The following is a 230,686-nucleotide window of genomic DNA, read 5'->3' as shown; positions in this document are numbered from 1 at the left end:
CCATCGAGCTCTCCTCGCTGGGAGCTGCTCGCGGAGTCCGCCTGGAGCGGCTCGACGGACGTCACCGCGCCGGAGTCACCGCCTCGCTACCACTGGGGATCCCATCGCCATGACCAATCTCTTCGTTGTCCAGCAGGCGGTTCAGCCGTCGGAGTTCTACGAGGAACCCCTCGGCCAGGACGGCCAGCCGAGCTTGTCCGCGCTTCTGGACCGGGCGCGCGAACAGGTGATCGTCATGAGCACGCTGAGCTTGTCCAGCACGTTCTTCCGGCAGTTCGACCCCAGTCAGCTACGCGGGGGGATCTCGTACCGCGCGGTCTTCCCCGACAGGGCACGCACAGCGACGGGCCTGGGCTCGTACTTGGGCCGGCTCTCGTCCGCCGGTGCGAAGATCCGGACGGTCGACCTGCCCCCCATGGACGCTGTCGTCATCGACGGGTCTCTCGCCGTTCTGCCCGCCGACCGGAAGGCCGCTTCGGTCATCGTGATGCGCCTGCCGAGTGTCGTCACCGCGACGATCGCCCTGTTCGACCGGGTGTGGGCCACCGCCGTTCCGTTCACCGACGTCGAGCTGCCCGACGACGCGGACATCACCGATCGCGAACGTGCATTGCTCATTCACCTGTCGAACGGTGGGACCGACGACACCGCGGCAGCTCAGCTCGGCATCTCGGTTCGGACCGTTCGCCGCACGGTCGCCGACATCATGAACCGGCTCGGAGCGCGGAGTCGCTTCCAGGCCGGGGTCAAGGCCGCGGACAAGGGTTGGCTGATGGAGAGGGCTGGATGATGCCGAGCGACGACCGCAGACTTCTCGTGGCCGAGCGGATGCGTGGCGCGTATCCGACGATCGGAGCGGCGTTGCTCGACTGCCCGGACGATGCTGTGGTGGAGATCGCGGATGGCGTCTACGCGGAGACGTTCGAGTTCGTCGAACGTCGACTCACTCTCGCCGCGCTTCCGGGAGCCACTGTGGTGATCGACGGAGCTCTGGCCGACAGGCCCGTTTTGCACAGCAGGGATGGCGATCTGACGCTGCGCGGTCTGCAGGTCCGCGCCGGTGACGGTTCCGGTGTGATCGTCGAAGGCGGGTCGTTCACGATGTCCAACTGCGTGATCCAGGGTGGCGCGGAGGCGACCGTTCTCGTCCGGAGCAGCTTGATGGTGGCGATCGAGCGTTGTCAGATCCTTGGCGAGATCACCGGCCTCGTCTTGGAGGGCGTGTCGGGAACGGTCAGCGAGACCACGGTGAAGGACGTACTCGGCGACGGCATCGTGATGGCGTTCGGCAGCGATATCGTCCTCCGGGACTGCGTGGTCGACGGCTGTGGGGGACGCGGCATCTACGTCTATCAGTACGGACGCCCAGAGCTCGAGCGCTGCGCGATCTCGCGCGTCGGCCTGGAGGGGATCGAGGTCGCCCATCGAAGCGCGCCGCGGCTGATCGATTGCTCCGTCCGCGACACGCGAGGTCCGGCCATCCGCTTCGGCAAGGACTGCGCCGGCTCGATCGCGGGCATCGCCTTGGCCAACAACGCTCAACCAGCGATCGTGATCCCGCCGGGAGCGTCGACCGAGGTTGCGGAGGGTGGTCCTCCTCCCGCGGCCACCCGCGGCGTCGTCGACGACCTGCTTGGTGGACTCGATACGATGGTCGGCCTCGCGGCCGTGAAGTCCGAGGTCCGCGCGATGGTCGACGAGATCCAGGTCAACGAATGGCGTCGCGAGGCCGGACTGAACGTCGGTTCGGTCAGCCATCACCTGATCTTCGCTGGCGCGCCCGGCACGGGAAAGACGACCGTCGCGCGGATGTACGGAAAGCTCCTGAAGGCACTCGGCGTCCTCCCACACGGCGACTTTCGCGAAGTGTCGCGGCGCGATCTCGTCGGCCAGTACATCGGGCACACGGCGGAGAAGACGTCGGTGGTGTTCGAGAAGGCCAAAGGAGGCGTGCTGTTTATCGACGAGGCGTACACGCTCTCGCGTTCCGCCGGTAGCGGCGCGGACTTCGGGCAGGAGGCTATCGACACGCTCGTCAAGCTGATGGAAGACCATCGCGACAAGATCGCGATCATCGTGGCCGGATACACCAGCGAGATGAGGCAGTTCCTCGACGCGAACCCGGGTCTCGCCTCACGCTTCACGAAGACCATCGAGTTCGAGAACTACAGCCCAGACGAGCTCCTGCTCATCACCGATCGCATGGTGAAGGCGGGCGACTACCAGCTCGACCCAGCCGCCGGCACGACGCTGACCGAGTACTTCGCCCGGATGTCCGACGACCCCAACTTCGGCAACGCCCGCGAAGCCCGCCGCCTCTTCGAAGCCGCACGCAAGTCCCAGTCCCGACGCCTGCGGACCCTCGAACGCATGCCCACTTCCGACGAGCTCCGCGTACTCAGCGACACGGACTTCACCGAGGCCGCTGGCTTCTGACCGCGGGCCTTAGGACCTGCGGTAGATCACGCTGTAGTGCTTGATGATCTGCGACCACAGGTGGTCGAGTCCCAGAGCCTTGGATCGTGCCGCGGCGGCCCGTTCCCGCTCGCGACTGGATCGGTCAGGGCGGCGTGAACGGCGCTGGCGAGCGCGTCCGGGTTGCCGCGGGGGATGCGTAGCGCCAGGTCGTCGCTCTCGGCGAACTCGGACGACGTCGTGAGAACCATGAGAAGTCCCGCCGCGGCGAACTCGACGGCGGTCGGGTCGGAGGCTTCGGAGAGGCTCGGTAGGAGACCTAGGTCGGCGACACCGGCGAGCCTGGACGCCTGCTCCGGTGGAAGGAATCCGGGGAACAGGACGTTGCCGGTGGCGAGCGGCCTGATCGGTTCGTCGCCAACGAAGACGAGTTTGACCCGTCCGTCTCCGCCATCGGACATCAACGCCGCCCGTACGCTCTCTTGGATCTGCGGCAAGGCCTCGAGCGCGTCCTCGGATCCGTTGGCCACCGCGATGTGGCGCGACGCCGCGACCATGACAATCTTGTCGCCATCGGTGATCCCGTGGTCAGTTCTGAGAACGTCGTCCAGCACGGGGCAGCCCAGCGTCCGCCAACCCACAACGCTCAAAGCCAGTCAGCGAACCCAAACTCATCCTCCGGCCGCTGCGCAGACACGACTCACCGTTCCCCGACTTTGGCTGGTATCCGCGCGAGCTAAGGCGCGTCCTTCTCGGGGACGGATCTCGGCTCATTCCAAGCACGTAAGCCGAGAATGCATGGACGCCCATTCGGGTTCCAGCCATCTTTCGGGTCTTATCTGAACGTTCGCCTGCCGGAAACAACCCGCACGAACGCCCGCAACCAAGAATGTCTCACAATATCGCCTCGAATTCATGCATTAATGAGGCGCACGGCAAACCCGGCGCTTGCCCGCCGAGGTCGACCGCCAGGAACCTAGGCTCCCTAGGATTCCGCCTTCGGCGGCGGGAAGAGGAAGAGTTGGTCGGGTGGTTCGTCCTTGTCTCGTTGGGCGGACGGCTCGACAGCTCGCGACGCGACCCACTGTTGCCGCCGGCCGCGGCGGATAACGACGCTGGCGACCAGGACGAGGGTGGCGAGGAGGAGAACGATGGAGATCGATACGAAGGCGGTGGAGATTCGCTTTTCCTGGAATGCGATTCGCGCTTGTTCGACCGGATCCGGAGTCGGGCGGACCATCGGCCGCAATGGAACGGGTGGTGCGGCGTCGAGGTCTTCGGTCACCGCTCGGTAGGGGTCCACGACGCCGGCGCCGTACTCGAGCTCGTCACTGCCCCCTCGCGCCGGGCTCGCGGTGGCGACGAGCCTGCGGGCGACCTGATCCGCGGTGAGTCCTGGGTATGCCGCACGCACGAGCGCCGCCGTTCCGGCGACGAACGGGGTAGCGAAGCTCGTCCCGCTGAAGTAGGTGTGGCCGGCCCGTCTCGTCGCTCCGACGACCGCGCCACCGGGCGCGCTGAGGTCGACGTAGGTGCCGAGCTGAGAGCTGGACACCCTGACGCCGCTGGCGTCGATCGCGCCAACGCCGAGAACTCCCTTGTAGGCAGCGGGATACGAGCGCAGGGGAGTGCTGCGGTCGTCCTGGTCGTTGCCAACCGACGCCACGATGACGACGTCCTGGGACTGGGCGTAAACGATTGCCTCGCGGATAACGGTGTGGTCCCGGTGGCTGGACAGCGACAGGTTGATCACCGACGCCCCTTGTTCGGTGGCGTAGCGGATCGCCGTAGCGACGGTGGTCGGCTCGATCTGCTCGGCCTGGCCGTCGACGACCGCGCGCTCGGCGATGCGGACGGGCAGGACGACGGCGTCCGGAGCGACGCCGCGGAACCCCACACCCTTGGTCGCGCGGGCGGCGACGATGCTCGCCACCGCTGTGCCGTGCGAGTCACAGTCGAACGTGGCGGGGAGGTCGCCAGGCTCGACGAGGTTCCTTCCAGGCATGATCTTTCCGCCCGCGCGCAGCTGGGGATGGTCGGAGTCGACACCGCTGTCGATGACCGCCACCACGACACCGGCACCGGTGCTGTGTCGCCACGTCCGCGGCAGGTCGAGCGTTTGCTGCGCCCACGGGAGCTGACGGACGACCGGTCGTGCTGGGTCGGCGTTCTGGCAGAGACCGGCCGGTGGTGCCCCGTAGGCGGACGTGACCACACATGCCACGGCCGCGGCCACAGTTCCTGCGATGGTGGCCACTCGAAGGACGGTCATCCTTCTATGGTGCGGATACGCCTCCGTAGGGCGGCGGCCGATGGCCGGAAGATGTCAACAACGGTGCACGTCCTCAGTTCGTCAGAAACTGCCGCCATGGACGTCGACGAGATCATGACCCAGCTTCGTTCAGCGCAGGCCGCGATCCAGCAGATCGAGGGTCAGGCGGAGTCGGACGACGGCTGGGTACGGGTCTCAGTCGGCCTCGGCGGTGAGCTGAAGGGGCTGGAGCTGGATCCCCGGATCTACCGCACCCAGGATGCGCGGGCGTTGGCCAAGTCGATCGTCGAGACAGCTGGCCGGGCACTTCAGGACGCCGAACGGCAGGGCTTCGTCGCGGTGAAGCCGTTCCTGAACGAGGACGCCGAGCTCGAGACGACCGATGTTGCGTTCGATCCGGCGCTCACGCAGCTCTCGAAGACGTTGGGGGAGTGATGCCGTGGGCATCAACATCGGTGGCGGCCGGCTCGAGATGGACACCCACGTCGTTGGCGCCGCGATGACCGAGCTGAGGTCGGCCGGTGAGGCGTTCAAGTCCGCCTGGGCGACCGCCGACGCCGCGATCCGCGCCAACGAGTGGGGGCTGGGATCCGACGACCTCGCCCAGCAGTTCGTGCCGAACTACCAGGCGAGCGCGGAAGCGCTGCGGCCCTGTGCTGAGGGAATCGAGCCGACCTGTACCGCGTACGCCGATGGCGGCGACTTGGCGGTCAAGGACTACTGCGACGTCAATGAGCGGCTCGCCGCCCAGATCCGCGGCGCGGGTGTCGTCTAGTCGTGTCTGCGCAGCGGCCGGAGGATGAGTGGGAGTTCGCTGATCGGCTTTTGAGCATTGTGGGTTGGCCGGACGCGGAGGACGCGACGGTGCGTGCGTTGGCTGATTGTTGGGATCGGGGCGCGGATTGTGTGGCGGCGACCCGTGACCAGGGTGGTGGTGTGAACGGCCGGGTCGCCGAGGGGTGGCCGGACTATGCGGGTGGTGCGTTCGCGACGCAGTTCGCGCGGTTGTTGGACGGTGCGCCGGGGAACATGGGCGAGCTGGAACAGTCGATGCGGGACCAGGCGACCAGTGTGCGGGCGTATGCCGACATGGTCGAGTACGCCAAGGCGCAGATCGTGATGGAGTGGGCGGTGAACCTGGCCGCGTTCGCGGCGACGTTCTTCCTGCCCGCCGGTATCGGGCTGGTGGTGGGTCCGTGGCTTCGCGGGAAGATCGTGGGGATGGTGTCGAAGCGTCTTCTCGCCATGCTCGCCTTGGTGGGTGGACGGGTGGGGAGTATGGCGCTGCCGCGGATCGTGGGGTTGTTGGCGCAGAAGCCGTTGGCGAAGTTCGTTCTGGGTGGTGGGGTGCTCTCCCCGGTGGGGGAGCATGTCAAAGAGCAGATGGAGGAGCTGTTCATCACCGCTGGCGCGTTGACGAAGTCGGGTCGGTGGGGCGACGACGAGTTCGCCGAGCAGCAGTTGGAACACACGGCGTTGGCGACCGGGATCGGGACGGCGGCGAACCCGACGGTGCGCAACACGATGGGCCGGTTCTTCGGTGGTGCGGTGGACTGGTTGGGGTCGAGGCTGCATGTTCCCGACGGTGTCCGTAAGCATTTGGTGATCGCGGCGACGTCGGGTTCGACGAACGGTGTGACCTCACCGATCGGCTCCTACTACGCCAGCACGATCCTGACACCGGAGCAGGTGTATGACCGCAGCCTGGCGTCGGCGATCGGCGACGGGTTCGTCGATTCCGCGATCGGTGCGGTATCGCGGAGCAACCCCCAGGTCGCCGCCGGCGACGCCGGTTCCGCTCTGCGACGCCTCACCACCACACCACCTACACCACCCCACATCCCACCCCCCACACCACAAGCACCACCCGCCCCGGCACCCGCGCCACCCGCACCCGCGCCCGCGCCCACACCAGACGGCCGGGCACCATCGACACCCCCACCAGGACGCGCACCAACACCCACCCCGGGCACACCCATCCCCGGAAGCCCACCGGCACCCGCGCCAGCACCCACACCCGGCCCCGCGCCCACACCGGCACCCACACCGGCACCCACACCGGCACCCACACCGGCACCCACACCGGCACCCGCGCCCACACCGGCACCCGACGGACGCGCCCCCACCAACCCCACACCAGGACGCACCCCCACCCCCACACCAGACAGCGAAACCGCCCCGGCCCCACGCCACACCCCCACACCGGACGGCGAAACAGCGCCCGCCCCCGGCGACACCACAACACCAGCACCAAACGACCAGACCGCGCCCACACCAGACCACGCACCTACCCCGCCACCAGCCCCAGACGGCGACACCACACCCACCCCCACACCGGCCGACGGCAGCCTCGCCCCATCCGACGGCCAACCCACACCCGAGCAGCAGCCGGCTCCGGCCGAGGCCGCGGTCGAACCGATCGTCGCGGAAGGGGGCGGCGCCTCCGGCGAAACGGACGTCGTCGACCAACCAGTAGTCGATGCGGAGAACGAGACGGGCGCCGACACGGCCCCGGTGGGCGGGACTGAGACGGCGGCGAAGGGAGCGCAGACCGCCGACACGTCGACGCCGGCCACCGCGCACCAGACCACCTCCGAGACCACCTCCGAGACGGGCGCGACTGGGGATCCCACGGCCGAGACCACCACCCGAACGACCGTCATGCCCTCCGCGGCCACCGGCTCGGGTCACACGACCGTTGCGGCCACCCCGACCCCGACCCCGAACACCGGCACCACCGTCCCGGCCTCAGGCACTCCAGACGCCGGTGCCGTTCCCGCCGCAGCCTCGGGCAAGCAGCCGGCCTCGGAGGAGACCACCGACGAGAACACTGACGAGGCTGAAGGGATGGCTGCCGCCACCATCCTTGGTGCCACCGTCGACTTCGTTCCCGACACGTCGACGTCGCAGGACAAGCGGCTCGGCAGCCCATCCAGCAACGGTTTGGTGGAGGTCAACCCGCTCAACGGTGGCCTCTACCTCAGCGATCAGGCCGAGATCGCCGCGACCGTCCGCCAGAACGCCCCGGAGCTGGGCGGCCTGCTCGGCCAGTGCGCGATACTCCCGCTGACTCCGGAGCTCCTCGGCCAGGTCGACCCAGACGACTATCTTCAGCTCCAAGCGGTCCTCGACGACCCCACTGTCGCGGCCGGGTACGTGCCGTCGCTGGGCGTCGTGGTCCGTCCTGGCCGCGCACTCGCCGAAGTCGTTCCCGCCGTCACCGCAGCACTCACCCTGGCGACCGACTCCCATGGGAGAACCGATGCAACCAACGCCGACACCGACACCCACGAGGTTTCTGGTCACGCAGGTATTCGACCTGGAGGGGCGGAGGGGCCTGCTGGCGAGCGGCAAGACCCTGGAAGGGAAGGTCCGAGCGGGCATGGTCCTGCAGGACGAAGCGGGTCGTCGGGTACAGATCCTGGCGCTCGAGTTCCTATCCCCGCGGGACGTGGCGACCGGCGAGGTGACGATCCTGCTGGAGCGAACGAACCCGAGCCCAGTGCGTCCCGACGTGGTGCTGGAGTCGGTGGATCCCGCGAGCTAGCACCCGTCCTGCCGTACCGGCGGGAGGGCAGGGCGGAACGGACGAACGCCGAGGTGCTTGCCCGGCCCGGCAACACACGGGTTCCAGCGACTCCACAGGTCGCGCAAAGGCTCGCTACGTACCTGCTACTGCACGTCGATCTGCAGGGAACTGTGCTGGCTGACATGACTCCGGCCCACATCGCCGACGTGGAATGGATCATCGTCACCGATCCCGCGGAGCTCGCGGTCTTCGACGCGGAAGGCCGTTCGGCGGTCACCACCATCACCGATGATGGCAGGATCCAGGTCCGGCTCGGGCCGGCCGCGTTCGACAACCTCGCCCTGTTGGCCAGGATCGTGCTCCACGAGCTCGCTCGCGGCCATCAGATCCGCGTCTGGCCCGCTGACGAGCTCGACCCCCACAGCCCTGATCTGCTCGTCCAGGCCGAGGCCGCCCGCCGCACGGCCGGCACCGTCAACTGGGACAGCCACACCATCACCGCTGACGGCACCATCACCAACTGGCGGGCACCAGGCGGCGACCAGGTCGTGGCCGAGGTGGAAGAACGGGTGGGTGCTCCGTTCCAAACTCTCGCGGATCACCGAGCAGCCGATCTGCCGCGGCTGGTCGCGGCAAAGGAGGCGGCCGACCAGGAGTTCGCACGAGCGTTCGAGGCGAGAGCTGGCCAGGCAACACTCGAACACCTGCGGGACCTGGCGATCATCGCCGAGGGTGACCTGAACGCCGCACTGACCCAAGCCAACGCCGCGTGCGACGCCCAAGTCCGCGCGGTCGCGGATGTTGTCGCCAATACGGCTGCGATCGACGCGGCTCAACAGGCGCTCAATGCGGCGAGAGAACAGTTTGACGAGGCAGCACGGCAGGCTCGCGAGGCCCGAGTCGCTGGGGATCGGCCGCCCGCCGAGGTCGCCGCGGCAAAAGCTGCCGTACGCAACGCCAAAGCGCAGCTCGCGGCAGCCGACAAACACCTCGCCGACGCGGTTCGAGCCGCGGACGGGCGCCAGGCGACGTTGATCTTGACCGGCGCCGACGGCATCAGCCGCATGGTGAGCATCTCCAACCTCAGCGGCACCCTCATGTCTCTTGATGCAGCTCCCGAAAGCGTTCGGGAAAGCCCGATCGTTGCCGTGCAGGCGGTTGTCGTCAGCCGAGACGGAACCTGGGTGCCGTTCACAGGACGGCCGTTGGGCCTGCATAGCAGCTGCCACGACGTTGGCGCCCTGTCACCCGAACACCTGGCGCAGCTGCCCGAACAGCAGCAGGCCGAGATCCGCGACCGGCTCGTCTTGGAACGTCCCGCGCCGCGCACCCCGGGCGATGCCGGTATGCGTCAGATCCAGGAGAACCTCGAGGAGATCCGCCGCGACCTGCCACCGGGCACGGCGATCGAGGCCGTGGGCAACTCCTGGTACCTCATCACCACACCGGGCGGATCGCAGGTGCTGCTGGGCGCGCAGCGCGGCGAACTGAACGGTGACAGCGCGGGCACCGCGCCGATGCTGGACAGCGCGGGCACAGCGCTGACCGCGGCGGGAGGCCGCCCCTGCCTCACGACCACGATGACGCGGGCATCGGGCAGCGCGGTGATCGACGAGTTCTTCGACGGACCCGCGAACGCGAGACTCGCGGCCGACCGTGACGAAGCGCTGTTCGCCGGTCAGGTCGCCGGCCTGGTCGTCCGCATCGACGAAGGCGTTGCAGCGGCCGGTGAGCCGCTGGGGCGCGCCTTCGGTGTCGAGGACGTGCTGGCGATCGAGGGCCATGTCGCCGCGACCGAGGTGCGGGTCAAAATCCGACAGCTCCTGAAGTGGCGAGCAGCCCGCGACGACGCGGAGGTCAGCCCGTGGACGTGGTGGCGAGCGGAGCTGGCCATGCAGCGGTGGCTCAAGGAACGCGCCCGTGAGCTCGGGCTATCGAGCAAGAAGCGCGCCGGTGAGTTCGGGCTGACGAGCGACGCGCCGGGGTTGGTCGCTCGCCGAGAGCTGCTGACGCGGTACGGCTACGGCGACGTGGCCACCATCGCTGACACGTTCGGGGCGACGTGGGCAGCGAGACCACGGTTGCCGATGACGGCGGACCGGTTCTGGGTCGCCGAGACCCTGCCGCGCCTGGCCGTTGGGGCGGGCGCGAGGTCGATCGAACATGTCAGCGACGACCTGTTCATCGTGCACCTCCGGGACGGCAGGACACGCACGATGGCGGTCGCAATCAACGGAAAGGTGAGCCTGGCCGGCAGGACTGCTGACGTCGTGATGCGTTACCCCTCGGCGATCGAGGTGTCGGAGGGTGAACGGATCCTGTCCGCCCAGACCTCGCGACTAGTGGCAATGGACGCGCTGGCGCTGCGGACCGGGCTCACCCTGCAAGAGACGGCCGAGCAGGCCATGGCCGGCCGGTTCGGTCCCGACCTCCTGGTGATGCACGCGCTGAGCGAGCAGGTGACCGACAACTCGCAGCCGTCCCCGAACGACTACGACTCGGTCGGCTGGTGGTCTGCGCATCGTCAGCAATACGCCCGAGCCTCATGGCGCGAGAAGCTGCTCTTGCGCAGGCGCGCGAGGGAGCGCGCGCACGACGAGGGGCTGCTTCGGGCAGCCTGGCGGATGGCCGGCAGTCCGGACTACGACACGAAGATGATGGCGTTCTTCTACGTCACCGACGAGCTCGGCTGTTCAGACCTGGTCGAGTATGTCGAACGGATGAATGGCGCACGACGGAGCGTCCGGCCGCTCGCTGAGGTCGGTGCCGATCGGCGACGGCTGTACCAGCCGCGCTTCGATGCGGCTGCCACACGGAATCTGGAGCAATGGCTGGACCCGCTGCTGAGACCGCTCGGTCTGGGCGTCATCTTCGACGGCACGCAGCTCAGTGTGATCAACCTGAGCGGTGGCAGTCGCAGCACCCTGCTGTCGATGACGATCGAACAGGCAGAGCTGGAAGGCCTACACTGGGAGCTGTTGCATGGGCGCGGACCCAGCGAGTACGTCACAGCGATCCAAGACGGCCTCGACTACTGGCGCGGGAAACAGGCGCTGTTGACGGCCGTCTGTGTCGCGATCGAGCAACACACTCCCCCCAGGGCTGATCCGGTGCCAATGCGCGTAATGCTCGCGTTGGCGCTATGGCAGCACCACGTGGGTGAGGCGCAGGGACCGGACTCCATTGTGCTGAGGTCGGACCTGCGCGCGTTCCTGCGCGAGCTGGTCGACGACCCCAACATCGACCTGACCGCGTTGCCAGCCGAGGTCACGCAGTTCCTCAACGAGGCGACCAGAACGCGCGGGGGTCCCAAGCACAGCGTGTCGATCGGCGCCCAAGAGCAGGAGTTCCTGGCGAACATCCGGGACGCTCGGCCCGTTCCCTCCCGTATCCCCTCGTTGCGACGTTACGGGATCTCGGAGGGCTTGCAGTGGATTCCGATCTCGTTCGTCATGGGTACGCTCGGCGTGGCTGCCTTCGATGTCGCTGTGTGGCAAGCCCTGCTCGGTATCGCCTTGTCACTGCCGCTCGCCTACGCGCAGATGATCCAGAAGTACCGCACGGACCTGGGATTCGAGATCGAGCACCTCGAGACGATCGAAGCCAAGTCCGCGGACGAGGTACGAGCGAGCAGGCAGCACGCGGACGCGGTCGGCCGCCAGATCGAGGCCGAGCTGCTCCCGATCCTCCAGGCGCTCGACGTCACCCTGCCGGAGGCCGCGCAGAGCCGGCGCACCGACACCGACTTGTGGGTGCGCCGGGCCGCCGACCCGCCGACCGGAAAGACGTCGTTCAAGTACCAGCTGATCAAGACCAACATTCCGTTGCTGTTCTGGGGTTCCTTCCAGGCACTCATCAATGCTGGCTTGGCCGCCGGTCAGTGGACATTGGCGGCCGCGATGGTCCTGATGTTCGTGTTGCAGTTCCTGACTCTGGCGAAGGCCGAGTCGGCACGCGGCGGTTTCACCATCGCGCGCTGGAACCGGCAGCTCGCCTTCAAGGCCTACCTCCGCAAGGAGCGTCTCGCCGCCGTTACGACCGCGTTCCGCCTGCGAGCCAGTGTCGCCGCGGTGTGCGAGTCGTTCGGCGTGGACGTACCGGCCGCACGGTTTGCCCCCGGTCGCCGCCCGGTCGACTACTTCGTCAGCAGGCCGAGGCACCCACACAACCTGTCCCGTACCACGACCTTCGTCAACAAGGTCATCAACCGAGGGCTGGGCTGGGGCGTACCGAACATGCTGTCGGCGGGAGCGTTCGCTCCGTTCGACGCCCCGGTGGCGTTCGCCACGCTCTGCGCCGGCGTCGGCAACGCCCTCGTGTGGCCGATCCTCGAGGTGGACATCGAGCGCAACACCGAACACCAGATGGTCCTGCTCGCCAACCAGCAGACTGGACATGCGGAGGCTGGCAGCAGACAGGCGACCGACGAACAGCTCCAGCGACTCGCCGCGGTGTTCCAGACGCTGCTGACGACGCTTCGGCCGCAGTCGGACGCCGCCGGCGACCAGACCTCGCGTATCCCTGGCACGAGAGTCGTTCCGGGTGGCATCTCACCCGAGCAGCTGGTCCCGTACCTGCCGCCACTCCTGCGGGTGATGGCGTCAGGAGCCGGGCCGGGCTTCGCCGAGGCCGGGATGATGTCCGCCGGCCTGCTCACCTCGCTCGCCGCGACTCGCGAGGGCGCGCAAGCGATCATCAGCGCCGCCGTCTACACGGTCCTCACCAGCGGTGTCGGCGTCGCCGCGAGCCTTGGGTACCTGATGCAAGGTCCCGAAGGATCACAGGCGCTGACCGCCGCACAGGCTTTGTATCTCCACCTGCGCGAGCTCGCGCGAGGCAATGCGGCCTTCGAGAGCTACGTCGAGGAGTTCATCGGCCGGCTCGAGCGCGGATTCGCTGCCGCGGCCGATGCTTCTTCGGGCCCGGCGTTGCCGTACGTGCTGGGGCCTGGGGAACTGTCGAACGCTGAGGCGGCCGTGGCGTTCTGGGCCACGGGTGAGCATGTACCGGCGTTGGGATTGGGCACCGTGGGCGCGGTCGCTGGCGGTGCGGTGGGTGTGCGCGCCTTGTGCGGGCAGATGTTTGCGGGGGGTTTGACGGGGGTCGATCTGAGTGATCCGGCGTTTGCGAACGTGCGGATCGTGGTGAACGGCAAGCCGGATCAGCTGACCTACCTCGACGCGAAGGGGCGGTTGGCGGAGACCACGGTGATCAATGGTTGTCCGACGATTGTCTTGGGCTTGGGTGCGTTCGCGACACCGCGGCGGTTGATGCGGGTGCTGGCGCATGAGTTGGAACGGGTCAACCAGGTGATGTGGTTGCAGCAGAATCCTGGTCTTCAGGTCGATGAGCATGATGAGGGTCTCTTGGCATGCGCGGTTGCGGCGGAATCTCCGGTTGGGCAGTTGGACGCTGTCGAGCAGCGACTGACCGGCCGTGATCTTGCCGAGATCGCCGCCAGCGACGACTGGCAGGCCGTGACGCTTGGCGACGACGGTGTTGTGCGGGTGGTGGACCCGGACACGGGAGATGTGACCGCGACGTTGGTGCGGTCGATGATGGGACGCGACTGGTCGGCCGATCCGGGCGCTCTGGAGCAAGCCGTCGGCGCCGGCCGGTGGCAAGAGCTGCTCGACCTTTCCAAGGGTCGGGTCGCCAGCGAGGAACAGGCTGCTGGGGTGTGGGAGGCGGTCGAAGCCGGAGTGCGCGCCGCGGGAGAGGGCGCGACAGCCTGTGTAGCGGTACGGACGGCCAACGGCGGTGCGCAGACGGTGGCCGTGGAGTTCGACAACGGCGTCATGCGATATGCGCAGCCGCAGCGGAGTGCGATCGAGCACCTCCTCGCGGACGGGCAGGTCACCGCGGTGGACGTCATGGTGATGAACCGAGCTGGTGAGCCGGTGCCGCTACCCGGGGTACGGCGTCGCGGCGTGTTCAGTACGGAACAGATGTCCGACCCGTATCTCGCGGCGCTGAAGGTGGCGTTGCGGGCGGCGCAAGTGGCGGCGGGGCAGAGGACAGGGCAAGACCGAGCCGGCGACGACGTGCTGAACCTCACGGTGTGCTCGTGGGAAAACGAGAAGGTGGGCGTGCACGTCGGAGGATTGAGCGGGGTCGTCATCAGGCATCTCGAAGGGTTCGCCAAGGACGGTCACAACGTGGTGGGAGTCACCCGGCACGAGTTCTCCGAGCCGGGTGTCCCGCAGCCGCCGACCAGGGTGGTGCAGGTGGAGGTGGAGCACGAGGAGGGGGAGCAGGTCGGTACGGTGCGGGTTGTCCAGGTTGCCATGCCGCCGGGATTCACGACGTGGGACGATCTCCACCGCGGCAGTGAGACCTGGGCCTTGACGGTCGGTGAGTCCTTCGTCAACCCGTTCTTCGACTTCATGGTCGAGCACGGCTATCTGCCGGACGCGGTGATGACCCACGACCAGGTCAACACCAATGGTCTGGCCAGGGTGGCGAAGGCGATGGGTGTGCCGCTGGTGGCGGAGACCCATTTCCCGGAGTTCGTCGAGACCAAGGGCAAGGTCGGAGTCTGGCAGTTCGTCTCGGAGTCCTTTGCGACGCGGGTCGCGGATGCTCGGATCGCGGTCTCGGAGATCGTCGGGAAATCGTTGACATTCGTTCACAACCTTGCTGCCGGCGCGATCCACGTGATCGGCAACGGTGCCAACCTCGCGGCGTGGGACCGCGACAACGTCGACACCCGTCCCGAGACGATCGAGCAGGTCCGGGCGGGGATTCCCGCCAGCGCGGCCGGCGCCCCGGTGGCTTATCTGCACCAGCGACTCGGACCAGCGGAGCAGGCCGTCGCGGCACTGGGCATCACGACCGGGGATCCGGCTGGCGCCGACTCCACGATCGTCGCGGTGGCGGAGCGAGCCGAGCAGGTCCTGGCCGCTCTGGGCGCGTTCACGGCGCGCGACGACGTCGACAGCGACGCCGTACGTGCGGCCACCTCCCTGTGGAGGCACGTGGCGGTGGCGGCGGACCAGGCGTCACAGGCCCAGGCGGTTGCGGTGGACGGACTGCCTGAAGACGCCGAGCTGATCTTCTTCATCGGGCGGCTGGAAGAGCGCAAGGGTCTGCATGATCTGTTCACAGCGTTGTGCGCTCTCCATACCGAGCGCCCGAACGCCCACGTGGTCCTCATCGGTGAGGGTACCTATAAACCCACCCTGGTGGACCTAAAGCACCACCTGGAGACCACTGGCGATGAGCAAGGTCGTCGGCTGCGGCCCGGACAGGTGCACTGGCTCGGGAAGAAGTCCCCTGAGGAGGCCGCGCAGATAGCGGTCGCGTGCGACGTCGCGGCCACGCCCAGTTCCGCCGAGGGGGACCCCTTGGTGGTCAAGGAGTACGCTGCCGCCGGCTTGGCTCAGGTAGCCACCGCGGACGTCGTCCCGTTCGTCGTGGACCGCGTGACCGGCCTGTCAGTGCCAGTCGGAGCGCCCCCCGCGCTCGCTGTCGCGCTCGGCACGCTGCTGCGGGACAGAACGTTGGCCGCCCTGGTCGCGGCGAACGCCCGTGCTGAGCTTCTCGCGAGGCACACCTGGCCCGCCATCGTCGAGCAGATCATCCAGATCCTGCGGGACGCGATCCGCCTAGGCCCCACCCACACCCCGGTCACCCCGTATGTGCCGGCCACCCGCAACGTCACCGACGTCGCCCGGATCCACATCGCCACTACCGACCCGACCGGCTGGACCCTGAACTCGCCCGACGGCGAAGGGCTGGCTCCTCGCATCTCCGACCGTGGCATCTATTGGAACCTCCCGCTCGCTCCCGGCACCACCGATGTGGGCTACATGCTTTACCACCATGGCCAGCCGGTCACGATCAACGGCACCTCCCGCCAGACCCTCGCTGTCACCACGGGCACTGGCACTCCCGGCCACGAGGTCCACTACACCCTCACCGCGGATCCGCACACGCTCACGAAGACACGACCCGCGTTGCCGTACGTAAGGGAGGACGGCGAGCTCTCCAACCAGGAGGTCTTCGATCGTCGCAACGACCCGACCGTCGATTCCAGTGAGCAGGTCGTGCTGGACGAAGACGGACTCCGCAACCTCGCGCGGCAAGCCTACGAACACGGGCTCACCACGTTCGACATCGACGACCCCGCGAACGCCGATGTCGACTTCGTCATGGCCATCACGCCGGAAGCCTTCGCCTACCTCGACGCACAGGGGCGGCTGGCCGAGAGCACCACCTCGGTAACCCCCGGCCGGCGAACGGTCGTCTTCGGCATTGGTGCCTGCCAGGATCCCCGGCTTGCGCTCAAGGTCATGCTGCATGAGCTCAAACGTCTCGACCAACTCGCGGTGCTTCACCAAGAGCACGAGAATCTGGCCGACCTCGACGAGCACGACCTTGCTCTCTACGCCGAAGCCGTCGTGGCCCACAACCGCGTCGACGAGCTGGACTGGGACTCCACCGCCTTCACCGTCAGGATCAACTCCGAAGGCATCATCATCACCAGCTGGACACCCGCGGTTCCGCTTGCGGACCTCGAGTACGACGCCGTCAAGTTGAGCGACGACGTGGTGGCGGTGGCGGCGGACGCCGCGGCGTGGCTGAGACCGGGCGACCCTCCTCCTAGCGTTCCGAACCAGCTCGTCGACACGGGACACCTGGAGCGGACGATCGGCACCGGGGACGCACGGTTCCAGACAGTGAAGAAGCGGGACGACATCGCCACCGTCTACAGCGCGATCGAGGAGAAGGTGCGTCACGGGTCGTACGCCGTCATCGCCGTGCGGTCAACCGACGGGACCCTCGGGGTGACGGCCATGACGCGCAACGGCTCCGCTGTCGAACACTTCGACCCGCGTACCGGGACGACGGTGCTGGAGCCGATCGTGCCCGTCGAGGACATCGAGCAGGTGGGGTTCCTCGTCGTCGACGGCGAGGGCGAGCCGGTGCCGTTCGCCGACTTGCCACGCGAGAGGACGTTCAGCACCGAGCCGATGACTGCGCCATACTTCGCGGCTCTGCCTGGTCGGGCGAGTCTCGACTCTGTCCTGCAGGTCGCCTGGGAGTACGTAGCGATCGAAGGCGGCCTCGGCATCGTCTTGAAGAATCTCCTGCCGAAGCTCGCCAGTCGCGGATGCAAGGTGACGATCTTGACCCGGCAACCCGTGGTCGAAGAGACCGGGCGGCCTGCTCCTGGGACGGAGGAGCGGACGGTCGATGGAGTACATGCCATCGCGACCGGGCTGCGGAAGGGATCCCAATACCGAGAGGACTATCTCCGCGATGACGTGATCTGGTGCGCGTCCACCGAGGACGAGATGGTCAACGCCTTGTACGACTACATGCAACGGACGGGAAAACGTTTCGCGTTGGTGCAGGGCCATGACTGGGTCACCACTCGGGCCGCACAGGTGCTCAAGGAGGCCTTCGGCGATGCCATCCGGTTCGTGCTCCACATTCACGACGTAGTGGTGGCGCGGTGGTTGGGTTCGGTGCGCAACCCGCTCGTGGCGCTGAAGTACCCGTTGGAGTGGATACGCGCGCGATTCGCCGATGCCGTCATCGTCAACTCCCCCCACAACAAGGCGATGGCGGGGTGGGTCGACGAGATCCCACTCGACAGGATCAAGGTCATCCCCAACGGTGTCGATATCAGCAAGCAGGTCGTCGACCGCGGCAGCATGAATCACGCCCAGGCTCTCGCCGACCTCGGATACCCCCCGGAAACGATCCTGATGTTCGCCTGGGGACGGATGATGGCGATCGATCCGCCGCTGTCGGGGCACCTGCCTGTGTACGACCCGAAGGGCTACACGTACCTCATCGAGGCGATGCCGGCGATCAAGATCGCCGTCGACCACGTTCGACTGCTGCAATCGGGCGCTGACTTCGGTGGAGAGCGGGACCTGCGGGATCAGGTCGACCAGCTCGTCCGTGACGGACGGCTGGCCGAGGACGACGTGCGCCTTGCCGGTTTTCTCTCCAACGAGAATCGGGACAATGCGAAGGGCGTGGCCGATCTTGTCGTCGCGGCTTCCCCCTACGAGGGCTTCGGGCTCACCCTCCTCGAGGCGGGGGCCGCCCGCGCGCCGGTGGTCGGCACCGCAGTATTCGCCTCGATGGAGGACAAGGTGACCGGGCGGGTCGTGCCGGCGATGGATCCGGTGGCCCTGGCCATCCATGTGATCGCCGCGCTCCTCAACCCGGACGTGACCGCGCGGTGGGCCGAGAACGCGTTCGCGCAGGCGATCAGCGACAGGTTCGACTGGAACACCATCGCGCAGCGAACGGTCGAGGAGGTCTACATTCCCACCCTGGCGGCCGATTCCCGACCCATCAGGGTCGGCACTCCACCTGCGATCCCAAGCAACGGCAACGTCTTCGACGTCGCCGAGGTGTCCCTTAACGTCCCCGACGGCGACGCCGCAGGTTGGACGCTCAGCAACGCCGCTGGCTCGGATGAACCCTCGCTGGAGGGCCGCCCACCCGACCGCATCGAAGACGGGGTCGCCTACTGGAGGGTGCCACTCGCCGGCGGCGCGACTGAACTGCACTACCGCCTCCACCACGGCGAGGAAACGCTCGTCGTCCATGGGCGAACGGATCTCGTGCTCGAGGTCGACACTGGCAGAGGCACGCCTGGGCATAAGGTGCGGCACGACACGGCCGACCCTGATACCACGACCACGACCGAACAGCAGGAGCCGCTACCGACCGAACAGCGGGCGACGGCGACACGGCGGGCGCTCACCGATGCCGAGATCGCCGCCAAGGGCATAGCGATGGCGCAGTTGCTCAGGCTCCTCCCCGTGCCGTTGCCAGCGGGCATGAGACCCAACGCGGCGCTCCTGTTCGCGATCGAGACCGCCGCGCGAGCCACGTACGGTCTCCCGCCAGACTTGACGAGGCTCGCCGAGCTCGCTCGCGAGACTGCCGTCGAGGGCCAGCTGTGGCCGAGCCTTGCCGGTGGGGAACGGTTTACCGCCGCGTTCTACCCCACCAGCTCGACCGAGCTGAACGTGAGCGGGGGGCGCGCTGGCACCCGCCTGACCATGGAGCAGCTGCAGGAACGCGGTCAGGACTGCGTCACGACCGCAAAGGACGTCATCCGGGACATCTATGCGGTGGAGGCGAACCACGAGGCGACTGTCGTCGTACGGACGACGACGTACGACCCGCTCACCGACTCGTTCGCCACGAACGATTGGCCGGTCCGCAGCGGCCACCGCGGCATGATTTGCTACCTCGACGTTCATCCTGCCGTGCAGGCCGCCGAGCCCGAGTGGCTCTATAAGCCGGGCTGGGAACCTGGCGAGGCCGGCGTGGTCGACGTCCACTTGTGCGCAGTCGCACCCGACCCGACGAACCCCGACGCGATCCGCGCGGTGCCAGTGCTGCCGTACGTACGGGAAAGCGCGGATGAGCGCACGAACGTCGCTGTGCTTGCGCGTCCCAGCGACACGGCAGTTCCACCTACGACGCAGGTCGCCGCGGGACTGGCGGCGTACCTGCTTGAGCACCTCGCCCTACGTGGGACGGTGCTGGAGGGTATGACACCGGCCGATCTCGCCAACGTGGATTGGGTCGTGGTCGCCGATCCCGACGAGCTCGCAGCCCTCGACGCCGAGGGCCGTTCGGCGGTCACCACCACGAACGAGCGTGGCCAGATCCAGGTACGGATGGGACCGGCCGCGTTCGACAGCGGCTCCTTGCTGGCCAAGATCACGCTCCATGAGCTCGCTCGGGTCCGCCAGTTCCAGACGCGGCCGGCGGACGAGCTCGACCCCCACAGCAAGCAGCTGCTCGCCGAAGCTGTCACAGCCCGCCAACGAGCCACTAGCGTCGACTGGGGCCGCCGCACCATCAACGCCGACGGCACGATCACCTCGCCTGCCGAGGCGATGATGAGAGTGGTGACGGAGCACACGACACAGGTCGCTCGTGCCAACGACGTCATGCTCAACTGGACAGCACCGCAGACACTCCGAATGGTCGGAGGCGCACCGGAGAAGTGCTGGGAGATTCGGATCGTCATCGGCGATCCGCCCGACTCGATCGGGCGACGCGAGACGCCGGGAACTATGCAGCGGCAGTACATCCAGCCGACGGTGGGCGCGCCCTACGTCCAGATCACGCTCGACGAGACCTTGCCGCCGGAGATCGCAGCCATCATGTTCTGGGGACAGATCATCCTTCTGGCTCGTGGGATCGATCTGCCCGGAGAACCTCGTCGGCGGGGTGGTGACGCGCTCATCGACGCGGTGACGGCCGAGATCGACCGGCAGGTGGAGCTCATGCTGGTCGTCCGCGAGTCCGCGCCCGAGATCGCCGATCGCCTCTTCGGATTCGAGGTGCTGAGGGATCTCCTGGAGACGATCCGCCGGTCCGTCGACGCGCTCCGGAGGGAGGCTTCCGGATGGGTCGGGATCCGCCCGCTGATGGTGTTGGTCGGACAGTTCGACGGGATCTTGCGCGGCCTTCAGCGCTACGACGCTGAACACCTCTTGCCTGCTGAGGTCGATGGACAGCAGGCAGGCTGGGGGGTCATCGCCGACTTCCAGCTCCTCGACCCCGGAGCGATGACCGACGTCGCGGCAACGACCGAACCGATCGCCTTCTGGGAGCTCCATCCGCTCGACCTGGCGATAGTGACGAGGACGGTCGAGGATGTTCTAGGGCGCGAGCTCGTGGACAGCATCCTCGGTGAGGTGTCGCTTCAGATCTTGCTGGACACCCTGGTGATGAATGACTCGACCACCGGCGCCAAGGTCACGACGCCGGTCGGTCGATCCCTGGCCGGTCTTGCCGTCGCGCTGGTCTATGGATGCCGTTACATCCATGCGCAGCGTGGGGTGGCCTTCGACTTCCTCCGGCTGGGGGAGGATCATGCAACGTTCGCACGCATCAACCACGGCGAGCTGCATCGAATGCTCGCGCTGGCATCGACCCGCGAGATGCTGGTGGAACTGTTCGGGGCTCCTGGTGATCCAGCTGCCGGTGCGGTGCCAGTTGGTGACGTGCCCTGGGATTGGTTGTTGAGTCCGGACGCCGGAGACATCGCGGTCGAACGGTGCCGGAGAACCAGAGGGCTTCTCGGGAACCGTGGCGCCCAGGTCCCCGAGGCGTACTCGACGTCGTGGTTGGGTGACCGTGCTGTGGCTGTCGAAGGGTCCCGGTACTTGACCGAGAGCTGGCATACCCTCGACCGAGCCTGGCGCAGGCCGTACCCCGCTGACACCTCGGTCGAGACGAGGTTCGCGCGGTGGGAAGCACTATCAGGAGTCTTCCAGAAGCAGTACGAGATTCATCTGCTGATGGTCGACCTAACAGCTGATCCCACCGTCGATCCCCTCGACAACAGCGGGGCCTTCGCGTCGCTCGTGACCGCGATCGGGCAGCTGCACGACCTCGTAGTTGCGTTCAACGCCGTGCACGATCCCTCGGGCGAGGATCTACGCGGTATCGACCTCCTCGGCTTCGCGGAACTGCAGCGGCTCGAAGGACTGTCCGATCACCGGCACCTGATCGACATCCTGCACCACGCCGCGATCGTGAAGCTTATGCAGATCGCGTTGCAACAGGCCGCCGCCGACGGCGTCCTCGGTCAGTCGGACCTGGGAGCAGGGGACATCGAGACGTTGACGGCGCCCGCGCTCAGGTATCGCCACCTGGTGTTGGACCTCACCCGCGAAGCATTGGCCGACCATCTCAACGACGAGGAGGTCCTCGGTCGGCTCGATCTGGCCCAGCTGCTCCGCGGCGACGGTCTCTACGTGGACATCCGGCCACCGGGGGAGTCCAATCCGCTCCTGCGGGGAGGGGCGGCGTTCGTCAAGTGTGGACCGTTCGTGACGATGGCGGCGGCGATGGCCCATGAGCTCGTCCACCTGATGCAGGCGCCCTGGTGGGCTGAGCTGGAACGGATGGAAGCCCAAGATCCGGATGCAAGTCCCGACGAACAGCGTGGGGCGCTCGTCCGACTGCGCGCGGACCAGGCGTCTCGGTATCAGTGGGTCTTCCTGCAAGGCTTGGTCCGGCACTACTTCGGTCTTCCCAGCGGCGAGCGGACGAACCCGATGGACGTCGTTCCGCCGCATCTTCGACCCCTGGTAGGCACCTGGCCCAACGCCGAACGGTACCTCGCTACCAGCATGCGGACCTATGTCGAGATCCTGGCAGACGGCACCGTGTGGGTAGAGGGTGAGTTGGCGTCGACCAGCCCGCCGGACGACTCGCCGATCCTCCAAGCGCTGCGCGCGTCCGGGCCGTCGCCGTCAGGCCCGAGCACCCCGGCCACCCAGTCGGGACTGGCCGATCCGTCCGCGATCGCCGACTACGCCGCGGCCATGCGGGCGCTGGAAGGCGACTGGCCAAGCCAGCCTGTGGCGGTTCGGGTCCAGCGGGTCGAAGAGGCGCTCAACGTGCAACTGGCCAAGAGCGGCGTCCCGCCGGTTCGGCTTCTGCCCCGGAAACTGCCTCGGAAGGTCGACGGGCGGTTCAACGCCGCTACCTGGACGGTCAAGATCGACGAATCGATGATCCAGGCAGATGATCCCACATGGTTCGCCGGGCTGGTCCAGTGCGTTTACCACGAGGGACGGCATGCGGAGCAGGCATATCTGATGGCTCGCCTGCTGGCCGCCCGAGGCGCCAGCATCGGGACGATCCTCAAGACGTTGTTCATCACGAACACCGACGTGTTGGCAACGGCGGTGGACAATCCGCTGGTCGCCGGCTCCGCCGAACTCGAAGCGGCCAAGAGCTGGCTGACGAGTGTCGTCGGTGAAGGTCTCGAGGCCACGAACAGGCTTGTGGGGAAGGAGCTCCCGGCTGCCAGCAAGAAGTACGCCCGGGCGAAGGAGAGATACCTGAAGAAGAGGGCGGACAAGTCCATCGACTATGCGGACCGGATGAGCCTCTACCAGGATGTGCTCGACGCCAAACAGGAGTTCGAGGACCTCTACGAGCAATATCGCCGGCTTCCAGAGGAGGCAGACGGTTGGGCCGTCGGAGAAGCGGCGTCGCGTGCCTTTGGCCGTCCTGTTGTGCCGCCGCCCGTCGACGTCCCGCCTCCTCCTGTCCCGTGAACGTTGCGGAGCGCGCCCAGGCTTGGGCACAAGCAGTGGCTCAGCTGTCCGACCGCACCGTGGCGGCGGTTGCTGAGGCGCTCGACATCGACCCCGCGACGCTGGTCGACTGCGGATACCAGCTCGAGACCTCCACGCTGCCGCCGGGGGTTGAGGACGTGGTGTTCGTCCCGGCACGAACGCCTGGGGAGATCGCCTACGTCGAGCTCGCCGTGGATCTGAGCATCGACGAGCTGGCCGGGGCGTTCGGTCCGGCCGAGCAACTCCCCGCCAGGTTGCATGGCGGAGGTCAGGTGGCGTTCGACGGCATCCCTGGGCTCGCCGTCGTCGCGGACACCGACGAGGACCGCGTGCGGTCCCTCACGTTCATCCTGCTGGGCGCCGGCACATAGGACCGGCGCCGCGCGGCATTGGGACGGCATCGAGACGGCATTGGGGGCAATCACACTGATTGCCGGCGCGCACGAACGTTCCGTTGTAGGGAGATCCACCATGACATACGAGGCGACATCGGATGCCGCTAGCGAGGGGGGTGCGACAGCCAACTGGTCGGAGCACCAACTTGCCGGAAGCCCAGTCGTCCAGCTAGCTGTGCGCAAGGTGCGGCCGGCTCGTTCGCCGCGCGCGGGTGGCGAGAACGAGGAGCACATCCGCGTCCTGGCCGAGTCGGTCGGCCACCTTCCTCCGATCACCGTGCACAGTCCGTCCATGCGGGTCATCGACGGCATGCATCGCCTGCGCGCCGCCATTATGCGTGGGCAGACGACGATCGCCGCGCGGATGTTCGAGGGGAGTGACAGCGATGCGTTCGTCCTTGCTGTGCAGTCGAATGTCGCCCATGGGTTGCCGTTGTCGTTGGCGGACCGGACGTCCGCGGCGCGACGCATCGTACGGTCACATCCGCAGTGGTCGGACCGGATGATCGGCGCGGTTGCCGGCGTCGCGCCGGGGACGGTACGAAAAGTCCGTACCCGGCTGAGCCAACCAGCGGATCTGCCGGACGCACGTGTGGGACGCGACGGGCGAGTCCGTCCCATCAACGGAGCGACTGGCCGTCAGATCGCGAGCGAGCTCATGCGCGACGACCCGACCGCGTCCCTGCGCGACATCGCCCGGGCCGCAGGGGTATCCGCGTCGACTGCCCACGACGTTCGCCGGCGACTGCTGGCCGGTCTCGACCCCGTTCGGCCGACCCAGCGCACCGCCACGACGGAAGGCAAGGCGGAGGAGGTGCGGTCCAGTTCCGCGCCCGCCGTCCAGGCGGGTCTGACCGCGGTCCCCGCGCAGCGACGGCCGGTCGCCATGGCGGACAGCAGGGCAGGCGTCCTCCAGGCATTGCACCGCGATCCGAGCCTCCGCTACACCGACTCCGGACGGATCCTGCTGCGCTGGCTCACCTCGGAGATCTCCGATCGTACGGAGCGCAACAGGGTCCTCGACGCGGTGCCCGAACACCTTGTCGGCAGGGTGATAGCGCTCGCCGAGATCGAGTCGGAGGCCTGGCAAGCCGCTGTTGACAGGCTGCGCCAGCACAGACCGGCCGTCGCCTCCGGGTAGCTCAACCGGTCGACGTCCGGAACCGGACACGACGAGTACCATGGCAGGGCAACTCCTACTGTGCCTATCGGTCAGTAGACGCCGTGCTAGGGGTGGTCGTGACGGAGCTCCACTTTCGTGTCCTCGGTCCGCTGGAAGTAGCCGTCAACGGGGTACCAGTGGAGATTGGCGCGGGCAAGCAACGCGTCCTCCTCGCCGCCTTGCTACTGCATCGCAACAGGGTGGTATCGGTCGAGAAGCTGATCGACCTGCTCTGGGACGAGTCGATGCCTGCCGATGCGTCCGCTGTGGTGCAGAAGTACGTGATGCGGTTGCGGCGGCTGCTTCCGGGTCAGGTGATCGTCACCGACGGCGGTGGCTATCGCCTCGTCGCGCCCCCCGGCAGCGTCGACCTCGACCGCTTCGAGAAGTCGGTGCGGCTGGCCGCCGAGGCGGCCAGCTCGGGCCAGCTCGAGGTCCAGGCGGACGACCTTCGGGCCGGACTGGAACTGTGGCGCGGCGTCCCAGCGTTGTCGAACATCCCTTCCGACATGTTGCAGCGCAACGAAGTGTCGAAGCTCAACGAGAAGTATCTCGACGCCCTGGAACGTCGAATCGATGCCGATCTCGCGCTCGCCAAGCACGACGACCTGGTGAGCGAACTGACCGCTCTCGTGCACGAACACCCGCTGCGCGAACGGTTCTGGGTGTTACTGATGTCCGCGTTGCTCGCCGCGGGCCGGCGGAGCGAGGCGCTCGCCGCGTACCAGCAGGTCACGGCGGTGCTGTCGGACGAGCTCGGCATCGCGCCAGGTCCGGACCTGCGAGAGATCCACGACGAGGCCCTGCATAGCGACGAGGCTGGCCGTTTCGCTAAGCCCGCTTCGGATTCGCTCGCTAGGCAACGGATCCCTCGTCAACTTCCCATTGCGCACGCCGCCTTCGTCGGCCGGGTAGCCGAGCTGGAGTGGATGACCGAAGCGCTCCAGGCCGCCGCTGATGGCCGGGCTGCCCCGGTCGTCCTGCTGACGGGAATCGCTGGCATCGGAAAGACCGCTTTGGCCTTGCAGGGCGCGCATCGTGCGGCCGAACGGTTCCCAGACGGGCAGGTCTATGTCGATCTGCAGGCCTACTCCGACTCGACCCCGCTGCGGGTAGAAGAGGTACTCGGGCAGTTCGTCCGGGCGCTCGGTCAGCCGTCGGAGACGATGCCGCTGCTGCGCGGCGAGCTGATCGAGACGTTCCGTACTCTCGTTGCTGGCAAGCGGATCCTCGTCGTGCTCGACAACGTCGGCACCGAGTCGCAGGTCCGTGATCTGCTTCCCGGCACACCGGGCTGCGCGGTCGTGGTCACCAGCCGCAACGAGCTCGCGGGGCTCGTCGTGTCGCCTGGCGTGAAGCGCATCGACGTGCCCACGCTGTCCGCGCCGGAGTCGTTCGAGTTGCTGAACGAAACCTTGGGCGACGCTCGTGCGGCTGCCGACGAGGAAGCGATGGACGCGCTGATAGCGCGCTGCGGTGGGCTCGCGTTGGCGTTGCGGGTGGCGGCGGCGCACCTGTCCATCCGGCCGCAGCTGCCCGTTCGGCAGTACGTCGATCACCTGCGGAGCAAGGGCGCGATCGTGGCGCTCGGCGTCGAGGGGGACGAGCAGGCGAGCCTCTCCGCCGCGTTCGACCGGTCGTATCGTTGGCTGTCCGGCGATCAGCAACGGCTGTTTCGCCTGCTCTGCTTCGTTCCTGGGCTCGACTTCAGCGCTGGGGCGGCCGCCGCGATGACTGGCACGCCCGCGTCGGTCGTGGACGACCGGCTCGAGGGGCTGGCCTCCGCGAGCCTGTTGTTGCGGATGACTCCAGGGCGCTACCAGCTGCACGATCTCATCCGCGCGTACGGGCGGGCCCGCGGCATGGAGGAGGAGAGTCCGGAGAGCCGGCTTGCCGCGCGTACGCGGCTGTTCGAGTACTACACGGCGCTCGCGGACGCCGCGGCAGGCTCGACGATCAATCTGAGCAGGATGCATCGACCAGAGTCGGCCTACGCCGTCGAAGTGGCGAACGCGACCCTCGCGGACCTGGACGACGAACGTTCGGCGATCGTCGCCGCGGTTCGCGACGCAGCAGAGGAGGGGCCGGTCGAGGCGGCCTTCCATCTCGCGGATGCCTTCCGGGCGTACCTGATGCTTCGCAGGCACGCGGTCGACTGGAAGATCACGGTCGAAGCAGGGCTCGCCGCGGCGCAACGAGCTGGGTCCGACGAAGCGATCGCCGCGATGCTGAACAGTCGCGGCGCCTTGCACTATCTGGTGGGCGACCTGCGGCGCGGGTACGACGACTGGAGGGCTGCGCTGGACCGGTGCGAGCGATCCGGTACCGGCCCGGTCGGCACGATCCAGGCCAACCTCGGGATCGCCGCGCTAACGTTGGGAGATCGCGAGGCCTCGTTCGTTCACCTTCGCGCCGGGATGGACGAGCACCTCCGCGCTGGCAACCTGACGCTGGTCGAGACCACGAGGGAGAACCTCCTGGTGGCGTTGGTCAGATTCGGAGACCTCGAGGAAGCGGTACGCCAGTCCGACGTTCTGCGCAAGGCGATGGCGGGTTCGCCGAACTGGTACCGCGCGAACGGGTTGGCCGCGTACGTCCTCACCTACGCGGGCAACCTGCGCGACGCGGCGGGCGGCCTCGCCGACGCAGCCGAGGCAGCACGGGATACCGGCGATCCCCGGACGGAGCTGACACTCCGGCAGGATCTCGCGGCGTGCTTTCTCGAGCTCGGCATGGTGAGCACGGGGTTCGACTATGCGCAGTCGAACGTGAGCCGGGCCGAGAGCGGCGGCTTTCGCGAACTACTGAAGGCGGAAGACGTCATCGCGATCGCATTGGTCCGAAGAGGCGACTTGCGCGGTGCTCGGGCGCACTACCTCAAGGCATTGCAGATTGCCCGTGCCATCAGCGATCGATACCGCGAATGCAGCGTGCTGGTTGGCCTCTCCGATCTCGAGATGGCCGACAGCGAGGTGGACGCCGCCGCACGGTGGGCGCGGCAGGCGGTCGACCTCGCGCGTGGGTCCGACTTCAGGCTGCGCATCGTCGACTCGTTGAGCGCGCTGTCTCGTTGTCTGGCAAGGCAAGGCCAGCATGGAACCGCCCGCTCCCATGCTGAGGAAGCGATCGCGATCGCGCGGGAATGCGCGTATCCGTTGGGCGAAGCGCACGGTGTCGCCGCGCTCGCGGGCGCGATCGAGGCGGCCGAAGGCTTCGAGGCAGCAAGGTCTGTCTGGCTGCGATCCCGGCACGCATATAAGGCGATCGAGTCGTTCCGAGCTGGGGAGGTCGCCCGCCACCTCGCCAAGGCCGCCGCACCTCACCACGACATCGGCGCATAGCGGCGTCGCCGCGAACGCGCCCCGGCGGGAACGCGCGATCCGACAGGATCCGATCCGAGAACCGGTCAATCGGATCGCGACGTCGTTCAAGCCCCTTTGATGCGGTGCGGCCACGCTTCGCCTAATCCGTCAGAGCTTGGACTGGACGATCTTGGCGAACGGCACCTCCAACTCGTCGCGCAACCGGCGCTTCGACGCCATGTAGTCGTCCTCGCCGGCGATGCTGCCCGAAGCGCCGAGTTGGAAGGTGCCGCCGACGGATCCGTTGCCCACGTAGACCTGGGAGCTCGAGCCGGTCCAGTAGGAGTCCTTGCCGAGATCCATCCACTGGTCTGGGTACTTTGTGCCGGCCTTCTTCTGGCTAGCCTTGCTGCTGTCGAATCGATCTCTGGCTTCGTCGCGGGAGAGGAAGCCAGAGAACGAAACGAACAGTCGCAGAGGTTGATCGTCGTAGGCCTGCAGGTCGCTGGTGATCTCGTAGTAGCAGCTGACGTTGCGCGGGGTCTGCTTGCCACTGTTCGGGCCGAAGAGGAACTTGCCCTTCTGACATTCGGTCACGTTCACGTCAGTGGTGGACGGGATGACGGAGGTGATCTCGGCTTCGCTGAATACCTCGCCGGCGTCGGGCCACGTCTTCGGATCGGTGTTGGCGCCATCGCTGGCGAGGTTGATCTTCCATCGGTTGCCATCGGGTTTCGGGTTGCCGACCGGCGCCTTCCCAGCACTCTCGGTGAGCGCTGGCGCACTGGGGGTCGGCTGTTCGGCGCTCGGACTCTCAGCCGGCGAGCTCGGTGCGTTCGACCTCGGTGCGTCCGAGCTCTCGCTGTCCGAACGGGTGGGCTCGATGGCGCCACCACACCCGGTGAGCGACGCCGCGGCGATCAGGGCGATGCCGGTGAGAAGGAGTTGTCGGATCGGAGGCATGGTGAGGTTCAGCCCTCTCAGTTTCGGATGGCTGCGAACGGATTCCGCAGATCCGCCAGGATTCAAGACCGGCCGCCGGTAATCGGCGGGATGTCCTGAAGATGCCAAGCGCGAGCTAGCTCGCGCTGACGAACTCTTCGCGCGCTTCGTCGAGGTAGATCGCACCGTTCGCGATGAGCGTTTGGGCCGCACGCAGGCAGCGGGCGAGGACGCGTTCGGGATCGCTCTGATCCGGATCGGCTGGGACGACGCGTCGGCCGGCTTGGGCGAAGATCTCACTCACGTGCCACAGGCTGTCGCAGGTATGTCCCCATCGCCAAAGCTCGTACGTGAAGAGTGGCACGTTCACGACCGCCTGAGCTCCGGGTAGCCCGATGCCGTAGCGCGACGGTTCGTCGCGGGTGTTGCCGATGCCGCTCAACAGAGACCTGGTCCGGACCACCTTGGCGAACTCCAATGCCCCAGCGGTGCCGGGTGTGACCTCGACGACCAGGTCCTTGCCGATCAGCTCGTCGAGCACCCGCGTGGCGTCCGGAATCCCGCCCATCCGGGCGGCGCCACCGACTGCCTGCAACGTCCATGGCGCCGTGTCGTGCTCCCCGGGCAGGCCGTGCGCCAGTGCCCAGATACCGAGCTGGTCGTTGCCGCCGAGCGGGTAGATCTCCCACCCGATGCGGAGCAGGTGGGACTCCAACTCGGCTCCGGCGAAGGGGTAGTTCGCGCCGACGTAGTGGCCGATCGGGAAGACCAGCGGCTCTTGGTTGCCGTTGCTGGCTGCAGCCATGGCGTCAGTCCTCACGACCATCGTCAAGGGATTGGGCTGCACCGATTCGGAAGCCGATGTCGAGACAAGCGGCCTTGCCGAGGAGCAGGGCATGGATCGACCCGAGGAAGCCGGTGAAGAGCTTGGTTGGGTCCGTACTCTCCGGGTCCGTCGACTTGGCGCGAGAGGCGACATCGACCGCGCTCAGGCAGGTCGCCCAGAGCGTGTCGTCCATCGACGACCACTGCCAGACGTCATAGATCGGATGGGTGACCTGAAGGATCGGTTGCCCGAGGAAGCCGATGCCGAACAACCACGGCTCGTCCGCGGTGTTGCCGAGGCCGAGCATGAGCGGTACGACACGGTGGGCCTTGGCGAAGGCGAGCGCCTCGTCCGTCGCCGGCCTGACCTCGACCAGCAAACCTGTCTCCATCAACTTGTCGACGACCTCGTAGACCGCTGTGAGACCCGCGACCCTGGCGAGTTCTTCGACCGCCTGTCGCGTCCATGGCACCTCATTCTTCACCGCCTCGGGCGAGCCGTGGGCGAGGGTCCAGACGGCGTACTCCTGGCTGGTCAGATCGTGGAACGTCGCGCCTCGGCGTACCTGTTCCACGACCTCGTCGGACTCGACGCGGTGCTGCGCGCCTACGTGGTGACCGACAGGGAAGAGCAGTCGTTCGCCGCCCTCGCCTCCGCTGGCGTGGGGCGCCGGCTGGACCGCCTGCCGCGGTCGGTCAGCTGTCTCGGTGGCCACCTTGTGAGGCTAACCACGAGGAGGTCGGCTGCCCGTTCACGTCCCCTTCCTGCCATGGCGGGGACAGGTCGACGTTGCCGTCTACATTCACGCTATGTCGTGGACCGAAGCGGGAGGACGGGGATGATCACCCGAGATGAGGCTGGGCTGATCGCCGAGAAGTGGGTGGCTGACAGTGCGCCGCCCGATGTGCGGCTGATCCCGATGGTGCACGAGTTCGACCTTGGGTACGTCGTCTGGGGAGGGCATCCACCCGGCACTCCTCCGTTGGTCGGGGCGGGGCGGGGGATCATCGACAAGGAGACCGGGGACCTGTCGGTCTGGCCCTCCTTGCCGGTGGAGTTGGTGATCGGGCAGTTTCGGGAGCGACGAACCGATCAACCTCGGGCGCCCCGGACCAGTGACCCGGCCGACCAGGTCCGCCGCGATCTGCGACGATTGGCCACACCGGCGAAGGTCACCCACCTGACGCTTGCCGACCGGGTGCTGGTGGTGCGGAGTGTGAAGGGCGATGCCGAACCCCAGCACCATCGCCTGGTGCGGGAGTTCTACGCCGGCGGGATGGGGCCGGAGTATCGGGAGCGGGGGTACGACCGTTGCTCGGAGGCGGCCGCGTTCTCCGACGCGCTCCACGCGGAAGACGCTCGTCGGACCGTCGCGGACGCCCCGGCGATCACGGTGAAGCAAGCCCGCGAGGAGCTCTTCGCCGGTGCCCGGATGTCGACCTATCTGGTGCGCGAGGGTGGGGATGCGGTGGCAGGTCAGGTCGCGCTGCCCTGCTTCTCCTGCGTGCTCCTGGGCCGGTCCTTTGGGTTCGAGTTGAACCCACCACGGAGCCCGAGCCTGTCCGAGGTACCGCTTTCCGCCGAAGCCGCTGAGATGCTCGGCGCCCCGGGTTGGTCGCGGGTACGAGGCACCGACGAGCAGACCGCGCGAACGGTCCGCCTGATCTGTGACCAGGTCGGGCGGCATGGTGCCCGCATCGAGTCCTTCGAGGCGGCCAACGCGGTCCTGACCGCGTTCGGTGGCATGTCCGTCGCCCAGCACGGCCCCGGACGCGACCTACGGCGCCGCCCGTTCACCCTAGACCCCCTCCTGGCCGCCGCCACCGCGGAGACGCTCGCCGACTTCGGCGGTCTGCTCGGCACCAGGCTGTTCCCGCTCGGGATGGAGGGCGACCACGACGCGATGCTCGCCATCGACGAGTCCGGCAGGATCTTCGCGCTCGACCACGCCGGCGAGTGGTTCCTGGGCGACTCGATCGAGCCTGCACTCGCCGTACTGATGAGCGGCACTCAACCGCTTCGCATCGACGACCACGGCCACTGGTGAACGAGAGAACGAGTGGCGGGCTCTCACGAAGCGTTACCTACGAAACTGTGACCTGCGGGCATGGCTCTTGCGCTTGGCGCGCAAGCCGGCCCTCGGCGACATGCAGCCAGGCTAGACCGCGCAGCGACAGGCTGCGGGCGCCGGCGAGCTCGGCCGCCTCGCCAGCGAGCGCGATGCCCTTGGTCGGGTCGACATCGGCGCACTGGACGGCAATGATCGGGATGGCGAGCAGGTCAGCGTTCGAGTTCCTCCCTGGTCCGTTTGACCGGGTAACACCTAGGGATGCGCTGATCAAAGCGCCATCCTCGGCGTGCCCGGCCCCGGTCGACCGTGAGGGGCGGTCGCAGCGCCGTGGAGTCCGCTTTACCCCGCCTGCTGGGCCCCGGTTCGTGCCCTGCTGGGTGGTTTCGGGCAGGCTGCCGCCGGGCCGTCACCGCGCGAGGGTGACGGCTCTGGCGTGCATCAGCCAGTTCGCCGATGCGAACAGCACGTGGAGGTGGTTGAGGTTCTTCGCGATCCCGCGCAAGCGGGTCTTGGTGAACCCGAAGTCGCGTTTGACGATCAGAAACGGATGCTCGACCTTGGCCCGCACCGACGCCTTGCGGGTCTCGATCGCCCGGTCGTGCTCGGTCATGGTCTTCAACACGCCCTTGCGCGCCGCAACTCGCCACTCGACCTTCGACAGATGCTCATCGGCAACGATCTCGGGTCGCTTCTCCACGCCCTGATATCCGGCGTCTGTGCAGACGAACTCGTCATCGTCACGCACCAGGTTGGCCGTCTCGTCCAGGTCATGGACGTTCGCAGCTGTCGCAGTCAACGAGTGGACATACCCGGTGCCCGCGTCCGAGCCGATGTGGGCCTTCATCCCGAAGTACCACTGGTTGCCCTTCTTCGTCTGGTGCATCTCCGGATCCCGCTGCCCGGTGGCGTTCTTCGTCGACGACGGCGCGACGACGGCGCGGCGATGATCGTGGCGTCCACGATGCTGCCCCCACGCATGATCCAGCCCTGCTCATCGAAGATCTGGTTCTGGGACTCAAACAGCTTCTCACCCAACCGGTGCTCTTCGAGCAGGCGGCGGAAGTGCAGCAGCGTGGTCGCGTCGGGAACCTGCTCCACAGCGAAGTCCAGGCCCATGAACCTGCGCATCGCATAGGAGTCGTAGATCGCCTCCTCCACGCCCTCATCAGAAAGCGAGAACCACACCTGCAGCAGGTACATCCGCAGCATCGTCTCGATCGGCTTGGCCTTACGACCGCGCTTCCCCGGCCTGTCGGAGTAGTAGTAGGGCTCGATCAACTCCACCCACCACACCCACGGGATCGCGGCGTTCATCGTCTCCAAGAACTGCTCCCGGCGGGAGACCCGTCGCCGGTTGCCGTACTCGATGTCGGTGAAGCTGGGCTGCTCGATGTCCACACCCCAAGCATTTCGTGGTCCCACGCCGACGAGCCACACACCGCACCGGACTACCGAGAAAATCAGCGCATCCCTAGGCTCGCTGCGTGATCCCGCTCGCCGATGGTCCAGCCGGACCGGCGTCCGTGCCGGGGGTGGTGTTGGCCTCCTGGGGACGCCGCGCCGGCGCGCTACTCATTGACTCCCTCATCTTCGCTGTGCTCCTCACGATCGGCATCACGTTCGTCGCGCTCGGCGCCATCCGTGATGACCAGACCAGCGGAGCGGACGGCCTGGCAACGATCCTGGCCGTGGTAGGCCTCGTGCTGTGCCTGGCCGCGCTGGGGTTCCATCTCTGGCAGCTAGGCTGGCGGCAGGGCGCCTGCGGTCAGTCCTTCGGCAAGCAGGTGGTCGGAATCCGGCTGGTCCGGGTCGCCGACGGCCGCCCGCTGGGTGGCGGCACCGGTCTCGGCCGGCTCCTGCTGCGCGCCCTCCTTGGCGGCGTCACCAGTGGGATCTACACGATCCTGACCTACCTATGGCCGCTCTGGGACGATCATCGGCAGACCCTCGACGACAAGATTTTCTCCACCGTGGTGATCCGCTCCTGATCCGGCTCAGAGGCGAACCAACAGCGCGGGAGCACCGCGCGCCGCAAGCCCGGTCTGGGGTGCGCCGCTGCTAGAGGGGAAGGGGATCAACGGGGTAGAGGTTCCGTTCTCCGCATCGGCGGCTGAGCATCATCGGGTCGGCTTCGCGAAAGGTCGGAGGAAGTTGTCTCATCGTGGGAACCCACTCACGTGCTCAGCTGGGACGATCGGTCCTCGGACGTTAGGCCGGGCTGACGTGGCGGTGTTGTCGCCAATCTGTCGCCGTTCTGTCACGCCCCAGCACGCTCGACGTGGGTAGACGTCAATCGTCGGGAATCGACTCCTTGTACGGTGATGCATATGACCGGCTTCGAGCGGCTCGCACCAGATTCGCGGTGGGAACTCGCCCTGCTTGGTCCGTTGGAGGTACGGCGGGACGAGCAGACGGTCGCGGTGCCACCCGGTAGGCCTTCAGTCCTGCTGGCCGCCTTGGCGATGTCGGCCGGAAGCGCCGTCGACGGCGCGGTCTTGGTGCGCTGTCTCTGGCCGGAAGACGAAAGCCTGCCGGAGAATCCCCGCGGCGCGGTCCACACCTACGTCGGCCGCCTGAGGGCGATCTTGGGCAAACATGCGATCACCTCTTCCGGCGGCAGCTACCGCCTCGAGGTCGACGCCGAGGCCGTAGACCTTCACCGCTTTCGCAAGCTCACCGCCGACCGCGACTCGGGTGACCCGATCGCCGAGCTTGCGAACCTGCAACGAGCGTTGACCTTGTGGCGAGGTAAGCCCTTCAGTGGTCTGGTGCCAGATGCGTTGGCGCGCGAGTACGGACCCGGGTTGACCGACGAGTTACTCGCGGCGTTGGAACGCGCGAACGAGCTGCGACTCGGGGCCGGACTCGTCGGCGCGGACATGGTGTCGTCGTTGCGTCGGCTGGTCCAGGAGTACCCGGCGCGGGAACGGTTGTGGATGCAGCTGATGGAGGCGCTGCATCGTCAGGACCGTCGCGCCGAGGCGCTCGATACGTTCCGCGAGCTCACCGACGCGCTGCGGGAGGGTTTCGGTCTCGACCCCGGACCAGCCGCCGTCGCGTTGCATCGTCGTCTGCTGGCGCTCGACGACACGGCCGACGGCCCGTGGCAAGACTCGATGCCCGCTGAACCATCGGACAGCCGGCCGCCAGCACAGCTGCCCTCGGTGTCGACGGTCCTGGTCGGGAGAAACAGAGCGCTCGACCAGGTCGTCGGCTCGATTCTCGGCACCAGGACACCACGGCCGGCGGGGGTGGTACCGGTGGTGGTGATCAACGGGTTGGCTGGCGCCGGGAAGACCTCGCTGGCGCTGCTTGCCGCGCACCAGATGACGGAACGGTTCGGCGATGGCCAGCTCTTCGCCGATCTTCGTGGTCACTCCGCGTCGGCGCCAGAGAGCGTCGAGCGCGTTCTAGGCAAGTTCCTCCGGGGCCTGGGCATGACGCCGGCGATGGTCCCTGCGGAGCTGGACGACCTCGCCGCGGCCTTCCGATCGCTCGTCGCCGGGCGACGCATTCTGGTGGTCCTGGACAACGTCAGCAACGAGGAGCAGGTCCGCCACCTGCTGCCCGGATCCACCACCTGCGCGGTCCTGGTGACCAGCAGGCACGACCTGGCCGGCTTGGAGGTGTCGCCAGGTGCGCGGCGGATCTCCGTTGGCACGCTCGACGTGGCGCAGTCATACGAGTTGCTGACCGGCTTGCTGGGTGCGGAACGAACCGCGGTCGAAGCCGATGCAGTGGCGGAGCTGGCCCACATCTGTGGGGGCCTGCCCCTGGCGTTGCGCGTCGCCGCAGCCCACCTTACGTTGAGTCCCCGTCTGGGGGTGGCCGACTACGTTCGTCAGCTACTCGCCCGGGGTACGGTCTCGGGGCTGCGGGTGGTCGGCGACGAGCAAGCAAACCTGTCCGCGGCTTTCGATTGGTCGTACCGGACGCTTCCCCCCACGCAGCAGCGGCTGTTGCGGTTGTGCGGTCTCATCCCGGGCACGGACTTCGCTGCGGTGAACGCGGCTGCCGCGGCCGGGCTGGACCTCCCAACCGCGGCTGGCTGGCTGGAGGAACTGGCCTCGGCGGGACTGGTCGAACGTCGAGAGGACGAACGCTTCGGGCTGCACGATCTGATCAGGGCGTACGCGGTGCAACGCTCACGTACCGAAGACTCCGAGAACGAACGCACCGAGGCCCGGCGTCGCCTGATGCAGGCGTACATCCGCCAAGCTGATCGCGTGCTCGTCCCGAGAATCGGGCTTCGCCGGCTCGTTCGTCCCACGTCCGTTGACGATCTGGGGCTTCAGGAGATCCGGGCTGGGAGCTCATTGTCCGGCGGGGACGATCCGGATGAGGAGCTGGCCGAGCTCGATCGCGACTGCGCGGCGATGGTGGAGGCGGTCATCGATGCGGCAGACAACGGCCCGTACGACGCCGCGTACCATCTGGCGGACGCGTTGCGTGGTTATCCCATTTTGCGAGGCTACGCGGGCAACTGGCTCGCCTGCGTCGACGCTGGGCTCCGCGCCGCCGAACGGGACAGGTCGGATGAGGCCATCGCCGCCATGCTCAACAGCAGAGGCTTGCTGTGGTGGCACCTGGCGGACGACAAGCCGCGCGCCTTCGCCGACCTGACGGCCGCTCTCGAGCTCTGTGAGCGGATCAGATCCGACACCGCGTACGCGATCCGCGCCAACCTAGGCAACCTGGCGCTGTTCAGCGGTCAGCCGTGGTTGGCTCTCGAGCACAACCAAGCAGCGCTCGAGGGCTATGGCTCAGCCGCGAGTGCGCCCCTGCGGACGATCGCCCGTCGCAACCTGATCATGTCCCTGATATCTCTGGGTGAGCTCGAACGGGCGCGGACGGAGCTCCACCTCCTGGTGGCCACGGTCGCCTCACTGACCTACCGCGACTATGGGCTCGTCGCTTTGATGGCCGCTACGACGGGGGACCTGACCGAAGCCATCGCGCAGTATCAGGTCGCGGTCGACGACGCGGTGCGCCGCGGCGACCGGCGCGGCGAGCTCGCCTCGCACATCGACCTGGTGGTGTGCCAGCTGGAACGAGACGACGACATCGCTGCCGCCGAACGCACCGCTGAACGGATCGCCGAACGAGTCCAGCGTGAAGAACCCCGCCTCATGGCGGAGACCGACCTGATGCTGGCCCACGTGGCGTACCGCGCCGGCCGGCTGACCGAAGCGCGACTTCGGTTCACCCGGGCCTCCGAAGCCACCGAGCTCGGACAAGAGCAGCAATGCGCTGCGCTCATCGGCCACGCAGAGCTGGAGCTCGCCGAGGCCAACGTCGCGGCAGGCATCGAGCTGGCCGAGAGAGCGACCGAGCTCGCCCGTCGAGCGTCGTTCCAAATCCGACTCGTCCACTCGCTCTCGGTCTTGGGCGCAGGATGCCGGCTCAACGCGGACCTGCGGACGGCGCGGAAGTACGTCGAGCAAGCCCGCTCCATCGCGACCTCCAGCGGGTATCGCTTGGGGCTCGGCGTCGCGCTCACCGAGCTCGCGGACATCGAGCAGGCCGATGGACGCCCAGCTGCCGCCCTGGACCTCCGGCGAGAAGCCCACGAGCTGCTCCGACTGGTTCACTCCCGCCGAGCCCCCGTGCTGGCAGCGATGATCGCCCAACTCCCGTAGCGTCGACGGGCTCTGCTGACGGCGGCGGCGATGTTGGTGAGGTCCTATCGACGGCCGAAGCGAGAGGTCGCAATCTCCAGCCCACGTTCGACTGAGAACTCTCCATCAGTCGAACACGAGACTCATGCCCAGATCAGGGTCACGAAGGTGCCTGGACACGGACGAGGCTGCCGCGATGCGGTACTTCGCGATCTGCGGTGGCGCGTACGCGGGAGCCTGGTTCGGAAACCCGTGGTGGCGCGCGGCGATCAATGCCTGGGCGGAGGAGACTCCTCCGCCGCCGGCCGAGCACCTGGACCTGGCACTCGACGCCCCGAACCTGTTGGACGAGGATGGCATCGACTGGCTGATGGAGGCGAACTACGCCCAGCCCTTCAGCGCGGCGATCCGTCGATGGCAGCTCGAACACGGCGCCGAAGAAGGCCATCTCGGCGGCGGCCTCTGGTTTCCCCCTGGCGTTCCCGAGCTTCCGCGACGCCTTCGCTAGTCAGCGCCTCGACATCTCCGAAGGGGCTCGATTCTCTGAGCAGTCCCAAGCACACACCCCCTTGGAGGCGCTCAGCTTGCGAGAAGCCATCGAGGTATGGAGAGTGAGCAGACCCGTTCAGGCGATCGAACGATGACCCGCCCGCGGACTGACGTTGGTCGCATCGCCGAGGAAGCTGTCTAGCGTGTCACGTCGGCCGGCCAGATGATCGTGACGGGGAGCCCGAGGTCCTGAGCTAGGTGGACGACGTCGGCGGTTGCGCCGTAGCCGCGGGCGGGTTCTCCGTCCCATACGGCGATGAGTTGGTCGGCGCGTTCGAGCATGGCGCGGCTAGCGTCCATGTGGGATTCGGAGGTCGATTCTTGATGGTCGAGCGTGACCACTTCGGCCGCGTTGGCGAGGAGTTCGTCGTAGGTGGCGCGGCTGTCCTCGGGTAGTGCGTCTCGATACTGGGCTGCCGGGACGATGACGTTGAGGTGGCCGCCGGCGTCGATCACTGCTCGCGCGAAGATCTGGTCTGCGCCGTCGGCGAGGCAGCTGATCCCGACGAGGTGGGCAGGGGTCAGCTGGACGAAGTACGAACGGATCGCGTTGTTGACGTACTGTTCCACGTCGCGTCTGAGGCCACGGTGTCCACTGATCGCAATGCGCATCACGCGTCAGTGTAGGAGGTCATCAGCCGATCATCGAGCGCGGCAGCGGCCGGTATAGAGACCGCCCCGAGTTGGGCTCGGAGGTCGCGGACCGCTACCCGGACACGCTCGGAACCGAACTTGCGGCCCGTGTCATAGGCCGTTGCTGCGACCTCGCAGGCCTGTTCGAGGTCGCCACCGGCAGCGAGCGCCCGGGCGTACTCGACGGAAGTCAGCGCGGCCTGTTTGGGGCTGGTCGGACTCGCTGCGCGGTCGAACGCCGCCGACGCAACGGCAGGGAGACCAAGACGGGACGCGATCACTGCGCGGTGGGCGGCGACCTTGGAGGCGTCGAACCGGAAGACCCATGGCCATGCGGGCTCCTGGTGCGCACCGGCGTCTAGATGGCGCTCGGCGTGATCGACGAGTGCGAGCGCGGTCCGGTCGCCAAGGTGAGCGAGGGCGACGCCCTCCAAGCATGCGAGCCAGGCACGTGCGATCGCCGGTGCGCTGCGCGGCAGCCTCGCGTCGGCGTCACGGATGAGGCGGAGGCCCTGCGCTGGGTCACCTGCGGAGAAGGCGTATTGACCGAGGCTTCCTTGCATGTAGGACGCGAGAAGGGGATGCCCGGCTGTGCGGCTTGCCCGTACGGCCATTTGGTAGTGGCTGCGGGCGCCAGGGGCGTCGTTTCGGTCGGCGCAGAGCCAGCCCGCCAACCCGGCGATCTCGGCTAGAGCTGCCAGCAGCCGCGTTCGCTGGCCACCCGTAGCGGGTTCCAGCATCGAACGGGCGAGAGCGAGATGCGCGGTGACGACGGCGAGCAGGGACGCGCTCGGAGTGTGTTGCTCCAAACGTCGGTAGGTGAGAGTACTGACGCGCAGCAGTTCTTCATCGCCGATCTGGCCGCGGGCAGGCAGTGCAGCGGCGCTGGCAGTGCCCAGGGCGCCGGCAAGAAACTGTCTGCGGTACGTGTTGTCCTCCGACCTATCGTCATCGGCTAGACCGACGATGTGCCGCGGGATACCCAGTCCGGCTGCGAGCGCGCCAACCGTGCGCATCCCCGGTTCGCGGTTCTGGCCGTTGACTAGCCGCGAGACCTGCGATTGAGATATCCCGGCGAGAGCAGCGATCTGGGTCTGGCTCAGCCCGGCGTCGAAGAACCGCGCGGAGTGGCACAACCCAGTCCCCAGTGCCGAGTGCGCGCCGCACCTCTGGACGCGTCCACACCTCGCTGACGTCGGGCAATCCGTGCGTCATAGGTGCCTCTCATCGACCGTACCGGGCCTATGCAACGACGCAAGTCTTCGCATGAGCCTATGCGTGCGCGGGTATCCACGTCGACTACCCGTCGTCAGGATCTGGATACGGCGCGGCGGCCGGATGCCGCAGGAACTCCTTCCCGGCCGCCGCCCGGACCAAAACGGCCACCCCCGGATGCCACCGCTCGAGCGGGCGGCCTGGGCGGGTGGTCCTGGCGGCGGGGAATGAGGATGCATGGACGAGTACGAGGAAGCCGAGCTGAGGCGGAAGAAGCTTCTGGCGACGCCGTGCGGTTTCTGTGGTCAGACTGCAGGCGTCTGGTGTGTTGACGCGGGTGGTCGGGCGGTCCGCAACGTGAATCGGCAGCACGGCATCCGTTACAGCCAGTCCGGAGTCAGGAGGGGTCTGCTGCGTGCCCTGTGGGTGAAGGCGCGGCTGGTCTAGGTGTCGCGTCCCTTTCCTGCCCTCCGCGCGCCGGTCACCCAGGCCGGTCGTGGAGGGAACCCCTTACCGGCCTCTTCCTTTCATTGGAGGTCGGGGACGCGATTCGGGCGGCCCTCCATCCATCAGTATGGGAAGGCCTGGGGGGATGGAGGGCATTCGCCCTGCCGCCGCGCATGCGGCCATTCGGCGGCTCGTGTTCGTCACTGTCTGCACGAAAGGACGGGTGATGGACCGTCTGCGTTTGGAGGTGCGGCAGCGGTTGTTCAGCGCGGATGGCACGAGGGAGGTCCTGGCAGTGCGGCCTGTGGGAACTGAGGCGGAGACGACTCGGTTGAAGAGCCTGGATCTGGACCTGAGCCTCCTACTGCGGTACGCGGAGCCTTTGCAGAGGCAGGCCGCTGCGGCCGCTGGAGCTGTGCTCGTCGTGCCTGAGACGAGGCTGTCTGGCGAGGACATGGAAGCGGGGATGGAGGCGGTGCGGAACCACCGCTCGGACCCTGAGCTTTCAGCGTCTCTGGCTTCACTGGCGTCAAGGCTGGATAGGGAAGCGTTCGCCCTGCGGGAGCGATGCGAACACGAGACAGCTAGCAGATCGGACGACGGGCCAGCCGACCAGGGTCGCTGCCGACGGGAGCGCGCGAGCAGCCTGGCGATCCTGCTGCGGTTGGCGATCGCCGGCCTCATGGCGACCGACGGCAGCGGTGTGCCGGTGGTCCTCGACGACGCGCTGGGCTGGTCCGACCAGAGCCGGCTGAAGGCGATGGGCACGTTGCCCGCGAAGGTGGGCGAGACGGTCGCAGGTCCTGCCGCTGACCTCGCTGCCCGTCTGGTTGACGTCGGGCGTGCGCGAGCTTGTCCGAGTGTTCAATCTGCGTTCTCGAACGCGGCGGGCGCCCCGCTGGACCGCGACAGCTCAGGCTGCCGCTTGCTGGTCGAACGTCGCCGTCGCCTCAACGTAGTCGACGATGCTGGCATGGCGGACGAACAGCTCCTGGTCGGAGTGCAGGCGAAGCCCTGGAAGGAGCCGGAGGGCCATCGTCACGGCCGCGGGAACGACCACCCGAGCGAGCGGAGCGCCTGTGCAGTAGTGGATTCCGTGGCCGAAGGCGAGGTGCGGATTGGGCGAACGCGTGGCGACGAACCGGTCAGGCTCATCGAACACAGCGGGGTCACGATTGGCCGCCGCGTAGCAGGTCATCACGAGGCTGGAAGGAGGGATCCGGGTGCCGTCGGGCATCGTCACCTCCTGAACGGCGACCGTCGGACCCTGGCTGAACGACGGCATGTACCGCATCACTTCTTCTATTTCCCTTTCAATCCACTCCTGATCGTCGATTTTGGCGCGTGTCTCGTCGAGCAGGTCGAATTGATCCAGGAGAGCGATCGTGTTGACGATCGTCGTCCCGGTGTCGTTGTAGGCCGTGAGGATCATCCAGATATAGCCTTGGAGCTCCTCCTCGGTGATCTGTTCGTCGCGCCATGCCGTCACCAGCGTGTCAAGAACGTCCGTTCCCGGTCTGTCGAGTCGACGACGCGCGACGTCACGTATATATGAACGCAGCTCGGGGGATTCCGGCGTGTTGTCCCAGCGGTCGAACGTCTCCCTGATGGCCGCCCGCAATGCAGTCTCGTTCTCGTCAGGAAAACCCAAGAAGGAACACATGATCCTGAACGTGAGCGAGTACGCCATTTCTGCCAGGTCGAACGTGTCGTCGCCCTTTCTGACGACGTCACCGATGAGCCCGGCGAGATGCCGCTCGGCGACCTGAGCCATGCCGTCGACGGCACGCTTTCGGAAGGCCGGCGCGGTGATGCGGTGCAGGTGAGCGTGGCGACCAGGGCTGCCGTCCGCCCGCAAGCTCTCGGTCAGCCAATATCCCTTGGCGACGCTGTGGATGTCCTGACCAGGCTCGAACAAGTACGAGTAGTCCTTGGAGAAAAGGCTACCGGCGTTCAACTCGACGAACTGCACGTCCCGGTACTCACGCACGTACCACCCCGGCGTGATCGACACGGCCTGGCGGTCACACCACGCCTGGTCCACGAGAAGAGGTGGACCGGCCGTCTGCAGGTCCTGTGGCCACGCGAAGTCGGACGGCTTCATGTCGTCGCCTCCCTTGGCGAGCTGACAAAGGAATGTCTCGAATAGCTTCGCAAAACCCGTGTCCCCGAGGGTCGCTTGTCGGGATGGTTTCCCACCCCGCGGTGCGTGTCAAGAGTGAAATGATCGGCCGTTCGCGCACTCGATTGTGTGGCGCGATCCGCGTCAAGGCCGTATTAGTGGAGGGCGGTATGGCCGAAGAGGTTCCACGGCGAACGGAGGCGCGAGCATGGAGACAGCAGGACGTCGCCGTCCGGGTCCGACCGGTCAGTCGTTGAGCTTCGAACGGGTCGGTATCGACCGCATCAAGGAGGAATCCAGGACGAGTACACCCTGGACCTTCTTCGTCATCATCGTTGGTAACAGCGCGACCTTGGCCAGCATGATCTACGGCTGGATCCCGATCACGTTCGGCCTCGATGTGTGGGGAGCCGTGAGCTCGATCGTCGTCGGGACCACGGTGGGGATCGCCGCGCTGCTTCCATTGATCCTCATGGGCTCGCGGACCGCGACCAACAACGCGACGTCGAGCGGGGCGCACTTCGGGGTGCGTGGCCGTATCATCGGCTCCACCGTCGGTCTGGTCATCACGGCCGTCTCGACCGCAGTGGTGATCTGGACCAGTGGCAGCGCGACCGTCGGCTTATCGAGCCGCCTCCTCGACACGGCGACCACGGATGCGGCGCTCGCGGTCACGTACGGCCTCATCGCGTTGCTGACCGCGCTAGTTGCCATCTACGGGTACCACCTCCTGGTGCGGGTGGCGTGGGTCCTGATGATCGCCGGCGGACTCGTCGTCCTCGCGATGCCCATCGCGTTCTCGGGCGACATCGACCTCGGCTACCAGGGTGGCGACTATCTGCTCGGCAGATACGGAAGCACGTGGCTACTGGCGGCGATCACCGTCGGTGTGTCGGGAGTGTTGCAAATCGGCACCTTGGTCGGAGACTGGACCCGCTACATCTCGGCGCAGCGCCATTCCACCGCGAAGCTGGCATCGGTCGCCTCGCTCGGCGTCTTCGTCGGGTACGTCGTCCCCATGTCGATCGGGGCGGTGGTCGCGACCGCGTTCGTCGATCCGACTGCGTCGTTCCCCGAGAATCTCGCGGGCAACGCCCCGATCTGGTACGCGATGATGCTGCTGCCATTCGCCCTGCTCGGCGGGCTCGCCTGGGCGGCGTCCGGTATGTACAGCAGCGGACTCGATCTGGAGAGCCTGGTCCCTCGACTTTCCCGTGCTGGAGCAACCATTCTTGCCGGCACCGTCTCGGTGGGGCTGGTCTTCCTCGGATCCCTCGTCTGGGACGCCGCGGACTCGATCGCGACGGCGTCGCTGGTCGTGCTGGCGGTGATCGCGCCCTGGGCGGCGATCATGGCGATCGGCTTCCTGCGCCAGCGAGGCACGTACCTGCCGGACGATCTCCAGATGTTCAACCGCGGGCAACGCGGTGGGGCCTACTGGTTCAGCGGAGGCTGGAACTGGCGCGCGGTCGCCGCGTGGTGCGGCGGCTCTCTGTTCGGCCTCCTGGCCCTGCAGACCGCCCACTACGTCGGACCGTTGGCGAACCTGGCCGGCGGCGTCGACGTGAGCTTCGTCGGCTCGTACCTGATCGCCGGGATTCTCTTCCTGGTCTTCGACGTCCTCGCTCCCGCTCCGGCCGGCGCACTGGCCAGAGCCGTCGAAGGCGCGTCGTCCTCGCCGACTCAGGGCGCCACGCGCTCGGGGTGGGAGTAGAGGACGAAGCGCTCGTCGCAGACGAAGCCGGCAAGCGTCATGCCGAAGCGCTTAGCGAGGTCGACCACCGTTCGCCGCTGCCGCCGAGCTGCTCGCCGCCGCTGACGACTGGAACGCCCTGCGCGACCTCGATCGTCTTGCGAACAACGAGGGTCCCATCGTCGCCGCCGTCTATGTCGAGGATGTGTACGCCGCGTCACAGCAACAGCAGGACACGCTCGCGCAGCTCGGCAACGCCCAGGTAGACGACGAACGAGCACGAGCACGGCGTCCGCGATCGGCTCGTACTCTCCCGCCTGATGGATATGGCAGCCGGCCGCTACTAGGCCGGACGGACGCCGCACTATGCGCACAACAGCTAGGTCTTGGTGGTTTCCAGGGTCTGAACGGGCCGCCATCGACCACGGTCCAGACGAGCCGGCGATGGGTCTCGCTCAAGCCCACCTGACGTTCGCGGACTACCAGGTCGTTGAAGAACGCGAGGACGCGGTCGGCGCCGTCCATCCGTACGTCGACGACGAATCCTGGTACGAGGCGCTCGCGCAGCCCGCTCCAGTCGCTGAGCGCAGCCCAGGCCACTGCTGGTTCGACGTCGATCGATCGTTGCTCGCGGAGGGATACCACGCTCAGGTCGCCTTCTTGACGAGAAGATCGAACTCGTTGCCCTCGAGATCGGCGAGCGTCGTCCACTTCTCACCGTCCTCGTCGAAGTCGTCCAGTCGCTTTGCGCCCAATGCGACCAGCCGGTCGAGCTCCGCGGCGTCGGACGACATCAGGTCGACATGGATGCGGTTCTTTCCCGATTTCGGCACAGGCACTCTGACGAACATCCAGCGTGGCGATTACGACTCGTCGTCACCGAGTCCGATGCTGGCGAACTCCACGTGGCTCACCGTCCATCCGCCGTCCGAGAACGGTTGCCCAGAACGCAGCTACCCGCGCCGCGTCGGCGCAGTCGATGACGACGGAATGAAGTGCGATAGTCATGAGTGCGGCTCCTTGGGGAGATGGCGGATGGGCCAGCAGAATTCGATTTTGATCGACGGCTCATCTCCGCCGACCACGTGATCGTTCTCGCGGATCGGACCTGGCGAGCCGAGAACGCGTTCGGTCACGAAGGTCCCGAGCGCGGCGTATGCCTGGTCTACTTCGGCGAACGGTCCCTTGTGTACGGCTACCGCGATCGGGGCCGCGGGGATCTCGATCTCGGCACGTCCCGCGGGGTCGCGCTTCTTGTGATCGGAAGGAACGCGACGACCTGTCCCGCGTGTGGGCCTCGAAGAACTCCGGGCTGTACAGGGCAGCGTCAGCACCACCGACGACCGGAGGATCGACGTCGTCCACAAGTGGTGAAGCTCGCCGAACGCGGACTCCAGCCATCTCTCGATGTCGTCCCACTCGACGTTTCCGGTGATGGCGAGCGCCGAGACGGCTTCGACTCGGCGACACTCGACAGACAGAGCAGCTGAGCGTCCTTCGAGCAATGACTTCAAGGACTCCACCGCCGCCTGAGTGTGTTCCAGCGTCTGCTGCATGCGCTGGAGGTGACGGACGATCACCTCGTTCCTGCTGTCGATGTCCGGTGCGTCGAGAACCAGCTGAATCTGGTCAAGCGACATGTCGAGCTCTCGAAACCGGCGGATCACTTGAGCGGCGGGCACTTGGGCGCTGGAGTACCGCCGGCGCCCCCACCATGGATCGACGTTCGCGGGTTTCAGCTGTCCGATCTCGTCGTAGTGCCGCAACGCCTTCACGCTCACGTGGGACACCCGCGCGAACTCGCCAATGCTCAACAACGCCGTCATTGCCCCACCTCCTCGCCCCTTCATAGCCCGGCTACCAGGTCGCGTGGTTGGCAGCGAGCATTCATCCTCCCCCTACGTTGGTGAGAGGCCCGTCGGCCGTCGAACACCTCGGCCATGAGTGCGGTGATCTGGACTCGGGCGGGGCGCTCCAGTCGGTCAGGTTGGTGACGAGCTGGCCGGATGAGACCGGGCGGTTATGCCGTTCCGGAGTGTTCCAGCGGCACGAGCAGAGTGCGTAGCCCGTCGGCGACGGCGGTGCGGGAGGCAGCGTCCATGGGCGCGAGCACTGACTCGTCGGCGTCGAGGACTGCGGCCAGTGCGCGGGTGGCGAGCGCTTCCCCGTCGGCGGTCAGGCTCACCTGGACTGCCCGTCGGTCGCCGTCGTCGCCTGTGCGGGTTATGAGCCCGCGGTTCTGTAGCCGGCCCATCCGGGCTGTCATCGCGCCGCTGGAGATAAGGGCGGCGCGGGCAAGCGCGCTGGGACGGACTGGCCCTCCGCCCTCGCGCCGCAGGGTGTTGAGGACGTCGAAGTCCTCGAAGCTCAGCCCGAGCGGTGTCAGACCGCGCGCGATGGCGATGTCGAGGAACCGCGCCAGTCGTAGGATCCGCCCCGCGACCGCAAGCGGTTCTGTCGCAAGCTGCGGGTCACGGTCGGTCCATGCCTGCAGCATTCGATCGACGTGGTCGCGTTCCATGCCAGCAATCTAGCTTGTCGCGGAATAGTTCCATGGCAAGCTATGTTGGCGTCGACATGACTATAGAGAGCAAGTTCACCGCTGTTATCTACGAGGGAACCCCCGGGGTCCGCGTCGTCCGCGACCACCTGCGGATCGTAGGGACCGGCCGTGAGGAACTCGTCGATGTCGTCCTGGCGCAGGTGGAGCAGGGCGCTGGACGGATCGAGCTCTGCGGCGGGCTTGGCGCCGAGGAGGCCGCGAGCGTCCGGGCGGCCGTAGCCCTCGACGTCCGGATCGGCCTCAACCGGTACGCCTTCGAGTCGCTGGAGCGGATCGCCGACTACAAGCGCGCCGCCATCGGGGGCGTACTGAGGCCCGCTGCGTTCCTCTACCTCGCGCCCGGACTCGACCCGGATCGTGACCGCGACACCCATGCCGACGCCGTCTTCGTCCCGGTGCCGGACGCGGCCGCCGTGGAGGCGGTCGTCGCGTCCCTGGCGGGCCTCGACCTAGGTCTGGTCGAGCTGTACGGCGGGCTTGGAGTCGACGCCGCGGCCGCCGCTGTGCGCGGGAGCGGCGGGAGGATCCCCGTCGGGTTCGTTGGGTACGACGACTGACAAACGGCAACCGTCCCGGCTGCTGCGTCGCAGCGCGGTGGGAGCGGTGGGTTCGCCACACCAATCACAGCGCTCGCGCTGCACCCACGCGGTCAGGGCTGTAGAGGGCCCGGTAGTTCGTCTCGATCGCCAGGTGCCGGCCATGCACGACGGCCAGCTCGCGCGCGATCTGTTCAGCGCTCCACCGCTGGCCGAGCCGACCCTGCACGATCTCGCGCAGCTTTGCATCCTTGGTCAGGATCCGCGGGGTCGAGATCGGCCCAGCTCCGCGGCGATCGCCCGAGCGGACTTCCCCGCCAGGGGTGACCGCAGTGACCAGACGTTGCTGCCGTCGCGCCGGCGGATCGGGCAGTCAGGCGGCTGGTCACGACGTGGCCGTGGTGCAGAGGCCGGTCGAGGGTGGTCAGACCTAGGTCGATCGATCCAGTTCCCGGCCGTCGGCGGCCAAGGGCGGTGTGGTTGACCGCGGTCGTTCGACGAAGAAACCAACGGCTGGCTGAGACTCGATCTCACCCTCTGCGCCTGCCTTGATGGTAGGGACACCGAAGTGGCCTTCGACGCCGCCGAGGAGCGACTGGACGCGGAAGCCGAGCAACTCGCGCAGCCTAGGGCTGGCCGCGGCGAGTGCTTCCGGTGAGACTTGCAGGGAGAAGTTCTCGACCTGGCGCACGAAGTACGGCACGTAGGTGGCGCCGATCACGCGACGAGGCCGGTCGGTCCGGTTGGCCCCGGCACCGTGGAGGAGTCGCGAATCCATGACCAGAACGCTCCCCGCTGGTCCGATCGCCGGGATCGTTTCAAGGGCTCCCCGACGCGCGAGGTCGTCCTCGTTCCATTCATGGCTTCCCGAGATCAGCCGCGTTGCGCCGTTTTGCTCGGTGAAGTCGTCCAGCATCCACAGGAGCGTCAAACACCAGCACCGATCCGCCATCGACTCGGGCAAGTAGCGCTGATCATTGTGGATCGCCTGCGCGGAACGTTCCGTTCGGGAGATGTTCGCGCCGAGGAACGAGAGAAGGTACGGCGACCCGATCATGGCGGGTGCGATGCTGTCGACGAACGGGTGTGAAGCGAGCTCACGGAAGACCGCACCCTTGTTGACGAGGTTGCTGACCCGCTGATCGTCGGTCCCTCCGATTTCGAAGCCGGTGCCGTCGACCTCGACGATGCTGCCGTCCAGGGTGAACTCGGGCACCAGCCGATCGGGATCTGCGTGCGGCGGCTCCACGCGCCGGATCTGCTCGCCTGCGGCCTGCTCGTCCAGCCGGCGTCCCAAGGCAGCCACCTGTTGATCGGAAAGCACGTTCCGGACGAGGCAGTAGCCATCTGCGTTGAGGGCCGCGAGGATGTCGGAGTTTTCCATGGGTTTCCCGTCTCGTGTGGTGGGTGATTTCACCAGGTGTCAATCCGGCCAGGCCGGGATGGTCGAGGATGCGCGCACGAGCCGGCGGGTCACCTCGTGTCGAGGTGAGCGGAGCACCGTGAGGACTGGGCCGAGTTCGACCGCCCGCCCCCGTGAGAGGACGAGGACGTGGTCGGCGTAACGGGCAGCGACACCGAGATCGTGGGTGATCAGCAGGACCGTGAGACCGCGTTGTCGGCGTAGTTCGGAGAGCAGGTCAAGCACTGCGGTGGCGGTGTCTTCGTCGAGTCCCGAGGTGATCTCGTCACACACGAGCAGCTCCGGGTCAGCCGCCAGCGCCCGCGCAATGCTGATCCGCTGCCGTTCACCGCCGGACAACGATCCCGGCAGCCGCTCGCTGAGCACGGACTCGAGCTGCACCTGAGCCAGCAGGGCAGCCGTATGTGCGGCCGCGTCCAGATCGTTCAGGTCGCGCATGGGTCTGCGCAACGCCGTGCCTACCCGCTCCTTGGGGTTGAGCGCCCCGAGAGGGTCTTGGGTGACCAGAGCGGTGGAGCGGCGTTGTGCGTGGCTGCGCGCGCGAAGTGACGGGGCGAGGTCCTGGCCTGCCAGTCGGATCGAGCCCACGGTCGAACGGTGCAGGCCGACCAGACAGCGCGCGGTCGTCGTCTTGCCTGATCCCGACGGCCCGACCAGGGCGAGGCATCCACCTACCGGAATGGTGAAGCTGACGCCGTCGACCACTGTGCGGCGTGCGTAGGTGGCGGTCAGCCCCTCGACAACGAGCTGCGGCAATCTTGCCGGTCGCGAGTCGATGCTCGGCACGGCGAGCGGCGGTCGCTCTGCCAGGACTGTCCGGGACGTACCTGGTTCCGCGATGTGCCCAGCCTCAAGTCGTACCGAGCGGTGTGCCAGCTCGGCCACCAGGCGCGCGTCGTGACTGATCAGCAGTGCCGCGGATCCTGTGGCTGCGAGCGCCCGAGCCAGTACGGCTCGCACCTCGGCGGCCACGATCGTGTCGAGGCCGCTCGTCGGCTCGTCCAGGACGAGGAGCCTCGGCGATCCGGCCAACGCCAGGGCCAGAGCAACGCGCTGTGCCTGACCGCCGGAGACCTGCCAGGGACGGCGGCGCAGGAACTCCCGGCCGGTGGGAAGGTCGACCGCAGCGAGCAGTCGCGTCGCGTCGGCCGTACTCGAGGCGCGCAGTCGAAGCATCTCGGCGAGCAGCGCGCCGACCCGTCGAGCCGGGTTCAGCGCGGACATCGGGTCCTGCGCGAGATAGGACAGCGTGTGTCGCCAAGCCCTCGATCCGCGACCGAACGGGTCTGCGCCTGCGACCCGCACACGTCCCGTGCGCATGGTCAAGCCGGGCCGCACCCGGCCGAAGAGGCTGAGTGCTGTCGTCGTCTTCCCAGATCCAGACCGCCCGACCACACCCACCACCTCGCCTTCGTCGACGGACAGGCTCACGTGGTCGACAACGGGTGCACCAGTTCCGTCATCCGGGACGATCACCAGGTCGGTGATCTCGGCGAGGGCGGTCATGCCAGCCGTCCGATCCGGGAGGCGAGCTCGTCGGCGAGCAGATTGACCACCAGCACGAAGAGCACGAGGACCAGGGCAGGTGCCAGGACCGGCAACACAGCCAGCTCGGAGCCGGGGAGGTTCTCGGCGACCATCCGGCCCCAGTTTGGCGCGCCGGACCGGCTGCCCAAGCCCAGGAACCCGGCGGTGGCGGTCAGCGACACAGCGCCTGCGAAGCGGACCCCGGCGTCGGCGAACACCACGCCAGCGATGTTGGGGGCGATATCGCGCCGGACGACGTGCCACGTCGAGTCGCCGCGCGCACGAGCGGTCTCTGTGTAGCTCTGCACGATCACTCGTCTGGCTGCTGAGCGCACCACCCGTGCCGAGAAAGGCACCGTGGTCACCGTCACGGCGGCCAGCACGGCTAGATCGCTGCCCGGAAAGCTCGCGGCGAGCAGCAGGACGACCAGCAGGGCGGGCAGCACGGCAACCGTATCGGTCATGCGGGTCGCCAGCTCGCCCATCCATTTGGCAGACAGCGCGACGAGCACACCGAAAGCCGCGCTCAACGCCGTCGCCAGCAAGGTCGCACCGACGGCGACACCGACAACGAGCCTGCCGCCGTGCAGCAGCCGGGCCAGCACGTCCCGGCCCAGTACGTCGGTGCCGAGTGGATACGCGGACGTCGACGCGCTGAAGGGTGTCCCGACGGTGGCGGAGGGCAGACGGTCGGTCAGCCCTGGTCCCAGGACAGCGGTCAACACGATCATGGCCGCGACGGTCGCCGCTGTGGCGATCATAATCCGTCTCATGGCGTCAGGCTCTCGACGATCGGGGATCGATCAACAGGGCGACGAGATCCCCGACCAAGAGGGCGAGTAGCGCAACGGCGGCCAGGGTCAACGCGATTCCCTGCACCAGGGGGAGATCATGGACGGAGACGGCGCGGACCAGCTCGGTGCCGATGCCTGGGTAGCTGAAGACGGTCTCGGCGACGATCGCGGCCCCAACGATGTAGCCTCCCGCGGCACCCAGCGCCTGGACGGCTGGGCCCGCAGCGTTCGGGAGGACATGCGCCACAACCAGTCGCACCCCGCGGATGCCGTTCAACCGCGCCGCTTCGATGTAGGGCGAGCCCGCCGCGTCGGCGACCGCCGCGCGTAGCAGGCGCACGGCGAAGGCGGACAGGACGATGGCCAAGGTCGCGGTGGGGAGCACGAGCACCTCAGGCACGTCGAGCGGCGAAGCCCCGACGGGCACAAGTGAGACGCGCGGCACGACGCCGAGAACGATCGCGAGCACGACGAGCAGCAGCGTCGCCGTGAGAAACTCGGGCACCGCGACACCGCCGACCGCGCAGGCCGAGATCACCCGGTCGGCGAACCGCGGTAGCCGCCGCCTGCTGATCGAACCGAGGCCTGCCACCGCCCCGAGCAGCGCGCCCAGCGGCAGCACGACGGCGTAGACAAGCCCGGCCAGCAGTACGCTGCTGGGCATTCGCTCGATGATGATCTCCGCGACCGGACGGCCACCGACGTAGGCCGACCCGAGATCGCCGCGCAGGGCGCCGCCGAGCCAGTCCGCGTACCGCTCCACCGCGGGGCGATCGAGTTCCAACTCCGCCCGGACGCGGTCCCGTTGCTCGGCGGTCGCCGCCGGTCCGGCTATCACGCCGGCGGCGTCGCCGGGGAGCACCTCCGTGGCGACGAAGATCACCAATGACAGCACGGGGAGCGTCAGCGCCCCGGCTGCCAAGCGACGACCAAGAAGGGCCAGCCAGGTCACCGCAGCGACGCTTCCAGGAAGCTGGGGTGCGTCTCGAACAGCCCGTCCTTGATCCCGGTAAGACCCGGCACCTGCCCGGACAGCACGGGCTTGAACAGAGGAACGATGAGATTGCCGCTCTCCCACAGCTCCCGCTGTGCGCTGACGAGTGCCCGGCGAGCCTCGTCGCTGGAGCGCGATGCGCGGCCCCGCGCCACCACACTGTCCACGTCCGGGCGGTTCCAGCCCTTGGCGAACGGGTTGCCTGCGGCGAAGACAGCCAGGTAGAGGACCACGAGCGGGATCCCGGGAAAGACCCCGCCAACAATCGGCGCCGCCGCATAGGCCTCGAAGTCCGCGAGCAGCTGGCCGCGCGGCTTCTGCTCAACGGTGACAATGATGCCGACCGCCCGCATCTGCTCAGCGAACAGCTGCGCGATCTCGATCATGCCCGCGCTCTCCGGACCGGTCAGAAGCGTCGTCGCGAAGCCCTCCACTCCCGCTTCCCGCAGGAGAGCGCGCGCACGGCCCGGGTCGTAGGGACGTTGCTCGATCTCGCTGGCATACTCGCGAAAGCCGACGCACAGCATGTCGTTCCCGATCATGCCGCGGCCGTACAGCACCGTCTCGAGCATCGCCTCACGGTCGATCGCCAACTTGATGGCCTGCCTGACGCGCACGTCGGTGAACGGCGGCATCGCCATGTTGAGCTGGAAGTAGAGTCCGTACACGTCAGGAGGGACGGTGTGCGCGATCCGCAGCCGAGGATCGCCCTCCAGAGTCCGTGCCCCGACCGGGCTCAGGTCGTGAGCAAAGTCGACCTGGCCGCCCCGAAGCGCGTTGAGTCGGGCGTCAGGATCGGTGATCCAGTTGATTTCAACGCCGTCCAGGTACGGGCCACCGTTGCCTGCGGCCGTCCCGAACCCGTCGTGCGCGACCAGCTGTGCGCCCCGCCCGGGTTCGAAGGCAATGAGCCGGAACGGACCGCAGCTCGGCGTCCGCACCGTGAACTCCTTGGTGCCGTCCTTCACGATGAAGGCCGTCCCCGAGCAGAGCAGTGCACGGCCGTCGGAAAACGGCTGCTTGGTGGGGATCACCAAGGTGCGGTCGCCGTCCACCCGCGCGTTGGCAAGGTCGAACCCGCCGAACAGCTCGGCGTACGTGGGGTTCTTTGCTAGTGCGCGCGGCAGCGAATAGGCGACATCTTGCGCCGTGACCGGTGAGCCGTCAGTGAACCGCTCGCCGGCGCGGAGCCGAATGGTGTAGCTCGACAGATCGGGCGCCAACTCGATCGTCTCCGCCAGTCGGTATCGCACTCCGTCCGGCGCGTTCGGATCGATGTCACCCAGCGTGCCGTGCGCGGCTCGAGCGAGGACGAAGTTCGTCGGCACCTGATGGACGTCGAGTGACCCAGCACCCAGATCGACAAGTGCTGCCCGTAGCGTCCCACCACGTCCAGCCCTACTCGTTGCGCCTTCGCCACCGGTCCGGCGGCCGAAACCGCACCCACTCAGGGCGGCCGCGACGCTCGCCGTCGCGCCGGCCTGAAGCAACTGCCGACGGTCCATAGATCGCACTGAGCGCCTCCTCGCAGGTCGAGTGGCCTCGCCCCGGGATCGTAGGTGAAGGAGGCACACGCCACAACGTCGAACGCTCTCGTAAGCTGGCGAAACGTTTGGCCGACGATGCAGCGGTTCAGCCTCGTCCGAAGCTGAGTGCATCTGCACTCGCCGCCATCAGCCAGGAACAAGCTGCCGAGTCGATCTCTCAGGCGTGTCGGGACTTCACGTTGCCAGCGCTTTTACGGCAGGTGGCTTCCAACTCGCCCAGCCCGCGTGCAGGCACCTTCGTGACCGTGATCTGGGCATGAGTCTCGTGTTCGACTGATGGAGAGTTCTCAGTCGAACGTAGGCTGGAGATTGCGGCCTCTCGCTTCGGCAGTCGATGGCGGCTGCATCCTGACGAGCAGCCGGCATTCGTCCGGTGGGCAGTCGCGTCGCTCGGCCCTCGGGGGTTCGGCGCGGCCCGTTCGTACCCCTGGAGTTCGCTCACCCGCGTCCACGCGATCCTGATCCAGCGCTCGGGGGCCCGATGCGGCGGACGTTTCCCTTCGGCGACGGGTATTGCCGGTGCTCATACTCACAACCGTTTGGCCGCAAGTCAGGCAAACGGCGTGCCAACCCGCGAGCGGAAGCCGATCGGGCGACCGCAGCCGTGCCGGGACCAGGACAGGCGCAGTCGTGAAGGATCCTCGTCGAGGTCGTAATGCCTGCCAACCGCGGAACCCCTTACGTCCCGCATTGTGGGTTCTTGTCCAGACTCTTCTCACCGACCGTGCCTCGTGGTAAAACCACTTCGCAGGTGCTTCGGATGCCTTGCAGCCCAACCCGGCCCGTCACCGCGACGGAGCAGGGTACCAAGGACGGTGGCTGTCACTGGTGGGTACTCTCCCCACCCTCCCGCCCGCCATCCTGTTCGGCGCAAACCTGGGCGCCGTCGGTTGAACGGCACGGCCAATGGCCCGGAGGTGGGAAGGAGCCGACGCATGGATGCAGCCAAACGTGCTTCTGACGGGGCGGCACCATCATCTGAGGACTGGGTTCGCTCGGTGGTTCGACGCGCTATCGCGATCCGCCTGTTTCCGACCGGAAAGGTGAACTGGTTAGCTGTCGATGCTGCCATCCTGACCGTGGAGGCTGCATTCTTCGACCGCGCCGCCATCAATCCAGTCGTGGTGCGGGTTGTCCTGGACTCCGACCACAACGCCATCGCCGCCGAGCGGTCCTTACTGGCTGCTGGGACGCAGGTCACCCGAGATCCGGAGCATCGTCTATATCAGTCCGATCTCCGCGGTGTTCGACTCATCGTTCAACCGGCAGCCGACAGCAACGGTATCTGGGAACGGGATCTGTGAACATCTTCGGACCCAACCCAAAGGCAGTCATAGGTCTCGCGGACAGGTTGCTAGAGGTTGCCTAGGTCGGCTTGATGGCGTCGGCGATGGTGTGACACCCGTCAGTACGCCCCGCGACTGCCAGGAAGGCGAGTGAGAGGACGAGAAGTCGGCTATCACGATCGAGATCCTTGAGCGCGGCGGCGAAATGCCAGCCCCTCCCAAGCGGACTTGAAGGTCGGACCTGCCTGCGGTACGAGGCCGCCCTGCGTATCGGCCTTGTTCTTGGTCTCTTCTGCGACTTTGCCGATCGCCGCCTTAGCGTCGCATCTGGCTGCGCCCGGACGGGCTTGCCTCGGGTGCATTGGCCAGTACGATCCGGGGCTCGTACAAGCGGAGCGGACGGGCCCGCTCGACAACCCGTCCTACCGCCTAGACATCACCAGTCGGCACGTGATCGCCGGACGAGCACGGGCCGATCGTCGACGGGCCGGGAAACCGTGCGGCGTCACAAGTAGGCAGGTGGGCGGACAACCTGTTGTGGAAGCTCCTGTCGACTCAACCGAATCACCAACGCCAGCCCCCTGACCGTGTCATGGAGTCAAGGTCGTCCGACCCCGCCCGCGGCGTGACGGCTTGGAGGACACGTGTGGCAGCCCGCATGAGGATCCGTACGGCATCGATGAGATCGACGGCGCGCGATCCTTTGCAAATCGCGACAACGGGCCGCAGGAGACTTCCCGCGGAAGATTCGTCGCTTTATGTCTCAGCGCGCCCCCGCGTAGTCGTTTGACACGGTCACTCGAGTCCTGGCCAACGTCCTGGACGTGAAAGTGCGGGCCGCGTTACCGTAAGCGAAGTTGGTTGATGTGATCTTTGAGCTCGTCGATGCGTACCGCGATCTTGGCGCCCTCGCCAGCGGCGGATGCGGACCTGGACGTCCAGCACTGCCCATGCCCGGATCTCGGTCAGGACTGAAATGTACGGACCGTTCGACGACCCCGCCATTTGTGACCAACTAAGAGAACGTTTGGCATATGCCTGCCACTTCAATCAGGAGCTATCCAGAGGATGTGACCATACGTACTCCGGTGCGAAAATCATCCCAAGCGAGAGGGCTCCAGAGTGGCAATCGCTTTAGCTATCAGGCGGTTCTCGCCGTCCTACTGCTCGCATTCTCCGTGGTCGCAGTTGGCGCAGGAGTCGCGACTGCGAAGCCCGTGGCTTCAAACCGAAGGCTGAGAAGTTCGCCGCTCAGGCATCGCGGGTGGGCCTGAATGCGGTGCAGGCAAAGGTGCTTCAAGCGCAGGTCGACAAGGAGGTCGCCAAGCGCGGTGGGACGCAGATCTCGGCGAACGAGGTGCTCTGCGCCAGAGTGGGTCCAGCGTTGCAGCAGGAACGAATCCATGGTGGTGTGCCGCACTCTTGAGCAAGATGCGGCCTGCGTGGCGCCCTGTTCCCGCGGCCCGCGGGAGCTTCGGTGCGCACGAGCGGCATGTCCCACCCGAACGTCCCTATTCCCTGGTCGAGGGTTTCGGCCGGGCGGCATCGGCCGCGCCACCAAGCGGTCCGGCAAGTTTCCCATGATGAAAAGGAGCACACCAATGTCGATCCTTCGATCGAAGACCGGCATCGTCGGCGCGGTGACGGTCGCACTCGTAGGGGCGGTGGTCCTCGGCTCGATGCTCGGACCGAGCCCCTCGGTCGCCTCGATCTCGCAATCGGACACCGCGGCGGCGGTGATGACGCTGAGCATGGCCGAGGCGCAGAGCAAGGCGATCGACGTTGCGCCCGGCGGGATCAGCGTCGCCGACCGTTACATCGCCTCCGGGGACCTGAAGCGATCCGGCATCCGGGTCGGGAACTACCTCGGTGAGTGCTACGTCGCGCACGCCACCGCCGCCAAAACAACCAACTGGTGCGAGATCACCGCCCGCCTCAGCGGCGGTTCGCTGGTGATGGCCGGCGGGGTGGACCAGGCCACGGGCCGCCTCGCCAGCGGCCGGCTCGCCGTCGTCGGCGGCACCGGTTTCTACCAGAAGGCCCGCGGTACCGGTGTCATATCCCAGACCAGCGGCGGCGGCGGACGCCTCGCCATCACCACGACCAGCTGAGCCCGTTTCCTCTCAGGCGTATATCAAGGGGTGTTGCGGGCGTGCAGCGCTCCGCTGCGTCCGCCTGACCGGTAACGGACGGAGGCCGCGCGAGCTGACAACTAACAGTGTCGACGATCAGAGATAGTTCCCCGCCGCGTTGGTTTGGCAGTCAGGTAATTTCCCGGGGCCGCGATCGCGGCCCCGGGAAATTACCTGATCGCTCCACATACAGGCGTAACTCCGGCGACGATCGCGCCCGCCGCCCCGGCCAGGGCACCGGCGGCAGCCGTCCTCGACGCGCTCACCCCAACTAGGTCGCAACAACAGGTTCCCAGAGGTGGAGATCCAACGGCAGGCGCTACGGCAATCAGGATGATCTGGTTGACGTCCTAGACGGCCGATGTTCACTCCCATCGGGCGCGGATACGCGACTCAACCGCCGACCGCTTGGTTGGCGTTGGATCCCAGAGGATGGTCTCATCGCGTGACTACACGACCTGCTCACGGCAGGGCGATCCAATGAAGCAGGCCCGAGGGATCAGTTCGATGACCTCCTCTCCACGATCGGGAACGCGGCCCGGCAGCCCTCGCACTCGAAGTCCAGGAACTCCACGAACGCGACCTTGCCGCCGGCCGGGCGACGGGCTGCTTGTCACCGTGGTTCGCCACGGCGATGGCGATGATCCCGTCACCACTACCCGAGCCCGACCAGCAGCACGGCGGACAGGTCCACACACAGCAGTGTCTGTTTGGAGTCGGCGACCGCGCTGGCGGAGCCGAGCTGGCTCCCGGCCCGAGCATGACCGCCAGCGAGAGCGCCGCCAGCGCCAGGTCCACGGTGGAGTGCTCCGCATCGACGATGACGGCCACTGGTGACTTCACTGTGCGACGATGATCTGTCTCGCGAGGCGAGCGACCGGCTCGGCACCAGGCGGCTCGTAGTTGCAGAGCACGACGACGGTCCAGCCACCGTCCGGGAAGACCTCGAGGCTGGTCGAGGCTCCTAGCGTGCTCCCACCACCATGGCCGTGCACCCACTGCCCGCCTTCCAACGCCGACACCGCGCCGTAGCCGACGAACGCCGCCCCGCTCAGCGGGACCTTCGCGCCCAGCATGAGCGCCGCGTACGGCGGCGTCAGCAGCTTGCCACTCATCAAGGCGTGGACGAACCGCTCGAGGTCGGCGCAGGTGGCGAACGCGTCGCCGGCCGGAAGGCCGACGTAGAGGTGCTCGTCGAGGTTGTCGGTGCGCTCCGACACACCAGGCAACCTGGCGTACGGGCGAGCGATCCGTGAGTCGGATCGCCAACGTGGCTTGGTGAAGAAGCCGCTGTCTCGCATGCCGGCTGCGTCGAAGACAGACTCGGCGACGTAGTCGTAGTACGACCGACCCGACGCGGCCGCGACGATCGCACCCAGGAGGCAATAGCCGGAGTTGCTGTAGAGGTTGCCCGTTCCGGGCGCGAACGCCAGCTCGGACCGCCGGATGAACCCCACGGTGCCGTCTAGCACCTCCGCATGGCTCGACCAGTGCCTGGAAGCCTCGCGAAAGCCTGGCAGCAAGCGGAAGTCGCCGAGCCCTGAGGTGTGCGTGAGCAGGTGGTGGATCGTCACCATCTCGGTGATGGGCGCCGGGAAGCCGTCGAGGTGGGCGCCGATCCGGTCGCCATACCTCAGCCTGCCTCGCTGGGCCAGGTGGTGGATCGCCACCGCGGTGAACAGCTTCGTGACCGACGCCAAGCCGAAGCTCGTCCGCGGACCATTGCGTACGCCGGTCTGCCTGTTCGCCATCCCGTACGAACGACGCAGCACCGTCCACCCCCGCCGGATCACCGCCATGGAGCCAGAGAACTGGTCCTTGGCCGCCAGTTCGGCGGCGAGCCTGTCGAGAGCACCACCCGGTCGAAGATCCTCGGGAACCTGCCGGGCTGTCTCGCCCCCGAACGCCGGTGAGGTGGAGGTCGTCGCCATCGCCACCGCGCCAACGGCGCCGAAGAGCCTGAGAGCAGAACGCCGCGATGAAGTCGTCATGGGCGAATCAAACGCCAGAGCCGGTTTCAGCACGGTTTCGCTGCCCCGACCCGCTGGTCAGGGCGGAGGTTGGCGCAACGCGGAGGACGGGATGCCGGTCCGTCTGCGGATCAGCTGGCCCAACGTTCTGCCGCTTTCGTAGCCGACTCGGTGAGCGATGCTGTAGAGGGACTGGTCCGTGGTACGGAGCAGATGCATGGCCTGTTCGACTCGGACGGCTTGAACGAAACGCACCGGCGACGTGCCCAACGTTCGGCGGAGCACACGTTGCAGGGTGCGTTCGCTGACGCCGATGTCGCGGACGGCGTTGGTCAGCTCGAGTGGCTGGTCCAGGTGCTTTCGGACCCAGGTTTCGAACGCCGAGACGGTCGGGTCGCTCTCGGCGAGCGCGCTGGAGATGATGTAGGCGGCTTCTGAGGGCCGATGATCGACAACGAGGTAACGGGAAACCAGCTCGGCGAATGCCGGACTGGTCTGGCGGACTATCGCCAACGCGAGGTCGACGTGGCCGAACGCGGCGCCGGCAGTGGTCACCGATTCCGACCGGACGACCATCTTCGACATGTCCACCCGCACGGAGGGGTAGCGGCGGCGGAACAGCGGCGCGAGCCACCAGCTGGTGGTGGCGTGGCGACAATCCAGCACGCCGGATTCGGCGAGGAGGAACGTACCTGTGCAGGCGGAGGCGATGGCCTTCTCGCGTTGGCCGGCCGCGGCGATCAGCCTGCGCGCGGAGGCGCAGCCCGCGCCGGAGATGCGCTCGAGGAGCCTCTCTGGGCGACGCTCGGCGAGCGCGGGGACGACGAGAAGGTCGGCATCCCCGGCACCGGATGCCGGCTCGGCGGCGACAAGATGGCCCGCACCGGTGCGTACCCGCTGGAACGCAAGCCGCAGCAGCTGTCCGGTGGCGAACGCCAACGAGTGGCGCTGTCCCGCGCAATGGTGCGGGACGCCGAGCTCTACCTGTACGACGAACCGCTATCCAACCTCGACGCGCAACTTCGGCACCAAGCCCGGGAAGATATCCTCACGTTGCATCGGGAGAAGCGGAAGCCGACCGTCTACGTCACGCACGACCAGTCCGAGGCGATGGCGCTCGGTGACAGGATCGCGGTCATGCAGGCAGGTCGGATCCAGCAGATCGGCACCGAGCTCTACGAGCAGCTGGTGAGCGAGTTCGTCGCTTACTTCATCGGAACGCCGAGCATGAACCTGTTCGACGTCGTGCTGCGCGAAGACTCCGGCCAGCTGGTCGCCGAGCATGACGGTCTGACCTTGGTCATCGTCCCCCGCATGTCTGCGGTCGCGAGTGCGCAGCTCGGTCGCGTGGTTCGGTTGGGGATCCGGCCGGAACATCTGCACGTGCCGCGGATGGCAACGTTCCCGGTCTCTGACGAGAACACGATCCGCGGTGTGGTCACGCTGATCGAGCCGACTTCGTCGGGAAGCACGGTCTACCTCACCATCACCGACAGGTCCGAGACGGACTTCGTCGCGACGTTCAATGTGCGGGTACCCGCAAGCTACCTCGACCAAGAGAATCCCGTCGGCCGCTGATATGGACAAGGTGAACCTGTTCGACGCGTCGACCGGCGTCTCACTTTCCCAGCGGAGCTGACATGCCGTTCCTGCAGGACCTCAGCCCGACGGACGAGGCGCGCTCGCCGCTGTGGGCTTCGTTCGCGACGCTGGCCGATCAGGTGGAGCGGCTGGTGCTCGTCAACGTGGGCTGGGCACTGCAGCTCATGCCTGGACTGGTGGCGCTCGCGTTTCCTGAGCTGCCTACCTGGCTCCGCGTCGCCCTTGCCCTGTATAGCGCCACCGCACTTCCCATCGCGACAGCGGTGTTGTACGCGCTCGCCGCTGAAGCCTGTCGCGGCCAGCACGTCGACCTCGGCTTAGCGATGGAGCTGTGCCGCTCATTCGCCGCACCAGCCTTACGTGTGCTGGCGCCCCTGTACGGCACCTTCGGCGTACTCGTGTGGCTGCTCGTCGTTGTTCGCGGGATCACACCCCTTACAACGGCCTTGACGCTCGCCTTGCTGCTGTGATCCGTGTGCGCCACCTGGTGGACGGCGACGTTCGTCACGACGCCGAGCACGTCGCTCACCGGCCTGCTGCGCGAGTCCACCCGTCGCGCCTGGCAACAGCCAGAACGCACCCTCCTGACATGGCTGCTGACACTCCTCGCCGCATTGGTAGGCGCGATCTCGATCGGCGGGCTGATCCTGATTGTCCCCGTCTTCATTGCGATCCTGCACACCCATCAGGTCCACGCCTGCGGGCGTCCTTAGCCGACTCACGCCTACGCTGCTTTGACTCCCGTCGCCCCATCGACCCTCTAAACTGCAACCTCCTCAACAGATACGCGGCAGCTGTTCGCCGATGGGTGTGTCGACCACCCGCGTCCCGCCCAGTCCTGTGCGCGTCACGACCATGCCCGCGTGCGCCTCCACGCACGTTCCGATCGCAACGGCCTCGGCTCCGTATGGATGGGTGCGCATCGCGGCGAGCGTGGCGTCCGCGTCGGACGGTGCGACGATCGCCACGAGCTTGCCCTCGTTCGCCACGTACAGCGGGTCGAGGCCGAGCACGGAGCACCCGTTCGCCACCGCTTCTGGGACGGGCAGCAAACGCTCGGTCAGCTCGATTCCTACCCCCGATGCCTGCGCTATCTCGTTCAACGAGGTCGCCAAACCGCCTCGCGTCGGGTCGCGCAGGACGTGGACATCTGGCGCCACGGCAAGCATGGTCTGGACGAGACCGTTGAGTGGCGCGCAGTCGCTCTGGATCTCGATCCCGAACTCCAAACCTTCCCGCACGCTCATGATTGCGATCCCGTGCACCGCGATCGCGCCGCTCACGATCACCACGTCGCCCGGTTGCGCTCGCTGCGGGCGGATGTCGATGCCGTCGGGGATGAGGCCGATCCCCGCGGTGTTGACGAACACTCCGTCGCCGTGGCCGGCGTCGACGACCTTGGTGTCACCGGTCAGGACGCTCACGCCGGCTCGCTTGGCCGCGCGGCCGAGGCGTTGGGCGATCTCGCCGACCACCTGAAGCTCGGTGCCCTCTTCGAGGATGAAGCCGCACGACAGGTACGCCGCCTGCGCGCCGCTCATCGCGAGGTCGTTCACCGTTCCGTTGACCGCGAGGTCTCCGATGCTCCCACCAGGGAAGAACAACGGCCGCACGACGAACGAGTCCGTCGAGAACGCCAGTTTCGCACCACCGAGCGACACCACCGCCGAGTCCGCGAGCCCGGAGAGCACAGTGTTGGCGAACGCCGGAACGAAGATGTGCTCGACGAGCTCCGCCGACATCTGTCCGCCGCCACCGTGGCCCATCACCACCGTGGGCGAGTCGCGCAGCGGCAACGGGAGGTCCAGGCTTCGAAGTCCAATGCCGCGGCAGGGTTAGCGGCTACGTCAACCAACGGAGCTCACCTCCCGCTTCGCCGGCGCATCCAGCCGACGGTAGAGGTAGTACGCCGCGCACGCGCCCTCGCTCGACACCATCGTCGCGCCCAACGGGTTGCGTGGCGTGCAAAGGGTCCCGAACGCCGAACAGTCGTGGGGCTTGATCAAACCTTGCAAGACCTCACCGCTCCGGCACACCGTCGACTCCTGTGTCGTGATGTCCGCGACGTCGAAACGGTGCTCCGCGTCGTACTCGCGATACCGCTCCGACAGCCGCCAACCGCTCTGCGGGATCATCCCGATGCCCCGCCACGAACGGTCCGTCACCTCGAAGACGTCGGCCAACATCGCCTTGGCCGCCGGGTTGCCCTCCGCCGGAACCGCCCGCTGGTAGGCGTTCTCGACTCGATGTTCGCCCTTCTCCAGTTGGTGAACGGTCAGTCTGATTCCCTCCAGGATGTCCAGCGGCTCGAAGCCCGTCACCACGATCGGCACCTTGAACGCCTCCGCCAACGCGGGGTACTCCTCGGTGCCCATCACGCTGCACACGTGCCCCGCCGCGAGGAAGCCCTGCACCCGGCACGTCGGCGACTGCATGATCGCCTCGATCGCCGGTGGCACCCGCACATGCGATACCAGCAGGCTGAAGTTGTCGATGCCGAGCTTCTGCGCCTGGTACACCGTCATCGCGTTCGGCGGTGCCGTCGTCTCGAAGCCGATGCCGAAGAACACTACCTGCCGATCGGGGTTCTCCCTTGCCAGCTTGAGCGCATCGAGCGGTGAGTACACCACTCGCACGTCGCCACCGGCACTCTTGATACGGAACAGGTCCTTGTCGCTGCCGGGAACGCGCAGCATGTCGCCGAACGAGCAGAACGTCACGTCCGGCCGGGACGCGATCTCCATTGCCTTGTCGATGATCTCCAACGGGGTCACACAGACCGGGCAACCTGGGCCGTGGATCATCTCGATCTCGTCCGGCAGGAGCTGATCTATCCCGTGCCGGATGATCGAGTGCGTCTGCCCGCCGCAGACCTCCATCATCGCCCACGGTCGGGTGACCGTCGCGCGGATCTCTTCGACCAGCCGGCGGGCGAGGTCGGGGTCGCTGAATTCGTCGAGATACTTCATGTGGACTTCTCCTCACCGTTCGTGGTGCCAGCTGGACGTGGCATGCCCGCCTCGGCCGCGGCACGACCCCAGGCGTCGCCGAACTCCAGCTCGAGCTCGCCCATCGCGCGGAAGTTCGCCAACGTCTGCTGGGCGGACTCCTCGTCGAGCCGCTGCAACGCGAAGCCCACATGGACGATCGTGTAGTCACCGACCTCGATGTCTGGTACGTACTGCAGGCACACGTCCTTCAGCACCCCGCCGAAGTCGACCGTGGCCATCAAGGTCTCGTCCTGCTCCCTGATGTCGAGCACCCTTCCCGGTACGGCCAGGCACATGCGACCCTCACCTCTCCTTCTGTCGAGCGGCGATGAGGAGTTGGCCGAGAGCCAGTCCCGCGTCGCTCGGTGGCACCTTGCATGGACGTAGCACTGTGAAGCCTTCAGCTGCGAGCCGGTTCGCGCACAGCGAGACGAGCAGTCGGTTGAGGAACACCCCGCCGGACATCGCGACCGTGTCCAACCCCGTGCGTTCGCGTAGGAGCAAGGCAACATTGACAACGGCGTCGACGATCGCGCGATGGAACCTCGCACCGATCACGCCGGCCAGTACACCCGCGCGTACGTCGCGGACCACGGTGTGGAGCATTGGCGCTGGGTCGAGGACGAGCGGGCTGCCGCTGACGATGCCCAGCTCGTACGCGTCGCCGCATGTCTCTACGTGGTCGACCGATCGCCCTTCCAGTTCGATCGCCGCCTGCGCCTCGTAGCCGACTCGATGGCATACTCCTGCGAGTGAGGCGACCGAGTCGAACAGCCGACCCATGCTCGAGGTCGGGACGCACGCGATGCCTCGCTCTAGTTGACGATCGAGCAGGCCGAGCTCGGTCGGTGTGCACGCTGCCACGCTCGGCAGGTCCGCTGTCCACCCGATGCCGGCCGAGCGCAGGTGGGACAACGCCATCCGGCACGGGTTGCGTACGCCGGCATCCCCGCCGGGCAGCGCGACGTAGCTCAAGTGGGCCGCGCGGGTGAATCCGTCGTAGTCCGCGAGCAGCACTTCACCACCCCAGACCGCGCCGTCGTCGCCGTATCCCGTTCCGTCGAAAGCGAAACCGATGACCTGGTCGCTACCGAGGTGCTCGTGCTCGGCCATCACCGAGGCGATATGCGCATGGTGGTGCTGCACGCGGACCACCTCGCGGCCGCGGGCTACGCGCGTCGCCCACTGCCCGCAGCGGTACCGCGGGTGCCGGTCGGTGACGATGAGCTCCGGACGAACGCCCGTTAACTCCGCCGCATGGCTGGTCGCCCGATCGAACGCCTCGATCGTCGCGAGATCGTCCATGTCGCCGATATGCGCGGACAGCCATGCGTAGCGCTCTTCGCCTATGCAGAAGGTGTTCTTCAGGTCGCCACCCGTCGCCAGTGCTGGCCGCACGGTGAGCGGCAGCGAGATCGGGAACGGCGCGTACCCACGCGACCGACGGATTGGCAGCTCGATCCCGTCGACGACCCGGACCACCGAGTCGTCGCACGGTACGTGGATTGGCCGATCGTGTCCGAGCCAACCATCGACCAACGGGGCAAGGCGAATCGCCGCCTCGGCATCGTCGATGACGATCGGCTCGCCAGATACGTTGCCGCTTGTCATCACCAACGCCTCGAGCCCGGGGGCATCGGACGGCAGCCCCAGCAGCAGCCGGTGCAACGGCGTGTACGGCAGCATGATGCCTACGTCCGGACTTCCTGGCGCGACCAAATCCGCAAGCCCAATTGACGATTCGAGCCGTCTCATGAGGACGATTGGCCGCCGAGGACCAGACAGTAGTTCGCGCTCAGCCGCGTCGATCGCGACATAGCGCCGGGCAGCGTCGAGGTCGGTAACCATTAGCGCGAGCGGCTTGTCGCCACGGTCCTTGCGTTTACGCAGCGTCGTCACCGCGTCGGTGTTCGTTGCGTCACATGCGAGGTGGTAGCCGCCGAGGCCCTTGACCGCCACGATCCCACCTGCCGCGAGCAGCTCCCGCGCTTCGGACAATGCCACCGCACCGGTCAGCTCGGGTCGTTCGAGCTGCCGCCACCACAGCCGCGGACCGCAACGGGGGCACGCGATCGGCTGGGCGTGGAAGCGCCGGTCGGCCGGGTCTGCATACTCCCGCGCACAGTTCTCACACATCGGAAAGCCGGTCATCGTGGTCGTCGCGCGGTCGTGGGGGAGACCGGTGATGATCGTGAACCGCGGACCGCAGTTCACGCAGCTGATGAACGGGTGCCGATAGCGCCGGTCGCTGGGATCGGCCAGCTCACGCAGGCAGTCGGTGCATGTCGCGACGTCTGGTGACACGAGCGTACGTCCGGAGCCCGCCGACGAGCCGTGGATGACGAACTCGGTGCCACCGCGAACCGCCACCTTGTTGCTCAGCACCGACTCGACGACCGCGAGCGGTGGCGCGTCTGCGGCGATTCGCACGCAGAACGCCGCGACCGCCGCAGGCTCGCCCTCGACCTCAACGTGCACTCCCGAGGCGTCGTTGCCGACCCAGCCACTCAGACCGTGCTCGCGGGCGAGCGCATAAACGAACGGGCGAAACCCGACACCCTGGACGACTCCGGACACGAGCACACGACGACGTTCGCGACTGGCGGCGCCAGCAGCCGACGCGCCCATGAGGCTCACCCCCAGGACTACGCGGTGGCCAGTCGGCAGCACCGCCAATGTCCGATTCGGGTACTCGCAGACTACCCCTCACACAGCCGCGGAATCTCTCTTCTGCGGCGGTAAAAGTCCAGGATTCCGGGATGTAGGAAAGGCTTGCGTCATTGACGCATAACTACACTGTGAACATGCGCGATGAGGTGCCCGGACCGGTGCTGTTCGCGCGTGTTTTGCCTACCCTCCCAACCAGCTCGGCTACTGCGGTCCCGCGGATGATGGGTCGGTCTTCGACTACGGCGTCAACGGCACCGATCTTGCGTCACTCGCTAAGAGCTTTACCGGTGCATGGCCGTACCTTGAGCTGATCGCCGAGGCCACGGGCCGCGACCCGCTCAGCCGTGAGGTCGTCGAGGCCTACTGGGTTGGGGATTCGCTGCTCGAGGCGGCGAGCGTTCGAGCGCTTGGCGGCTCGTTGGACGACCGCCTCCGCCGGCTCGTCGTCGGCCAGCTCGGCATCGCCGCGCGGGGCGCTGGGCTCGGTGGCGTTCCCCATCACAGCTTCCACGTGTTCTGTGTGTATCCCTGGGCGAGCCTCCTTCCGCCGGCTTCCGGCCTGGGCCAGGCGCTGACCGTGCTTGACCGCTGCCGGATCCGCTGGGGGCGGGTGCTGTCGGAGACGAACGGGAGGGTCCAGGTCGAAGGCCAGCGGCTGACCTGGGACGGCCGGAAGCTTGCGCTCGGCGAGCCGGCGGCCGAGCCTGCCACCTGCGCCGTCGGCGGGCGTGGGTTCCGTACCGACGTGAGACCGGGAGAGTGGGTCGCGCTGCACTGGGATTGGGTCTGCGAGCGCCTGTCAGAGGCGCAGCTGGACGCGTTGCGTGACTACAGCGCGCGCGGCCTGGCGATCGTCAACGTGACGCTGACAGAGGCCGCCGATACGCGCTAGCGTCCGGGGATGAAGTTCCTCGTGCTCTGGCAGATCGAGCTCGGCCTGCTCTCACCGGAGATGGCACGGGCCGTCGGCGGGATGCCGGCGTATGGAAAACGGATGGAAGAGCAGGGCAAGGTGCTCGCCCGCTACCACGTGGTCGGCTCGCACGGCGGTGCCTGGATCTACCAGGTCGACTCGCACGAGGAGTTCGAACGTCTGCTTGCAATGGCGCCGGTTTTCAACTTCGCGCATTACACGATTCACGCACTCGCGGAGATGACCCCTCCGAGCGATTGACGTGCCGCCGGTGGCGCGGGATCGTGGTACGGGCTGGAGGTGACCATGTTCAGCAACGGCGGCGACCCGGTGCCGACCGGCACCTCATTGTGACCCAGCGGCTGCGCGACCGGCGGCACCAGCTAGGGATGCGCTGATTTTCTCGGTAGTCCGGTGCGGTGTGTGGCTCGTCGGCGTGGGACCACGAAATGCTTGGGGTGTGGACATCGAGCAGCCCAGCTTCACCGACATCGAGTACGGCAACCGGCGACGGGTCTCCCGCCGGGAGCAGTTCTTGGAGACGATGAACGCCGCGATCCCGTGGGTGTGGTGGGTGGAGTTGATCGAGCCCTACTACTACTCCGACAGGCCGGGGAAGCGCGGTCGTAAGGCCAAGCCGATCGAGACGATGCTGCGGATGTACCTGCTGCAGGTGTGGTTCTCGCTTTCTGATGAGGGCGTGGAGGAGGCGATCTACGACTCCTATGCGATGCGCAGGTTCATGGGCCTGGACTTCGCTGTGGAGCAGGTTCCCGACGCGACCACGCTGCTGCACTTCCGCCGCCTGCTCGAAGAGCACCGGTTGGGTGAGAAGCTGTTTGAGTCCCAGAACCAGATCTTCGATGAGCAGGGCTGGATCATGCGTGGGGGCAGCATCGTGGACGCCACGATCATCGCCGCGCCGTCGTCGCGCCGTCGTCGACGAAGAACGCCACCGGGCAGCGGGATCCGGAGATGCACCAGACGAAGAAGGGCAACCAGTGGTACTTCGGGATGAAGGCCCACATCGGCTCGGACGCGGGCACCGGGTATGTCCACTCGTTGACTGCGACAGCTGCGAACGTCCATGACCTGGACGAGACGGCCAACCTGGTGCGTGACGATGACGAGTTCGTCTGCACAGACGCCGGATATCAGGGCGTGGAGAAGCGACCCGAGATCGTTGCCGATGAGCATCTGTCGAAGGTCGAGTGGCGAGTTGCGGCGCGCAAGGGCGTGTTGAAGACCATGACCGAGCACGACCGGGCGATCGAGACCCGCAAGGCGTCGGTGCGGGCCAAGGTCGAGCATCCGTTTCTGATCGTCAAACGCGACTTCGGGTTCACCAAGACCCGCTTGCGCGGGATCGCGAAGAACCTCAACCACCTCCACGTGCTGTTCGCATCGGCGAACTGGCTGATGCACGCCAGAGCCGTCACCCTCGCGCGGTGACGGCCCGGCGGCAGCCTGCCCGAAACCACCCAGCAGGGCACGAACCGGGGCCCAGCAGGCGGGGTAAAGCGGACTCCACGGCGCTGCGACCGCCCCTCACGGTCGACCGGGGCCGGGCACGCCGAGGATGGCGCTTTGATCAGCGCATCCCTAGGGCTCACGCAGAAGCAAGTGGTCACGCGACTCGCTCGCCACGGGGTGCAGACCACCAACAAGACGCTCTCCAGCTTTGAGCACGGTGCCGGTGTGGACGTCGTTCGCCTGCCGGAGCTCGCGGCCGCGCTCGACTGCACGGTCACGTACCTGCTGGGTCTGACCTCGGACCCGGCCAGCTGGGAACCCGCACGGCAAACCCAACCTGTACCGCCCGTGCCTGCGCGCGCGGTACGTTCCGAGCTCACCGACTCCGTGGGCCAACCAGCTCAGGCAGATCGCGAGACCTGGATCCTCGGCCCCGACGTGCCCGAGCGGAGAGTCCGCCACCAGTAGGCATCTGGAGGTCGGCATGCGCGAACGACTCCTCGTACCTGTGCTAGCGGTGTCCCTGTTGGCGGTCGGCTGCGCCAGCTCGCCGGAAGCCGATCGGGTTGGGCTGGCTGTGCTCTGCTTGCCACGTTCCTGGTGACGATGGATTTCTCCGTGCTGTATCTGGCCGTTCCGCACTTGACCGCCGACCTGACGGCGAGCGGCGTCCAGCAGCTGTGGATCGTGGACATCTACGGATTCCTGATCGCGGGGTTCCTGGTCACCATGGGCACCATCGGTGACCGGATCGGCCGGAAGAAGGTGCTGCTCCTCGGGGCCGCGCTGTTCGGTATCGCCTCGGTGTTGGCGGCGTTGTCCACCAGCCCGGCGATGCTCATCGCCAGCCGTGCGCTGCTCGGCGTGGCGGGTGCCGCGGTGATGCCGTCGGTGCTGGCGCTGGTCACCGGCATGTTCCCCGACCAGAGCAACGCGGACGCGCCCTCGCGATCTATCTACCTGCTTCATGGCCGGGCTGACGCTGGGCCCGCTGGTCGGTGGCGCGCTGCTGGAGTATTTCTGGTGGGGTTCGGTGTTCTTGGTGTCAGTGCCGGGGATCGTGCTGCTGCTGGTGTTCGGTCCCTCTCTGCGCGCCGACCAGAAGGCACCTCGGCCGGGCAAGCTCGACCCGGTCAGCGTCGTGCTGTCCCTCGCGACGATCCTGCCGTTCGTCTACGGACTCAAGGAACTGGCCCGCTACGGCTTCGAGTGGTTCCCGGCTGTCGCGCCGGTGTTCGGCCTCGCGGCGGGGGTGGCGTTCGTCCAGCGGCAGCGGCACCTGACCCACCCGCTGCTCGACCTGCGCATGTTCGGCAACCGCACGTTCAGCTCCGCGCTGACGTTGATGTTCCTAGCCAGCGTGGTCGGCACCGGCACCGCCCTGCTCGTCAACCTGTACCCTGCAGAACGTCACCGGCCTCACCCCGCTGGCCGCCGGCATGCTCCTGCTGGTGCCCAACGTGGTGATGATCATCGGCAACCTGTCCACCCCACCACTGGCGAACCACATCCGTCAGGCGTACGTGATCGCTGGCGGGCTGTTCGTCGCGGCCCTCGGGTACACGATCTACACGTGGGCCGACTCGACATCCGGCCCCGAGACGATCTTCGTCGCGATGTGTGTCGTCATGCTCGGCACCGGACCGCTGGCCGCGCTCTGCAACCACCTCGCGATGGGGGGGCGGTGCCACCGGACAAGGCCGGCTCCGGGGCGTCGATCGTGCAGACGACCAACGAGTTCGGGCTCGGGCTCGGCGTTGCCACCCTCGGCACGCTCGGCACTGCTGTGTACCGGATCAACGTGGAAAGAGCGCTCGGCGCCGTACCAGCCGATGCGGCGACCGCCGCCCGCGAGAGCATCGATCGCGCAGTCGCCGCGGCCGCTCAGCTGCCCGCCGGGCAGGGCGCCGACCTGCTGGCCGCGGCCCGCGACGCGTTCACCTCAGGTCTGCACAAGGTGGGCATCGTCAGCGCCATCTTCTACACCGGCTCGGCAGTCCTCGCCGTGTGGGCGTTCAAACACGTGCGGAACTCACACGGCGGCGACGACACCACCAAGGACGACACCATGACGAAGGACCAAGCAGCCGACCCGGAACCCGAGGCCACGCCAGCCTGAGTCTGTCAACACGGGAGGGCCCGAAAGAAGTCCGGGAGGCGGTGTCGGATCGGAACAGAGGTGTTCGTAGCAAGGGTGAGCGGCCGCCCACTAGGGGCGGCGCTGCCCGAAGATTCGTTCAATAGACAGGAGTGTCGGTGTCCAAGGTGTGGTTCGTGACGGGAAGTTCGCGCGGCCTGGGTCGCGCGCTCGTCAAGGTCGCGCTCGAAGCGGGTGATCGCGTGGCGGCGACGGCGCGTAACCCTGAGCGGTTGCGGGACCTCCTCGACAAGTACGGCGACGCGGTGCTTGCCCTGCGGCTGGACGTGACCGACTACGCCGCGGCTGCGCACGTGGTTGCTCAGGCCGCGGAGACGTTCGGGCGCATCGATGTCGTCGTCAACAACGCCGGATATGGTGACCTGGGATCGTTTGAGGACACGACGATCGCCTCGTTCCGGGCGCAGATCGATACCGACTTCTACGGTGTCGTGAACGTTTCGAAGGCGGTTGTGCCCATCCTGCGCGAGCAGGGCAGTGGTCACATTTTCCAGGTCGCCTCGCTCATTGTCCGCTTGTCCGGCGCGGGTCTGACCGCCTATCAGGCGGCGAAGTGGGCCGTCACCGGGTTCTCCCTCGGCCTGGCCCAGGAGATCGCGCCGTTCGGGGTGAAGGTCACCGTTCTTGAGCCGGGCGCCATACGCACCGACTGGGGTGGCTCGTCGATGACGATCCCGCAGCCAAGCGCGCTGTACCAGCCGACGATCGGAGCGTTCGCCGAGGCGCTGCGCGCCTTCTCTGGTCACGAGCCGGGGGACACGCGTCGTGTCGCCCAAGTGGTGCGAGACCTCGCCGGCCGGGACGACGCACCCGTGCGTCTGCTGCTCGGCACCGATGCTGTGCCGCTGGCGCAGGAGGCGGAGCAGAAACTCGCCGCCAGCGACGAGGCCTGGCGAGAAGTCAGTCTGAGCGTCTCCTACGAGACGCCTCTGACTGCCGATGCCCCGAAGAACCAGGGCACTAGCAACAACGCGTAGCAACCTCCCACCCCTGGGGGCTCCCGACCGCATTGCGGCACGCGGTCACAGGGCTAGGCCCGAAGCGCTCCCACCCGTACCGGCCAAGAAGGAGATCGCATGGCGAAGTCCGTCCTGTACATGTCGATGTCGCTCGACGGGTTCATCACCGGCCTGGACGACGGGCCGGGCAACGGGCTCGGGACCGGCGGCAATCGGCTGCATGAGTGGCTCGGCGAGCCCACCTCCGAGCTGCCGCACTTTGACCCGCCGGGGCTGAGCGGGCAGGTGTTCGCCGAGGGGATGGCTACGGGTGCGGTCGTCGTCGGCCGCAAGACCTTCGACTACGCCAATCACTGGGGTGGCGACCACCACGGCGTGCCGATCTTCGTGCCCACGCGCGGTAACCCGCCGCCGGCGCCGCAGAGCGGCTGGGTCCACTATGTGCCTGACGTCGCGACCGCGATGCGCGAGGCCAAGGCGGCCGCCGGCGAAAAGGACGTGATGGTGCACGGCGCGAGCCTCGCGCAGTCGCTTCTGCGCGAGGCCTGCTCGACGAGCTGGAGATCCACCTGATCCCGGTCGTGCTCGGCGACGGGCGGCGGCTGTTCGGCGCGGACCGCATCGAGGTCGAGCTGACGCGCGTGCTCGACGCGCCCGGCGTCACGCACCTGCGCTACCGGGTGGGAGGCTGAGGCCGACCGCGAGCCGGCGTGCATCGGTTATCGGCCCACTCTCGTTCGACGCCCGCGCACGAAACGCCCGAAGGAACCGTCGCTGGTCGATGCCATTGCGATACGTCCTCGCCTGCGCTTGGTCGGATGGTGCTCGCCGTCACGCCGCCGTTCGTTCGGATCTGCTGCTGTGGGCCTGGATCGGCCGGCTCGAGCGGCTCGTACGCGTCCGGTGCCGGAAGCTTCGCAGTGTCGACGACCTTGAACCACTGCCGAGTCTTCTCCATCACCGAATCTCCTTCTAGCGTGGCGATTTCGGTGCGAGGTCAAGACGCGCGGTGGCGGCGGGCCAGGTGACGCCGCCCACGGCGAGGGTGATCCACGTCGGCAGGTCGTCCGGGCGCACGATGAAGGCGACGACCGGCAGCGCGGCCGCGATGATCACGCGGACGAGCAGCCAGAGCGGCCGCCCGTACCGGAGGCGGACCCAGCCTCGCCGAAGCACATTCGGGCGCCGAACGACTCCCGGCCGCGCGCCTGAACGCTCGGCACGTTCCCACACGGCGCCCGGATCGACACCGGCCACCGTGCCCCGCTCGATGATGGGCGCGTAGCTGCGTTAGACGGTGCTGCGCACCTATCTCGACGAGCGCCGCCGACCGTGGCGCCGGGAGTCCCCGGTCGGAGCTACCCGAACGAGAGGAGGAGCGCAGTGGACTGCCGTTCGAGGACCTCGACGAGCTCCGCGAGGCCGTTCGTAGCCTGCCTGGGCGGCAGCGGGCAGCGGTCGTCCTCCGGTACTGGTGGGGCCTGTCACTCGAGGAAACCGCCACTGACCTGGGCATTTCCGTGGGAGGAGTCAAGAGCCAGACGGCTCGTGCTGTCCACAGGCTGCGCCGCGGCCTGGCCGACGTCACAAGAACGGAACGCACACCATGACCATGCTCCCAGACCACAGCCCCGGCGACGGGGACATCCGCCAGCTTCTCGAGCACACCGTGACAGGCGAACCGGGCACCTCACCACCGGTGCAGGACGATCTGGCCCGCGGCCGCAGGGCTCTCCGCCGGCGCAATGGGGCCGTCATCGCCGGAGCGGTCGCCGGGATCGGCCTCGTGGCGGCCGGGATCGCGTACGTGCCCAACCTGGTCGGCCTCGCCTCCGGTCCCGGCATCGCCGGCAACCCGACGGCGACCATGTATGTCGAGCCCACCCCGCCGCCGAGCCCCACCAGCACCAGCCCGACCGATGCTCCCGACGCGGGCGACGGCTGTTTGGACGAGCCCTGTAGCTCGTTCGGCGACGTGCTCATCGATCGTCTCGGCACCGCGCACTTCAAGGAGGTCAGCGTCATGGGTGGTATCGGCGGCGAAGCCGCGTGGCAGGAGGTGGCCTGGAGTACCTGGACCGCCGGAAAGGCCAAGGGCACGGTCGTCGCCGCGGTGGACGAATTTAAGGACACCGAGGCGTACATCGACGACGGTCCTGACGGCAAGCCCTGCGCGGTGCGGTCGGTGAACGTCGCCCACGACCCCGCCTTCGGGTGGACGACTTGCAGCACCGAGCGGCTCCCCGACGGCGGCACGCTTCGGGTTGCGGAGGGCGGGGACGCATACGCGCCGGCGCGAGCGGCAACGCTGATCACCAAGGGCGGAACGGTCGTCTCGATCGCGGTCAGTACGGCCTACTTCGACCGGGACTCGGGCAACAGCGAGCCGAGCGACCCGGACTTCCCGCCCAAGCTCAGCGAGCTCCCGCTCACCGCCGAGCAGCTAGAAGCGTCGTCACCGACCCGAGGATGCTCGAGGTCGACTAGTGTCCTGTCAGGGCGAAGAGTCGTCTATTTGTTGATGGTGCGGCAATAGTTGGTGAGGCGGTCGAGGATTTGGTCGGCGCTCTTGTGCCAGGTGAAGGGTCGAGGGTTGTCGTTCCAGGTCGCCCAGAACACGCGAGGCATCCGTTCCCGGCCCAGGCTCGCAGACTGTCGACTTTGTCGGTGCTCGAGCGCTGTCGTTGCTGGATGATCGCCGGGGAGCGTGTTCAGCTATTGCCGTTGGGTTCCTGCTCGAGCGCGATGATGTTGCCGTCGGGATCGCGCATCCAGGCGACCTTGAAGCCGCTCGGCGCGGTGTACACGCCGTCGACCGTGGCCAGTTCCGGAGTGTTGTACCCGTCGAACGTGACGCCCTTGGTCCGGAGTTCGGCGACGATTGCGGCGAGGTCGTCGACCACGAACAGCGCCAGCGTGTGATCTGGGGATGGTGAGCTGGCGTTCGTCGGTAGACGTTTACTTGGGTGCCGTCGGCGGCCTCGAACAGAACGCCGCCGAGCGGTACTCGCCAACCGGCCGGGTCGTCGCTAGGGCCGTGGGCGCGCAGCCCCAAGATCCCGCCGTAGAACTTCTGCGCTCGAGCAAGGTCGGAGGTCGGGATACTCGCGCATAGGTGGGCGCCGCCAAGTCCTTGGGGTCTGTTGCTCATCCGACGATCTTCGCGGCCGGTGCCGCCCCAGGTTTCGGTGGTCGGAGCACTGGACGAGAACTATTGTTGGCCGGCAGGTTGCTGCGGCGCCGTCCGTCCCGTTCCCGTCCGTCCCGTTCACTTGACCGCGGGGCCGGCAACACCGATCTGTTGGCCCGTCCCTCGGGGGCTAACTTGGCTGTTGACGGGTCGCTTGAGCGGCCTGCTCGAGCATCTTGGCCACCTCGACCAGTGACCGACCCGCGTCCACCGCAGCGACATACCTCGGATCGACAAGACGATCGTCTGGCTGAGGTTCCCCGCTGCCAGTAGGCGTCGCGAGGTCAGCAGACTCCAAACCTCGCTCTACTTCGGCCAGAACCGCATCTGCCCACAACGACCAGGCGTACGGGGCGACCTCCACGGCTTGTTGTGCCTTCAGCAGCTGGCTCGCGTACTCCTCCCGAACTCGCTCCACTGCCAGCGCTCGTCTGCGCCGCTCGGCCTCGACATGCTCCGAACCAGTCACGGGATCCATCATCGGCGACCACTCGGCGAAGGCTCGAGAGGTTCCTCGGTTGGCTCCGGCGATGGCGTCGATTCGCTGGGCGCCGGAGCCGGCGGGGATGTCTCGGGATTCGGGCCGCTGGGTTCCGGTTCGGAAGGCTCGGTGCTCGGCGTCGGCGTCGCGGGATCGGTGTCGTTGGGTGTGGGGGACGGGTTCGTCGGGACTGGCTTGGGTTCTCTCGGTGTCGGTGCCACTGTCGGTGCTGGCGGGGATGTCTTGGGATTCGGGCCGCTGGGCTCTGGGCTTGGTTCGTCGGGGGGATCGGACGGGCCAGGGTTCGGCTGCCGCTGTACGTCGACGTCCTTGTCATCAACCCTGGCGCCAACCTCGGCTGCCGGCGATGTGTCGGCGCCAGCGTTGTCGCGCTGAAGGGGAGGTCTCGTGTCACCGATCTGTCCGGGCACCGATTCCCCTGGCACCGTTCCTGGTCCCTGCGGCGGGCCTAGTCCCGGCCAGTTGAGGAGCAGGAACGTTCCGCCGGCAAGGGCCAGTGCGGCGGCGGCCGCTGCGACGGCTGCTGTGACGGGGTTGGTCGGTGCCTGCGCTCGGCGCCCGGGCTCGACCGCCGCGACGGTGCCTGCCGTATCAACGGCCTCCATTGACTCCAGGGCCTCTGGTGGCTCCATGGCCGGCAGATCGTGGAGCGCGGACTCGATGTCGGCCCGCATCTGCGCCGCCGTCTGATACCGCTCGGCGGGATCTTTGGCCAATGCACGAAGAACGATCGCCGCGTACAGCTCAGGTACCCTCGGATCGATCGCCTGCGGCGACAGCGCCTCCTCTTGAACGTGCTGGTATGCCACCCCGATGGTGGAGTCGCCGACGAAGGGTGGCCGAGCGGTGAGGAGCTCGTACAGCAGGCACCCGGTCGAGTACACATCGCTCCGGCCATCGACAGGAATGCCGAGAGCCTGTTCCGGCGAGAGATAGCGCGCAGTTCCGAGCACCTGATCGGTCTTGGTCAGATCCGCCGAGTCCGACATCGCCAAGGCGATGCCGAAGTCCATGACCTTCACCAGACCCTCGCTGGTGAGCATCACGTTGCCAGGCTTCACATCGCGATGCACGATGCCGGCCTCGTGGCTGTACTCCAACGCGTCGAGGATCCTCGCGGCGATCTCCATCGCGCGGTCTGGCGTGAGACGCTGACCGTCGCGAAGCAGTTCGCTCAGAGTCTCGCTGAGTGTGCGGCCGGTCACGTACTCCATCACGAGATACGGCAGCTCGGCTCCGTCGAGCGTGTCGACGCCAGCATCGTAGACGTCGACGATGTGGGGGTGGTTCAGCCGTGCGACCGAGCGAGCCTCTCGACGAAGCCGTTCGGGAAAGGTCGGATCCGAGGCGAGGTCCGCGCGCAGCACCTTCACAGCGACGACGCGACCGAGTCGCCGGTCGTGTGCCCGCCACACATCGGCCATCCCGCCATGGCCGACGAGCTTCTCGAGGTCGTACCGCCCACTCAGCCGCCTATGTGCCACGTCGCTAGAGTTCCATGTCCGAGTACCTCAAAACCCTTTCCCACATGAGAAACTTGCCTCGGCGGCAGCGCCAGGTCGAACTCCCCGGTGGAGGCATAGTCGTGCACGGTCGTCCTTCTCGATGAACGCAGCGTGTGGGCATCGTCTTCGGCGATCAGGATCCGGCTCATTGGATGCCGCCTCTTCGGACGCGGTCGGACGAATGTGACCGCCGTTTTCTGGATCATGGCGGGATCATGGCGGGACGCACTGTCGCGTAGCTGCGGGAAAACCAGATGAGACCCCGATGAGAACATCCTCATCTTGTTTCCGGGCGAACCAGCTACAAGTGCAGTACCTGAGCTGGGTCGTCTGTTGGGTCGTCTGTTGGGTCTGGCGCGGCGATCATTGGGAGGACAAGGGTGAAGGTCGCGCCGTGCCCGGGGCTGGAGGCCAGGTCGACACGTCCTCCATGTGCTTGGGTGATGGCGGCCACGATGGACAGACCGAGGCCGGAGCCTTCGAAGCGGCGGCTGCCGGCGCCGCGCTGGAATCGGTGGAAAATGCGTTCGGTGTCTTCGGGGTGGACTCCGGGACCGGTGTCGCGCACCCATAGCCGGATTGTCCCAGCGCTGATGTCGATGCTGGAGCCGAACGCGATGGTGTCGATCCCGACGGTCTGCTTAACGGCATTGGTGGCGAGTTGTAGCAGGGCCTGGGTGAGCCGCTGCGCGTCGAGGAAGACTACGACGTCGGCGCGAGCGTCGATCTGCCACGTTCGGGTTCCTAGCGGCCTCGCCTTGTCCAGGATCTCGTCGACCAGGATTCCCACCTGTACAGGGCGGGGTTGGATGAAATCCGGCCGGTCGGCTTTGGCCAAGGTGGTGAGGTCCCCGACTAGCCGGTTCATCCGGTCCAGCTCGTCCAGCACGATTGCCTTGGTGTCTGCCACCTCGGCGGCGTCGTCGTCGTTGAGCAGTTCAAGATGCCCGCGGACGATGGTGATCGGCGTCCGTAGTTCGTGCCCGGCGTCGTCGAGGAACTGCTGCTGGGTGATGAACGCGGCCTTGAGCCGGTCCAGCATGGCATTGAAGGTGCGGGCGAGCTCGGAGACGTCGTCGTCGCCGGTGACTTCGATCCGTTGCGTCAGATCGGTCTCGGAGATCTGTTGCGCTGCGCGACGGACATGCCGGACCGGTCGGAGCAGCCGCCCGGCGGCGAACCAGGCAACCGCCCCGACCAGGACAAGCCCGACTGCGGCCACTAACGCGTAGGTGTGGATGACGTCGTTGAACTCCGCCTTGACCCGCCCCACTTCATGGGTGACCACCCACCCGTCGGTCTGCACACCGGTGCGCTGGTCGTTTTGCCGGTCGCCTGCCCGGTCGTGGTCGATGGGAAGCACCGCGAACCGCACCACACGGTCGGGGGAGTCGAGGTCACCGTACGCCGGCGCTCCCCGTTCCAAGACTGCCGAGACGCCGCGCAGAAATCGTGGATCGTCATGGAGACGATCGGCATTCTCACTCTGCGAGAAGTAGCGAACCCGCCCGTTCACGAGGCCGAACATCGCCTCATAACGATCCGGGACGTTTCGCTCCAGAGCCACGAACATCAGGCGATCAACCGTCGCGAAGCGGCGCCCGGTCACCGGATCGATTCCCTGCGCAACCAATGCCCGGAACTCTTCGATCTCCTGTGCCAGCGACTGATCGATCCGGGCCCGCTCGACCAGAAGGACGGCAGCGCCAGCGAACAACATGCCTAGAGCAGTCAACACGACCACCCAGGCAAGGATCCGCGTTCTCACCGAACGGAGCGCCTCAGCCACACCAGCAGCCACGCCGCCAGCCCGACCAGCAGCCCAAACCCAGGCCAGACCGAACCTACTACTCGTCGGCGCCACAGCTGGACTCAGTCATCGTCGTCACCGTCATCGTCGTCGTCGGAGTCGTCGTCACCGTCGTCACCGCCGTCGGAGTCGTCGTCGGGATCGCCGCCTTCGTTGCCTGGTCGCCCATCGTCGCTCGGCCGGCCACTGTCGTCATCCTCATCGGCTCGCTGCGGCGCCGGAGCCACTGGTACCGCTTCGCGTGAAGTAGGTGGGACCGAAGGCGCCGCCGGCGGCTCATCGGTGGGCTGCAACGCAGCGGGCGGCGACCCTGCGGGCGGCGACACCGCGGGTGCGACGGTCGGTACCTCAAACCGCACAGGGCCGCCCAGGTCAGGTGTTCGGTCACCCCCTCCCAGCAACATCCCAGTGACGAGCCAGAGCAGCCCGACAGCGCCTAGGACCGCCGCCAACGCGGACACAACCGTCGATCGGATCAGCATGACGTCGATCCTCCACTCGTAGCCAGACCCCAGAATGAGAGCCAGATGAGAATGCCGTGGGCCACTCGCATGAAAGCAGAACGCGTTCGGCTCGGAACCTCCGTACGGCGGCCTAAGGTCGGCAACCATCCGAGGATGCACGTCATGGCCTTGTGCACCCTGACGGGCCAGATCCCACACACACGAGGTCTCGGGCTCGGCGACGCCAGAGCGTGACATGACCGAATGAGACCATACTCACCTCGCTCTCATAGCTGTCTCATATCCGTTCCCGAGCCTTTCTTGTGGGGCAAGGAGGCCGTTCGGCAGACCGACCCCCCACCACGTCTGCCGAGCCCTTCTCCGGAAGGGCGCTAGGCACACCCCCGTTGTTCTGCCTAGCGCCCTTCTCCGGCTTTGTCTCGCCATGCAATGCCAGACCAAGGGTCGCGGCGTTGCGCCACGGTTGTCCGACCGCAGTCACCCCGACCGGTTGGAGGGAACGGAGCTTTCGCTGCCGCGAGACCTCGGCCACGGCCTCGCTCACAGCGCCTCAGCGCGGAGAGCCGTGAAGTGACCGAACTGCCGCGGGGCAGCCAGCACGATCGAAGGGAGTGCGTTCAGGTGGTTCGGTTCCTTGCCTCTCCAATTCCGCCCCGACGGACGCCTCGACGGCCACTTGAGCGGCCTCGTCATATCGGTCGCCGAGCGGGCAGGCGAGCATCAAGGTGGTGGCAATGGCAGCGGGCCCGTTGACTGTCGCCAGCGGCCGGCCTGTTTCGCATGAAGACGACCGAGCAAGGCGCTGCGAGCTCAGTGTTCCTGGCCACCTCCCGGCGGGTAGCGTGCATCGGCGGCCGCTACTTCGAGGACTGCCACGAGGCCGAGCTCGTCGATGAGCTGCGCGGTGGCATCTTCGGCGTGCTGCCCCATGCCTTCGACCTCATGCCCCGCGGCGGCTGCGGCACGTATCCGATCAGCTGCTCGCCGCGGCGCGCAGCTGACGGCCAGCCCTCCACAACGAAGGCACGCTCAGTTGAGGTGCTGTGCCGGCGTGTGGTCGGGGTTGGACGTTCGAACGGCGGGTGAGGGTTGGTCACCCACCCGGCGGGTAGGCAGCCTGCGCAGCACTCCCAGCTGCTGACACAGAGGTGGTGTTCGTGATGACGAACAGCATGTTCGACCCGTGGAGCTACCGACCAGAGTCTGGCTACACCGAAGGCGCCGACCTGGTTGGGTACAAGATCGCCGCTACCGACGGCGACATCGGCAAAGTCGACGGGGCCACCCACGACCCCGGTGCCGCCGGGCTCGTCGTGGACACCGGGCCGTGGATTTTCGGCCGCAAGGTGCTGCTCCCCGCCGGGGTGATCGACCGGATCGACCCCGACGAGCAGAAGGTCTACGTCGATCGCACCAAAGACCAGATCAAGGACTCCCCACCGTACGATCCCGATCCCGAACGCGGCGTCGATGATGACTACCGCACCCGGCTCGGCGACTACTACGACACCACCTACCGCGGACCCGGCGGACCCGGCGGTCCCGGCGGCACCATGTAACCCCGCACCACCCGTCACTGGCCCGCTACGGCACGTGCGGACTACTACGGTTGACGGCGGCGCCCTCGACCTGACCCCATTCCTGACCGGGTCGAGGGCGTCGCGCATTTGCTCTCAGGCAGCGCGGCTGGGTGTGCCGGAACGAAGTCGCTTCGCGGCCTACTCCGAGGACAGCTTTCTCTCCGGGTGAGGCTTCACCACCCGCGTCGGCGATCTTGCCAGCGCCGACAGCCTGGTTGAGGTTGCCGTCGAACGAGGTCGCGTTGCCGTGTCGTCAAGGATTCGCCGAGACGTCATATCGATTTCGCCGGGAGGCTGAGGGGTCGTTCCGTCGTCGTCGCAGCGTCTACGAGAAGTAGGCACCGTCTGGTGGTGGCTGCCAGATGCAGCTCCGAGGCACCGCTATGGGCACGAGCTTCTGGATTTGGGATAATCCGCCGCGATCATCTTTTCCGCAACCGCTGCGGGCGTCTGGTTCGTCTGGCGTAGCACCAACCGCCGGCGCGGGTCGTGAGCGACCACTTCGCCGACAGGTGTGAAGGCGGCCCCACCGACCGGATGGTCGTGCCGGCTGGCGTTCATCGCGATGCGGTACGCGGCGTCGAACTGTCCGGCGCAGTTGCAGAATCCAGCCAGTGCCGGGGATGGCGAGCTATGTCACAGGTACGACTCTCGCTAGAGGATTCCGACGCTGGCCGGTTCCCCAGACTGGGTGGAGATGCGCAAGAACGAGGTCATGTCGGCCGTGATGCACGTGAACTGGATGAGGCGGCACGTGGCCGGGCCTTGTGACTTTGTCGGCGAACGCTGACAGGTCTTTCCCCGAATTCGAACGGCAGTTTGGGCTGGGCTGCAGTACGTGTCTGAAAATTTGACGCCAGTTGCCGCCATCACCGGTCACCAGCGCGTGGAGACAACGTGTCGGCTTTGGGCTGGTGGGTTGTCGTTGAGGCAGGTGCGCAGGCGGCGGAGGCCGTCGCGGATGCGGGTTTTGATCGTGGAGGGGTGGGTGTCGAGCAGTCTGGCTACCTCGGCGTAGGTGTGGCCGTGGTAGTAGGCGAGCACTATCGCCTGCCGCTGCAGGATGGTGAGGCGGGTCAGGATGCAGCGGCGTAGCCGGGCCGCGTCGGCGGCAATCTGGGCGTGGTCGCCGACGGGATCCCAGGCGTCGGCCTCGAAGCGGTCGATCGGGCTCGAGGCCGCGGCTTCGTGGGAGCGTCGTGTCCGGACGGCGCGGACCTTGTCCACGGCCCGTCGATGGGTGATGGTCATGACCCAACTGTGCACGCTCCCGCGTGCCGGGTCGTAACGTGGCGCGGTTTGCCACAGCTGGACGAAGACTTCTTGGGCGATGTCTTCGGCGTCCGTGTCGTCACCGACCACCCGTCGGGCCAGCCCGTATACCCGGTCCGCCAACACCTCATAAAGCTCCGCGAACGCCTTCTCGTCCCCGGTGCCGACACCGCTCAGCAGCTGTTCCGGGCTCGACCGCATCCACGTCACCGCACCGGCCCTTGGTTGTGGCTCCACCGGAGTTCAACGCCGAGCGCACTGGCAGGTCACGGGTGGCCAGCTAGTTGTACTGACTACGATCGTTGTTGACGCGGTCGATGGGGCGTTGGCCTGCGATGGCGAGGTGGGGTCGTTCTAGGTTGTAGTAGTTGAGCCAGGTGGGCAAGAGCCGGGAGCGTTGGTCGTTGGTGGTGAAGGGCTGGGAGTAGGCCCATTTGGTGGCGAGGGTGCGGTTGAGTCTTCACAGGCTTTGCCGTTGGTCCAGGGGCAGTGGGGTCGGATCGCCTTCAGCGTGATGCCCAGCTGGTCGGCGGTGGTGAGGAAGGCGTGGGAGCGGCGGTAGTTCTTGGCGTTGTCGGTCAGGACGCGCTGCACGCGGATGCCGACCGAGGCGTAGAACGCGGCCGCGCGGGACAGGAACGCGGCGCAGGTCGGGCCTTTCTCGTCGTCGTGGATCTCGGCGTAGGCGAGTCGGGAGTGGTCGGTCGATCGCGGTGTGGACATGGCGGTGTGTGCGTAGTCGTAGTCGAGTCCGCGTTTGTGGCTGGGACGTGTGGCTGGGACGTGCGGCGCGGCCGTGGGCCTTCCACCCGCCACCGGGCGGGATCCGGCGAAGTTTCTTCACGTCGAGGTGGATCAGCGAGCCTGGGGTGTCGTGTTCGTAGCGGTTGGCCGAGCGAGGTGTGGCGCGGATCGGCGTGCCGGTGATCGGATCGCATTCACGCAGCAGCGGGACACCGTGCCGGGTGAGAACCCTGCCGACCGTGGACGCTGCGATGCCGAGCTGGTGTCCGAGGAACACCGGGCCTCGCCGGGTCAGCAGCCGAGCGATCCGGACCTTTGTCTCCACACACGCAGGTGCGACGTGGATGGGACCGCGCGACGCTGGGCCGATCAACCAGCCCCGCTACGCCCTCGACCTGGAACCGGCGCCACCACCGCCACGCCGTGGTCCGGGACACCCCCATCTCCGCCGCCACATGGGCGACCGCACGACCCGCGGCGATCCGCTTCACCATGATCAACCTGCCGGCCGGCGTCAACCGAGCGTTACCGTGAGACACAAGAGACCTCCGAGCCTCGAGCGGAAGACCTAGACAGCTCCCACTCGACCCCCGGAGGTCTCTCTCACGTCAACAACGGTCCTGGTCAGTACAGTTAGTCGAAGGCCGGGCGCGCGGACATTGTCTGACGTCAGGGCCTGCGAAGAGGGCGGGTACGCGAAATGGGCACCCGGTCGGAGGTCCAGGTGCCCATCTGCACGGTGCCGTTGGCACCGGTGATGCTAGTGATGCAGGTGGTGTCAGTCGTTGTGCTGCTCGGAGAACTGCTCGCAGTTGTTGACCAGGATCGCCTTGTTGCCGTCGCTGCCGATGACCTTGAGGATGGTGATGTGGTCGTTCTCGTACCAGCCGGTCGGCAGCAGCATGCCCTGGTTGGCCGCGCGGACGCCGCCGCGATCAGCAGACTCATGGGTCATCCTGGGCGTGACCTGTGCCGCCAGCCGACGTTAAGTTGCCGTGGAGTGGGGAGGTGCGCTATGGGTTGGGCGCCGCCCGCCGGGAATCAGCCTGGCGAGCACCCGAGTGAACATGGCGATGAGTCGCGGCCGGTGGAATGGGTGCGGTCGCTGGTGCGGCATGCGTTGGCGGCCCGGCTGTATCCGGTCGGCTCACCCAACTGGGAGATCGTCGACGCCGCCATCATGACGATAGAGCCGATCGTCACCTACCTCACCATCAACCCCGACACCGGCGCACCACTCACGGTGACCTATGCCGCAGAGCCGAGTGAGGCGACCGCGGTCCGGCTACTGGTGGATTCCGACCACAACGCTGTCACCGCCGAACGGGCCCTCGAAGCCGCCGGAACCCGCGTGATCCGCGACCCCAGCTACAACCCCTACGCACCCGGCAACCACGGCATCCGCCTCATCGTGCAACCCGCACCCGACAGCCACGGCAGATGGGAACGCGACCTCTGAGCCCCGCCCCGGACGCGCGCGCCGGACGCAGGCAAGAGCGGTCGCCGGGGCGGGAGTGGTTTTGGGTTTCGGGCCGGTCAAGACGGGGGTGGTGGCGGCTCCGGGCCCGCCGTTTCGTCCCGCATGGCGTCGCCGAGGCTTGGCTGACCGCTCGGTGGCCGGGCTCCGCGTTGAGCGTTACCGGTTCACGAACACCCGGGGTGTGAACCGAACATCCGACGGGCGAAGTGCTAACCCGAAGCGTGCCCGCGACGTTCTCCGTGCGTCACCTTTGTTCCGAACGGATGCCCTGGGACCCCCCCGTTGCCCAGGCGCCAGCTTGCGTTCGTGCGAATCCACGACTACAGGATAATGACTGGTATCGGCTCCGGCTCCGTACCGCATTTCGCCTTTGTCTACAGGGCTTTCTAGCTCGGGCATGGCGCGTGGGACGTTGCTCGGCGTCGTCCACGTCCGCGACATCCGCAACCACCTCGCACTCATCGACCACAACCAACAGCTTCTGGGGATCCTCACCCTGCAAGACCTTGTCAACCAGCTCCTGCCCGCGGCAGCGACATCAGCCGGCACGTACAACTGACTGCGAATTCCACAGGGGTTGGCCCAGCATGGACTTGCCCGACGAGCGGGGGCGTCCGACGCTGAAGACGCCATCCGCGGCGAGTGGAACCTACGTCGAGCCGACGATCGGCCGAGGCAGCCAGACCACCCGCGGCCGCGCAGAAGCAGCCTGAGCGGGTCTTGACAATCGCGCTCACCAGCCTTTTCCTATCTTCATAGGAAGACAGATATGGAGGCGCTGATGTTCGCGTTCCGTCTAGACAGCCGCTCCGGGGTGCCGCCGTACCTGCAGCTCGTTCACCAGGTCAGACAGGCGCTGCTCCTGGGCTATCTGCAGCAGGGTGATCAGCTGCCGTTGATTCGCGAGGCGGTCGAGCAGCTCGCCATCAATCCGAACACCGTCTCCAAGGCGTACCGGCAACTGGAGCAGGACGGCCTGGTCGGCTCTCGGCCGGGCGTCGGCACCTTCGTGACCGGTGCGCCGGCGGTGACCGTGGCGCCCGCGACGTACACCACGCTGCGTCGGGCACTGGAGAAGTGGCTGCGCGGGGCGTACGCGGCGGGGTTGGACGAGGAGGCGATCACCGCTCTTTTTGCGGTCGCCAACCGCGAGCTGGTTCAGGAGGGCGTGGCATGAGCGGCAATGTGCTCGAGACATCGGGCCTGGGCAAACGGTACGGATCGAAGTGGGCTCTTCGCGACTGCGATCTCGCTGTGCCTGCCGGCCGGGTCATCGCTCTGGTCGGACCGAACGGCGCGGGCAAGACAACTCTCCTGCGGCTGACTACCGGGCTGCTGCGGCCAACCGAAGGAACCGTGACAGTTTTCGGATCACCCGCAAGGACCGATTCTCCGGAGTCCCTCGCCCAGATCGGCTTTGTCGCCCAGGACCATCCGCTCTATAGACGGTTTCGGGTACGTGACCTACTGCGGATGGGAAGGGCCCTCAACCTCCACTGGGATCAGGACCTCGCCGAACAGCGGCTCGCAAGCCTCGACATTCCACTCGGTCAACGCACTGGGTCACTTTCCGGCGGACAGAACGCCCAGGTCGCGCTGACCATAGCGCTAGCGAAGCGACCGAAGCTGCTGGTCCTCGATGAACCGGTCGCCGATCTCGATCCCCTTGCACGACGCACGTTCCTCCAGACCCTTATGGCAGCCGTCGCCGACGACGACCTCACGGTTCTGCTCTCATCGCACATCCTCGCCGAGTTGGAACGCGTCTGTGACTACCTCATCGTGCTCACTGGCGGTCACATCCAGATCGCGGGCGAGATCGACGACCTGTTGTCCGCGCATCGGCAACTGACCGGACCTGCAGACGGACCCATGGAGGGAGCACCGGGTGTGATCCACGTGAGGCGGGGCGATCGGCACGCCGACGCCATCGTGCGTACCGACGGAGGTCCGGTCATGGCCGGCTGGGAATCCCGACCTATCGGCCTGGAAGAACTCGTCCTGGCCTACCTCCACCGGGCCACTCCCACCTCGAACACCCACTCACGGCAGGAGACATTGACATGATCTGGCTCACCTGGCATCAGCATCGAAGCGAAGCAATCGGTCTCGCCGCCTTGTTGACGGTCCTCGGTGTCCTCGCGTTGATAGCCGGGCTTCCGATGTACGCCGCATACCAAGGCGATGGTGTGGCAGCGTGCCACGAAGCCGCGACCGAAACTGCGGCCTGTTCGCAGATCGTCGATTCCTTCCGCGACACGTTCGGAGGACTCCCGATGTTGGCCGCGGGCCAGCTGAATCTGCTGCCTCTGATCATCGGGGTTCTGATCGGCGCACCTCTGCTCGCCCGAGAATACGAGCAAGGAACCTGGCAGCTGGCGTGGACGCAGGCCGTGCCCCGTACCCGCTGGATCATCACCAAGCTCGCCCTCGTACTGACGGCCGTAGCCTCGGTCGCGATAGCGCTCAGCGCCATGCTGAGCTGGTGGTTGAGCCCTTTCGTCAGGTCGCCGTTCAGCGTGGAGAGGTTCAACTACGGGGTGCTGGTACTGCCGGGCTACTTCCTGCTGGCGGTCGCCATCGGCATCCTCGCGGGCGCGGTCATCAAGCGCGCCATTCCCGCGATGGTCGCGACCCTCGCCGTGTTCCTTCCCATCCGGATCCTGGTCGAGTTCTGGTTACGTCCCCGGTTCATGACACCCGTCACCACGGTCGACCCCGTGCCCGGCAGCAGTGCTCTTACCCACCAGCTAACGTCCGGCAAGAACTGGGTGCTCGAGACGTTCCTTGTCGGCCCCTCAGGCGACCGGCTCACCGATTCGCAGGAATACCACCTCCTCGGTGGTGGCCAAGTCGACCAGGCGACCCTCGCCGAGCACGGACTCAAAGAGGGGGTCATCTACCATCCGGCCTCCCGCTTCTGGGAATTCCAGCTCATCGAGAGCGCGATCTACGGCGGACTGGCGCTCGTCGTCCTGCTCCTCGCGGTGTGGCGCATCCGCCGGTGGTGACACCAGCTGAGGAACGGCCTCCGAGAAAGTTTCGTTCACGCCAAGCAACCGCCGCCGCGTGTTGGCCAGTGGCCCACACGCGGCGGTACGTCGCTCCCTGAGCGACCTCTTGTTGAGCTACTTCTTGTTGTCGCGGTCGAGGGCGTTCTTGACCGCGTCCTTGGCCTTGTCGGTGGCGTCGCCGATTTTGTCGCCGCCCTGTTGGATCTTGGACTTGGCCTTCTCACCGCGTCCCTCGGCCTCGAGGTCTTCGTCATCGGTGGCCCTGCCGAGAGTCTCCTTGGCTTGGCCCACCACTTGGTCCTTCTTGTGATCGAACTTGTCGCTGCCGCTCATTGCGCCACTCCTGTTCAGCCGGGGCGCCGGCACCATCGGAGCTGCCTGCCTACCGGTGGTCGCGCCCGAACTGTCGACAGTCGTCGACGACCGACTCCTACCCAGTCCGGGCCCCGCCACCCGTCACAAGTTCAGAGGTCTCGCTCCCATGCTCGGTGGCTGTCGGCGGCGGGTTGCACGATGAGCCGTACTCCGCGGTTTCCGGGCTGATGTGGGTCGTAGCTGGCGTCCCGTCTGACGTGGGTGCCGGCGGCCATCAGCGCCCGTTCGGCGGTCAGGGCGTTGTGGTCGGAGTCCACGAGCAGCCGGACCGTGGTCGCCGTGGTCGCCGTGGTCGCCGTGGTCGCCTCTGCGGGGTCGGTAGCGGGCTCGGCAGCCGTGGTGGCTTCACCGGTGGTGGTCGGTTCGGTGGTGATGTAGTCAGGCCGGTTGGGTACAGCCGGACTGCCAAGGGCCGGACCAGCGACAGCACCCACTCCTCTGGCTGCCCGGCCGGTGCGTGGTCCCTTGATGGCTTCGCCCAACTCATGGCGTCACCTCCCCCTCCCGCAGGGAACAACGCCCGTGATCGCGTTGGGTCAAGTCGCGCTGCCGCCGGCTGGGGCACGAGCTCGTTGGTGCGGGTGGCAGTCAGGCGATGCAGCTCTCAGGCGGACCGGATGGCTGTTCCATCGTGATCGGGACAAGGTGGAGGTTGTCCGCGCGAGCGATCCGACGTGCAACCCGCAGCGCCTGTGCGCGGTCCGTGCAGACCTGGCGGATCTGGTCGGTGCCGGGATCGGTGCCGGCGCGGCGGACCACCCACCCTCCCGTGCGGGCCGGTTCGACCCAGATCCGGTCGACCGGTGCCGACGGCGACCGCTGCGGCCGTGATTGCCGGGACTTCCGGTTGGGTCGTTGTGTACTGGGTGGTTGTGCGCCGCTGCTGTTCTTCATCTCCGCCACCTCCCGGTGGTCGGTACTCCTTGATGAGAGGACAGTTCTACACCCGGTGAGCGATGTGTCACCAGCGAGCAAGGGCGAGGTTGAGGAGCCACAGCGTCGGGGCAAGGGGCCGGCGGACAGCGGATCCGGCCTGGTGGGGGTGTTCGTAGATACTGGTAACCCTGTTGCCGGCTGGTTGGTCTCGCTCTCGGTGAGAGGATCATGGATTCGCCCCGAACTACCGGCAGCGCCCTGCTCGGGTGCTGCGCTCCTTGCGATGACCTGCCCTCACCAGCCGCGGCGGCGGTGTCATAGTGGTTGGGTGGAGCGTTCTGCTGGGTGTCGTCGTGGTGCTGGCGCTGACCGCGTTGACCGGGTAATTCGTGGCCCAGGAGTTCGGCTACATCACGGTGGACCGGTCCCGGTTGAAGGCGGCCGCGGCCACAGGTGACGCCGGCGCGGTCCGTGCACTGGGCATCACTGGCCGGACCTCGTTCATGTTGTTCGGTGCCCAGCTCGGGATCACGGTTACGGGGCTGCTGGTCGGCTATGTGGCTGAACCGTTGATCGGCGCCGGTCTCGGCGAGTTGCTCGGCGGGGTCGGCATCCCGCAGGCGTCCAGTGTGGCCATTGGCACGATCGTGGCGTTGCTGTTCGCCACCGTGGTGCAGATGGTGCTCGGGGAGCTATTCCCGAAGAACCTGGCCATCGCCCGCCCGGAGCCGGTCGCCCGCGCGCTGGCCGGGTCCACTGCCCCTGAAGGGGGTTGGGCTGGCTGATCTGGTTGTTCGACCAGGCCGCCAACCTGTTGCTGCGGCTGGTCCGGATCGAACCCGTCCACGACGTCGAGCACGGCTGCCACCCCCGCGACTTGGAACACATCATCGACGAGTCCCGGGGGTCGGGGGACCTGCCCGCCGACCCATCGAGTCTGTTGGACCGGGTGCTCGACTTTCACGACAGCACCGCCGAACACGCAATGATCGCCCGGCCCCACGTGACCACAATCGCCGGACACGAACCGGCCCGCCAGGCGCTGGAGGGGATGGCGGGCGGTCACTCCTGGCTCCCGGTGACCGGCGAAAGCGTCGACGGCCTGGTCGGCGTGCTCAGCCTGCACGACGTGCTGACCGCCGAACAGGCCCGCGACCTGGCCGCCGGTTCGGCTCGTGAGCTGGCACGCCCGGCGGTGCTGGTGCCGGAGACCAGTCCGCTGCCAGGAGTGTTGGCCCGGTTGAGCCAGTCCCGGGTGGAGTTCGCCTGTGTCATAGACGAATTCGGCGGCCTGGCCGGAGTGCTCACCGTCGAAGACATCGCCGAGGAACTCGTCGGAGAGATCGTCGACGAACACGAACCCGCCGGTGACAACCAGGTACAGACCGGGAACAACCGCGAGTTGACGGTGCCCGGCACGCTGCACATCGACGAGGCCGAACGGCTACTCGGACACGACCTCCCGGCCGGGGACTACCTAAGTGGGCTGATCATCACCCGGCTGCAACGGCTGCCCGAACCCGGCGACAGCCTCACCCTGACACTCCCGGCCGGCTCCGCCCACCAGGTCTGCGACAGCGCCCACGGCGACCGGCCGCCCGTCAGCTCATCCTGACCGTCCTCACCATCGCTCGACACGTCCGGTGAGGCTTGAGCTCACCGACCCAGCAAGCGATCCTGCACACTCCGCCGCTGGTCCGGCCGCTGACCCGGGGGCTGCACGAACGGCTGAGCAGGATGCCGACAAGAACGTGGACAAGAACGCTGACAGGAACGGCGATGCCGGAACGGGGCCGGTTCGATGAGTGGGATCTCCGGCTGGGCGGCGCTTTTGATATCGGCAGGGATCATCGGGTTGAGCTCGTTCTTCGTCGCAATCGAGTTCGCCCTGGTCGCGGCGCGGCGGCACCGGCTGGCCGAGGCCGCCAACACTAGTGTCGCGGCGCGGGCCGCGGTGAAAAGTGCACGGGAGCTGTCGCTACTGCTGGCCGGGTCTCAGCTCGGCATCACGATGTGCACGCTGGCACTCGGCGCGATCGCCAAGCCTGCGGTGCACCATCTGATGACACCAGTGATGGAGGGATGGGGGCTGCCCGATACCACCGCTGATGTGGTCGCGTTCATCTTGTCGCTGCTGGTGGTGACGTTCCTGCACCTGGTGGTCGGGGAGATGGCACCGAAGTCGTGGGCAATCTCCCACCCGGAGTGTCCGCCCTCCCTGGTCGCAGAGGCACTCGGCTACAGCACGCAGGTCGCGTTCCTCCATGCGGGCAAAGCCGCCGAGCCGTGGGCGCGGTACGCCGGACGCCGAATCTCAAGTTCCTAGCAGGTTGTCTCGCATGGGATCCATGGCCGGGCACTCGCAGATGTTCGGCCAGCAGGCACTCGGCAGCCGCCCTGGTGGCGACAGAGGCTCTTCAGGTGCCTCAGTCGGTTGCTCTAGCCTGATTCATCAGCCGTAGGTGGATTGCACGGAGTTGCTGCACCACCGACCAGCCGAAAACAACGGGAGACTACATGCCGATAACCGCTATGCTCGACGTGCACTTCGCTGCCGACCACTTGGTCGACGGGCCAGCCATGTTCACCGAGGTCCTCAAGGAAACTCGGAACTTCGCAGGTTGCATGCGTGTCGACTTACTCGCAGACATTGCCGACCCTGCACATTACGTTGCCTATGAACTCTGGGAGTCGAACGAGCACGATCTCGCCTACCGTGCGTGGCGACAGGGCGAAGGGGCGACAAAGTTACGCGACGTCCTGGACCGTATTCCTGTTCTCACGAAGTTTGAGACTGCCGTGCAGTCATAGCCCCACCCCGGTCTGATCGAGCCTTCCGCGACTACCTCAGATCCCACCCCGACGCCGCCCGCCGCCCCAGCGACGCGAAGAGGCAGCCTCGAGGGCACCCGACAGTCGCGGCGTTAGGGTCGAATACGACCGATCTTGATACGCAGAGATGCCAGCAAGCCTTGACAAGGCTACTTCGCACTCTCAGCCTGGGCTGCAGCACTAGCCGGGCTCGACACGCCAAGGTCGGCCAAGCGTCCGATGAGAGCTGGGTCTGTCTTGCCGACCCAGAGGGGAACGAGTTCTGCGTCCTCTGCGGACCGCCGCCCCCTGATCGAAGGCCGCACACCGCGCCAGACCTCCTTCCGGTCGCCTACCCACGCTCACGCGAACTCGATGACGAACCGTTCCAAAGATGGAGAACCTCGACCGGAGCAAGATCAAACTCCGCCAACGTCATGACTCATGACAGACGCATGCTTAGAGCGGACCCTTCGAGCGCGGGCCTGGACCTCATCATTCGTGGCATGCGTACCTCGTGACCGTGGACGCCTCGGATGTGGCTGGCCTTCTGGCGGCCGAGTACGGGTATGCGTACGACGTGCCCGTGTCGGTCCCTATGACGCACGGAGTGGGGGCCGAAGACTTGTTCCGGGGAGGGGACGCGGCGCGCGGAAGGCAGAACTCGGGGTTCAGGGTAAGGGTGCGCGTGGGGTCGAGCAGAGGTTTGGTTAGTGACGCGACGGCATGGTCCGTGACCCCGACATGGGCGAAGCTGATCGACTTCGAGACGACTCTGCCGAGCGCGGTCGAGGAACTGATCCGGCAGCGGGAGAGGGCGTCAGCAACCGCCGAGCGGCGCGCGGTCGCTCGCGTTGGGTGGATCACCCACCGATGAGCTTCCAGGTGTCGGCGTGGCTCGCCGAGCCACCCGAGCCACCCGAGGGAGGCGCGGAAGCTCCGATAGAGCCGCGCCTGCTCCAGGCGAGCAGCCATCTCTCGTGATCTATGGTTCAGGCTAGGGCGATGAGCACCGCGATCGTCGCTGCGCCGGTCAGCACGGCGCGGGCCACGTGGCCGCGCTCCCATTGCCGGCGGGAACGGACGAAAGTTGCCTCGTCGAGGTCGACGCGCGGGCCTGCCCCGAAGAATGCTGAACCGGCTGCCGTGAGCCGCTCGTCCCGGAGCCAAACCTGATTGATCCGATGCACGCGAATCCAGTAGACCGCGTGGGCAGCGCCGACCGCGAGCAAGGCGAACCAGCGGAGCCGGTTGTCTGTCCCCGCTGGTGTCACCAAGGCCGACACCAGCATCGCCACGATCGCGAGCGGCTCGGCCGCACCGATCACGGTGAAGCCCGGGTAGTAGATCCGCTGGACACTGACGTACTCGCCGGGCTCGAGCCGCCGCTTTCCCGGCAGCTCCAACGCGTGGGCGAGCGCGGGCACCAGCGCGAGGATGACGAGCAGTGCGCCGAGAATGTGGATGACCGGTTCCATGGCCTCCACACTTGCACTTGCAGCTGGCTGTAGATCAAATTGCGCGGGTGAGACCCATCGGTGAAGCTGCGCGTACCGTCGGACTGAGCCCGTCAGCGCTGCGCTACTACGAGCAACGCGGGCTGGTGTCCCCGGCCGCGCGGCGGGCGGGCCGGCGGTGGTACGACACCGCGGAGCTGCGGCGGCTCGCGTTCATCCAGCTCATCCACCAGCTCGGGCTACCGTTGACCACCGCCGCGGCGATGCTGGACGAGCCCGACGTCCGGTGGCGAGAAGAAGCCGAGGCCCAGATTGCCCGCTTAGACGCACTCATCGCCCGCGCCCGCGGCGCACAGGCATTCCTCCGGCACACGGTCACCTGCCCGAGTGAGCATCCCGTCACCGAGTGCCCGGATCTCGTGGCCACACTCGATCAGCTGCTCGCGGGCCGGACCGTCGACGACCTCGCCGACGAACACCGGGCTCGGTGACCACTCTCGCCACCCGAGCGGCCGTGTTCGCTTGCCCGACGGCGCAGGCAGGGTTCACGTCCGTCATCGATCAGAGGCAGGAGGGGACGATCACGGCGCTCGTTGGGTCGCGGCTCATCTATTCTCAATCGCCGACGGCATGGAGACCTCAGGTGTCTGGAGCGTTGTGTCATGCCGCTCAGACAGAAAGCGTCTGCCGGCTCGCGTTCACTGGGGTGTGTGGTTACTGACCGGCAGTTCGCGCATGGTGCGCATGGGTGACAGAAGCACCCAGAGGAAGGACAGGGAGATCCCGGTGGCGCAGATCCACAGGGTCTCTCTGACCCCGATGGCATCGCCAAGCAGGCCGCTCAGGAGGCCGCCCAGTGGCATCGTGCCCCAGACCAGGAAGCGCAGGGTGGCGTTCATTCGGCCCAGCAGCGGCTCCGGCGTGATCGCCTGGCGGAAGCTCAGCTGGGTGATGTTGTAGACGACGATGCCCACGCCGAAGGTGAACTGGGAGAGCCCCACCAGCCCCAGGCGCCAGTCCGCGCCCGCCCAGGGCAGTAGGAAGCTGAAGGGCGCCGAGGCCGCTGTGGAGATCCAGATGGTCGGGCCCTGGCCGATGAGTGCCACGATGCGCTTCGTCAGCATGGCGCCCACCAGACCGCCTAGCCCGCCGACGGCGAAGATCAGGCCGATCGCCCAGGCGGGAAGCGCCAGCTCGCGGGCGAGCAGGAGGATGATCATCGGGTTGGCCATCGACCAGAACAGGTTGAAAGGTGCTCGTGCTGCCGGCGATCCGGCGCAGCAGCGGGTGCTTCAGCACGAAGCGCAGGCCTTCGGCGATCTCCTTGCCCAGGTGCCTTTCTGCGACGTCGGGCCGTTCCTCGCCCTTACGGATGGTGTTGAGGCACAGCGCCGACCAGGCGAAGCCGACGGTCGTGGCGATCAGCGCGAAGGGCGCGGTGACCAGTTGCACCAGGTAGCCGCCGACGCTCGGCCCGCCGAGCTGGGCGACGGTGCGGACCATCTCCAGTGCGGAGTTGCCTTGCACGAGCTGCTCGCGGCCGACCAGGTGCGGCAGGTAGCTCTGGTACGAGACATCGAAAAAGACGGTGAAGACGCCCAGGACCACGGCTACTCCGTACAGCAGGTAGATCGTCAGCACGTCGAGCCACCAGGCCAGCGGCACGCTGGCCAGCGCCAGCGCGCGTCCCCAGTCGCTGACGATCATCACGTTGCGCCGGCGCAACCGATCGACGATGGCCCCGGCCGGCAGACCGATCACCGCGAAGGCGAGGGTCTGGCAGATGGCCAGCAGGCCCACCTCGAATGGCGAGGCGTTGATGGTGCTCACCGCCACGAGGGGAAGGGCCAGCACCAGCACCTGAGTGCCCACCTGGCTCGCGGTGTCGGCGAGGAAAAGGGCTCGGAAATCATGGTCACGGAGGACACCCACGGACAGCAGCGTCGCCGACTGATTGAGAATTGTCAATCGGTTAGAGTTGGCTTCGCCATGGCAGGAACGAACCGCCGACCGGCGACCCAGGAAGAGGCACGCGCGCTGGCCTCCTCTATACGGCTGCGCATCCTGCGGCAGTGCCTCGACAACGCGCTGACCAACAAAGAGATCGCCGCCCGGCTCCAGGCGAACCCGGCGACCGTCCTGCACCACGTGCGCAAGCTGGTGAAGACCGGCTTCCTGGCCGCCGAGCCCACCCGGCCCGGCCCGCGCGGCTCCACCGAGATCCCCTACCGGGCCACGGGCAAGTCGTGGGAGATGGACATCCGCGACGCGGGCGTCACCGGCGGACGGGCCGCCATGATCGACGCCTTCCTCGAGGAGATCCGCCTCGGCGATCCGGAGGACGCCCACCTCACGCGGATGGGCCTACGGCTGTCCGAGGAGGACAAAGCGGAGCTCCTCGGCCGCCTCCAAGAGATCTTCGCGGAATTCAAGGAACGCGGCGGCACGCCGGGCGGCGTGCCGTACTCCCTCTTCCTTGCGCTGCACCAGGACCACTCGCGGTGACCAGGACCTGCTCGGCAGCTCCCGGCACTCGACATCGGCGCACCCGGCTGCGGCCAGCCGGACCGAGATCGTCCCGGTGGTCGGTATCCCGCAGCCCTTGGTCTGCCAGAGGTTGAGGTCGAACCCGGCGATCAACGCTCCGCAGCTCGGTCCCCTCGGACTCGACGGCGACGACATCATCTGCGGGGGCGACGGCAACGACATCCTCGACGGCCGGGCGGGCAACGACAAGATCGCCGGCAACACCGGTGACGACACCCTGGAAGGCGGCGACGGGAACGACCAGCTCGAGGGCTTCGCCGGCTACGACCGGGTCTTCGGTGAGAACGGCGACGACCGGCTCGACGCCGGTGACGGCAAGGACTTCGTCACGAACTGGGGCAACTCCGACATGTACGGCGGAGCGGGCAACGACCAGGTCCGCGGCAGCGGCGGCCTGGACGATCTCCGTGGCGACTCGGGCAACGACCGGCTCGAGGGCATGGGCAACAGCGACCGGCTTCTCGATCCGGACGGTCGGAACACGCTGGTTGGCGGCTCCGGGAACGACAAGCTCGACACCTTCAACTCAACGCCGTTCCCGGCACCAGACGACACTGCGCGTGGTGACTCCGGCACAGACCAATGCGACGTCGACAGGCATGACGAGGCGCTGAGCTGCGAGATCCTCGCACCCTGGTCCTTCTGACCGCTGAGCGAGATGTGGGCCGCGCCTCCCGACAGGGGGCCGGCCCACACGACTTGAGTAACGAGGACTCACGACGCCCCGCCAACGGACTGCGCCAATTCGTCCGCTGGCTCTGGTCCCGGACAGGGCGACCGCGTGGACGTCGAGATAACCGTCAGGTTCGACCGATCGCACTCCGGTGCGATATCCGGCTCATCGCGGTTTGGGAGTGGAGGTTAGCGGCGCGTCGGTGGCCGGGTAGGGGTCGAGGTCTCCCCAAGATGGAGGTTCCTACACCGCCCATCTGGAAGACCTCGACGTGCCTGACGCTACCGTCGCCGGCCCTGACCTGACGACTTTCACTCGGCTGGACGAGCTCGGCCTCGAAGTCGTCGGCAGCGGCTCGAGTCTGATTGTGCGGTCCTGGCGTGTCGTGTCGTCGAGCCGGACCAGTGGTGCCGTCGATGCGGATGCGAAGGCTCGGCGAGGGACACGGTGATCCGGCGGTTGGCGCACGAGCCACTGGGCTGGCATCCCACGACGCTGGTGGTCACGGTCCGCCGGTACCGGTGTGGCGGGTGCGGGCACGTGTGGCGCCAAGACACCAGCCGGGTCGCCGAGCTGCGGGCGAAGCTGTCGCGCCGAGGTCTGCGGTGGGCGTTGGAAGGGATCGTATGTCAGCACCTGACCGTGGCTCGGGTCGCTCGGGTCGCTCGGGTCGCTCGGGTCGCGCGGGCTTGGCCGACGGCAAGCGTGTCCTGATCGACGACCCGGGCCGGTTCGATGGCGTGCGGGTGATCGGGGTCGACGAGCACGTCGGGAGGCACACTCGGCGTGGCGACAAGTACGTCACCGTGATCATCGACCTGACCGACATCCGCGAGGGCACCGGGCCAACACGGCTGCTGGACATGGTCGAGGGCCGCTCCAAGCAGTGGCTGACGGAACGCGAGACATCCTGGCGCGACGGGGTCGAGGTCGTCGCGATGGACGGCTTCACCGGGTTCAAGACCGCCACCGCCGAGGAACTGTCCGACGCCGTGGCGGTCATGGATCCTTTTCCACGTCGTCCGCTGGCTGGCGACGCATTGGACCAGTGCCGACGCCGGGTGCAGCAAGACACCCACGGGCACCGGGGCCCCGTGGCGCGGCGCCCCTCGTCTTGGCATGGGGGACTGGGGGCTCGGGACGCCGCTTCCCACTTCGGTCAAGCGGGAGTAATCTCGCGGGTCCTGGGGGAACATGTACAACGCTGAACAAGACGGCACGAGCAGCTGCTCACCAGGTGCGCCTGGGGCGGCTGTCCGTGTGGGTCGCGTCCATCGCCCAGTCTCCGCCGGCGGGTCCCCCACCCCCGTTCCTGCCGTCGGAGCGACCCTGACACGGGCGTAGACGCGACCATAGTGAGGCGACCCCCATCACATCCCCCCTGAGCGATGGGGGTCGCTTCCCGATCATCGCAGCACAAGGGAGCGCCCGTTAAGCGATTCGCGTAACGGGCGCTCGTTGCCGCCGTCCGGTTTCCCGGCCGGTCGGGCGGCCGGCTCATGCTACTCGTACGGCAGGGAATGCCTGAGCTTGCTGTCGACCATAGTCACGTAAGTCGGCTGCCGCTTCGCACCAAGCAAGACCCCGAGCCACGGCCAGCGCGCCTCGATCAGGCGCAAGGCCGTGTGGTACGTCACGGTGTCAACCCGGTACGCCGACGATCAGACCGGTAGCCGACTCGTTGTCGAGGATCAGCCCGAGCTTCGACCCCAGATAGGCGGGCACGGCGCCTCCAGCCGCACGATCACCTTCTACACAGCGAGAACGGCGTCAACTGGGCAACCCTTGGCATCCAGGTCGTACGGACCGGCACGACATCGATCTTCGCCGGCACCAGCACCCTGAGGTAGGCAGCCGCGGCGACAGCGGCGGCTACTGCCTGGTCAGGAACATCCACGGCACCCTGGTCACCCGGCATGCGAACCATGGTCCGCATGTAACCGCGGGAGCCCGCCACCGTCAGGTAGACATGGTGTGAACGCCAGATGCGGCGGGGGGAAGGCTGTCGTAGGGATGACGGCGGCCGCCGGCGGATACGTCGGCCCGAGTGGGTCGCTAGGCGCGGAGGTCAAACGCACCAGTGCTGTGGGAGCCGACCGCATCCCGTCATCGGCCGGCTTCCCTGCACATCGTCGGCACGCTCTTCCCCGGTCGACGCCGTCAGCCTGCCGAACGTATCCGCGGACCGCAGCACGAGTGCCGCGTGGTCGAGAAGCTGGGCGAGATCGCGGCTCGCGGTGCTTCTTGGTCCGTCGACTCACGCATAGCGATCAGCTCGCGCAGCGCCGAGGGATGCGCGGGCGACCTCGGTTCGAGCGTTGGTCAGGGAGGCAATCAGCTACTGCCGCTGATGGACTGCCTCTTTCGCGCTCCTGTACCGCTCCGCACCGCGGGCGTTTGTCGAGGAGGACCGAGGGCACCGTGGCCGTGAAGAAGGTCGACGGAGGATGACCCTGGCACTGGAGGTTCTGGAATGGCTCGCGACGAGAACATTGCAGCCGCCGAGCGGCTCGGGGCGGCGATCAACGCGCATGATCTCGACGGCATCGAGAACGGTTTCGCGGAGGATGCCCTGGACCATGATCCGGGACCCGACCAGTCGCCCGGAGCGAACGGCTTCCGCGCGTTCTTTGCCACCATGTTCGAAGCGTTCCCGGACCTGCGCATCGACACCGAGTCAGTGGTCGCCGACGGGGAGCAGGTGGCCATCGCGTACACACTGACCGGGACTCACGCTGGTGACTTTCATGGCGTGCCCGCGACTAGCCAGGGCGTCCAGGTCCGCGGGGTGCAGATCGCTCGCTACCACCAGGGACAGATCGTGGAGCGGTGGGGGAGCACAGACGAGCTCGGCTTGCTCACCAACTTGGCTATGGTCCACCGGACGACGAGGTCGACTGAGAGGACGGAAGCCTGCCGCCGGCCGACCCCTCAGCCCTGGGCGAGAACCGGGACGGGCCGAGATACCCGAGTCGACGTCCGGCCGCTTCGGGTCGTGCTGCTGGACAGAACGCGCAGTGGCAAAGCGTGGACCCGACAGCGCGGACGGATGCGGTGGCGTGCGTCCAGCCGGCAGATCGCTGAGCAGCGTGGCCTGGCCAACTCCACCGTCCGCAAACCTCTCCCGCGCGGAGGCCGCTGGGCGTGGGCGTGGCAGGGAGCGTTGGGCTCCGTGTCGTCGTCCAGGTCCCGGGGGACTCGCAGTCCTCTGAACCACCTTCCTGATCAGTTCAGGATCGTGCTCGATCCAGCAGGATCCTGAGGCCTGACCAGTCGGCGATGTAGGAGGGCCACCAGACGAGGGCGAGCTCATCGAACTGTCGGCTGGCGCCGTCGACCACTTCGAGAATGCTGTCCAGGCCGTTGTCTTGGCAGTGAACGAGGCTGAGGGCGCGGCCGGCCACCTCGTTCCACGGACCCCCGGAACCGGTGGATCGTCGTGCCCGCCTCGCGATCGCGAAGCGCCATGGCCATGGTCTGGCAGCGCCGTGGCAGCTCAAAAACGACATGGCCGCCGATCAGCAGATCGCGCCTGGCGGCCTTCGCCGCGGCCTGCGCTGCGAGGAATCGGAGCTCGTTGACCGCCTCCGGTATGTCCGGCATCGAGGCGGGATCGGGGGACCGTACGCCCCTGCGCCTGGATCCTACGGCGCGCGGTACCGGGGATGGCGGCCTCGTTCGGCACGGCGACAGGTCGACCTCGTGGTCGGTCACCAGGGCCACGTCGAGATCGCTCAACCGATCGAGGTCGTTGCCGGCTGCGGACCCGAGCGCCCACACAGAGCTGACCCCGTCCTCGGCTGCCGTGGCGTCGGCGATCGCCTCCAGCGCGGCATCCTGCGAGGTTGACTTCATCATCTCCGCCCAGTAACTCAGCTGATCGATCGCAACGAGACGACACCGGGAAGATCGCGGCCTGCTCAGAGGGACCGGACACGTGCGCGCGAGACGCAGGCTCAGTTGGTCGGCGGAGTTGCCAGCTTCCGCTCGATCCAGTCGATGCCGAACCTCACGACAGCAGCGGCGTCGAAAAGGTAGCTCTCGGCGGCGCCGACCATTTCCCGGATGCCCACTCCAGAGGCGAACAGGTCTTCGCCGATGACGGCGAATGGCCATCGGCCCTTCGGTACCACGTCCGAGTAGTCGAAGGCGCCCTCGGAGGTGTCGACGTCACGGAACCGCTTCCACACGCGTCCACCATCGACGAGGAGCGGCAGCTCGTACGTGACGAACCGCTTCCCCGGCGCGACGGCAAGCGCCTAGGCGTGGTGGAGGAGCGTGATGCTGTCGAGCGGAGCGCCCAGCAGGAGGACCTTTCCCTTCCGCTCGACGAGCCGAGCCAAGGGGCTGTCGGGACCATGGGGGTCGTCCCAGGGATGATCCCTCATGAGGTCGTCCGCAGCCGCGCCCAGCGCTGCGAAACTTGCGTCAGGGTGGCGACTCCGGACGGCGCCCGGCCACCGGCGCAGAGCCTCCGGGAGACGGCCGTAGCTGTGGTCCGCCTCGCTCGTCGCGGGGTCGAACGCCGGATGCTCGGCGCGTACCGCGCTCTGCCAAGCGAAAGGCCAGTCGGCGAACTCGTACGGCAAGGCGTCGTTCCACCCGCAGGTGACCATGAGGGTCCCACTGTCGCCGACGACGTCGCGCAGTGCGTCGATGACCGTTCGGGTCCCGCCCGCCACGTAGCCCGATGGCCGACATCTGGGTGTGGACCATGACCACGTCGCCGTCGGCAAGCCCGAGCGCTCCGAGGTCTTGAGCGAGCCGGCTGCGAGTGACCGAGCCATCGGAGCGAGCGAGCAGTTCTCTCTCGTCCATGGGATGAATCTAGCCAGAGCTCATGTCGAGCACCGGCTAGAACCCGGCCGCGTGACGCTCGACGTGGTCGACGAACGTACGCGGCTGGCGGCCCGTCGCCCGCTCGAGGTCGAGGTCGAGGTGACGAACGCTCGCTCACCAGCCTTGACAAGCGAGTAGAACTCGAGCAGATCCTCGACCAGCGTCGGCGGGACGCTGTCCCGGAGCGTGGCCTGCCTGGCTGCGTCCTCGCTGACGTCGACGTAGCGGATCGTCTTTCCCACGGACTCCGCGTGCCGTTCGGCCTGTTCGGCATGGGACAGCGCCTCGGGCCCGGTCAGAACGTACGGCGCGCCCTCGTGGCCATCGGTGGTCAGTGCCGCGACCGCGACTGCGGCGATGTCGTCGGGATCGACGCCGAGATCATGCCTTCGCCCGCTGGCGTGTAGAAGGCGCTCGGTACGGATCGACTCCAGACTCAGCAGCACGTTGGACATAAAGGCGATCGGCCGGAGGTGGGTCCACGCCAACCCAGAGCTCTCGATCCGTCGCTCGGTCTCGCGGTGGAGCCGCGCGATCGCGAAGTCCGGCTCCCGCCCCGGTCTGGGGCCGACAGGTACACGCGGTGGCCGACTCCAGCGCGTTTCGCGGCGTCCACCAGGTTGCCCTCGAGTAGAGCATCTCGGGGCCCTGTCCGTCGGAACCGCGAGGAAGAGGTGCCGTGTTCCTACGAGCGCCGCGTCCAACGCCTCGGGCCGTGCGTAGTCGCCGGTCGTGATCTCTTGCCCCGGCCCCAAAATCGTCAAAGCCTTGAGGGATTCCCGTGGAGCGGTTCATTACCTGGTCCAGATCGATGGCGGAATCTTCGACCGCTTTCGGCCCGGGGGCTCACTCGCGGCGCAAATCGTGCGCGCCCTGCGCTTTGCCGCGCGAGGTCGCCTCGCACTCGACCGCGGCTGCCGTCGACACGGATGTTGGCCGCGGACCTGGGCGTTGAGCGCGGCACGGTCGTCGAGGCCTATCGCCAGCTCGGGCGACTGGTCGCCCCGACCGCCGCCGCTCGTCCGGATCTCTTTGTGCCTCCCGGCTCGGCGCTGGCAGCCGGGGTTCCCACCGGCTTGCGCAGGTTAGGTCCGGTGGCACGCCATGGCAGTGTGAGTAACGGATGGCGGCTCGACGACGCTGACATAGTCAACAGGGGCAGCCGCCCGGGCCGGCACAGTTGAGCGGCTGTTCGTGTGGTCGCGTCTATAGGTCATCTTCGCCGGCGGGTCCCTCGACCCACTTGTTCCGGCCGGCGGAGGGCCTGACCGTTCTGGCCCTTCCCTCGTCTCAACGGGCCGGGGACGCGACAGCAGTAGGCGACCCCCATCGTGCTCGTCCCCCGTTTCGGTGGGGGTCGCTTCTTCGTCGGCACGGCAGCCGTCCGGATGCGGACAGCGGCCGTAACAGGACCCGGGTGCTGTCGTTGGACGTGCGCGATCCACGGGGGGAGGGGAGCGGTAGTCGCGGGTGTGCAAGGGAGGTAGCCGTGAGCGAGTCAGGCCCAGCGTCAGAACCGTCCTCACTTCGGGTGCACTCGCTGATCATGCGGACGCTGGCCATCCGGTTGTTTCCCACCGGCCAGATCAACTGGGATGTTGTCAAGGCAGCCATCCTGGCGGTCGAGCCGGTCGAACCGGCTCACGGGTACGCACCGGTCGGCCGAGCCGCGGTCGTGATGCGTGTGGACATCGAGCGAAACGCCACGGTTGTCGAACGCAGCCTGCGCGCCGCCGGCACCACCGTGCAGCGCGACCCGCTCTACAACCGGTTCGAGCCGGGCAGCCGCAGCGTGCGGCTGATCGTCAAGCCGGCGCCGGACAGCGGTGGGCACTGGCGGCGGGACTTTTAGCCAACGCAGACGGCCCCAGGCGGGGTGCGTGATGATCCTCGAGACCGCCGAGATGTCGCCGGACCAGATCGGCCGCGCGGCCCTGGCAATGACGTGCGCGGACAACCCGCACTACCTCGCCCGCCAGTTGACGATGGTCTTCGTCCTGACGCGCGTTCAGCGGATCGCCCTCGAGCGGCTCGCCGACCTGGAGCTTGAACGACGGAAGGCCGAACAGGTCTGACCGACAGCATGCCGGCCTTCTGGTTCCCACCCCGGCCGCGAGCTTGATTCAGACGGTCTGACACACGAACTCGGCGACCTGCATGGTTGACCATGGCATCATCTCCACCGACCCCGCCGTGGCACTTGGCTGCACCGCTCGACCGCAAAGAGGCGCCACCGGGGAAGGGCGGGCAGCGGTTCGACCGCCTACTTGATCTCAGCCACCAGCCGGATCCCTGTATGGCCAGGAGCGAACGGATCGTAGGACTCGTCACGCCGCACCACCGCACCGAGGGCGGCGAGTACCGTCTCGGCAACGACCGCGTTCCGGTCGCTGTCCACATGGATCACAATATGCCCCTCGCCCTCATCGTGTATGTCGAGGACCGCCGCGTCGACCGCGGGCCAATTGACCGCACCGTACGGGGATAGGCGCTCCCCGATCGCCGCCCGGACCATCGCCTGCGCCCGCCTCACCTCCTCGGGTTGGGCTACCTCGGGTTGGGCTATCTCTGTCGGCTCCATGCAACACCTCCTCAGGCCGCGTCAGTCCGGTACGGCGTGGTGAAACGGCCCATCCCACTGCGAGAACCACCGGTTCGTCAAGACTCGCGACAACCCGTGTCGGGCAGGCCCTGCGGCGGTGCCGGCGACCAGTCCACGGACGGCGGCTGACCGTGGCAGCTTCAGCGCGACCCAGCCGGGCGATCTAACCGGGATCCACCTGTCGGTGTTCGCGGCGTCGAGGGCATTTCGGGCCGGACCCACCCACCGTTGGGTCCTGGATGGAGTTGTTCGCGCGGGCCTTGTGTGGTGCCCGAGTGGAGGGGCTTCGATCCGGGAGCTTGGCGGCCAGGTCGGCCGTGACGTCCAGCTCGTCGGGGCGACGGTGGTCACTGTCTGCAGCAGCGCATACTGGGCTGGGTGAGGGAGTCGTCGCAGGAGCTGACCCGGCTGGTGGCCGCGTTGAGTCCCGAGCAGGCCGAACGCACCCTGATCGTGCTCGAGGCCGCCGCGGACTGGATCCTCACCGGCCGTGACACCGGTCCGGACTCGCATCCACCGGCCCTCGCCAGATCAACCCACCACACCGGCCACATCGATCGCTCGTCCGTCCCCCGCCGGCTGGAGCAGCTGATCTCAAAGGGGAAAGCGGAGCCCGCCAGGGGTGAACCGTGGGTCGAACCTGCACCCCTGTGGGCTCCACCGGCTCTCCAAGCCCCTTCGGCGAGGGCTACCGCCTCCAGAACAGCAACATCGACTTCCTCCACTCGGGTCCGGGCAACGTGATCAATCCCGCTCCGATCTACGACGGCTTCCGAGTCGGGCGGTTCAAGCGCTGCGAGGTACCGCGCCGCTGGCGTCGCTGTCGCAGGTGGTCTGGGATCGGCGAATCCAGTCCCCACCTATGGCGACTTCGCTCCCATCATCGGCCGCACCGGCCGTGCACCGGACACCCGGTGGATGGGCACCGGGACACGCATCCCGGGAACGGCGTACGTGACCGCGACGACCTTCAGCAACACGTCGTCCAGCGCGCCGGATCGCCCGGCGGCGTGTCGCACTGGTGGTACACCGAGGGCGGCGGCCGCGCCACAGACGAGTGGGCGGGCGGCCCGACCAAGGTCAACCGTTGATGTTCGTCCACGGAGTCGAGCAGCACGTCCTCGTGCGAGGCTACGACGACTCCGTTCGCCTTTGGACGTGGTCGCCCGATCTCTTGGGGAGCGTGGCCCCACCTCGACGACTGGGGAGCCGGCCGGGAACCGTGACCTCCGAGCCCGTCGGATATGCCGTGGGGCAACAGCAGCAGGCGTTCTATCGTTCCGCGAACGGCGGGCTGGGGCACCGCTTCGTCAGCAGGCCGGGGCGGCGCCGATCGTGGAGACTGGGGCGGCAGTCTCGCAGGGCGCCCGGCCCATCGCGTACGTCTATGGCGACCAGCAACACGTCCCGCCCGCGCCCGGATGCAGGGGCACAGCCTGCTGCCGCTGTTGCGCGGCGAACGACCGGACGACTGGCGGGCGTCGGTGTACTACCGCTACTGGGAGCATCTCGACACGTCGCACCACGTCTGCTCGCACTACGGCGTACGGACCAAGGAGCACAAGCTCGTCTACTACTACGGCTCCGGCCTCGGCCAGGCGGGCGCGTCGTCGGAGTCGCGGCCGCCCGAGTGGGAGCTGTTCGATCTCGTGCGGGATCCGCGCGAACTCCACAGCAGGTATGACGATCCGGCGTACGCGACTGTGGTGAAGGAGCTCACCGAGGAGCTCGCCCGCGTCCAGGCCGAGGTGGGCGACGTACCCGCCTAGGACGCGAGATCGACGCGCATCAACGGTACTTCGCGCCCGGGGATGGAGCCCGACGGCGCGCTGCCGACCCTGGTCGCACCCATCGCCTTGTAGAACGGCTCGGCGTTGGGGTCGGCGTCGATCGACAGGCTCGCGAAGCCCATCGCGCGAGCGAGCGCGGTGACGTGCCGGTAGAGGCGTTTGCCCAAGCCCTGACCGATGAACGCGGGATCGACGAACAGCGTGCCGAGCTCGCCGTCGGGCGGCGCGCCGTCGAGCGTGGCGACGGCCGCGAGCTCGTCGCCGGCGGTGGCGACGAACATCCGGCGCTGCTCGATGTCCTCCGGACGCACGGTGAGCTCTTCCCGGCAGGCGGCCATGAACGCGTCGTCGTAGCCCCAGTAGGCCTTCGACCTCATGACCAGCTCGGTCAGCTCCCCTGCCTCGTCCGGTCGGGCGGGGCGGAGGGTGATCCACTCGTCGCGGTGCAGGCGGTACTCGACCTCGCCGTGCTCGGTGCCGGGAAGGGGGTCCGGCCAGTCGAGGTGGATCGTCCGGTCGTGGCGTAGGCCGATCTTCTCCATGACGTTGCGGGATCCCTTGTTGACCGCCATCGTCGACGCGACGACCTCGGTGGCGCCGAGGGTGAGGAATGCCCAACGGAGCAAGGCCTTCGCGCCTTCGGTCGCGTAGCCCTTGCCCCACGCGGCTCGGCTGAGGCGGTAGCCGATCGAGACGACGGTGGGGTCGTCCGAGCTGGCCCAGAACTCCATCGGACCGTCGTCGGGCGTCCTGGCGTGCGTCGAGAACCAGCCGACGAACGTTCCGTCCACGGTCTCCGCCGCCCATCGCCCGAGGCCGTTCTCGTTCTGGTCGGCGATCAGCTCTGGCAGCGCCCGTTCCTCGATCTCGGCCCGCGGCTGCGGACCGCCGTCGAGGAAGCGCATGACTTCGGCGTCACCGTTGAGCTGCTCGACGTTGTCGAGATCGGCATTGGTGAACCGCCGGAACGTCAGCCGCTCGGTGTCGGGGAGCCTGCTCATGCGCCCGAGCCTGTCGCATCGCGGCTGGGCGCCGCAAACGGATTCAGCGTCGCCGGATGGTCGCGATCGTGAACGGGGACGTGATCAGGAAGGCGGCCGGATCCTCGTTCACCGTCTCGAGCACCTCCGTCATCCGGCGCCGGATCCGTCCGGCCACCTCGGGCCGCTGCGCGTCGGGGACCGCCGCCAGCCCGGTCAGCGCGGACGGATGTGTTCGCCCGCGGCGTGAACGGCTCGCTCGAGCATTGGTTCTACGTGCCCTGCATGGCCTTCGTTCCGGCCAGCACCCAGTGGCATCCACCGGGAACGGTCACGTCCGAGCTCGCCGGCTACGCCGTCGGCGACTAGTGTGCTCCGTCTGAAATTCGTTGGATATATCGGGCGAGGGAGTTGAGGATCTCGTCGGCGGTCTTGGTCCAGACGAATGGTTTCGGGTCGTTGTTCCAGTTCTTGACCCAGGTGCGGACGTCTTTCTCGAGTGCGTGGACGCTCTTGTGGACGCCGCGGCGGAGCAGTTGTGTGGTGAGGTAGGCGAACCAGCGTTCGACTTGGTTGAGCCAGGACGATCCGGTGGGGGTGAAGTGCATGTGGAACCGCGGGTGCTTGGCGAGCCAGTCGCGGATGGCCGGGGTCTTGTGGGTGGACAGGTTGTCGCACACGACGTGGATGTCGAGTTCGGTCGGGACGGCCTTGTCGATCGCGACGAGGAACGTCTTGAACTCGATCGCGCGGCGGCGTCGATGGGTTTCGGTGAGGACGGTGCCATCGGCGATGTTGAACGCGGTAATCAACATGGCGAACAGGCTTGAGGCGCCGTGCCGGACGTAGTCGTGGCTGCGACGCTCGGGCATGCCGGGCATCATCGGCAGCACCGGCTGGGAGCGGTCCAGTGCTTGCATGCCGGACTTCTCATCGACACACAACACGATCGCCTTGTCCGGCGGATGGCGATACAGGCCGACCACGTCGACGACCTTCTCCACGAACAGCGGGTCGGTAGAGAGCTTGAACCCGTCGGTTCGATGCGGCTTCAGCTCGAACCGGCGCCAGATCCGCCCAACCGTCGACGGCGACAACCCACTGCGGGTGGCCATCGACGTCCGCGACCAGTGCGTTGCGTTCGGCGGCGCCTGCTCCAACGTCGCGGTCAACACCTGTTCCACCTGGTCCAACAGGATCGACGGTGGACGACCCGGCCGCGGCTCGTCCACCAGTCCCTCCAGCCGCCGGTCCACAAACCGCCGCCGCCACTTGTTCACCGTGTTCCCCGACACCCCCAGATCGGCCGCCACCTGCGTGTTCATTGCTCCCGGCACCGCACAGGCCAACACGATCCTCGACCGCAACGCCAACGCCTGAGACGACTTCGCCCGCCGCGACCACCGCACCAACTGCGCACGCTCGTCATCGGTCAACACCAACACAGCCTTCGGCCGACCAGTCCTCGCCACGAACCCATCGTAGACTTACCCAACGAATTTCAGGCGGAGGACACTAGCAGCATGTGTTCTACGGACGGCGAGCGGCTCCCTGGGACTCTCGCTCTGGGACCGCTCGGTCGGACGACTCGGTCACGAGGACTGGGAAGGCACGATCCCACCCGGGTAGCCGGGAGCGGACGGTTCGCATAGGAGTGAACCGTTGGCTCTCGCCTGGAACGTACGGAGTCATCAGGTGAATAGCGTGAGCTACCGCCGAGCAAGCCAGTGCGTAATGATCGGCGTTGATTTCGGCCTGACCGAATCCTTGCGGGCAAAGCCGCGTTCCCCAAGCATGGCTGGGGTGATACGGGTAAGGATGAGCGCGGCCGACGTGGAGCAGGCGCGGCGACGTCGCCCATGGCGGAAGTGGTCGAGAGCCCGTGCACCCTGGCGTCCGGGACGGTTCCGGCCGTCCACCAGTCCTGGTTCGAATCGATCCGTGCCGACCTCCGGAGCCTCGACTTCGCACTCCTGCGGAACCTGGTGTCCGCTCGGCGACGCTTGCCGAGTGTCTTCTTCGGCGGGGCCATCGGAACCGAGGTCTCATTCAGCGCGCAGCTGGACCATCTGCGCAGCCAACCCGTCGACGGCCTGCTGCGCGACGTGAACGCGAGGTGGGGCGAGAACCTCCCCAGAGCGTCCGCGTTGCTCGCTTCGAAGGAGAAGGCGATGCCGCGACTCGCGGACGAGCTGTGGCGGTACTAGACGGTCGCCATCGAGCCGCATTGGGGGACCATCCAGGAGATCTTGGAGGACGACGTCGAGTTTCGCGGCGCTGATGAGAGACGCATCGTCGTGGTGGGGTTGCTGGGGCCGACCGGCAGGCGCCGGGGGATCCGTTGCGGGTCGAAGTTCTTCGCTCGTCGCCCGAGTGGGCGGAGCAGTCGGGCCTGGTGCTGCTGCCGTCGGCGTTCGTCTGGCCGAACTTCGCGTTCGACTGTGACGACCGGCGACCGGCGAGGCTCGTCTACCCGGCGCGTGGGCTGCGGAGGATGTGGAACCTGAAGACTTCATCCCGCCGAGGCGCAACGCCCTGCTCTGCCTGCTGGTGGCTCAACAACTACTGATGTGCTTGCCGCCAGGCGTCGAGTAGCGCCTGCTCCTTGACGGGTGCGAGCCCGATCTCGTCCCGACGCCCGTGCCGCATGAGTTCGTGGTTCCCGAGCCAGGTCCAGGTGTCGGCGATAGTCTCGTCGAGTGGCCGACATCGGAGGCCGGCCTCCCATGCTCGATCGGAGCGAACGTTCCAGGCCCCCGTGGCGGTTCGCCACAGTGGAATCTCAGCCCACTGGCGTACTTGCTGGCGTTCTAGCCAGGCGTCGTCTACCCAGACAAGCTCGGCTTCCCCGCGGGTGCGGACGCGACATTCTTCGAGCATCGCGCCGTAGGTGGCTTGCTCCAACTGTGCTGTGACGTTCATCGTCCCGCTGAGGGACGTAACGATGCAATCAAGGGCGAACTCGGCTAGGTCCCGCACATCGACAGGTTGGATGGTGCGCCCTGGGTTACCCGCCGCGAAGACTCGGCCGCCCTTGGCCATGGGGCGCAAGAGCCAGGGCAGTCTCCCGACATACTCGTACGGGCCCCAGCAGGACGCCAGGTCGCAGGATCCAGACCCGTTCGGGATCCACATGCATACCGACGGCGCGTTCACATCCGGCCTTGAAAGCTCCGTACGTCCGCCGCGCCGGCCAGGCCGGAGATCGCCAACAGGGGCCTGCGCTGGCTGAGCCGTCGGATGTCCACGATACGGCTCCGGTCACCCCTCACGGTGGTGATCCCCGGCCACGTCAGACCCGCCGCGGCCACGATTGAACGCGGTCACGTCCCAACCGCGAGCCAATGCGCTCACAGATCCATCGCCCAAGGAACCAGGTGCCCCCCAAGACCAGCAGTCTCACGGCGCCATTCTGCCTCGCGGCCGCCCGCTGCTTCACGATCGTCTGCCTTCGGCCTGGAGCCGACATGCCCTTGTCGTCGGATCGGTCGCGTCGACAAGCTCTACGCTGGCCGCCCTCCAGCGTCAACGCCGCCCGCAGTCGGTTCGACCCGGAGTCGCTGCCCACACGAGTTCTACGACGCAGCGATAGCTATCCGACGGATGGCGCCTACGCCGGCTGCTAGCCAACGAAGTTGCGCCCCACTTCTATCCGCGAGAATGGGTGGATGGCCGTTGGGCGTTTGCGCGTGGATGGGTTCACCCGCTCCGAACTGGGTGCAGATGGTTTGACGGAGCTATCTCGCAACTTGTGGAGCGGAGCCTGCCAGTCATGCGGTGAACCGATCGGCGTCGACAGTCCGGCCTTGGTCGTCAGCGACGAAGGACATCAGGTGATAGCCAGCCTGCACCATCCGCGTTGCGAGCAGCCGCAGTGGTCCACGCTGAGGGTGCGGTCCACCCGCCAGCGTACGATGCAGACGACGAGCGCCCGACTGATCATGGTTCCTTTCGGCGACCCGGCCACCGCGGAACTCTGGCCGGTTCTCGTGGTAAATCCAAGTCTTGAGGAGGTAGCTCTCACCTGTGGTCCCGACGGCCGCTACAAGGCCATGACTGTCGATCGCTACCGAACCTTCGGCCTGAAGCCGCCGCCGTTCCAGCCAACCGTGAACTCCACCGGGCTGGTCACGTCGTGGCTTTCAGACGAGCGCCTGGTCGTTCGCTGTGGCGATCGTGTTTGGGTGTGCCCGCTGGACCCGGCCGATCGACGTATCGCGGATCGGATTCGACGTTGCCGGGGCGTCGTTCTCGGAGTGTCTACTGCGGTCGAACCAACCATGTTCGAGAACCCCGAGCCGCTGAAGCGAGTCCTGCGTTCAGGTGAGATCGGTCTGACACTCGCCGAGCTGGATCCGTCCGAGCCGCCAGCTGGCGTGACGGCGCACGGTGTAATTGCTGATCCCCACTCGGTCGACGAGGTGGACTGGCTACCGGAGTTCGTACCGTTCGGCGGGGTCACCTACGATTCGGCGACCGGCAGGTTCGAGATCGGCGTAGGCATGGACGGGCCCGCCTATTGGCAACTCCACACTCCCGGGGTCCGTGTAGAGAACGGTCTGATCGCCGGCCCGCGGGGCATCGGAAAGACCATGAACCTGCGGGTGATCGCCGTCGAGGCGATCGCTTCGACGGTCTTCCATTGCATCGTGGCGGATCCCCTCGACGGAGGCCTGGCCGACACCTTCGCCTCCGCTGCCGAGGTCACAAGCTCAGGAACTGCCACTGCGAACCTGCTTGAAGCCTGGGCGGACGAGGTTGATCGTCGGAACTCGCTACCGTCGTTTCGCATCGAGCCGGCCAGCGACGTGACCCAGGGGCGTCCCGGAATCGTGTTTCTGGTCGACGATGCAGGAGCAGTTCTTGCGGATATTCGCGTAGCACGGGCCGCGGAGCGGATCGCCAAGGCCGGGCCGGGGGTGGGGATTGGTCTCGTCCTTGTGGTCGGGTCTGTCCGGCAGGTTGCCGACAGCGGTGCGGATGGCCTGCTCGCGGAGTTGACCCGCGTTAATGTTCTACTCATGAGCCAGGAGGAAGTTGCTCTCCTGGGCGAGCTGCGGAAAGCGACGGGCGGGTCATGATCTACGGGTTAGAGAAGATTTCGTGGGTGCCGATCCGACGCCAGATCACGTGAGGGACGCCGGGGTGGGGACCGCGTCCGAACTCGAAGGTGGCACGACCATCGGGCGCCCAGGTCATCTCCCACACTCCCGCAGTTCCCTGGACCCGCTTGACCCGGAGTCGAGGGGTGAACTGGCCTGTTCCAAGCTCGGCGATGAAGTCCCCTACCGCGCTTGCGAACTGGACGCGCTGCTCCGCAGTGAGCTTGCGGTGTTCCCGGGCGAACCGAGGCGAGATTTCGTACGTCGGCATCCTAAGATTTGTCCGGATCGTGCAGGTATGCGAGGAACTCCTCGTCGGACTCGAAGAAGCGGGTACGGCCCGCAGCGATGTCTGCGCTCGCCTCCCGCTCGCCAGCCTGCCATTCCTCGGTCCAGAACCAGCGTTGATCGGTCGGGATAGTCGTCATCGCACGCAACTTCACGTCCCCATCCGGGGTGACCGTGAACTCGACAACGTCGCCTTGCTCCAGGTGGAGAGCGTCGCGCACTTCGCGAGGGAGCGTGATCTGACTCTTACTGCGCACTTGTGCTCGACCGACAACCCCCTCGTCGTCCCCCTCGGAAGTCTGAGGGTGATCCGTGTTCATGCTGGGGCTACTCCATATCGTCCGGCCAGCCGTCCATGCAGCCGTCAAGCTCTATCATGACCTGAGGTGTCGGAAATTCCAACTGTTGGAAGGTCTGTCGATGCGGAGGACGGTGTGCTGTGGGCAAGGCGAAGCGCATCCGCCAGCTACGAGCGAGGTTCAACTCCCACGCGCCGAGGGTGCCTGACGACTATCCGTTCGAGGTGGACCAGCGCACTGCCCGCGAGCTCGGCGCGAGCGGACTCGAGGAGCTGGCCGCGAACCTTTGGCCACGCGACTGTCAGACCTGCGGGTGGGAGCAGGGATCCGAACGACCCACGGTGCAAGTCATGGACTTCTCACCTGCAGGGTTCGCCGCCGCCTCACTCCACCACCAGCGGTGCCAGCCAGCTGAGTGGACCGCGAGTCTCCGCCTCACCAACGCACCACTCGTGTCGTACTTCACCGTCTGTAGCCTGCTGCCCGGAACAAGGCAGCACGGCCAGCGCGACGACCGTCCCGTCCTGCTAGTTAACCCCACGGTCGAGCATGTGATGCTCCGGCGCCAAAGCAACAAGTGGATGGTCGATTCGACCAGCTATGTCAAATTCGGCCTGAAGGTCCCTAGCGACGGCTACATGAGCGTCGAGCCGGTACCCGCCATCACAGCCGACCTTGACGATCACACTATCAACGTACGCATTCGCGATACGCCGATCCATTGGCAAGCCGAGTGTCCCGACCTGGTCGCTGATCGTGTGCGCCAGCTGCAGGGCATCATCCTCGCCGTCTCCAACGCACTTCCTCCCGACGAGATCCCCACCCTCCAGGACATCGACCGACTGACGCGCGCCGGACGCGTAGCGACCGGCTGGATAAGCACCGAGCCCCAGGCTGGGTTCTCACCTGAAGGATCCCTTGCGACGAAGGAAGAAAGCGGATTAGCCGATCGCAGAAACGATCCGGCCTACAGGGCCCAGCTTAGTCGCAAGATTCACGATCAGACACAGGTCGAGTACACCGTCAGCAAGGAGATCACCGAGTTCGTTGGCACGGATGCGGTACAGCTGGCCATGGTCAACCTATGGCCGGTGTCGTGTCAGACGTGTGGCGACCCGATCGGCGCCAAAGCCGACGTCACCGCTACCGGCCTTGATGGCCCCAAGAAGGTTCTGTTCAGCTTGCATCACTCCGTGTGCCGATCGTCCGGCCTTGCCGGCATCGGCAGCTCGATGTCGTTGCCCACCTACCAAGCCACCGGGATGACAGTGGGGCCATCCAACGATGCTCTAATGCTAGTGGCGGTTAACCCCTCTTGCGAGCAAGTTCTCATCGCCCGCGGCCGCGGTGGCTGCCGCAACGCCACCCTCGACCCCTTTGCCGACGTCGGGTTCGACAAAGGTGTCGACTCAGTACCCCCGGCTGTGGCCAACACCTACGTTGAACTCACCTCCGACGGTTTCACGATCTCGACACCAGTCGCGGCCGGCGACCACAACATCGTGAACGGCGTCTGGAACGTCGAGGCCTCACCCGAACACCGCGCGGCCATCGAGCGCACAGGCGGCCTTGGTCTTGCGCTGCTCACCAAGGCACTCCCGATCAAGTTTGACGTCGACCAGCTGCGCCAGGCCTTCTCTGATCCCGAGGCCCGCCGTGCCTGGGTACGGCCATGGTCCCCACCAGACCACGGTGGTTCTGCCGGCGATCAAACCAGGACGACCACCGAGCAGCGGGCGGGCAACCCAATACAGGGCCTATTCAGGCGCCTCTTTCGCTAGTGCCGCGTCAAGCAACGTTGGGTAGGTAATCGGGTTGGCGGATCTTGGAGCCGATGGCGAAGTGGCGTTTGGGGTGACAGCGCTGGTTGCGCCAGCGGATGTAGCCGGCGATCGCGGCTTGTTGGGCGCTGTGGCTGGGATAGTCGCTGCCGTTGAGCGCGAAGTAGCGGACCGCGGTGAACTCGGACTCGATCCAGTTCAGCCAGGACGCGTTGGTCGGGGTGTAGACGAGTTCGATGCCGTGGTCGGTGCACCAGTCGACGACCTCGGCCTTGCCGTGCGGGCCGTAGTTGTCGCAGATCAGGTACAGCTTTCCGACCGGGAAGCGGGTCGCAGCTGCTTGCAGAAGTCCTTGTTGATGTCGGCGAACTCCATCCAGCGTTTGCGGTCCCGGAACCGGTAGAACATCAGACCGGTAGCCAGATCAAGCGCGGCGAACATGTGCCGCACCCCGCCGCGGCGAGTGTAGGTGGCGCGTCGGCGGTCCGGCCTGCCGAGGGGAAACCAGCCTCGGCCAGGTCGTGGCTGCAGGTTCAGCGGCCCGAATTCGTCCACACAGATCACCCGACCATCGAATCTGTCCGCCGGTGGATGGTCGTATAGATCGAGGATGCGGGCCATCTTCGCGGCGAACTCAGGATCCTTGCTGGCCTTCCACGCTCATGTCGCAGTCTTGGTGGCCTGCCAGCTGATGCCGGCCTTGCGCAGGATCTGCCGGACCGTCTCGGTGCTGACCGTGATCCGCTGGCCGGCCAGATACTCCACCAGCTTGGTCAAACTCCAGGTCGTGAACGGCAGCCTCAGTTCCACCGGCTTGCACGAGGCGATCCGGCAGATCTGTTCACGCACCGCGGGGCCGATCGTCGCCGGTCGACCCCCGCTCCATTTTGGGTTCAACGCCGCGAACCCGGACTCGTTGAACGCGTGGATCACCTCCCGCACATAGCCATCACTCGCGGCGAACATGACCGCGATCTCACTCGCGGACCGGCCTTGAACCGACGCCAGCACGACCCCAGCCCGCCGCAGCCGAACCCGATCCCTCGTCGACCGCGTGATCTTCACCAGCCGCTGCGCCTCCTCCGGCTCCAACGACCGCACAAACACCTCAGGCTGACGCGCCATGACCCACCTCCAGCAGCAAGCCTCCAGACCCACCACCAGACCGGTCAACGCGACACGATTACAACGCCAACGTTTCTTGCTGAGGCACTAGCGGCATACGCCCAACGGATCCAAGCAGGTCACCCGGCCGAGCCCGTCCCCACCCGCGGCGTCGACGGGTGACATCGGATCAGCCGATCCACTGCACCTGAACGAGGACGATTTCCCGTTGCGGTACATCGACAAAGTAGCCGAGTCGCGCCGAGTTGGTGATTTCCCAACTTGGATGCTGTAGTTCGGGAAAGCGACCCTTGTTGTCCGAGGGCTTGTCCGGCGCTGGATCGCCCCGCTCGGCGGACGAGACAAGCATTCCAGAAGGCCTCGCTGTGGGCCCGAGCGAGAGCGTAGGCGTGATGGTGGGAGACGACGGCGGCGACCTCGGCGACGCCGCCCAGCGGCAGCCGTGTGCAGCCCTCCACGCGCCGCAGGAACCACGAGTAGTCCGTATGTGGCCGGGTGCACGTGGCAGCCAGTCGGCCGAAGGAGTTGAACGTCTCGAGCTGGTCGATCCGAGCGTACGCTGGAACACCACCACATACCGGAGCACCATTCTTCGCATGCCTGTTGACAGTCGTGATCGCATGTACCGCCACTGGCTGATCCGGCGTTCGGAGCTCGCACGTCGCAAGGTCAGATACATGCCACCTCTTCTCGCCCAGTCGTGGTGAACGCCGTGCTGGATTCCCGGCCGACACCTCCATCGTCTACAGGCCGAAGCGCGAACGACGAGCCTTTCCACCTGGGCTGGTGGCAAGGGAACCTGGCCGACGAGGACAACGACGCGTTGCGGCGTTGGTCGGCCGGACTCGGGCCGCGATCCTCCCTGTCGCTCGAGGTGCCGCACTCGACGACGGAGTTGGCGGTCATCGTCGAGCAGAGCAAACCGGCCGTGAACCAGCACCTGTCCATTTCTGCGCAAGTGCGAGATGGTGAACTCGTGGCGCTCCGGACGGTCGTCATGTGCGAGCGGACACCATTCGCGACCGGCATCATCGAGTCGCGCCGACGCCACGCGGCACGAAGCCGAAGTAGACGGAACGGTGCGCACGGGTACACCTAGATTGCTGATCGGCGGAACATGAGAACGTACGAACAATCGCGGGGTCGGAACGGCATCGCCGTGGCGCTTGCCCTTGCGCTGTTGACGATGGCGGTGGCTTGCGGGACGCAGGACTCCGACGTGGCTGGACCGTCGCCGTCGGCGTCGGCGAGCGAAGAGGTCGAGGCGAGCCCAACCGCGTCCTCGTCGCCCACGCCGACGACGCCGCCGGCGGGCGAGGAGCGATGCTCCGGGTACGGCGAGCCCGTCGATGCCGAGCCTGCCTACGTCCACCAGGACGAGAGTCGACGCCTCTACGCCCTCCACGCCGGGACGGGAACGCGCGGTGTGGTGTTGATCCACGGATCCGGATTGCGCGGACTGTGCGTGTGGTACCGCGAGCTCGGCTGGCTGCCGAAGGAAGGCTTTCGCGTTGTCGCGTACGACAGGGACTGCGTCGGCGCGAGCGACTGCGGTGACCCGACCGACGGCCTCGCCGACCTGAACGCGATCATCGCCGACCTGACCGAACGCGGTGCGCGCGACGTCGTCGTCGTGGGGGCGTCGGCGGGTGCGCCGGACGTCATCGTCGCTGCGGCCCGACCCGACAGCCCCCTCCGCGGGACGGTCGCCCTGTCGCCGTTCGGGTTGTCGCAACCGCCGGTCTCGGGGGAGTTCGAGACGTACGAGGCCGCAGCGCGGGAGGCGAAGGTCCCCGTGCTGTACGTCCTCGCGGAGGACGACACGGCGGCGACTGCCGGCGAGCTTCGCGACCTGGCCGCTGTCACGCGACCGGCCGGCAGCAAGGCCATCGTTCTGCCGGCCGGGACGGGCCATGCTCAGCAGGTGCTCTACGCCGACGCTGAGCAGACTGCTCCTTCGGCCTTCAGGACCGAGTTCTTGACATTCCTCCGCACCCACACGTCGTGAGGTCGACATCCGCGAGCTCCTCGACGCCGCGGGTCTGGCCGACCCGGTCCGGCTGACCGCGTACGACACCTTCCGCCGGCTCGCCGAGGCAGAGGCCCGCGTGCACGGCACCACGCCGGAGGCGATTCATTTCCATGAGGTCGGGGCCCTCGACGCGATCGCCGACATCGTCGGCGTGAGCGCGGGCTTCGCCCATCTCGGACTGGCCCGGATCCACGCCACACCCGTCGCGGTCGGCTCCGGGACAGTGCAGGCGGCACACGGTTGGCTCCCGGTGCCGCCGCCCGCGGTCGTCGAACTCCTGGTCGCCGCCGGCGCACCGTCCTACGCCGGCGACACCAGCGACACCGACGGCACGGGTGCTGGGTCGGTCGTAGAATTGTGCACTCCCACCGGGGCGGCCCTGCTCGCGACTCATGTTGACGCCTGGTCCGCGCAGCCTCCCATGCGGGTCACCCGCCAGGGCATCGGTGCCGGGAGCCGGGAGACGCCCGGTCGCGCCAACACGCTCCGTCTCCTGGTGGGCGATGGGTTCGCCGCGGCCGTGTCTGCGGGGTCTGCGGCGTCTGGCGTGACGCAATGACAGGCTCATCGGATCCAGCGAGTGTGCGGGCCGCTGTTCGGGCAAGTGGCCTGGGGTTGTGGGCGCAGCTTCGAGTTGCGACGCGGCCGGTTCGGGTGATCGTGATCAGCGGGTTGTTCATGACCATCGGCTTCTACATGTTGGTGCCGTTCCTGGCGGCCCACCTCCAGCAGGGGCTCGGCTTCACCGCGGGGGTCATCGGTCTGGTCCTTGGGCTGCGGACCTTCTGCCAGCAGGGGCTGTATGTGGTGGGCGGCTCGCTCTCGGACCGCCTTGGCTGCCGTTCCCTCATCGTTGCCGGAGCGCTCGTTCGGGCGATCGGTTTCTTGATGTTCGGGTTCGCCACCACGCTCCCGATCGTGGTGGTCGCCGCGGTGCTGACAGGTCTCGGGGGTGTCTTGTTCGGCCCGGCCTCGCGGTCCTATCTGGCCCAAGAAGCCGTCGGCGCCGACCGTGTCCAAGCCTCGCGCTCGACCTGGCCTGTGCCAAGGTCGGAGAGCTGCTGGGCCCGCTGATCGGCCTTGCCCTGTTGGCGGTGAACTTCGGGCTCGTCACGCTGGTCGCGTCCAGCGTCTTCGCCCTGCTCGCGCTGTTCGTGCTGTGCCTGCTTCCATACCGTCGCGGGCTGGAGGCCACATCGACGGACTCGGTCTGGATGGATTGGCGCCACGTGCTCTGCAACCGGTCGTTCTTGCTCTTCGCGCTGGGCATGGGCGGCGGCTGGCTGGTCCTGGCCAACCAGATCTACGTCGGACTACCGCTGGAGATCCAGCGCCTCACCGGCGGCAACCTTGGTGTCACCGCGATGTTCACGCTCTCATGTCTCCTTGTCATCACGACCCAAACTCGGGTCACCGCCGCGGCCCGGGCACGCTGGTCAGGACCACGCGCGATCGTCATCGGGCTGTCGCTGATGACCGTCTCGTTCCTGCCGCTGATGGTCGGCGGAGCGCTCCTCCCCTAGCCGAATCAGATCGCGGACCGGCCGCAGCGCTGGCGGCAGCGGTCAACCTCGCCCCGATCGTGTTGTGGACGGTCGTGTTCGCCGTCGGTTCCATGATCAGCCAGCCGTTCGCTATGGACTTGATCCCGCTGCTGAGCGGTGAGCGACGCACGGGCACCTACTACGGCGTCTACTTCTCCATCGCCGGGCTCGGCGTCCTGATAGGGAACACAGCCACCGGCCTGTTCGTCGACCTCGCCCGCGCCACGGCGCTCCCAGCCTTCCCTGGCTCTTTCCGGTCATGATCGGACTCGGCTGCACCGGGCTGATGCACCGTCTCCACCGACGCGGGCTACTCCCGACCAGGCCGCGACCGGCCAGTATGCACATGCCGGACACCGAGGTCGGCGGGTGATCAGGTAAGGCAGACGCGCAACAACGCGCCCCCGGCGGGCGACCGCGGCCGACCGGAGGAGCGCAGGATGGTCAGCCGAGCCGAGCGAACTCCAGCTCGACTCCGGGAACAGCGCTGAGCGCGAGCGGCGAGGGTGCCGCGCCCGCCCGGACGAGTAGGTCACCGACCGCGGCGATCATGGCGCCGTTGTCGGTGCACAGCCGTGGCGGCGGGACCCGCAGCTCGATCCCTGCCGCTTCACAGCCCTCCTCGGCCGCGACACGCAGGCTCGCGTTCGCTGCGACGCCGCCGACGATGACCAGTGCGTCCACGCTCTGGTCTTCGCATGCGCGGATCGCCTTGCGGACAAGGACGTCGACGACCGCTCGCTGGAAAGATGCAGCGACGTCAGCTACCGGGACCGGACCGCCGTCGAGCGCCGTCCGCTCCACCCACCGCGCGACCGCGGATTTCACACCGGAGAAGGAGAACGCGTACGGCGGATCCTGCGGCCTGGTGAGGCCGCGAGGAAAGGCGATCGCCTCGGGATCGCCGCCCTGGGCCGCGGCGGAGATCGCCGGTCCGCCGGGGTAGGACAGCCCGAGCAACCGAGCGACCTTGTCGAAGCTCTCCCGGCGGCGTCGTCCAGGGTGTCGCCGAGGTGGACGATCCGGTCCGTCGCGAGGTCCTCGACCAGGAGCAGCGACGTGTGCCCCCGGAGACGATCAGCACGACGCACCGGCGGGGCAGCGCTCCGTGGACCAGGGTATCCGCGGCTACGTGCCCGGCCAGATGATGGACACCGTAGAGGGGCACGCCCGTCGCGACGGCGTACGCCTTGGCCGCCGCGACACCGACGTGCAGCGACGACGCCAAGCCCGGTCCCGCCGTCACCGCCACCGCCGACACCGCGTCGAGACCGATCCCGGCGTTGGCGAAGGCCTTGTCGACACAGGGCTGCAGGGCGTGCACGTGCGCGCGCCGCCACCTCCGGCACGACGCCACCGAACCGGGCGTGCTCGTCCATGCTGGAGGCCAACCCCTCGCCCAGCAGCACCCCGTCCGCGACGAGACCGGCACCCGTCTCGTCGCACGACGTCTCGATCCCCAGAACGATCGACACCTCGGCCTACCGGCCCGCCAGCGAGTGATCGACTACGGAGTCGCCGGAGATCCGGTCGAGCAGGCGGCCCAGCTTGTCCCGGAACCCACGGCGCCGACCGACCGGCGCGGCCTGCTCCCCGGCGGCAAGGCTCACCAGGTGCTGCGCGGTCTCGAACCCGAAACCCGGCGCGTCCGGGACGATCAGTCGGTCCGGCCGATCCGTCGCCGGCAACCACAGCGCGTCGTGATCGAACACCTTCGGCTCGGCGTCGAGCACCGTCAGGGACTCGTGCGCTAGGGAACGGACCTCCCGGTCACCCGCCTCGAGCGCCAACAAGGTCGCACCCCGCCGGCGTGCATCGTCGAACCGCTCGAGGATCCCGCCGGGCACCTGCGAGGGGGCGACGATCAACAGCGTCTCCCCGCGACGAGTGGCCTCCAGCCGGCTCAGGTCGACAGCAAGGTGAACCGGCGCGTTCGCCGGGACCTAGTGGCGCACCAACGTCGGTCGGAGCTCGGGGATCTCCGACCAGCGGGCCTCGTCATCCAGGTGCGCGGTGAGGTGCCACGGCTCCTCGCGCGGAGTCCCGACCAGCAGCAACCCGCCACTGTCGTGCCCCGCGAACCGCAACGCACGGGCAAAGGACCTCGTCCGTTCCACCCACGCGGTGCCAGACAGCACGCTGCGCAAAGCCCGGGCGCGGTCCACGTCCATCGACAACACCCCTCTCGCGTTACAACCCGCGTAACAACTCTGACCCACCTGTGGCCCTTACCGTACTCTGGCGGGTGCGAACCCGTCACAGTCGGAAGCGACAAGGAGCCGGCCGCGTGCCGGCGCGGCCCACGTCGGCAGCCCTCCTGAGAATCCGTCCCTGAGTACCGTCAGTCGGGCCAGGACGGGGCCCGCTTCTCCAGGAACGCGGTCATGCCTTCCCGCGCCCCGGGAGAGGCGGACATCGAGGCCATGACCTCGACAGCGATCGCGTACGCGTCCGCCTCCGGTCGGTCGAGCTGCGAGTAGAGGACCTGCTTGCCGACGGCCTTGCCGCGCCGACTGCCCCGGGTCGCCAGCCGCAGCAATTCCTCGACGGCGGTGTCGAGGTCGGCGTCGGGAACCGCCTCGTTGACCAGCCCCCAGCCGGCGGCGGTGCGCGCATCGACCGGCTCGCCTGTGAGGGCGAGCTGCATCAGACGCTTGCGGCCAATGCTGCGCGCCACGGGCACCGCCGGGGTGTGACAGAACCAGCCCCCTTTGCCCCCGGGCAGGGCGAACGCCGCGGACTCTGCCGCGATCGCCAGGTCGCAGGAGGCGACCAGCTGACACCCGGCCGCGGTAGCCAGACCATGCACGCGGGCGATCACCACCTGCGGGACTGACTGGATTGTTCCCATCAGCTCCGTACAGGAGCGCAGCAGGTCACGGACCCCGACCACGTCCCGCGCGGCGACGTCGGCGAAGTCGTGCCCCGCACAGAACACCGGGCCCGCGCCAGCCAGCACGATCCCGGTGGCGTCGCTCTCGCCCGCATCGGCGAAGGCCGCCCGCAGCTCGCCCAGGTGCTCCCCAGACAGCGCGTTGCGGCGCTCCGGCCGGTTCATCGTGATCCGGACGGTGTCACCGTCCCGCTTGACCTTGACATGGCGATATGCATCCATGCCGCCAAGCTATCCCGCAACAACCCAGGCGGGCAGGTACCTGCACTTCGACCCGATTGTCGGCAACCATCAGGTGACGGCACGCAACCCGTCGTAGTCGGCAGCGAAGGGCCCAAACGGCACGTGACGGCTTGTCCTTCACGTTACGGTCGCGACCAGCCAGGTTGAGATCTTTGGGGGTCGCGCGCTTCGGGTGGGGCCAGAAGTGTTCCTCCGAGGTGGAGCCTTGGGCTGTCTTTCCTGAGTCCGCGCGTCATCGAAGCCGGCCGAGGACGGCGATGGTCTGGCGCAACTGCTCGAGGTACGGTCCGCAACCGCCGCAGATCGCGCAGTGGTCGGCGACGCCTTGCTTGGTCTCGGCGTCCAGCGCCCCGTCGAGGTAGTCGGTCAGGAGCTCGACGAGCTCTTGGCACGTCAGATCGATCATGGGGGTTCAGTGTCGGCATCCCCCAGAAGCGTTACATGATCAGCGGGTCCAGTTGCGGAACGCACTGAGCAGATCGTGTCGCGCCTGCTCCGACAGCCTGTCTTCCGGCAGCTCGCCGAGGGTATGGATGGTTTGACGGATCTGGTCGAGGTATCCCTCGCAGCCCGGGCAAAGCGCCAGGTGATCGACGAACCGGCTCTCCATGTCCGGGTCGAGTCCACCTTCGATGAACGCGGTGACGAGCTCCACGAACTCGCTGCAGGCCAGGTCGCTCACGACTCCGCCTCCCCGTTCCGCTGGTGAACGGCCTCGCCTGTGGCGAAGTAGGTCTCCAACGCACCTCGGACGTAGGCCCGTGCACGGTGGAGCAGGACGCGCTGGTTGGCCGCTGAGATCTCAAAGATCGCGCACACCTCCTCCGAGGTGTAGCCCTGGACGTCTCGCAGGGTGATGACGGCCCGTTGGCGCTCGGGCAGCCGCTCGAGCGCCAATGTCACCTGGCGGCGCGTCTCGCCGGCCAGCATCTCTTGCTCTGGTGTCGGCCACGCGTTGGGGGAACTCCCGCCAGTGGCCCTCATAGGGCTCGCCTGCGGCAAAGAAGCGCGAAGGATCAACTGTGGGTCCTTCGTCTTCGTCCGTCAGGCTGCTCCATGGAACCGTGCGGTGCTCCCGCACACCATGCCGCTTGGCCGTGTTGACGAGTATCCGGTAGACCCATGTCTTGAGCGACGACCTACCTTCGAACTTCGCGATGCCCTGCAGCACCGCGAGCCAGGTTTCCTGGACCACCTCGGAGGAGGACTCGCTCGTCGAGACGAACGTCCTGCTGAGCCGGAGCATCCCCGTAGACCAGGTGTCGAGAACGAGCGCGAACGCGGCCTCGTCCCCATCCTGCAACCAGGCCACCAGCGTCGCGTCGGACGGGAACGGTTGTGCGAAGCGCCGTTCCAGATCCATCCGCGCAGCATAGCGACCCAATCGATGGCGCGGCTTGGACAGTGACGTCTCGGTCGTTCTCACACCGATTCCTCGGTGAGGAAGTCGATGACGATCCGATTGCACAGGTCGGGTTTCTCGGCGAACAGCCCGTGCGCGGTGCCAGGAACGACGGCAAGCTGAGCGTTCGGCAATCCGTCGCGGAAGGCAAGAGTATGCGACATGGGGATCTCGTCATCGCCGTCGCCGACCATGACCATCGCCGGCCCTGGGTAGCCGGCGAGATCGGCGATGGTGAGTGTGGGCTCGTCGGTATGCATCCGGTGCATCTTCGCTGCGAAGATGGGGAAGTGCTGTGGCCCGTCAGGTGACACGGCACCGTGGTACTCGATGAAGAACGCTGTGGTCTCCTCGTCGAGGTCGATCACGCCGGGCGCCCAGCCGTCGTGGTGGAAGACGCCGGCGCCGACGACGAGCCTGCGGACCAGATCCGGCCGCCTCAGCGCCACCAGCAAGGCAACGGGAGCACCATCGCTGTGGCCGACCAGAAAGGCCGGTCCACCGACGACCTGCTCGAGGAACATGATCGTGTCCCGCGCCATCTGCTCGTAGGAGATCGGGCCGTCGACGTCTGGGGTGCGGCCGTGACCTCGCCGATCCGGCCTGAACACCCTGAACTGCTCAGCCAGGCCTGGCACGTTGAGCTCGAAGGACCGGGAGTCGGCGAGCCCTGGGTGCAAGAGCACCAGAGCCTCCCCGGCGCCGTCGTCTTCGTAGTAGGTGTACACCTCACCGAGCTGGACGTAGAGCGACATCAGGGTTCTCCTTGAGGCTTGATGTGGTCGGCGGTGGCCGAGAGGTTCATGCTGCGCAGGGAAGGGGCTCGTCGGACGTCTCGACCTCGTCGGTCGGCTGGTCTACGGCACCGTCTGATGCCTTGTCGCGCAACGCGACCGCCGCTACCACGGCGATCCCCGCGGCGACGACAGCTGCGGCGAGTGAGCTCAGTTGCAGGCCCGCCACGAACGACTCCCTCGCCACGTCCAGCAGAGCCGCGCCCGTAGGGTCGGGAAGGGTCCCAGCGGCCGCGACCGCTCCGCCAAGGGTGTCCCGCGCCGCGTCCGCGGCGTCCGCGGGCACGCCTTCCGGCAGATTGCGAGCGATCCCGCCGCGATAGATGGCGATCCCGACGCTTCCGAGGGCGGCGATGCCGAGCGCTCCGCCGAGTTCGGAGGCGGTCTCCGCGATGCCTGACGCCGCACCGGCTCGTTCCGTCGGGGCGGAGCCCACGACCATCTCCGTGGTCAGGCCGAACACCGGACCCATACCGAGAGAGATCACCACCGCTCCCGCCACCAGCAAGAGTAGGCCCTGCTGCGTCCCCACGAGGGTAAGAAGGAACAGCCCGATCGATGAGGCTGCCAGGCCGCCCGCGACCACGTATGCCGGCCGAACGCGCTGCAGCACCCGCGGCGCGAGCTGGGAGCTCAGGATGAATCCGACGGCTGACGGCGCAGACCACAGACCGGCCTCAAGTGTTGACAGCCCGAGAACGAGCTGCAGGTACTGGGCGACGAACAGGAAGTAGCCCACCAGTACGAAGATCGCTAGGAAGTTGACGGCGAGCGCGACGTTGAAACGCCGCACCCGGAACAGGCTGAGGTCGATCATTGGGTTGGCGAGCCGCTTCTGACGGCGAACCCACAGCGCTCCCACGACGACGCCACCGATGATGGTCGCCACCGGCAGTGCGGCGAGGCCGTCCTGGGCGATCTGCTTCAACCCGAAAACCACGCCGAGCAGCGCGACGACCGACATGCCGGCGCTGAGAAGGTCGAGCCGGCCGGCCTTCGGGTCACGATATTCCGGCAGCACCCTCGGCCCGAGGACGAGCAGCGCGGCCATGACCGGCAACGCCAGCAGGAACACCGAGCCCCACCAAAACCTCTCGAGCAGGATTCCGCCCAGGACGGGACCGATCGCGCTGCCGGCAGAGAAGGCGCCGACCCAAATCCCGATCGCGAACGTCCGCTGCCTCGGGTCCTGGAACATGTGGAAGATCAGCGACAGCGTCGACGGCGCAATCGTCGCACCGGCGATCCCGAGGAGCGCCCTGCTGACGATCAGCATCTCCGAGCTCGTCGACAACGCCGCCAGGATCGACACGACTCCGAACGCGGCTGCACCGACCATCAGCAACCGCCTCCTGCCGATCCGATCGCCGAGGGTGCCCATCGTGACGAGCGCGCCAGCCACCATGAACCCGTACACATCGATGATCCAAAGCAGCTGGGTGCTCGTCGGCTGCAGGTCGGCGCTCATGGCCGGAACCGCGAAATGCAGCACCGTCAGGTCCATCACGTACAGCAAGCAGGCGAGCGCGAGGACGGCAAGGCCGATCCACTCGCGCCGTGTTGCTTTCCGCGCAGCTAGGGGCGTCCGCTCGACAAGTTGTGTGCTCATGGCGGTGCAGTGTCAGCAGTACGCCAAGGCGTTACACGCTCCGCGGGGATTTCTTAGGAGGCCGTGCCCGTCAGTTCGGGGATGGAGGACTCCAGCACAGGCAGAAGGTGCGGGAAGTCTTCGGCGTCGGCGAGCACGCCGCGCCACTTGCTCGAATGTGCCAGCGCCCCGACCAACAGATGCGCCTGCCGGCGCGGTGGTGCACCAGCTGCTCCAGCTGGTGCAGGTGGAGCGGGTCTGGTCGGAGACCGCGACCGAGGTCTGGATCGAGTTGCTGCTCAGGCTCATCATTCCTCCTCTACGCGGGTGATCAAGTCGTGGGCTATTGCGGGGACGTCAGGCTCCGCCGAGGTGGGAGTCGTCCAGGAGCGAGTGCAGGCAGCGGATCGGCGCGGTGGCGTAGGAAGCGTCGAGCTCGTCGGAGCGTGCCTGTCTGAGTGCGCGTTCCCAGGTCAGTGCGCGCGCGACTTCCACCACCCGACATGCGAGCTCAAGGGCATCGCAGAGTTCGACATGGTCCTGACAGCGAAGTAGTTCGACGTTCGCCGCTTCTTCGACGACGATTCCGCTGGTCAAGTTCTTAACGATCGTTCGTTTATTTCATGACTGGCGAGTGAACGATCGTTCATTTATGATTCGTTTCATGGTCATCTCCATGCAACCTCGCCCAACGCGTGGGCGCCCACGGAAAGTGGACGGGGCAACCACGCATCGCAGGATCCTCGACGTCGCTCTCGCGGGCTTCGCCCGCGACGGCTACGCGGCAACCTCGATCCGAGAGATCGCGCGGGGCGTGGGTGTCCGGGAGAGCGCCATCTACGCCCGCCTTGCGCACCGCCACATCGAGCACCGCGGTGGTGGAGTCGACGAGAAGGGCGGCAAAGATCGCCTGCTTGCTCTGGAAGTGGCGGAACGCGATGCTCCGCCCGACCTTGTCCTTCCCCAGATAGTCCGTGCGCTCTTGACTGCCTGGGAGAAGGACGAGGCCAGGAGGTTCCTCAGCTTCCTGCTGCGGGAGGGCGGTCCGGCCTCGCCGGTGGTGGCCGACACGTTCTGGGCGAGCGTCGCCGAGACTCGCGCGCGTCTCGGCGCCCTGTTTCAACGATGGATGCGGGAGGGCGCCATCCGAGCTGACTTCCCCGCCGAGCATCTGGCGTGGGAGTTCATCGCGCCCGTCGTGACTCTTCGACTCGACCACCTCCACGCGGGTGCCGACGACGAGGACAGGAAGCAGGCGCGGAGGCGAGCGCGGACACACGTCAGGTGGTTCCTGGAATGCACGCGGCCGGGCACTTCGCGGCGTACATGAGGAGAACTCGATGACCGTCAGCCAGCGTAAGACAGCCGATCTCGACGAGCCGATCGTCTGGCTCGGCGAAGTGGGCGCCGAGGACGTCAGCCTCGTCGGAGGCAAGGGCGCCAACCTCGGCGAGCTCGCGCGAAAAGGCCTACCGGTGCCCGAGGCCTTCATCGTCACGACTCGCGTCGAGCACCTTTCCGCATCCGTGCGTGCGGCGATCGTCGAGGGTTATCGGACCCTTGGGAACGGGCCGGTGGCCGTACGATCGAGCGCCACCGCGGAGGATCTTCCGGACGCGACGTTCGCCGGGCAGTACGACACGTTCCTCGACGTGCGCGGTCTCGACAGCCTTCTTGAGGCCATACGGCAGTGCCAATCCTCCCTGTCGACGGAGCGAGCGCTCGCGTACGGACAGCGGCAGGGCATCACCGGGCAGGCGAGGATCGCGGTGATCGTCCAACGCATGGTCGATGCCGATCACGCGGGCGTGATGTTCACTGCCCACCCGGTGACCGGTGACCGCAACCAGGTCGTAGTCGACGCCTGCGAAGGGCTAGGGGAAGCGCTGGTCTCCGGCCTGGTCACACCGGACCACTACGTCCTCGGTCGTCGCGACCGTCTGACGGAATGGTCGAGAGGAGGAGGTCAGGCGAATGGCGCCAGCGGTCGCGGGAGATCGATCCGTCCGGTGATGTCCCGCAGGTCGCTCCGTGAGCTCGCACGACTCGGGCGCATCGTCGCCCGCCACTTCGGCTGCCCGCAGGACATCGAATGGGCCTCGGCGGAGGGCACGATCTGGCTCGTGCAGGCCCGGCCCATGACCGCCCTACCCGCCCCACCGCTCACCGGAAGGCAGCGCAGGTTCGCCCGAACGATCGCCGACTACATCAACAGCCGCCCGTACCCCCTGGACATGACCACCTGGGTCCCGCACGGCCCGCTTGGGCTCCAGGGTGGCTTGCTGACCGAGTTCTTCGGCATCTCGAACGCCTTCGAGCAGGCACTACCCGAGATCGACGGGATCGTGGAACGGTTCGTCCCGCCGGCCCTGCGGCCTACGCCCCGTACTCTGACCGCGCCGTTCCGGGTGGTCAGCCGAGCAGCGCGCCACGACCACACGCGGTGGACCGAGGACCCGCGGTTCCGCGAGTTCGAACGAGGTTTGGAGGAGGTGGCCCGACAGCAACCGGCCTCCCTGTCGTGGCCGGCGCTTGTCGGTTCGCCTCGTCGGATCATGGCGCTGGCCAGGCCCATCGTGGAGCTCCGAAAGTCGTACCTGCCACGGGTCCTGCTGGCAGGCGTAGGCCTTTGGTTGGTCCTCCGCGCCCTCGGCCGGCGTGCCCTCTTCGCGGACCTGATCATCGGCGCGCCGACGCTCACGGCCGAGGCGAACGCCGAGCTGGACATGCTCGCGCGGAGGGTTCGTGCCGATGCCTCCCTGGCGCGCGCGTTCGTCGAACTCGAGTCACCTGAGGTGTTGCACCAGTTGAGGGAACGTGCCGAGCTCGCGGAGTTCGGCGACGCCCTCGCCGACTTTCTCCACCGCCACGGGCACCGCGAGACGTCGAGCCCGGCATACGTGTCGGCGCCGACCTGGAGCGAGGAACCCGCAGCCGTCCTTGGCATGCTCGCCGCCATGGCGAGCCAGCCCGAGGCGTCCGAGACCACCACCCGTGCGGAGCTCGCAATGAACGCACTCCGTACGCATACGGCAATGCGATGGTCACCGACGCGGCGATCGGTGGAGCGACTAGTCGCTGTGGCGAGCGCTGGCATCGCCTTCCGCGAGGACACGCACTATCACATGACCCGTCCTATGTCGGTGCTTCGTCGAGCACTGCTCGAGATCGGCACGCGGCTCCACCACGAGGGCGTGTTGAACGAGCCGGAGGAGGTGTTCCACCTGCGGCTTGAGGAGCTCGAGGGCATTCCTCACGTGCCAAGCGTTCCCGATGCCGAGGCCTCGCGCCTCCGCGCCGCGGTCGCGTGCAGAGCGGCCCGCCGAGAAGAGCTCGCGGACGTCCCGATGATCGACGTCGCCGCACTGTCGGACGTACCGGACACGGGGGACGACGCTCTCCTTACCGGGGCGCCAGCGGCCAGCGGGCGAGCCACCGGGCCGGTGCGAGTCGTCCTCGGAACGAGCGACTTCGCCACTCTGCGCAAGGGCGACATACTCGTGTGCCCGTATACCAACCCGGCTTGGACGCCCCTGTTCCACCTCGCCGCCGCCGTCGTCGTCGACTCCGGGAGCGTCGCCTCGCACGCCGCGATCATCGCCAGGGAGTACGGCATCCCCGCGATCATGGCGACGGGAAGGGGCACCGCCACACTCGTAGACGGCCAGATCGTAACGGTCGACGGCGGCGCCGGTCGCGTGACCGGGTAGCCGTCAGTCCTTCCCAGGCAGGGACTTCGCGAACTCGACGCCTCGACTCACCCAACGGGCGAGCTCGATGGTACGAAGCCGCGTGGCGTGGACCCGCAGCCACCCTCGCATCGTCCGCCCACCCATGACGGCCGCCTCGGCGCGAGAGGAGGCAAGGAGCCGGTCGACGTCCTCAGGGTCGACTCGGACCAGAATTCCTCCCTGCCGGCTCACGGCAAGGGCCATGTTCCCGTTGAGGAGGAAGGCCAACCCGCCGAACATGCGCTGCTCGGTCACTCCCGACTCGCCCGCCAGCAGCTCTCGCACGCGGTCCGCAAGCTCGTCGTCGTAGGCCATCCGTGGGATCCTACGCCTCAAACGCGCTTGGTCGATCGTCGAGGAACGTCATGCTCGACGCCGACCTCCACATCGGCGAGATCGTCTGCTGGCCAGGCTGAACGGCGCCCGCGTCGTCGGCGTCGATGTCACGTTGGACGCGAGCGATGGCGACGGCGCCGAACGGATCCGCGACCTGGCGGGAGGTCGTGGCGCCGACGTGGCGATCGAGGTCAGCGGCAACGCGCGTGCGTTGCACGAGGCCGTCCGCTCGGTGGCCTACAGCTCCCGCGTGATCGCGGCGCGCCTCGTCCCTGGCGACGCCGTCGGCCTGCGGCGGGGGGAGGAGTTCCACCTCAACCGGGTGCCGGTGGTGTCCTCCCAGATCTCCGGGGTGGCTCCCGCGCTCCCGCACCGCTGGGACCGGTACCGGTTCAACACCCCGGTCCTCGGCCTCGCGATCGCCGGACGGATCCAGCTGCGCGGTTGGTGTCGTACATCCGGCCGATCACCGAGGCGGCGGCGAGGTTCGAGCTCATCGACCAGACCCCGCAGGAGGTTCTGCAAGTGGTCCTGAGCTTCGAGGACCTGAGGTTGAGTGTCAACCTGATCTGGCCCCATGGTGGCGGCTTGATTTGGCCCCACCTTCCGAGCGTGGTGCCGGACTGAGGATCATCTCCGGGGCTTGGTCAGCTGGCGTTGAGGGTGCGGGCGTGGGCGAGGCGGTAGGAGTCGGTGCCGGTTTGGATGATGTTGCCGGCGAAGGTGAGTCGGTCGACGCTGGCGGCGCAGAGTCGTGGGTCGGTGAAGGTTTTCGTCCAGCCGGCAAAGGATTCATTGGAGGCGATGGCGACGCTGGCGGCTTCGACGAGTTCGTTCACCAGCTTGGTGGCCAGGGTGTACTTCACTCGGTGGCCGGCTTGTGCGGCGGCGATGCCGAGCGCGATCGGCAGGTGTGTCTTGCCGGTGCCGGAGTCGCCGATGAGGCAGAGCGGGTCGCCGGTGCGGACCCAGGCGCAGGAGGCGAGGGTGTGGATGGCGGCGGGGTTGATGTTGGGGTTGGCGTCGAAGTCGAAGTCGGCCAGCCACTTCTCCCGTGGGAACCCGGCGGCTTGACGCGGCGGGCGGAGCGGCGCCGGTCCCGGTCGTCGCACTCGGCGAGCAGGAGTTCGGCGAGGAACCCGCGGTAGGTGAGTTGTTCGCGTTCGGCGATGTCGACGAGCTCGGTGACGCGGGACCGGACGGTCGGCAGTCGCAGCGAGCGGCAGGCCTGGTCGACGGCTGTCTCGGCGGCCTCTTCGGTCATCGCGCGGCGGCGGCGTGGGCCCATGCTGATCCTCTCGACTCAGCGTTTGCAGTGTGGCCGGGGTGAGGTTTGGGCAGCAGTTCGTCGTATTGGTCGACGGTGGGCAAGGGCCGAGGATCCGGCGGGAAGTCCCGCAGCCGGCGTTCGGTCAGCGACACCACCCGTTCCCCGCCGACGGAGATCTCGGCCTTGCGGTGTTGGCGATTGGCGGTCTTTGCCCCGACCGGCGGCCCGATCAGCGGCGGGATCAGCGAGGTTGGCGTGTAGGCGGGCCTCGACCGCGACGACGTCGGCGCTGGTCGCACCGCTGACCGCGGCGGTCAGCCCGGCGATTACGTCGTCGAAGGCGAGGTGGCGGTGCAGGAGCAGCACCTCGACCAGTGCGCGGGTGCCGACGGCGTCGCCGTGTCGTTTCCTTGCCGCGGCCCAGAACGCCTCGTGCGCGGAGGTGAACCGATCTTGCTTGCGGGCCTGGGCTAAGGCGGTGGAGCCTGGTAAAGCGCCGGGCTTGCGGACAAGCACTTCGAGGTAGTGGTCCAGCAGCATGGTCTGGGAGCCCTTCTGGACCGAGCGGGCATGACTCGCGATCCCGGTGCGGCCGTCGAGGACGACGAGATCTGAGGCGCCGAGCCGGACTCGGACGCGGCGACCGATGAAACGGGCTGGCACCGAGTACTGGCACTGGCGCACCATCACCCGTGCGTGCCGATCGACGCGTGAGGTCAGCCAGAGCCCGGCCCCGAACGGTTCCGCCGGCAGCCGCTGCAGCAACGGGTGTTCTAGGGCGAAGTCGGCTCCGACGGTGCGGGTCCGGTTCGCGATCCGGCGGGCATCATCGGCGCGGTCGTAGCCCTCGAGCCGCGTGTTCAACTTGACCAGGCTGTCGACCTTCGGCACTGGGACCAGGTGGGTGCGGCGGAACCGGCCGCCCTGGCCTTCCACGCCACCATTTTCCGTGCGCGCCGTCACCACCGGGTTGACAGTAGAACGCGTCGAAGCCGTAGTGGCTGCGGAACGCGATCCACCGTTGCGACTCGGCCGGTTCCTGCCGAACAGCACCCGCGACACCGCGGACTTCAAGTTGTCGTAGCGAATCTTGTCGAACGGCACGCCACCCAGCACATGGAACGCGTGCAGATGGCCCTCGATGAACGCTTCGAGTGCCGCGAGGACGGGCTGCGTGCTCGCCTAAACGAGCGACGCCGCGTCGTCAACGGTCAACGCACCACGGTCGCCGAGCTCGTCGCGGTGGAGTGGCTCAGACCTGGGCCGGTGGTGGGCGTTGCCCGTCGAGCTTGAGGTCGAGCGCGCCGTCAGAGCGCAGGGGTCTGGTCGCGTTCCGCCGCAATCCTACTCCGTTCCGCCCCGCATGGTCGGCGCTCGACTCGCGCGGATGAGCTCGGGTCGTGACTGCCGGCGGCGCCACTTTCGCCGCACAACGGCGCGCTCCCGACGGTGTTGGCCGCCTAGTCCGCGACACCGGTCACGTTATCGAGCTCGAGCAGGTGGCGCTGGCCGCGTTCAGCCGCGAACGGCCTTGCGCTTCAAGACCCACGGGCCCGCCATCGGCGGCGCCGGCTGAGGCCGCCGAACTGCGTGGACTCGCGAGCAGCCTGCCGGCCACCGGGTGCGCGGCTCATGTCGTCATCGACTTGTCGGCCTACGCCGCGACTGCGGCCGTTGGGCAGAACCGAGTCCCGCAACGAGAACAGGAGTAGATCCTGGCCGCTTCCAGAGCAAGTCGAGGAGGCCGATTCGGCGCAGGGAGGTTTGAGGGAGGCCGCATCGGTGGCACGCTTGGGGTGAGCGGGAAGGTGCCACCCATGTCACCGAGGCGCAGATCGAGGCTCTGGCCGAGGGGACCCCGTGTGGTCGTCATGCAGCTCGCTATGTTCGTCGTGGTGAGCGGGCTCGCCGGTGTGCTCGTCGCCGGTTTGGTCATCCCGCTCGCCGGGGCAATCGGGGTCACCACCCGCGCCGCCATCGACAGCTTCGAGAGCCTGCCGAGCGTGCTCCCCGAGCCGCCGCTGCCGGAGTCGAGCGTGATGTTCGACGGTACGGGCAAGAAGCTAGCCACGTTCTACGACGAGAACCGCAAGAACGTGCCGCTCACCGAGATCTCCAGGACGATGCAGAAGGCGATCATCTCGATCGAGGACGCCCGGTTCTATGAACACGGCCCGCTCGACCTCCGCGGCACCATGCGGGCGCTCGTCCGCAACCAGCAGGCCGGTGGCTCGATCCAGCAGGGTGGTTCGTCCATCACCCAGCAGTACGTGAAGCTCGTCCTGTTCGAGTCGGCTACCACCCAGGCGGAGAAGGACAAGGTCACCGACGACACTTACGAGCGCAAGCTGCAGGAGCTGCGCTACGCCGTCGGGCTGGAGGAGAAGCACTCCAAGGACGAGATCCTGGAGAAGTACCTGAACATCGTCTACTTCGGCGCCAGTGTGTACGGCGTGGAGGCAGCCGCAAAGCACTTCTTCAGTACCACGGCGAAGAAGCTCAACCTGATCCAGTCGGCGATGCTCGCGGCCCTTGTGCGCGACCCCAACGGCCTCGACCCCGTGAAGAACTGGAAGCCGGTCATTACTCGGCGCAACTTGGTGCTCTCCCGGATGCACGACCTCGGCTACATCACCGCACATCACTACAACAAGTACCGCAAGGCCGGGCTCTGGCTGAAGATCAACGAGACCCGCCGCGGTTGCTTCAACTCCAAGTACCCGTTCTTCTGTGACTACGCGCTGCAGGTTCTGCTCAACGACCCGTCCCTCGGTCGGACCAAGCGGGAGCGCATGAAGTTCATCGAAGAGGGCGGTCTAGCGATCTACACCACGATCGACCCGAAGGCCCAGGACGCGGCGCAGCGATCGATCGACCAGCAGGTGCGCGCCACCGACGCGGTGTTCTCGGCGGTGTCGATGGTCCAGCCCGGCACCGGCTACATCAAGGCAATGGCGCAGAGCCGACGCTACGGCGAGGGCAGGGGCAAGACGTACGTCAACTACAATGTCGGGCAGAATTTCAACGGCGGCATCGGGGTGCAGCCGGGCTCGACGTTCAAGACGTTCGTACTCGCCGCCGCCATCCAACAAGGCATTTCCGTCCACGCCCGGCTCCCCTCGCCTCAGACTCTGGTGGTCCCCGCCCTCGAACGGATCCCGACCTGCCGGGGAGCTTGGCGGGACGACCGGCCGTGGAGGGTGTCCAATTCCACCGACCCGGGCTCTCCGGTGGTCGACCTCGTCAGGGGAACGGTCAGGTCGGTCAACACCTTCTTCGTCAACCTCGAACGACAGACCGGTCTCTGCGCCCCGGCGACGATCGCCGCCAACGCCGGCATCAAGCGCGGTGACGGCAAACCGTTGAAGCAGGTCGGCTCGTTCACGCTCGGCGTCAACGAGGTCACACCGCTGTCCATGGCCGAGGCGTACGCGACGTTCGCCGCCCGCGGCAAGCACTGCAACGCGACCGCTGTCACGAAGGTCCTCGACCGCAAGCTCAACCGCGTTCCCATCCGCACGCCCGGGTGCCGTCAAGTGCTGCGGCCATACGTCGCGGACGGCGTGACCTCGGTGCTGCGGCAGGTCATCGACGGCGACGACCCTGGACGGACGGGACGCCGGATGCATCTGGAGGGGCACCAAGCCGCCGGCAAGACCGGCACCAACAACGAACGCCAGGCAGTCTCATTCGCCGGATACACCACTGAGCTGGCCGCTTACGCGGTCGTCCAGGACGCCCACACACCTCTGCGAACCCTGCTCGGACAGCGGATCGGCGGCCAACGGCGCGGCTCGAACGACGTCTGGGGCGGCCGACTGGCCGGCCCAATCTGGCTCGGAGCGATGAGCGGTGCTCTCGGACTTAAGCCGAGCCCCCATCCGGTGACTCCGGTCCCACCGGCCTTCGAGACGCACGAAGTCCAGATACCGAACGTCCTCGGCGACAGCGCCGAGGAGGCACGCGAGCTGCTGGAGCAAGCCGGTTTTGTCGTCCTCCTGGGCGAGCCGGTTCGCGCACCGTGGTCGAAGGGGGGTGTCGCCCGTCAGAGTCCGGTCGCGGGGACGTTGTGGGCACGCGGCAACTGGGTCGTGATCAACGTCTCAGGCTAGGTGGCCGTCGCGAAGACGACCAGCAGAACGAACGTCACCAGCCGGCGGACCCGTTACCGAGCCCGCTTCACAGCGGGCCCGGCCTCGCGCCGAGGGACTCGGAGTCGTTTGGCGACCGTGGTGAGGGGACCACCGTCGAGCGAACCGCGTCAGCCGAGCGATTCGTTGACATGGTCTTCCGTGACCGAAGCCTTCGCCGACACGCACAATCGATGCCGAGCAGCACCGATGATCGCGGCTTGCACCTGCATTTCGCAGCGCGGGCGCGATCGTCTGATTCGTGATCGTGGTCTGGGGCTGACCCGCTTTGACGGACACGGTGGTTGTATCGGTCAGGCCGCGCAGGTGGTGGCGGTGGTTTCGTAGGCGGTGGGGCTGAGGTAGCCGAGTGTGGAGTGTCTTCGTCTGGTGTTGTACCAGCCTTCGATGTAGTCGAAGATCGCGGCACGTAGGGCGGTGTGTGATGGCCAGGATCGGTTGTCGATCAGCTCTGTTTTGATGGTGGCGAAGAACGACTCGGCGAGGGCTTTGTCCCAGCACTGTCCGGTGCGTCCGACCGACAAGGTGACGCCTAATGCTGTTGCTGCGTGGGTGAACTGGGCCGAGGTGTACTGGCAGCCGCGGTCAGAGTGGAAGATCACCCCGCCCGTCGGGCGACGCGCGGCCACGGCGTTGCGGAGGGCCTGCTCGTCCAGATCGGTGCGCAGGTGGTCGGCCATCGCCCAGCCCACCACACGGCGAGAGGCGATATCGATCACGGTGGCCATGACATAGCGGGGTAGGCCCATCCTTCCCAGGTGCGGATGTAGGTGATGTCCTATGCCGACCTTCGGAATATGCCGACGTCGCTGGCGATGACGCAGGTCAGCGGCGGTGTTGAGGTTCGGCAGGTCGGCATAGTCGCGTAGCCCGGTTGACCCTTCAGACACGGAGTGTCTGGAGGTGATGTCCGTGACGAAGAGATCGTCAACTGCCCGGTCGTATCCAGTTCGGATCCCACGGGTTGCGGTGGGTCCCTTGGCGCCAACGGTGCTGGGCGAGTGCTCGGCATGGTCGGCCGCACAGGGGTACTCGCTGGGTTCAGCAGCCGGGATCGGCAACCTGCTGGAGCGGCTGAGCATGTGGATGGAGGAAGTCGGCGCCGGTGTCGATGACCTCGACGAGGACGTGCTCGCCGAGTTCGTCGCAGCTGAACTCTCCCGAGAACTTCCCTGCGCCAGCGTGCAGCGCTGGACGGGCACGATGAGCCGGTTCTTGGCGTCCGCTGGCTATCTGGGCGCAGCCAGGAAGAGGCCGGATCAACTCACGCCGGTCCAGGCCGCGGCGGAGGACTGGCGTTCCTGGATGCGTGAACAGCGTGGTCTGACCGACAAGACCATCGTGGCCTACTGTCATTACGCGGCCAGCCTCCTGGACGAGATGACCGCCACTGACGGGTCGGTGGAATGGGACCGGCTCGACGCGGCCATCGTCAACTCCTACATCGCCGAACGCGGCCGACCCTATGGTGTCGTAGCTCGTGCTCACATCGTCGGATCGGTCCGCTGTCTACTGCGGTGGGCGTTGTCCACCGGCCGCCTCAACCGCGACCTGACCGGCGGCATCCTCAAGCCTGCTGGGACGCGACGTTCAGTGCCGCGAGGGGTGGACGCCGAGCAGGTCGCAGGCTTGCTTGCCGTGTGCGATCCGGCCACGGCCATCGGGACACGGGACCGGGCCGTCGTCGTGACCTTGGTGCGGCTGGGCCTGCGCGCTGGTGAAGCCGCCCGTCTCAGGCTCGACGACATCGACTGGGCCAGCGGACTCCTGAAGGTCACCGGCAAGGGCCGCGAGCACACGCTGCCGCTCCCGGTCGACGTGGGCCAGGCGCTGGAAGCGTGGCTGCGACTACGACCACCCGCGCTGGACAGGGCGGTGTTTGTGCGGCTGAGGGCACCGCGCCAGATGATGACGGTCGCGGGGCTCTCGGGGATCATCGCGCGACTGTCAGACCTGGCCGGGATCGATCAGATCCGCGCGCACCGGCTGAGGCACACCGCCGCGATGGACGTCTTGGCTGCGGGTGGCTCCTTGACCGAAGCCAAGGAGCTTCTGGGCCACGTCTACACCGTCACCACGATGACCTACGCAAAGGTCGACCTGGTGTCGCTGCGCGAGCTGGTCGTCCCGTTCGGGCAGGTGCCCTGATGACGACGCCGACAACCCCGACGACGCCGACGTTGCGTGAGCGACTCGACGAGTACTTGGTGATGCGCCGGGCGCTGGGGTTCCAGCTGGGCGATCTCGAACGGCAGGTCGGCCTGTTCTGCACTTGGCTCGAAGCACGCGGCCAGAGGCAGACCTTCACCATCGACGACGCCGTGACGTGGGCCCGGCTCAATCCCGACGCGCACCCCTCGTGGTGGGCGACCCGCCTGTCGTTGGTCCGCCGCTTTGCCGGCTACCTGAACGCTAACGGTGTCGACGTCCCGGTCATCCCCAGCGGGCTACTGCCGGCCAGGAAGCCCAGGGCGGTTCCCTTCATCTACACCCAGAACGATATCGATGCGTTGCTCGTCGCCTGCGACATCGAGTTCACCGACGAGCGGATCGCCGCGACCCTCCGCACCGTTATCGGTCTACTCACCGCCACTGGCCTGCGGATCAGCGAAGCGCTGAACCTGGGAGTCGATGACATCGACCCCGACAACGACGTGTTAGTGATCAAGGCTGCCAAGTCTCACGAGCGGCTCGTTCCGGTCCACCCGTCGACATCGACCGCGCTGCAGCAGTACATCGCTCTCCCTGCCCGCACAGCCACCCAGCCCGATCCCCACGGGCCGGTCTTCGTGACCTCCCAGGGGACCGGCTACGCCTACGTGTCCTTCCAGTCCATGTTCAAACGAGTCAGGGAGGCTGCCGGGCTCACCCCGCGCGCCAGGGCACGCCCCCGCCTGCACGACCTGAGACACACCTTTGCCACCGCGCACATGACCGCGGCCTACGCCCACGGTGGGGATCCCGACCGGGTCCTGTCGCTGCTCACCACCTGGCTCGGGCACTCCGATGCCGCCCACACCTACTGGTACCTGACCGCGACCGGCGAGCTCATGGCCCTTGCCGCCGGGATGCTCGAACCCGACGAGCAGGGTGACGGAGGAGAACCGTCATGAACGCTCTGGCCGCCAGTCTGCAGGCATACTTCACGACCTTCGCGCACACCCAGCGCGACCTGTCCGCCAACACGATCACGTCCTACCGCGACACGTGGCGGCTGCTGCTGAAGCACCTGACTGCGACGCTCGGGGTTCCTGCGGACGCACTCGACTTCGACGCCATCACCGCAACGAACGTCGCCGGGTTCCTCGACCACCTCGAACACGAGCGTGGCAACAGCGCCAGGACACGCAACGCCCGACTGACTGCGATCCGCTCCGTGCTCGCCCGGGCACTGCCCGACCATCCCGAGCACGCCGCCACGATCACCCAAGTCCTCGCGATCCCACCCAAACGCACAACCAGGGCTGTCATCGAGTTCCTCACCACCGACGAGGTCGACACACTCCTCGCCGCACCCGACGCCACGAATTGGACCGGGCGACGCGACCACGCCCTGCTGGCCCTGACAGTGCAGACCGGTCTACGGATCAGCGAGATCTGCTCCCTGACCGTCGACGACGTCCACCTCGGCGCAGGCCCCCACGTTGCCTGCACCGGCAAAGGGCGACGCCAACGCGTCACCCCGCTGACCCGAGCAGCCGTGGCCATCATGACCACTTACCTCGCAGAACGGATCAACCGCCCCGGCACTGCGCTGTTCTGCGGTCCCCACGGGCAACCCTTGTCCCGCGACGCGCTCGAGCACCGGCTCGCCAAACACCTCATCACCGCAACGACGACCTGCCCGAGCCTCGCCGGCAAGCACGTCACGATGCACACACTGCGGCACACCGCGGCGATGAACCTCCTCGCCGCCGGAGTCGACGTCTCCGTCATCGCGCTCTGGCTCGGACACGCCGACACCCACAGCACCGACGCCTACCTCCACGCCGACATGGCCATCAAACAGGCCGCCATCGACCGAACCAGGCCACCCGACGTGAGACCCGGCACCTACCAGCCTGAGCCCGACATCCTCGCCTGGCTCACGGCCCTCTGACTATGCCGACCTCCCCAGCCCCGAAGCCCCACCGGCACGCACCGTCGCCCGCGACGTCGGCATAAACCGAAGGTCGGCATAGGACATCACCTACATCCGCACCTGGGAAGGATGGGCCTACCCCGCTATGTCATGGCCACCGTGATCGATATCGCCTCTCGCCGTGTGGTGGGCTGGGCGATGGCCGACCACCTGCGCACCGATCTGGACGAGCAGGCCCTCCGCAACGCCGTGGCCGCGCGTCGCCCGACCGCTGGGGTGATCTTCCACTCTGACCGCGGCTGCCAGTACACCTCGGCCCAGTTCACCCACGCAGCAACAGCATTAGGCGTCACCTTGTCGGTCGGACGCACCGGACAGTGCTGGGACAAAGCCCTCGCCGAGTCGTTCTTCGCCACCATCAAAACAGAGCTGATCGACAACCGATCCTGGCCATCACACACCGCCCTCCGTGCCGCGATCTTCGACTACATCGAAGGCTGGTACAACACCAGACGAAGACACTCCACACTCGGCTACCTCAGCCCCACCGCCTACGAAACCACCGCCACCACCTGCGCGGCCTGACCGATACAACCACCGTGTCCGTCAAAGCGGGTCAGCGCCACCATAGGAACCGTCTTGCACGAGATCGGCAAGCTGCCAGGTTCGCAGCGAGACGTCTTAGCTCTGTGCGTTTGGGACGGCCTCAGCTACGCCGAGGCGGCGATCGCGCTCGCCGTGCCCGTTGGAACCGTCCGGTCGCGGCTGGCCCGCGCCAGAGCGCGGCTCGCCGAGGTTGACCATCAGGAATCCGCCCAGCGCCCCGGAGCGTTGCGGGCAAGCACCGAGGAGATGCGAGGATGACGAGGCTTCCACTAGAGCGCAACCTGCCTGCCGGTCGAACGGCTGTACGCCGCGAGCACCTGCTGTCCGAGCTGTCTGTGCATCGTCGCAGGCGGCCACAGCGAGCGCACGTCCTCGGAATGTTCGCCGCAGCCACGATCGCTTCCGGCCTCGGGCTCGGTGCGGGTGGCAGCCGCCGGGGTGTTCACCGTCGGCGGAGCTGGTGACACCACGATGGTTCAATGTAACGACCGCGCCGTTCGCGGGTCCGATGCCACGATTGTCCACGGAGTTCGTCTCACCGCCACGGATCCTGTCCAGACTTGCCGCGATCTGTGGCGGACTGGCGATGTCGGGGATGCTCGCGATCTTCGGTTTCCGCGCATGACCCCGTCGCTCGTCGGCTGCGTCACTGACAGGGACGGAGTGCCGGGAGACCTCTCGGTGGACCCGGGACTCCGGGGTACCTGTGAGGCGCTGGGTCTGACGCCGGCGCGGAAGCCGACGAGGAGGAGTCCCTCTACGCTACCCGGGTCCGTTCCGTCGTCCTCGACCTGTCCAGGGCTGGCACACGATGCCTGTCCCGTGACGCGCTCGCAGCGACCGTTACCCAATCACTGCACCGCCACCATCTCACCGGATGGGCCGCGCGGCAGGTGACCGGCGTTGACAGACGTGCAGCCCACAGCATCGAACAGGCCGGGACTACCGTGCTGGTCATCGCACGCTAGCTGCCGAGCCGCCAGGACTCGCCCGACATGGGGTGAGGGGAGCTCTGCGATCGAAGACGCGCACGATGCTCCGACCGCGAGTGCGGGTCTCAACCACCGGCGGTCTCCAGGGTCTCAAGGCGAGCGTCGACTGCCTCAGCGGAGAAGACTTCGTCGACCACCATGTGTCGCGCGCCCTCCACTCCGGCGCGGATGCCGAGTTGGCTTCCGGCGATCGCCAGGTCACGAGTGGCTAGTGGCACGGTCCGTTCGTAGATCGCCTGTCGCACGCTCAGCAGGAAGTGTTCGTGGGTCAGCACCAGGTCGCCGCCGAGCACGAGGACGGACGGGTTGAGCAAGGCGATCGCGGTCGACAGCACTTCGCCGAGCAGTGATCCGGCCGTGCGGACGGCCTCGATCGCGTCCGGATGCCCTTCGTGGACGAGACGAACGACGTCCAGGCTAGACACGGCTGGCAAGCCGGCGTCCGACAGCCGTCGCGCCAACGCGGCACCGCTCGCGTGGGCGGCCAGGCATCCGGACGCTCCGCAGGCGCAGCGTCGGCCTTCGACAGGGTGGGCGATGCGAATGTGTCCGATGTCGCCGGCGGCTCCCGCGACCCCGTGCTGCGGCCGCCCCGACAGGATCACGCCGGCACCGATTCCCGTGCTCACCTTGACGAACAGCAGGCTCGCTTCCTCGCGATAGTGCGTCCGCATCTCGCCGAGCCCCATGATGTTCGCGTCGTTGTCCACGAACGCCGGGCAGTCGAACGCCGCGGACAGCTCGGCAGCCACCGGATAGTCATGCCAGCCCGGCATGATCGGAGGCTGGACCGGCCGCCCTCGGGCGTAGTCCACTGGCCCCGGAACGCCGATCCCGATCCCCGCCAGCTGGCCGACGGGACGATCAGTGCGGCGGATCAGGTCGCGGAAGCGCCGGATCACCGTCCGCAGTACGGTCTGCGGCGGCGACCCGATCGACAGCTCACCCGCCGACTCCGCGAGAACGGTCCCCGCGGCATCGGTTAGCGCGTACCGGCCGTGGGTCGCCCCGAGGTCCGCGGCGAGGATGAGCTTGCCGGTCTCGTCGAACGACAGCGCGTTCGCTGGCCGTCCTGCCGACCCCGACCGGCGCACCCGCGCACGCACGTACCCGTTGGCGATCAACGGCGCCAGCCGCAGCGCGACGGTCGACCGCGACAGCCCGGTGAGGTCCTGCAGCTCGCGCCGCGTGGTGACCTGGCCGGAACGGATGAGCTCCAGGATCTCGCCCGGAGAGGTCGGGGTGATGCCGCCGCTCATCCCTTTTCCGCGCCGCTCGTGAGGCCCTCGGTCAGGAGCCGCTCGGTGAGGAAGAAGAGGACCACGATCGGAATCGTAATGACCACCGATCCCGCCATGAGCACGGTCGTCGACACCTCGACCGATCCGGACAGCTGCGAGAGCCCCAACGAGACCGTCCACTGCTCCCGCCGGTCGACCAGGAACAGCAGCGCGAACAGGAACTCGTTCCACGCGATCATGAACACGAAGATGCCCGTCGCCATGATCGACGGCAGCGCCAGCGGCAGACTGATCCGGCGGATCACCCCGAGCCGGCCGAGCCCGTCGATGAGGCCGGCCTCCTCGATGCTCTCCGGGATCGTCGCGAAGTAGTTCCGCAGTGTGTACACGGCCACCGGCACGGTCTGCGCGATGTACACGAGCACGAGCCCGATCAACGAGCCGCGCAGCTGCAGCCGAGTCAGCACGACGAACATCGGGATCGCCAGAACGATGCCGGGGAACAGGTACACGGCGAGGAACAGCGCGCTCACCTGCCGCCGCCCGACGAACGGCAGCCGGCTCACGGCGTACGCGCCGGGGATCGCGATGGCCAACGCCAGCAGCATGGACGACCCCGCGACGAGCAGACTGTTGCGCAGGAACCCGAGGAACCCTTGCCCACCTGAGGAAACCGGCGCGAGCACCTCACGGTACGTCGAGAACGTGATGTTGCCGAGCTCCACGAACAACGAGCCGGGCCGCAGCAACAGGTCCTGGATGGGCCGCAGCGACAGCATCACCATGTAGTAGAAGGGCACGAGCGTGATCACCAGGAAGAACGCGATGCCCACCCACCGCAGCACCCGGAGGACCGAACGTTCGACCCGGTCGCGCGTCCAGGGAGCGTTGTACGTGCTCACAGTTGCTGCCCTCCCCGTTTCCGGACCACCAGCAGATACGTCCCCACCAGTACGAGGAGAACGAGCGCGAGGAACACCGACTGCGCAGCGGCCCCGCCAACGTTGCGTTGGACGGTCAGCAGCTCGTAGACCCGCACGCTCACCACGTTCGTGCCGGCCGTGCCGCCGGTGAGCAGGAAGATGCTGTCGAACTCGTTGAACGTCCAGATGAACCGCAGCACGACCAGCACCGCGATCACCGGCATCAGCTGCGGCAGCACGATGTACCGGAACCGCTGCAGCGGCGTGGCGCCGTCCACGATCGCCGCCTCCTCGACCTCGTCCGACAACGCCGACAGCCGAGCGAGGATGAACAAGAACGCGAACGGGAAGTTCCGCCACCCCTCGAACGCGATCACCGTCAGCAGCGCGACGGGGATCGGAATCTCCAACCCCAGAAAGGAGACGTCGGCGCGAGCTTGCGAGAGGAACGCGACCGGATCGTCCCACCCGAACAGCCGCGTGCCCCAGGTGTTGATGATACCGAACTCCGGGTTGAGCATCACCCGCCATACGAACGTCGCCGCCACGACCGGCGCGACGTACGGGATCAGCATCGCCGCGCGGACGAACGTACGACCACGGAACGGCCGCCGCACCAGCAGCGCCGCCACAAGCCCGAGCACGATCGCGAGGAACGTCGACCCCACCGTGTAGAACACCGTGGTGCCGAGGCTCGACCAGAGTGCGTCGCTGGAGAAGACCGTGACGAAGTTCCGCAGCGTCAGGTCATCGAACAGACCCGTGCGGCCGACGTTGATGAGCCGCATGCGTTGGAACGCGATCAGCGCCGACCACGCGAGCGGTACGACCACGACCACCACGACGATGATCAGCGTCGGTGAGATCAGCAGCAGACCACTGCGGGCGTCACGTTCGCGCAGCGTCGGCGGCCGCCGCCCGGCGGAACCCCTACCCGAAGGGGTCCCGCCGGATCGCGATGCCTTGCTCGGCCCTGTGGTGGTAGGCGGTGCGGCCATGCGAACGTCCGGTCAGAAGCCGAGCTCTTCCTTGAGGGTCGTCGTTTCTTTCGCCACGCCCTTGGCGACCTGGGCGGGATCGCCACCGGACGTGATCAGCTCCGACAGCGCCTTCGGAACGATGAACTGACCGCCCACCGCGGCGGCGAGCTCGCCCGAACCCTGCCCGAAGCCCCACCGGGTGAAGCCGTCGAGACCGCCCTGGACGGCCTCCAGCGTCGCGGCGTCGTAGAAGTCGGCGAGCGGTGCCTTAGTGTCGACGCCAGAGTCCATCGCCTGCCAGGCCTCGCGATAGCTGTTGGCCGCGTCCTTCGTACCCGAACGGGTGGGGACCTTGCCCTCCGGCGCGATCTTCAGCCAGTCCTCGTACCCGTCGCTCATGAGGTACTCGACGAGCTGCTTGGCCTCGTCGGTCGCCGCGTCCTGGAGGACCGCGAACGACACGACCTCACCGAACGTCGCCGGCTCAGAACCCTGTGGTCCTTGCAGGTTCGACACGATGCCCGTGTTCTTCACGAGGAACGTCTTGTCCGTCTTGCACTCCGGGCAGTTAGGCATCGCGTCGTTGCGCAGACCGGCGAGCTCGTCCAGCAGGAACGACGACCACAGGATCATCCCAGCGCGACCGGAGAAGTACGCGGCGCGCGTGGTGTCCGCGTCCTGGTTGCCGGCGACGGAGTGCTCGCGGATCAGGTCGGAGTAGAAGCGCAACGTCTCGGCGCAGTTGCCGCTGTCGAGCGCGATCGCCTCGCGGTCGGTGAGCTGGCAGCCGTTCGCCACGGCGAGATGTTCGAACGTCTGTTGGGTGAACGTGTCCTGCGGCGCCGAAGCGGCGACGATGCCCGCGGTGCCGCCCTGGTCCAGCTTCGCGGCGGCGGCCTTGATGGCCGCGTACGTCGTGGGCGGCTGCAGACCGGCCTTCTCGAACAGGTCCTTCCGGTAGTACAGCAACATCGGCCAGCTGTCGCTCGGCACGGACAGCTGCTCGTCACCGTTCTTCGTCAGCTCCAACGACCTGGCCGCGAACGTATCCGTGCCCAGGCTGTCGACGATCGCCTTCGCGGCCTCGGTGTCGAGCAGGTCGTCGGTGCGCAGCTGCGTGATCGTGGCGAGCGGGACCGCCGCGATGATGTCCGGCAGGTCGTCGGCCGCGGCAGCCGATGTCAGCGTCGTGGTCAGCTGGTCCTCGGCGACCGCGGTCAACTCGGCCTTGATGCCGGTGGCCGCGGTGAAGTTCGCGAGGATCTTCTTCTGCGCCTGCACCCGGTCGTTGATGTCCTCGACCGTGAGGACCTTGAGGGTCGCGGTTCCGCCACCCTCGCCGCCGCCACCCGATCCGTCGCCGCCGCAGGCGGCTATCAACACGACGGGCAACGCCAGGGAGAGCCCGAGCGCGCGGATCCGTGGAGAACGCATGGTCACGCACCTTTCGAGTTCCTCGCGCTATCGGCACGGCGGCTTCGACCCGAACGGTTGGACGCGTCGCCCCCACCAAGGCCGTGTGATCAACGAGTACCGACATAGAACACCCCTTTTAAGCTCACGACAAGACTTAATTCGCCTAGAGTTGAGCGATACTCTGGTGGCCGGAGACGAGGAGGGTCCGACGTGGCCGGGTGGAAGCTCAGCTGTCAGGAACGCTTGCTGCCCGGAGACACGCTGGAGGCGAAGTGGGACTTCGCGCAGGCGGCTGGCTTCGACGGCATCGAGTTGCTCGGGCCGGGTGACCTGGCGTTCGAGGCCCGGTTGCCCGAGCTTCGGCGCGCGGCCGCGAACGGTGTCCCGATGCCGACCGTGTGCGTGCAGATGCTGCACTTCCTCGGCGACTTCGACCGGGACAAGCGCGAGGACGCGATCCGGCAGCTGTCGTCGCAGCTCAGCGTGATGGCCGAGCTCGGTGGGCGGGTCGCGATGACGCCGGCGTCGTACGCGATGTTCTCCCGTCGGCTGCCGCCGTACGAGCCACCGCGCTCACCGGAGGAGGACCGCGAGGTGCTGCTCGACGGGCTCCGGCGGCTCGGCGAGCACGCCCAGTCCGAGGGCGTCCTGCTCTGCCTCGAGCCGTTGAACCGCTACGAGGACCACATGGTCAACACGCTCGCGCAGGCGATGGAGCTCTGCGACGCCGTCGGTCTGCCGTCCGTCCGGGTGGTCGCGGACACGTACCACATGAACATCGAGGAGACGGATCCTCCAGCGGCGTTGCAGAACGTCGGTCCGCTCCTCGGGCACGTGCAGGTGTCCGACTCCAACCGGCTGGAGCCGGGCGCGGGGCACGTCGACTGGGCGGCGACGTACCAGGCGCTGGTGGCGTCGGGGTACGAAGGCTGGAGCGCGTTCGAGTGCCGGCTGTCGGGTCCGCCGACGATGGTGTTGCCGGCAGCGGTCCGTGTTCTGCGCAATGTCGAGCGGAGTGCTCAGCATGGTTGACGAAAGCCTCGTAATGCGGTTCGACGCACCCGGCGTGGTGTCGATCGGGTCGGAGCCCGAAGCCGCGCTCGGCGAGGGCGAGGTGCGCCTGCGCACCCTGTATTCCGGGATCTCCGCGGGCACCGAGATGACGTACTACCGCGGGACGAACCGCTACCTCGAGCAGCGCTGGGACAGCGAACGGCGACTGCTCGTGGCGGGGGAGGCGCAGTTCCCGTACCCGGTGTCGAACAGCGGGTACGAGGAGGTCGGCACCATCGCCGAGCTGGGACTCGGGGTCACGCAGGTCCGCGTCGGACAACGCGTGTGGGGGACCTGGGGACACCGTTCGTCCGCTGTGGTCGCGGCGGAGCACGCCGCGGCCCGCGTCCTGCCCGACGACGCCGATCCACTGATCGGAGTGTTCAGCCACATCGGTGCGGTGGGCCTCAACGTCGTGCTCGACGCGGACATCCACGTCGGCGAGACCGTGGCGGTCTTCGGCCTCGGAGTGCTCGGGCAGAACGTCGCCCAGCTGGCTCGGTTGAACGGGGCCCGCGTCGTCGGTGTCGACCTGATCCCGTCTCGGTTGGCCCTTGCCCGCGAGCTCGGTGCGGACGTCACACTCGACGCACGCGAGGGCGAGGTCGCCGAACGAATCCGCGACCTCACCGGTGCGCGCGGTGCCGACGTCGCGATCGAGGTCAGCGGCAACGCCCGGGCGTTGCACGAGGCGATCCGGGCGACTGCGTACAGCTCACGCGTCGTCGCGGCTGGCCTCGTTCCGGGCGATGCGGTCGGGCTGCGGCTGGGGGAGGAGTTCCACCTCAACCGCGTCTCGGTGGTGTCGTCCCAGATCTCCGGAGTCGCCCCGGCGCTGGCCCATCGCTGGGACCGGTACCGGCTCAACACCACGGTCCTCGGGCTCGCGATCGACGGCCGTCTCCAGCTGACGCCCCTCGTGTCCCACGTCCGCCCCCTCACCGACGCGGCGGCGATGTTCGACCTGCTCGACAAGACCCCCGACGACGCGTTGCAGGTCGTACTGAGCTTCTGAGCTTTCTGCGGGCACTGTCGGCCATGGCCGCGTCAAGGAAGCCTTGACGTTGGAGGGTGGACGATCCGCCGATTCGCGCACGATGAACGAAGATCTGCCGCTCACTGTTCCTGGGTCAGCTGGGATCGGATTGTCCGTTCTGCGTAAAGGAGTCCGAAATGCCCTGGCACGGGAGGTGATGCGCTGGCGCGCGGCTGGCGCTTTGGTGTCGAAGCCTTGACGGACGTGAAGAAGCGACCTTCATACTGGGCCGCACCTTTTCCATCTCGTCCTGGGGAGTCGCGCATGCGTCGCGTCGCCGTGGTGGTTGCCCTCTCCGTTCTCGCTGTCAGTGCCGCCGTTGCGCAGCCTGCCACTGCACGGACGGGACCCGATGGGACTGGGCCGGCCCAGCCTCCGTTGTCCCGCGACTACGTCACCAACGTCGACGACGCGCTCTGGCAGACGCGCGATCGGTGGGGCGAGAAGCTCATCGCCGGGCCGGAGGGGCCTACTCTCGAGAACGTCGAGCCGCTGCTCGTTCCCGCCAACCAGGCCGATCGCGTCCTCACCGACTCGTCCTGGGTCTATCTCCCGCTCACCTATCCCAAGCCGAACCACAAGGCCTGGCAGACCGGTCGCGCCTTCGCGTTGCATGTCCTCGACGGCAGTCAGATTCTCACCAACTGGTCCCGCGGTGATCTGCACGTGCCGCGGCGGACGGCGACGTTCCGGGTCGGGGGCGGCAACGAGATCTACGGCAGCGACATCGCCCGGCTGCAGGACCCGAAGCTCACCGGCGGACACCTGCCGATCCTCGCCACGTCCTACACCGACAGCCAGGGCGTGCGCTGGGACCGCGAAGCCTTCGTCACCAGACTGAACGGCCAGCTCGTCAGCCACGTCCGCTTCACCGCACGAGGCAATGCAGCCAAACAGCTGCGGGTCGGCCTCGTCGGCTCCGGCGTGAACACCGCGACGCTCACCGGCAACCGGATCGCCAGCGGCGCGACGACGTACCTCGCGTGGAGCGGCGCCGGCGCGACCTGGTCGGCGTCAACGCTCACCCTTCCCGTCCAGGCGACCGCAGCCGGTACGACCGTCAACCTCGTCCTGCCGAACACTCCCGCCAACCTCGGCGCCTTCGCCGTCACACCCGCCGCGTACGACGCGGCCAAGACGGCGATCGCGTCGTACTGGAACGGCCAGCTCGCCGGCGGCGCGACCGTCGAGGTGCCCGAGCCGTACGCGATGGATGCGATGCGCAACCTCCTCATCCAGAACCTCGTCATGGGCTGGCAGCAGAGCATCGGCAACCCGTACGAGGGCACGACGAACGAGTTCGCCTTCGTCCCCGAGGTGTCGGCGTCGGTACAGGTGCTCGGCGAGTTCGGCTACGCCACGGACTTCCGCACCAACCTCGAGGAGATCCTGCGCCGCGGTCAGCAGGCGACCTTCTTCCGCAGCTGGGAGAAGGGGTTCAAGCTGCAGAGCGCCGCGTCGCACTACCTGCTCACCGGTGACGCCGACTACGTGCTCGACAACCTCGCCACGTTGCAGTCTTACCTCGCGGACTTCCGCGACCAGCGTGACGCCGACCCGAACGGCCTCCTGGCCAAGGCCAGATACGCCTCCGACATCGACGACGAGATCTACGGCATCCACCACCAGGCCGAGGGCTGGCGCGGCATGCGCGATATGGGCATCGCGCTGCGGCGGATGGGACGCACCACGGAGGCGAACGCGTTCACCAGCGAGGCGAACGAGCACGCCGCCTCACTTCGGGCGGCCATCACCCAGTCGCAGACGACGCTGCCGGACGGTTCGATCTTCGTCCCGATCAGCCTGCTCGACGAGGATGCGCCGGCGCCGTACGACCAGATCTCGGCGACCACGTTGGGCAGCTACTGGAACCTCATCATCCCGTACTTCCTCGCGACCGGACTCTGGGAACCAGGAAGCACGCAGGCGAAGGGAATGCTGAAGTACCTTTACAACCACGGCGCGACATTCCTCGGTCTCACGAGGTTCAACCTCATGGGTGTCGACCCCGGCATCTGCTACCTGGAGAACGCGAACCAGTTCGGCGGCTCACCGCCCGGCTACCGGACGACCGGCGTCGACGAGCAGTACGGCTACTCGCGCGTGCGATTCCTCGCCGACAACGAGGAAACCGATCGGCTGATCCTCAACTTCTACGGCAAGCTCGCGCACGACCTGACGCCGCACACATTCGTCGGCGGCGAGGGCGTCACGGTGTCGAGCTGTCCGGAGATCGGCGAGTACTACCGCACGCAGTACTTCCCACCGTTGTCGGCGAACAACGCGACCTACCTCGAGGCTCTGCGGCTGATGCTCGTCCGTGAGGATCTCGCCGCCGACGGGATGCCTACGACGCTGCGGCTCACGCCGGCAACGCCGCGCGGTTGGCTGGCGAACGGCAAGCGGATCGCGGTGACCGACCTGCCGACGAAGTTCGGGCCGGTGTCGTACGAGATCGAGTCGCAACTCGCTTCGAACACCGTCACCGCGGACGTCACGCTGCCGTCGCGGGCCGGTGCCGCACCACAGAAGGTCCTCTTCTCCTTGCGGGCTCCCGCGGGGCACCGGCTGGCATCGGCAACGGTGAACGGGCAGGCGCGTCCGGTCTCCGGTGACACGGTCGACCTTGGTGTGGTGACGGGGCAGGTGGCCGTTCGCGGGACGTACGAGACCGTCGCCGCAGCGCGGCGGGACCAGGCCGAGCCAGTGCGCGTGGACCCGGGTCGCAAGGTGTTCCAGCCCGGACAGCAGGTCGCGTTCGATGTGACGATGGAGACGCTGGGCGGTGGGGTCGTCGACGGTTCGCTCACCTTGGCGAGCAGCACGCCCGGCGTCACGGCGCCGGCCACACCCTTTGCCCTTGCCAGCAACGGGAAACTGGTCCATCCCAAAGTGCGGGTCACCGCTTCCATCTCGGCCACCGCCGCGGTGGGCAAGCACACCTTGACGTTCCGCACAACTCCGGCCTCGGGCCCGGAGGGTACCTTCTCCACGACGATCGAGATCGCGCGGCCGGTCGCGGAGGCCTACGCCGACCTCGTCCGGGGTGACCGGCCGACCGGGTATTGGCGGCTGGGCGAGCCGTCGGGGAGCACGTCGGCGGCGGACAGCTCGCCGTATGGGACCACCGGGACCGTCCGCGGCACCGCGACGCGCGGCGAACCGGGCGCGATCGCCGGCGACGCCGACCGGGCGACGCGGCTGACGGGCGGCTACGTCGAGCTGCCGGACGTTCCGCCCGTGACGCCGACGACGGTGCCGACGTCGTTCGAGGGCTGGTTCAAGATCCCGAAGGGCTACCAACAGGGACTGTTCGAGAAGTACGACGCACCCGCCCGCAACGGCATCGCGCTGCGGATGCTGCACCTGCGGAAGCTGCAGTTCCTCGTGATGAACGGGACCGTCATCGTGGCCACGGCCAACGGCAAGACGAACGTGACGCCGGACGAGTGGCACCACGTCGTCGCGACGTCGAACGCGACCGAGAAGCGGCTCTACCTCGACGGCGAGCTCGAGGCCGTCGTTTCCGCGGCGGGCAACCCGACCGACGGGGTCGCGACGGTCAAGCTCGGCGCCCGAGGTGACGACGCCGCGACGAGGTTGGCTGGCTCGATGGACGAGGTCGCGATCTACGACCACGCGTTGTCAGCGGCCGAGGTGAAGGAGCACTACCTCAAGGGCGTGCTGGGCGTCCGGCTGCCGTAGCCGCTCGCGAGCACGAACCGTGCCCCCGACGAGGTCGGCGGCAGCGAAGACGGCGTTCGCCGTGATCGTGGCGAGGTACAGGATGACTGCGGCGGTCGACATGCCCCAAGACGACGCAGCTGCACGGAACGTGACGCGACAGCAAGAGATCGTCTCAGGACGCCATAGCTGGTATCGGCCAGCGGGTCATGCGGTGGGGAAGGGTGAGCAGGGTGTCATCGAACCGAAGGACGAGGCGTTCGTCGACGAGTGCCTCGACCGCCTCCGTGTCGGCCGGTCCGAGCCCGGCGATCGGCGTCGGGTTCAGGCAGCGGAGGAAGCAGCTGAGCAGGTCGGGGTCGTCGATCACGAAGCGGGCCGCGGTCGCGGGCGTGCGGGTGTCCTTCACCTCCACGAATCCGGGTCCGTGGCGGTAGTAGCACAGCCCCGGCCGGAACCGCGCAGTCCATTCCGGATGGTTGGTCGGCGGTGGCAGGTGGCATACGAGGTCGAGGTCCAGCACCGGCGACAGACCGCCTTCCCATACAGGGAGTTTCCCGGCCGACAGTCCGTCCCGCAGCGTCGCGAGGTACCGAACGGTCGCCGCAGGTTCCTGCCCCAGAACGATCATCCCGTCACCTCGGCGGGTTCACGCGTATGGCCACCGTGAGCGAACGCCTTCCAAGGCGTGTCCGCCACGGCGAGCGCCACCCAGTCCGCGCCGTCCACGAAAACCAGCCCGTCAACGAGCAGCGCGCGCAACCAGTCGACCAGGACATCGACCGAGACACCGACACCGTCCCGCTCCAGCCGGCGGCGCAGTCCTTCCGGCGAGGCGCGGCGGTCGAGCGAACGGTACGCCGCGGCCTGCCAGCCGCCGAGCCGGTGCTCGCTCGCGGCCCATCCCGCACGGCGGTCCTCGATGACGAGGTCGGCGCCGCCGTCCGTGCGCGCGGTAAGCGAGGACGACGGATACAGCCGCCGCCACTGGGAGATCGTGGCCGCCAGCTCGCCGGCAAGCTGGTCGTCGATCCCGGCGTCGTCACAACCGAAGAAGTACGCGAGATCGTCCAGCTCGGCACGCGGAAGGTCGTACGCCTGCTGGTAGAACCCCATCGGCTCACGCCGCGCGAAGCCGAGCTCGGGCCGCTCGAAGTACGGGCTGAAGCGCTCCAGCACGATCCGAGAGGCGCCGCCAGGCGGCTGCAGGTGAACGAGGGCGGGCAGCTGGTCGAGCACGCCGCGGTAGTCGGAGGCGAGTTCGCCCGGGAAGCCGTACAGATAGTTCCATTCGACAGTCAGCGAGTGGTCCTCGCACTCGCGCAGTGTCTGCACGTTCGCCGCGCCCGTCACGCCCTTGTCCATGAGATCGAGCACCCGCGCGTTCAGGCTCTCGATGCCCGGCTGCACGACGACGATCCCGGCGGCGGCGAGGTCGGCGATCTGCGTCGCGCGGAGGTTCGACTTGACCTCGTAGTGCACCCGCAGATCCCAGTCGGCCTCGGTCATCAGCGGTAGCAGGCTGCTGAAGTAGCCCATGTCGAGGATGTTGTCGACCACCGAGACGTCGAGGATCTGGTGCCGTTCGACCAGACTCGAGAGTTCGGCCCAGAACGTCGCGGCCGGCTTGCTTCGGAACGCCATCATCGCGCCGTTCAGACCACAGAATGTGCAGTGGTGCTTCTCCCCCCACCAGCAGCCGCGCGCAGACTCGAGCACCAGCTCCGGGGAGAGGAACTCCCGCAGCGGCGAGGCCTCCAACACCTCCTGCCAGCCGTCGTAGTCGGGCGCGCACAGGACCGCGGGCGGAACGCTGTGCCTGGCGACCGGGTTGGCGACCGAACGGCTACCGTCCCACCAGCACACACCAGGCAGCTCGACAACAGACTCGCCAGAGCGGATCCGCCGCAGCAGGAGGGGAAACACCTCCTCCGCCTCCCCGCGGACGACGTAGTCGACGTACGGATGGTTGCGATGCACCGCGTGCCCCATCGGACCCTCGCAGTTGGCCCCGCCGAGCACGACGCGCACGCTCGGACGCAGCTGCTTCAGGCGGCGCGCCAACGCGAGGCTCGGGAGGTTCTGCATGAACGTCGTCGTCAACCCGACGAGGTCGGGGTCGACCGCCAGCAGCGCCTCGGCGGCCGCGCCGACGTAGTCCTCAGCGCAGGAGCGCATGAACCGGACGGCATCGACGTCGACGTCCGCCCGGCGCGCGGCGTCGGCGAGCTCGTCGAGCCGCCAGGCCGGGTCGTCGCGTAGCTCGCTCGCGAACACCAGTTCGCCGAGACCGTGGAACACACCGTCCTCGGCGACCTTGCTCAGCTGGGCGACGGCCTCCGGTTCGGGCCACCGGTCGTACACGTACTCCGCCCAGCGGAGCCCGCCGTGGAACTCCACGACGTCCACGTCCGGGCAGTCCCGCGCGACCAGCGCGTGCAGGATGCCGATGGGCAACGACGGCCGATGCAGCGCCTGCCAGGGCATCGACGCGAGGACGAGTCGCAAGGCACACCCCCGAGGGTCACGCTGCCCGACCGCCGCGCGACGACGGCGGCCGAACAGCGACCAGAGTGAACGGACGTCACTTCGGCTTGTTCATCGAGATGGCGCCGTTCATCGAGATGGCACCGTTCATGGAAATGGCACCGTTCATCGAGATGGCACCGCCCGTAGCGACCTTTGCGGTGCGGATGGCGGTCTTCTTGAGGTTCGCGGCCATTGGATCTCACCTCCCTCCCCGGCAGGGATACGCCGATCCGTAGCAACTCTCGCCTCGCCCCTTCAGGGATGGTAAGCACAGAGCTGTTTCAACGTTGTGAAGCGTCCGGATGTGGCAGCTCCCCCAGCGAGACGAGTCGGAGCACGAACGGCACGGACGTGACCAGGCCCACCGCGCTGACCAGCACCGTCAGCCGCGCTCCGATCGCGCTGGCCAGCAGGCCGGCGCCTGCGGCGCCGACCGGGATGCCGGCGTAGAGCAGCTGCCGCATGCTCGCGTTCATTCGCCCGAGCAGGTGATCCGGGGTGAAGGCTTGGCGCAACGTGAAGCCGATCACGAGGATCATCCCGGTCCCGAACCCGGCGATGCCGAACAGCACCACCCACGCGCCCAGCCGCCACGGATCCGGGGCGGCCGCGAGGAGCGGGACAGCCACGCACGGGACGGTCCCGAGCAGAGCTCCAGTGAGGAACGCCCGCCCGTACCCGAGGCGGGCCGCCCATCGGCGAGTGAGCGCCGCCCCGACCATCGCCCCGCCGCCGTCGATGCCGAGCAGGAGCCCGTACCACCCTGGCCCGACACCACCAGCACCGACGGCGAGCAGCAGGAACGACACCAGGAAGCCCTGGTGGAACAGGTTGAACACCAGCCCTTGGAACGCGATGCCACGCATTCGCGCCTCGTCAAGCACCGCACGGAGCCCTTCGACGAGCTCCGCCCACAGGTCCCGACGCTCGCGCGGTGGTGGTGACGTCTCGACGTGCCGAAGGCGGCTTAGCGTCAACACCGACAGCAGGCAGGTCAGGCCATTCGCTCCGACCGTCCACGCTGGCCCGAGCACCTGGACGAGCACCCCGCCGAGTCCCGGTCCGCCGAGGTCGGCGGCGCCGATACTTGCCACTGTCGCCGAGTTCGCCGAGGTCAGCCGGTCGCGGCCGACAAGCGACGGCACGTACGCCAGCTCGGCGACCTCGAACACCATCGCGCACGTGCCCACGACGACCGCGAGGACGCAGAGCAGCGGCAACGACAGCCCGCCCCACCAGCCGATGATCGGGATGGCGAGCAGGGCGGCGGCACGCACCGCGTTCGCCCGGATCATCACCGGCCGCTTGCGCCGACGGTCGACGTATACACCCGCGAGCAGCGGGATACCGAGGTACGGCAGCTTCGCGCACGCCTGCAACAGGCCGACCTCGGCCTCCGACGAGCCCAGGGTGAGCAACGCGACGAGCGGCAGCGCGACCGCGCCGACCTGAACGCCGACGAACGACAGGGCATGCCCGACGAAGAAGATCCGGAAGTCGCGGTCTCGCCAGACGCCGTCCCCTTCCCACCGCACCTGGCGCGCCTCCGTGTCCTGGATCGGTCGGTCGTCGAACCGTCGAAGTTTCCAACGCTGGATACCGTGGGTCAGAGTACGCACGAACGGTCAGGGTGATCAGGGGGATCTGCTGGCTGGCGAAAGGCAGGTTCGGGGATGTCACTGCCGAACGAGCCGCTCGTTACCGACCCCGACCCGGGTCGTCCGACGGCGTACGAGGCACCGCGCTCATCGGCGGGGGAGATCATCGCCGAGATCTGGGCGGACCTGCTCGGGGTCGAACGGGTCGGTGTCGACGACGACTTCTTCGAGCTCGGCGGACTGTCGCTGACTGCTGCGCGCGCGGTCGCGCGGATCCGTACGGCGCTCGGCGTCGACCTCAGCCTGCGGACGTTGTTCGCGGCGCCCACCGTCGCCCGGCTGGTCAAGCGGCTGCCGGCGCGGACCGTTTCCGCCGCGCAGCCGGTCCTCGCACCGAGGGCCCGGCCGGAGCGCGTGCCGCTGTCGTTCGCCCAGCTCCGGCTGTGGTTCCTCGACCAGCTGTCTAGCGACTCGACCGAGTACAACCTCCCGGTAGCGCTCCGGCTCGAGGGCCACCTCCGGAGGGACGCGCTCGGGCTGGCGATCGACGACCTGGTCCGGCGGCACGAGAGCCTGCGCACGATCTACCGCGACGCCGACGGCGACCCGCACCAGGTGGTGCTGCCGGCGGAGGTCACCCCGGACCTCGAGGTCGTCGACACGACGGAAGAACGCCTCGGCGACGCGCTCGCGGCGGCGTCCAACCATGGCTTCGACCTCGCGACCGAGCTGCCGATACGGGCCACGCTGTTCGTCCTCGGCCAAGACGAGCACGTCCTGCTGCTGTTGCTGCACCACATCTGCGGTGACAACCTGTCGATGAACCCGCTGGTCCGCGACCTGTCCCACGCCTATACCGCGCGCTGCGCGGGGACGAAGCCCGACCTCGCTCCGCTGCCGGTGCAGTACGCCGACTACGCGCTCTGGCAGCGCGAGCTGCTCGGCGACGAGGCCGATCCGGACAGCCCGATGTCGCGCCAGCTCGCGTTCTGGACGTCGACCCTGACCGGGATCCCGGACGAGCTCGAGCTCCCGACCGACCGCGCCCGTCCGGCCGTCCCGTCCCATCGCGGCGACACGGTGCGGTTCAGCCTGAGCCCGGAGCTGCACGGCCGCCTGGCGGACCTGGCCATGTCCGAGGGCTCGACGTTTTTCATGGTGCTGCAGGCCGGCTTCGCGTTGCTGCTGTCTCGTTCCGGCGCCGGCGCCGACCTGCCCATCGGCACGCCGATCGGCGGCCGCACCGACGAGGCACTCGACGATCTCGTCGGCTTCTTCGTCAACACGATCGTGCTGCGGACCGACACGTCCGGCGACCCGACATTCCGCGAGCTGGTGCGGAGGGTCCGGGACGCCGACGCCGCGGCGTACGCGAACTCCGAGCTGCCGTTCGAGCGGCTCGTCGAGGCACTCGACCCAGCCCGCTCACTGTCGCGCAACCCGCTGTTCCAGGTCATGATCACCTCGGTCGACGACGAGCTTCCGGCGCTCGGCGACCTCGGGTGCGCGTTCGAGCCGATGAACGCCGGTACGGCGAAGTTCGACCTCGCCTGGGAGGTCGCCGACCTGCGCGCCGACGACGGAACGCCGGCCGGCGTGGCGTGCGCGATGAACTTCGCCGTCGACCTGTTCGACGCGGCGACCGTCCGCGGCCTGGTCGACCGGCTCGTCCGCCTGTTCGAGCAGGCGGCCGCCCACCCGGACACACCGGTCGAACGGCTCGAGCTTCTGTCGGAGGACGAGCACCGGAGCCTGCTCGAGGAGTGGAGCGGAGCTCAGGTCGATCTCGCCGGCGTAGGCTCGATCCACGCACTGCTCGAACGGCAGGCCGCACTCACACCGGACGCCACCGCCCTCGTCCACGGCGAGGAGGACCTCTCCTACGCCGAACTCGACCGCCGCGCGAACCAGCTCGCCCGCGCTCTTGTGCGCCGCGGCATCGGTCCCGACCAGCTCGTCGCGTTGGCCCTGCCGCGCTCGTTCGATACGGTGATCGCCCTCGTCGGAGTGCTCAAGGCCGGCGCCGCGTACCTGCCGTTGGAGCTGAGCCATCCGGCCGAACGGATCGGGTCGGTGCTCGACGAGGCCAGGCCGACCGTTCTGCTGACGACCCGCGCGACAGCGCCAGCGTGCCCGGCGGGTGAGGTGCCGCTGCTCGTCCTCGACGACCCGGCAGTGGTGGCCGAGCTCGCCACGCTCCAAGGCACCGACCTCACCGACGCCGACCGCGTGGTGCCGCTGTCGGCTAAGCACCTCCTCTGCGTGCTGTACACGTCGGGCTCGACCGGCCGGCCGAAGGGCGTCGCGCTGACCCATGAGGGCCTTCCCACGCACGCGGTGACCAAGGTCGCCTACCACCGAGCGACCGCGGTCAGCCGGACACTGCAGATCTCGTCGCTCAGCTTCGACGGGCACATCTCCGAGCTCTGCATCGTGTTCTCGACTGGGTCGACGCTCGTGCTCGCCGGTCGCGAGGACATCCTGCCCGGCGAGGCGTTCGCCGACCTCGTCACGCGGCACGGCATCACGCACATGGACCTCACGCCCGCGGCGCTCGCGGCGATGCCGCCGGACAGCCTCGCGTCGGTGCGGACGATCAGCGTCGGCGGCGACGCCAGCCCGCCCGCGCTGATCGAGCGCTGGGCACCTGGTCGCACGATGATCAACTCGTACGGGCCGAGCGAGGTCACCGTCTGCACGACGATGAGCGACGATCTCCTCGGGCCCGGCAAGGCCACGCCGATCGGCCGGCCCGTCGGCGGCAAGCACGTGTACGTGCTCGATGGGTCGCTGCGGCTGGTGCCGGTCGGCGTTCCAGGTGAGCTGTACGTCTCCGGCGCGGGCCTGGCGCGCGGCTACCTCGACCAGCCCGGCCTGACCGCGCAACGGTTCGTCGCCTGCCCGTTCGGCCAACCTGGACAGCGGATGTACCGCACCGGCGACCTCGTCCGGTGGCGTGCGGACGGCCAGCTGGAGTTCCTCGGCCGCGTCGACGACCAGGTGAAGATCCGCGGCATCCGGGTCGAGCCCGGTGAGGTCGAGGCGACGCTGGCGCGGCACCCGCACGTGCGGCAGGCCTCGGTCCTGGCCGTACGCGACGAGACGGGCGACCGATCCCTGGTCGCCTACGTCGCGGCAGACGCGACCGCAGCCGAGCTCCGTCGGCACGTCGCCGCGACCCTGCCGGACTACTTGGTGCCGGCCGCGTTCTTGCTCCTGGAGTCCTTGCCGCTCACCGCGAACGGCAAGCTCGACCGCGACGCGCTGCCCGCTCCGGGTGACCGTCAACGCGAGCTTGACGACGCGTTCGTTCCGCCGCGGTCGCCAGTGGAGGAGCTCGTCGCCGGCGTCTGGGCACGCGTCCTCGGCGTCGAACGAGTCGGGGCGTTCGACGACTTCTTCGAGCTCGGCGGGCACTCCCTGACCGCGACGCGCGTCGTGTCGCGCCTCAGGTCGGCGCTCGGTGCGGAGCTTGGTCTGCGCGGCCTGTTCGAGGCTCCCACCGTCGCCGGGTTCGCCGCCCACCTCAAGCACGCGGCGGTCGACGACCGCCCGGCGTTGCGGGCGGTGCCACGCCCCGAGGTCGTACCGTTGTCACCTGCTCAACAACGGTTGCGCTTCCTGAACGACTGGGAACCCGCCGGTGGGCTGTACAACGTCGCCGACGCCGTCCGTCTCTCAGGCGAGCTCGACCGTACGGCGCTGGACGAGGCGCTGCGCGATGTGCTTCGCAGGCACGAGAGCCTGCGCACGGTCTTTCCCGACGTGGACGGTGTGCCGCGCCAAGTCATCCTCGACGCCCAGTCGGTCGGTCCCGTGCTGACCCTCGTCGACGGCGACGACCGCCTCCGCGAGTACGCCATGCGCGGCTTCGATCTCGCGCGCGAGATTCCCTTCCGTGCTTGGCTGTTCGCTCAGTCGGCGACCGAGCACGTGCTGCTGCTCGTCACCAATCACATCGCCACGGACGGCTGGTCGACGTTGCCGTTCGTCCGTGACCTCAGCGAGGCGTACGCCACCCGTGTCCGAGGCGAGGCACCATCCTTCGCCCCGCTCCCGGTGCAGTACGCCGACTTCACCCTCTGGCAACAGAAGGTCCTCGGTGACGAGGACGATCCGGGCAGCCGCATCGCCCAGCAGCTGGCCTACTGGCAGAGCGCGCTGGCCGGCCTGCCGGACGAGCTCGAGCTGCCGACGGACCGACCGCGACCCGTCGAGCCGAGCCATCGCGGCGGCAACGTCGCGTTCGAGCTCGACGCCGCCACCCATGCCGCGCTCGGACGCGTCGCCCGCGAACGCGACGCGACGCTGTTCATGGTGCTGCACGCCGCCCTCGCCGCCCTGCTCGCGAGGCTCGGTGCCGGTACCGACCTTCCCCTCGGCGTTCCCGTCGCTGGTCGTGACGACGAGGCGCTGGACGAGCTCGTGGGATTCTTCGTCAACACACTCGTGGTTCGGGTCGACACATCGGGCGAGCCGACGTTCGACGAGCTGCTGCGCCGGGTCGTCGCCACCACGCTGGACGCGTACGCCCATCAGGACGTGCCGTTCGAGCGTGTGGTCGAGCGGATCAACCCGCATCGTTCCCCGTCCCGGCACCCGCTGTTCCAGGTGCTGCTCGCGTTGCAGAACAACGTTGACGCCGCCCTCACCCTCCCGGATCTGCGGAGCGACGTCGTCCAGGTCGACCTCGACGTCGCGCGGTTCGACCTGGAGTTCGACCTCGCCGAGAACGTCGCCGCCGACGGCGAGCCCGCAGGCCTGTCGGGCCGGCTCGGCTACAGCGCGGACCTGTTCGACGAAGCGACCGCCCGCGAGCTCGTCGCGCGCTTCCTCGTCGTCCTCCGTACGGTCGCCGACCGTCCCGACGTCCGCCTCGAGGACCTCGACGTCCTCCTGCCCGGCGAGGCCGAACGGATCCTCGACGCGTGGAACGACACCGCCGCACGAGTCCCGCACGCCTCCGTCACCGCGTTGGTCGAGTCGCACGCCCGGGCGATCCCGTCCGCACCCGCGATCTCCCACCTGGGCACGACGCTGACCTACGCCGAGCTCGACCGGGCGGCGAACCGGCTCGCGCACCGGCTGCGTGGCCTCGGCGTGGGCCGCGAGACTCCGGTCGCCATCTACCTCGACCGTTCGATCGAGCTGCTCGTCGCGGTGCTCGGGACGTTGAAGGCCGGCGGCACGTACGTCCCGCTGCACCACCGCTATCCACCAGATCGGTTGAACTGGATCGTCGACGACGTCGCGGCGCCCGTCCTCGTCACCGACCGAACCGTGTTGCCCGACGGCATGACGGGCTGCCCGCACACGATCGTCGCCGGCGGCGACTGGCTCGACGGCTATCCCGACGAACCTGTCGAGGTCGAACGTGCGCGCGACCAGCTCGCGTACGTCATCTACACGTCGGGAACGACAGGCACGCCGAAGGGCGTCGCCGTCACCGACGCCAACGTGGTCGAGCTGGCGGCCGACCCGGCGTTCACCTCCGGTCGGCACCGTCGCGTGGTCATGCACTCCGCCCATGCGTTCGACCCGTCCACGTACGAGATGTGGGTCCCGCTGCTCCAGGGCGGGCACCTGATCCTCGCCCCCGGCGAGACCCTCGACGCCGACGGCCTCCGTGCGCTGATGGACGAGTACGAGCCGACCGGCATGTTCATCATCACGCCGCTGTTCAACCTCCTCGTCGAGGAGGCGCCCGACGTGCTCGACCGGCTGGAGGAGGTGTGGTTCGGCGGCGAAGCCGTGTCGGTGACGATCGTCGACCGCGTGGTGGAGACCATGCGGAACACCCGAACCTTCCACGTGTACGGGCCGACCGAGACGACGACGTTCGCGACCGCGAGCCTCGTTCCGCTCGACCGGCAGCCCGGCGCTCCGGTGCCGATCGGCAAGCCGACCGGGAACACACGCGTCTACGTGCTCGACCGGTTGCTCCGGCCGGTGCCCGTCGGCGTGCCGGGCGAGCTGTACGTCGCCGGCACTGGCGTCGCCCGCGGGTACGTCGGGCGTCGCCGGCTCTCGGCAGAGCGGTTCGTCGCTTGCCCGTACGGTGCGCCGGGCGGCCGCATGTACCGCACAGGTGACCTCGTCCGCTGGGACTGGCACGGCGAGATCCACTTCCTCGGGCGCAGCGACCAGCAGGTGAAGGTGCGCGGCTTCCGCATCGAGCTCGGTGAGATCGAGGCCGTTCTGCAGCGGCATCCCGAAGTCCGTGAGGTCGTCGTGGTCGCGCGGGAGGACGCCCCCGGCGACAAGCGGCTCGTCGCGTACGTCGCCACCGCCGCGAGCACCGCGGACCTTCACCGGCACGCTTCGACAGAGCTGCCCGACTACATGGTCCCGTCGGCGATCGTCGTGGTCGACGCGCTGCCGCTCATGCCGAACGGCAAGGTCGACCGCAAGGCGCTCCCCGCTCCTCCCGACAGGCGGACGGGCGACCTCGTCGCGCCGCGCACGCCGACCGAGGAGGCGATCGCCTCGCTGTGGTCGCAGCTCCTCGGGATCGAACGCATCGGCGTCGAGGACGACTTCTTCGAGCTGGGTGGCCATTCCCTGACCGCCACCCGGCTCGTGTCGCGCATCCGCTCGGTGCTGGGGGTCGAGCTCGGCGTGCGCAGTGTCTTCGACTCGCCGACCGTCGCCGCACAGGCCACGCTGGTCGCGAGCACCACAACGACGCGGGCTCCGCTGCGTCCGATGCCGCGGCCGGCGGAGGTCCCGTTGTCGTTCGCCCAACGCCGCCAGTGGTTCCTCAACCGACTGCCGGCCGCTCAGGCGGCGTACAACGTGTCCTACGCGACGCGGCTCGAGGGCCAGCTCGACCGTTCCGCGCTCGCGGCCGCGATCCGTGACGTGGTCGACCGCCACGATGCTCTGCGCACGGTCTTTCCGGAGGTCGCCGGCGAGCCCGTCCAGGTGGTCCGGCCGCTCGACGGCGAAATCCTCGCGATGGAGGAGATCACAGAGCCTGCGTTGTCCGACGCCTTGAATGCCGAGAAGGCGTGCGGCTTCGACCTCACGACCGACGTTCCGTTCCGCGCTCGGCTGTTCGCGCTGCCGGACGGGCAACACGTGCTGCTGGTCGTGTTCCACCACATCGCGGTCGACGGATGGTCGCTTGCTCCGTTCACCGCGGACCTCGCGGCGGCGTACGCGGCGCGCATGGACGACCGGGCGCCCTCGTTCCGCCCGCTGCCGGTGTCCTACCTCGACTACACGCTCTGGCAACGCTCCGAGCTCGGCGACGAGCACGACCCGGGCAGCGAGCTCGCGCGCCAGCTCGCGTACTGGCGCAAGGCGCTCGCCGGCCTGCCCGAGGGGCTGGCCCTGCCCGCCGACCGGCCTCGCCCCGCGGAGTTCGGCTACCGCGGCGGCAACCTGGAGTTCGTGGTGCCTGCCGGTACCCACGCGACGCTGCGGCGGCTCGCCCGCGAGCACGACACGACGCCGTTCATCGTGCTGAACACCGCACTGGCCACGCTGCTCACCCGGCTCGGCGCCGGGACGGACATCCTCGTCGGCACGCCGATCGCGGGACGCACCGACGAGGCGCTCGACGACCTGGTCGGCTTCTTCGTCAACACCCTCGTGCTACGGACCGACACCTCCGGCGACCCGACGTTCAGCGAACTCCTGCGCCGCGCCACGCCGGCCACGCTGGACGCGTACGCACATCAGGACGTGCCGTTCGAGAGTCTCGTCGAGGCTCTCAAACCGCAACGCACGTTGGCCAGACACCCCCTGTTCCAGGTGATGTTCGTGCTGCAGAACAACGCCGAGGGCAGGGTCGTGCTGCCCGGCCTGCGATCCACGCCGGTTGCGCTGCACTCCGACGCCGCGATGTTCGACCTGGAGTTCGAACTCACCGAGCAGCTCACCGACGTCGGTGCGGCGGCCGGAATCCACGGACGGTTCGGGTACAACGCGGACCTGTTCGATCCGGCGACCGGCGCCGAGCTCGTCGAACGGTTCCTCCGCGTGCTGGACGCGGTCGCGGCCGATCCGCACGCGCCGATCGGATCGGTCGACGTACTCCTGCCCGGCGAACGCGACCGCCTCCTGGACGACTGGAGCGGCCAACTGTCGGACGGCGCGAAGTCCACGTTCGTCGAGCTGTTCGCGGAGCGCGTCGCACGGACGCCGGACGCGCCCGCGCTCACCGCCGGCGACGTCACGCTCGACTACGCCGAGCTCGACCGACGCGCGAACCGGCTCGCGCACCACCTCGTCTCGCGCGGTGTCGGCCCGGAGCAACGCGTCGCGGTCGTGCTGCCGAGGTCGATCGAGCTCGTCGTCGCCACGCTCGCGATCCTCAAGGCCGGCGGCGCGTACATTCCCGTCGATCCCGCCTACCCAGCGTCCCGGATTGCTTACCTGCTGGAGGATTCGCAGCCGAGCTTGGTTCTGCGCCTTGAGGACGCGGTCCTGGCGGAGGCGTATCCCGAGACGCCTCCGGAGGTGGGCCTGCGGCCCGAGCATCCCGCGTACGTGATCTACACTTCTGGGTCCACTGGCCGACCCAAGGGCGTCGTCGTGACGCACGCCGGGGTTGAGGAGCTCGCCGCGTACATGGGCGAGCAGTTGGAGATCGGCGCGGACAGCCGGGTGCTGCAGTTCGCGTCGCCGAGCTTCGACGCGGCGTTCTGGGACCTCTGCCTGACCTTCGGCGCCGGCGCGCGGCTCGTCGTCGCCGAAGAGCCCGACCTGTTGCCGAGCCGCCCGCTGGCGGAGACCGTGCGGAGGTACGGAGTCACGCATGTGACACTGCCTCCCGCCGCCCTGGCCGAGCTGTCTTCGCGCGAGGAGCTGCCGTCCCTACGGTGGATCGTCGCTGCGGGCGATGCACTCCGGCCCGACCTGGCCGACGTGTGGAGCGGACGGGTCGCGATGGCCAACGCCTACGGGCCGACCGAGGCGACGATCTGCGCGACGATCAGCGACCGACTCGCGCCGGGCGACGCTCCGACGATCGGCCGCCCGGTGGCGGACAAGCGGGTGTATGTGCTCGACGCCGGCCTGCGTCCAATCCCACCCGGTGTCGTGGGCGAGCTCTACCTCGCCGGTCCCGGGCTCGCTCGCGGCTATCTCGACCGGCCCGGGACGACGTCCGAACGGTTCGTCGCGTGTCCGTTCGGCCCACCAGGGCGGAGGATGTACCGCGCCGGCGACCTCGTGCGCTGGGACCGGCACGGAGCCCTGCATTTCGTCGGACGAAGCGACGAGCAGGTCAAGCTGCGCGGCTTCCGCATCGAGCTCGGCGAGATCGAGGCCGCGCTCGGGGCGGAGCCGGCCGTCGCCCAGACGGCGGTGGTGCTCCGCACCGACCAGTCTGAGCCCCGGCTGGTGGCGTATGTCGTTCCTGCGGACTCGGCGCCGTTCGACCCGACCGCGCTGCGCCGCTCGCTCGCGGTCCGACTCCCAAGCCACCTCGTGCCGGCGACGTTCGTCGCTCTCGACGCGCTGCCACTATCGCCGAACGGAAAGGTCGACCGGACCGCTTTGCCGGCGCCCGAACCCGAAGGGGTAGGCGAGGTCGGGCCCGCGCGGTCCGCGCGTGAGGTGGTCGTCGCGGAGCTGTTCGCGGCGTCGCTGGGCGTCCGCGCGGTCGATCCCGACGCGGACTACTTCGAGTTCGGCGGCTCGTCGCTCGCGGCGGTCCGGCTCGTGAGCCGGCTCAACGACGCGCTGGGCACCGACCTCGGCGTCCGGCACCTGTTCGAGCGGCCGACGGTCGCCGGACTGGCCGCGCTCGACAGCGCTGGCACCGGCGGCGACCTCGACGTCCTGCTCCCGATCCGGCGCACCGGCGACGGCCCGCCGCTGTTCTGCGTGCACCCGGTCTCCGGTCTCGGCTGGTCGTACGCCGGTCTGGCGCGATACGTCGACCGGCGCATCTACGCGCTCCAGTCGCCTGGACTCTCCGGACCGAGTTCTCCCAGCAGCGTTGACGATCTGGCCGACGCGTACGTCGACGCCATCCGGCGCGTGGCGCCGACCGGGCCCTATCTGCTGCTCGGCTGGTCGCTCGGCGGGCTCGTCGCGCACGGGATGGCGTTGCGGCTGCAAGCCGCGGGTGAGCGGGTCGCCCTGCTCGCGATGCTCGACAGCTATCCCAACGTCCGCGTGGACGTCGAGGCCGCCCCGCCCGAGCTCGCGGGCGCCGCACCGGCCGATGTCCTCGCGACCGTCCACGCGGCGAACGCGCGGGCGGCGGCCACGCACGAGGTGAGGGAGCGGTACGCGGGCGAGCTGCTCCATGTTCGCGCGACGGGACATGGCTACGACGCGCTCGCTTGGGAGCCGTACGTGGACGGTGTCGCGACCTACCAGGTATCCAGCGGACACGACGATCTGATGCGACCGGACGCGCTCGCCGAGATCGGGCCGATCGTCGCGGCGCACATCGACAGGGCACTTGCTGGCGAGGAGGAGCGATGACGAACCCGTTCGAGGACGAGAACGCGAGCTACCACGTTCTGCGCAACACGGAGGGCCAGCACTCGCTGTGGCCTGCGGCGATCGACGTACCCGAAGGCTGGCAGATCGTCCATGGCGCCGCGAGCCGCCAGGACTGCCTGGACTACATCGACGAGCACTGGACCGACCTGCGGCCGTCCAGCCTGATCGCCGAGTCCGAGGGCCACGTCTCGTGACGGCGATCCCGTCGGGCAGGGTCGCGCTGGTCACGGGTGCCGCACGCGGGATCGGGCGAGCGTGCGCGATCCGGCTCGCCGCCGACGGGATGGACGTCGTCCTGCTCGACGTCTGCAAGGACCTGCCCGAGATCCCCTATCCGCTGGGGACTCTCGCACAGCTCGAACGGAGCGCGTCGCTGTGCCGGGAGGCCGGCGTCGCGACGCTGTCGGTCGTCGGCGACGTCCGGGATCCTGGCGACGTCGAGTACGCGGTGGAGGCGACCCGCGAACGGTTCGGCAGACTCGACGTCCTTGTGAACAACGCGGGCGTGGTCTCGCCGTCGGGCAAGGCCGTGCACGCGTTCAGTGAGGCGGAGTGGTCCGCGGTCGTGGACGTCGACCTGCACGGCAGCTGGCGGATGCTGCGGGCGGCGATGCCGTTGCTGCTCGAGTCGCGGGGATCGGTGGTCAACGTGGCGTCGACGGCCGGTGTGGTGGGCTATCCGCGGTTCGCGCCGTACGTCGCCGCAAAGCACGCGCTGATCGGGCTCACCAAGGCCGCGGCGCTCGACTACGCGGAGGCAGGGGTTCGGGTCAACGCGGTCTGCCCGGGCTCGGTGCGCGACACCGTCGATGGCGAGGGCGTGATGCTGCGTGAGATCGCGCGCTCGCTCGAGGTCGCCGGGGGCGACTACGAGGGAACGTTCGCGGGCGGCCAACCGTCGCGGGCACTCGCCGAACCATCGGACGTCGCCAGCGCGGTCGCGTGGCTCGCGGGTGACGACTCTCACCACGTCACCGGCAGCGTGGTGATGGTGGACGGTGGCTATGCGGCCGTCTGATTGGTCTGGTTGGCGAGACGTGCCGGTGCGCGATGCCGCATCGGTCGCGTTGGGTGTGGCGTGCTCGGCGAGCCTTCGCGTGGCACCGGTCGACGCCGGGGGACCCTGGTCGGTCGACGTGCCGTGTGAGTCGTTCGCTCCGGCGGCCGAGGCGTGGCGGATCCGTGAGCTGGAGCGGCCGCTCGGCGCCAGCGCCGCCTGCGAACGTTCCGTGCTGTTGCGCTACGCGGACGGCGTGGTCGAGCAGGTCGTCGTGACGCGTGGCGAACAGGTGTCCTCCGAGGGTTGCCGCCTACCGTCTTGGGCCCGAGGCGCGGTGCGGCGTGGCCGTGGCCACGCGGTGCTCGGGCCCCGCGCACGCGGGTCCGACGAGGTCTGGTGGGCAGCGTTCATCCTTGTGCTGTGGAGGTTTCGTGGTGACGTACCCGCGGCCACGACCGTCGGTGAACATCTCGCGTGGACGTCCACCCTTCGCGATCGCGGCGAGCCGTGGCTCGACGCCGACACCTGCGTGTGGTTCGGCGGGAGCGAACGGGAGCTGCCGTTCCAGTCACCGCCACGTCCGTTCACCGTGCTGTGGCACGGGTCCGCGGTGTCGTACTGGTTCGACCGAGACGAGCTCGACCTGGAGGTGGCCGAGCGCTTCGCAGACGCCGTCGATCGCGCCCGCGATCAGCTCGTAGCGTCGTCGGCCGACGTTCGGGTCGCACGCATCGACTTGGGTGGGGACGCGTTCGTCGAGACGCCGGGGTTGGACGTGGCGGACACCGGGCTCGCGGCTGAGGTGCTGCGGGTCGCCGCGGAATGGCCCGACGCGATCGCGGTGACGGACGCCGACACCGCGATCAGTTACGCAGAGCTGGCCAAGCGAAGCGAGACGATGGCGGAGGAGCTGCGATCGTCCGTGTCGCCGGGCTCGCTCGTCGCGGTCTCGCTCGAGCCGTCGGTCGAGCTGGTCGTCGTGCTGTTGGCGATCCTGCGTGCGGGTTGTGCGTACGTCCCCATCGACGTGCGGGCACCACGTGCGCGGGTCGAGTGGGTATGCGCGGACGCCGGGGTCGCCACGCTGGTGACGGATGGGGCCGACCTGGACGGCGTTCCGACGGCGGCGCCGCGACAGCTCGCGCCGGGGCTGGCGTACGTCATCTACACCTCGGGCTCGACGGGGCGACCGAAGGGCGTTCGCGTTCCTCAGCGGAACGTTGTCGCGCTCCTCGCGGCAACGCGCGATCGGCTCGGTCTCGGAACGGACGACGTGTGGACGTTCTTCCACTCACTGGCTTTCGACTTCTCCGTCTGGGAGATCTGGGGCTGCCTGCTCACTGGTGGTCGGCTGGTCGTGGTCCCGTACTGGGTGTCGCGCTCGCCTGACGAGCATCTCGCCTTGCTGGCAAGGGAGAACGTGACCGTTCTCAGCCAGACCCCCACCGCGTTCGGTCAGCTGCTGGACGCCGAAGCGGGCTCCGGCTTCGCGCGTCCGAGGCTCGTCTTACTCGGCGGCGAGGCGTTCGACACGAGCCTCCTGCGCCGTTGGTATGCATCGCATCCCGCATCGCACAGCCGCGTCGTCAACCTGTACGGCATCACCGAGACGACTGTGCATGTGACGATGAAGGATCTCGGCCCTGCCGACGCTGACAGCCCGGTCGGCCTGGTGGGACGGCCGTTGGCCGGTTGGTGGGTCGCGGTGCGCGACCCGAGCGGGAATCCCCTTCCCTACGGGGCGATTGGCCAGCTCTATATCGGCGGCGCCGGGCTGGCGGACGGCTACACGGACCCGGCGTTGACCGTGGAAGCGTTCGTCGTCGATCGTGTCCGCGGAGAACGCGCGTACGCCAGCGGCGACCTCGGCCGGATCCTCCCCGACGGGCAGGTGGAGTACCTCGGGCGCCGCGACGACCAGGTCAAGGTGCACGGCCACCGGATCGAGCTGGCCGAGGTTCGTCGCGCGGTCCTCGACCAACCTGGCGTCGAGGACTGCGTGGTGCTCGTCGACCGTGCGGCGGACGGCGTGGCGCGCGGGCTCGAAGCGTTCGTCGTGCTGGGCGCTGGCACCGACCAGTCGACGATCGCGCGGGGAGTGCGGTCGGCTGTACCCGAGCATCTGGTGCCGAGCCGGTTCCAAGCTGTCGACGCGCTTCCGTCGACGGTCAACGGGAAGCTGGATGTCGTTCGGCTGCGCAAGGTTGCCCGCCCGCTGGTGTTGGCGACTCCAGTCCTGGCGGTTGCCGAGGACGCTCTCGAGCGCCGGGTCGGCGACTTGTGGGATGAGCTGCTCGGTGGCCCCGCTGGATTGGACGACGACCTGTTCGAGATCGGCGCGACCTCCGTGGTCGCGGCGAGGATCTGCGCGCGGCTGCGGGCGGACGGGTTCGAACTGTCCGTGCGCGACGTCTTCGCCTGCTCGACGATCCGCCGGCTCGCGGCGCGGCTACGTTCGAAGGAGAAGCGATGAGTGTCCTGCTCTGCTTGCCGTTCGCGGGCGCCGGCGCCGGCCTGTTCCACCAGTGGCGGCGTGCGTCCGTCGGCTCGCTCGACATCCGGCCACTGCTGCTCCCTGGGCGCGAGAGTCGGATCGAGGAGGAGCCGCACACGTCGCTGGCTGACGCCGTGGCGGATCTGTTCGTTCAAGCCAGCAAGGCGATCGAGCACGACGGCCCGATCGGCGTCTTCGGCCACAGCCTCGGCGCCGTCCTCGGGTACGAGCTCGCGTGGCGGCTCGTGGAGGACGGTCGTACCGACGTCCGGCTGTTCGCCAGTGGCTCGCCCGCTCCCTGGCGGCGACGGGTAGAACGGGCGAAGGACCTGAGCGACGACGAGTTCGTCGAGCACGTCGAAGAGCTGGCCGGCTACCGCCACGAGGGATTGCACGAACCCGAGCTGCGCGAGCTGCTGCTCCCCGCCCTGCGCGCCGACGTCGAGCTGCACGAGGCCTACGCACCGACGCACCGCGACCCGCTGCCCGCCCCGATCGTGGCACTTCGGGGAACGGACGACCTCCTCGTCTCACGCGCCGAGACCGAGGAGTGGAAAGAAGCAACCTCGGCCTCGTTCGAACTCGTCGAGCTAACCGGCGGCCACATGTACCTCGTCGACGCCGGTTCAGCTATCACCGGACAGATCGAGCGCCGGCTCCATGCGTAGGGCCGCAGACGCACCTAGCGATCGGTCAGGGACTTCTTCTGGTTCCTTTACGAATCCGCGTCGATCGGCGGGGTGCGCTCGCAGGGTAGTCCCGAGCAACGGATACAGCCCCAGCACAAAGGTGAGAGCCAACACGACCACCAGCACGGTGCGGCGCAACCGGCGCGACGTGCGAAAGGACGATGTCGGAGATCCTCGCGCGCTGCGCCACCTGACCGCGAGAGTCCGTGATCATGAACGTGATCATGAAGCCGAAGCGGTCGTATTTCACCAGTTTGCCTTCATGATCACGCACATGATCACCGGGCCGCCGCGGTAAGGGCTGGGCCGGGGAGGATCTCGATGTCGTTCTCGTCGAGTCGCTGCTCGCATTTCGTGCACGCCAACTGCTGCTCGACCTCGCCGCCGCAGTCGACGTGGCGGACCAGACGGGGTGGGCCGGCGGCGGGGCTGGCGTGCTTGTCGCCCCAGCGCATCATCGACAGCAGGACCGGGAGCAGGTCCATCCCCTTCGGTGTCAGGGCGTACTCGTAGCGCGTCGGGTTCTCCTGGTACGGCTCCCGCACCACGATGCCGTCCTCGACCAGGCGGTTCAGCCGGTCGGTCAGTACGTTGCGCGCCACCCCGAGTGAGGTCTGCAGGTCGCCGAAGCGGCGGATGCCGAAGAAGACGTCGCGCACGATCAGCAATGTCCAGCGCTCGCCCACCACCTCCAGGGTGCGTGAGATCGAGCAGATCTGATCCTCGTACGTCCGACCAAGCATGCGAACTACCGTACCAGAAGAGAGTTGCATTACGAAACTGACTCCTCTAGCCTGAGTTGCGTCAAACAACTCACAATCTCGAAAGAAGAAACCATGTCGAACGAAACGATCCTCGTCGCCGGTGCGGCCGGCGGAGTCCAGGGCGCCACCGGCAACCTCGTCACCCGCGCGCTGCTCGCCCAGGGCAAGGAGGTCCGCGCGTTCGTCCGCCAGGACGACGACCGGGCCGCTCGGCTACGCAAGGAAGGCGCCGAGGCGTACGTCGGCGACCTCCGCGAGATCAAGCACGTCCAGCCAGCGCTGCACGGCGTGCGGCGCGCGTTCTTCACCTACCCCGTCCAGGACGGTCTGCTCGACGCCACCGCGGTCTTCGCCAGCGCCGCCGCGTACGAGGGAGTCGAGCAGGTCGTCGAGGTCTCCCAGCTCGCGCCCGACCCGCAAGCCGGCACGCCACGGCTCCGCCAGCACTGGGTGTCCGAGCAGGTCCTCGACCACGCGGGAGTCGGCGCTATCCACCTGCGCGCCACGGCATTCTACGAGAACATCCGCGCGCTCATCCATCCGGGCGAGAACGGCTACCAGCTCATCCTTCCACTCGGCGACGATAGCACCGTCCTGCCGCTCGTGAGCGGTGGCGACGTCGCGCGAGTCGCGAACGAAGTCCTTGCCCAAAAGGAGATCCAGCCCGCGGGCTTCCACCGGCTGATCGGCGAGTTCGTCAGCGTCAAGCAGATCACCGAAGTGTTCGAACGAGCCGTCGGCCATCCGCTGCACTACGTCGACGTCCCGAGCGAGACCTGGCGTCAAATCATGCTTGACCACGGACTCAACCCCCACGCCGCGGCCCACCTCACCAGCCTCTGGCAACTCTTCCGCGAAGCCGGAGCCGCCAACTGGCAGGACGAAGCGTACGAGCACACCGACGCCATCGAACGCCTCACCGGCCAACGACGCCAGACCATCGAGGAGTTCTTCCAAGCCAACCTCGATACTTTCGGCGGCGCGCGATAATCCTGGTGTCGCTAGCCAAGGAAGGCCCGGCCGCGTACTACGCCGAGGTGCTCGCCGCTGTGGTCGACCTCGCCGTGCACGCGCCCGGCGGCCCACTCATGAACCGGGGCCGACGTTCTCCGCCGGCTCGACCCGGACAGCGGGTGCGTCCATACCCGCTGGGCACATGGCTGACCCACGCGGAGTCGAGCGCGGATCTCGCGGATAGTCGGCGCGTACCCCAACCGCGAGTTCGTTGGCAAACTCGTTCTCGGCCTGTACCTGCAACTCGTTCCGTGTAGGCGTCGTGGCTGAGACGACAAGGGCCATAGGCCTCGCCTCGGGTACAGGCTCGACTCGGTCTTCGGATATGGCATGTCCGGATGGTGCCGTGATCATTCGAGGTTGCGCGGGCGGCCACCGCCCATGCCCTGGCCGGGGCGGTTGTCGAGCCAGGTTTGGATCGTTTCAGGGCGCCAGCCGGGGCGGCCGGAGAGGGTGATGTCGGGTTTGGGGAAGGTTGGGTCCATGCCGCCGCGGTAGCGGGTGATGGTGGTGGGTTGGACGCCGGCGAGCTGGGCGACGGCGGCGATGTCTAGGTACTCGGGGGTCGGGTCGGGTTGCTTCGGGCTCGGCATGTGGGTTTTCCTCCTCCGGGTCGGCCGGAGGTGCCATTCTTACGCAACGGAGGTCGCCCCCGAATTCCGGTCGGGGGCGACCTCCGCTGACGTCGGCGCCTGGCTAGTCGTTGGCGACCTCGCGGGCGAGGCGGACGGCCTTGGCCTTGAGCGGCTCGGCAGTGAGCAAGGAGCGGTTCATCCGGGTCTCCGCGGTGCGGTACCGACGGATGTGGTCGAGGTACTCGCCGGCCGCCTGGACGAGACCGAACGCGGTGTGCGCGACGTGCTGAGTGGTGGCTGAGCGGAGGATCCGCCGCATCGAGGTGCGGGCGGTCTCGACGTTCGTCCGCACTCGCTGAGAGATCAGGCCGTCGGGCGGCATCGGGATGAACTCGGAGATGAAGAGGTCGGACTGCGATGGCGAGATGTGGATGCCGAGGAGCTCGGTCGCGGTCTGGCAGTAGGCGCGGAAGTCGCGGCGGACGCCGGTGATGACCTCGCGGGCGTCGTCGATCTTGTCGCGCCAGTTGCGGGTGTGGCGGAAGCTGTAGCTGGTGCCGGTGTGCTCGGCCTCGATCTCGGAGGCCCGCCAGGTGTTCGCGCAGACGATGCGGACGCTGGTGGAGGCGACGCGGAATGCTGCCCCTCCGTCGTGCCGGTTCAGCAGTGCCACGTACGGCAGCGTCAGGCTGACGTCCTCGGCGTGCCGTCCCGACAGCTGGACCGGTTCGTCGAGGAGTGCGAGCGCCCACACCGCGCGGCCGCCCTCGAGGACGCCTGCGGTCTCGTACCTGACGTTCGGCTGGTCGAGGATCGCCTCGACCACCGCGCCCATTTCCGCGTGCGAGATGAGCTCGTACGTCCCGTTGGCGATGGCGAGTGTCGCACCGGTGTCCGATCGCACGATCCGCTGTCGGGCTTCGTCTTCGAAGTAGTCGCCGATGACGCCCTCGGCAGGTGCGTGTGCGATGTCTCCGGCGCTGTCGATGCCGCGGTACTCGTAGGTGGGGACCTTGATCGGCTCGAAGTCCAGGCCGGCGAGCTGCCGGGCCTCGTCCCACGATCCCGGGTAGTCGGCGGGCACGTTGCCCAGTCCGTGCCACATCGGCTGCCGGACCGAGAAGCCGCTCTCGAAGTAGTGCGTCATGGTGGATTCCTTTCGTCGAAACTTTCTCCGTCTGATGCAGAGAAAGTTAGACGACATCGATGATTCGCGCAAGTGACCCGGAGGAAGTTTTTCGAGGTCCGGTCGGTGAGCATGCGTGGTAATCTGTGATTGCGGACCCGGCCCACGTACGTGGGGAACCGGGTCTAGCTTCTTTCTGGGCTAGAGCGCGAGCGGACCTTTGTTGACGTCGTTCGTCCGCAGGTAGGTCTCGTACCAGCGCCAGGTGAAGGTCTTGCCTGGATGGCGAAGCAGATGTTGGTAGACCGCGTAGGCGACGAGGTCGGCCATCTGGACCCACTGGGACCGATGCGAGTCCTGGAAGAACGGATCCTCGAGGATTTGCCGGCGGGTGAGACTCAGGGCGCGGTGCGGTGCGAAGTAGCTGGCGTCGCGACCGTCACCGTCGACGATGACGAACCCGAGCTCACCTACCCTCGAGAGCCGTTCGTCGAGGTGGCGAATGAGCATCGCGTACAGGTCGGCAGCTTCCTGGGCATACTGGAAGCCACGCGCGTTCGTACGACGGAACACTGAGCCGACGCGGACGTGCCGTGACTCTCCGATCGTCTGCAAAGCCTGTTCGGCTACCAGGCTCCGCAGATGCTTCTGCCGGTTCCAGTCCGGGTCGAGCGACGGGTTGCCGCGACCACCGACGAACTTCGTCGCGTGGAGCTCGTAGTCGGCCGGGATCTGGTGGTCGGCGTACAGGGCGCGGCGGAGCTCGAGCCAGTCTAGGAGGCCGTCACGCCAGCCGGCGGCGGTGCATTCGATCCAGGCGTATACGACCCAACCGGTGTGCTCGGCCCCCGAGTCGTCGACGTAGAACAGCCGAACGACGGGCGGCACGTCCGTCACGCTGGCTCGCCGTCCGCAAGGAGTGACGACAGGTACGCCCGGGCCTGCTGGGCACGGGGTTGGCCGACGCGGAGTCTCGACCGGATCTCTCGGATCGTCGGTGTCCGCCCGATCGCGAGCTCATCGGCGAACTCGCTCTCAGCCTGTACCTCGAGCTCATCGCGAGGATCCGACGGCTGGGGTACCACGAGTGCGATCCGGGTCGGTCCGGGAACGATGTCGGGATCGGTGTCGAGTATGGGCTCAGGTACCGCGTCGGGTATGACCGCGGATACGCGGCCCATGTTCCGGACCATCAGCATCAGCAGTTCGTAGGAGCCCACGAGGGCGAGTGCGGGCCACGCCGCGACGAGCGCGCCGACGAGTCCGTGCGCGAGACCGTGCGCCGCGTTCGCGGCGACGGTCGCTGCGATGCCGAGCCCCAGCAGCCAGCGCGCGAGCCGAGGTACCGGCGTTCCGCGTCGCGCGGAATGGAGCATCACCATTGAGCTGGCATAGATCAGCCCGTCCACAGTTAACGGGACCAGGCGCGCCGCTACGCCATCCTCGCCGTAGCTGCGAACGACGTGGTAAGCGTGGCGGTACGAGACGATCGCAGCGACAGTTGCCACGCAGATGACTGCCAACGCGGTGGACCAACGGATGAGCCTCTCGGTGTCGACGAGGCGCGGCCTCGTAGGCGAACATTTGAGGTCGATGTCATGGGCCGAGGCGGTCACGTACGAGTACTCCTCACGGTCCGAGGTGGCCGGCTGCGAAGCCGGCCACCTCTCACAGCCCTCTCACGAACTGTCGAGACGGCACTGGATTCAGGAGCCTGAGCTGGACTCCTGATGGACTGTGGGCCTCTGAAACATACGCAGAAGTACTACCTGGACCACCCGCAGCTGACTCTTAATCAGCGGGTTCGGGGTTCGAGTCCCTGGCGGTGCACCACAACTCAGCAGGTCACAGACTTGTTGAAGCGCGCGTGAGAGGTGCGGCTAAGCCGCACCTCTCACCATTTCTCGCTACGGGTGGACGCGAGCCCTACTTGGCGACCTTGTCGTACGCGGTCTGCTGGATCTCGAGGTAGCGCTTCAGGCCGAGTCCCTCGAGTCCCTTGACGTAGGCGTCCCAGTCCTTGGTGATGTCTCTGGAGCCGGTGATGAACTGCAGGGCGTTCTGCTGGATGTAGCTCTCCAGGTTCGTCTGCAACGTCGACACCTCGCTGCCCAGCGCCGGGTCGATCCAGACCTTCCAGTACGGGTAGATCTTGGCGTCGTCCTCCTTGCCCTCGTACAGCTTGGTCGCCTCGAAGAGCCGCCGTTCGTAGCCTTCCTGGCTGTAGATGTCCGCCGCGATCGACTCGGAGTTCCGGAACTCCGCCCGGTTGTTGTACTGCGCCAGGGCGCCCCATCCCGCGTTCGCCGGTGGTGCTCCCGGCTTCGCGGGAATCACTCGGAAGACCGGCTCCATGGACTTGTCCAGGGCGATCTCGCCGGGCTTGGGCTTCGCCCAGTTCTTGCCTTCGGTTCCGAAGAACCCGTTGATCTGGCCCTCGTCGGTGAAGATGTAGTCGAGCAGCTTGATCGCCTGGATCTGCACCTCGGGGCTCGCCTTGTTCGTCAGGACGAACGTGGCGCCGGGCGCGCTCGGGAAGTTGTACCCAGTGAAGGCCGCACCACCTGGGCCGGCTACCGGCGGCACCGGTTCGTACTGCTTGTCCCGCCCGTCGGCCGCGCCGATGCTCACGGCGATGCCCAGATGCAGCACGGTCGACGCACCGAGGATGACGTCCTTCGCGTTGTTTCCTTGCCGTTGCAGGGCATCCGGGTTCTGTGTGAACGCGCCCTGGTCGATCAGGCCTTCCTTGTAGAGCGAGTTCAGGTACGCGAGGCCCTCCTTCCAGCCGTCCTTGTCCGCCTGGATGTCGACCTTGCCGTTGTCCAGTACGAGCGTCGAGTTGTTGTTTCCGCTCGTCCCCTGCGGGTCGTAGATGAACGAATTCATGAAGTACGGGATGAGGGCATCCCGAACACTCGCGCTCAATGGGATCTCATCGGCCTTTCCGTTGCCGTTCGGATCCCGGGTCTTGAACGCGCGGAGAACCTCACGCATGTCCTCGGTTGTCTTGGGCTGCTGAAGGCCGAGCTTCTTCAACCAGGCCTGGTTCATCCACAGCTTGCCCTGATAGGAGCAGTGGTAGCAGTCGACCCACTGCGGCATCCCGTAGATCTTGCCGTCCGGTGCGGTAGCCATCTCCTTGTAGTCGGGATTGGAGTCGAGCGCCTTCTTGATGTTCGGCGCGTACTTGTCGATGAGCTCGTTCAGCGGAAGGATGACGCCCTGATTGCCCAGCTTCAACAGCTCGGCCGGGGTGAACTGGTCGACCCACGGAATCAGCATGTAGAGGTCCGGGTAGTCGCCGCTTGCCAGCGAGATCTGTCGCTTCTCTTTCGCGGGACCCGCGTCGAACGTACTGGTCTGCCACTTGAACGTGATGTTGTACTTCTTCGCCATCCGTTTGGTGAACTCGTTCGTCGCCAGGTTCGTCTCCGCGCTCTGCGGCGCGAACACGTTGATGGTGACTGCCGGGTTCCCGGTGATGTCTGGAAGGGGTTTACCCTGATCACCCTGTCCGGATCCTCCGCTGCAGGCGGCGACTCCTACAAGAAGCAGGCTGACCCCCGCGGCCACCACGTACTTGGTTGCTCTCTGGTGGACTTGCATTCTCTCTCCTCGATGGGTCAGGTGGAGCAAGGGATCACCCCTTGACAGCACCGATCAGGATTCCCTTGGTGAAGTAGCGAGCGACGAACGGATAGATGGCCAGGACGGGGACGCTCGAGACGACGATCAGCGAATACTTGAGCAACTCGGCCAACTGCTGTCGTTCCAGGACGAGCGATGCGTCCACAGCTCCACCGCTGAAGGTGTTGAGGATCAGTACGTTGCGCAACACGAGCTGCAACGGGAACAGATCGGGGTTCTTCAGGTAGATGAGTGCGTCGAAATAGGAGTTCCACTGCAAGATCGCGTACGTCAAAGCCACCACGGCGATCATCGGCTTCGCGAGCGGGATCACCACTGACCAGAGGAACCGCAGGTCACTGCAGCCGTCCAGCTGAGCCGCGTCTCCCAGCTCGTCCGGGATCGCCGAACGGAAGTACGTTCGCGCGATGATGACCTGCCAGACACCGATCGCCTGCGGGATGATCAGGGCCCACCGGGTGTCCAACATCCCGAGTTGCTGGACCACCAGATAGGTCGGCACAAGGCCACCGGTGAAGAGCATCGTGAAGAGGATCACGCTCATCGCGACGTTGCGGCCGACGAAGGTCTTGCGTGACATCGGATACGCGATCGCGATCGTCAGCGTGACGCTGATCAGAGTGCCGACGACCGTGTAGAACACCGTGTTGAGGTAGCCCTGGATCACCTGCGGATTGCTCAGTGCGGCCTCGTATCCGCGGAGCGTGAAGTCCACCGGCCACAGGATCACCCGTCCCGACGAGACGGCCTCCGGATCGCTGAAGGAACTGGCGACGATGTAGATCAGCGGGAAGAGAATGACCGAGAGGAACACGATCAGCAGGAGATAGACGAAGACCATGAAGATCTTGTCGCCGCGCGGTTCCCGGATCTTCCGCACCTGTTCGGCGTACGTCGTCATGACCACAGTCCGTTCCCGGTGAGGCGTTTGGCGACGGCGTTGACGAACAGCAGTAAGAGCAGGTTGATCACCGAGTTGAACAGGCCGACAGCAGTGGCCAGACTGAAGTCGGCGTTGAGCAGACCGGTCTTGTAGACATAGGTGGCGATGATCTCGGACTGGCTGAGGTTCAGCGGATTCTGAAGAAGGAACGCCTTCTCGAAGCCGATCGCCATGATGTTGCCGACGCCGAGGACGAGGATGACCATCGCGGTCGGCATGATTCCCGGCAGGTCGACGTGCAGAATTCGGCGGAGCCGGCCAGCGCCGTCCATCTTGGCCGCCTCGTGCAGGGCCGGATCGATCGCCGACAACGCGGCCAGATAGATGACCGCGGAGTAACCGGCCGTCTGCCAGATCTCGGACCACACGTAGATGTGGCGGAAGTACGACGGGTCGCCGAGGAAGTCGATCGCGTCGATGCCGAAGAAGCCCAGCCCTCGATTGACGATGCCGAGCCGCGGGGCCAGCACCAGGATGGTCATCGACACGACGACGACGGTGGAGATGAAGTATGGCGCGTAGGTGACCATTTGCACGGTGCGCTTGAACAGTCCCTGCCGCACCTCGTTCAGGGCCAGCGCCAGGATGATCGCGATCGGGAAACTCGCGAGCACGGTGTAGAAGGAAAGCAGGAACGTGTTGTTCACGAGCGTCCAGAACACCGGGTTCTGGAAGAACATCTCGAAGTTCTTCCAGCCGACCCATTCACTGCCCCAGATGCCGGCCACCACGTTGTAGTTCTTGAACGCGAGAACGGCGTTCGACATCGGGATGTACTTGAACACCACGAAGTAGACGAGCGGAACGACGATCAGCAGGTACAGCTGCCAGTGGTGCCGCAGGCTCTTCTTCAGCCCCCGCAGACCTGGCCGCGGTTGCCGGCGGCGACCACGCGATGGCGCGCCGACCTGCGGCGGCCGTTGCAACGTCATGGCCATGCGGGCCTCTCCAAGGTCCCAGCGAACGCCTTGACGGCAGCTCGCCATCCCAGCGACATGTCTGGCATGGCGTCAGCCGTCGCGATCGACTCGTTCTGGACGGCGTTCAATGCTAAACATCTAACCAATGTTGTGCCATAGTCGAGCGACGCCCCTCTTCTGTCAATGCTCGCTGCGAAACGAGGCCGAAACGTTGGACGTCTACGAGCAAAGTAGCCGTGCTGACACGTCCAGTGACCGTGATCGGCCAGTGCCCGGCCGCACGGACGAAGCCATCGCCAGGCTCCGCGGCCTGATCGTGTCCGGCGAACTCCGTCCGGGATCCCGGCTCCCTGCCGAGCGCGACCTGTGCAACCTCCTCGGCATGTCCCGAGGGATGGTGCGTGAGGCCGTCAAGGCCCTCGAGGTCGCCCGCGTTCTGGACGTACGCCGTGGTGACGGGACCTACGTCACCAGCCTCGAGCCGCAGCTCCTGCTGCAGGGCATCGGGTTCGCCGTCCAACTCCTCCAGGACGACGACCTCGCCGACGTCATGCACGTACGCCGCGTGCTCGAAGCCGAGGCGACCGCGTTGGCCGCGGCCAACGCCGACGCGGATCTGCTCAGTGAGCTGAGCCTGATCCTCGACGCGATGCGCGCCTCGCTCACCGAGCAGGAGAAGCTGACCGCCCAGGACGCCGCGTTCCACGACCGAGTGGCCGCCGCCAGCCGAAACCCGACCCTCTCGACCCTCCTCAACGGACTGTCCGGCAAGACCCTCCGGGCACGGATCTGGCGGGGCGTGAACGAAGCCGGGTCAGCCGACCTCACCCTCCAACAGCACGAGGCGATCTACGCGGCGATCGAGGCGCGGGACGTCGAGGGAGCACGCGCGGCGAGCGTGGTCCATGTCGCCACCTCTGAACGCTGGCTCCGCACCCTCCTCCATCCTGAGTCCTGACGACGGGAAGGTTCCCGACCATGCACGATCGAGACTCCGTCGAGCCGTTCCAGCCGACACTCGACTCCCTGGCCGGTTTCGAGGTTCCGGACTGGTTTCGCGACGCAAAGCTCGGCATCTGGTCGCACTGGGGTCCCCAGTCCGTTCCGCGGTTCGGCGACTGGTACGCGCGGCACCTGTACCGCGAGGGCTCCGACCAGTACCTCTACCACCGGCGGACCTATGGTCACCCGTCCCGGTTCGGGTACAAGGATCTCGTCGCGCTGTGGAAGGCGGAGAGGTTCGACCCCGAGGCGTTGATGGATCGCTACGTCGCCGCTGGGGCGAAGTACTTCGTCTCCCAAGCAGTGCACCACGACAACTTCCTCAACTACGACTCGGCCCTCCACTCCTGGAACTCCGCGAGGATCGGACCGGAACGCGACATCGTGGCGGCCTGGCGTGCGGCCGCCGTGGCGCGCGGTCTGCGGTTCGGGCTCAGCGAACACCTCGGCGCATCCTTCAGCTGGCTCGCGACGAGCAAGGGCGCGGACGAGCGCGGACCGTACAAGGGCGTGCCGTACGACGGCGCCGATCCCGCTCACGTCGAGCTGTACCTGCCCAACGAGGATCACCACACCCGCGACGTTCTGCCGAAGCCCTGGTACACGACGAACCCCTGGTGGCACCGTCGGTGGCTCGAGCTCACCAACGAGATGATCGACAAGTTCCAGCCCGACCTGCTCTACAGCGACGGGCCGCTGCCGTTCGACTCCGACGACCACGCGGCCGGTGCACAGGTCGTGGCCAACCTCTACAACACCAGCGCTCGAACCCACGGCGGCCGGAACGCTGCCGTGTACACGCAGAAGACGCGCGACGCCGACCTGGTGCGCATCGGAGTCCTCGACGTCGAACGCAGCCAGGAGCCCGAGATCCGGCCGGATCCCTGGCAGACCGACACTTGCGTCGGTGGCTGGTTCTACGACGTGCGTGCGCGCTACAAGAGCCCGGAACACGTCCTGGAGATACTCGTCGACGTCGTCGCGAAGAACGGGAACCTGCTGCTCAACATCCCGCAGCTCCCGGACGGCACGATCGACGACGAATGCTCGTACCTGCTCGACGCCATGGCACGGTGGACCGCGATCTGCGGCGAAGGCATCTTCGGCACCAGGCCGTTCCGCGTCTACGGTGAAGGACCCGGCCGCGTCGTCATCGACCACTTCCGCGAGGACAGGGTCGAATGGACGTCGCAGGACTTCCGCTTCACCCAGCGCGGCAACGTCGTCTATGCGTTCCTGATGCGCTGGCCCGCCGAAGGCTCCGCGCTGATCCGCAGCCTGACCCGCTCCGACACCGTGCGCTCGGTTCGGCTGCTGGGGCGTGGCCAGGTCGACTGGAGGCACACCGACGAAGGGCTCAGCGTGCGGCTGCCCCAGACCAGCCCGGCCGAGGAGCTCAACTGCCTCGCCATCGAGCTGACCTGAGAGAACGCCGACCTGGGCCGCTCTGGTGAGATGTTTGTGAGATCCCCCTGCCCACCATCGCCTCGATGTCTCGTCCACGAAGACTGGAGGGTGAATCGATGGCTCTGACGCGAGCGGCAGACGCGTCGCTGCTGGCCCTGCGGGGAACGTACGCGCGGCTGTTCTCGACGCAGGCGCACAACTACCAACCGGTCGAGGCCGCTGCGCTGTGAGGGTCACCCGCCGGCCGTGATCCGTTCCGAGCCGGGCCACGCGCGGCCCACCGCCAACCTGAGGCAGCGGACGTCGAGCCCATGCTCGGCAAGGATGGACCGCCAAGCCCGGCCGTGCCGTTCGCCGAGCGCGGTCCGACCGGCGGCGGCGTAGGTGAGGTCGAGTCGTGCGTGGATGCGCGCCTCCTGCATGGGGAGGTCGAGCTCACGCCAGATGTCCAACGAAGCCAGCAGCGGGCCTACGGCATCGCGAGGCCTGTCCTGCGCCGCCGCCAGGTGCGCGAGCGAGATCAGCTGTTCGGCCTCGAGGAGTTTGTCGCCCAACCGTTGAGCCGTGCTCGCGGAACGTTCGAGCAGCTCCCGCGCGACCGCGTAGTTGCCGCGCATGACCTGCAGGTCCGCGAGCAGGGACTCGTTCCTCGCGCTCGACTGCTCGTCGTTGATCTCGGTGGCGAGCGACATCGCCTCGGCTGCCGCCTGCTCCGCCTCCTCGAGCCGACCGAGCTCGTAGAGCGTCCATCCGTAGTTCTGCAGGCAGATCGTCACGATCCGCGGATTGCCCTCGAGGCGTTCGAGCTCCAACGCCCGTTCGGTCAACGGCAACGCCTCGGCGATCCGTTCGACGTCGCGGTACAACATCGCCAGCCCGGTGAACGCCCTGCTCGCCATCCGGTTCGGCATCTGCGGCGTGCAGGCGTCGACCGCTTGCTCCAGCCAGGCGGTCGCCTGGTCGATCTGACCGAGGTGGCGCGCGGCCCAGCCGGCGTTGCCCAGTGCCGCGAGCTCCGCGTCGCTGTCGTTCAGCTCGTGGGCCAGACCAAGTTGTTCGGTCGCGAGGGCGATGACGTTCTCGTTGCGTGCGAGCTGCCGGTTGACGACGCAGGAGGCGTCGAGCAGCTCGAGCAACAGGTGATCGAGGCCCTGGTCTCGCACGGCCTCTGTCGCCGTACGCAACGTGTCTTCCCAATCGGCGTTGTAGGAACGAAGCGCGAGGAAGCTCGCGCAGCGGAGCGCGAGGTCCGCGGCGAGCGTCCCCGCGCCGACCTCGCTGGCAAGGTGGACGGCAGCGACCAGGCTCGCTCGTTCGGCCTCGAACCAAGCCGTGCCTGACCGGCTCGACGTCAACTTCTGGTTGACGCTGGCGTCGGCCTCCGTCGAGCGGGCGAGCCAGCCCGACAGGACGCGGGTCTGAGCCTCGGCTCGGACTGCTGATTCCTCTTCCACGTGGGCACGTTCGCGCGCGAAGTCGGCCACGAGATCGTGCATCCGGAACCGGTGCTGACCGACGGCATCGCAGCCGAGCGGCTCGACGAGATGAGCCTGCAGGAGCTGATCGACGAGCTGATCTGCTTGTCCGCCGCAGAGTTCGGAAGCGACCCACCCCGGCCAGCTCGGTGCCGTAACCAGACCGAGCCGCCGGAAGAGCTCGCGCTGCGGTCCGTCGAGCTGCTGATAGCTCAACGCGATACTGCCGCGCACATCGAGATCGCCGGCCGTGAGCTCGTCCAACCGTTCGCGATGCTCGTCCAGCCGGCGAGCGAGCTCGGCCAGCGTCCAGTCCGGCCGGCCCGCCAGTCGGGCGGCGGCGATCGACACCGCCAACGGCAGCTGGCCGCAGAGACGGACGATCTCCGCCGCCGCGGACGGATCGCTCGCGATGCGTTCACCGCCGACGACGTTGGCCAACAGCTCCACGGCATCCGCCGACGCGAGGACTTGAACGGTCCAACGCTCGATCCCGACGAGCGCGCGGAGCTGGTGACGAGAGGTGATCACGACACCGGCGCGCGGCGTTCCCGGCACGAGCGGACGGATCTGCTCCTCGCTGGCCGCATCGTCCAGCACGACGAGCATGCGGCGGTCCGCGAGCTCCGTGCGGTAGCGCGCGATCCGTTCGTCGCGGTCGTCGGGAACGGCCCTGCCGTCGACGCCGAGCGCACGGAGGAAACGTCCCAGAACGGCGTGCGGATCGGTCGGCGTCGGCTGGGCACCGCGCAGATCCGCATGGAGCTGACCGTCCGGGAACGTCGAGGTCAGCTCGTGGCCAGCCGCGACCGCGAGCGCCGACTTGCCGATGCCACCCGGGCCGGTGAGCAGGACGGCTGGCGGCGTACCGTCGGTGCGCTGCAGGGTGGCGCAGATCTCGCCGAACGTCTTGTCCCGGCCGGTGAGGCGGGCGGTGACCGGCGGCAGTTGACGAGGCACGACAGGTGTGGGAATCGCCTGTGGGACAAGGGGATCCTCACCCCGAAGGATGAGCTGCTGAAGTGCCTGCAGCTGCGGGCCAGGCACCACGCCGAGGTCGTCGGTGAGCGTACGGTGCAGTCGTTGGTACGTGGCCAGTGCGTCACCACGGCTCCCGATCCCTGCCAGCGCGCGCATGTGCGCCGCGTACAGCTGCTCGCGGTAGGGATGTTCGTCGATCAGCGCGGGAAGCTCTCGCAGGGCATCGTGAAAGCGGCCCACCGCGAGCTCGGACTCGATGCGCAGCTCGGTCGCTGCCAGTCGTTCGTCCTCGAGCAGCCGGCGCCGATCGGCGAGCAACTCGTCCGGTACGTCGGCGAGCGCGCGTCCGCGCCACAGGTCGAGCGCGTTCTTCAACGTGACGAGGGCGACGTCGTGCCGTCCCTTCTCCGCCTCGGCTCGTCCCTCGGCGACCGCCTTGCGGAAGGCGTCGAGATCCAACTGGTGTGGACCAAGTCGGAACACGTAGCCGCCGGGACGGGTCTCGATGAGCTCCTCGGGTCCGACGTGATGAGGGCCGAGCCGTTGCCGCCAGTTCGAGATCAGGTTGTACAGCTGGGCTCTCGCCGACCGCGGTGGCCGCACCCAGAGCGCGTCGACGAGTACGTCCGGATCCGTCACTCGGTTCGCACTGAGCAGCAACATCGCGAGAACGAAGCGTTCCCGCCCGCTTCCGGCCCCCAGGAGTTGATCTCCCACCCGTACTTGGACCGGCCCCAACACCCCGAAGTCCATCTGCTTCTTATACACGCATTTCCGAGTCAGCGGCTCCAGGCCGACCCGATGGCGGGTGCCGCGGCCCGGTCCGTGCATCCCACGAGAGCGGGGGTGAGCAGCGCCGACCCGAGCAGAGTTCTCCTACCGACCGAATGCCCCATCCGACGATTGTGCAGCCTGCAGCCGAGCGGCTCCATCCGAGCCGGGCGGCCGTTGCCGGCCGTGCAGGGCGACGACGATCGCCGCCACGAGGGTGAGAGACGCGGTCGTGAGGAGCGCGGCTTCGAGTGAGGCGAACGCGATGACCGAGGAGGCGACGATGACGCCGATGGCCTTGGACGTCTGGAGGAGTGCGAACCCTTCGGCGCGCCGTTCGGCGTGGAGGACGTCGTCGAGAGACAGCGAGAACGACGTTCCCAGCGGGGCGAGGCACAGGCCGATCAGGACGGCGCCGGCGATCGCGGCGGCGAGCCACCCGCCCCAGGCGACCGTGACGGCGCCGGCACCGGTCACCAGCATCATCCCCACGACGAACCGCCCCCGTGGGCGGCGGTTGCGGATGCTCACCCAGACGCCGCCGAGTACGGAGCCGATGCACAGCGGAACAGTGAAGTAGAACGCGGCACTGGGCGCGAGGTCGTGGCGCAGGGCGAGGGCCAGGGCGCCGATCTCGACGGAGGCGACGCAGGCGCCGGCGCTACCCGCCGCGAGCAACCAGACGAGCACGCCGAGGCGGATCGACTTCGGCCGTACCTGGGCCACCGCGGGCGTCGGCGTGCGCTTCGCGATGCGGGGGAGGACGACCAACGGCAGCGCGCTGGTGACGGCCATGATCGCGACCGCGGCGATGACCGACATCCCGCCGATCGTCGAGGCGAGGATCGGCCCGGTCACGAAGACGAGCTCGTTCGCCGTCGCCGTGATGCCGAGGGCGCGCGGGAGCTTGTTCGCCGTCACCAGGTCGTTCAGGATCGACCGGAGGACGCCGAAGATCGCCCCGTTGACGAGCCCGGCGAGGCTCGCGATCGCGACCAGGGCCGGAACGGGCGCACCGCCGACGATCGCGATCGCCAGGCCGGCGAAGGCGAGCGAGCGGAACGCGACGAGGACGCGGGCGTACGCGGACACGGAGAACCGCCGGCCCGCGGCGGCGATCGGAACCGCGCCGAGAACCTGTGCCGCGGTCATCGCGGTCATCATCAGGGCACCGCCCTTGGCGTCCCCGTGCGCCAGCGTCGCCAGCCCGTACGTGATCGGCGCCATCGACTGCGGAATCGCCGAACCGAGGTTCGACGTGATCCACCTCGCGAAGCCACCCATCAAGTCATCCTCTCAACTGAGATTGATCAAGGCGATGCCGACGAAGACGATGAACGTGGCGGCGATGCGGCGCGGCCCGAAGCCCTCCTTGAACACCACGGCGGCGATGATCGCCCCGACCACGATGCTGGTCTCGCGCAGCGCCGAGATCGCGGCGAGCGGTCCCATCGTCTGTGCCCAGAGGACGAGCCCGTACGCGGTGAGGCTGAGGACGCCGCCGAGCAGCCCGGGCCACGGCTTGTGTCGTACCTGGGTGAAGATGACCGGACCGCGGCGGAGGAGCGCGTATGCCACCATCGTCAGCATGCTGAGCAGAAGCAGCCATCCCGTATAGCCGGCGGGGCTGCCGGACGCGCGGACGCCGGTGCCGTCGATCGTCGTGTAGACGGCGATGGTGAGTCCGGTGGCGAGCGCGGCGCCGATGGCCTTGACGTTGGCGCGCCGCAGCCGCACGCCGGTGGCGAAGACCAGGCTGGCGAGGCCGATCGAGATCACGATGACGCCGGCGAGCTCGAGCGGGAGCGGTCGCTCGTGCAGGAAGAACGCCGCGAGCCCGGTGACGATGAGCGGCGACGAACCGCGCGCGACCGGGTACATCTGGCCGAAGTCGCCGAGCCGGTACGAGGTCATCAGCAGCAGGTTGTACGCGATGTGCACGATGACCGACGCGATCAGCCACGGCCAGCTGGCCGCTTTCGGCATCGGGCTGATGAGGATCAGCGGGATGGCGACGGCCGCGCAGCCGAACGCCATCTGGGTCAGTACGACGGTCTTGTCCTCGTTGCCGTGGGCGATCGCGTTCCACGCCGCGTGCGCGACCGCCGCCCCGAGTACCAGGAATGTGGCATAGAGCGGTAAACCCACCTCGGTCAGCACGTACTCGACCCTAGCCTCGATCTTTCGTCCAGCGGTTGGTACGCCCGGCCCGGGCCCGGGGCAAATGATCATGTTTACATGATCATTTGCCGCTTTACGTGGGGTGGACGCCAGGTAATGGGGCCACTGGCCGGGTAAGGCGACCACGACGCTTCACCTACGGAGTGCCTTCCCGCTCGGATCACTCGAGATGTCGCCGTCCCAGTTTCCCCAGCAGGACAGGCACTTCCGTCTTTCCCAGGCCGATGTCGCCCACCAACACCTGAAATCCCGACCCTAGGGCACGTCTCTCGCCGAAAGGGTGGTGCTCACTGGCGCCGCAGGACGATCAGGGCGATGTCGTCCTTGGTCGGGCCGGCGGTGACGAGCTTCGCGAACACGGCGGCGCAGACGTCCTCGGCCGGGCCGGCGGTGACAGCCTCGCGGAGGATCTCCAGGCCGCTCGACACGGGCTGCTCGCGCCGTTCCACGAGTCCGTCGGTGTAGAGGCCGAGCACCGCGCCGGGCGTCAGGTCGATCCGCACGGTCGTGCGCGGTGCGTCGGTACGTACGCCGATCGGCAGGTCACCGACGACGTCGAGGAACACGGGCAGCTCGCCCGGCACCGCGAGGATCGGCGGGGGATGGCCGGCGGAGGACAGCCGGAAGTTCGTCCGCGAGGTCGACAGGATCCCGTACACGACCGTCGCCATGATGTCCTGCTCGAAGTGCTGGGCCTTGCGATCCAGCTTGCTCAGTACGACCGCGGGGTCGTCGGACTCCAACGCGTACGCACGCAGCGCGCTCCGGAACCGGCCCATGATCACCGCGGCGCGGAGGCCGCGGCCGACGACGTCGCCCATCACGAGGCCGAGCTCGCCGGAGGGGAGCGGGAACACGTCGTACCAGTCGCCGCCGACCCCGGCCACGCCCGGGACGTACCTCGCCGCGAGCTCGATCCCGTCGATCGTCGGCAGCTCGGCCGGCAGCAGGCTGCGCTGGAGTGCGGCCGCGGCCGCGCGGTCGGCGTTCGCGAGCCGTGCCTGGGTGGCGAGGGCGACCCGGTCTGCGACGATCTGCAGCAGCCGTTGGTCGTCGTCGGTGAACGTGCGAGGGCTCCGGGTGCCGACGTGGAGGACGCCCAGCACCTCGCCGCCGTTCACCATCGGGACGCCGAGCATCGAGTGGATGCCGGACTCCCACAGCACTGGGTTGTAGACCGTCGTCCGGTCGACCCGCGTGATGGTCCGGGCTCGGCCTTCGGCCACGATGCGGCCCGCGAACCCGCGGCCGATCGGGACCTGGATGCCCTGCCTGACCTCTTCTTCGATGCCGATCGCGACGATCGGGACCAGGTGGCGGCCGTCGGGCGTGATGACGAGCGCGGCGGCGGTGTCGACTTCGAGGAGTTGCGTCACCCGCTCGAGGAGCTCGGCGAGGAGGTCGTTGACGTCGAGGTGCGCGAGCGCGACATCGGTCAGCGCCTCAATGCGGCGGAGTCGGTCGGACGGCTCGGATTCTTCTTCGATGCTTGGCAGCTCCGGCAGCTCGGCTGCCCCGCCATCGAGACGTACCACGCTCACCTGCGTTCACCTCCCACCTGGCGAGCTACGTGGGGCGGCCGCTGCTTGACCGTTCGTCGATCACTCTAGTCCGCGGCGGGGTCCCGAGCGGTCGCTTCACACTCCGGGCCGGACCGCCGTTCTGACGGCTATCCCTGCTCCGCGTCGGGCAGCATCGGAAAGTCGGTCGTGGGATAGAGGCCGACGACGAAGCCGTAGACGGCGTCGCCTGAGCGAGGGACGTTGTCGAGCTCGGCGACGACCTCGGAGACCCGCTGCCAGAACTCCGCGGCACGTTCCTCGGGGATCCGTGCGTGCCGGATGAAGGTTCGTGCGTGCCCGGTCTCGTGCGCCGCGGCCGACTCCTGGGCCGCGGTGACGAAGTCGTTGAGCTCGCCCGCTGGATTCGCCGCGACGTGGCTGATGCCGAGCCCGACGTAGACCGTTCGCGCCGTCCGACCGTAGAAGCGCTCCTCGATCGCGCGGACGCGGCGGGTGCGGACCACGCGGGCGAGGCCGGCGTCGACGAGGACGTTGACGTGGTGCGCGACCGTGCTCTTCGGTCGCTTGACCGCGCCCGCGAGCTCAGTCACGGTCGCCGCGCGCTCGCGCATCAGGTCGAGCAGTGTCAGCCGGAGCGCGTCGGAGATCGCCCGGACTTCCGCGGGCGTGGTCAGCTCCAGCACGTCCGCGAGCTCATAGTCCGGGATCGACGGGTTGATCGGCATGGTTCGAATAGACTAACATCTCGAATGTTCGACTTCTATGGATCATTCGTACGACGAAAGGCGTGTCATGGCCGAGGTACTGCTGTTCCACCACGTGCAAGGACTGACCGAGGGCGTCAAGGCCTTCGCCGACCAGCTGCGCGCGGCCGGGCACACGGTGCACGTGCCCGAGCTGCTCGAGGGCCAGCTCTTCGGCTCGATCGCCGAGGGCGTCGCGCACGTACGCGAGATCGGGTTCGGGACCGTCGGCGAGCGCGGCGCTGCCGCGGCGGAGAAGCTGGGCAACGACCTGGTGTACGCGGGCTTCTCGCTCGGCGTCGTCCCCGCCCAGCTGCTCACCCAGACCCGGCCGGGCGCGCGCGGCGCACTGTTCTTCTCTTCTTGCATGCCGCTGGAGGAGTTCGGCGACGGCACCTGGCCGGACGGGGTGCCGCTGCAGGTCCACGGCATGGACGGCGACCCCGAGTTCGCCGACTCCGGCGATCTCGAGGTCGCGCGTGCCGTCGTCGAGGCCGTCGACGACGCCGAGCTGTTCCTCTACCCGGGCAAGGGACACCTGTTCGCCGACTCCTCACTGCCGGAGTACGACGAGGCCGCCGCGACCCTGCAGCTGCAGCGGGTGTTGGAGTTCCTCGCCCGCGTGTAGCCCTTCACCAACCCCAGTGGCGGCGGTAGGCCGACGTCGACCACTCGCCGAGGCGCTCCCACTCGGGCTCGGGTGGGAGCGGCGTACGCCCGGCCTCGAGGTCTTCCTCGATCCGCAGTTGCAGCTTGGCGATCGACTCCAGCACCTCCGCCTGCGGGATCTCGCCGCGCTTGACGGACAGCACGTGCTCCCGTGCCTTGTCGGCCATGGGCAGCGTCAGCCGGCCGTCGCGCAGCACCTCGTACCCCTGGTATGCCAGGCGCAGCGCGTGCGACGCGTACTTCACGTCGAAGCCGTACTTCTCCACCAGCTCGGGCCGGTTGGGTACGCGGTTGCGCTTGCCGCCGCCGACCATCCGTGCCCGCTGCGCCTCCATGTAGCCGAGGAACCTTCGTACGGCCCGCCGGCTCAGCACCGCGGGCGCCAGCTCGCGCAGCTCCTCGCCGAGCGGAGTCATGACGACCAGGTCCGCGGGCGGCGCGTACAGAGGCAGCAGCGCGGTCGGGTTGCCCTTGAGCGCGAGCCGCAGGTACTTCCGCAGCGCGTAGATGATCAGGTCGACGTCGCCCGGCCCGCTCCGCGCGCCCTCCGGCTGGGTGCGGTGGACATAGTGCTCGAACGGCGGCCGCATCCCCAGCACGTGCGCCGGCGGCTCGATGAACACGCCCATCTCGTCGTGGTCGTCGGTACCGGCGATCGCGATGCCGTGCACGCCCGAGCCCACGACCGATCGCAGGATCTCCCCTGCACGCGCCACGGCGCCGTCGCCGTACTCCGTTCCCGTCACGCGGGAACGATAGGTCACCAGTGGGGTGGGTAGCACGCCAAATTCGAGGGGTTTTCCGGATTCACCCTCCGTACCCGGTCTGCGAACCTGAGATGCACGATTTTCACGGCTTTGGGGAGTGACGATGAGTGCGCGGCCTGCCGGGGGACCGCCGATCCCGCGTGCCAAGCTGACCGCTCCGGCTGCCGACGGCCTGGACCGGCCTCGGCTGCACGAGGTGCTCGACCGGGCCGGCAGCCGGGTCGTGCTCGTCACCGCGCCGCCTGGCTCGGGCAAGACCACCACGCTCGCGCACTACGCGGCCAAGCGCCGGGTCGCCTGGTATCAGGCCGACGAACGCGACGGTACGGCCGAGGCTCTCGAGCTCCATCTCCGGGCGGCCATCCAGGTGGCACTCGACTCTCCTTTGAACGACACCTCGCTGGTCGGTCTGCTCGAGGACGGTGCGACCGAGGGGCTCGCTCTCGTCGTCGACGACGTGCACACGATCGCTGGCACTCCCGCCGAGGCCGCGCTCGCGCGGGTCATCGCGCTGGCACCGCCTTCGACGACGTTCGTCCTCGCGGGTCGGCGCGATCCTGGTCCTGCGTTGGCGCAGCTGCAGCTGGGGGTGGGCACCGCTTCGCTGTCGGCGGACGCTTTGCGATTCCGTTCGTGGGAGGTCGGCGAGCTGTTCGGCCGCTTCTACGGAGAGCCGTTGCCGCCGGAGGACGTCGCGGCCCTGACCCGGCACACCGAGGGGTGGGCCGCGGGGTTGCAGATGTTCCATCTCGCGACCTCGGGCAAGCCGCTCGCCGAGCGGCGTCGCGCTGTTGCCGGGCTGTGGGGGCGCGGGCGGCTCTTGCAGTCGTACTTGGCGGCCACCGTTCTGCATCACCTGCCGGCGACGACCGCGGACTTCCTGGTGTGGTCGAGCGCGCTCGGCGTGGTGGACGGGCCGACGTGTGACGCGTTGCTGGAACGTACGGACTCGGCTGCTGTCCTGGATGGGCTCGCGTCGCAGCAGCTCTTCACGACTCGGGTGGACGAGGTGGCGGGGACGTACCGGTATCACGCCGTCCTGCAGGTGCAGCTGGAGTCGATGCTGGCCGAGCGGTTGGGCAAGGAGGCGACGCGTTCCTGGTATCTGCGGGCAGCCTCGTTGCTCGTGTCGGCGGGGCGAACCGTGGAAGCTCTCCGGGCGTACTTGCGGGCTGAGGAGCTCGGGGCTGTTCGGGCTCTGCTGCAGGAGCTCGGGCCGCGGCTCGCTTCGGCGGGGACGCTGCCGGACGAGGTGTTGGCGATCGAGGACGATCCATGGCTTGGGCTCGCGCGGGCGAACCGGCAGCTGGCGGCGGGGGATCTGGCTGCGGCTGTCGAGACGTTCCGTTCGGTGGAGCGGCACGCGCCTTCGCCGGTGGTCGCCGCCGAGAGCACGCGGGGACGGCGGAGTGCCGAGGCTTGGGTGCCGGGCGCTTTCCTTCCACCGTTGACGAAACCCGACTCCGTGCCGTGGCCGGTGCAGCTTCGGTATGCGGTGCGGGGGGACATGTCCGCGTTGGCGGATGCTCCTGTGTTCGCTCGGGCGGTCGGGGCTTTGCTGCGGGGGGAGACGACGACGGCGGTGGAGCTGGCGGGTCAGGTCGACGCGCCCGCGCACAGTTTCCAGTCGTTCGGTGCTCGGTTGATCGTGTTCGCGATCGGGACGTGGCAGGGGACTGTGCCGCCGAATGCCCTTGCTGGTTTGGCGGGTGAGGCGGATGCGTACGACCATCCCTGGCTGGCGCGGATCGCTCGTGCGGTGGGTGGGATGCGTGGTGGTGCGGCTCGTGCGGAGGCTGAGCAGGCTTACCGCGAGTGCGTGCGGGACGGGGACGACTGGGGCGCGTTGATCGCCGGGTTGGTCGTGGGCTTCGCCGGGATGTTGGAGTCGGGGGCTCCGGTGGCTGTCTTCGCGGAGACGGCGGAGCGGGCGCATCGGTTGGACGCAGGGACGTTGGAGGCTTGGGCACGGGGGTTCCACGCTCTGGCTCTGGCGCGGGCTGGGATGCCTTCGGCTGAGCTGGAGGCGCGGCGGGCGGATGGGGCTTCGCGTTCGGTGGGGGTGCCGGCGGCGCGGAACCTGGCCTTGTACGCGTTGGCCATGACGGACTCGTCGCCTCCTGCGCCGGAGCCGGTGGCGCCCTCGCTGCACGTCGTCCGCGGCGGCGGGGTGCCGGCCGTTTCGCTGCGCTGCTTCGGTGGTTTCGAGCTGCGCGTGGATGGTCACGACGTGGACTGGCAGGGCGTACGGCCGCGGGCCTTGGCGACGTTGCGGATGCTGGCGTGCCAGGCCGATCAGCCCGTGCACGAGGAGCGTCTGGTCGAGGCGTTGTGGCCGGGCATGTCGGCGGAGGCGGGCAAGCGGAACTTGCAGGTGGCGATCTCGGCGCTGCGTCGGACGTTGGAGCCGTACGCGCCGCGCGGTCGGTCGCAGTTGTTGCGGCGGGTCGGGATGTCGTACGTGTTCACGTTGCCGGAGGGAAGCGACGCGGACGTGGTGACCTTCCGTTCCGCCTTAGCCCGTTGGCATTCCCTGCGCGGCAGCTCGGCGGCCCGCGTACGCCCGGAGCTGCGTGCGGCCCTGGCCGCGTACTCGGGCGACCTGCTGCCCGAGGACGGGCCCGCGGACTGGGTCGTGGCGGAGCGGGAGCAACTGCGCTCCGACGCCGCCCGAGTCGCCACCGCCTTGGCCGACCTCGAACTGCGCGCCGGCGACGGCGTGGCAGCAGCGGAGGCTGGCGAACGCGCGGTGCAGATCGACCCGTTCCGCGACCAAGCCTGGCGTACGTTGCAGTCCGCCTACGAGCTGACCGGAGACGCCGCCGCAGCAACCCAAGCCCGCCGCCGCTACGCCGAAGTGCTGGACGACCTCGGCATCATCCCCACCCCCAACCCCGCCGCCACCGCCTAGCTGCGGGCTTTGAAGAACTCCAGCTCAGTGATGGCGGTGGCCAGGGTTTTGTGTTCGCCGCGGCTGGAGATGACGGCTAGCTGGACTTTGGTGATGTCTGATTCTTTGAACTCGAACTTCTGCTCTCCTGGCTTGTCCTCGACCGGGAAGCGCTTCACCACCACTTGGCCGTCGGACTTCGTCGCGGCGAGCTCGATCTGCTCGGGGCGGGTGGCGGCGAGGAATTTCGAGGTCTCGATCGATACTCCTGGGAAGAGGGCGAAGCCCACCAGGCGGACGGGCCCGGGGAAGGTGGCTCGAAGCACCGGGGAGATCTTGGGCTTGTTGGCCGGGAAGGCCCAGTACGTGTTCTGCGCTCCGTCGAAGGCCAGCGCGGCGGGGTGGGATTTCACCGCGCCTGTTGTTCCGGTCGCTACCGGGCGGGCTGGTTCGGGTTTGGCGAAGAGGTCGACCACTGAGTGGTAGCCCCGCACGACCAGGCCCCGTTGCGGTCCGGCCAGGATGCCCGCGCCGCCTAGCAACGCGAGGACGACGCCGAGGCGGACGAACGTGCGGGTGCGGCGGCGGGCTGTTCCTACGCGCTTGCGCGTCCCCGGTTCGTAGATGCGCTCTCGCCCGAACAGCCGCCGCCACCAGGCGGTCTTGCGGACCACGCGGGCCTCGGCCAGCGAGTTGCCGCAGCGCGCGCAGAAGCGGCGGGACGACTCGTTCGGCATCGCGCAGGAGCCGCAGATCAACGAGCCGGTCGGTACGTTCGACGGCGGCTTGCGCGGTGCCAGGCGCTTCTTCTTCGTCTGCTCCGGCTGGCGGGCGGCCACATCGGGAGCCACCGCAGCCCCCGCCGCCACCGGGACCGGCTGCTCCTCCTCCGGAGCCTCAGCAGGGGCCGAAGGGTCAGGGACCCGTTCGCCCTCCCACTCCAGGAAGACCCCACACCGCACGCAGAACGCCGTGCCGTCCTCGTTGTGCTCCCCGCAACTCTTGCAGATGATCACGATCCGCCGCCTTCCTCGACCACCTCGACCCGCGCCGGCACGTGCGCCGGCCGGAGCGCCTCCACCACGCGCGTCACCAGTCCCACGTCCGCCGTTCCTGCCACCCGCACCACGATCTCGGCGCGAGCTGAGCCGGGCGGCGAGCCACCCGCCTCGGACGACCAGGACGTCCCGCCCGACTCCGACACCGTCGCGGACACCCCGCAGGCGACCAGGATCGTTTCCTCCAACCCGGCCCGCGTCCCGCGCAGCGCGTGCAACTCCACCGCCCGCGAGACCAGCAACCGCCGCCGCGACTCCGGCAGCCGCACGTCGTCGAACGAGGCCACCCAGTGCGCCAACAGCCGCACGAAGTCGTCCGGCGCCAACGAGGGATCGAGGTACGTCGAGAAGTTGTCCAACGTCGAGAACACCGGCGCCAAGCTGTCGTCGAACGCCGACATGAACCGCACCGTCACGTCGTCCTCGTGATACAGCGACGGCAGAATGCCCAACAGCGGCTGAGGATTCACCAGGTCCGAGACCAGCCCACGCATCGTCGTCCCCCTCACTGGACCAGCACCTGATGTTCGAACGAGAACGCCAGCTCGGTCCGCCCCAGCTCGATCCGCTGCAACGGCGTCTCCGCCCGCGTCCCCTGCACCGGGTCGGCCGCGTACAACCGAACGTCGTCCACCGAGTCCACGCCCTCCACCCGCTGCAGGCACGCGTGGATGTCACCCGTCTGCACCGCCCGACCCAACGGCCAGCCCGTCCCCGCAGGCCCACCCACCAACGGATGCAGGAACTCGTACAACGCCGTCACTGCCGCGACCCGCAGCCGCCGCGGCGCCGCGTCGTACCTTGCCTGAAGCTTCGCCACCACGGTGACGCCGCGATAGAAAGGCGGCTCCACGAGCAGCCGCGCGCCCAACGTCCGCCGAGGCTCGAGGTGCGTAGCGACCCGGGACAGCACCTCGTCGGCGGGACGCAAAGCCAGGAAGTCCAGCTGGCTCGACGGATCCCCGGGCACCCCGGGGACGACCAACAGCCGCACCACATTTGGATCGGGGTCCTCGGACGAGGCCGGTACGCAGTGCACCCGCGCGAGATCCGGCGCCGCGTCCCGAGCCAGCAGCTCGTAGTCCTCCGGTGTCACCGCCCGCTGCCGGGTCCGCAACTCCAGAGGCCCGCGCACCATCGCGTCCGACACGCCCTCGCCATCGACCCCGCCCAGCGCAGGCGAGCGGTTCTCGACCCGGGACACGAACGGGATCGACGTCTTCAGCACCCGCAGTGCCTGCGCCCCGACGTTGCCGGCCGAGCCACCGCCGGTGCGATAACGGCGGATCCGCAGCACCGCACCCTTCGCGGGAGCAAGGCCATGCTGCCGGTACGTCCCGTCAGGCTCGCGAACAGCAGGACCCAACCGCAGAACGCCAGACTGCCGGTCCAGCACGAAGTGCCGATCCACCGGTCCCGACTGGGTGAAGTCCTCCACCAGCTCCCACGACTCCCAGCCGGTGTCGCTGCCCACCTCCAGCACCTCGGGCTCGTCGGAACGCACCACCGGCGCGCGCTGCAGCCGGAACTGCTGCCCCGGCGTGCCGTCGCTCCGCCCGACCTCCTCGGCCAAGATCGGCTCCGCGTGCACCACACTCGTCGTGCCACCCACGGTCGAAGCCGCGAGCTCCGACACCGTCGGCGAAGCGCTGTAGAACGGCTGACCCTCCTCCGGCGCGAGCAACACGCACCGGATCCACCCAGCCCGCTGCTGCGCGATCACCGAAGGCACGTGCCCGCGCGGAACGTGCAGCACCACCTCGCCCGGCTTGTTCAACCCACCGGTCTCGTCCCGGTCGACCACACACGGCACCCAGTCGTTGCCGTCCCACGCCTCCCAACGCAGGGGCGGATCCAACGGGTTGACGCCCACACCCTCGACCCGGCAGGTGAACTCCAACAGCACCGCACAGGAGGGAACGGCGTTCGTCAGCCCGATATAGAACGTGTCACCCGGCACCGGAGTGTGCGAGAACACCTCGAAGCCCAGCCCGTCCCGCAGCTCGATCGACCGATCGGTCGGAGCCTCCTCAGCCAACCGAGTCGACACCGCGGCGAGCTCGCACGGCACGATCGGCAGCTCGTCCGTGGTCGTGAACCCCACGGCCTCGTCGTGCTCGGTGCGTACGGTCGCGACCTCGGTCCCCGCGTGCACGGTGACCTCTTCGGGCTGCGCGGCGGACAGCCAGAACGTCACGTCGGTCCGCGCCGCGGCCGGCGGAAACAACTGCACGCCGACCAGATCGAGGAAGCGCAGATAGTGCCGCTCAGGCACGCGGTTCAGCCGGTACAGCAGCTGGTCGACCATCGTCGCGAACGCCTCGACCAGCGTGACACCGGGGTCGGACACGTTGTGGTCGGTCCACTCCGGACAACGCTGCTGGATCAGTCGCTTCGCGTCGTCGACCAGGTCCTGGAACCGTCGGTCGTCGAGGTTGGGAGCCGGCAAGGTCATCGGTCGCCTCCCGTCGTCAGTGCGGCTTGTCCGGATTCGCTTTCTGGGATCACGTAGAACGGGAACACCAGGTTGCGTGGGTCGTTCGTGCCTCGTACGGAGTAGTGCAGGTCGATGTAGAGCGTCCCGTTGTCCACCTCGTCGAACAGCACGACGACGTCGAGCAGGTCGATCCGTGGCTCCCAGCGCTCCAGCGCGGTCCGGACGTCCGCCGCGATCCGCCCCGCGGTCGTCGCGTCGGCCGGTGCGAACACGTGCTCGTGGATCCCACACCCGAACTCGGGCCGCATCGGCCGTTCCCCGGGAGCGGTGCCGAGGATCAGCCGGATGCTCTCTTCGATCTCACGTTCGTGCCGGACCAACGCGAAGCGGCCGGTCGCGTCCGTACGCAACGGGAACGCCCACCCGGCTCCGACGAACTCAGACGACATCGGCTCAACCGCCAATCATCACAGTGGGTTCGCCAAGGATGATCGGCGCGCCGCACGCACTCAGATCGCCCATCCGCGCCGCCGGTTGCCCGCCGATGAGAACGGTCGGGCAGCCCGGCGGGATGATCGGCGTCGGCGGATGCGGGCCGGCCGGAGGCGGGAACATGCAGGTGTGCAGCGTTCCCACCGTCGCGGCCGGCTTGCCGCCGATGAGCACCGTGGGCACGCCGGGACCCGCGATGACGCCGGGATGCCCGGTCGGGTCGCCCATCCGCGCGGCGGGTGGCATGATGCGTTTCCCTTCCCTAGTTGATCTTGACGAGCGCGGCCTTGATCTCGGCCATCGCTCCGCCCTTGAGCTCGGCCTTCGCCTGACCGTCGATGCTGACGTTCGGCGCGGACAACTTCGCGGCCGCCGACCCCGTCAACTCGACGTTGACGCCCTTCACCTCGACGTTGCCGCCGCCGGCGTCCATGGTGATGCCGGACTTGGCGGACAGCGCGATCTTCTGTCCCTCGATGCTGACATCCTGCTTGGCTTCCACGATCACCTTGCCGTCGCTCTGCACGGTGATGGCCGTCTCGGTGCCGTCCATGACGAGCTTGAGCTTGTCGTCGCCGGTGTGCAGCCAGATGCCCTTCTTCTGTTGGCCTTCGAGCAGTTCCAGGGCGTGGCCGGTACGGCTCACCAGCGCGCGACGTTCGACCTTCCCGCTGCTGCCCACGTCGGCGAGCTGGCCCTTGGACGGAGAGTTCTTCGCGCTGAACAGGCCGCCGAGGACGTACGGCGCGTCGAGGTCGCCCTGCTCGAACGCGAGCAGCACCTCGTCACCGACCTCGGGCAGCACCAGCGCCCCACGGCCGGCGCCGGCGCCGAGCTGCAGCACCCGGGCCCAGGAGGTCTCGAAGTCGTCGCGCAGCCAAGGCAACTTCACCTTGACACGGCCGAGCTTCTCCGGGTCGCGCACGTCGGTGACGACACCGATCGCGACGCCGGGCGTGCCCACCGCCGAGCCACCCCGGGTGCCGGCGGTGAGCCCGAGCAGCGACCGTTCCTGCTGGCCGGTCACCGAGATCATCGTCGTGTACCCGGTGTCCGGTTCGAACACGTGGCGGACGCGGCTCAGCGTGTACTTGCCGTCGAACGGTGCGCCGAGGTTGCCGATCGAGATCGCGATTCCCGCACGGAGCTTGGGATTCCCGCGTGCCACGCCCTCGAACTCGGCGAACGTCCCCGCGACCCGGTCGGCGATCGCCTTCGCCACCGCGTCCGCGGTCGCCTGCGTCCGGTGCGGCTGATGGCTCACGACGTACGGGACCGCGCCGAACTTGCTCGCGAGCTCCTGCGGCGTGACGCCGACGACCGCGCTCTGCGTCTGGCTGGGCGCCTTGGCGACGACCGCCTGCTGCGCACCCGGGTCCCAACCGCGGACCTCGACGTTCGGCACCTGACCGCCGGCGGTGATCGCGGCGCGCAGCTGCAGCAGGTCGCTGCCGAGGTCGATGGCCGTCGGCACCTGCTCGCTGGGGCCGCCCGGAGCGGTGGACGCCTTGGTGGGTTGGGAGAACTCGAGCTTGCCGTTCTCGACCGCTAGGTGGTAGCCGACGATGTCGGCGATCTCGCGGAGGAAGTCCCAGTCGGACTGGTTTCCCTGGGACAGCAGGGGATGGACAGTCGACGTCGCGTCGATCTTGCCGGGCGTGAGTCCGGCGCGTTGGGCGACCTTGCGGACCACGTCGGCGTACGTCACCTGCTGGTACGTCTCGCTGCGAGTGCCGCGGTGAAGGCGATGCGACGGGTCGTATCCGCGGACCGTGGTGTACGTCCCGGTCCCGTCCAGCTCGGCTTCGAGCGCGGTGACCTCGCCGCTCATCAACGTGGCGGGCGTTCCGTCCTGCGCGGAGTTCACCAGCAGTTCGAGCTTGCCGCCGATCTTGATGCTCGCCTTCGACAGCACGAGCCGGTCGGGGTCGCGGAAGCGCAGGCAGAACATGTCCGGCAGGTGCAGGTTGTCGTCGACGTACGAACCGACGAGCAGCACCGCGAGGTCCTCGGGCAGCGGCTGGCCGTCGACCTTGACCGCGAGGGTGCTGGTGAAGTGCGCGTTCGCCATGGTCGGCTACCTCCCCGCGCCGGCGAGCTCGTCGGCGGACGGCAGCATCAGCGTGCTGCCCGGCGTCAGCCGGAATGGGTCGTCGATCGCGTTCGCCTCGGCGAGGCTCCGCCACAGCGTGGGGTCGCCGTACTCCTGGTACGCCACCGCGGCGAGGGACTCGCCCGCCACCAGCGTGTGCACACGGCGCGGGAGCAGGCTGCCGGACGTGGGATTCTGCTTGGCCGCGGCGACCGGCATCTCCTGCAGCTCGACCGTGCACGTCGCGCGGACGGGGGTGCCTTCCGGCGTGAACAGCGTGTACTTCGCCGTGACCGACGTGATGTACGCGGGGAAGCCGGTGAGCGCACCCCAGTGGAAGACGACCAACGGGGGAACGGGTTTGCTCTTGCCGAGGCTCGCGTCGGTCGGGATGCAGCAGCCGAACAGCTGGTCGACCGTCTTCACCACGCTCGCGTCCATCTTGTCGGTCGCGTCGAAGAACATCTCCAAGGTGAGCTTCGACGGCTCCGCGCCCTGGAACTCCGGCGGGCTTGCCTTCTTGGCGCCGCGCGCGGGTTCGGCCTTCCACTTGGCGGTCTTCTTGAGCGTGAGCTCGTTCGGGTTGAACTGGAACTCGATCCGGCCCGTCGAGCCGCCGACCTTCGCACCGGCGCCGGAGGCCGGCATCGGCTCGTGCAGCTCGAGGTACGCCTTCGCGAGGTTCGCTCGTCCACCTCCGCTGCCGCCGGCGGAGCTCATCGCGACCTGGTTGCCTGCCACGAGATTCCCCTTACGCGCCGGTGTCGATGAAGCCGTGGTGGGCGATCTCGATCGTCTCGGTGAGGACGTCGGCGTTGCCCTTGGCGAGGCTCGGGCCGGTCCAGCGCACGGGGACGACGTCGACCAGTCCCCAGCGCGCGACGACGTCGCCGTTGGTGGTCATCGCGGTGATCTGTCCGGTCCGGCGCCGTACCCCGCCAGCGAGGCCGGAGATCCAGCGCGCGACGCGTTCGGTCTCCTTGGTGAGCGGCCTGGTGAGCTTGATGTTGGGGTACTTGACGCGCGAGGGGAGGTTCCAGATGTAGCTGTTGTTGCCGCCCTCTTGGCGTTGTTCCATGACGACCTCGACGCCGAGGCCCTCGCAGCTGATGAACGAGCCCAGGTCGACGTCGTCGACCTGGACGTTGAAGCGCACGCCGAACGCGGGGAGTTCCGTGGTCTCGGTCATGGGTCAGGTGTCCTCTCGCTTCACCACGGCCGGTCGACGAGCGTGCCGGCGCGTTCCCGGTCCACTCGCAACTCGGCGCGGAGCCGCCGTGCGATCGGGTCGTAGAGCCGGCGAGCCAGCCCGTCGATGTCGGTCGTGCTGGTGGCGCTGGGGTTGGCAGCGTTGGTCGCGCTGTTGGGTGCGCTGGCTGGGGCGTTGGGCGTCGGTGGTGGCGTGGGCTCTTCCTCGGCGAGTTGGACGAACGTGCTGTCCCTGTGGTCGCTAGTGGGCGCTGGCGGGACGTTCGCGGTGCGTTGCACGACGACCGGGGTTGCCGGAGCGATCAGCTGGGTGGGTGTGGCGCGATGCTGGGGTGCGGGTGCGCTGGACAACGGGTTGATCGCGGGTACCGGTGCGGTCGGCATCGCCAGCCGTGCTTGGTCTGCTGGCTGGGTTCGCGGTCCGGCGGTGGTGGTTCTGGTGCTGGTGCTGGTGGTGGTGCGTTGGACGACCGAGGGGGTGAGGTGGGGGAGCCGTCCGGGAGGGCGGTCGATCGCGCGTACCTGGAGGGACGGTGGGTCGGCCGGAGTGGAAGGAGTGGCTCGATCGGGTACGGCGGTCGGCCGGTCCGCGAGGATCGGCTGGAGGACGGGCAGCGGCAACGGTGCTTGGGCGATCTCGACCTGGGCAGGAGGTTCGGGCTCGTCGATCGTGCGCTGGACCAGCAGGTCGGGAAGGGGGAGTGGCGGTGCTGGAGCCGGCTCGACCTCGAGGACCGGTGCCGGTGCCGGTGTCGGCAGGGGGAGCTGGGGAACCACCGGGCTGGCAGCGGGGGTAGGGGTGCGCTGCACGGTCGGTGGGAGCGAACGTTCGGCCAGCGGTGCTCCCAGTCCACGGCGCCGCTTGGCGGGAGCGGGTTCTGGTGACACCGAACGCTGCAGCAGGGGAAGAGCTGTCGCTGGCGCTTCGACGGGGTCCGACGAGGTCGTTTCCGATGGTGCGTCCGGTGTCGAGACGACGGGCAGGTCCACAGAGTCGTCCGAGCTCGTCGGGGTGGTGGGAGTGCTCGGTCGGGTGGACGTGTCGATTTGGCGTTGCAGCAAAGGTGGCGTTGTCGTCGAAGCCTCCGGCGACTCCGGCGTCGTGACGACGGGCAGGTCCGCGGAGGCGGCCGAGCCGGCCGGTGCTGCTTGTGTGGTCGGCGTGGTGGGAGTGCTCGATGGCGTGGACGCGTCGACCTGCCGCTGCAGCAAGGGCGTCGCCGTCGTGGACGACTGGTGCGGCGGTGCGGCCACTAGGTCGGGAGTGGTGGTGGTGGCTTCTGGTGCCGCGACCACGGGCAGGTCCACGGAGTCGACCGAGCCGGTTGGCGCGGTGGGAACACTCGGCGGGGTAGACGCGTCGATCTGTCGTTGCAGCAAAGGCGGTGCCGTCGTCGAGGTCTCGGGCTGCGGGGCCACGTCGTCCGGTGACTCCGGCGTCGCGACGACGGGCAGCGGGCCGACCGTCTCCAGCGCCGTGGGTGTGGCCGATGGGGTTGGCGCGGTGGGCAGGACCGTGGGCATCGCGGGGTGCGAGTGCGTGGCGTTCGCGTGGCGTTGGATCACCGGAAGCTGGGGGAGCCGGACCTCCCGCCCTGACCCGTCACTGGAGTGGGAGGCAGCGACGCGTCGGGGCGGGAGGTCCGGCAGTGGCGCCCGCACCAGTTCTGGGGACGGTACGGGCGCGGCGACCGCAGGCAACCGCAGGACAGGGGGAAGCGGTGCTTGCGGCAGGGTGGGAACCACCGTGGGGGCGGTGGGTTCCCCCGAGTCGAGAGGTGCGCTCTGCGTCGGCTCCAAGGCGGGAGCCGGTGCGGGAGTGGGCCGGCGGCGGAACAACCGTTGGACGAACCCGCGCAGACCCGTCGCTGGTGGATCGGGCGGAGATTCGTCAACCCCGTCGGCAGAAGGGCGACGAGGCAGGGGCCGCAACGTCAGGTCCCCGTCCACCATCCGCTGGATCGGCAAGCCCGGCTTGACAAGGTCCGCCACCACGCCCGACGGCGCGTCCGGCGAGACCAGGTGGCTCATCCCCGTCATGAAGCCCGGCGACCGCCAGGTACTGATCCAGGACGAGCCATCCATCCGCAACGTCGACCCCGGAGCGGTCAACCCAGGTGACAACGGCGGCAGCGCGAGGAAGCCCGCATCCCCCTCGGATGCAGGCTCAGTCACCTCGCGCGGTGCCACCGGTCAATCTCCTTCACTCATGCGCTTGTTGATGCGGGCGATCTCCTCGACGTACTGCCGGCGCAGCGGGTGCTCGAGGTCGAGGATCTCGTCCATCGCCCAGTGGAAGTGATAGGCGACGTACGCAACCTCCTCGTGCAGCCGGCTGGTCGCGTACGTCACGATTCCCCCAGGCGCCCACCCGCGATGTCGACCGTGAACGGGTGCTGGCAGGACGGACACGTCACGCCAGCACGCGTGTGGCCTTCGGAGTTCACCCGGCGATAGAGGTCCTGCAGGAACGCGACGTCGGAGGCGAACATGTTCTCCACGACCTGCGCGTCGATCCGCGAGAGCGTCCCGAGCCGCGTGATCACCCGGGCGAGCAGAACGACGGTCGTGAACGCCGCGTTCTCCTGTACCCGCGCGTCGTACAGCGGCAACAGCTCGTCGCGCGCGGTCGCGAGCCGCATCGTGCCCGAGCGGTGCACGACCCCGTCCGCGTCGACGAACCCGCGCGGCAGCTCGAAGTCGAACTCGGTCCGCAGCACGGGGTCGGGGCGGTCGGCGGGGGAGTGCCCGTTGGCCGGGCGCTCCTCCGCCAGCACCGCACCGGGATGCGTACGTCGCATCACGCGTACTCCATCTCATCCCAGCAGAGCGTGAACTTCTCCGTCAGCGGGTCGGTCGAGCCGGCCTTGAGGGAGCCGCCGAGCTCGACGTCCTTGATCCACACGTTGCGGAAGTTCAGCCGCTTGAGCTGCTCCCCGTTCGACGTGTAGAGGCAGACCTCCGCGGTCTTGCGGGCGCCCTTGATGTCGCCCTGCATGACGAGCTTCAGCCAGTCGGTGATGGTCTTGGAGTCGGTGAGGCCGCGGGTGATGCTGATCTGGCCGGGCTTCACCCGACCCATGACCTGGCGGGCGATGTACTTCCCGTCCTTGGCCTGTTCCTGGTACGTGACCATGTCGACCTCGGTCTTGAGGCCGCTGACCTCGATGACGTACGGGACCTCGATCCCGTCGATGGAGACGCTGAACGAGTAGGCGGTCGCCATGTCCATGGCATCAGCGAGAGGCATGTTCCTTCATCCTTTCTGAGAACGGAGTTGGCGAGCTACTCGCTGACGAGGCTGGTGCCGCCGGAGAACTGGGAGAGCTGGAACACGACGAACTCGGCCGGCTTCACCGGCGCGATGCCGACCGAGCAGGTGACCTGTCCGGCGTCGATCGCCTCGGCGGGGTTGGTCTCCCGGTCGCACTTGACGTAGAACGCCTCGTCCGGCGTGAGGCCGAACAGGGCGCCCTTGCGCCACTCGTTGATGAGGAATGCGCTGATCGTGCGGCGGATGCGAGCCCACAGCGCGTCGTCGTTCGGCTCGAACACGACCCACTGGGTGCCGTCGATGATCGACTCTTCGAGGTAGTTGAAAAGCCTGCGCACGTTGACGTATCGCCACGCCGGGTCGGAGGAGAGCGTACGAGCGCCCCACACGCGGATGCCGCGGCCCGGGAACGAACGGATGCAGTTGATGCCGACCGGGTTGAGCAGGTCGTGCTCGGCCTTGGTGATCGCGGTCTCGAGCGAGATCGCGCCGCGGAGGACCTCGTTCGCCGGCGCCTTGTGCACACCGCGCGCCTCGTCCGTCCGCGCCCAGATGCCGGCGACGTGGCCGGACGGCGGGACGAAGATGTTGCGGCCCGTCGCGGGGTCGAACGCCTTCGGCCAGGGCCAGTAGAGCGTGGCGTACTTGGAGTCGTAGCCCGCCTTGTCCATCCGCCATTCCTTGATCTGTTGGGCGTTCAGCCCCGGCGGCGGGTCGAGGATCGCCATCCGGTCACCCATCAGCTCGCAGTGGGTGACGACGGCGTTCTGGACGGCGTGCACGGTCTCGAGGTCGATCGCGCCCTGCTGGTACGCGCTCATCAGGTCGGGAACGGCGACCATCGTGATGTCGTCGATCGCCTCCAGACCGGAGAACCCGGTGCGCTCGGCGACGTCGCCGACATAGTCGTCGGCACCGATCTGCTCGGCCTGCGCGGGCGCGGACGGAACCGGCGTCGGCGCGACCAGCTGCTTCTTGCCCCGCTCGATCTCCTCGAGCGCACCCTGCGTGGTGAGCTCCTCGACCGTGACCAGCTTGGACTTCGCGTTGACGACCGTGGCGACGTTGTTGGCCTTGTCGGCACGGCGGTCGGGAACGACCGGGTCGTACTCCTCGGCAGGGCGGCCGGTCGCGCGGATGGTGAGCTTCACCGCGCCGAGCGGTGGATTCTCGGCCGCACTGTCGGCGACGTCGATCGTCACGTCTGGCGTCTTGCCGCCGCTGCCCTCGATCGCGACGAGGCGGTACTGGCCGAGCGTCGTCTCGGGCCGGGCGGTGAGCTCCTTCTTGCCACCCGCGTCGCGGAGAGCGGCCTGGCCGTTCTGGCCGTTCTGCTCGGTGCGGTCGCCGCCGATGCGGACGACGTACGCGGCCGAGCCACCGTTCTGGATGTAGCCGAAGACTGCGTGCGCGAGGTAGGAACCCTCGACGAAGTCGCCGAAGGTCTGCGTGAACTGGGTCCAGTTCGTGATCAGGGTCGGCACGTTGACCGGCCCCCGCTCGGCGAAGCCGACGAACGCCGCAACCGCGGTGCCGACGCCTTCGATCGGCCGGACCCCGGCCTCGACTTCCTCGACGTAAACACCTGGCGACAGGTACGTCGGCATGACAACTCCTTCGAAGGGTCAATGATGACTGTGATTCAGCGTGCTCGCCCACGAGGCCGGACGAAACGACCTACCGGACGCGGCCAAGGGAAGACCAATCTGCACCTTCGGGCAGTGCGGTCCTCAGTAGGGCTTGTTGACCTGCCCGGCACCCGCCATGCCGGACAGGAAGGCACTCTGGAGGGCGTCCAGGTGCTTCATCCGGACGCCGAGGATGCGGTCGGCCTCGGCCACCACCGCATCGATCTGTGCGCTCCGCTGGCTTTCCGCGGTCACCAGCGCTGGCCAGGGTCCGTCCGTCATCCCCTGGAGCGGGGCGAGGTTCCCACGGAGCTGATCGACGTAGGTACGAGCCGACGAACGTGTGGCAAGCTCCGTCAGGACCATCGTCTGGCGGATCCGACCCAGGAGCACGAGATCGGCTTCGTTCGACGAGAATCCCTTCGGCATCATGCCCTTGTCCTCGACGGCTTGACCGAGCGCGCCGCCGTACTCCTGCATGGCGGCCAGCATCTTCTGGCTCTCCTCGTCGAGGGTGATCAACGAGTCGCGCTCGGCGCGAAGTGCGATCTGGTACTCCTCGACGATGGCGATCTCGCGCTGCGCGCTGATGACGGCCTGGCGGTTCGCCTGGACCTCCTTCAGTTTTCCGATAACGCGGTCGATCGAGGCGATCTTCTCGTCCATCACGCCCTTGAGACCGGCCACTCCCCAGTCGGCGAGCTTCGCCTTGTCCACGCCACCCGTCTCGGCGAGAGGGTTCACGGAGTTGGCCATGCCGTTCACTTGGTCAGCAACCTTGCCCTCTGGCAGCTCGGCGCCCCCAGCGCCGACCTCGACCGCGGTGATCACCGCATCCAACGCGAGCTTGTACCCCTGCCAGTCCTGCTTCTTGTCGTCTTCTGCCTTGAGCGCCTCGGCGTTCGCCTTGGTCGCGCCCTCGAACAGAAGCTGGCTCGCCATGCGCTGCTTCGCTCGCGCCGAATCGGACTTCTCCATGTGGTTCCGCTTGGCCTGGAGAAGGCTCGTGTTGTCGATCCCCTGCTTGAAGTTCGTGCTCTTGGCGTCCTTGCCGGACTGGTTGCCGGCCGCCGCCACCTGGTCGACGTCGAGGTGCTGGGCTCCGTCGGGAGTCGATCCTCCGCCGAGCGGCGCCAGACGCCGCGGATCGTTGTCGGGCAGCTTCGTGTCGAGCAGGTCGATGTTGCATTCCTTCGCCTGCATCCTGGTATAGCCCCACGCCGAGTTGCTGCTGTCGATCATGTCCAGCCAGCCAAGGAGCGAGGCGCGGAGCAGGGAGGAGGTGACGGTCGCGTGGTCCACTTGCTTCTGGTTCTCCGATGCGGCCTTGGCGACCGCCCGTGACGTGTCGCTGCCGAAGACGAAGTCCTTGAGCATCCGCTTGCCAGCGTCGACTATCCCTGTCTTGTCGGCGTCAGACGGGTCCTCGGTCCCGTACTTCGAGCCGTAGTGGACCACCGTTCGCTGGGCGAAGTCCGACATGCTCCTGAGGTTCGCCGCACCGGCGTCGAGTGATGCCGTCGGGCGTGTGATGCCGAGCGGAGCGTCCTTGTCCTCCTGCTCTCGCAGCTCGAAGACCAGCTTGCCGATCGAGTCGTCGGCTGGCGTGATCACCGGCTGGTGCGCGAACGGATCGTCGGACGCGTCGAACGTCTCGTTCTCGCCGGTGTCTCGCTGCACGACCGCCTGGGGTTGCCGACTCACCAGTGCCGACACCGCCGTGTTGCCGGCTGTTCGTTGCAGCCGCAGGACGGCGTCCGCCGCGACCGGAGTGGAAGCCGAGCTGTCCGGGGTGGCGCGGCGCAACGCCTGCTGGCGTTCGAGCTCGTCCTCGTCGTGTTGGTGGGATCGCACAGTTCCCCCTCAGCTGGGCTGGGTCATTGGGGCCGCGGGGCGGAGGCGGCCGAGTTTGGTGTACTCGAGGTCGACGGCCTTGACGAGGTCCGCCATGGTGACGGTGCGGGTGTTGGCGGCGGCGAAGTAGGCGGCGGTGACTGTGGCCGAACGGATGTCGCCGCCGGAGAGCTCGAACGAATGGGCGAGGGCGGGGAGGTCGAGGTCGTCCGCGCGGGGGACGTCGGTGCCGAGGCACCGGTCCCAGAGGAGGAGCCGCTGGGGCTCGTCGGGCTGCGGGAAGTCGACCACCATGTCGAGCCGGCGGGTGAACGCCTCGTCGATGTTGGCGCGCAGGTTCGTGGTGAGGATCGCCAGACCGTCGAACGACTCCATGCGCTGCAGCAGATAGGCCACCTCGACGTTCGCGTACCGGTCGTGCGCGTCCTGCACCTCCGACCGCTTGCCGAAGATGGCGTCGGCCTCGTCGAAGAGCAAGACGCCGTTGACGCCGGCGGCCTCGGTGAAGATGCGTTCGAGGTTCTTCTCAGTCTCGCCGATGTACTTGTCCACGACCGTGGCGAGATCGACGACGTACAGATCGACGCCGAGGTCGCGGGCGACGACCTCGGCCGAGATCGTCTTGCCCGTACCGGACTCGCCGGTGAACAGCGCGGTCACGCCGACGCCGCGACCGCCGCCGGGGCGCATGTTCCAGCCGCGCAGCACCTGGTCGCGGTGCCGCGCGCGGATGACGAGCTCACGCAGCCGTTCGATCGCGTCGTCCGGCAGCACGAGGCCGTCCCAACCGACGGCCGGAACGATCCGACGGGCAAGGCGTTCCAGACCGGCGCCGTTCTGCGAACGCGCACCCGTCCGGAGGATCTCGGCAGTGACGATGCCGCCATCCATCGCGGCGTACAGCGACGCCGCCTCGGCCGCGCGGAGGATCTGCTCGGGTCCGAGCCGGAACGCCGCCGTCTCCCGCACCGGGTCGACGTCGTCTCGGGGCGGCAGCGCGGTGCGCCAGAGGGCCTCGCGTTCGGTGGTGGTGAGCTCGGGCGCATCGCCGAGGACGGGGACGACGGGCGCCCAGTGCGGGTCCCAGCTGGCGGCGCCGACGAGGACGACGGGCACTGGCGCGGTGGCGAGCGCGCGGAGCAGCGGCATGCTGTCGGCGCGCAGCGCGTCGACCGGACCGGCGAGAATCCCCTTGCTGTGCAGGCGAGCCTCGCGCGCGGCAGCGCGCACGAAGCGATGGACGTCGAGCTCGGTGGGGATCCGCGCGAGGTCGAGCGGCAGCACGCCAAGGCCGAGCTCGGTGAGCACGGCGGCGCCGATGCCGCGGACAGCGCTGCCCGTGCCGCCGCGCAGGTACGCCGGGCGACCGGGATGGACGGCCTTGGCGATCGCCTTCGCGGCCCCGGGTACGGGCGGCGGCGTCACGCCCAGCACGTCCGCGAGCGTGGGATCGGTGGCCGAATCACCAAGCAGGTAAGCGGTGACGACATCGGGAACGCGGAGCACTCGCGTGAGGAACGGCCTGGCGGGCTCACCGATCTCGATCAGCCCACCGTCGACCAGCGGCGCCTGCGCGTCGAGGCGGGAACGTACGGTCGCGTCCGTCGCGGGCTGGCCGAGCAGGTCGAACGCCAGCCGCAGCGTCGCGCGGCGCTGGGAGACGTCGTCGTTGAGATAGCCGTACAGCTGCTCGAACCGCGCGTCGAGATCCGGCGCCATCGCGATCAGCAGCAGGTCGACGTCCAACGGGGTAAGGGAGAAAGCGTCGGCCAGCCGGGGCAAGCGCAGGTTGACGTCGGATGGCTGCTCGTCGCGTACCCACGGCGGCAGGCCGGGCGCGTCGTTGTCGAGGACGGCGTCGATCGCGGCCTCGGTCAGGTAGAGACCCTTGAGCGGGTCGTCGGGTGCGGGGTCGACCACCCGGCGAGCGGCGACGAGCGTTCGGACGCGTTCCTCGACGACCGCCAGCCGAGCCAGGAGCTGCCGGAGGCTCTCGTCGCTCACTTCTTGCGCCTGGTTCGCTTCATCACGGTGATGCCCTGCATGCGTTGGCCGTTGCCGGCGGCAGCCTCGCGACGTTCCTCGACGTCGCCGCCGACCCGTTCGGCGTTGGTCTCGCCGTCGGTGGCGGACATGTCCAACCGCAGCGGCGCCTCGACCGGTGGGCCGACCTCGATCGCGCGGCCGGCCTCGAGCGGCAGCGACAGCACGACGTCGATGGACGGCCGCAGCTCGCCGCCGAGCGCGGACCAGACGTCGGCGAACGAGCGGTCCTCGTCCGGTGGGAGTCCTACCGAAAGCCCCACGGGCGAAGGGGAGTGGGGCAGCAGGTCGGCCGGAACGACGTCGTGACCAAGCAGCGACTCCAGCAGCGCTCCGAGCAGCCGGTGCTCGTCCTCGGGCCGCTGAGTCCACGCGCTGACCAGGTAGAACAGGCGGAAGATCCGTGGCGGCGTGTGGCGGGACTCGAGGCGGCCATTCTCGCCGAAGCGCTGAACGGCGCCGCTCGCCCGCCGCCGGGTGTCCTCGCGGATGTCGTACAGGAACAGGTTCACCGCAGGCCCGTTGCGCTTGGCGGCCCACTCCTTCGTCGGCGGGTCGAAGACGACCGACACGCGCGCGCTGTCGAGCACCTCGCGGCGCAGCAGGCCGGCGAGCGCGTTGTCGACGTCGGAGATCACGTTCCCGAGTGTGTGCGCCGTGCTTGCCTGCGGTCGTGGACGAAGGGACGCGTGTCCGGCCCGCTTTCGTTGCCCGATCGGGCACCTCCAGGTGCCCACCGCGCAGCACTGCCCACCCTGGTCGCTGGGCGCCCGCACCGCTTTGCTGTGTCGGTGCGTCGAGTCATGTCCGCAACAGCCCTGTCCTGCGCCGTCGTCGCGACGGTGCTCGTTCCGCTCGCCCAACCCACGGCGATCGCGGCCGAGCCGCCGACGATCCTCCTCGGTTCGCCCGATCTGCAGCGCGAGCTGTCGGACGCGGTGCTGAGCGCGGACGGCCGCCAGGTCGGGTTCCTCAGCAAGTTCGGCGACACCCCGTCGAACTACGAGGTGCGCGACCTCCTCCAAGGGACGACGACCGCGGTGCCGACCGGGGTGGCCGGCGAGGTCGAGACCGCGACGATGTCAGGTAGCGGCAGGCTGCTCTCCTTCACAGTCGGGCCGACGACTGGCACGGGGCCGCAAACCCTGTTCGCGGTGGACCGCGAGGCACCGTCCGACAGCCAGGTGCACCAGGTCACCGGTACGACGAACGACCTGCCCTACCTGCGGATGGGTGGTTGTGTCAGCGGGCTCCGGTCGTGTCCGGAGATCTCCGAGGACGGATCCACCCTCGTAGCGGGCGTCTATCAGTCCATCCAGTCGCCCTCGTTGGAGCTCACGCTCGGCGACGGCACCGTGGTGGGCAACCCGGACGGCGGCTTCTTCGAGCCGATCATCGACTTCAGCGGCGACACGGGTACCACGGCCGAGCTCCACGTGGAAGCGCGCGAGCCGGTGGTCTTCCCGGAGACCGGCCCCCAGCTGTCCGGGGACTCCATCTTCGAGTTGGGAACGTCGACCGCTCCGTGCAGCGGTCCGCTCGCGGCGGGTCAGCAGTGCACGGTGGTGGTGAGCACCCGGCCGGTGTTCTGTTTCGAGGAGACAGCCAGGTTCGGGCAGCTCCGCCTCCCTGGCGCCACCCCCGCTGGACAGACGGCGATCTCGCTGCTCGTCGACTGCCCGCCCGCCGGTGGTGATCTCCTCACAGCTGCGGGACCGGCCGCCACAGCTCGATGCAGTGGCGGCGCCGTCTACGACGGGCCGGCACCCACGACCCCGAGGGACCCGCACGAGGGGAGGCTCGGCGAACAGGTCGTCTCGGTCGGGCAGTCCGGCGTCGGTGGGCTCCAGCAGTTCTCCGTACAGGTCACCGCCGACCTGTCGACGCCGACCACAGTGAACCTCGAGACCGATGCCGCGTGTCCGTTCAAGCTCGTCGTTCCGAAGAGCCAACCCGCGGATGCCTGCCAGCCTGGAGGGTCGCTGGAACCCGGCGCGTCCTGTGTCGCGTACGTCGAGTTCAAGGCCACCGAGATCGCGCCCTACGCGGGCGAGCTCGTGGCGGGAGCCACGCGCTACCGACTGGTCGCCTCGGGCAGTGGCAGCTACGTGGCCGCGTGGCGGGATCCCAGCGGGCAAGGGAACTTCGCGGCCGCCGGACCTCCTCGCATCGTCAGCGTCACTGGTCCTGACGGGACGCCCATGGACGGCTCCGATCCTTCGGTGTCCTCCGACGGGCGCTGGGTCGCCTTCACCTCGAGCTCCAAGCTCGGCAGGCCGGCCGGCGACACCACCAACCGTCAGGTGTACGTCCACGACACCAATGCCGACGGCGCCGGCGGACATGGCCAGACCGTGATCGCCTCGATGCTGCCCGATGGTCGATTGCTCCCGTCCGCCAGCAGGCCGTCCCTGTCCGGGGACGGGAGTCGGGTGGCGTACGCCGACACGCACGAGTTCGAGCCGGAGCCGATCGAGTTCCGCCAGGTGTACGTGCGAGATCTCCCCGCACAGCGGACCATCGTCGCCTCGAGCTCGCCGACGGGAGCGGATGGAGACGACTACTCCGACTCCCCCGTCCTGTCCAACGACGGCCGGAGCGTGGTCTACCAGTCCACCTCGCGCAACCTGATGCCCGATCCGCTTCCAGGGGACGCCGGCGTCTGGCAGGTCTACGTACGGGACGTCGATCCAGACTTCGCCGGCGGACGAGGTGTCAACCAGCTCATGTCGGTGACCGACACCGGCGGGGCCGCTCCCGGGACCGGCGCCTACCGCCCGGCGGTCAACGCCAACGGGTCGGTCGTCGCGTTCCACTCCGACGCTCAGCTCACCGCCGACGACGTCGAGTCGGATCCGATGACGGACGTCTACGTCTCCACCAGGGCGGGAGAACTGTCCGCGTCGCCGGCGTCGTTCGACTTCGGCCAGGTGCCGGTCAAGACCAAGTCCACCCCACGCGTGGTGACGATCACCAACGCTGGAGGGCCCGCGACGATCGGGGAGGTGGGGATCGACCCGCCGTTCCAGATCGCGAGCGACCAGTGCTCGAACACCTCACTGCGTGGCGGAGAGTCGTGCGCGATCGGCGTGACGTTCGCTCCGACCCAGGTAGGCGCCAGGGACAGTCAGCTGTACGTTCCCGGACCGCCCGGCACGGAGGCGGTCAGCGTCGCCCTCACGGGCACGGGAACGAGCGACGCGACCACGCCGGGGGAGACCAAGCTCGTCTCGGTGGACGACGATCCGTCGAGCATCATCGCCAACTCGGCGCCGTCGATCTCCAACGACGGAAGGTACGTGGCGTTCCAGTCGCTCGCGCCCTCCGGGTCCGACGGCGGAGCGCTGGACAAGAACGCCAGGGGTCCGAAGCAGCCGAAGATCGTCAAGGGCTCGAAGGGAGTCCCGGCGAAGAAGGCGCCCAAGGGCGGTCCACCGAGGTCGGCGGTCGTCGAGGCGTTGACCGGCGACGCGATCCACCTGAGGGACCAGGCGACGGGGACGACCGAACGGCTCTCGCCGCCCGAACACGTTCCGTACGGGAGGCCGGACGTCTCCGGCAACGCCCAGCTCGTCAGCTATCTCGGCATGACCAGGGACGAGAACGGCAACGCGCTGGACCGGACCGCCAACGTCTACGCGGTGAACCGGCAGAACCCGGCCGCGCCCGTCGTTCGCGCTGTCAGTGGCACACCGACGGATCTCCCGTACCAGCGCACGAACGCCTACTGCGCGTTCCCTGGCTGCGATCCACGGTTGTCCGACGACGGGACGTCGGTCGTCTTCTCCGCACGGCAGTCCTGGTACTCGCAGAGTCTCTCGCTCCAGGTTCCCTATCAAGGCGGGCTGACTCCATGGGACCTGGTCGACTTCGCTCCCACGGAGTCGGGCGCCACCCCGTACACCCAGCAGGTGACCGTGGTGGCCCACGACGCGGTGGAGTTCGCCGGTGGACCCGTGGTCGACGCGGCTGAGGGAGCCTTCAGGATCAACGGGACCACCTGTGGCGCGTCACTCGCCGCGGGTCAGAGCTGCACGATCGACCTCGAGTTCGTCGGTCCACGATGCGGTGAGACGTTCGTCGGAACCCTGCGAACGCAGGGTCGGATTCCGGCCGGTCAGACCGCGGTCGCGCTGGTGGGGAGTCGGCGTTGCGGAGCCGTCATCCGGGCCAACCCCGAGAAGCTGGACGAGGTGAAGCCCGGTGTTGACGCGCCCAACTGCGCGGCGATTCCCGCGCCTGCGACGGCGCCATCCCCGACGACCGGGGGCACGACGCCGATCGGCAACGTCGAGGCCGACTCGGCGCACACCGAGATCGGGAAGACCGACTACGTCGGTCTGGTCGTCACCAACACCAGCCCCGATCCCGGAGGGTTGAACTTCGAGACTCCGCAATGTGGCATGGCGTTCGTCACCCCGGGACAGCCGAGCCCGGAGTATCCGACCTGCACGGACGGGCAACAGCTCGCCGCCGGCGCGTCGTGCGCCGCGTACGTCGGGTTCAAGCCGGAGACGGTCGGGACTGTCCTCGCCAACCTGACGCTAGGTGGAACCCAGTACAAGGTGCACAGGTTCATCGGCACGGCGGATCGCGACCTCGTGCTCATGCGGCGAGATCCCAGCGGCACCGGCGACTTCGCGGGCGCGGGGAGTCCGGCATCCGAGATCGTCAGCCTGGACGGCAACGGTGCCCCGATGAACGGCGAGACCCCGGTCGTCTCGGGCGACGGCAGGTACGTCGGGTTCCTCTCCGAGGATCCCGTCGGGCGCGACACCGACGACGGGAACTGGCAGCTGTACCTGCGCGACCGTACCGCGAAGACGACCAAGCTCGTCTCCCTGCTGCCCGACGGTACGCTCGACGAGTTCGGGGCGATCGCCCCGTCGATCTCGCGGGACGGCAGCCGCATCGCGTTCCAGGCCGGACCACGCGGCGAGGGACCGACGCCGCCGTACTCCCAGATCTACGTCCGCGACCTCGGCTCGGCCAGGACCGTGCTCGCATCTGCGGCGTTCGACGATCCCGGGACGCGGGGCAACAGCGACAGCTACGACCCGGCGCTGTCCGACGACGGGACGACGGTCGCGTTCAGCTCGCTCGCCGAGAACCTGGTCGACCAGCCGGGCAACGGGCGCACGGCGATCTACGTCCGCGAGGTCGAGCGGGACTTCGCCGGGGACTCCCCGCGAGACAACGAGATCGTGTCGTTGACGAACGAAGGGCGTGTGGTCGGCGGAAGCTCGTACCGTCCGGCGGTCAACGACGACGGCGCGTTCGTCGCGTTCGGCTCGACCGGTGCTCTGGTGCCCGAGGACACCGACGAGGGCGCTTGGGACGTCTACGTTCGCCGGCGGTTCGCGCAGTTGGTGGTGGAGCCGCCGGCGCTCGACTTCGGCAAGGTGAAGGTCGGGGAGTCGTCCGGGCCGAAGCGGGTGACCGTACGCAACACCGGCTCGGGACCCGCGGACATCGGTACGGTGACTGCGGCGGCTCCGTTCGCTCCGGGTGCGGAGACCTGCGCGAAGCTGCGGCGGGGGAAGAGCTGCTCGGTCGACGCGACGTTCGCGCCCACTGCCGAAGGCACGTTCAGCGGTGCGCTGAACGTCCCGGTCTCCCAGGGATATCTGTCGCTGCCGCCGATCGGAGTGACGCTCGCCGGTGTCGGGGAGGTGCCGACCGTGCCGCCGGTTCCGACGGCTGCCTACTCGGTCTCGCCCGCGTCGGTGGACTTCGGCGACGTGACGCTTGGCAAGGAGGCGGCGCCTGCTTCGCTGACGGTGAAGAACACGGGTCAGGTGCCGCTGGCGATGACGGTCGCGACGGAGTCGGATGGTGACATTGGTGACTATGCGGCGGACGGAACGCCTTGTGCGGTGGTCATGCCGGCGCAGTCGTGTGTCGTTCCCGTACGGTTCGCGCCGCGGGCGGAGGGCACGCGGACAGGTGCGGTGACGTTCACCGCCGACGCGCAGGATCCGACCGCGAAGGATCCGGCGCCGGTCGACGTCTCGTTGACCGGTACGGGTGCCGAGCCTGCCACCGGTCCGACGAAGGTCGCCGCCATGACGGTCACGCCGGTGTCGCTCGCGTTCCCGGCCGGCATCCTGAACCTGGCGGGCGCCCCGAAGCGCGTGGTCGTGCGGAACGTGGGTGACGTGCCGCTCGCGGTGGCGGGGGAGGTGCGGTCCGGCGCGACGGAGTTCTACTCCCGTTCGGCAAGCTGCCTGATCCTCCTGCCAGGGAAGCAATGCACGGTCGACGTACGGTTCGCGCCGCGGGCATTGGGCGCGCGGGTGGGTGCGCTGACCGTGCTCGCCGCCTCGATCGACCCGCTGGTGGTGAGCCCGTTCCCTGTCCAGGTGGGGTTGACGGGGACGACGAAGCAGCCGAAGCTCGTGCTCGATCCGACGGTCGGGCGGCCGGGCCAGGTGACGATGGTGCGCGGGGAGAACTTCCCACCGACACAGCAGATCGCGCTGTCGTGGCAGCCCGGGCTGGGTACGGCGGTGGCGAAGCCGGACGCGGCGGGGACGTTCACGGTGCCGATGCTCGTGTACCGGAGAGACATGCTGGGCGACCGGATTCTGGCGGCGGCGATCCCGAGCCTGCTGGCACCGACGTTGAGCGATCCGTACCTGGTGGAGCCGTTGTCGAGCCAGCCGCCGGGGTTCTTCTTCCGCTGGTAGAGATGGAGAACGGCCCGAGCACCTGCTCGGGCCGTTCTTCTGGTTGCGGGTTTTAGATAAGGCCTTCGCGGAGCGCGTAGGCGACTGCGTGGGAGCGGTTCTTCAGTTGCAGGCGGCTGGTGATGTCGTGGAGCACGTTCTTCACCGTGCGCTCGGAGTACGCCAGCTCCTGGGCGATCTCCTGGGTGTCCTTGCCGTCCGCGATCAGCTTGAGTACCTGCGTCTCACGGTCGGACAGGCCCGTACGCGACAGCCCGTGCGGCGCGAGAACGTGCCGCTGCAGTCGCGAGACCTGACCGAGCAGGCGCCCGAGCAGGTCGGGCGGCAGGCTTCCCTCGCCGGCCGACGCGACCTGGATCACGTGCACCAACCGGTCCGCCGTCGCGTCGCACCGCCGTACGACGCCCGAGACCCCAGCCTCGACCGCCGTCATCAGTGCGCCGTCGTCGACCCGCGTCGCCACCAGAACGATGCGGCGGCAACCGTGCTGCTGCACCATGCGCAGCACCTGGACGGTGTCCTCGTCGACGTACTCGGCGACGACGAGCGCCACCGCCGTCGTCTCGCTGGCGTCCATGCTCGCGAGGTCCCCACCGTCGATGAGCCGGACTTCCGTACGGTGCCGCAGAGCGTGCATCACACCCGCCTGCGAGAGCGGGTCGAGTGCCTTCACGTACACCGGGATGCGATCTCTCATGTCCCCTACTTCCCCCTGGTTCCCTGTCCCGACTTGTGCCCGTACGGGCAGTATCGACAGGGCCGCTCTTCATGCACTCAACGCCGACTCAACACGGTCTGATGGGGCGAGATCGGTTGCCCGTTTGGCTGTCCCGACGCCTGGTGTCGGGGGCGGCGTGGCGTCGTACTGTCGCGTCGTGGCTACCTCTGCGCACTTGGACGTCCAAGACCTCACGGTGGTCCCTGGTTCGACCGCCTCCTGTCAGGTGACCGTCGCGAACCGCGGGACGATCGTCGAGGCCTACTCGCTGCGTGTCGTCGGCGAGCTGGGCGCGTACGCGACCGTGGAACCGGCGACGCTGTCGCTGTACCCGGAGACCGAGGCGACCGCGGTCGTCACCATCGACGTGCCGCGCGGCGCGCCGATCGCGGCGGGCGACGTGCCCTTCGCTGTCGTCGTGGAGCCGCAGGAGCACCCGAACGACGTCGTGGTGCCGGAGGGCATGGCGCACGTCCAGTCGTTCGGCGACCTGACCGCGGAGCTCACGCCGCGGACGTCGCACGGGCGGAAGGTCGGGCACCACTCGCTCGCGGTGGACAACCGCGGCAACCAGCCGGTCGTGCTGCAGCTTTCCGGCAAGGATCCGGACGGCGCTTTGGACTTCCGCTTCTCGCCGCAGACGGTGACGGTGGAGCCGAACTCGGCTTCGTTCGCGAAGGTGCGCGTACGGAACGTGGAGCGGTTGTGGCGCGGGGCTTCCCGTACGCGCTCGTTCAGCATCGTGGCGACGTTGGCCTCTGCTGCTGTTCCTGCTGGCGGGCGCGCTGCTCCGGGTCTGTTCGAGCAGTCGACGCCGGTCGCTTCGGTGGACGGCATGACCGTTCAGGACGCGACTTTGCCGCCCTGGCTGGGCAAAGCCATCCTCGGCGTCGCCGCCCTGGCCTTGGGTGCCGCCGCGTTGTGGATCTTCGCGATGCGCCCGGCGATCCAGTCGACGGCTCAGCAGGCGGTGGAGAAGCCGCTGGTCGTGATCAAGGAGTCCGCGGCGAAGGCGGAGAAGCAAGCGGTCGAGGCGAAGGGCGAGGCCAAGCAGGCCAAGTCGACCGCCGGTGAGGCGAAGGAAGACGCCAAGAAGACCCGGGACGTCGTCATCGACAACAAGGGCGAGGACGACAGCAAGGACGACATCATCGACGCTCAGCGGGAGGCCCTCGCAGGGGTCCCGTACTTCGAGCGCTACACGATCCGGGCGACGCCGGGCAACACGACGAACACCGCCGTGTACCGCGTTCCGAAGGGCAAGCGGCTGCGTGTGACCGAGGTCTTCTTCGAGTCCACCGGCGGAACGGGCACCCTGCAGTTCCGCAAGGGCGACGACATCATCCACCAGGTGGAGCCGCAGACGTTCCGGAACATCTTCGACCAGCACTACATCTCGCCCGTGGTCTTCGAAGAGGGCGAACGCGTGGTGATCCAGCTGTCCTGCGCTCAGCCGATCCTCGGCCAGACCCGCTGCGAGAACGCCGTCTCCGTGGGCGGCAGCGTGGCGGACAAGCCGAAGAGGGCCGCCACCCAGCCCGTGGCCGACTCACCGCAGTAGCGCCGGCTCTGCCCGTCGCGCGACAATCGCGGGATGCGGAAGCCGACGCGAGACGCTGAGGGGAGGTCGACCGACGCGGTCACGTCGGACGACCTCCGCTGGTTCTCGCGCACCTTCGCCGACCTCGCCGATCCGGACGTCCTGGACCAGGCCTGGACCTGTCGGCCAGGTGGCGCCGCTGACATCGAGGGCCAGCGGCGCGCGGCGTTCCCCGAGGCTTAGGGCGTGCAGACGGTCGCGGTCTCGTGGCCGCCGTACAGGCCGCCGGTCGCGCAGGCGCGGAGCCGGCCCGTGTTGTGGAAGGCGGTCGTGGTCGCAGAGGCTTCCTCGACGCCCTTGTCGTCCGACGCCGTGGCGAGGGTGTCCCAGCCGCCGGAGGGGTTCTGCCGCTGCAGCGACACCGTGATCTGGTGGCGGCGGAGGTACTCGTGCAGCTCGATCGTCCGCCCGCTCGCGACCACGTTCCCGGCCGACGGCGAGTAGAGGCTGGTGCAGATCCGCAGCTCGGCGCCGTCGGACACGAAGTCCGTACACGTCTCGGCCGCCGAGGCGGGACCAGCGGTGAGGATCATGCCGGCGGTCGCGAGCGCGGCGGCAGCGGTGAGAGCAAGGATGCGTCGACTCATGTCAGATTCCCCCGAACGACGTAGGTAGGTGGGAGGAAACTAACCCGTCGGGCCTGCGCACAGGCAGGCCAACGACCGTTCCTGGTCAGGATTGGGTCCCTTCATCGCGCGTTCGTCAACCTTGCCCGAGGCCACCACGTGTCCCCCAATATGCGCTGTCGTCGGACTGGCTCGGGTGCCGGCCTGTCGTTCGCCACCGTAGTTCGTTACTATGAGGCGAAGAACGGTGGTGAACGACAGTGGCTCGTGTGATTGCGCGCTCAGTCTCGGACGTTGTCGAGCAGCTTGAACTCGACGGCGATGTCGTCGTGACGGTCGATCGATTGGGGTCGGTCATGCGTCAACTCGACCTGAGCGGTGACCCTCGACGGATGGCCTATGACCTTCAGCGTGGCGGGTGGCTCGGCAAGCTTCGCACGCGGCATTCCTGGGAGTTTCTTCCCGGCGCGCGAGGCGGCCCCTACGGCTCCGGGGACCGATTCATCGAGTTCCGCGCCCAGCAGGCTCTCGACACGAACTGGCCGGGGACACTCGCGATGGAGTCGGCCGCATCCGTACTCGGCCTGGCTCAACGGATTCCCGAGCGGAACGTCATTGCGCTACCGAACGGCGCGCCCTTTCCCAAAGCGCTAGGCGGCGAGTGGCGCTACGTTCGGGTCGAGATGCCGGATGAGGGCATCGCGACGATCAATGGGCTGCCCGTCTGGGATCGCGAGGGCCTCATTGTTGGCATCGGGATACGCCCCTCCGGCTACAAGGACGCCGCCGGCCTCGGACAGTGGTTGTCGGCATCCTCGTACGAGGTTGACGCCGAGAAGGTCATTCGACTGCTGGCGCCGATGGGAGCTGCCTCGCGGCAACGCACCGCTTACCTGCTGCAGGCCTCGGGCAACGTCCCGGGAACCCAACAAATCGTCGCCGCCTACCCTCCAACGGAAACGGCGTGGGTTGGGCCACATCGGCAGGGCGGCTGCTATGACCCTCTGACCAAGGTGAGCGACACCGTCTTCCACAGGTACTTCGGAGTGGGAGGCGGGTCATGATCCGTATCACCGAGGGTCACCTGGTACGCCACTACCAGGGCGCGAGGGGTGGGCGTGATGCCGCGCTCCTCGACATCGCCCAGGATCACGCACTGCGCCTGCTCCATGAAGCAGGCCTTTTCCGCCAAGGACTGGTGTTCAAGGGCGGCACGGCGTTGAGGAAGTTCCGCGCGGGCAACGCGGGTCGGTTCTCAACGGACCTCGATTTCGCCGCGCCCGGCGATGATCTGCCTCTCGCTGTGCTCCAAGCGCTCGATGGGACCGAGCTCGACGGATTCTCGTTCACGATCGAGAACCTGGGAGACGACGGACGGCGTGGCGACCTCCGAGTCGAGACGCCATTCGGCAGTCCGCAACTCGGCGCGAAGGTCGAACTCGCACGACACAAACTGAGCCTCACCGCTGACTTGTTGATACCCATCCACCTGCCGATCCACGATCGTTATGGATTCGCCCTGCCGCCGACTCCCGTGGTGCGAACGGAAGAAGCGGTAGCCGAGAAGCTTGCCCGCTACCGCAGAGTGTCGTTGGCCCGCGATCTCTACGACCTCCAGTGGTACGCAACGGCAGGCGCGATGGACCAGCCACTCGTGCGACGACTGTGGGTGCTCAAGGTCTTCCGCGACATCGTCGTCGACGATCGCGGCACCAAACCCATCGACCCAGACGATGTGCTCGCCCCCAGGACGGCGAAGGACTTCCGACCCGAAGACATCGGCTACCTCACCAAGCCAGTGCGGATCGACGAGTGGATCGCGATAGTTGGGACCCGGTACGCCTTCCTTGACGACCTCGATGCCCGTGAACGCCGATTGGCCGAGTTCAACGAGCGCGACCTTTACGAGGTTGAGAAAACCCTCGCTGAGATAGAGTCGAGAGATATCGACGCTTGAAAGCGCACAAAGGCCAAGAACGCCCGCTGACCAGGGCTAACGCTAAGAGCAACCGATTCCAGCGTGAAACACTGGAGCCGGTACACGGGTGAGCGACGGGATTCGAACCCGCGGCCACCGGGACCACAACCCGGTGCTCTACCAACTGAGCTACGCCCACCATGAAATGCAGCGGACCTAGTGTAGCCAGTGGTCCGCGCGGTCGTGCACCGGATATCCCTACTCCGAAACCGGCGCCCCGCCCGTCGGATGACCGAGAATCGAGCCCGCGATCGACCGGGCTGTCGCCGAGTCCGGTCCCGGTTGCGGAACGAAGACGGCCGAACGGTAGTACCGCAGCTCGTCGATCGACTCGCGAATGTCGGCCAGCGCCCGGTGGTTGCCGGCTTTCTGCGGCGAGGCGTAGTACACCCGCGGATACCAGCGCCGCACGAGCTCCTTGATGGATGACACGTCAACGATCCGGTAGTGCAGGAACGACTCCAGCGTCGGCATGTCCCGCGCCAGGAACGAACGGTCCGTCGCCACCGTGTTCCCCGCCAACGGTGCCCGCCCGGGCTCGGCGGCAAACTGCCGGATGTAGTCCAGTACCTGCTCCTCAGCCTCCGCCAGCGTCAGCCCGTCGGCGAGCTCGGTGAGCAGCCCCGAGGACGTGTGCATCTCGCGTACGACGTCACGCATCTGGTCGATCGCGGCGGGCGGCGGTTTGATCACCAGGTCGATGCCGTCACCCAGCACCGTGAGCTCTCCGTCGGTGACCAGCGCCGCCACCTCGACGAGCGCATCGGCACCGAGGTCCAGCCCCGTCATCTCACAGTCGATCCAGACCAGCCGGTCATACATGTCGGACACCATAACCACACGTCTGACCTTCCCGTCACGCGGAACGCGCGAAAACCGAGTGGTGTCGCGACCTCGTGCCCTCTACGTTCCCCGCATGGCCGACGAGGGGTTCGAACATCCACGGCTCGCCGCGATCTACGACGCGCTCGATCCGGACCGCGGCGATCTCGACGTGTATGTCCGGATGGCGGCGGAGTTCGGCGCGCGACGCGTACTGGACATCGGGTGCGGAACGGGCGTCTTCGCGCTGCTGCTCGCCGACCGAGGTCTCGAGGTGGTCGGCGTCGATCCGGCCGGCGCGTCGCTCGACGTGGCGCGCGGCAAGCTCGGGAGCGAACGAGTTCGCTGGATCCACGGCGACGCGACCGCGCTCCCACCGTTGCAGGTCGACCTGGCCACGATGACCGCGAACGTAGCGCAGGCCATCGTCGATCCGGGCGACTGGCAGGGGACGTTGCGCGGAGCGTTCGAAGCCCTGCGGCCCGGCGGGCGGCTGGTGTTCGAGACGCGCGACCCGGCCCGCCGCGCGTGGGAGGAGTGGACCCGGGAGCACACCCACGGCGTGACGGACATCCCAGAGGTCGGAGCTGTGGAGAGCTGGCTCGACCTCACCAACGTCGCGCTACCCCTGGTGTCGTTCCGCGGCACCTGCGTCTTCGCTTCGGACGGCGCCGTGCTCACCTCCGACTCGACGCTGCGGTTCCGCTCACGAACCGAGGTCGAGGCCGACCTCGCCGAGCATGGCTACGTGCTCGACGAGGTCCGCGACGCCCCCGACCGCCCCGGCCGGGAGCTCGTCTTCGTCGCCCACCGACCTGAGTGAAGGCAGCCGACAACACGGTGCAAGGCGACCGTCCGCTGGGAACTGTGCCCGGGACCGTGGCTTGTTACAGGAGCCGTGCCTTGACCAGAAGGGCGCGCAACACACCTCGTCTGACACCGGATTGGCTGTACCGGATCACGTGCTGTCGGTTGGTGTTGCGGACTTCGCGGCCGCCCGCATCGACGCACCAATAGCCGGCCGCTTGACCGCAGAACCCGCACGGGGTGCCGAGGAGCCGCTTACGCTCCAGGGCGGCCTCCTCGTATTCGTCCATTGCCGCCTTCCCGGGACAGCCCGAGGATTCGTCCGCGGTCCGACCGCCGCTCGGCTGGTCCACGGCAGGTTCCGTTAATCAATTTGAATCAGTTTGAGGCTCATGCGTATAGCATGTCAACTCTTGACCAAGCGCCAACGTCGCATCACAGTGGAACACACTGACTCGACATGTATCAGTCATCACGGGAGGAACCCATGCGGTACGCGCAGCGTGCAGGATGCGAAGACGGTCCGTGTCCGAAGATGTCCGACGACCTCGACACCGGCGATGTCATCGTGCAGGGAGCGTTCGTGAACGACCCGAGCTACCGCGACGAAGTCGGCCCGGTGCCCAGCCACGAAGGCGTCGTCTCCATCCCGCGAGCGGTCCTGGAGCAGTACCTGATCGCCACCGGCCGCGTCGGGAAGCCGACCGCATGACGGCGGTCAGCCCTGAGGAGTTCAACGCCTGCTTCGATCGGTTCGAACGGAACGTCTTCCGTCTGGAGACGCTCGCGCAGTACCTCGTCGACGCCGAGGTCGAACGGGTCGAGGCGTTCACACGCGGCGAGCCGCGACCCGAACGATCAGTCCGCACCAGCGCCTGGCTCAGCCGCATCGCAACCTCCACAGCAGCTGGCAAGTCGTGGCAACGGATCCACGCCGTCGACTGGCCACTGACCGAGTACCTGTGCTACGAGATCGCCGGCTATGTCGAATCCCAAGCATGCGGCGAAGAGATCCGCCTCTGTGACCTCACCGACGAACTCCGCGCACACGAGGACTTCTGGCTGTTCGACGCAGGCACCGACAACGCGTGCGCGCTCGCGATGCGCTACGACCCGGACGGCCGCTACCTCGGCGCCGACCTCGTCAACGACGTCGACAGGCTGGCCGCCTACACCAAAATCCGCGACACGGTATGGCCGACCGGACGGAACCTCAACGAGCACGTGACAATCGTTCCGCGATGACCACCATGACCGACCGCCCCGGCGAGGCGCCCAGCCTGCGACAACAGCTCGGCTACGAGCTGCGCAGGTTGCGCGACCTCGCCGGCATCGGGGGCCGGGGCATGGCCACGCGGGTCGGCATCTCCCAAGCGACACTCTCCCGGCTCGAAGCCGGAACGCGAGCTCCCTCGATCCCTGAAGTCCTCGCCTACTGCTCCGCAACAGGCGCCGACGCCGAGACGACTGACCGGCTCGCCACCCTCGCCGAACGCGCCAAAGCCGAGGCAGCGCCCTGGCGCACAGCTCTCGCCGGCAGAGCTCACATGCAAGAAGACGCCGCCGCGACAGCCGAGACAGCGACGCTCATTCGGCAATGCACCTACGACCTCGTACCCGGCCTCCTACAAACTGCCGAGTACGCGACCGCGCTGTTCCCGCTCGTCACCCAGGCGATGACTGGACACGACACCGCGGCCGCCGTCGCGGCACGACTACGACGGCAGGAGATTCTCTACAACCCTGCCCAACGGTTCGAGTTCCTGATCAGCGAAACCGTGCTCAGCTGGGCGCCCGCACCCGACCTCATGCCCGCCCAACTGGCGAAGATCCAAGCAGGCGTAGGCATGGCCAACGTCTGGCTCGGCATCCTGCCGCTCGGCGCACCGCTCGGGCTCGCCCATACCTTCACCCTCTATGACGAACCGGCCGGCGACCACGAACCCGTCGTCGCGATCGAGCTACCCCACGGCCGGCTCACCCTCACCGATCCCACCGACATCGCGCCATACCGCGAAACGTTCGACCGCCACCGCACCCACGCACTCACGGGGAAAGCGGCCTCTCGACTGATCAAGCGGATCGCGACAGATCAGGCGGAGCGCCGCATGCCGCGGCGGGCCCTGAGGTAGTCGGCGACGACGAAGTCGCCGAGGCGGTCGAGGTCGGGGGTGAAGACGCGGCCGCCGTTGCGCTTGGCGACGGCGTCGATGAAGCGGGCCAGGCCCTCGTCTTCGCCGAGCATGAAGACGTTCAGCGTCGCGCCATAGCGGGTCAGGGCGTCCACTTCGGTGATCGTTGCCCGCAGAGTCTCGTACGTCGTCGGCCAGGAGAAGAACGGCGAGCCGTCGGCCTCCAGGTGGGCGGTCGGCTCGCCGTCGGTCACGACCAGGATCACCGGCTCCGCGTCCGGGTGCCGGCGTACGTGCCGGCCGGCGAGCATCAGCGCGTGCTGGAGGTTCGTGCCCTGGATCCAGTCCGGCTCGATCTCCGCCAGCTGCACCGGTGACAGCCGCCGTCCCACGCGGTCGAAGCCGATGATCTCCAGCGCGTCCTGCCGGAACCGCGTCGCCACCAGGTGCGACAACGCCAGCGCCGTCTGCTTCATCGGACCCCAGCGGCCCTCCTGGACCATCGAGTACGACAGGTCGACGCACAACGCCACCGCCGCGGACGTACGGCGCTCGGTCTCCGCGATCGCGAAGTCTTCGACATCCAAGGACAACGCAGACCGGGACGAGGCCGACCGCAAGACCGCGTTGTGCACAGTACGTACGGCGTCGATCGGGTGCTCGTCGCCGAACCGCCACTCCCGCGACGCCCCCGTCGGCTCGTCCGCCGACCCGGTCCGCTGGTCGTCGTGGTCACCGCGCCCGCCGGCCTCCAAGGACGAGAACACCCGCCGCAGTGCCGACTCACCGAGCCGACGCAAAGCCTTCGGTGTCAGCCGCAGCCCTTCGCGCCCGCGCGACACGTACCCCTGCCGCTCCAACTCCCGCTCGAGCTCGCGCAACGCACGCAGATCAGTGCCGGCCCCAGGACCGAGCTGCCGCTCCAGAGCCTCCACGTCGACGTCGTCCAACGTCGCTCCCGGATGCTCCTGCGAGAGTTGCTCGGACAAAGCCTCCAGGTCCGCCAGGTCGGCGACCGCCTCGACCCCCTCGGCGTACCCCATAGGCGAAGAGCCCCGCATCCGCGCCCGCGACTCCCAGTCCAGACCAGGCCGCAGAGAACGGAGGTTGTCCCGCAACGACGACAACTGGAACGCCAGGTCGGCGTCGCCCAGCGCCTCGCTCATCAACCGGGCCAGCTCGTCGCGCTGCTCCGGCGACAGCGAACGCATCAGCCGCTCGGCGGCAGCCGCCCGCCGCGCCAGCAGATCGATCAGCTCGTCCGTCGACTGCGGGTTCTCCGGGAAGAAGTCCCCATGCCGTTCCATGAACTGCGAGAACCGGTCCGTCGTGTCCTCACCCCGAGCGTGCGAAGCAAGCAGCGCGTTCAGGTCCGCGAGCATGTCCTTGATCGCCTGCTGAGCGGCCTGCGCCTCCTCGCTCGACCCCGACATCGCCTCGCGCATGCCGGAGAACTGAGCGTCGAGCACCTCGCGCTGCAGCAGCTGCTTGATCTGCTCGTAAAGCTCCCGCGCATCGGACGAGCGCCACTGGTACTCCGACAGCTCCCGCACCGCCCGCGCGGTGTCCGAGGGCATCGTCTCCAGGTCCAGCTCCTGCAGCCGCGCGTCGTCGGACGGGTCGCGCGCGAGCTCGTCCTTCTCCGCCGCGATCGCCTGGTCGAGCATTTGCCGTACGCGGTCCAACGTGCCCGCGAGATCCCCGCGCCGCCGCAACTGCTCGCGCCGCTTCCGCGCGCGGTTCAGCAGCGAGTCCAGCCCGCGCCGCCCCTCCGGCCCACGCCGCAAGAGATCCCGCAGCGCCTCGCGCAAAGACCCGCCAGCCAGAACGTCGCGGCCGAGCTGGTCCAAAGCCTCGCGGACGTCGTACGGCGGTGCCAGCGGATCGGGCCCGTCGTCCCACGGCCCGTACCGGAACCGACGGGACGCCATCACACCGCTCCGTAGACAGTGACCCCGTCGACCGAGTCCTTCGCGAGCCGCCGGGTGAGATGCAGCCCCTCGAGGACGAACTCGACACCGGCCGCCGCCTCACCGCGCGAGGCCGCGTCCTCGAAGCCGAGCCGGTCGAGCACCTTCGCCAGCCCAGGCACGGTCCCGAGCTGCTCGAGCAGGTCCTCCGCCCGCGTCAGCTCGCCCGTCTCGACGGTCGCGCCCTCGACGAACCGCTCGGTGAAGCCGGCGAGGTCCAGCCCGCGCAGCCGTTCGCGGAACGTCTCCGCCACCGCCACGCGCAGCAGGTGCGCGAAGACCTCCTCCTCGCGTCCCTCCTCGCCCATCTCGAACTCGACCTTGCCGCGCAGCGTCGGCAGCGTCCCGGGCAGGTCGCAGACGCGCGCCACCGGGTCGTTCTCCGAAGCCAGCGCGGCCCGCCGCAGCGCCGAGGCCGCCGTCGTCTCCGCCGCCGTGATGCCGAACCGGGCCGAGACGCCCGACCGCTGGTCGACCGCCGGCGACTCCCGCAGGCCGCGGGTGAAGCGGGCGACGATCTCGAGCAGGTGGTCGGGTACGGGCGCCGCGAGCCGCGCCTCCTGCCGGATCAGGGCAGCCTCGTCGGCAACCTCGACCGGGTAGTGGGTGCGGATCTCCGCGCCGAACCGGTCCTTGAGCGGCGTGATGATCCGGCCGCGGTTGGTGTAGTCCTCGGGGTTGGCCGAGGCGACCAGGAGCAGGTCGAGCGGCAGCCGCAGGTTGTAGCCGCGGACCTGGATGTCGCGTTCCTCGAGCACGTTGAACAGCGCGACCTGGATGCGTTCGGCCAGGTCAGGAAGCTCGTTCAGGGCGAAGATGCCGCGGTTGGTCCGCGGCACCAGGCCGTAGTGAATCGTCTCCGGGTCGCCGAGCGTACGGCCCTCCGCGACGCGGACCGGGTCGACGTCGCCGACCAGGTCACCGACGGAGGTGTCAGGGGTGGCGAGCTTCTCGCCGTACCGGTCGTCGCGGTGCTTCCAGGTGATCGGCAGGTCGTTGCCCGCCTCGGCCGCGAGCCGCTTGCAGCGGGCGCAGACCGGGGCGTACGGGTGGTCGTTGATCTCGCAGCCGTCTATGACCGGGGTCCACTCGTCGAGCAGGCCCACGAGGGTGCGCATGAGTCGGGTCTTGCCCTGGCCGCGCTCGCCGAGCAGGACCAGGTCGTGGCCGGCGAGCAGGGCGCGCTCAAGCTGCGGCAGCACGGTGTCGTCGAAGCCGACGATGCCGGGGAAGGCCTTGCTTCCACCGGACAGCGCGGCGATGAGGTTGTCGCGGATCTCGTCCTTGACGCTGCGGTGATGGTGCCGAGAGTGGCGCAGGGCGCCGAGTGTGGAAGGTCGCGTCACGCCTTTGACCGTACGCCGCCCAGGCGAATCCGGACGACCGCGTCGTTCCTTGGCTCCCATGCGCCTCCCTTCCGTGTTCGCATCGGTCCGGCGGCAAGCAGGTCGATGCCTTCTCGACGAGGGGCACCGACGGCATCGGTTCGGTGCCCGGCGATGGCGGCGTGGCGGTGCCGTCGGTGCGTTGCGGGTCGAGAAAGCATCGACAACCGCCGGACGCTTCTGCGAACTAGGGATCCGGCAGTGGGTGGGCGCGGATCTCCACGCGGTTCTTGCCCTGCCGCTTGGCCCGTAAGAGGGCCTCGTCGGCGGCCGCGAGGAGCTGGGTACGGGTGGCGCCGGTCCACGACTCGGCGAGGCCCGCGGACATCCGGATGCCGCGGCCCTTGGGGAGGCTCTTCCAGACGCGCTCCTCGACCTTGCGGCGCAGGTGCTCGGCCACGTGGTACGCCTGGCCGGCCGTACGGTCCGGCAGCACGATCACGAACTCGTCGCCGCCGAACCGCGCCATCACGTCGTCCGAGGTCAGCGCCGACCGGAGCTCCTGGGCGAGCTCGCGGAGCAGGTCGTCGCCGATCAGGTGGGACAGCTCGTCGTTGACGCTCTTGAAGTCGTCCAGGTCGATGAAGCCCACGGCGAGCGGGCGGCGCGTCGCCTCGGCCTCGACCAGCAGCTCGGGCAGCCGGATCTCGACCAGCCGGCGGTTGCCGAGGCCGGTGAGCGGGTCGGTGAGGTACGCGGCCGCGCGGCGGCGCTGCTCGTCGAGCACGCGCTCGGCGGAGAGGCGTTCCTCGAACGCGAGCACCCGCGCCCGTCGCTCGACCCAGCGGTCGCGGACGAGCCGGCGGGCGAGCCATTCGAACGCAGCCGCCGAACGGGTGTCGCCGTCGCTCTGCCGGAGCAGCTCGGCGTACTCCCAGTACGCGCGGCCCGCCAAGACCTGGAGCCGCGGCATCGTGTCGCCGACGCCGCAGGCCTGCTCGGCCTCCTCCAGCGCCTGGCCGGTCTCGCCGTCGTTGGCGAACGCGCGGGCCAGCGCGAGGTGGCCGACCAGGGTGGTTTCGTGCCGCTGGGTCGGCGCGACCGTCGTCATGTTCTCGCGCAGCTCGGGGATCAGCGTCTTGCCCTCGCCGAGCATCGCGCGGGCGAGGCAGCCCTGGACGACGACCTCGCTCGGCCAGGTCGAGGCGTCGACGACGTCGAGGCCGGTGGGCGCCTTCTCGAACGCGGACAGCGTCTGCCGGTAGTGGTCGCGGGCCTCTTCGTTCTCGCCGATCAGCTCGAGCTCGGCGGCCCAGGTGAGGTGCAGCCAGCCAGAGTTGAACGCGTACAGGGTCTGCAGCATCGCGTCGGACAGCTGGTCGGCGACCTGGTAGAGCTTCTCCAGCCAGGTGGTGGCGAGCTCGTACAGGTCGAGCCGGCCGAGCGCGATCGCGGCGGCGTTGATCGCGTGCGCGACCGCGTAGCTGGGGGTGTCGAGCTCTTCGAGCAGAACGACGGCGCGGGCCAGCTCTTCGTACGCGGACTCGAACGTGCCCTGGAACAGCAGGGACATGCCGCGCAGGCTGTGGCCGAACGCCTCCCAGATCCGGTCGTCGAACGGCTCCGCGAGTCGGATCATCTCGACCGCGACCTCGTCGGCGGCGTCGAAGATGTGCAGCTCGTGGTAGGAGGCGAAGCGGACGAAGCGCAACCACTGGGCGCGGTCGTGGGCGTGCTGGTTCTGGGCCTCGGCGAGCAAGCCGTCGAGCTCGTCGAGCACCTGTCGGGCCTCGCCCGACTGCGCCCTGATCAAGAGCGCGGTGATGTCGGCGAGGGCCGCCGGTCTGGGCTTCATGCGCCCGTAGACCTTCGACTCACGTCGTTCCCTGCCTCTATTCAAGATCCACCGCCCCTGGTTCCCCCGGCGGAAACCTCAGGGCGCGATTGTCTCCCAGCTCGTCACTCTGTGTCGAGAGACGAACACGCTGCGTCTACATTGCGGGGATTTCTTCCGACTGATCGGCCTCATGCCGGAAGGTCCGCGTTCGTGTCCGTACCCAGGTCTGACAGCAACGGAACACGAGGCAGGGAGACTACCCCACTTCAACGAACCCAAGCCGCACGGCCAGTCACTCCCTGTGGATATTGCCCGCTTTGAGCCAGTCTGCCGAGGTTGGCCAAGGTCAGAGGGAGCCGCCGCGCATCATCGTGAAGCCGAGGAACAGGCCCACGACGAAGAGCACGATCGAGCTGCTGACCAGCGCGACCCAGCGCGCTGTCCGCGTGCGGCGGGTGGGGACGCGGGACTTCGGGCGCCGCTGGACGGCGCGGTACGTCTGCGGCGCCGTCAACGCCGACTCGAGGCCGTCCGCGAAGTCCGTCGCCGAGTTGAACCGACCGCCCGGGTCGTGCGACAACGCCCGCATCAGCACGTCGTCGACCGCCCGCGGCACCTCCGGCCGGTGCTCCGACGCCGGCGAGGGCCGGACGTCCGGCGCCCGCAGGTACACGTCCACCGGCGACGACGCCTCGTGCGGCGGTCGGCCGGTGAGCAGCGCGTACGTCACGGCGGCGAGTGAGTAGACGTCGGCCCGTTCGTCGAAACCGGTCGGCGACACCGCCTGCTCCGGCGCCATGTAGGACGGCGTGCCCACGACCTGGGTGAGCTTCGACGCATCGACCAGCGCCTTCGCCATGCCGAGGTCCGCGACCACCAGGTGGTGCTCGCCGTGTCGCGAGATCCGGAACAGCAAGTTGCCCGGCGTCACGTCGCGGTGCACGACGCCGTACTCGTGCAGCACCGCGAGCGCCCGCGCCGCGTCGACGCCGTGTCGAACGGCCTCGGGGATGGTCATCTCCCCGGCCCGCATCCGGTCCGCGAGCGAGCCGCCCTC

The 230,686-nt window shown here is 67.8% G+C and carries 190 protein-coding genes, 1 tRNA gene and 12 pseudogenes (2 of these 203 only partly in view); 91 read left to right on the top strand and 112 right to left on the bottom strand.

Going from position 1 to position 230,686, the window contains the following annotated elements; translation table 11 throughout:
- The 3 genes in view from JOD67_RS33640 to JOD67_RS33630 are tightly spaced (each overlapping or abutting the next) and all read left to right on the top strand, a layout consistent with a single transcriptional unit that may run on beyond the window.
- On the top strand, positions 1 to 113 hold the final stretch of the coding sequence (locus tag JOD67_RS33640) for a type VII secretion protein EccE (protein ID WP_205121716.1). The gene continues 904 nt to the left of window position 1, outside the view; the window shows 113 of its 1,017 coding nt (coding positions 905-1,017); its start codon lies beyond the left edge, outside the window; its stop codon occupies positions 111 to 113.
- Entirely contained in the window at positions 110 to 790 is a 681-nt protein-coding gene (locus tag JOD67_RS33635) for a helix-turn-helix transcriptional regulator (protein WP_205121715.1), read from the top strand. Before JOD67_RS33640 ends, JOD67_RS33635 begins: the two co-directional genes overlap by 4 nt.
- Positions 790 to 2,436: an AAA family ATPase gene (locus JOD67_RS33630; protein WP_239554160.1), complete on the top strand. Its 1,647-nt coding sequence runs from the start codon at positions 790 to 792 to the stop codon at positions 2,434 to 2,436. Before JOD67_RS33635 ends, JOD67_RS33630 begins: the two co-directional genes overlap by 1 nt.
- 26 nt (positions 2,437 to 2,462) lie before the next feature.
- Here the strand turns inward: JOD67_RS33630 and JOD67_RS33625 are convergent, their stop codons facing one another.
- Both JOD67_RS33625 and mycP read right to left on the bottom strand, forming a co-directional pair.
- Entirely contained in the window at positions 2,463 to 3,056 is a 594-nt protein-coding gene (locus tag JOD67_RS33625; RefSeq protein WP_307782757.1) for a glycosyltransferase, read from the bottom strand.
- A 344-nt stretch (positions 3,057 to 3,400) separates the two neighbouring features.
- On the bottom strand, positions 3,401 to 4,687 hold the full coding sequence (gene mycP, locus JOD67_RS33620; protein WP_205121713.1) for a type VII secretion-associated serine protease mycosin: 1,287 nt from the start codon (positions 4,685 to 4,687) through the stop codon (positions 3,401 to 3,403).
- A gap of 96 nt (positions 4,688 to 4,783) precedes the next feature.
- Between mycP and JOD67_RS33615 the strand changes: the two genes are divergently transcribed.
- The 6 genes from JOD67_RS33615 (at position 4,784) to JOD67_RS33590 (ending at position 28,203) form a co-directional block, all read left to right on the top strand.
- Entirely contained in the window at positions 4,784 to 5,122 is a 339-nt protein-coding gene (locus tag JOD67_RS33615; protein WP_205121712.1) for a YbaB/EbfC family nucleoid-associated protein, read from the top strand.
- Positions 5,123 to 5,126: 4 nt separating this feature from the next.
- Positions 5,127 to 5,462 (top strand): hypothetical protein, encoded by a 336-nt coding sequence (locus JOD67_RS33610; protein WP_205121711.1) that lies wholly within the window; start codon positions 5,127 to 5,129, stop codon positions 5,460 to 5,462.
- 2 nt (positions 5,463 to 5,464) lie between these two features.
- Positions 5,465 to 23,284, top strand: a complete 17,820-nt coding sequence (locus JOD67_RS33605; protein WP_443734893.1) for a glycosyltransferase — start codon at positions 5,465 to 5,467, stop codon at positions 23,282 to 23,284.
- Positions 23,281 to 23,676, top strand: a complete 396-nt coding sequence (locus JOD67_RS33600; protein WP_205121709.1) for a hypothetical protein — start codon at positions 23,281 to 23,283, stop codon at positions 23,674 to 23,676. The genes JOD67_RS33605 and JOD67_RS33600 overlap by 4 nt, the downstream gene beginning before the upstream one ends.
- Entirely contained in the window at positions 23,564 to 24,841 is a 1,278-nt protein-coding gene (locus JOD67_RS33595) for a ParB N-terminal domain-containing protein (RefSeq protein ID WP_504970695.1), read from the top strand. The genes JOD67_RS33600 and JOD67_RS33595 overlap by 113 nt, the downstream gene beginning before the upstream one ends.
- 98 nt (positions 24,842 to 24,939) lie before the next feature.
- Positions 24,940 to 28,203: an AfsR/SARP family transcriptional regulator gene (locus JOD67_RS33590; protein ID WP_205121707.1), complete on the top strand. Its 3,264-nt coding sequence runs from the start codon at positions 24,940 to 24,942 to the stop codon at positions 28,201 to 28,203.
- Between the two features lie 129 nt (positions 28,204 to 28,332).
- On the opposite strand, the gene JOD67_RS33585 is transcribed toward JOD67_RS33590, so the two are convergent.
- From JOD67_RS33585 to JOD67_RS33575, 3 genes are all read right to left on the bottom strand, one after another.
- Entirely contained in the window at positions 28,333 to 29,127 is a 795-nt protein-coding gene (locus JOD67_RS33585; RefSeq protein ID WP_205121706.1) for a hypothetical protein, read from the bottom strand.
- A 115-nt stretch (positions 29,128 to 29,242) separates the two neighbouring features.
- Complete coding sequence (locus JOD67_RS33580) at positions 29,243 to 29,911, bottom strand: hypothetical protein (RefSeq protein WP_205121705.1); 669 nt, start codon at positions 29,909 to 29,911, stop codon at positions 29,243 to 29,245.
- 4 nt (positions 29,912 to 29,915) lie between these two features.
- Positions 29,916 to 30,647: a hypothetical protein gene (locus JOD67_RS33575; RefSeq protein ID WP_205121704.1), complete on the bottom strand. Its 732-nt coding sequence runs from the start codon at positions 30,645 to 30,647 to the stop codon at positions 29,916 to 29,918.
- A 123-nt stretch (positions 30,648 to 30,770) separates the two neighbouring features.
- Between JOD67_RS33575 and JOD67_RS33570 the strand changes: the two genes are divergently transcribed.
- Positions 30,771 to 31,979 (top strand): SUKH-3 domain-containing protein, encoded by a 1,209-nt coding sequence (locus tag JOD67_RS33570; RefSeq protein ID WP_205121703.1) that lies wholly within the window; start codon positions 30,771 to 30,773, stop codon positions 31,977 to 31,979.
- Positions 31,980 to 32,016: 37 nt separating this feature from the next.
- On the opposite strand, the gene JOD67_RS33565 is transcribed toward JOD67_RS33570, so the two are convergent.
- Together JOD67_RS33565 and JOD67_RS33560 are read right to left on the bottom strand one after the other, a co-directional pair.
- Entirely contained in the window at positions 32,017 to 32,274 is a 258-nt protein-coding gene (locus JOD67_RS33565; protein WP_205121702.1) for a hypothetical protein, read from the bottom strand.
- Positions 32,275 to 32,409: 135 nt separating this feature from the next.
- A pseudogene (locus tag JOD67_RS33560) lies at positions 32,410 to 33,395 on the bottom strand (IS5 family transposase).
- A 92-nt stretch (positions 33,396 to 33,487) separates the two neighbouring features.
- On the opposite strand from JOD67_RS33560, the gene JOD67_RS33555 reads away from it, so the two are divergent.
- From JOD67_RS33555 to JOD67_RS33545, 3 genes are all read left to right on the top strand, one after another.
- Complete coding sequence (locus tag JOD67_RS33555) at positions 33,488 to 33,991, top strand: RDD family protein (RefSeq protein ID WP_205121701.1); 504 nt, start codon at positions 33,488 to 33,490, stop codon at positions 33,989 to 33,991.
- A 339-nt stretch (positions 33,992 to 34,330) separates the two neighbouring features.
- On the top strand, positions 34,331 to 37,642 hold the full coding sequence (locus JOD67_RS33550; RefSeq protein ID WP_205121700.1) for an AfsR/SARP family transcriptional regulator: 3,312 nt from the start codon (positions 34,331 to 34,333) through the stop codon (positions 37,640 to 37,642).
- Positions 37,643 to 37,817: 175 nt separating this feature from the next.
- Positions 37,818 to 38,129, top strand: coding sequence for a hypothetical protein (locus tag JOD67_RS33545; protein WP_205121699.1), 312 nt, complete (start codon positions 37,818 to 37,820; stop codon positions 38,127 to 38,129).
- 179 nt (positions 38,130 to 38,308) lie between these two features.
- Here JOD67_RS33545 and JOD67_RS33540 read toward each other — a convergent pair whose 3' ends face one another.
- Positions 38,309 to 38,782, bottom strand: coding sequence for a hypothetical protein (locus JOD67_RS33540; RefSeq protein WP_205121698.1), 474 nt, complete (start codon positions 38,780 to 38,782; stop codon positions 38,309 to 38,311).
- Positions 38,782 to 39,939: a helix-turn-helix domain-containing protein gene (locus tag JOD67_RS33535; RefSeq protein WP_205121697.1), complete on the bottom strand. Its 1,158-nt coding sequence runs from the start codon at positions 39,937 to 39,939 to the stop codon at positions 38,782 to 38,784. Before JOD67_RS33535 ends, JOD67_RS33540 begins: the two co-directional genes overlap by 1 nt.
- 316 nt (positions 39,940 to 40,255) lie before the next feature.
- Between JOD67_RS33535 and JOD67_RS33530 the strand changes: the two genes are divergently transcribed.
- The gene (locus JOD67_RS33530) at positions 40,256 to 40,465 is read left to right on the top strand and encodes a hypothetical protein (RefSeq protein WP_205121696.1); all 210 of its coding nucleotides are present in this window, start codon (positions 40,256 to 40,258) and stop codon (positions 40,463 to 40,465) included.
- Between the two features lie 913 nt (positions 40,466 to 41,378).
- Here the strand turns inward: JOD67_RS33530 and JOD67_RS42200 are convergent.
- A complete protein-coding gene (locus JOD67_RS42200; RefSeq protein WP_205121695.1) occupies positions 41,379 to 42,509 on the bottom strand; it encodes a cytochrome P450 in 1,131 nt (376 codons plus the stop codon).
- A 286-nt stretch (positions 42,510 to 42,795) separates the two neighbouring features.
- Here JOD67_RS42200 and JOD67_RS33520 point away from each other — a divergent pair, with 286 nt between their 5' ends.
- Positions 42,796 to 44,301 (top strand): purine-cytosine permease family protein, encoded by a 1,506-nt coding sequence (locus tag JOD67_RS33520; RefSeq protein WP_205121694.1) that lies wholly within the window; start codon positions 42,796 to 42,798, stop codon positions 44,299 to 44,301.
- A 626-nt stretch (positions 44,302 to 44,927) separates the two neighbouring features.
- On the opposite strand, the gene JOD67_RS41485 is transcribed toward JOD67_RS33520, so the two are convergent.
- The 4 genes from JOD67_RS41485 to JOD67_RS33500 all read right to left on the bottom strand — a co-directional run bounded on the left by JOD67_RS41485 (position 44,928) and on the right by JOD67_RS33500 (position 46,801).
- The gene (locus JOD67_RS41485) at positions 44,928 to 45,131 is read right to left on the bottom strand and encodes a VOC family protein (protein WP_205121693.1); all 204 of its coding nucleotides are present in this window, start codon (positions 45,129 to 45,131) and stop codon (positions 44,928 to 44,930) included.
- Between the two features lie 25 nt (positions 45,132 to 45,156).
- Positions 45,157 to 45,288 (bottom strand): VOC family protein, encoded by a 132-nt coding sequence (locus JOD67_RS42545; protein WP_205121692.1) that lies wholly within the window; start codon positions 45,286 to 45,288, stop codon positions 45,157 to 45,159.
- The gene (locus JOD67_RS33505; protein ID WP_205121691.1) at positions 45,285 to 46,106 is read right to left on the bottom strand and encodes a MerR family transcriptional regulator; all 822 of its coding nucleotides are present in this window, start codon (positions 46,104 to 46,106) and stop codon (positions 45,285 to 45,287) included. Before JOD67_RS33505 ends, JOD67_RS42545 begins: the two co-directional genes overlap by 4 nt.
- Positions 46,107 to 46,300: 194 nt before the next feature.
- Positions 46,301 to 46,801: a MarR family winged helix-turn-helix transcriptional regulator gene (locus tag JOD67_RS33500; RefSeq protein WP_205121690.1), complete on the bottom strand. Its 501-nt coding sequence runs from the start codon at positions 46,799 to 46,801 to the stop codon at positions 46,301 to 46,303.
- Positions 46,802 to 46,833: 32 nt separating this feature from the next.
- Here JOD67_RS33500 and JOD67_RS33495 point away from each other — a divergent pair, with 32 nt between their 5' ends.
- Complete coding sequence (locus tag JOD67_RS33495; RefSeq protein ID WP_205121689.1) at positions 46,834 to 47,400, top strand: DUF6506 family protein; 567 nt, start codon at positions 46,834 to 46,836, stop codon at positions 47,398 to 47,400.
- Between the two features lie 409 nt (positions 47,401 to 47,809).
- On the opposite strand, the gene JOD67_RS33490 is transcribed toward JOD67_RS33495, so the two are convergent.
- From JOD67_RS33490 to JOD67_RS33470, 5 genes are read right to left on the bottom strand one after another with little or no spacing between them, the layout of a single operon-like run.
- Positions 47,810 to 48,763, bottom strand: coding sequence for a phytanoyl-CoA dioxygenase family protein (locus JOD67_RS33490; RefSeq protein WP_205121688.1), 954 nt, complete (start codon positions 48,761 to 48,763; stop codon positions 47,810 to 47,812).
- Positions 48,764 to 48,802: 39 nt separating this feature from the next.
- Positions 48,803 to 50,308 (bottom strand): ABC transporter ATP-binding protein, encoded by a 1,506-nt coding sequence (locus tag JOD67_RS33485; protein ID WP_205121687.1) that lies wholly within the window; start codon positions 50,306 to 50,308, stop codon positions 48,803 to 48,805.
- Positions 50,305 to 51,090, bottom strand: a complete 786-nt coding sequence (locus JOD67_RS33480) for an ABC transporter permease (RefSeq protein ID WP_205121686.1) — start codon at positions 51,088 to 51,090, stop codon at positions 50,305 to 50,307. Before JOD67_RS33480 ends, JOD67_RS33485 begins: the two co-directional genes overlap by 4 nt.
- Before the next feature lie 16 nt (positions 51,091 to 51,106).
- Positions 51,107 to 52,075, bottom strand: coding sequence for an ABC transporter permease (locus JOD67_RS33475; RefSeq protein WP_205121685.1), 969 nt, complete (start codon positions 52,073 to 52,075; stop codon positions 51,107 to 51,109).
- On the bottom strand, positions 52,072 to 53,370 hold the full coding sequence (locus JOD67_RS33470; protein WP_205121684.1) for an ABC transporter substrate-binding protein: 1,299 nt from the start codon (positions 53,368 to 53,370) through the stop codon (positions 52,072 to 52,074). The genes JOD67_RS33475 and JOD67_RS33470 overlap by 4 nt, the downstream gene beginning before the upstream one ends.
- Before the next feature lie 1,229 nt (positions 53,371 to 54,599).
- Between JOD67_RS33470 and JOD67_RS33465 the strand changes: the two genes are divergently transcribed.
- Both JOD67_RS33465 and JOD67_RS33460 read left to right on the top strand, forming a co-directional pair.
- Positions 54,600 to 54,968 carry a hypothetical protein gene (locus tag JOD67_RS33465; protein WP_205121683.1) on the top strand — a complete coding sequence of 123 codons (369 nt, stop codon included), beginning with the start codon at positions 54,600 to 54,602 and terminating at the stop codon, positions 54,966 to 54,968.
- Between the two features lie 1,583 nt (positions 54,969 to 56,551).
- Positions 56,552 to 57,061: an allene oxide cyclase barrel-like domain-containing protein gene (locus JOD67_RS33460; RefSeq protein WP_205121682.1), complete on the top strand. Its 510-nt coding sequence runs from the start codon at positions 56,552 to 56,554 to the stop codon at positions 57,059 to 57,061.
- Between the two features lie 860 nt (positions 57,062 to 57,921).
- Here JOD67_RS33460 and JOD67_RS33455 read toward each other — a convergent pair.
- Both JOD67_RS33455 and JOD67_RS33450 read right to left on the bottom strand, forming a co-directional pair.
- Positions 57,922 to 59,073, bottom strand: coding sequence for a serine hydrolase domain-containing protein (locus tag JOD67_RS33455; protein ID WP_205121681.1), 1,152 nt, complete (start codon positions 59,071 to 59,073; stop codon positions 57,922 to 57,924).
- Between the two features lie 57 nt (positions 59,074 to 59,130).
- Positions 59,131 to 59,991, bottom strand: a complete 861-nt coding sequence (locus JOD67_RS33450) for a GlxA family transcriptional regulator (protein WP_205121680.1) — start codon at positions 59,989 to 59,991, stop codon at positions 59,131 to 59,133.
- On the opposite strand from JOD67_RS33450, the gene JOD67_RS33445 reads away from it, so the two are divergent.
- The 3 genes from JOD67_RS33445 (at position 59,926) to JOD67_RS40675 (ending at position 61,367) form a co-directional block, all read left to right on the top strand.
- The gene (locus JOD67_RS33445; protein WP_205121679.1) at positions 59,926 to 60,630 is read left to right on the top strand and encodes an ABC transporter ATP-binding protein; all 705 of its coding nucleotides are present in this window, start codon (positions 59,926 to 59,928) and stop codon (positions 60,628 to 60,630) included. The two genes, JOD67_RS33450 and JOD67_RS33445, sit on opposite strands and share 66 nt — an antisense overlap.
- Before the next feature lie 62 nt (positions 60,631 to 60,692).
- Positions 60,693 to 61,124, top strand: a complete 432-nt coding sequence (locus JOD67_RS33440) for a hypothetical protein (protein ID WP_205121678.1) — start codon at positions 60,693 to 60,695, stop codon at positions 61,122 to 61,124.
- Positions 61,125 to 61,127: 3 nt separating this feature from the next.
- Complete coding sequence (locus tag JOD67_RS40675; protein WP_205121677.1) at positions 61,128 to 61,367, top strand: DUF202 domain-containing protein; 240 nt, start codon at positions 61,128 to 61,130, stop codon at positions 61,365 to 61,367.
- A 63-nt stretch (positions 61,368 to 61,430) separates the two neighbouring features.
- Here JOD67_RS40675 and hypE read toward each other — a convergent pair whose 3' ends face one another.
- From hypE to hypF, 4 genes are read right to left on the bottom strand one after another with little or no spacing between them, the layout of a single operon-like run.
- Positions 61,431 to 62,450: a hydrogenase expression/formation protein HypE gene (gene hypE / locus JOD67_RS33430; RefSeq protein ID WP_239554158.1), complete on the bottom strand. Its 1,020-nt coding sequence runs from the start codon at positions 62,448 to 62,450 to the stop codon at positions 61,431 to 61,433.
- A gap of 51 nt (positions 62,451 to 62,501) precedes the next feature.
- The gene (hypD, locus tag JOD67_RS33425; RefSeq protein ID WP_205121676.1) at positions 62,502 to 63,623 is read right to left on the bottom strand and encodes a hydrogenase formation protein HypD; all 1,122 of its coding nucleotides are present in this window, start codon (positions 63,621 to 63,623) and stop codon (positions 62,502 to 62,504) included.
- Positions 63,620 to 63,940: a HypC/HybG/HupF family hydrogenase formation chaperone gene (locus JOD67_RS33420; protein WP_205121675.1), complete on the bottom strand. Its 321-nt coding sequence runs from the start codon at positions 63,938 to 63,940 to the stop codon at positions 63,620 to 63,622. Before JOD67_RS33420 ends, hypD begins: the two co-directional genes overlap by 4 nt.
- Before the next feature lie 7 nt (positions 63,941 to 63,947).
- The gene (gene hypF / locus JOD67_RS33415) at positions 63,948 to 66,272 is read right to left on the bottom strand and encodes a carbamoyltransferase HypF (RefSeq protein WP_205121674.1); all 2,325 of its coding nucleotides are present in this window, start codon (positions 66,270 to 66,272) and stop codon (positions 63,948 to 63,950) included.
- 223 nt (positions 66,273 to 66,495) lie between these two features.
- Here hypF and JOD67_RS33410 point away from each other — a divergent pair.
- From JOD67_RS33410 to JOD67_RS33375, 8 genes and pseudogenes are all read left to right on the top strand, one after another.
- Positions 66,496 to 67,206 (top strand): annotated as a pseudogene (locus JOD67_RS33410) (DUF6390 family protein); the annotation flags it as partial.
- A 9-nt stretch (positions 67,207 to 67,215) separates the two neighbouring features.
- On the top strand, positions 67,216 to 67,488 hold the full coding sequence (locus JOD67_RS33405) for a muconolactone Delta-isomerase family protein (RefSeq protein WP_205121672.1): 273 nt from the start codon (positions 67,216 to 67,218) through the stop codon (positions 67,486 to 67,488).
- Between the two features lie 205 nt (positions 67,489 to 67,693).
- Positions 67,694 to 68,679 (top strand): annotated as a pseudogene (locus JOD67_RS33400) (IS5 family transposase).
- Positions 68,680 to 68,925: 246 nt separating this feature from the next.
- On the top strand, positions 68,926 to 69,168 hold the full coding sequence (locus tag JOD67_RS33395; protein WP_205121671.1) for a hypothetical protein: 243 nt from the start codon (positions 68,926 to 68,928) through the stop codon (positions 69,166 to 69,168).
- A 138-nt stretch (positions 69,169 to 69,306) separates the two neighbouring features.
- A pseudogene (locus tag JOD67_RS40670) lies at positions 69,307 to 69,567 on the top strand (MFS transporter); the annotation flags it as partial.
- A 100-nt stretch (positions 69,568 to 69,667) separates the two neighbouring features.
- Entirely contained in the window at positions 69,668 to 70,819 is a 1,152-nt protein-coding gene (locus tag JOD67_RS40665) for an MFS transporter (protein ID WP_239556683.1), read from the top strand.
- A gap of 137 nt (positions 70,820 to 70,956) precedes the next feature.
- Complete coding sequence (locus JOD67_RS33380; protein WP_205121668.1) at positions 70,957 to 71,835, top strand: SDR family NAD(P)-dependent oxidoreductase; 879 nt, start codon at positions 70,957 to 70,959, stop codon at positions 71,833 to 71,835.
- Positions 71,836 to 71,934: 99 nt separating this feature from the next.
- Positions 71,935 to 72,390 (top strand): dihydrofolate reductase family protein, encoded by a 456-nt coding sequence (locus tag JOD67_RS33375; RefSeq protein WP_239554157.1) that lies wholly within the window; start codon positions 71,935 to 71,937, stop codon positions 72,388 to 72,390.
- Positions 72,391 to 72,789: 399 nt separating this feature from the next.
- Here JOD67_RS33375 and JOD67_RS33370 read toward each other — a convergent pair whose 3' ends face one another.
- Positions 72,790 to 73,074, bottom strand: a complete 285-nt coding sequence (locus tag JOD67_RS33370; RefSeq protein WP_205121667.1) for a hypothetical protein — start codon at positions 73,072 to 73,074, stop codon at positions 72,790 to 72,792.
- Between the two features lie 53 nt (positions 73,075 to 73,127).
- Here JOD67_RS33370 and JOD67_RS33365 point away from each other — a divergent pair, with 53 nt between their 5' ends.
- Both JOD67_RS33365 and JOD67_RS33360 read left to right on the top strand, forming a co-directional pair.
- The gene (locus JOD67_RS33365; protein ID WP_205123269.1) at positions 73,128 to 73,427 is read left to right on the top strand and encodes a sigma-70 family RNA polymerase sigma factor; all 300 of its coding nucleotides are present in this window, start codon (positions 73,128 to 73,130) and stop codon (positions 73,425 to 73,427) included.
- Positions 73,424 to 74,353 (top strand): hypothetical protein, encoded by a 930-nt coding sequence (locus JOD67_RS33360; RefSeq protein ID WP_205121666.1) that lies wholly within the window; start codon positions 73,424 to 73,426, stop codon positions 74,351 to 74,353. Before JOD67_RS33365 ends, JOD67_RS33360 begins: the two co-directional genes overlap by 4 nt.
- A gap of 175 nt (positions 74,354 to 74,528) precedes the next feature.
- Here the strand turns inward: JOD67_RS33360 and JOD67_RS33355 are convergent, their stop codons facing one another.
- The 5 genes and pseudogenes from JOD67_RS33355 to JOD67_RS33335 form a co-directional block, all read right to left on the bottom strand.
- Complete coding sequence (locus tag JOD67_RS33355) at positions 74,529 to 74,720, bottom strand: VOC family protein (protein WP_205121665.1); 192 nt, start codon at positions 74,718 to 74,720, stop codon at positions 74,529 to 74,531.
- A gap of 417 nt (positions 74,721 to 75,137) precedes the next feature.
- Positions 75,138 to 75,476: a hypothetical protein gene (locus JOD67_RS33350; protein WP_205121664.1), complete on the bottom strand. Its 339-nt coding sequence runs from the start codon at positions 75,474 to 75,476 to the stop codon at positions 75,138 to 75,140.
- Between the two features lie 680 nt (positions 75,477 to 76,156).
- A pseudogene (locus JOD67_RS42540) lies at positions 76,157 to 76,993 on the bottom strand (protein kinase domain-containing protein); the annotation flags it as partial.
- Positions 76,994 to 77,315: 322 nt separating this feature from the next.
- On the bottom strand, positions 77,316 to 78,758 hold the full coding sequence (locus JOD67_RS33340) for a sensor histidine kinase (RefSeq protein WP_205121662.1): 1,443 nt from the start codon (positions 78,756 to 78,758) through the stop codon (positions 77,316 to 77,318).
- 103 nt (positions 78,759 to 78,861) lie between these two features.
- Entirely contained in the window at positions 78,862 to 79,011 is a 150-nt protein-coding gene (locus JOD67_RS33335) for a hypothetical protein (RefSeq protein WP_205121661.1), read from the bottom strand.
- Positions 79,012 to 80,068: 1,057 nt separating this feature from the next.
- Between JOD67_RS33335 and JOD67_RS33330 the strand changes: the two genes are divergently transcribed.
- Both JOD67_RS33330 and JOD67_RS33325 read left to right on the top strand, forming a co-directional pair.
- On the top strand, positions 80,069 to 80,374 hold the full coding sequence (locus tag JOD67_RS33330) for a hypothetical protein (RefSeq protein ID WP_205121660.1): 306 nt from the start codon (positions 80,069 to 80,071) through the stop codon (positions 80,372 to 80,374).
- A gap of 74 nt (positions 80,375 to 80,448) precedes the next feature.
- The gene (locus JOD67_RS33325) at positions 80,449 to 80,847 is read left to right on the top strand and encodes a PRC-barrel domain-containing protein (protein WP_205121659.1); all 399 of its coding nucleotides are present in this window, start codon (positions 80,449 to 80,451) and stop codon (positions 80,845 to 80,847) included.
- An 897-nt stretch (positions 80,848 to 81,744) separates the two neighbouring features.
- Here JOD67_RS33325 and JOD67_RS33320 read toward each other — a convergent pair.
- The 3 genes and pseudogenes from JOD67_RS33320 to JOD67_RS33310 all read right to left on the bottom strand — a co-directional run bounded on the left by JOD67_RS33320 (position 81,745) and on the right by JOD67_RS33310 (position 83,839).
- Positions 81,745 to 82,341, bottom strand: a complete 597-nt coding sequence (locus tag JOD67_RS33320) for a sigma-70 family RNA polymerase sigma factor (protein WP_205121658.1) — start codon at positions 82,339 to 82,341, stop codon at positions 81,745 to 81,747.
- Between the two features lie 79 nt (positions 82,342 to 82,420).
- A pseudogene (locus JOD67_RS33315) lies at positions 82,421 to 83,423 on the bottom strand (IS481 family transposase).
- A 239-nt stretch (positions 83,424 to 83,662) separates the two neighbouring features.
- Positions 83,663 to 83,839, bottom strand: coding sequence for a hypothetical protein (locus tag JOD67_RS33310; protein WP_205121657.1), 177 nt, complete (start codon positions 83,837 to 83,839; stop codon positions 83,663 to 83,665).
- A gap of 132 nt (positions 83,840 to 83,971) precedes the next feature.
- On the opposite strand from JOD67_RS33310, the gene JOD67_RS33305 reads away from it, so the two are divergent.
- The 5 genes from JOD67_RS33305 to JOD67_RS33285 all read left to right on the top strand — a co-directional run bounded on the left by JOD67_RS33305 (position 83,972) and on the right by JOD67_RS33285 (position 87,375).
- The gene (locus JOD67_RS33305) at positions 83,972 to 84,343 is read left to right on the top strand and encodes a hypothetical protein (protein ID WP_205121656.1); all 372 of its coding nucleotides are present in this window, start codon (positions 83,972 to 83,974) and stop codon (positions 84,341 to 84,343) included.
- A 418-nt stretch (positions 84,344 to 84,761) separates the two neighbouring features.
- Positions 84,762 to 84,923 carry a CBS domain-containing protein gene (locus JOD67_RS33300; protein ID WP_205121655.1) on the top strand — a complete coding sequence of 54 codons (162 nt, stop codon included), beginning with the start codon at positions 84,762 to 84,764 and terminating at the stop codon, positions 84,921 to 84,923.
- A 210-nt stretch (positions 84,924 to 85,133) separates the two neighbouring features.
- Positions 85,134 to 85,541: a GntR family transcriptional regulator gene (locus tag JOD67_RS33295; protein ID WP_239554156.1), complete on the top strand. Its 408-nt coding sequence runs from the start codon at positions 85,134 to 85,136 to the stop codon at positions 85,539 to 85,541.
- A complete protein-coding gene (locus tag JOD67_RS33290) occupies positions 85,538 to 86,431 on the top strand; it encodes an ABC transporter ATP-binding protein (RefSeq protein ID WP_239554155.1) in 894 nt (297 codons plus the stop codon). The genes JOD67_RS33295 and JOD67_RS33290 overlap by 4 nt, the downstream gene beginning before the upstream one ends.
- A complete protein-coding gene (locus JOD67_RS33285) occupies positions 86,428 to 87,375 on the top strand; it encodes an ABC transporter permease (protein ID WP_205121654.1) in 948 nt (315 codons plus the stop codon). Before JOD67_RS33290 ends, JOD67_RS33285 begins: the two co-directional genes overlap by 4 nt.
- A 117-nt stretch (positions 87,376 to 87,492) precedes the next feature.
- Here the strand turns inward: JOD67_RS33285 and JOD67_RS33280 are convergent, their stop codons facing one another.
- Both JOD67_RS33280 and JOD67_RS33275 read right to left on the bottom strand, forming a co-directional pair.
- Positions 87,493 to 87,711, bottom strand: coding sequence for a CsbD family protein (locus tag JOD67_RS33280; RefSeq protein ID WP_205121653.1), 219 nt, complete (start codon positions 87,709 to 87,711; stop codon positions 87,493 to 87,495).
- A gap of 131 nt (positions 87,712 to 87,842) precedes the next feature.
- Positions 87,843 to 88,187 carry a hypothetical protein gene (locus JOD67_RS33275; RefSeq protein ID WP_205121652.1) on the bottom strand — a complete coding sequence of 115 codons (345 nt, stop codon included), beginning with the start codon at positions 88,185 to 88,187 and terminating at the stop codon, positions 87,843 to 87,845.
- An 831-nt stretch (positions 88,188 to 89,018) separates the two neighbouring features.
- Between JOD67_RS33275 and JOD67_RS33270 the strand changes: the two genes are divergently transcribed.
- From JOD67_RS33270 to JOD67_RS33250, 5 genes are all read left to right on the top strand, one after another.
- On the top strand, positions 89,019 to 89,414 hold the full coding sequence (locus tag JOD67_RS33270; RefSeq protein ID WP_205121651.1) for a CNNM domain-containing protein: 396 nt from the start codon (positions 89,019 to 89,021) through the stop codon (positions 89,412 to 89,414).
- Entirely contained in the window at positions 89,402 to 90,244 is an 843-nt protein-coding gene (locus tag JOD67_RS33265; protein ID WP_205121650.1) for a hemolysin family protein, read from the top strand. The genes JOD67_RS33270 and JOD67_RS33265 overlap by 13 nt, the downstream gene beginning before the upstream one ends.
- A 186-nt stretch (positions 90,245 to 90,430) precedes the next feature.
- Entirely contained in the window at positions 90,431 to 90,955 is a 525-nt protein-coding gene (locus JOD67_RS33260) for a CNNM domain-containing protein (protein WP_205121649.1), read from the top strand.
- Positions 90,956 to 91,146: 191 nt separating this feature from the next.
- Complete coding sequence (locus JOD67_RS42535; RefSeq protein WP_372442350.1) at positions 91,147 to 91,440, top strand: putative quinol monooxygenase; 294 nt, start codon at positions 91,147 to 91,149, stop codon at positions 91,438 to 91,440.
- A gap of 517 nt (positions 91,441 to 91,957) precedes the next feature.
- Positions 91,958 to 92,317 (top strand): hypothetical protein, encoded by a 360-nt coding sequence (locus JOD67_RS33250; protein WP_205123379.1) that lies wholly within the window; start codon positions 91,958 to 91,960, stop codon positions 92,315 to 92,317.
- A gap of 115 nt (positions 92,318 to 92,432) precedes the next feature.
- On the opposite strand, the gene JOD67_RS33245 is transcribed toward JOD67_RS33250, so the two are convergent.
- Complete coding sequence (locus tag JOD67_RS33245; protein WP_205121647.1) at positions 92,433 to 92,918, bottom strand: hypothetical protein; 486 nt, start codon at positions 92,916 to 92,918, stop codon at positions 92,433 to 92,435.
- A 47-nt stretch (positions 92,919 to 92,965) separates the two neighbouring features.
- Between JOD67_RS33245 and JOD67_RS33240 the strand changes: the two genes are divergently transcribed.
- The gene (locus JOD67_RS33240) at positions 92,966 to 93,388 is read left to right on the top strand and encodes a MerR family transcriptional regulator (RefSeq protein ID WP_205121646.1); all 423 of its coding nucleotides are present in this window, start codon (positions 92,966 to 92,968) and stop codon (positions 93,386 to 93,388) included.
- Positions 93,389 to 93,595: 207 nt separating this feature from the next.
- On the opposite strand, the gene JOD67_RS41480 is transcribed toward JOD67_RS33240, so the two are convergent.
- On the bottom strand, positions 93,596 to 94,117 hold the full coding sequence (locus JOD67_RS41480; RefSeq protein ID WP_205121645.1) for an MFS transporter: 522 nt from the start codon (positions 94,115 to 94,117) through the stop codon (positions 93,596 to 93,598).
- A gap of 106 nt (positions 94,118 to 94,223) precedes the next feature.
- Positions 94,224 to 94,769, bottom strand: a pseudogene (locus JOD67_RS42530) (MFS transporter); the annotation flags it as partial.
- Between the two features lie 39 nt (positions 94,770 to 94,808).
- On the opposite strand from JOD67_RS42530, the gene JOD67_RS42525 reads away from it, so the two are divergent.
- From JOD67_RS42525 to JOD67_RS33220, 3 genes and pseudogenes are all read left to right on the top strand, one after another.
- Positions 94,809 to 95,402 (top strand): ArsR/SmtB family transcription factor, encoded by a 594-nt coding sequence (locus tag JOD67_RS42525; protein ID WP_372442349.1) that lies wholly within the window; start codon positions 94,809 to 94,811, stop codon positions 95,400 to 95,402.
- Positions 95,374 to 96,090 (top strand): calcium-binding protein, encoded by a 717-nt coding sequence (locus tag JOD67_RS33225; protein ID WP_205121643.1) that lies wholly within the window; start codon positions 95,374 to 95,376, stop codon positions 96,088 to 96,090. The genes JOD67_RS42525 and JOD67_RS33225 overlap by 29 nt, the downstream gene beginning before the upstream one ends.
- A gap of 298 nt (positions 96,091 to 96,388) precedes the next feature.
- Positions 96,389 to 97,208: pseudogene (locus JOD67_RS33220) on the top strand (transposase); the annotation flags it as partial.
- Between the two features lie 653 nt (positions 97,209 to 97,861).
- Here JOD67_RS33220 and JOD67_RS33215 read toward each other — a convergent pair.
- Complete coding sequence (locus tag JOD67_RS33215) at positions 97,862 to 98,035, bottom strand: hypothetical protein (RefSeq protein WP_205121642.1); 174 nt, start codon at positions 98,033 to 98,035, stop codon at positions 97,862 to 97,864.
- 555 nt (positions 98,036 to 98,590) lie between these two features.
- Here JOD67_RS33215 and JOD67_RS33210 point away from each other — a divergent pair.
- Entirely contained in the window at positions 98,591 to 99,379 is a 789-nt protein-coding gene (locus JOD67_RS33210) for an ester cyclase (protein ID WP_205121641.1), read from the top strand.
- 694 nt (positions 99,380 to 100,073) lie between these two features.
- Here the strand turns inward: JOD67_RS33210 and aac(3) are convergent.
- Together aac(3) and JOD67_RS33195 are read right to left on the bottom strand one after the other, a co-directional pair.
- Positions 100,074 to 100,935: pseudogene (gene aac(3) / locus JOD67_RS40650) on the bottom strand (aminoglycoside 3-N-acetyltransferase).
- A gap of 20 nt (positions 100,936 to 100,955) precedes the next feature.
- A complete protein-coding gene (locus JOD67_RS33195) occupies positions 100,956 to 101,411 on the bottom strand; it encodes a Rossmann-fold NAD(P)-binding domain-containing protein (RefSeq protein WP_205121639.1) in 456 nt (151 codons plus the stop codon).
- A 1,034-nt stretch (positions 101,412 to 102,445) separates the two neighbouring features.
- On the opposite strand from JOD67_RS33195, the gene JOD67_RS33190 reads away from it, so the two are divergent.
- The gene (locus JOD67_RS33190; RefSeq protein ID WP_205121638.1) at positions 102,446 to 102,808 is read left to right on the top strand and encodes a hypothetical protein; all 363 of its coding nucleotides are present in this window, start codon (positions 102,446 to 102,448) and stop codon (positions 102,806 to 102,808) included.
- Positions 102,809 to 102,836: 28 nt separating this feature from the next.
- The gene (locus tag JOD67_RS33185) at positions 102,837 to 103,031 is read left to right on the top strand and encodes a hypothetical protein (RefSeq protein WP_205121637.1); all 195 of its coding nucleotides are present in this window, start codon (positions 102,837 to 102,839) and stop codon (positions 103,029 to 103,031) included.
- Between the two features lie 188 nt (positions 103,032 to 103,219).
- On the opposite strand, the gene JOD67_RS33180 is transcribed toward JOD67_RS33185, so the two are convergent.
- Both JOD67_RS33180 and JOD67_RS33175 read right to left on the bottom strand, forming a co-directional pair.
- Positions 103,220 to 103,537: a hypothetical protein gene (locus JOD67_RS33180; RefSeq protein ID WP_205121636.1), complete on the bottom strand. Its 318-nt coding sequence runs from the start codon at positions 103,535 to 103,537 to the stop codon at positions 103,220 to 103,222.
- Positions 103,538 to 104,418: 881 nt separating this feature from the next.
- Entirely contained in the window at positions 104,419 to 104,577 is a 159-nt protein-coding gene (locus JOD67_RS33175) for a hypothetical protein (protein ID WP_205121635.1), read from the bottom strand.
- A 402-nt stretch (positions 104,578 to 104,979) separates the two neighbouring features.
- On the opposite strand from JOD67_RS33175, the gene JOD67_RS33170 reads away from it, so the two are divergent.
- Complete coding sequence (locus tag JOD67_RS33170) at positions 104,980 to 105,327, top strand: sulfatase/phosphatase domain-containing protein (RefSeq protein ID WP_239554150.1); 348 nt, start codon at positions 104,980 to 104,982, stop codon at positions 105,325 to 105,327.
- On the opposite strand, the gene JOD67_RS40645 is transcribed toward JOD67_RS33170, so the two are convergent.
- Positions 105,324 to 106,349, bottom strand: coding sequence for a GNAT family N-acetyltransferase (locus tag JOD67_RS40645; protein WP_239554149.1), 1,026 nt, complete (start codon positions 106,347 to 106,349; stop codon positions 105,324 to 105,326). The two genes, JOD67_RS33170 and JOD67_RS40645, sit on opposite strands and share 4 nt — an antisense overlap.
- A gap of 210 nt (positions 106,350 to 106,559) precedes the next feature.
- Between JOD67_RS40645 and JOD67_RS33160 the strand changes: the two genes are divergently transcribed.
- Complete coding sequence (locus JOD67_RS33160) at positions 106,560 to 106,697, top strand: hypothetical protein (protein WP_307782646.1); 138 nt, start codon at positions 106,560 to 106,562, stop codon at positions 106,695 to 106,697.
- Here the strand turns inward: JOD67_RS33160 and JOD67_RS33155 are convergent.
- The gene (locus JOD67_RS33155; protein WP_205121632.1) at positions 106,694 to 107,800 is read right to left on the bottom strand and encodes an IS630 family transposase; all 1,107 of its coding nucleotides are present in this window, start codon (positions 107,798 to 107,800) and stop codon (positions 106,694 to 106,696) included. The genes JOD67_RS33160 and JOD67_RS33155 overlap by 4 nt on opposite strands.
- A 387-nt stretch (positions 107,801 to 108,187) precedes the next feature.
- Here JOD67_RS33155 and JOD67_RS33150 point away from each other — a divergent pair, with 387 nt between their 5' ends.
- Both JOD67_RS33150 and JOD67_RS33145 read left to right on the top strand, forming a co-directional pair.
- Positions 108,188 to 108,535, top strand: a complete 348-nt coding sequence (locus JOD67_RS33150) for a hypothetical protein (protein WP_205121631.1) — start codon at positions 108,188 to 108,190, stop codon at positions 108,533 to 108,535.
- Between the two features lie 1,461 nt (positions 108,536 to 109,996).
- Positions 109,997 to 111,409, top strand: coding sequence for a hypothetical protein (locus JOD67_RS33145; protein WP_205121630.1), 1,413 nt, complete (start codon positions 109,997 to 109,999; stop codon positions 111,407 to 111,409).
- 293 nt (positions 111,410 to 111,702) lie between these two features.
- Here the strand turns inward: JOD67_RS33145 and JOD67_RS33140 are convergent, their stop codons facing one another.
- Positions 111,703 to 112,038 (bottom strand): AbrB/MazE/SpoVT family DNA-binding domain-containing protein, encoded by a 336-nt coding sequence (locus JOD67_RS33140; protein WP_205121629.1) that lies wholly within the window; start codon positions 112,036 to 112,038, stop codon positions 111,703 to 111,705.
- Positions 112,039 to 112,157: 119 nt separating this feature from the next.
- On the opposite strand from JOD67_RS33140, the gene JOD67_RS33135 reads away from it, so the two are divergent.
- Positions 112,158 to 113,798 (top strand): hypothetical protein, encoded by a 1,641-nt coding sequence (locus JOD67_RS33135; protein WP_205121628.1) that lies wholly within the window; start codon positions 112,158 to 112,160, stop codon positions 113,796 to 113,798.
- A gap of 7 nt (positions 113,799 to 113,805) precedes the next feature.
- Here the strand turns inward: JOD67_RS33135 and JOD67_RS40640 are convergent, their stop codons facing one another.
- Genes JOD67_RS40640 through JOD67_RS40630 form a run of 3 tightly spaced genes read right to left on the bottom strand, consistent with a single transcriptional unit; the run spans position 113,806 to position 114,923 of the window.
- A complete protein-coding gene (locus tag JOD67_RS40640; RefSeq protein ID WP_307782756.1) occupies positions 113,806 to 114,099 on the bottom strand; it encodes a transposase in 294 nt (97 codons plus the stop codon).
- Entirely contained in the window at positions 114,099 to 114,419 is a 321-nt protein-coding gene (locus JOD67_RS40635) for a hypothetical protein (protein WP_239554148.1), read from the bottom strand. Before JOD67_RS40635 ends, JOD67_RS40640 begins: the two co-directional genes overlap by 1 nt.
- Before the next feature lie 39 nt (positions 114,420 to 114,458).
- Positions 114,459 to 114,923 (bottom strand): helix-turn-helix domain-containing protein, encoded by a 465-nt coding sequence (locus JOD67_RS40630; protein WP_239554147.1) that lies wholly within the window; start codon positions 114,921 to 114,923, stop codon positions 114,459 to 114,461.
- 1,117 nt (positions 114,924 to 116,040) lie between these two features.
- Here JOD67_RS40630 and JOD67_RS33125 point away from each other — a divergent pair.
- From JOD67_RS33125 to JOD67_RS33105, 5 genes are all read left to right on the top strand, one after another.
- Positions 116,041 to 116,931, top strand: a complete 891-nt coding sequence (locus JOD67_RS33125; RefSeq protein WP_205121627.1) for an alpha/beta hydrolase — start codon at positions 116,041 to 116,043, stop codon at positions 116,929 to 116,931.
- A gap of 7 nt (positions 116,932 to 116,938) precedes the next feature.
- Complete coding sequence (gene larC / locus JOD67_RS33120; protein WP_205123265.1) at positions 116,939 to 117,514, top strand: nickel pincer cofactor biosynthesis protein LarC; 576 nt, start codon at positions 116,939 to 116,941, stop codon at positions 117,512 to 117,514.
- Complete coding sequence (locus tag JOD67_RS33115; RefSeq protein WP_275577204.1) at positions 117,511 to 118,029, top strand: MFS transporter; 519 nt, start codon at positions 117,511 to 117,513, stop codon at positions 118,027 to 118,029. Before larC ends, JOD67_RS33115 begins: the two co-directional genes overlap by 4 nt.
- 20 nt (positions 118,030 to 118,049) lie before the next feature.
- Entirely contained in the window at positions 118,050 to 118,478 is a 429-nt protein-coding gene (locus JOD67_RS33110; RefSeq protein WP_205121625.1) for an MFS transporter, read from the top strand.
- A gap of 113 nt (positions 118,479 to 118,591) precedes the next feature.
- Positions 118,592 to 118,762, top strand: coding sequence for a hypothetical protein (locus JOD67_RS33105; protein WP_205121624.1), 171 nt, complete (start codon positions 118,592 to 118,594; stop codon positions 118,760 to 118,762).
- 181 nt (positions 118,763 to 118,943) lie between these two features.
- Here JOD67_RS33105 and tsaD read toward each other — a convergent pair.
- From tsaD to JOD67_RS33055, 11 genes and pseudogenes are all read right to left on the bottom strand, one after another.
- A pseudogene (gene tsaD, locus JOD67_RS33100) lies at positions 118,944 to 119,974 on the bottom strand (tRNA (adenosine(37)-N6)-threonylcarbamoyltransferase complex transferase subunit TsaD).
- 6 nt (positions 119,975 to 119,980) lie between these two features.
- Positions 119,981 to 120,367 carry a hypothetical protein gene (locus tag JOD67_RS33095; RefSeq protein WP_205121623.1) on the bottom strand — a complete coding sequence of 129 codons (387 nt, stop codon included), beginning with the start codon at positions 120,365 to 120,367 and terminating at the stop codon, positions 119,981 to 119,983.
- Between the two features lie 75 nt (positions 120,368 to 120,442).
- A complete protein-coding gene (locus JOD67_RS33090) occupies positions 120,443 to 120,670 on the bottom strand; it encodes a hypothetical protein (protein ID WP_205121622.1) in 228 nt (75 codons plus the stop codon).
- 170 nt (positions 120,671 to 120,840) lie between these two features.
- Positions 120,841 to 121,614 carry an enoyl-CoA hydratase-related protein gene (locus JOD67_RS33085; protein ID WP_205121621.1) on the bottom strand — a complete coding sequence of 258 codons (774 nt, stop codon included), beginning with the start codon at positions 121,612 to 121,614 and terminating at the stop codon, positions 120,841 to 120,843.
- A gap of 253 nt (positions 121,615 to 121,867) precedes the next feature.
- Positions 121,868 to 122,041 carry an anti-sigma factor family protein gene (locus tag JOD67_RS33080; RefSeq protein WP_205121620.1) on the bottom strand — a complete coding sequence of 58 codons (174 nt, stop codon included), beginning with the start codon at positions 122,039 to 122,041 and terminating at the stop codon, positions 121,868 to 121,870.
- A 39-nt stretch (positions 122,042 to 122,080) separates the two neighbouring features.
- Positions 122,081 to 122,317, bottom strand: a complete 237-nt coding sequence (locus JOD67_RS33075; protein WP_205121619.1) for an anti-sigma factor family protein — start codon at positions 122,315 to 122,317, stop codon at positions 122,081 to 122,083.
- Positions 122,314 to 122,619 carry an RNA polymerase sigma factor gene (locus JOD67_RS40625; RefSeq protein ID WP_239554146.1) on the bottom strand — a complete coding sequence of 102 codons (306 nt, stop codon included), beginning with the start codon at positions 122,617 to 122,619 and terminating at the stop codon, positions 122,314 to 122,316. Before JOD67_RS40625 ends, JOD67_RS33075 begins: the two co-directional genes overlap by 4 nt.
- 151 nt (positions 122,620 to 122,770) lie before the next feature.
- Positions 122,771 to 122,881: pseudogene (locus JOD67_RS42520) on the bottom strand (RNA polymerase sigma factor); the annotation flags it as partial.
- 176 nt (positions 122,882 to 123,057) lie between these two features.
- Positions 123,058 to 123,792: an alpha/beta fold hydrolase gene (locus tag JOD67_RS33065; protein WP_205121617.1), complete on the bottom strand. Its 735-nt coding sequence runs from the start codon at positions 123,790 to 123,792 to the stop codon at positions 123,058 to 123,060.
- 46 nt (positions 123,793 to 123,838) lie between these two features.
- A complete protein-coding gene (locus JOD67_RS33060; RefSeq protein ID WP_205121616.1) occupies positions 123,839 to 125,440 on the bottom strand; it encodes an MFS transporter in 1,602 nt (533 codons plus the stop codon).
- 336 nt (positions 125,441 to 125,776) lie between these two features.
- A complete protein-coding gene (locus tag JOD67_RS33055; RefSeq protein ID WP_205121615.1) occupies positions 125,777 to 125,914 on the bottom strand; it encodes a hypothetical protein in 138 nt (45 codons plus the stop codon).
- A gap of 217 nt (positions 125,915 to 126,131) precedes the next feature.
- On the opposite strand from JOD67_RS33055, the gene JOD67_RS33050 reads away from it, so the two are divergent.
- Complete coding sequence (locus tag JOD67_RS33050; RefSeq protein WP_205121614.1) at positions 126,132 to 126,749, top strand: TetR/AcrR family transcriptional regulator; 618 nt, start codon at positions 126,132 to 126,134, stop codon at positions 126,747 to 126,749.
- Between the two features lie 10 nt (positions 126,750 to 126,759).
- Complete coding sequence (locus tag JOD67_RS33045; protein ID WP_205121613.1) at positions 126,760 to 129,129, top strand: PEP/pyruvate-binding domain-containing protein; 2,370 nt, start codon at positions 126,760 to 126,762, stop codon at positions 129,127 to 129,129.
- 3 nt (positions 129,130 to 129,132) lie between these two features.
- Here the strand turns inward: JOD67_RS33045 and JOD67_RS33040 are convergent, their stop codons facing one another.
- Positions 129,133 to 129,465, bottom strand: coding sequence for a TfoX/Sxy family protein (locus tag JOD67_RS33040; protein ID WP_205121612.1), 333 nt, complete (start codon positions 129,463 to 129,465; stop codon positions 129,133 to 129,135).
- On the opposite strand from JOD67_RS33040, the gene JOD67_RS33035 reads away from it, so the two are divergent.
- Complete coding sequence (locus tag JOD67_RS33035) at positions 129,464 to 130,021, top strand: zinc-binding dehydrogenase (RefSeq protein ID WP_307782755.1); 558 nt, start codon at positions 129,464 to 129,466, stop codon at positions 130,019 to 130,021. The two genes, JOD67_RS33040 and JOD67_RS33035, sit on opposite strands and share 2 nt — an antisense overlap.
- 112 nt (positions 130,022 to 130,133) lie before the next feature.
- On the opposite strand, the gene JOD67_RS41470 is transcribed toward JOD67_RS33035, so the two are convergent.
- Together JOD67_RS41470 and JOD67_RS33025 are read right to left on the bottom strand one after the other, a co-directional pair.
- The gene (locus JOD67_RS41470; protein WP_307782645.1) at positions 130,134 to 130,598 is read right to left on the bottom strand and encodes an ATP-binding protein; all 465 of its coding nucleotides are present in this window, start codon (positions 130,596 to 130,598) and stop codon (positions 130,134 to 130,136) included.
- Positions 130,599 to 130,746: 148 nt separating this feature from the next.
- Positions 130,747 to 131,908 (bottom strand): annotated as a pseudogene (locus tag JOD67_RS33025) (Mu transposase domain-containing protein); the annotation flags it as partial.
- Between the two features lie 719 nt (positions 131,909 to 132,627).
- Here JOD67_RS33025 and JOD67_RS33020 point away from each other — a divergent pair.
- A complete protein-coding gene (locus JOD67_RS33020) occupies positions 132,628 to 134,868 on the top strand; it encodes a transglycosylase domain-containing protein (protein ID WP_239556151.1) in 2,241 nt (746 codons plus the stop codon).
- Between the two features lie 332 nt (positions 134,869 to 135,200).
- Here JOD67_RS33020 and JOD67_RS42515 read toward each other — a convergent pair whose 3' ends face one another.
- Positions 135,201 to 135,635: an IS3 family transposase gene (locus JOD67_RS42515; RefSeq protein ID WP_205121608.1), complete on the bottom strand. Its 435-nt coding sequence runs from the start codon at positions 135,633 to 135,635 to the stop codon at positions 135,201 to 135,203.
- A gap of 241 nt (positions 135,636 to 135,876) precedes the next feature.
- On the opposite strand from JOD67_RS42515, the gene JOD67_RS33010 reads away from it, so the two are divergent.
- The 5 genes from JOD67_RS33010 to JOD67_RS32990 all read left to right on the top strand — a co-directional run bounded on the left by JOD67_RS33010 (position 135,877) and on the right by JOD67_RS32990 (position 139,852).
- Positions 135,877 to 137,055: a tyrosine-type recombinase/integrase gene (locus JOD67_RS33010; RefSeq protein WP_307782644.1), complete on the top strand. Its 1,179-nt coding sequence runs from the start codon at positions 135,877 to 135,879 to the stop codon at positions 137,053 to 137,055.
- Complete coding sequence (locus JOD67_RS33005) at positions 137,055 to 138,020, top strand: tyrosine-type recombinase/integrase (RefSeq protein ID WP_205121606.1); 966 nt, start codon at positions 137,055 to 137,057, stop codon at positions 138,018 to 138,020. The genes JOD67_RS33010 and JOD67_RS33005 overlap by 1 nt, the downstream gene beginning before the upstream one ends.
- Positions 138,017 to 139,006, top strand: a complete 990-nt coding sequence (locus tag JOD67_RS33000; RefSeq protein WP_205121605.1) for a tyrosine-type recombinase/integrase — start codon at positions 138,017 to 138,019, stop codon at positions 139,004 to 139,006. The genes JOD67_RS33005 and JOD67_RS33000 overlap by 4 nt, the downstream gene beginning before the upstream one ends.
- 132 nt (positions 139,007 to 139,138) lie before the next feature.
- Entirely contained in the window at positions 139,139 to 139,573 is a 435-nt protein-coding gene (locus tag JOD67_RS32995) for an IS3 family transposase (RefSeq protein WP_205121604.1), read from the top strand.
- A 54-nt stretch (positions 139,574 to 139,627) separates the two neighbouring features.
- Positions 139,628 to 139,852: an RNA polymerase sigma factor gene (locus JOD67_RS32990; RefSeq protein ID WP_239554144.1), complete on the top strand. Its 225-nt coding sequence runs from the start codon at positions 139,628 to 139,630 to the stop codon at positions 139,850 to 139,852.
- Between the two features lie 799 nt (positions 139,853 to 140,651).
- Here JOD67_RS32990 and JOD67_RS32985 read toward each other — a convergent pair.
- From JOD67_RS32985 to JOD67_RS32970, 4 genes are read right to left on the bottom strand one after another with little or no spacing between them, the layout of a single operon-like run.
- A complete protein-coding gene (locus JOD67_RS32985; protein ID WP_205121603.1) occupies positions 140,652 to 141,845 on the bottom strand; it encodes an ROK family transcriptional regulator in 1,194 nt (397 codons plus the stop codon).
- The gene (locus JOD67_RS32980; RefSeq protein ID WP_307782643.1) at positions 141,842 to 142,729 is read right to left on the bottom strand and encodes a carbohydrate ABC transporter permease; all 888 of its coding nucleotides are present in this window, start codon (positions 142,727 to 142,729) and stop codon (positions 141,842 to 141,844) included. Before JOD67_RS32980 ends, JOD67_RS32985 begins: the two co-directional genes overlap by 4 nt.
- Positions 142,726 to 143,748 (bottom strand): carbohydrate ABC transporter permease, encoded by a 1,023-nt coding sequence (locus tag JOD67_RS32975; protein ID WP_205121602.1) that lies wholly within the window; start codon positions 143,746 to 143,748, stop codon positions 142,726 to 142,728. Before JOD67_RS32975 ends, JOD67_RS32980 begins: the two co-directional genes overlap by 4 nt.
- Before the next feature lie 12 nt (positions 143,749 to 143,760).
- A complete protein-coding gene (locus JOD67_RS32970; RefSeq protein WP_205121601.1) occupies positions 143,761 to 145,164 on the bottom strand; it encodes an ABC transporter substrate-binding protein in 1,404 nt (467 codons plus the stop codon).
- 192 nt (positions 145,165 to 145,356) lie between these two features.
- On the opposite strand from JOD67_RS32970, the gene JOD67_RS32965 reads away from it, so the two are divergent.
- From JOD67_RS32965 to JOD67_RS32955, 3 genes are all read left to right on the top strand, one after another.
- Positions 145,357 to 146,178: a sugar phosphate isomerase/epimerase family protein gene (locus JOD67_RS32965; RefSeq protein ID WP_205121600.1), complete on the top strand. Its 822-nt coding sequence runs from the start codon at positions 145,357 to 145,359 to the stop codon at positions 146,176 to 146,178.
- A complete protein-coding gene (locus JOD67_RS32960; protein ID WP_205121599.1) occupies positions 146,171 to 147,214 on the top strand; it encodes a zinc-binding dehydrogenase in 1,044 nt (347 codons plus the stop codon). The genes JOD67_RS32965 and JOD67_RS32960 overlap by 8 nt, the downstream gene beginning before the upstream one ends.
- A 285-nt stretch (positions 147,215 to 147,499) precedes the next feature.
- Positions 147,500 to 150,940, top strand: a complete 3,441-nt coding sequence (locus tag JOD67_RS32955; protein WP_205121598.1) for a LamG domain-containing protein — start codon at positions 147,500 to 147,502, stop codon at positions 150,938 to 150,940.
- A 154-nt stretch (positions 150,941 to 151,094) separates the two neighbouring features.
- On the opposite strand, the gene JOD67_RS32950 is transcribed toward JOD67_RS32955, so the two are convergent.
- From JOD67_RS32950 to JOD67_RS32935, 4 genes are all read right to left on the bottom strand, one after another.
- Positions 151,095 to 151,550, bottom strand: a complete 456-nt coding sequence (locus JOD67_RS32950; RefSeq protein ID WP_205121597.1) for a DUF5825 family protein — start codon at positions 151,548 to 151,550, stop codon at positions 151,095 to 151,097.
- On the bottom strand, positions 151,547 to 153,427 hold the full coding sequence (locus JOD67_RS32945; protein ID WP_205121596.1) for a RiPP maturation radical SAM C-methyltransferase: 1,881 nt from the start codon (positions 153,425 to 153,427) through the stop codon (positions 151,547 to 151,549). Before JOD67_RS32945 ends, JOD67_RS32950 begins: the two co-directional genes overlap by 4 nt.
- A 76-nt stretch (positions 153,428 to 153,503) precedes the next feature.
- Positions 153,504 to 153,641: a hypothetical protein gene (locus JOD67_RS32940; RefSeq protein WP_205121595.1), complete on the bottom strand. Its 138-nt coding sequence runs from the start codon at positions 153,639 to 153,641 to the stop codon at positions 153,504 to 153,506.
- A gap of 88 nt (positions 153,642 to 153,729) precedes the next feature.
- Entirely contained in the window at positions 153,730 to 155,067 is a 1,338-nt protein-coding gene (locus JOD67_RS32935; protein ID WP_205121594.1) for an MFS transporter, read from the bottom strand.
- 54 nt (positions 155,068 to 155,121) lie between these two features.
- Here JOD67_RS32935 and JOD67_RS32930 point away from each other — a divergent pair, with 54 nt between their 5' ends.
- The 5 genes from JOD67_RS32930 to JOD67_RS32910 are packed head-to-tail and all read left to right on the top strand — an operon-like array spanning position 155,122 to position 169,675.
- Positions 155,122 to 165,492 (top strand): non-ribosomal peptide synthetase, encoded by a 10,371-nt coding sequence (locus tag JOD67_RS32930; protein ID WP_205121593.1) that lies wholly within the window; start codon positions 155,122 to 155,124, stop codon positions 165,490 to 165,492.
- Positions 165,489 to 165,707 (top strand): MbtH family protein, encoded by a 219-nt coding sequence (locus tag JOD67_RS32925; RefSeq protein WP_205121592.1) that lies wholly within the window; start codon positions 165,489 to 165,491, stop codon positions 165,705 to 165,707. The genes JOD67_RS32930 and JOD67_RS32925 overlap by 4 nt, the downstream gene beginning before the upstream one ends.
- The gene (locus JOD67_RS32920) at positions 165,704 to 166,531 is read left to right on the top strand and encodes an SDR family oxidoreductase (RefSeq protein WP_205121591.1); all 828 of its coding nucleotides are present in this window, start codon (positions 165,704 to 165,706) and stop codon (positions 166,529 to 166,531) included. The genes JOD67_RS32925 and JOD67_RS32920 overlap by 4 nt, the downstream gene beginning before the upstream one ends.
- A 25-nt stretch (positions 166,532 to 166,556) precedes the next feature.
- Complete coding sequence (locus JOD67_RS32915) at positions 166,557 to 168,986, top strand: non-ribosomal peptide synthetase (protein WP_205121590.1); 2,430 nt, start codon at positions 166,557 to 166,559, stop codon at positions 168,984 to 168,986.
- Positions 168,983 to 169,675 carry a thioesterase II family protein gene (locus JOD67_RS32910; RefSeq protein WP_205121589.1) on the top strand — a complete coding sequence of 231 codons (693 nt, stop codon included), beginning with the start codon at positions 168,983 to 168,985 and terminating at the stop codon, positions 169,673 to 169,675. The genes JOD67_RS32915 and JOD67_RS32910 overlap by 4 nt, the downstream gene beginning before the upstream one ends.
- A 299-nt stretch (positions 169,676 to 169,974) precedes the next feature.
- On the opposite strand, the gene JOD67_RS32905 is transcribed toward JOD67_RS32910, so the two are convergent.
- Positions 169,975 to 170,439, bottom strand: coding sequence for a winged helix-turn-helix transcriptional regulator (locus JOD67_RS32905; protein WP_205121588.1), 465 nt, complete (start codon positions 170,437 to 170,439; stop codon positions 169,975 to 169,977).
- Positions 170,440 to 170,532: 93 nt separating this feature from the next.
- On the opposite strand from JOD67_RS32905, the gene JOD67_RS32900 reads away from it, so the two are divergent.
- Complete coding sequence (locus JOD67_RS32900; protein ID WP_205121587.1) at positions 170,533 to 171,450, top strand: NmrA family NAD(P)-binding protein; 918 nt, start codon at positions 170,533 to 170,535, stop codon at positions 171,448 to 171,450.
- A 374-nt stretch (positions 171,451 to 171,824) separates the two neighbouring features.
- On the opposite strand, the gene JOD67_RS32895 is transcribed toward JOD67_RS32900, so the two are convergent.
- From JOD67_RS32895 to JOD67_RS32865, 7 genes are all read right to left on the bottom strand, one after another.
- Positions 171,825 to 172,067 (bottom strand): helix-turn-helix transcriptional regulator, encoded by a 243-nt coding sequence (locus JOD67_RS32895; protein ID WP_205121586.1) that lies wholly within the window; start codon positions 172,065 to 172,067, stop codon positions 171,825 to 171,827.
- Positions 172,068 to 172,170: 103 nt separating this feature from the next.
- On the bottom strand, positions 172,171 to 173,196 hold the full coding sequence (locus tag JOD67_RS32890; RefSeq protein ID WP_205121585.1) for a DUF932 domain-containing protein: 1,026 nt from the start codon (positions 173,194 to 173,196) through the stop codon (positions 172,171 to 172,173).
- Between the two features lie 180 nt (positions 173,197 to 173,376).
- Positions 173,377 to 174,063: a DUF3800 domain-containing protein gene (locus JOD67_RS32885; protein ID WP_205121584.1), complete on the bottom strand. Its 687-nt coding sequence runs from the start codon at positions 174,061 to 174,063 to the stop codon at positions 173,377 to 173,379.
- A 5-nt stretch (positions 174,064 to 174,068) separates the two neighbouring features.
- Positions 174,069 to 174,791: a DUF2637 domain-containing protein gene (locus JOD67_RS32880; protein ID WP_307782642.1), complete on the bottom strand. Its 723-nt coding sequence runs from the start codon at positions 174,789 to 174,791 to the stop codon at positions 174,069 to 174,071.
- Positions 174,792 to 175,101: 310 nt separating this feature from the next.
- Positions 175,102 to 176,631 carry a type 2 periplasmic-binding domain-containing protein gene (locus JOD67_RS32875; protein WP_307782641.1) on the bottom strand — a complete coding sequence of 510 codons (1,530 nt, stop codon included), beginning with the start codon at positions 176,629 to 176,631 and terminating at the stop codon, positions 175,102 to 175,104.
- A 187-nt stretch (positions 176,632 to 176,818) separates the two neighbouring features.
- Positions 176,819 to 177,727 carry a carbohydrate ABC transporter permease gene (locus tag JOD67_RS32870; RefSeq protein WP_205121581.1) on the bottom strand — a complete coding sequence of 303 codons (909 nt, stop codon included), beginning with the start codon at positions 177,725 to 177,727 and terminating at the stop codon, positions 176,819 to 176,821.
- Positions 177,724 to 178,701, bottom strand: a complete 978-nt coding sequence (locus tag JOD67_RS32865; protein ID WP_239554140.1) for an ABC transporter permease — start codon at positions 178,699 to 178,701, stop codon at positions 177,724 to 177,726. The genes JOD67_RS32870 and JOD67_RS32865 overlap by 4 nt, the downstream gene beginning before the upstream one ends.
- A gap of 256 nt (positions 178,702 to 178,957) precedes the next feature.
- Between JOD67_RS32865 and JOD67_RS32860 the strand changes: the two genes are divergently transcribed.
- Complete coding sequence (locus JOD67_RS32860) at positions 178,958 to 179,647, top strand: FadR/GntR family transcriptional regulator (protein WP_307782640.1); 690 nt, start codon at positions 178,958 to 178,960, stop codon at positions 179,645 to 179,647.
- A 20-nt stretch (positions 179,648 to 179,667) separates the two neighbouring features.
- Positions 179,668 to 181,116, top strand: coding sequence for an alpha-L-fucosidase (locus JOD67_RS32855; protein ID WP_205121578.1), 1,449 nt, complete (start codon positions 179,668 to 179,670; stop codon positions 181,114 to 181,116).
- Between the two features lie 215 nt (positions 181,117 to 181,331).
- Here JOD67_RS32855 and JOD67_RS32850 read toward each other — a convergent pair whose 3' ends face one another.
- The 5 genes from JOD67_RS32850 to JOD67_RS32830 form a co-directional block, all read right to left on the bottom strand.
- Complete coding sequence (locus JOD67_RS32850; RefSeq protein ID WP_205121577.1) at positions 181,332 to 184,217, bottom strand: AfsR/SARP family transcriptional regulator; 2,886 nt, start codon at positions 184,215 to 184,217, stop codon at positions 181,332 to 181,334.
- A 213-nt stretch (positions 184,218 to 184,430) separates the two neighbouring features.
- Positions 184,431 to 185,609 (bottom strand): MFS transporter, encoded by a 1,179-nt coding sequence (locus JOD67_RS32845; protein ID WP_205121576.1) that lies wholly within the window; start codon positions 185,607 to 185,609, stop codon positions 184,431 to 184,433.
- A 12-nt stretch (positions 185,610 to 185,621) separates the two neighbouring features.
- Positions 185,622 to 186,485 (bottom strand): DMT family transporter, encoded by an 864-nt coding sequence (locus tag JOD67_RS32840; RefSeq protein WP_205121575.1) that lies wholly within the window; start codon positions 186,483 to 186,485, stop codon positions 185,622 to 185,624.
- 308 nt (positions 186,486 to 186,793) lie between these two features.
- On the bottom strand, positions 186,794 to 188,047 hold the full coding sequence (locus tag JOD67_RS32835) for a PP2C family protein-serine/threonine phosphatase (RefSeq protein WP_205121574.1): 1,254 nt from the start codon (positions 188,045 to 188,047) through the stop codon (positions 186,794 to 186,796).
- 128 nt (positions 188,048 to 188,175) lie between these two features.
- Positions 188,176 to 188,754, bottom strand: coding sequence for an ArsR/SmtB family transcription factor (locus JOD67_RS32830; RefSeq protein WP_205121573.1), 579 nt, complete (start codon positions 188,752 to 188,754; stop codon positions 188,176 to 188,178).
- Positions 188,755 to 188,821: 67 nt separating this feature from the next.
- Here JOD67_RS32830 and JOD67_RS32825 point away from each other — a divergent pair, with 67 nt between their 5' ends.
- Entirely contained in the window at positions 188,822 to 189,400 is a 579-nt protein-coding gene (locus JOD67_RS32825; RefSeq protein WP_205121572.1) for a dienelactone hydrolase family protein, read from the top strand.
- Between the two features lie 4 nt (positions 189,401 to 189,404).
- Here the strand turns inward: JOD67_RS32825 and JOD67_RS32820 are convergent, their stop codons facing one another.
- A complete protein-coding gene (locus tag JOD67_RS32820) occupies positions 189,405 to 190,187 on the bottom strand; it encodes a nucleotidyltransferase domain-containing protein (RefSeq protein ID WP_205121571.1) in 783 nt (260 codons plus the stop codon).
- A gap of 124 nt (positions 190,188 to 190,311) precedes the next feature.
- Between JOD67_RS32820 and JOD67_RS32815 the strand changes: the two genes are divergently transcribed.
- Positions 190,312 to 193,119 (top strand): AfsR/SARP family transcriptional regulator, encoded by a 2,808-nt coding sequence (locus tag JOD67_RS32815; RefSeq protein WP_205121570.1) that lies wholly within the window; start codon positions 190,312 to 190,314, stop codon positions 193,117 to 193,119.
- Here JOD67_RS32815 and JOD67_RS32810 read toward each other — a convergent pair.
- The 16 genes from JOD67_RS32810 to JOD67_RS32735 all read right to left on the bottom strand — a co-directional run bounded on the left by JOD67_RS32810 (position 193,116) and on the right by JOD67_RS32735 (position 209,823).
- Positions 193,116 to 194,114 (bottom strand): zinc ribbon domain-containing protein, encoded by a 999-nt coding sequence (locus JOD67_RS32810; protein ID WP_205121569.1) that lies wholly within the window; start codon positions 194,112 to 194,114, stop codon positions 193,116 to 193,118. The genes JOD67_RS32815 and JOD67_RS32810 overlap by 4 nt on opposite strands.
- A complete protein-coding gene (locus tag JOD67_RS32805; RefSeq protein WP_205121568.1) occupies positions 194,111 to 194,650 on the bottom strand; it encodes a phage tail protein in 540 nt (179 codons plus the stop codon). Before JOD67_RS32805 ends, JOD67_RS32810 begins: the two co-directional genes overlap by 4 nt.
- An 11-nt stretch (positions 194,651 to 194,661) precedes the next feature.
- A complete protein-coding gene (locus JOD67_RS32800; protein WP_205121567.1) occupies positions 194,662 to 196,611 on the bottom strand; it encodes a putative baseplate assembly protein in 1,950 nt (649 codons plus the stop codon).
- Positions 196,608 to 197,042, bottom strand: coding sequence for a GPW/gp25 family protein (locus JOD67_RS32795; RefSeq protein WP_205121566.1), 435 nt, complete (start codon positions 197,040 to 197,042; stop codon positions 196,608 to 196,610). Before JOD67_RS32795 ends, JOD67_RS32800 begins: the two co-directional genes overlap by 4 nt.
- 4 nt (positions 197,043 to 197,046) lie before the next feature.
- A complete protein-coding gene (locus tag JOD67_RS32790) occupies positions 197,047 to 197,331 on the bottom strand; it encodes a PAAR domain-containing protein (protein ID WP_205121565.1) in 285 nt (94 codons plus the stop codon).
- A gap of 16 nt (positions 197,332 to 197,347) precedes the next feature.
- A complete protein-coding gene (locus JOD67_RS32785; RefSeq protein WP_205121564.1) occupies positions 197,348 to 199,156 on the bottom strand; it encodes a VgrG-related protein in 1,809 nt (602 codons plus the stop codon).
- Positions 199,157 to 199,162: 6 nt separating this feature from the next.
- Entirely contained in the window at positions 199,163 to 199,918 is a 756-nt protein-coding gene (locus tag JOD67_RS32780) for a CIS tube protein (protein ID WP_307782639.1), read from the bottom strand.
- Positions 199,919 to 199,928: 10 nt separating this feature from the next.
- Positions 199,929 to 200,366 (bottom strand): phage tail protein, encoded by a 438-nt coding sequence (locus JOD67_RS32775; protein ID WP_205121563.1) that lies wholly within the window; start codon positions 200,364 to 200,366, stop codon positions 199,929 to 199,931.
- A 20-nt stretch (positions 200,367 to 200,386) separates the two neighbouring features.
- Complete coding sequence (locus tag JOD67_RS32770; protein WP_205121562.1) at positions 200,387 to 202,576, bottom strand: hypothetical protein; 2,190 nt, start codon at positions 202,574 to 202,576, stop codon at positions 200,387 to 200,389.
- Positions 202,577 to 202,579: 3 nt separating this feature from the next.
- Positions 202,580 to 202,738 carry a DUF6760 family protein gene (locus JOD67_RS32765; protein WP_205121561.1) on the bottom strand — a complete coding sequence of 53 codons (159 nt, stop codon included), beginning with the start codon at positions 202,736 to 202,738 and terminating at the stop codon, positions 202,580 to 202,582.
- On the bottom strand, positions 202,735 to 203,187 hold the full coding sequence (locus JOD67_RS32760) for a hypothetical protein (RefSeq protein ID WP_239554139.1): 453 nt from the start codon (positions 203,185 to 203,187) through the stop codon (positions 202,735 to 202,737). The genes JOD67_RS32765 and JOD67_RS32760 overlap by 4 nt, the downstream gene beginning before the upstream one ends.
- A complete protein-coding gene (locus JOD67_RS32755; protein WP_205121560.1) occupies positions 203,187 to 203,636 on the bottom strand; it encodes a phage tail protein in 450 nt (149 codons plus the stop codon). The genes JOD67_RS32760 and JOD67_RS32755 overlap by 1 nt, the downstream gene beginning before the upstream one ends.
- A 35-nt stretch (positions 203,637 to 203,671) precedes the next feature.
- Positions 203,672 to 205,267, bottom strand: coding sequence for a phage tail sheath family protein (locus JOD67_RS32750; protein ID WP_205121559.1), 1,596 nt, complete (start codon positions 205,265 to 205,267; stop codon positions 203,672 to 203,674).
- A 123-nt stretch (positions 205,268 to 205,390) separates the two neighbouring features.
- Entirely contained in the window at positions 205,391 to 207,142 is a 1,752-nt protein-coding gene (locus JOD67_RS32745; protein WP_205121558.1) for a hypothetical protein, read from the bottom strand.
- Positions 207,143 to 207,151: 9 nt separating this feature from the next.
- The gene (locus JOD67_RS32740; protein ID WP_205121557.1) at positions 207,152 to 209,146 is read right to left on the bottom strand and encodes an ATP-binding protein; all 1,995 of its coding nucleotides are present in this window, start codon (positions 209,144 to 209,146) and stop codon (positions 207,152 to 207,154) included.
- Positions 209,143 to 209,823: a Pvc16 family protein gene (locus JOD67_RS32735; protein ID WP_205121556.1), complete on the bottom strand. Its 681-nt coding sequence runs from the start codon at positions 209,821 to 209,823 to the stop codon at positions 209,143 to 209,145. The genes JOD67_RS32740 and JOD67_RS32735 overlap by 4 nt, the downstream gene beginning before the upstream one ends.
- A gap of 165 nt (positions 209,824 to 209,988) precedes the next feature.
- Here JOD67_RS32735 and JOD67_RS32730 point away from each other — a divergent pair, with 165 nt between their 5' ends.
- The gene (locus JOD67_RS32730) at positions 209,989 to 215,874 is read left to right on the top strand and encodes a choice-of-anchor D domain-containing protein (protein ID WP_205121555.1); all 5,886 of its coding nucleotides are present in this window, start codon (positions 209,989 to 209,991) and stop codon (positions 215,872 to 215,874) included.
- Positions 215,875 to 215,926: 52 nt separating this feature from the next.
- Here JOD67_RS32730 and JOD67_RS32725 read toward each other — a convergent pair whose 3' ends face one another.
- The gene (locus tag JOD67_RS32725; protein ID WP_239554137.1) at positions 215,927 to 216,571 is read right to left on the bottom strand and encodes a helix-turn-helix transcriptional regulator; all 645 of its coding nucleotides are present in this window, start codon (positions 216,569 to 216,571) and stop codon (positions 215,927 to 215,929) included.
- A gap of 178 nt (positions 216,572 to 216,749) precedes the next feature.
- On the opposite strand from JOD67_RS32725, the gene JOD67_RS32720 reads away from it, so the two are divergent.
- Both JOD67_RS32720 and JOD67_RS32715 read left to right on the top strand, forming a co-directional pair.
- Positions 216,750 to 218,153 carry a hypothetical protein gene (locus tag JOD67_RS32720; RefSeq protein ID WP_205121554.1) on the top strand — a complete coding sequence of 468 codons (1,404 nt, stop codon included), beginning with the start codon at positions 216,750 to 216,752 and terminating at the stop codon, positions 218,151 to 218,153.
- A 33-nt stretch (positions 218,154 to 218,186) separates the two neighbouring features.
- A complete protein-coding gene (locus JOD67_RS32715; RefSeq protein ID WP_205121553.1) occupies positions 218,187 to 218,375 on the top strand; it encodes a hypothetical protein in 189 nt (62 codons plus the stop codon).
- Here the strand turns inward: JOD67_RS32715 and JOD67_RS32710 are convergent.
- The gene (locus tag JOD67_RS32710; protein ID WP_205121552.1) at positions 218,372 to 218,779 is read right to left on the bottom strand and encodes a hypothetical protein; all 408 of its coding nucleotides are present in this window, start codon (positions 218,777 to 218,779) and stop codon (positions 218,372 to 218,374) included. The two genes, JOD67_RS32715 and JOD67_RS32710, sit on opposite strands and share 4 nt — an antisense overlap.
- A 239-nt stretch (positions 218,780 to 219,018) precedes the next feature.
- On the opposite strand from JOD67_RS32710, the gene JOD67_RS32705 reads away from it, so the two are divergent.
- Together JOD67_RS32705 and JOD67_RS32700 are read left to right on the top strand one after the other, a co-directional pair.
- Entirely contained in the window at positions 219,019 to 219,822 is an 804-nt protein-coding gene (locus JOD67_RS32705; protein WP_205121551.1) for a type IV toxin-antitoxin system AbiEi family antitoxin, read from the top strand.
- Positions 219,819 to 220,715 carry a nucleotidyl transferase AbiEii/AbiGii toxin family protein gene (locus tag JOD67_RS32700; RefSeq protein ID WP_205121550.1) on the top strand — a complete coding sequence of 299 codons (897 nt, stop codon included), beginning with the start codon at positions 219,819 to 219,821 and terminating at the stop codon, positions 220,713 to 220,715. Before JOD67_RS32705 ends, JOD67_RS32700 begins: the two co-directional genes overlap by 4 nt.
- Positions 220,716 to 220,802: 87 nt before the next feature.
- Here the strand turns inward: JOD67_RS32700 and JOD67_RS32695 are convergent.
- Positions 220,803 to 220,875, bottom strand: a tRNA-His gene (locus JOD67_RS32695).
- Between the two features lie 59 nt (positions 220,876 to 220,934).
- On the bottom strand, positions 220,935 to 221,558 hold the full coding sequence (orn, locus tag JOD67_RS32690; RefSeq protein WP_205121549.1) for an oligoribonuclease: 624 nt from the start codon (positions 221,556 to 221,558) through the stop codon (positions 220,935 to 220,937).
- A 94-nt stretch (positions 221,559 to 221,652) separates the two neighbouring features.
- Between orn and JOD67_RS32685 the strand changes: the two genes are divergently transcribed.
- Positions 221,653 to 222,381: a class I SAM-dependent methyltransferase gene (locus JOD67_RS32685; protein ID WP_205121548.1), complete on the top strand. Its 729-nt coding sequence runs from the start codon at positions 221,653 to 221,655 to the stop codon at positions 222,379 to 222,381.
- A gap of 64 nt (positions 222,382 to 222,445) precedes the next feature.
- Here JOD67_RS32685 and JOD67_RS32680 read toward each other — a convergent pair whose 3' ends face one another.
- A complete protein-coding gene (locus JOD67_RS32680; protein WP_205121547.1) occupies positions 222,446 to 222,655 on the bottom strand; it encodes a hypothetical protein in 210 nt (69 codons plus the stop codon).
- A 245-nt stretch (positions 222,656 to 222,900) separates the two neighbouring features.
- Here JOD67_RS32680 and JOD67_RS32675 point away from each other — a divergent pair, with 245 nt between their 5' ends.
- From JOD67_RS32675 to JOD67_RS32665, 3 genes are read left to right on the top strand one after another with little or no spacing between them, the layout of a single operon-like run.
- The gene (locus tag JOD67_RS32675) at positions 222,901 to 223,077 is read left to right on the top strand and encodes a hypothetical protein (protein WP_205121546.1); all 177 of its coding nucleotides are present in this window, start codon (positions 222,901 to 222,903) and stop codon (positions 223,075 to 223,077) included.
- The gene (locus JOD67_RS32670; RefSeq protein ID WP_205121545.1) at positions 223,074 to 223,610 is read left to right on the top strand and encodes a DUF6879 family protein; all 537 of its coding nucleotides are present in this window, start codon (positions 223,074 to 223,076) and stop codon (positions 223,608 to 223,610) included. The genes JOD67_RS32675 and JOD67_RS32670 overlap by 4 nt, the downstream gene beginning before the upstream one ends.
- Positions 223,607 to 224,497 carry a Scr1 family TA system antitoxin-like transcriptional regulator gene (locus JOD67_RS32665; protein ID WP_205121544.1) on the top strand — a complete coding sequence of 297 codons (891 nt, stop codon included), beginning with the start codon at positions 223,607 to 223,609 and terminating at the stop codon, positions 224,495 to 224,497. The genes JOD67_RS32670 and JOD67_RS32665 overlap by 4 nt, the downstream gene beginning before the upstream one ends.
- On the opposite strand, the gene JOD67_RS32660 is transcribed toward JOD67_RS32665, so the two are convergent.
- The 4 genes from JOD67_RS32660 to JOD67_RS32645 all read right to left on the bottom strand — a co-directional run.
- Positions 224,458 to 226,428, bottom strand: a complete 1,971-nt coding sequence (locus tag JOD67_RS32660) for a vWA domain-containing protein (RefSeq protein ID WP_205121543.1) — start codon at positions 226,426 to 226,428, stop codon at positions 224,458 to 224,460. The two genes, JOD67_RS32665 and JOD67_RS32660, sit on opposite strands and share 40 nt — an antisense overlap.
- Positions 226,428 to 227,813 carry a sigma 54-interacting transcriptional regulator gene (locus JOD67_RS32655; protein WP_307782638.1) on the bottom strand — a complete coding sequence of 462 codons (1,386 nt, stop codon included), beginning with the start codon at positions 227,811 to 227,813 and terminating at the stop codon, positions 226,428 to 226,430. Before JOD67_RS32655 ends, JOD67_RS32660 begins: the two co-directional genes overlap by 1 nt.
- Before the next feature lie 226 nt (positions 227,814 to 228,039).
- Entirely contained in the window at positions 228,040 to 229,647 is a 1,608-nt protein-coding gene (locus tag JOD67_RS32650; RefSeq protein WP_205121541.1) for a GGDEF domain-containing protein, read from the bottom strand.
- Between the two features lie 328 nt (positions 229,648 to 229,975).
- Positions 229,976 to 230,686, bottom strand: the 3' portion of a protein-coding gene (locus tag JOD67_RS32645) for a serine/threonine-protein kinase (RefSeq protein ID WP_205121540.1). Its footprint extends 264 nt past the window's final position; only the last 711 of its 975 coding nucleotides appear in the window; the start codon falls outside the window, past its right edge; its stop codon occupies positions 229,976 to 229,978.

Origin of the sequence: Tenggerimyces flavus (assembly GCF_016907715.1) — a bacterium.
GTDB classification, from domain to species: Bacteria; Actinomycetota; Actinomycetes; order Propionibacteriales; family Actinopolymorphaceae; genus Tenggerimyces; species Tenggerimyces flavus.
This window is presented reverse-complemented; position numbering and strand designations above follow the sequence as displayed.

Excerpts from the sequence above, each read along its gene's own strand:
- JOD67_RS33635 (WP_205121715.1), top strand. The coding sequence starts at position 110 with ATGACCAATCTCTTCGTTGTCCAGCAGGCGGTTCAGCCGTCGGAGTTC.
- JOD67_RS33630 (WP_239554160.1), top strand. The coding sequence starts at position 790 with ATGCCGAGCGACGACCGCAGACTTCTCGTGGCCGAGCGGATGCGTGGC.
- mycP (WP_205121713.1), bottom strand. The coding sequence starts at position 4,687 with ATGACCGTCCTTCGAGTGGCCACCATCGCAGGAACTGTGGCCGCGGCC.
- JOD67_RS33615 (WP_205121712.1), top strand. The coding sequence starts at position 4,784 with ATGGACGTCGACGAGATCATGACCCAGCTTCGTTCAGCGCAGGCCGCG.
- JOD67_RS33595 (WP_504970695.1), top strand. The coding sequence starts at position 23,564 with ATGGCGGAGGTCAGGTGGCGTTCGACGGCATCCCTGGGCTCGCCGTCG.
- JOD67_RS33585 (WP_205121706.1), bottom strand. The coding sequence starts at position 29,127 with ATGCCTCCGATCCGACAACTCCTTCTCACCGGCATCGCCCTGATCGCC.
- JOD67_RS33580 (WP_205121705.1), bottom strand. The coding sequence starts at position 29,911 with ATGGCTGCAGCCAGCAACGGCAACCAAGAGCCGCTGGTCTTCCCGATC.
- JOD67_RS33570 (WP_205121703.1), top strand. The coding sequence starts at position 30,771 with ATGATCACCCGAGATGAGGCTGGGCTGATCGCCGAGAAGTGGGTGGCT.
- JOD67_RS33550 (WP_205121700.1), top strand. The coding sequence starts at position 34,331 with ATGACCGGCTTCGAGCGGCTCGCACCAGATTCGCGGTGGGAACTCGCC.
- JOD67_RS33545 (WP_205121699.1), top strand. The coding sequence starts at position 37,818 with ATGCGGTACTTCGCGATCTGCGGTGGCGCGTACGCGGGAGCCTGGTTC.
- JOD67_RS33540 (WP_205121698.1), bottom strand. The coding sequence starts at position 38,782 with ATGCGCATTGCGATCAGTGGACACCGTGGCCTCAGACGCGACGTGGAA.
- JOD67_RS33530 (WP_205121696.1), top strand. The coding sequence starts at position 40,256 with ATGGACGAGTACGAGGAAGCCGAGCTGAGGCGGAAGAAGCTTCTGGCG.
- JOD67_RS33520 (WP_205121694.1), top strand. The coding sequence starts at position 42,796 with ATGGAGACAGCAGGACGTCGCCGTCCGGGTCCGACCGGTCAGTCGTTG.
- JOD67_RS41485 (WP_205121693.1), bottom strand. The coding sequence starts at position 45,131 with ATGTTCGTCAGAGTGCCTGTGCCGAAATCGGGAAAGAACCGCATCCAT.
- JOD67_RS42545 (WP_205121692.1), bottom strand. The coding sequence starts at position 45,288 with ATGACTATCGCACTTCATTCCGTCGTCATCGACTGCGCCGACGCGGCG.
- JOD67_RS33505 (WP_205121691.1), bottom strand. The coding sequence starts at position 46,106 with ATGACGGCGTTGTTGAGCATTGGCGAGTTCGCGCGGGTGTCCCACGTG.
- JOD67_RS33500 (WP_205121690.1), bottom strand. The coding sequence starts at position 46,801 with ATGGAACGCGACCACGTCGATCGAATGCTGCAGGCATGGACCGACCGT.
- JOD67_RS33495 (WP_205121689.1), top strand. The coding sequence starts at position 46,834 with ATGGCAAGCTATGTTGGCGTCGACATGACTATAGAGAGCAAGTTCACC.
- JOD67_RS33490 (WP_205121688.1), bottom strand. The coding sequence starts at position 48,763 with ATGGAAAACTCCGACATCCTCGCGGCCCTCAACGCAGATGGCTACTGC.
- JOD67_RS33485 (WP_205121687.1), bottom strand. The coding sequence starts at position 50,308 with ATGACCGCCCTCGCCGAGATCACCGACCTGGTGATCGTCCCGGATGAC.
- JOD67_RS33480 (WP_205121686.1), bottom strand. The coding sequence starts at position 51,090 with ATGATCGCCACAGCGGCGACCGTCGCGGCCATGATCGTGTTGACCGCT.
- JOD67_RS33465 (WP_205121683.1), top strand. The coding sequence starts at position 54,600 with ATGGATGCAGCCAAACGTGCTTCTGACGGGGCGGCACCATCATCTGAG.
- JOD67_RS33460 (WP_205121682.1), top strand. The coding sequence starts at position 56,552 with ATGTCGATCCTTCGATCGAAGACCGGCATCGTCGGCGCGGTGACGGTC.
- JOD67_RS33455 (WP_205121681.1), bottom strand. The coding sequence starts at position 59,073 with ATGACGACTTCATCGCGGCGTTCTGCTCTCAGGCTCTTCGGCGCCGTT.
- JOD67_RS33445 (WP_205121679.1), top strand. The coding sequence starts at position 59,926 with ATGGCCCGCACCGGTGCGTACCCGCTGGAACGCAAGCCGCAGCAGCTG.
- JOD67_RS33440 (WP_205121678.1), top strand. The coding sequence starts at position 60,693 with ATGCCGTTCCTGCAGGACCTCAGCCCGACGGACGAGGCGCGCTCGCCG.
- hypD (WP_205121676.1), bottom strand. The coding sequence starts at position 63,623 with ATGAAGTATCTCGACGAATTCAGCGACCCCGACCTCGCCCGCCGGCTG.
- JOD67_RS33420 (WP_205121675.1), bottom strand. The coding sequence starts at position 63,940 with ATGTGCCTGGCCGTACCGGGAAGGGTGCTCGACATCAGGGAGCAGGAC.
- hypF (WP_205121674.1), bottom strand. The coding sequence starts at position 66,272 with ATGGGCGCGTCGGCTGCTGGCGCCGCCAGTCGCGAACGTCGTCGTGTG.
- JOD67_RS33405 (WP_205121672.1), top strand. The coding sequence starts at position 67,216 with ATGAAGTTCCTCGTGCTCTGGCAGATCGAGCTCGGCCTGCTCTCACCG.
- JOD67_RS40665 (WP_239556683.1), top strand. The coding sequence starts at position 69,668 with ATGGCCGGGCTGACGCTGGGCCCGCTGGTCGGTGGCGCGCTGCTGGAG.
- JOD67_RS33375 (WP_239554157.1), top strand. The coding sequence starts at position 71,935 with ATGGCGAAGTCCGTCCTGTACATGTCGATGTCGCTCGACGGGTTCATC.
- JOD67_RS33360 (WP_205121666.1), top strand. The coding sequence starts at position 73,424 with ATGACCATGCTCCCAGACCACAGCCCCGGCGACGGGGACATCCGCCAG.
- JOD67_RS33330 (WP_205121660.1), top strand. The coding sequence starts at position 80,069 with ATGAAGACGACCGAGCAAGGCGCTGCGAGCTCAGTGTTCCTGGCCACC.
- JOD67_RS33325 (WP_205121659.1), top strand. The coding sequence starts at position 80,449 with ATGACGAACAGCATGTTCGACCCGTGGAGCTACCGACCAGAGTCTGGC.
- JOD67_RS33320 (WP_205121658.1), bottom strand. The coding sequence starts at position 82,341 with ATGCGGTCGAGCCCGGAACAGCTGCTGAGCGGTGTCGGCACCGGGGAC.
- JOD67_RS33310 (WP_205121657.1), bottom strand. The coding sequence starts at position 83,839 with ATGACCCATGAGTCTGCTGATCGCGGCGGCGTCCGCGCGGCCAACCAG.
- JOD67_RS33300 (WP_205121655.1), top strand. The coding sequence starts at position 84,762 with ATGGCGCGTGGGACGTTGCTCGGCGTCGTCCACGTCCGCGACATCCGC.
- JOD67_RS33295 (WP_239554156.1), top strand. The coding sequence starts at position 85,134 with ATGGAGGCGCTGATGTTCGCGTTCCGTCTAGACAGCCGCTCCGGGGTG.
- JOD67_RS33290 (WP_239554155.1), top strand. The coding sequence starts at position 85,538 with ATGAGCGGCAATGTGCTCGAGACATCGGGCCTGGGCAAACGGTACGGA.
- JOD67_RS33285 (WP_205121654.1), top strand. The coding sequence starts at position 86,428 with ATGATCTGGCTCACCTGGCATCAGCATCGAAGCGAAGCAATCGGTCTC.
- JOD67_RS33280 (WP_205121653.1), bottom strand. The coding sequence starts at position 87,711 with ATGAGCGGCAGCGACAAGTTCGATCACAAGAAGGACCAAGTGGTGGGC.
- JOD67_RS33260 (WP_205121649.1), top strand. The coding sequence starts at position 90,431 with ATGAGTGGGATCTCCGGCTGGGCGGCGCTTTTGATATCGGCAGGGATC.
- JOD67_RS42535 (WP_372442350.1), top strand. The coding sequence starts at position 91,147 with ATGCCGATAACCGCTATGCTCGACGTGCACTTCGCTGCCGACCACTTG.
- JOD67_RS33245 (WP_205121647.1), bottom strand. The coding sequence starts at position 92,918 with ATGGAACCGGTCATCCACATTCTCGGCGCACTGCTCGTCATCCTCGCG.
- JOD67_RS41480 (WP_205121645.1), bottom strand. The coding sequence starts at position 94,117 with ATGATCATCCTCCTGCTCGCCCGCGAGCTGGCGCTTCCCGCCTGGGCG.
- JOD67_RS42525 (WP_372442349.1), top strand. The coding sequence starts at position 94,809 with ATGGTCACGGAGGACACCCACGGACAGCAGCGTCGCCGACTGATTGAG.
- JOD67_RS33215 (WP_205121642.1), bottom strand. The coding sequence starts at position 98,035 with ATGCCGGGTGACCAGGGTGCCGTGGATGTTCCTGACCAGGCAGTAGCC.
- JOD67_RS33210 (WP_205121641.1), top strand. The coding sequence starts at position 98,591 with ATGGCTCGCGACGAGAACATTGCAGCCGCCGAGCGGCTCGGGGCGGCG.
- JOD67_RS33195 (WP_205121639.1), bottom strand. The coding sequence starts at position 101,411 with ATGTCCAACGTGCTGCTGAGTCTGGAGTCGATCCGTACCGAGCGCCTT.
- JOD67_RS33180 (WP_205121636.1), bottom strand. The coding sequence starts at position 103,537 with ATGGAGCCGACAGAGATAGCCCAACCCGAGGTAGCCCAACCCGAGGAG.
- JOD67_RS33170 (WP_239554150.1), top strand. The coding sequence starts at position 104,980 with ATGCAGGGGCACAGCCTGCTGCCGCTGTTGCGCGGCGAACGACCGGAC.
- JOD67_RS40645 (WP_239554149.1), bottom strand. The coding sequence starts at position 106,349 with ATGAGCAGGCTCCCCGACACCGAGCGGCTGACGTTCCGGCGGTTCACC.
- JOD67_RS33150 (WP_205121631.1), top strand. The coding sequence starts at position 108,188 with ATGGCGGAAGTGGTCGAGAGCCCGTGCACCCTGGCGTCCGGGACGGTT.
- JOD67_RS33145 (WP_205121630.1), top strand. The coding sequence starts at position 109,997 with ATGGCCGTTGGGCGTTTGCGCGTGGATGGGTTCACCCGCTCCGAACTG.
- JOD67_RS33140 (WP_205121629.1), bottom strand. The coding sequence starts at position 112,038 with ATGAACACGGATCACCCTCAGACTTCCGAGGGGGACGACGAGGGGGTT.
- JOD67_RS40635 (WP_239554148.1), bottom strand. The coding sequence starts at position 114,419 with ATGGCCCGCATCCTCGATCTATACGACCATCCACCGGCGGACAGATTC.
- JOD67_RS40630 (WP_239554147.1), bottom strand. The coding sequence starts at position 114,923 with ATGGCGCGTCAGCCTGAGGTGTTTGTGCGGTCGTTGGAGCCGGAGGAG.
- JOD67_RS33125 (WP_205121627.1), top strand. The coding sequence starts at position 116,041 with ATGAGAACGTACGAACAATCGCGGGGTCGGAACGGCATCGCCGTGGCG.
- JOD67_RS33115 (WP_275577204.1), top strand. The coding sequence starts at position 117,511 with ATGACAGGCTCATCGGATCCAGCGAGTGTGCGGGCCGCTGTTCGGGCA.
- JOD67_RS33105 (WP_205121624.1), top strand. The coding sequence starts at position 118,592 with ATGGACTTGATCCCGCTGCTGAGCGGTGAGCGACGCACGGGCACCTAC.
- JOD67_RS33090 (WP_205121622.1), bottom strand. The coding sequence starts at position 120,670 with ATGGACGTGGACCGCGCCCGGGCTTTGCGCAGCGTGCTGTCTGGCACC.
- JOD67_RS33085 (WP_205121621.1), bottom strand. The coding sequence starts at position 121,614 with ATGGATGCATATCGCCATGTCAAGGTCAAGCGGGACGGTGACACCGTC.
- JOD67_RS33080 (WP_205121620.1), bottom strand. The coding sequence starts at position 122,041 with ATGATCGATCTGACGTGCCAAGAGCTCGTCGAGCTCCTGACCGACTAC.
- JOD67_RS40625 (WP_239554146.1), bottom strand. The coding sequence starts at position 122,619 with ATGAGGGCCACTGGCGGGAGTTCCCCCAACGCGTGGCCGACACCAGAG.
- JOD67_RS33065 (WP_205121617.1), bottom strand. The coding sequence starts at position 123,792 with ATGTCGCTCTACGTCCAGCTCGGTGAGGTGTACACCTACTACGAAGAC.
- JOD67_RS33060 (WP_205121616.1), bottom strand. The coding sequence starts at position 125,440 with ATGAGCACACAACTTGTCGAGCGGACGCCCCTAGCTGCGCGGAAAGCA.
- JOD67_RS33045 (WP_205121613.1), top strand. The coding sequence starts at position 126,760 with ATGACCGTCAGCCAGCGTAAGACAGCCGATCTCGACGAGCCGATCGTC.
- JOD67_RS33040 (WP_205121612.1), bottom strand. The coding sequence starts at position 129,465 with ATGGCCTACGACGACGAGCTTGCGGACCGCGTGCGAGAGCTGCTGGCG.
- JOD67_RS33020 (WP_239556151.1), top strand. The coding sequence starts at position 132,628 with ATGCAGCTCGCTATGTTCGTCGTGGTGAGCGGGCTCGCCGGTGTGCTC.
- JOD67_RS42515 (WP_205121608.1), bottom strand. The coding sequence starts at position 135,635 with ATGGCCACCGTGATCGATATCGCCTCTCGCCGTGTGGTGGGCTGGGCG.
- JOD67_RS33005 (WP_205121606.1), top strand. The coding sequence starts at position 137,055 with ATGACGACGCCGACAACCCCGACGACGCCGACGTTGCGTGAGCGACTC.
- JOD67_RS33000 (WP_205121605.1), top strand. The coding sequence starts at position 138,017 with ATGAACGCTCTGGCCGCCAGTCTGCAGGCATACTTCACGACCTTCGCG.
- JOD67_RS32995 (WP_205121604.1), top strand. The coding sequence starts at position 139,139 with ATGGCCACCGTGATCGATATCGCCTCTCGCCGTGTGGTGGGCTGGGCG.
- JOD67_RS32985 (WP_205121603.1), bottom strand. The coding sequence starts at position 141,845 with ATGAGCGGCGGCATCACCCCGACCTCTCCGGGCGAGATCCTGGAGCTC.
- JOD67_RS32975 (WP_205121602.1), bottom strand. The coding sequence starts at position 143,748 with ATGGCCGCACCGCCTACCACCACAGGGCCGAGCAAGGCATCGCGATCC.
- JOD67_RS32970 (WP_205121601.1), bottom strand. The coding sequence starts at position 145,164 with ATGCGTTCTCCACGGATCCGCGCGCTCGGGCTCTCCCTGGCGTTGCCC.
- JOD67_RS32960 (WP_205121599.1), top strand. The coding sequence starts at position 146,171 with ATGGTTGACGAAAGCCTCGTAATGCGGTTCGACGCACCCGGCGTGGTG.
- JOD67_RS32955 (WP_205121598.1), top strand. The coding sequence starts at position 147,500 with ATGCGTCGCGTCGCCGTGGTGGTTGCCCTCTCCGTTCTCGCTGTCAGT.
- JOD67_RS32950 (WP_205121597.1), bottom strand. The coding sequence starts at position 151,550 with ATGATCGTTCTGGGGCAGGAACCTGCGGCGACCGTTCGGTACCTCGCG.
- JOD67_RS32940 (WP_205121595.1), bottom strand. The coding sequence starts at position 153,641 with ATGGCCGCGAACCTCAAGAAGACCGCCATCCGCACCGCAAAGGTCGCT.
- JOD67_RS32930 (WP_205121593.1), top strand. The coding sequence starts at position 155,122 with ATGTCACTGCCGAACGAGCCGCTCGTTACCGACCCCGACCCGGGTCGT.
- JOD67_RS32925 (WP_205121592.1), top strand. The coding sequence starts at position 165,489 with ATGACGAACCCGTTCGAGGACGAGAACGCGAGCTACCACGTTCTGCGC.
- JOD67_RS32910 (WP_205121589.1), top strand. The coding sequence starts at position 168,983 with ATGAGTGTCCTGCTCTGCTTGCCGTTCGCGGGCGCCGGCGCCGGCCTG.
- JOD67_RS32905 (WP_205121588.1), bottom strand. The coding sequence starts at position 170,439 with ATGCTTGGTCGGACGTACGAGGATCAGATCTGCTCGATCTCACGCACC.
- JOD67_RS32900 (WP_205121587.1), top strand. The coding sequence starts at position 170,533 with ATGTCGAACGAAACGATCCTCGTCGCCGGTGCGGCCGGCGGAGTCCAG.
- JOD67_RS32895 (WP_205121586.1), bottom strand. The coding sequence starts at position 172,067 with ATGCCGAGCCCGAAGCAACCCGACCCGACCCCCGAGTACCTAGACATC.
- JOD67_RS32890 (WP_205121585.1), bottom strand. The coding sequence starts at position 173,196 with ATGACGCACTACTTCGAGAGCGGCTTCTCGGTCCGGCAGCCGATGTGG.
- JOD67_RS32870 (WP_205121581.1), bottom strand. The coding sequence starts at position 177,727 with ATGACGACGTACGCCGAACAGGTGCGGAAGATCCGGGAACCGCGCGGC.
- JOD67_RS32865 (WP_239554140.1), bottom strand. The coding sequence starts at position 178,701 with ATGACGTTGCAACGGCCGCCGCAGGTCGGCGCGCCATCGCGTGGTCGC.
- JOD67_RS32855 (WP_205121578.1), top strand. The coding sequence starts at position 179,668 with ATGCACGATCGAGACTCCGTCGAGCCGTTCCAGCCGACACTCGACTCC.
- JOD67_RS32850 (WP_205121577.1), bottom strand. The coding sequence starts at position 184,217 with ATGTTGCTGCTCAGTGCGAACCGAGTGACGGATCCGGACGTACTCGTC.
- JOD67_RS32845 (WP_205121576.1), bottom strand. The coding sequence starts at position 185,609 with ATGGGTGGCTTCGCGAGGTGGATCACGTCGAACCTCGGTTCGGCGATT.
- JOD67_RS32830 (WP_205121573.1), bottom strand. The coding sequence starts at position 188,754 with ATGCCGATCAACCCGTCGATCCCGGACTATGAGCTCGCGGACGTGCTG.
- JOD67_RS32825 (WP_205121572.1), top strand. The coding sequence starts at position 188,822 with ATGGCCGAGGTACTGCTGTTCCACCACGTGCAAGGACTGACCGAGGGC.
- JOD67_RS32815 (WP_205121570.1), top strand. The coding sequence starts at position 190,312 with ATGAGTGCGCGGCCTGCCGGGGGACCGCCGATCCCGCGTGCCAAGCTG.
- JOD67_RS32805 (WP_205121568.1), bottom strand. The coding sequence starts at position 194,650 with ATGCGTGGGCTGGTCTCGGACCTGGTGAATCCTCAGCCGCTGTTGGGC.
- JOD67_RS32800 (WP_205121567.1), bottom strand. The coding sequence starts at position 196,611 with ATGACCTTGCCGGCTCCCAACCTCGACGACCGACGGTTCCAGGACCTG.
- JOD67_RS32795 (WP_205121566.1), bottom strand. The coding sequence starts at position 197,042 with ATGTCGTCTGAGTTCGTCGGAGCCGGGTGGGCGTTCCCGTTGCGTACG.
- JOD67_RS32790 (WP_205121565.1), bottom strand. The coding sequence starts at position 197,331 with ATGCCACCCGCCGCGCGGATGGGCGACCCGACCGGGCATCCCGGCGTC.
- JOD67_RS32785 (WP_205121564.1), bottom strand. The coding sequence starts at position 199,156 with ATGGCGAACGCGCACTTCACCAGCACCCTCGCGGTCAAGGTCGACGGC.
- JOD67_RS32775 (WP_205121563.1), bottom strand. The coding sequence starts at position 200,366 with ATGACCGAGACCACGGAACTCCCCGCGTTCGGCGTGCGCTTCAACGTC.
- JOD67_RS32760 (WP_239554139.1), bottom strand. The coding sequence starts at position 203,187 with ATGCGACGTACGCATCCCGGTGCGGTGCTGGCGGAGGAGCGCCCGGCC.
- JOD67_RS32755 (WP_205121560.1), bottom strand. The coding sequence starts at position 203,636 with ATGCCTCTCGCTGATGCCATGGACATGGCGACCGCCTACTCGTTCAGC.
- JOD67_RS32750 (WP_205121559.1), bottom strand. The coding sequence starts at position 205,267 with ATGCCGACGTACCTGTCGCCAGGTGTTTACGTCGAGGAAGTCGAGGCC.
- JOD67_RS32730 (WP_205121555.1), top strand. The coding sequence starts at position 209,989 with ATGTCCGCAACAGCCCTGTCCTGCGCCGTCGTCGCGACGGTGCTCGTT.
- JOD67_RS32725 (WP_239554137.1), bottom strand. The coding sequence starts at position 216,571 with ATGAGAGATCGCATCCCGGTGTACGTGAAGGCACTCGACCCGCTCTCG.
- JOD67_RS32715 (WP_205121553.1), top strand. The coding sequence starts at position 218,187 with ATGCGGAAGCCGACGCGAGACGCTGAGGGGAGGTCGACCGACGCGGTC.
- JOD67_RS32710 (WP_205121552.1), bottom strand. The coding sequence starts at position 218,779 with ATGAGTCGACGCATCCTTGCTCTCACCGCTGCCGCCGCGCTCGCGACC.
- JOD67_RS32700 (WP_205121550.1), top strand. The coding sequence starts at position 219,819 with ATGATCCGTATCACCGAGGGTCACCTGGTACGCCACTACCAGGGCGCG.
- orn (WP_205121549.1), bottom strand. The coding sequence starts at position 221,558 with ATGTATGACCGGCTGGTCTGGATCGACTGTGAGATGACGGGGCTGGAC.
- JOD67_RS32685 (WP_205121548.1), top strand. The coding sequence starts at position 221,653 with ATGGCCGACGAGGGGTTCGAACATCCACGGCTCGCCGCGATCTACGAC.
- JOD67_RS32680 (WP_205121547.1), bottom strand. The coding sequence starts at position 222,655 with ATGGACGAATACGAGGAGGCCGCCCTGGAGCGTAAGCGGCTCCTCGGC.
- JOD67_RS32675 (WP_205121546.1), top strand. The coding sequence starts at position 222,901 with ATGTCCGACGACCTCGACACCGGCGATGTCATCGTGCAGGGAGCGTTC.
- JOD67_RS32670 (WP_205121545.1), top strand. The coding sequence starts at position 223,074 with ATGACGGCGGTCAGCCCTGAGGAGTTCAACGCCTGCTTCGATCGGTTC.
- JOD67_RS32665 (WP_205121544.1), top strand. The coding sequence starts at position 223,607 with ATGACCACCATGACCGACCGCCCCGGCGAGGCGCCCAGCCTGCGACAA.
- JOD67_RS32660 (WP_205121543.1), bottom strand. The coding sequence starts at position 226,428 with ATGGCGTCCCGTCGGTTCCGGTACGGGCCGTGGGACGACGGGCCCGAT.
- JOD67_RS32650 (WP_205121541.1), bottom strand. The coding sequence starts at position 229,647 with ATGAAGCCCAGACCGGCGGCCCTCGCCGACATCACCGCGCTCTTGATC.